The 230,686-nt window shown below is 60.1% G+C and carries 192 protein-coding genes, 2 tRNA genes and 7 pseudogenes (1 of these 201 only partly in view); 121 read left to right on the top strand and 80 right to left on the bottom strand.

The window, feature by feature from the left end; translation table 11 throughout:
- From ACVWZP_RS05140 to ACVWZP_RS05120, 5 genes are all read right to left on the bottom strand, one after another.
- Positions 1 to 638: the 5' portion of an amidohydrolase family protein gene (locus tag ACVWZP_RS05140; protein WP_457369458.1), read on the bottom strand. It extends 208 nt beyond the left edge of the window; 638 of the gene's 846 nt are visible here — the first part of the coding sequence; the start codon lies at positions 636 to 638; the stop codon falls past the left edge of the window.
- A 28-nt stretch (positions 639 to 666) separates the two neighbouring features.
- Positions 667 to 1,956 carry an MFS transporter gene (locus tag ACVWZP_RS05135; RefSeq protein WP_046489496.1) on the bottom strand — a complete coding sequence of 430 codons (1,290 nt, stop codon included), beginning with the start codon at positions 1,954 to 1,956 and terminating at the stop codon, positions 667 to 669.
- A gap of 135 nt (positions 1,957 to 2,091) precedes the next feature.
- Entirely contained in the window at positions 2,092 to 2,823 is a 732-nt protein-coding gene (locus ACVWZP_RS05130; RefSeq protein ID WP_079443860.1) for a GntR family transcriptional regulator, read from the bottom strand.
- 316 nt (positions 2,824 to 3,139) lie between these two features.
- A complete protein-coding gene (locus ACVWZP_RS05125; protein WP_457369457.1) occupies positions 3,140 to 4,459 on the bottom strand; it encodes an MFS transporter in 1,320 nt (439 codons plus the stop codon).
- A 43-nt stretch (positions 4,460 to 4,502) separates the two neighbouring features.
- Complete coding sequence (locus ACVWZP_RS05120; protein WP_457369456.1) at positions 4,503 to 5,276, bottom strand: SDR family NAD(P)-dependent oxidoreductase; 774 nt, start codon at positions 5,274 to 5,276, stop codon at positions 4,503 to 4,505.
- A 147-nt stretch (positions 5,277 to 5,423) separates the two neighbouring features.
- Between ACVWZP_RS05120 and ACVWZP_RS05115 the strand changes: the two genes are divergently transcribed.
- Complete coding sequence (locus ACVWZP_RS05115) at positions 5,424 to 6,326, top strand: LysR family transcriptional regulator (protein ID WP_046383487.1); 903 nt, start codon at positions 5,424 to 5,426, stop codon at positions 6,324 to 6,326.
- Between the two features lie 87 nt (positions 6,327 to 6,413).
- On the opposite strand, the gene ACVWZP_RS05110 is transcribed toward ACVWZP_RS05115, so the two are convergent.
- Positions 6,414 to 6,920: an AAA family ATPase gene (locus ACVWZP_RS05110; RefSeq protein WP_169864626.1), complete on the bottom strand. Its 507-nt coding sequence runs from the start codon at positions 6,918 to 6,920 to the stop codon at positions 6,414 to 6,416.
- 313 nt (positions 6,921 to 7,233) lie between these two features.
- On the opposite strand from ACVWZP_RS05110, the gene flgE reads away from it, so the two are divergent.
- Together flgE and flgG are read left to right on the top strand one after the other, a co-directional pair.
- On the top strand, positions 7,234 to 8,550 hold the full coding sequence (gene flgE, locus ACVWZP_RS05105) for a flagellar hook protein FlgE (protein WP_411220276.1): 1,317 nt from the start codon (positions 7,234 to 7,236) through the stop codon (positions 8,548 to 8,550).
- Positions 8,551 to 8,625: 75 nt separating this feature from the next.
- Positions 8,626 to 9,411: a flagellar basal-body rod protein FlgG gene (gene flgG / locus ACVWZP_RS05100; protein WP_301556183.1), complete on the top strand. Its 786-nt coding sequence runs from the start codon at positions 8,626 to 8,628 to the stop codon at positions 9,409 to 9,411.
- Between the two features lie 168 nt (positions 9,412 to 9,579).
- Here the strand turns inward: flgG and ACVWZP_RS05095 are convergent, their stop codons facing one another.
- Positions 9,580 to 10,305 (bottom strand): methyl-accepting chemotaxis protein, encoded by a 726-nt coding sequence (locus ACVWZP_RS05095; protein ID WP_457370386.1) that lies wholly within the window; start codon positions 10,303 to 10,305, stop codon positions 9,580 to 9,582.
- Positions 10,306 to 10,437: 132 nt separating this feature from the next.
- Positions 10,438 to 11,193, bottom strand: a pseudogene (locus ACVWZP_RS05090) (MCP four helix bundle domain-containing protein); the annotation flags it as partial.
- A gap of 199 nt (positions 11,194 to 11,392) precedes the next feature.
- Between ACVWZP_RS05090 and ACVWZP_RS05085 the strand changes: the two are divergent.
- Positions 11,393 to 12,604, top strand: a complete 1,212-nt coding sequence (locus ACVWZP_RS05085; protein WP_457369455.1) for a multidrug effflux MFS transporter — start codon at positions 11,393 to 11,395, stop codon at positions 12,602 to 12,604.
- A gap of 43 nt (positions 12,605 to 12,647) precedes the next feature.
- On the opposite strand, the gene ACVWZP_RS05080 is transcribed toward ACVWZP_RS05085, so the two are convergent.
- On the bottom strand, positions 12,648 to 13,562 hold the full coding sequence (locus ACVWZP_RS05080) for a site-specific integrase (RefSeq protein WP_017846244.1): 915 nt from the start codon (positions 13,560 to 13,562) through the stop codon (positions 12,648 to 12,650).
- Positions 13,563 to 13,670: 108 nt separating this feature from the next.
- On the bottom strand, positions 13,671 to 14,483 hold the full coding sequence (locus ACVWZP_RS05075) for a M949_RS01915 family surface polysaccharide biosynthesis protein (protein ID WP_079443863.1): 813 nt from the start codon (positions 14,481 to 14,483) through the stop codon (positions 13,671 to 13,673).
- Between the two features lie 512 nt (positions 14,484 to 14,995).
- Between ACVWZP_RS05075 and arnC the strand changes: the two genes are divergently transcribed.
- The 14 genes from arnC to ACVWZP_RS05005 all read left to right on the top strand — a co-directional run bounded on the left by arnC (position 14,996) and on the right by ACVWZP_RS05005 (position 31,826).
- Positions 14,996 to 16,033, top strand: coding sequence for an undecaprenyl-phosphate 4-deoxy-4-formamido-L-arabinose transferase (gene arnC, locus ACVWZP_RS05070; RefSeq protein WP_457369454.1), 1,038 nt, complete (start codon positions 14,996 to 14,998; stop codon positions 16,031 to 16,033).
- Positions 16,030 to 18,021 carry a bifunctional UDP-4-amino-4-deoxy-L-arabinose formyltransferase/UDP-glucuronic acid oxidase ArnA gene (gene arnA, locus ACVWZP_RS05065; protein ID WP_232565612.1) on the top strand — a complete coding sequence of 664 codons (1,992 nt, stop codon included), beginning with the start codon at positions 16,030 to 16,032 and terminating at the stop codon, positions 18,019 to 18,021. The genes arnC and arnA overlap by 4 nt, the downstream gene beginning before the upstream one ends.
- Positions 18,021 to 18,905: a 4-deoxy-4-formamido-L-arabinose-phosphoundecaprenol deformylase gene (gene arnD / locus ACVWZP_RS05060; RefSeq protein ID WP_301556181.1), complete on the top strand. Its 885-nt coding sequence runs from the start codon at positions 18,021 to 18,023 to the stop codon at positions 18,903 to 18,905. Before arnA ends, arnD begins: the two co-directional genes overlap by 1 nt.
- Positions 18,902 to 20,557, top strand: a complete 1,656-nt coding sequence (arnT, locus tag ACVWZP_RS05055; protein ID WP_126585236.1) for a lipid IV(A) 4-amino-4-deoxy-L-arabinosyltransferase — start codon at positions 18,902 to 18,904, stop codon at positions 20,555 to 20,557. The genes arnD and arnT overlap by 4 nt, the downstream gene beginning before the upstream one ends.
- On the top strand, positions 20,554 to 20,901 hold the full coding sequence (gene arnE / locus ACVWZP_RS05050) for a 4-amino-4-deoxy-L-arabinose-phosphoundecaprenol flippase subunit ArnE (protein WP_017846250.1): 348 nt from the start codon (positions 20,554 to 20,556) through the stop codon (positions 20,899 to 20,901). Before arnT ends, arnE begins: the two co-directional genes overlap by 4 nt.
- Entirely contained in the window at positions 20,898 to 21,311 is a 414-nt protein-coding gene (arnF, locus tag ACVWZP_RS05045) for a 4-amino-4-deoxy-L-arabinose-phosphoundecaprenol flippase subunit ArnF (RefSeq protein WP_457369453.1), read from the top strand. Before arnE ends, arnF begins: the two co-directional genes overlap by 4 nt.
- A complete protein-coding gene (locus ACVWZP_RS05040) occupies positions 21,308 to 22,687 on the top strand; it encodes a UDP-glucose dehydrogenase family protein (protein ID WP_046383496.1) in 1,380 nt (459 codons plus the stop codon). Before arnF ends, ACVWZP_RS05040 begins: the two co-directional genes overlap by 4 nt.
- A gap of 15 nt (positions 22,688 to 22,702) precedes the next feature.
- Positions 22,703 to 24,313: an ArnT family glycosyltransferase gene (locus ACVWZP_RS05035; RefSeq protein WP_457370385.1), complete on the top strand. Its 1,611-nt coding sequence runs from the start codon at positions 22,703 to 22,705 to the stop codon at positions 24,311 to 24,313.
- Between the two features lie 188 nt (positions 24,314 to 24,501).
- Positions 24,502 to 25,212 (top strand): HPP family protein, encoded by a 711-nt coding sequence (locus ACVWZP_RS05030; protein WP_017846254.1) that lies wholly within the window; start codon positions 24,502 to 24,504, stop codon positions 25,210 to 25,212.
- Between the two features lie 233 nt (positions 25,213 to 25,445).
- On the top strand, positions 25,446 to 26,963 hold the full coding sequence (locus ACVWZP_RS05025; protein WP_046383499.1) for an acyl-CoA dehydrogenase family protein: 1,518 nt from the start codon (positions 25,446 to 25,448) through the stop codon (positions 26,961 to 26,963).
- 2 nt (positions 26,964 to 26,965) lie between these two features.
- Positions 26,966 to 28,591 (top strand): cytochrome P450, encoded by a 1,626-nt coding sequence (locus ACVWZP_RS05020; RefSeq protein ID WP_301556180.1) that lies wholly within the window; start codon positions 26,966 to 26,968, stop codon positions 28,589 to 28,591.
- Positions 28,588 to 29,433: an alpha/beta hydrolase gene (locus ACVWZP_RS05015; RefSeq protein WP_017846257.1), complete on the top strand. Its 846-nt coding sequence runs from the start codon at positions 28,588 to 28,590 to the stop codon at positions 29,431 to 29,433. The genes ACVWZP_RS05020 and ACVWZP_RS05015 overlap by 4 nt, the downstream gene beginning before the upstream one ends.
- A gap of 134 nt (positions 29,434 to 29,567) precedes the next feature.
- Positions 29,568 to 30,671, top strand: a complete 1,104-nt coding sequence (locus tag ACVWZP_RS05010; protein WP_046383501.1) for an enoyl-CoA hydratase/isomerase family protein — start codon at positions 29,568 to 29,570, stop codon at positions 30,669 to 30,671.
- A 3-nt stretch (positions 30,672 to 30,674) separates the two neighbouring features.
- Positions 30,675 to 31,826 carry an acyl-CoA dehydrogenase family protein gene (locus ACVWZP_RS05005; RefSeq protein WP_057004145.1) on the top strand — a complete coding sequence of 384 codons (1,152 nt, stop codon included), beginning with the start codon at positions 30,675 to 30,677 and terminating at the stop codon, positions 31,824 to 31,826.
- Between the two features lie 63 nt (positions 31,827 to 31,889).
- On the opposite strand, the gene ACVWZP_RS05000 is transcribed toward ACVWZP_RS05005, so the two are convergent.
- From ACVWZP_RS05000 to ACVWZP_RS04980, 5 genes are read right to left on the bottom strand one after another with little or no spacing between them, the layout of a single operon-like run.
- Positions 31,890 to 32,663, bottom strand: a complete 774-nt coding sequence (locus ACVWZP_RS05000) for an enoyl-CoA hydratase (protein ID WP_017846260.1) — start codon at positions 32,661 to 32,663, stop codon at positions 31,890 to 31,892.
- An 11-nt stretch (positions 32,664 to 32,674) separates the two neighbouring features.
- Positions 32,675 to 33,802: an acyl-CoA dehydrogenase gene (locus tag ACVWZP_RS04995; protein ID WP_017846261.1), complete on the bottom strand. Its 1,128-nt coding sequence runs from the start codon at positions 33,800 to 33,802 to the stop codon at positions 32,675 to 32,677.
- A gap of 9 nt (positions 33,803 to 33,811) precedes the next feature.
- Positions 33,812 to 34,996: an acetyl-CoA C-acyltransferase gene (locus ACVWZP_RS04990; protein ID WP_169865389.1), complete on the bottom strand. Its 1,185-nt coding sequence runs from the start codon at positions 34,994 to 34,996 to the stop codon at positions 33,812 to 33,814.
- Between the two features lie 13 nt (positions 34,997 to 35,009).
- Positions 35,010 to 35,777: an SDR family NAD(P)-dependent oxidoreductase gene (locus ACVWZP_RS04985; RefSeq protein ID WP_017846263.1), complete on the bottom strand. Its 768-nt coding sequence runs from the start codon at positions 35,775 to 35,777 to the stop codon at positions 35,010 to 35,012.
- Positions 35,778 to 35,799: 22 nt separating this feature from the next.
- Positions 35,800 to 37,449 carry an AMP-binding protein gene (locus tag ACVWZP_RS04980; RefSeq protein WP_457369452.1) on the bottom strand — a complete coding sequence of 550 codons (1,650 nt, stop codon included), beginning with the start codon at positions 37,447 to 37,449 and terminating at the stop codon, positions 35,800 to 35,802.
- Positions 37,450 to 37,685: 236 nt separating this feature from the next.
- Here ACVWZP_RS04980 and ACVWZP_RS04975 point away from each other — a divergent pair, with 236 nt between their 5' ends.
- From ACVWZP_RS04975 to ACVWZP_RS04955, 5 genes are all read left to right on the top strand, one after another.
- Positions 37,686 to 38,579: a bestrophin family protein gene (locus ACVWZP_RS04975; protein ID WP_126588401.1), complete on the top strand. Its 894-nt coding sequence runs from the start codon at positions 37,686 to 37,688 to the stop codon at positions 38,577 to 38,579.
- Positions 38,580 to 38,655: 76 nt separating this feature from the next.
- The gene (locus ACVWZP_RS04970) at positions 38,656 to 39,714 is read left to right on the top strand and encodes a tetratricopeptide repeat protein (RefSeq protein ID WP_457369451.1); all 1,059 of its coding nucleotides are present in this window, start codon (positions 38,656 to 38,658) and stop codon (positions 39,712 to 39,714) included.
- Positions 39,715 to 39,856: 142 nt separating this feature from the next.
- Complete coding sequence (locus ACVWZP_RS04965; RefSeq protein WP_126588402.1) at positions 39,857 to 41,359, top strand: ATPase domain-containing protein; 1,503 nt, start codon at positions 39,857 to 39,859, stop codon at positions 41,357 to 41,359.
- Positions 41,356 to 43,065 carry an ATP-binding protein gene (locus tag ACVWZP_RS04960; protein WP_046383507.1) on the top strand — a complete coding sequence of 570 codons (1,710 nt, stop codon included), beginning with the start codon at positions 41,356 to 41,358 and terminating at the stop codon, positions 43,063 to 43,065. Before ACVWZP_RS04965 ends, ACVWZP_RS04960 begins: the two co-directional genes overlap by 4 nt.
- 111 nt (positions 43,066 to 43,176) lie before the next feature.
- The gene (locus ACVWZP_RS04955; RefSeq protein WP_457369450.1) at positions 43,177 to 47,940 is read left to right on the top strand and encodes a hypothetical protein; all 4,764 of its coding nucleotides are present in this window, start codon (positions 43,177 to 43,179) and stop codon (positions 47,938 to 47,940) included.
- 50 nt (positions 47,941 to 47,990) lie between these two features.
- On the opposite strand, the gene ACVWZP_RS04950 is transcribed toward ACVWZP_RS04955, so the two are convergent.
- From ACVWZP_RS04950 to ACVWZP_RS04930, 5 genes are all read right to left on the bottom strand, one after another.
- Complete coding sequence (locus tag ACVWZP_RS04950) at positions 47,991 to 48,368, bottom strand: response regulator (RefSeq protein WP_017846270.1); 378 nt, start codon at positions 48,366 to 48,368, stop codon at positions 47,991 to 47,993.
- Positions 48,369 to 48,446: 78 nt separating this feature from the next.
- A complete protein-coding gene (locus tag ACVWZP_RS04945) occupies positions 48,447 to 49,640 on the bottom strand; it encodes a hybrid sensor histidine kinase/response regulator (protein WP_046383509.1) in 1,194 nt (397 codons plus the stop codon).
- On the bottom strand, positions 49,634 to 50,233 hold the full coding sequence (locus ACVWZP_RS04940) for a chemotaxis protein CheB (protein ID WP_017846272.1): 600 nt from the start codon (positions 50,231 to 50,233) through the stop codon (positions 49,634 to 49,636). The genes ACVWZP_RS04945 and ACVWZP_RS04940 overlap by 7 nt, the downstream gene beginning before the upstream one ends.
- The gene (locus tag ACVWZP_RS04935; RefSeq protein WP_017846273.1) at positions 50,230 to 51,060 is read right to left on the bottom strand and encodes a CheR family methyltransferase; all 831 of its coding nucleotides are present in this window, start codon (positions 51,058 to 51,060) and stop codon (positions 50,230 to 50,232) included. Before ACVWZP_RS04935 ends, ACVWZP_RS04940 begins: the two co-directional genes overlap by 4 nt.
- Positions 51,061 to 54,558: a response regulator gene (locus tag ACVWZP_RS04930; RefSeq protein ID WP_288080527.1), complete on the bottom strand. Its 3,498-nt coding sequence runs from the start codon at positions 54,556 to 54,558 to the stop codon at positions 51,061 to 51,063.
- Between the two features lie 167 nt (positions 54,559 to 54,725).
- Between ACVWZP_RS04930 and ACVWZP_RS04925 the strand changes: the two genes are divergently transcribed.
- The 3 genes from ACVWZP_RS04925 (at position 54,726) to ACVWZP_RS04915 (ending at position 60,538) form a co-directional block, all read left to right on the top strand.
- Positions 54,726 to 58,460, top strand: coding sequence for a hypothetical protein (locus ACVWZP_RS04925; RefSeq protein ID WP_457369449.1), 3,735 nt, complete (start codon positions 54,726 to 54,728; stop codon positions 58,458 to 58,460).
- A 147-nt stretch (positions 58,461 to 58,607) separates the two neighbouring features.
- Positions 58,608 to 58,973: a response regulator gene (locus ACVWZP_RS04920; protein WP_449101192.1), complete on the top strand. Its 366-nt coding sequence runs from the start codon at positions 58,608 to 58,610 to the stop codon at positions 58,971 to 58,973.
- Between the two features lie 164 nt (positions 58,974 to 59,137).
- Positions 59,138 to 60,538 (top strand): DUF1254 domain-containing protein, encoded by a 1,401-nt coding sequence (locus ACVWZP_RS04915; protein WP_017846277.1) that lies wholly within the window; start codon positions 59,138 to 59,140, stop codon positions 60,536 to 60,538.
- A 13-nt stretch (positions 60,539 to 60,551) separates the two neighbouring features.
- Here the strand turns inward: ACVWZP_RS04915 and ACVWZP_RS04910 are convergent, their stop codons facing one another.
- The 4 genes from ACVWZP_RS04910 to ACVWZP_RS04895 form a co-directional block, all read right to left on the bottom strand.
- A complete protein-coding gene (locus tag ACVWZP_RS04910; protein WP_026139938.1) occupies positions 60,552 to 61,223 on the bottom strand; it encodes a DUF3313 domain-containing protein in 672 nt (223 codons plus the stop codon).
- A 77-nt stretch (positions 61,224 to 61,300) separates the two neighbouring features.
- Positions 61,301 to 61,795: a hypothetical protein gene (locus tag ACVWZP_RS04905; protein ID WP_457369448.1), complete on the bottom strand. Its 495-nt coding sequence runs from the start codon at positions 61,793 to 61,795 to the stop codon at positions 61,301 to 61,303.
- A gap of 68 nt (positions 61,796 to 61,863) precedes the next feature.
- On the bottom strand, positions 61,864 to 62,328 hold the full coding sequence (locus tag ACVWZP_RS04900; RefSeq protein WP_057004157.1) for a DUF934 domain-containing protein: 465 nt from the start codon (positions 62,326 to 62,328) through the stop codon (positions 61,864 to 61,866).
- Positions 62,325 to 63,989, bottom strand: coding sequence for a nitrite/sulfite reductase (locus ACVWZP_RS04895; RefSeq protein ID WP_457369447.1), 1,665 nt, complete (start codon positions 63,987 to 63,989; stop codon positions 62,325 to 62,327). The genes ACVWZP_RS04900 and ACVWZP_RS04895 overlap by 4 nt, the downstream gene beginning before the upstream one ends.
- A gap of 240 nt (positions 63,990 to 64,229) precedes the next feature.
- Between ACVWZP_RS04895 and ccoN the strand changes: the two genes are divergently transcribed.
- The 3 genes from ccoN to ACVWZP_RS04880 all read left to right on the top strand — a co-directional run bounded on the left by ccoN (position 64,230) and on the right by ACVWZP_RS04880 (position 66,649).
- Positions 64,230 to 65,657 (top strand): cytochrome-c oxidase, cbb3-type subunit I, encoded by a 1,428-nt coding sequence (ccoN, locus tag ACVWZP_RS04890; RefSeq protein WP_017846282.1) that lies wholly within the window; start codon positions 64,230 to 64,232, stop codon positions 65,655 to 65,657.
- Positions 65,657 to 65,866, top strand: coding sequence for a cbb3-type cytochrome c oxidase subunit 3 (locus ACVWZP_RS04885; RefSeq protein ID WP_457369446.1), 210 nt, complete (start codon positions 65,657 to 65,659; stop codon positions 65,864 to 65,866). Before ccoN ends, ACVWZP_RS04885 begins: the two co-directional genes overlap by 1 nt.
- Before the next feature lie 90 nt (positions 65,867 to 65,956).
- Positions 65,957 to 66,649, top strand: coding sequence for an aspartate/glutamate racemase family protein (locus ACVWZP_RS04880; RefSeq protein ID WP_046383518.1), 693 nt, complete (start codon positions 65,957 to 65,959; stop codon positions 66,647 to 66,649).
- Here ACVWZP_RS04880 and ACVWZP_RS04875 read toward each other — a convergent pair.
- Together ACVWZP_RS04875 and ACVWZP_RS04870 are read right to left on the bottom strand one after the other, a co-directional pair.
- Positions 66,646 to 67,797: a glycerate kinase gene (locus tag ACVWZP_RS04875; protein WP_057004161.1), complete on the bottom strand. Its 1,152-nt coding sequence runs from the start codon at positions 67,795 to 67,797 to the stop codon at positions 66,646 to 66,648. The two genes, ACVWZP_RS04880 and ACVWZP_RS04875, sit on opposite strands and share 4 nt — an antisense overlap.
- 91 nt (positions 67,798 to 67,888) lie before the next feature.
- Complete coding sequence (locus ACVWZP_RS04870) at positions 67,889 to 68,995, bottom strand: sugar diacid recognition domain-containing protein (RefSeq protein ID WP_046489470.1); 1,107 nt, start codon at positions 68,993 to 68,995, stop codon at positions 67,889 to 67,891.
- A 161-nt stretch (positions 68,996 to 69,156) separates the two neighbouring features.
- Here ACVWZP_RS04870 and ACVWZP_RS04865 point away from each other — a divergent pair, with 161 nt between their 5' ends.
- Positions 69,157 to 70,467 carry an MFS transporter gene (locus ACVWZP_RS04865; protein WP_017846287.1) on the top strand — a complete coding sequence of 437 codons (1,311 nt, stop codon included), beginning with the start codon at positions 69,157 to 69,159 and terminating at the stop codon, positions 70,465 to 70,467.
- Positions 70,468 to 70,505: 38 nt separating this feature from the next.
- On the opposite strand, the gene ACVWZP_RS04860 is transcribed toward ACVWZP_RS04865, so the two are convergent.
- Entirely contained in the window at positions 70,506 to 71,210 is a 705-nt protein-coding gene (locus tag ACVWZP_RS04860) for an SDR family oxidoreductase (protein WP_177032227.1), read from the bottom strand.
- Positions 71,211 to 71,311: 101 nt separating this feature from the next.
- Here ACVWZP_RS04860 and ACVWZP_RS04855 point away from each other — a divergent pair, with 101 nt between their 5' ends.
- From ACVWZP_RS04855 to rarD, 3 genes are all read left to right on the top strand, one after another.
- The gene (locus tag ACVWZP_RS04855) at positions 71,312 to 72,214 is read left to right on the top strand and encodes a LysR family transcriptional regulator (protein WP_457369445.1); all 903 of its coding nucleotides are present in this window, start codon (positions 71,312 to 71,314) and stop codon (positions 72,212 to 72,214) included.
- 81 nt (positions 72,215 to 72,295) lie between these two features.
- Positions 72,296 to 73,306 carry an aldo/keto reductase gene (locus ACVWZP_RS04850; protein WP_256822175.1) on the top strand — a complete coding sequence of 337 codons (1,011 nt, stop codon included), beginning with the start codon at positions 72,296 to 72,298 and terminating at the stop codon, positions 73,304 to 73,306.
- Between the two features lie 159 nt (positions 73,307 to 73,465).
- The gene (gene rarD / locus ACVWZP_RS04845; RefSeq protein ID WP_057004165.1) at positions 73,466 to 74,347 is read left to right on the top strand and encodes an EamA family transporter RarD; all 882 of its coding nucleotides are present in this window, start codon (positions 73,466 to 73,468) and stop codon (positions 74,345 to 74,347) included.
- A gap of 53 nt (positions 74,348 to 74,400) precedes the next feature.
- Here rarD and ACVWZP_RS04840 read toward each other — a convergent pair whose 3' ends face one another.
- The 3 genes from ACVWZP_RS04840 to ACVWZP_RS04830 form a co-directional block, all read right to left on the bottom strand.
- A complete protein-coding gene (locus ACVWZP_RS04840) occupies positions 74,401 to 75,615 on the bottom strand; it encodes a dermonecrotic toxin domain-containing protein (RefSeq protein ID WP_301556173.1) in 1,215 nt (404 codons plus the stop codon).
- Positions 75,616 to 75,790: 175 nt separating this feature from the next.
- Positions 75,791 to 76,867 carry a 4-hydroxyphenylpyruvate dioxygenase gene (gene hppD, locus ACVWZP_RS04835; RefSeq protein ID WP_017846293.1) on the bottom strand — a complete coding sequence of 359 codons (1,077 nt, stop codon included), beginning with the start codon at positions 76,865 to 76,867 and terminating at the stop codon, positions 75,791 to 75,793.
- Positions 76,868 to 77,112: 245 nt separating this feature from the next.
- Positions 77,113 to 78,036: a DMT family transporter gene (locus ACVWZP_RS04830; RefSeq protein WP_457369444.1), complete on the bottom strand. Its 924-nt coding sequence runs from the start codon at positions 78,034 to 78,036 to the stop codon at positions 77,113 to 77,115.
- A 78-nt stretch (positions 78,037 to 78,114) separates the two neighbouring features.
- Here ACVWZP_RS04830 and ACVWZP_RS04825 point away from each other — a divergent pair, with 78 nt between their 5' ends.
- The 3 genes from ACVWZP_RS04825 (at position 78,115) to ACVWZP_RS04815 (ending at position 81,177) form a co-directional block, all read left to right on the top strand.
- On the top strand, positions 78,115 to 79,029 hold the full coding sequence (locus ACVWZP_RS04825; protein WP_457369443.1) for a LysR family transcriptional regulator: 915 nt from the start codon (positions 78,115 to 78,117) through the stop codon (positions 79,027 to 79,029).
- Between the two features lie 47 nt (positions 79,030 to 79,076).
- Complete coding sequence (locus tag ACVWZP_RS04820; RefSeq protein WP_457369442.1) at positions 79,077 to 80,618, top strand: EAL domain-containing protein; 1,542 nt, start codon at positions 79,077 to 79,079, stop codon at positions 80,616 to 80,618.
- A gap of 196 nt (positions 80,619 to 80,814) precedes the next feature.
- Positions 80,815 to 81,177: a histone-like nucleoid-structuring protein, MvaT/MvaU family gene (locus tag ACVWZP_RS04815; RefSeq protein ID WP_017846297.1), complete on the top strand. Its 363-nt coding sequence runs from the start codon at positions 80,815 to 80,817 to the stop codon at positions 81,175 to 81,177.
- Positions 81,178 to 81,292: 115 nt separating this feature from the next.
- On the opposite strand, the gene ACVWZP_RS04810 is transcribed toward ACVWZP_RS04815, so the two are convergent.
- Positions 81,293 to 81,829, bottom strand: coding sequence for a DUF4946 domain-containing protein (locus ACVWZP_RS04810; RefSeq protein ID WP_046383529.1), 537 nt, complete (start codon positions 81,827 to 81,829; stop codon positions 81,293 to 81,295).
- A 198-nt stretch (positions 81,830 to 82,027) separates the two neighbouring features.
- Between ACVWZP_RS04810 and gloA the strand changes: the two genes are divergently transcribed.
- Positions 82,028 to 82,549, top strand: coding sequence for a lactoylglutathione lyase (gloA, locus tag ACVWZP_RS04805; protein WP_108524182.1), 522 nt, complete (start codon positions 82,028 to 82,030; stop codon positions 82,547 to 82,549).
- 243 nt (positions 82,550 to 82,792) lie between these two features.
- On the opposite strand, the gene ACVWZP_RS04800 is transcribed toward gloA, so the two are convergent.
- Positions 82,793 to 83,689: a LysR family transcriptional regulator gene (locus tag ACVWZP_RS04800; RefSeq protein WP_108524183.1), complete on the bottom strand. Its 897-nt coding sequence runs from the start codon at positions 83,687 to 83,689 to the stop codon at positions 82,793 to 82,795.
- 105 nt (positions 83,690 to 83,794) lie between these two features.
- On the opposite strand from ACVWZP_RS04800, the gene ACVWZP_RS04795 reads away from it, so the two are divergent.
- Positions 83,795 to 84,790, top strand: coding sequence for an aldo/keto reductase (locus ACVWZP_RS04795; RefSeq protein ID WP_057004170.1), 996 nt, complete (start codon positions 83,795 to 83,797; stop codon positions 84,788 to 84,790).
- 129 nt (positions 84,791 to 84,919) lie between these two features.
- Here the strand turns inward: ACVWZP_RS04795 and ahpF are convergent, their stop codons facing one another.
- From ahpF to ACVWZP_RS04780, 3 genes are all read right to left on the bottom strand, one after another.
- Positions 84,920 to 86,485 carry an alkyl hydroperoxide reductase subunit F gene (gene ahpF, locus ACVWZP_RS04790; RefSeq protein WP_046383533.1) on the bottom strand — a complete coding sequence of 522 codons (1,566 nt, stop codon included), beginning with the start codon at positions 86,483 to 86,485 and terminating at the stop codon, positions 84,920 to 84,922.
- Positions 86,486 to 86,603: 118 nt separating this feature from the next.
- The gene (gene ahpC / locus ACVWZP_RS04785) at positions 86,604 to 87,167 is read right to left on the bottom strand and encodes an alkyl hydroperoxide reductase subunit C (protein ID WP_010210361.1); all 564 of its coding nucleotides are present in this window, start codon (positions 87,165 to 87,167) and stop codon (positions 86,604 to 86,606) included.
- 133 nt (positions 87,168 to 87,300) lie between these two features.
- Positions 87,301 to 88,233, bottom strand: coding sequence for a site-specific integrase (locus ACVWZP_RS04780; protein WP_046383535.1), 933 nt, complete (start codon positions 88,231 to 88,233; stop codon positions 87,301 to 87,303).
- A gap of 170 nt (positions 88,234 to 88,403) precedes the next feature.
- Here ACVWZP_RS04780 and ACVWZP_RS04775 point away from each other — a divergent pair, with 170 nt between their 5' ends.
- Positions 88,404 to 89,411 (top strand): DNA-binding protein, encoded by a 1,008-nt coding sequence (locus ACVWZP_RS04775; protein WP_046383536.1) that lies wholly within the window; start codon positions 88,404 to 88,406, stop codon positions 89,409 to 89,411.
- Here ACVWZP_RS04775 and gorA read toward each other — a convergent pair whose 3' ends face one another.
- Positions 89,412 to 90,770, bottom strand: coding sequence for a glutathione-disulfide reductase (gene gorA, locus ACVWZP_RS04770; RefSeq protein ID WP_046383537.1), 1,359 nt, complete (start codon positions 90,768 to 90,770; stop codon positions 89,412 to 89,414). It lies immediately after the preceding gene.
- Positions 90,771 to 90,875: 105 nt separating this feature from the next.
- The gene (gene galU / locus ACVWZP_RS04765) at positions 90,876 to 91,715 is read right to left on the bottom strand and encodes a UTP--glucose-1-phosphate uridylyltransferase GalU (protein ID WP_003212579.1); all 840 of its coding nucleotides are present in this window, start codon (positions 91,713 to 91,715) and stop codon (positions 90,876 to 90,878) included.
- 310 nt (positions 91,716 to 92,025) lie between these two features.
- Here galU and ACVWZP_RS04760 point away from each other — a divergent pair, with 310 nt between their 5' ends.
- Positions 92,026 to 92,211, top strand: a complete 186-nt coding sequence (locus ACVWZP_RS04760; RefSeq protein WP_017846306.1) for a hypothetical protein — start codon at positions 92,026 to 92,028, stop codon at positions 92,209 to 92,211.
- A gap of 192 nt (positions 92,212 to 92,403) precedes the next feature.
- Positions 92,404 to 92,685, top strand: coding sequence for a hypothetical protein (locus ACVWZP_RS04755; protein WP_017846307.1), 282 nt, complete (start codon positions 92,404 to 92,406; stop codon positions 92,683 to 92,685).
- 9 nt (positions 92,686 to 92,694) lie between these two features.
- Here ACVWZP_RS04755 and ACVWZP_RS04750 read toward each other — a convergent pair whose 3' ends face one another.
- The 4 genes from ACVWZP_RS04750 to ACVWZP_RS04735 form a co-directional block, all read right to left on the bottom strand.
- Entirely contained in the window at positions 92,695 to 92,925 is a 231-nt protein-coding gene (locus ACVWZP_RS04750) for a hypothetical protein (protein WP_046383538.1), read from the bottom strand.
- A gap of 77 nt (positions 92,926 to 93,002) precedes the next feature.
- The gene (locus ACVWZP_RS04745) at positions 93,003 to 93,920 is read right to left on the bottom strand and encodes a c-type cytochrome (RefSeq protein ID WP_026139942.1); all 918 of its coding nucleotides are present in this window, start codon (positions 93,918 to 93,920) and stop codon (positions 93,003 to 93,005) included.
- Positions 93,917 to 94,564, bottom strand: coding sequence for a c-type cytochrome (locus ACVWZP_RS04740; protein WP_046383540.1), 648 nt, complete (start codon positions 94,562 to 94,564; stop codon positions 93,917 to 93,919). Before ACVWZP_RS04740 ends, ACVWZP_RS04745 begins: the two co-directional genes overlap by 4 nt.
- 175 nt (positions 94,565 to 94,739) lie before the next feature.
- Complete coding sequence (locus ACVWZP_RS04735; protein ID WP_046383541.1) at positions 94,740 to 95,090, bottom strand: hypothetical protein; 351 nt, start codon at positions 95,088 to 95,090, stop codon at positions 94,740 to 94,742.
- A gap of 214 nt (positions 95,091 to 95,304) precedes the next feature.
- Here ACVWZP_RS04735 and ACVWZP_RS04730 point away from each other — a divergent pair, with 214 nt between their 5' ends.
- From ACVWZP_RS04730 to ACVWZP_RS04710, 5 genes are all read left to right on the top strand, one after another.
- Positions 95,305 to 95,607 (top strand): DUF1883 domain-containing protein, encoded by a 303-nt coding sequence (locus tag ACVWZP_RS04730; protein ID WP_017846312.1) that lies wholly within the window; start codon positions 95,305 to 95,307, stop codon positions 95,605 to 95,607.
- A 26-nt stretch (positions 95,608 to 95,633) separates the two neighbouring features.
- A complete protein-coding gene (locus tag ACVWZP_RS04725) occupies positions 95,634 to 95,798 on the top strand; it encodes a hypothetical protein (RefSeq protein ID WP_017846313.1) in 165 nt (54 codons plus the stop codon).
- A 4-nt stretch (positions 95,799 to 95,802) separates the two neighbouring features.
- Complete coding sequence (gene alkB, locus ACVWZP_RS04720) at positions 95,803 to 96,468, top strand: DNA oxidative demethylase AlkB (RefSeq protein WP_046489457.1); 666 nt, start codon at positions 95,803 to 95,805, stop codon at positions 96,466 to 96,468.
- Positions 96,469 to 96,543: 75 nt separating this feature from the next.
- Positions 96,544 to 97,590: a bifunctional DNA-binding transcriptional regulator/O6-methylguanine-DNA methyltransferase Ada gene (ada, locus tag ACVWZP_RS04715; protein ID WP_017846315.1), complete on the top strand. Its 1,047-nt coding sequence runs from the start codon at positions 96,544 to 96,546 to the stop codon at positions 97,588 to 97,590.
- A 118-nt stretch (positions 97,591 to 97,708) separates the two neighbouring features.
- Complete coding sequence (locus tag ACVWZP_RS04710) at positions 97,709 to 98,770, top strand: NAD(P)H-dependent flavin oxidoreductase (RefSeq protein WP_457369441.1); 1,062 nt, start codon at positions 97,709 to 97,711, stop codon at positions 98,768 to 98,770.
- Positions 98,771 to 98,776: 6 nt separating this feature from the next.
- Here ACVWZP_RS04710 and ACVWZP_RS04705 read toward each other — a convergent pair whose 3' ends face one another.
- Positions 98,777 to 102,517: a hypothetical protein gene (locus ACVWZP_RS04705; RefSeq protein ID WP_457369440.1), complete on the bottom strand. Its 3,741-nt coding sequence runs from the start codon at positions 102,515 to 102,517 to the stop codon at positions 98,777 to 98,779.
- A 220-nt stretch (positions 102,518 to 102,737) separates the two neighbouring features.
- Here ACVWZP_RS04705 and modA point away from each other — a divergent pair, with 220 nt between their 5' ends.
- The 4 genes from modA (at position 102,738) to ACVWZP_RS04685 (ending at position 106,259) form a co-directional block, all read left to right on the top strand.
- Complete coding sequence (gene modA / locus ACVWZP_RS04700) at positions 102,738 to 103,505, top strand: molybdate ABC transporter substrate-binding protein (RefSeq protein ID WP_046383545.1); 768 nt, start codon at positions 102,738 to 102,740, stop codon at positions 103,503 to 103,505.
- Positions 103,506 to 104,186: a molybdate ABC transporter permease subunit gene (gene modB / locus ACVWZP_RS04695; protein WP_017846319.1), complete on the top strand. Its 681-nt coding sequence runs from the start codon at positions 103,506 to 103,508 to the stop codon at positions 104,184 to 104,186.
- Positions 104,186 to 105,271 carry a molybdenum ABC transporter ATP-binding protein gene (gene modC, locus ACVWZP_RS04690; RefSeq protein ID WP_371920063.1) on the top strand — a complete coding sequence of 362 codons (1,086 nt, stop codon included), beginning with the start codon at positions 104,186 to 104,188 and terminating at the stop codon, positions 105,269 to 105,271. The genes modB and modC overlap by 1 nt, the downstream gene beginning before the upstream one ends.
- A 283-nt stretch (positions 105,272 to 105,554) precedes the next feature.
- Positions 105,555 to 106,259, top strand: coding sequence for a YoaK family protein (locus ACVWZP_RS04685; RefSeq protein ID WP_017846321.1), 705 nt, complete (start codon positions 105,555 to 105,557; stop codon positions 106,257 to 106,259).
- Between the two features lie 144 nt (positions 106,260 to 106,403).
- Here ACVWZP_RS04685 and ACVWZP_RS04680 read toward each other — a convergent pair whose 3' ends face one another.
- Positions 106,404 to 106,757 carry a hypothetical protein gene (locus tag ACVWZP_RS04680; RefSeq protein ID WP_457369439.1) on the bottom strand — a complete coding sequence of 118 codons (354 nt, stop codon included), beginning with the start codon at positions 106,755 to 106,757 and terminating at the stop codon, positions 106,404 to 106,406.
- 109 nt (positions 106,758 to 106,866) lie between these two features.
- Here ACVWZP_RS04680 and ACVWZP_RS04675 point away from each other — a divergent pair, with 109 nt between their 5' ends.
- Positions 106,867 to 107,124, top strand: coding sequence for a hypothetical protein (locus ACVWZP_RS04675; RefSeq protein ID WP_017846323.1), 258 nt, complete (start codon positions 106,867 to 106,869; stop codon positions 107,122 to 107,124).
- 106 nt (positions 107,125 to 107,230) lie between these two features.
- Here the strand turns inward: ACVWZP_RS04675 and ACVWZP_RS04670 are convergent, their stop codons facing one another.
- The 3 genes from ACVWZP_RS04670 to ACVWZP_RS04660 form a co-directional block, all read right to left on the bottom strand.
- Positions 107,231 to 107,542: an AzlD domain-containing protein gene (locus ACVWZP_RS04670; RefSeq protein WP_177030601.1), complete on the bottom strand. Its 312-nt coding sequence runs from the start codon at positions 107,540 to 107,542 to the stop codon at positions 107,231 to 107,233.
- Positions 107,539 to 108,234, bottom strand: a complete 696-nt coding sequence (locus ACVWZP_RS04665; protein WP_457369438.1) for an AzlC family ABC transporter permease — start codon at positions 108,232 to 108,234, stop codon at positions 107,539 to 107,541. Before ACVWZP_RS04665 ends, ACVWZP_RS04670 begins: the two co-directional genes overlap by 4 nt.
- Before the next feature lie 71 nt (positions 108,235 to 108,305).
- Positions 108,306 to 108,521 carry a hypothetical protein gene (locus tag ACVWZP_RS04660; protein WP_017846326.1) on the bottom strand — a complete coding sequence of 72 codons (216 nt, stop codon included), beginning with the start codon at positions 108,519 to 108,521 and terminating at the stop codon, positions 108,306 to 108,308.
- A gap of 177 nt (positions 108,522 to 108,698) precedes the next feature.
- Here ACVWZP_RS04660 and ACVWZP_RS04655 point away from each other — a divergent pair, with 177 nt between their 5' ends.
- The 10 genes from ACVWZP_RS04655 (at position 108,699) to ACVWZP_RS04610 (ending at position 118,486) form a co-directional block, all read left to right on the top strand.
- Positions 108,699 to 109,055, top strand: a complete 357-nt coding sequence (locus tag ACVWZP_RS04655) for a metalloregulator ArsR/SmtB family transcription factor (protein WP_046385300.1) — start codon at positions 108,699 to 108,701, stop codon at positions 109,053 to 109,055.
- 19 nt (positions 109,056 to 109,074) lie between these two features.
- Positions 109,075 to 110,358 carry an arsenic transporter gene (locus tag ACVWZP_RS04650; protein WP_457369437.1) on the top strand — a complete coding sequence of 428 codons (1,284 nt, stop codon included), beginning with the start codon at positions 109,075 to 109,077 and terminating at the stop codon, positions 110,356 to 110,358.
- 12 nt (positions 110,359 to 110,370) lie between these two features.
- On the top strand, positions 110,371 to 110,850 hold the full coding sequence (locus tag ACVWZP_RS04645; protein ID WP_046383550.1) for an arsenate reductase ArsC: 480 nt from the start codon (positions 110,371 to 110,373) through the stop codon (positions 110,848 to 110,850).
- Positions 110,851 to 110,852: 2 nt separating this feature from the next.
- The gene (arsH, locus tag ACVWZP_RS04640; protein ID WP_046383551.1) at positions 110,853 to 111,539 is read left to right on the top strand and encodes an arsenical resistance protein ArsH; all 687 of its coding nucleotides are present in this window, start codon (positions 110,853 to 110,855) and stop codon (positions 111,537 to 111,539) included.
- A gap of 50 nt (positions 111,540 to 111,589) precedes the next feature.
- A complete protein-coding gene (locus ACVWZP_RS04635) occupies positions 111,590 to 112,381 on the top strand; it encodes an AraC family transcriptional regulator (protein ID WP_256822169.1) in 792 nt (263 codons plus the stop codon).
- A gap of 74 nt (positions 112,382 to 112,455) precedes the next feature.
- Positions 112,456 to 113,067, top strand: coding sequence for a LysE family transporter (locus ACVWZP_RS04630; protein WP_256822168.1), 612 nt, complete (start codon positions 112,456 to 112,458; stop codon positions 113,065 to 113,067).
- An 847-nt stretch (positions 113,068 to 113,914) separates the two neighbouring features.
- The gene (gene mgtA, locus ACVWZP_RS04625) at positions 113,915 to 116,629 is read left to right on the top strand and encodes a magnesium-translocating P-type ATPase (protein ID WP_079443899.1); all 2,715 of its coding nucleotides are present in this window, start codon (positions 113,915 to 113,917) and stop codon (positions 116,627 to 116,629) included.
- A gap of 65 nt (positions 116,630 to 116,694) precedes the next feature.
- On the top strand, positions 116,695 to 117,042 hold the full coding sequence (locus ACVWZP_RS04620) for a DUF2493 domain-containing protein (RefSeq protein ID WP_046383555.1): 348 nt from the start codon (positions 116,695 to 116,697) through the stop codon (positions 117,040 to 117,042).
- Between the two features lie 18 nt (positions 117,043 to 117,060).
- Positions 117,061 to 117,852 carry a hypothetical protein gene (locus ACVWZP_RS04615; protein ID WP_457369436.1) on the top strand — a complete coding sequence of 264 codons (792 nt, stop codon included), beginning with the start codon at positions 117,061 to 117,063 and terminating at the stop codon, positions 117,850 to 117,852.
- A gap of 106 nt (positions 117,853 to 117,958) precedes the next feature.
- Positions 117,959 to 118,486, top strand: a complete 528-nt coding sequence (locus tag ACVWZP_RS04610) for a DinB family protein (RefSeq protein ID WP_177033085.1) — start codon at positions 117,959 to 117,961, stop codon at positions 118,484 to 118,486.
- Between the two features lie 2 nt (positions 118,487 to 118,488).
- Here the strand turns inward: ACVWZP_RS04610 and ACVWZP_RS04605 are convergent, their stop codons facing one another.
- A complete protein-coding gene (locus ACVWZP_RS04605; protein ID WP_017846336.1) occupies positions 118,489 to 118,947 on the bottom strand; it encodes a GFA family protein in 459 nt (152 codons plus the stop codon).
- A gap of 196 nt (positions 118,948 to 119,143) precedes the next feature.
- Between ACVWZP_RS04605 and ACVWZP_RS04600 the strand changes: the two genes are divergently transcribed.
- Positions 119,144 to 119,425, top strand: coding sequence for a hypothetical protein (locus ACVWZP_RS04600; protein ID WP_017846337.1), 282 nt, complete (start codon positions 119,144 to 119,146; stop codon positions 119,423 to 119,425).
- A 63-nt stretch (positions 119,426 to 119,488) separates the two neighbouring features.
- Here ACVWZP_RS04600 and ACVWZP_RS04595 read toward each other — a convergent pair whose 3' ends face one another.
- On the bottom strand, positions 119,489 to 119,677 hold the full coding sequence (locus tag ACVWZP_RS04595; protein WP_046383560.1) for a hypothetical protein: 189 nt from the start codon (positions 119,675 to 119,677) through the stop codon (positions 119,489 to 119,491).
- Between the two features lie 336 nt (positions 119,678 to 120,013).
- On the opposite strand from ACVWZP_RS04595, the gene ACVWZP_RS04590 reads away from it, so the two are divergent.
- Positions 120,014 to 120,100: transfer RNA gene (locus ACVWZP_RS04590), tRNA-Leu, on the top strand.
- Positions 120,101 to 120,306: 206 nt separating this feature from the next.
- Here ACVWZP_RS04590 and ACVWZP_RS04585 read toward each other — a convergent pair.
- Together ACVWZP_RS04585 and ACVWZP_RS04580 are read right to left on the bottom strand one after the other, a co-directional pair.
- Positions 120,307 to 120,426, bottom strand: a pseudogene (locus ACVWZP_RS04585) (cell wall hydrolase); the annotation flags it as partial.
- 942 nt (positions 120,427 to 121,368) lie between these two features.
- Positions 121,369 to 121,710, bottom strand: a complete 342-nt coding sequence (locus ACVWZP_RS04580) for a hypothetical protein (protein ID WP_046385301.1) — start codon at positions 121,708 to 121,710, stop codon at positions 121,369 to 121,371.
- A 132-nt stretch (positions 121,711 to 121,842) separates the two neighbouring features.
- On the opposite strand from ACVWZP_RS04580, the gene ACVWZP_RS04575 reads away from it, so the two are divergent.
- A complete protein-coding gene (locus ACVWZP_RS04575) occupies positions 121,843 to 122,139 on the top strand; it encodes a hypothetical protein (RefSeq protein ID WP_046383561.1) in 297 nt (98 codons plus the stop codon).
- Positions 122,140 to 122,185: 46 nt separating this feature from the next.
- On the opposite strand, the gene ACVWZP_RS04570 is transcribed toward ACVWZP_RS04575, so the two are convergent.
- On the bottom strand, positions 122,186 to 123,727 hold the full coding sequence (locus ACVWZP_RS04570) for a DUF6622 family protein (protein WP_457369435.1): 1,542 nt from the start codon (positions 123,725 to 123,727) through the stop codon (positions 122,186 to 122,188).
- 715 nt (positions 123,728 to 124,442) lie between these two features.
- Between ACVWZP_RS04570 and ACVWZP_RS04565 the strand changes: the two genes are divergently transcribed.
- Both ACVWZP_RS04565 and ACVWZP_RS04560 read left to right on the top strand, forming a co-directional pair.
- Positions 124,443 to 125,375, top strand: a complete 933-nt coding sequence (locus ACVWZP_RS04565; RefSeq protein WP_017846339.1) for a cation diffusion facilitator family transporter — start codon at positions 124,443 to 124,445, stop codon at positions 125,373 to 125,375.
- A gap of 595 nt (positions 125,376 to 125,970) precedes the next feature.
- Positions 125,971 to 126,207 carry a DUF2790 domain-containing protein gene (locus ACVWZP_RS04560; RefSeq protein WP_169850573.1) on the top strand — a complete coding sequence of 79 codons (237 nt, stop codon included), beginning with the start codon at positions 125,971 to 125,973 and terminating at the stop codon, positions 126,205 to 126,207.
- Between the two features lie 259 nt (positions 126,208 to 126,466).
- On the opposite strand, the gene ACVWZP_RS04555 is transcribed toward ACVWZP_RS04560, so the two are convergent.
- Positions 126,467 to 126,730: a hypothetical protein gene (locus ACVWZP_RS04555; protein ID WP_126589485.1), complete on the bottom strand. Its 264-nt coding sequence runs from the start codon at positions 126,728 to 126,730 to the stop codon at positions 126,467 to 126,469.
- A 655-nt stretch (positions 126,731 to 127,385) separates the two neighbouring features.
- Between ACVWZP_RS04555 and ACVWZP_RS04550 the strand changes: the two genes are divergently transcribed.
- Positions 127,386 to 127,628 carry a Pathogenicity locus gene (locus tag ACVWZP_RS04550; protein WP_046383567.1) on the top strand — a complete coding sequence of 81 codons (243 nt, stop codon included), beginning with the start codon at positions 127,386 to 127,388 and terminating at the stop codon, positions 127,626 to 127,628.
- Between the two features lie 50 nt (positions 127,629 to 127,678).
- Here ACVWZP_RS04550 and ACVWZP_RS04545 read toward each other — a convergent pair whose 3' ends face one another.
- From ACVWZP_RS04545 to ACVWZP_RS04535, 3 genes are all read right to left on the bottom strand, one after another.
- Positions 127,679 to 128,137, bottom strand: a complete 459-nt coding sequence (locus tag ACVWZP_RS04545; protein WP_457369434.1) for a hypothetical protein — start codon at positions 128,135 to 128,137, stop codon at positions 127,679 to 127,681.
- A 113-nt stretch (positions 128,138 to 128,250) separates the two neighbouring features.
- Positions 128,251 to 130,317 (bottom strand): maltose alpha-D-glucosyltransferase, encoded by a 2,067-nt coding sequence (gene treS, locus ACVWZP_RS04540; protein WP_108524193.1) that lies wholly within the window; start codon positions 130,315 to 130,317, stop codon positions 128,251 to 128,253.
- Positions 130,318 to 130,403: 86 nt separating this feature from the next.
- On the bottom strand, positions 130,404 to 131,171 hold the full coding sequence (locus ACVWZP_RS04535) for an AraC family transcriptional regulator (protein ID WP_046383570.1): 768 nt from the start codon (positions 131,169 to 131,171) through the stop codon (positions 130,404 to 130,406).
- Between the two features lie 196 nt (positions 131,172 to 131,367).
- On the opposite strand from ACVWZP_RS04535, the gene ACVWZP_RS04530 reads away from it, so the two are divergent.
- From ACVWZP_RS04530 to ACVWZP_RS04520, 3 genes are read left to right on the top strand one after another with little or no spacing between them, the layout of a single operon-like run.
- The gene (locus ACVWZP_RS04530; protein ID WP_457369433.1) at positions 131,368 to 132,294 is read left to right on the top strand and encodes a 4-hydroxyproline epimerase; all 927 of its coding nucleotides are present in this window, start codon (positions 131,368 to 131,370) and stop codon (positions 132,292 to 132,294) included.
- 41 nt (positions 132,295 to 132,335) lie between these two features.
- Positions 132,336 to 133,283, top strand: a complete 948-nt coding sequence (locus ACVWZP_RS04525) for a dihydrodipicolinate synthase family protein (protein WP_017846348.1) — start codon at positions 132,336 to 132,338, stop codon at positions 133,281 to 133,283.
- Positions 133,273 to 134,535, top strand: coding sequence for an NAD(P)/FAD-dependent oxidoreductase (locus ACVWZP_RS04520; RefSeq protein WP_457369432.1), 1,263 nt, complete (start codon positions 133,273 to 133,275; stop codon positions 134,533 to 134,535). The genes ACVWZP_RS04525 and ACVWZP_RS04520 overlap by 11 nt, the downstream gene beginning before the upstream one ends.
- Positions 134,536 to 134,602: 67 nt before the next feature.
- On the opposite strand, the gene ACVWZP_RS04515 is transcribed toward ACVWZP_RS04520, so the two are convergent.
- The 8 genes from ACVWZP_RS04515 to ACVWZP_RS04480 form a co-directional block, all read right to left on the bottom strand.
- Positions 134,603 to 135,586: a GlxA family transcriptional regulator gene (locus tag ACVWZP_RS04515; protein WP_079443908.1), complete on the bottom strand. Its 984-nt coding sequence runs from the start codon at positions 135,584 to 135,586 to the stop codon at positions 134,603 to 134,605.
- Positions 135,587 to 136,254: 668 nt separating this feature from the next.
- Positions 136,255 to 136,407: a hypothetical protein gene (locus ACVWZP_RS04510; RefSeq protein WP_256822162.1), complete on the bottom strand. Its 153-nt coding sequence runs from the start codon at positions 136,405 to 136,407 to the stop codon at positions 136,255 to 136,257.
- Positions 136,408 to 136,589: 182 nt separating this feature from the next.
- Positions 136,590 to 137,897, bottom strand: a complete 1,308-nt coding sequence (locus ACVWZP_RS04505; RefSeq protein ID WP_126589489.1) for a hypothetical protein — start codon at positions 137,895 to 137,897, stop codon at positions 136,590 to 136,592.
- A 151-nt stretch (positions 137,898 to 138,048) separates the two neighbouring features.
- A complete protein-coding gene (locus tag ACVWZP_RS04500; protein WP_261754637.1) occupies positions 138,049 to 139,785 on the bottom strand; it encodes an acetyl/propionyl/methylcrotonyl-CoA carboxylase subunit alpha in 1,737 nt (578 codons plus the stop codon).
- Positions 139,782 to 141,383 (bottom strand): 5-oxoprolinase subunit PxpB, encoded by a 1,602-nt coding sequence (gene pxpB / locus ACVWZP_RS04495; protein WP_057004219.1) that lies wholly within the window; start codon positions 141,381 to 141,383, stop codon positions 139,782 to 139,784. The genes ACVWZP_RS04500 and pxpB overlap by 4 nt, the downstream gene beginning before the upstream one ends.
- Positions 141,383 to 142,156, bottom strand: coding sequence for a LamB/YcsF family protein (locus ACVWZP_RS04490; RefSeq protein ID WP_057004200.1), 774 nt, complete (start codon positions 142,154 to 142,156; stop codon positions 141,383 to 141,385). The genes pxpB and ACVWZP_RS04490 overlap by 1 nt, the downstream gene beginning before the upstream one ends.
- A gap of 15 nt (positions 142,157 to 142,171) precedes the next feature.
- Entirely contained in the window at positions 142,172 to 143,128 is a 957-nt protein-coding gene (locus ACVWZP_RS04485; protein WP_017846361.1) for a DUF979 domain-containing protein, read from the bottom strand.
- Positions 143,125 to 143,862 carry a DUF969 domain-containing protein gene (locus ACVWZP_RS04480; protein ID WP_301556156.1) on the bottom strand — a complete coding sequence of 246 codons (738 nt, stop codon included), beginning with the start codon at positions 143,860 to 143,862 and terminating at the stop codon, positions 143,125 to 143,127. The genes ACVWZP_RS04485 and ACVWZP_RS04480 overlap by 4 nt, the downstream gene beginning before the upstream one ends.
- Before the next feature lie 226 nt (positions 143,863 to 144,088).
- On the opposite strand from ACVWZP_RS04480, the gene ACVWZP_RS04475 reads away from it, so the two are divergent.
- From ACVWZP_RS04475 to ACVWZP_RS04450, 6 genes and pseudogenes are all read left to right on the top strand, one after another.
- A complete protein-coding gene (locus tag ACVWZP_RS04475; RefSeq protein WP_057004201.1) occupies positions 144,089 to 144,766 on the top strand; it encodes a GntR family transcriptional regulator in 678 nt (225 codons plus the stop codon).
- A gap of 110 nt (positions 144,767 to 144,876) precedes the next feature.
- Positions 144,877 to 144,993 (top strand): annotated as a pseudogene (locus tag ACVWZP_RS04470) (D-glutamate cyclase family protein); the annotation flags it as partial.
- A gap of 19 nt (positions 144,994 to 145,012) precedes the next feature.
- Positions 145,013 to 145,552, top strand: a complete 540-nt coding sequence (locus tag ACVWZP_RS04465; protein WP_457369431.1) for a hypothetical protein — start codon at positions 145,013 to 145,015, stop codon at positions 145,550 to 145,552.
- 191 nt (positions 145,553 to 145,743) lie between these two features.
- Positions 145,744 to 146,963, top strand: a protein-coding gene (locus ACVWZP_RS04460) for an IS3 family transposase (RefSeq protein ID WP_457369430.1) whose coding sequence is annotated in 2 segments (ribosomal slippage) — positions 145,744 to 146,089 and positions 146,089 to 146,963 — 1,221 coding nt in all. Because the reading frame shifts where the segments join, the coding sequence is not laid out codon by codon here.
- A 575-nt stretch (positions 146,964 to 147,538) separates the two neighbouring features.
- On the top strand, positions 147,539 to 149,194 hold the full coding sequence (locus ACVWZP_RS04455) for a methyl-accepting chemotaxis protein (RefSeq protein WP_126589490.1): 1,656 nt from the start codon (positions 147,539 to 147,541) through the stop codon (positions 149,192 to 149,194).
- A gap of 315 nt (positions 149,195 to 149,509) precedes the next feature.
- Positions 149,510 to 149,767, top strand: a complete 258-nt coding sequence (locus tag ACVWZP_RS04450) for a winged helix-turn-helix domain-containing protein (RefSeq protein ID WP_457369429.1) — start codon at positions 149,510 to 149,512, stop codon at positions 149,765 to 149,767.
- 429 nt (positions 149,768 to 150,196) lie between these two features.
- On the opposite strand, the gene ACVWZP_RS04445 is transcribed toward ACVWZP_RS04450, so the two are convergent.
- The 5 genes from ACVWZP_RS04445 to ACVWZP_RS04425 form a co-directional block, all read right to left on the bottom strand.
- The gene (locus ACVWZP_RS04445) at positions 150,197 to 152,017 is read right to left on the bottom strand and encodes a hypothetical protein (protein ID WP_457369428.1); all 1,821 of its coding nucleotides are present in this window, start codon (positions 152,015 to 152,017) and stop codon (positions 150,197 to 150,199) included.
- A 54-nt stretch (positions 152,018 to 152,071) separates the two neighbouring features.
- Positions 152,072 to 152,881, bottom strand: coding sequence for a hypothetical protein (locus tag ACVWZP_RS04440; protein ID WP_126585205.1), 810 nt, complete (start codon positions 152,879 to 152,881; stop codon positions 152,072 to 152,074).
- 119 nt (positions 152,882 to 153,000) lie between these two features.
- Positions 153,001 to 154,410 (bottom strand): HlyD family type I secretion periplasmic adaptor subunit, encoded by a 1,410-nt coding sequence (locus ACVWZP_RS04435; protein WP_457369427.1) that lies wholly within the window; start codon positions 154,408 to 154,410, stop codon positions 153,001 to 153,003.
- A gap of 24 nt (positions 154,411 to 154,434) precedes the next feature.
- On the bottom strand, positions 154,435 to 156,570 hold the full coding sequence (locus tag ACVWZP_RS04430) for a type I secretion system permease/ATPase (RefSeq protein ID WP_372812627.1): 2,136 nt from the start codon (positions 156,568 to 156,570) through the stop codon (positions 154,435 to 154,437).
- 117 nt (positions 156,571 to 156,687) lie between these two features.
- Complete coding sequence (locus ACVWZP_RS04425) at positions 156,688 to 158,100, bottom strand: TolC family outer membrane protein (protein WP_324739597.1); 1,413 nt, start codon at positions 158,098 to 158,100, stop codon at positions 156,688 to 156,690.
- A 487-nt stretch (positions 158,101 to 158,587) separates the two neighbouring features.
- On the opposite strand from ACVWZP_RS04425, the gene ACVWZP_RS04420 reads away from it, so the two are divergent.
- Positions 158,588 to 159,016, top strand: coding sequence for a hypothetical protein (locus ACVWZP_RS04420; RefSeq protein ID WP_017846375.1), 429 nt, complete (start codon positions 158,588 to 158,590; stop codon positions 159,014 to 159,016).
- Positions 159,017 to 159,386: 370 nt separating this feature from the next.
- Here the strand turns inward: ACVWZP_RS04420 and ACVWZP_RS04415 are convergent.
- Both ACVWZP_RS04415 and pvdQ read right to left on the bottom strand, forming a co-directional pair.
- Positions 159,387 to 159,460, bottom strand: a tRNA-Cys gene (locus ACVWZP_RS04415).
- 214 nt (positions 159,461 to 159,674) lie between these two features.
- Positions 159,675 to 161,960 (bottom strand): bifunctional acylase PvdQ, encoded by a 2,286-nt coding sequence (pvdQ, locus tag ACVWZP_RS04410; protein ID WP_457369426.1) that lies wholly within the window; start codon positions 161,958 to 161,960, stop codon positions 159,675 to 159,677.
- 278 nt (positions 161,961 to 162,238) lie between these two features.
- On the opposite strand from pvdQ, the gene ACVWZP_RS04405 reads away from it, so the two are divergent.
- Positions 162,239 to 165,820, top strand: coding sequence for a membrane-targeted effector domain-containing toxin (locus tag ACVWZP_RS04405; RefSeq protein ID WP_457369425.1), 3,582 nt, complete (start codon positions 162,239 to 162,241; stop codon positions 165,818 to 165,820).
- Positions 165,821 to 165,986: 166 nt separating this feature from the next.
- Positions 165,987 to 166,367: a hypothetical protein gene (locus ACVWZP_RS04400; protein WP_017846378.1), complete on the top strand. Its 381-nt coding sequence runs from the start codon at positions 165,987 to 165,989 to the stop codon at positions 166,365 to 166,367.
- A 14-nt stretch (positions 166,368 to 166,381) separates the two neighbouring features.
- Here the strand turns inward: ACVWZP_RS04400 and ACVWZP_RS04395 are convergent, their stop codons facing one another.
- Complete coding sequence (locus ACVWZP_RS04395) at positions 166,382 to 166,576, bottom strand: hypothetical protein (RefSeq protein ID WP_017846379.1); 195 nt, start codon at positions 166,574 to 166,576, stop codon at positions 166,382 to 166,384.
- A 172-nt stretch (positions 166,577 to 166,748) separates the two neighbouring features.
- On the opposite strand from ACVWZP_RS04395, the gene ACVWZP_RS04390 reads away from it, so the two are divergent.
- From ACVWZP_RS04390 to ACVWZP_RS04270, 25 genes and pseudogenes are all read left to right on the top strand, one after another.
- A complete protein-coding gene (locus ACVWZP_RS04390) occupies positions 166,749 to 166,883 on the top strand; it encodes a hypothetical protein (RefSeq protein ID WP_017846380.1) in 135 nt (44 codons plus the stop codon).
- Positions 166,884 to 166,889: 6 nt separating this feature from the next.
- On the top strand, positions 166,890 to 168,650 hold the full coding sequence (locus tag ACVWZP_RS04385) for a M91 family zinc metallopeptidase (protein WP_457369424.1): 1,761 nt from the start codon (positions 166,890 to 166,892) through the stop codon (positions 168,648 to 168,650).
- Between the two features lie 22 nt (positions 168,651 to 168,672).
- A pseudogene (locus ACVWZP_RS04380) lies at positions 168,673 to 168,885 on the top strand (methyl-accepting chemotaxis protein); the annotation flags it as partial.
- 90 nt (positions 168,886 to 168,975) lie between these two features.
- On the top strand, positions 168,976 to 169,437 hold the full coding sequence (locus tag ACVWZP_RS04375; RefSeq protein ID WP_017846383.1) for an SRPBCC family protein: 462 nt from the start codon (positions 168,976 to 168,978) through the stop codon (positions 169,435 to 169,437).
- 164 nt (positions 169,438 to 169,601) lie between these two features.
- Positions 169,602 to 170,312, top strand: coding sequence for a FadR/GntR family transcriptional regulator (locus tag ACVWZP_RS04370; RefSeq protein WP_046383587.1), 711 nt, complete (start codon positions 169,602 to 169,604; stop codon positions 170,310 to 170,312).
- 112 nt (positions 170,313 to 170,424) lie between these two features.
- A complete protein-coding gene (lhgO, locus tag ACVWZP_RS04365; protein ID WP_017846385.1) occupies positions 170,425 to 171,618 on the top strand; it encodes an L-2-hydroxyglutarate oxidase in 1,194 nt (397 codons plus the stop codon).
- Between the two features lie 82 nt (positions 171,619 to 171,700).
- Positions 171,701 to 173,026: an MFS transporter gene (locus tag ACVWZP_RS04360; protein WP_046383588.1), complete on the top strand. Its 1,326-nt coding sequence runs from the start codon at positions 171,701 to 171,703 to the stop codon at positions 173,024 to 173,026.
- A gap of 151 nt (positions 173,027 to 173,177) precedes the next feature.
- Positions 173,178 to 174,431: a ferredoxin reductase family protein gene (locus ACVWZP_RS04355; protein ID WP_057004596.1), complete on the top strand. Its 1,254-nt coding sequence runs from the start codon at positions 173,178 to 173,180 to the stop codon at positions 174,429 to 174,431.
- A 107-nt stretch (positions 174,432 to 174,538) separates the two neighbouring features.
- A complete protein-coding gene (locus ACVWZP_RS04350) occupies positions 174,539 to 174,985 on the top strand; it encodes a DUF411 domain-containing protein (protein WP_126585608.1) in 447 nt (148 codons plus the stop codon).
- 3 nt (positions 174,986 to 174,988) lie between these two features.
- Complete coding sequence (locus tag ACVWZP_RS04345; RefSeq protein ID WP_079443965.1) at positions 174,989 to 175,429, top strand: YqaA family protein; 441 nt, start codon at positions 174,989 to 174,991, stop codon at positions 175,427 to 175,429.
- 112 nt (positions 175,430 to 175,541) lie between these two features.
- Positions 175,542 to 179,372, top strand: coding sequence for a hypothetical protein (locus ACVWZP_RS04340; protein ID WP_457369423.1), 3,831 nt, complete (start codon positions 175,542 to 175,544; stop codon positions 179,370 to 179,372).
- A gap of 147 nt (positions 179,373 to 179,519) precedes the next feature.
- Positions 179,520 to 180,533, top strand: a complete 1,014-nt coding sequence (locus tag ACVWZP_RS04335) for an alpha/beta fold hydrolase (protein WP_457369422.1) — start codon at positions 179,520 to 179,522, stop codon at positions 180,531 to 180,533.
- Positions 180,534 to 180,560: 27 nt separating this feature from the next.
- Positions 180,561 to 181,514 carry a D-2-hydroxyacid dehydrogenase family protein gene (locus ACVWZP_RS04330; protein ID WP_017846391.1) on the top strand — a complete coding sequence of 318 codons (954 nt, stop codon included), beginning with the start codon at positions 180,561 to 180,563 and terminating at the stop codon, positions 181,512 to 181,514.
- 481 nt (positions 181,515 to 181,995) lie between these two features.
- Positions 181,996 to 183,552 (top strand): glycogen synthase GlgA, encoded by a 1,557-nt coding sequence (glgA, locus tag ACVWZP_RS04325; RefSeq protein ID WP_457369421.1) that lies wholly within the window; start codon positions 181,996 to 181,998, stop codon positions 183,550 to 183,552.
- Between the two features lie 19 nt (positions 183,553 to 183,571).
- Positions 183,572 to 185,317: a malto-oligosyltrehalose trehalohydrolase gene (gene treZ / locus ACVWZP_RS04320; protein WP_457369420.1), complete on the top strand. Its 1,746-nt coding sequence runs from the start codon at positions 183,572 to 183,574 to the stop codon at positions 185,315 to 185,317.
- The gene (gene malQ, locus ACVWZP_RS04315; protein ID WP_057004598.1) at positions 185,314 to 187,398 is read left to right on the top strand and encodes a 4-alpha-glucanotransferase; all 2,085 of its coding nucleotides are present in this window, start codon (positions 185,314 to 185,316) and stop codon (positions 187,396 to 187,398) included. Before treZ ends, malQ begins: the two co-directional genes overlap by 4 nt.
- Positions 187,395 to 190,163: a malto-oligosyltrehalose synthase gene (locus ACVWZP_RS04310; RefSeq protein WP_457369419.1), complete on the top strand. Its 2,769-nt coding sequence runs from the start codon at positions 187,395 to 187,397 to the stop codon at positions 190,161 to 190,163. Before malQ ends, ACVWZP_RS04310 begins: the two co-directional genes overlap by 4 nt.
- A 23-nt stretch (positions 190,164 to 190,186) precedes the next feature.
- Positions 190,187 to 190,456: a DUF2934 domain-containing protein gene (locus ACVWZP_RS04305; protein WP_017846396.1), complete on the top strand. Its 270-nt coding sequence runs from the start codon at positions 190,187 to 190,189 to the stop codon at positions 190,454 to 190,456.
- A gap of 129 nt (positions 190,457 to 190,585) precedes the next feature.
- Positions 190,586 to 192,745 (top strand): glycogen debranching protein GlgX, encoded by a 2,160-nt coding sequence (glgX, locus tag ACVWZP_RS04300; protein ID WP_046383598.1) that lies wholly within the window; start codon positions 190,586 to 190,588, stop codon positions 192,743 to 192,745.
- Position 192,746: 1 nt separating this feature from the next.
- Positions 192,747 to 193,745 (top strand): acyl-CoA dehydrogenase family protein, encoded by a 999-nt coding sequence (locus ACVWZP_RS04295; protein ID WP_177030398.1) that lies wholly within the window; start codon positions 192,747 to 192,749, stop codon positions 193,743 to 193,745.
- A complete protein-coding gene (locus tag ACVWZP_RS04290; RefSeq protein ID WP_017846399.1) occupies positions 193,742 to 194,500 on the top strand; it encodes a PIG-L deacetylase family protein in 759 nt (252 codons plus the stop codon). Before ACVWZP_RS04295 ends, ACVWZP_RS04290 begins: the two co-directional genes overlap by 4 nt.
- Positions 194,497 to 195,096: an SAM-dependent methyltransferase gene (locus ACVWZP_RS04285; RefSeq protein ID WP_057004601.1), complete on the top strand. Its 600-nt coding sequence runs from the start codon at positions 194,497 to 194,499 to the stop codon at positions 195,094 to 195,096. The genes ACVWZP_RS04290 and ACVWZP_RS04285 overlap by 4 nt, the downstream gene beginning before the upstream one ends.
- 203 nt (positions 195,097 to 195,299) lie before the next feature.
- On the top strand, positions 195,300 to 196,061 hold the full coding sequence (locus ACVWZP_RS04280; protein ID WP_457369418.1) for a PIG-L deacetylase family protein: 762 nt from the start codon (positions 195,300 to 195,302) through the stop codon (positions 196,059 to 196,061).
- 244 nt (positions 196,062 to 196,305) lie between these two features.
- Complete coding sequence (locus tag ACVWZP_RS04275; protein WP_457369417.1) at positions 196,306 to 198,864, top strand: autotransporter family protein; 2,559 nt, start codon at positions 196,306 to 196,308, stop codon at positions 198,862 to 198,864.
- A gap of 242 nt (positions 198,865 to 199,106) precedes the next feature.
- Positions 199,107 to 201,263: a TonB-dependent siderophore receptor gene (locus ACVWZP_RS04270; RefSeq protein WP_457369416.1), complete on the top strand. Its 2,157-nt coding sequence runs from the start codon at positions 199,107 to 199,109 to the stop codon at positions 201,261 to 201,263.
- A 36-nt stretch (positions 201,264 to 201,299) separates the two neighbouring features.
- Here ACVWZP_RS04270 and ACVWZP_RS04265 read toward each other — a convergent pair whose 3' ends face one another.
- The gene (locus tag ACVWZP_RS04265) at positions 201,300 to 201,743 is read right to left on the bottom strand and encodes a hypothetical protein (protein ID WP_128191368.1); all 444 of its coding nucleotides are present in this window, start codon (positions 201,741 to 201,743) and stop codon (positions 201,300 to 201,302) included.
- A 129-nt stretch (positions 201,744 to 201,872) separates the two neighbouring features.
- Here ACVWZP_RS04265 and ACVWZP_RS04260 point away from each other — a divergent pair.
- Together ACVWZP_RS04260 and ACVWZP_RS04255 are read left to right on the top strand one after the other, a co-directional pair.
- Positions 201,873 to 202,241: pseudogene (locus ACVWZP_RS04260) on the top strand (LysE family translocator); the annotation flags it as partial.
- 243 nt (positions 202,242 to 202,484) lie between these two features.
- On the top strand, positions 202,485 to 203,387 hold the full coding sequence (locus ACVWZP_RS04255; RefSeq protein WP_457369415.1) for a DUF6236 family protein: 903 nt from the start codon (positions 202,485 to 202,487) through the stop codon (positions 203,385 to 203,387).
- 340 nt (positions 203,388 to 203,727) lie between these two features.
- Here the strand turns inward: ACVWZP_RS04255 and ACVWZP_RS04250 are convergent, their stop codons facing one another.
- Entirely contained in the window at positions 203,728 to 204,414 is a 687-nt protein-coding gene (locus ACVWZP_RS04250) for a hypothetical protein (RefSeq protein ID WP_457369414.1), read from the bottom strand.
- Between the two features lie 529 nt (positions 204,415 to 204,943).
- Between ACVWZP_RS04250 and ACVWZP_RS04245 the strand changes: the two genes are divergently transcribed.
- The 7 genes and pseudogenes from ACVWZP_RS04245 to ACVWZP_RS04215 all read left to right on the top strand — a co-directional run bounded on the left by ACVWZP_RS04245 (position 204,944) and on the right by ACVWZP_RS04215 (position 212,340).
- Positions 204,944 to 205,855 (top strand): pPIWI-associating nuclease domain-containing protein, encoded by a 912-nt coding sequence (locus tag ACVWZP_RS04245; protein ID WP_457369413.1) that lies wholly within the window; start codon positions 204,944 to 204,946, stop codon positions 205,853 to 205,855.
- A gap of 173 nt (positions 205,856 to 206,028) precedes the next feature.
- Complete coding sequence (locus ACVWZP_RS04240; RefSeq protein WP_457369412.1) at positions 206,029 to 206,469, top strand: GNAT family N-acetyltransferase; 441 nt, start codon at positions 206,029 to 206,031, stop codon at positions 206,467 to 206,469.
- A 253-nt stretch (positions 206,470 to 206,722) separates the two neighbouring features.
- Positions 206,723 to 209,353, top strand: a complete 2,631-nt coding sequence (locus tag ACVWZP_RS04235; protein ID WP_457369411.1) for an AAA family ATPase — start codon at positions 206,723 to 206,725, stop codon at positions 209,351 to 209,353.
- A gap of 83 nt (positions 209,354 to 209,436) precedes the next feature.
- A pseudogene (locus ACVWZP_RS04230) lies at positions 209,437 to 209,697 on the top strand (LysE family translocator); the annotation flags it as partial.
- A 219-nt stretch (positions 209,698 to 209,916) separates the two neighbouring features.
- Positions 209,917 to 211,383 carry a DUF726 domain-containing protein gene (locus ACVWZP_RS04225; RefSeq protein ID WP_108524220.1) on the top strand — a complete coding sequence of 489 codons (1,467 nt, stop codon included), beginning with the start codon at positions 209,917 to 209,919 and terminating at the stop codon, positions 211,381 to 211,383.
- Positions 211,384 to 211,747: 364 nt separating this feature from the next.
- Positions 211,748 to 211,960 carry a hypothetical protein gene (locus ACVWZP_RS04220; protein WP_108524221.1) on the top strand — a complete coding sequence of 71 codons (213 nt, stop codon included), beginning with the start codon at positions 211,748 to 211,750 and terminating at the stop codon, positions 211,958 to 211,960.
- Complete coding sequence (locus tag ACVWZP_RS04215; protein ID WP_046486046.1) at positions 211,957 to 212,340, top strand: hypothetical protein; 384 nt, start codon at positions 211,957 to 211,959, stop codon at positions 212,338 to 212,340. The genes ACVWZP_RS04220 and ACVWZP_RS04215 overlap by 4 nt, the downstream gene beginning before the upstream one ends.
- Positions 212,341 to 212,564: 224 nt before the next feature.
- Here the strand turns inward: ACVWZP_RS04215 and ACVWZP_RS04210 are convergent, their stop codons facing one another.
- Positions 212,565 to 213,458, bottom strand: a complete 894-nt coding sequence (locus ACVWZP_RS04210) for a LysR family transcriptional regulator (RefSeq protein ID WP_057004608.1) — start codon at positions 213,456 to 213,458, stop codon at positions 212,565 to 212,567.
- A gap of 94 nt (positions 213,459 to 213,552) precedes the next feature.
- On the opposite strand from ACVWZP_RS04210, the gene ACVWZP_RS04205 reads away from it, so the two are divergent.
- Positions 213,553 to 214,719 carry an MFS transporter gene (locus tag ACVWZP_RS04205; protein ID WP_017846410.1) on the top strand — a complete coding sequence of 389 codons (1,167 nt, stop codon included), beginning with the start codon at positions 213,553 to 213,555 and terminating at the stop codon, positions 214,717 to 214,719.
- A 76-nt stretch (positions 214,720 to 214,795) separates the two neighbouring features.
- Here the strand turns inward: ACVWZP_RS04205 and ACVWZP_RS04200 are convergent, their stop codons facing one another.
- Positions 214,796 to 215,200 carry a RidA family protein gene (locus ACVWZP_RS04200; protein ID WP_079443979.1) on the bottom strand — a complete coding sequence of 135 codons (405 nt, stop codon included), beginning with the start codon at positions 215,198 to 215,200 and terminating at the stop codon, positions 214,796 to 214,798.
- A 143-nt stretch (positions 215,201 to 215,343) separates the two neighbouring features.
- Between ACVWZP_RS04200 and ACVWZP_RS04195 the strand changes: the two genes are divergently transcribed.
- The 3 genes from ACVWZP_RS04195 (at position 215,344) to dapA (ending at position 218,180) form a co-directional block, all read left to right on the top strand.
- Positions 215,344 to 216,270, top strand: a complete 927-nt coding sequence (locus ACVWZP_RS04195; protein ID WP_457369410.1) for a LysR substrate-binding domain-containing protein — start codon at positions 215,344 to 215,346, stop codon at positions 216,268 to 216,270.
- Positions 216,271 to 216,482: 212 nt separating this feature from the next.
- Entirely contained in the window at positions 216,483 to 216,965 is a 483-nt protein-coding gene (locus tag ACVWZP_RS04190) for a VOC family protein (RefSeq protein WP_017846413.1), read from the top strand.
- 363 nt (positions 216,966 to 217,328) lie between these two features.
- Entirely contained in the window at positions 217,329 to 218,180 is an 852-nt protein-coding gene (gene dapA, locus ACVWZP_RS04185) for a 4-hydroxy-tetrahydrodipicolinate synthase (protein WP_256822098.1), read from the top strand.
- Here the strand turns inward: dapA and ACVWZP_RS04180 are convergent.
- Both ACVWZP_RS04180 and atzF read right to left on the bottom strand, forming a co-directional pair.
- On the bottom strand, positions 218,155 to 218,889 hold the full coding sequence (locus tag ACVWZP_RS04180; protein ID WP_457369409.1) for a GntR family transcriptional regulator: 735 nt from the start codon (positions 218,887 to 218,889) through the stop codon (positions 218,155 to 218,157). The two genes, dapA and ACVWZP_RS04180, sit on opposite strands and share 26 nt — an antisense overlap.
- A gap of 2 nt (positions 218,890 to 218,891) precedes the next feature.
- The gene (gene atzF / locus ACVWZP_RS04175; RefSeq protein ID WP_288081824.1) at positions 218,892 to 220,688 is read right to left on the bottom strand and encodes an allophanate hydrolase; all 1,797 of its coding nucleotides are present in this window, start codon (positions 220,686 to 220,688) and stop codon (positions 218,892 to 218,894) included.
- Positions 220,689 to 220,944: 256 nt separating this feature from the next.
- On the opposite strand from atzF, the gene ACVWZP_RS04170 reads away from it, so the two are divergent.
- Both ACVWZP_RS04170 and ACVWZP_RS04165 read left to right on the top strand, forming a co-directional pair.
- Complete coding sequence (locus tag ACVWZP_RS04170; protein WP_057004613.1) at positions 220,945 to 222,321, top strand: pyridoxal-phosphate dependent enzyme; 1,377 nt, start codon at positions 220,945 to 220,947, stop codon at positions 222,319 to 222,321.
- A complete protein-coding gene (locus ACVWZP_RS04165) occupies positions 222,318 to 223,484 on the top strand; it encodes a cystathionine gamma-synthase (RefSeq protein ID WP_372812645.1) in 1,167 nt (388 codons plus the stop codon). Before ACVWZP_RS04170 ends, ACVWZP_RS04165 begins: the two co-directional genes overlap by 4 nt.
- 117 nt (positions 223,485 to 223,601) lie before the next feature.
- Here the strand turns inward: ACVWZP_RS04165 and ACVWZP_RS04160 are convergent, their stop codons facing one another.
- Complete coding sequence (locus ACVWZP_RS04160) at positions 223,602 to 225,800, bottom strand: OsmC domain/YcaO domain-containing protein (protein WP_046383616.1); 2,199 nt, start codon at positions 225,798 to 225,800, stop codon at positions 223,602 to 223,604.
- A 213-nt stretch (positions 225,801 to 226,013) separates the two neighbouring features.
- Here ACVWZP_RS04160 and ACVWZP_RS04155 point away from each other — a divergent pair.
- Both ACVWZP_RS04155 and ACVWZP_RS04150 read left to right on the top strand, forming a co-directional pair.
- Positions 226,014 to 226,286, top strand: a pseudogene (locus ACVWZP_RS04155) (PAS domain-containing protein); the annotation flags it as partial.
- A gap of 252 nt (positions 226,287 to 226,538) precedes the next feature.
- A complete protein-coding gene (locus ACVWZP_RS04150; RefSeq protein WP_414811778.1) occupies positions 226,539 to 227,579 on the top strand; it encodes a methyl-accepting chemotaxis protein in 1,041 nt (346 codons plus the stop codon).
- Between the two features lie 74 nt (positions 227,580 to 227,653).
- On the opposite strand, the gene nirD is transcribed toward ACVWZP_RS04150, so the two are convergent.
- Complete coding sequence (nirD, locus tag ACVWZP_RS04145; protein ID WP_017846422.1) at positions 227,654 to 228,016, bottom strand: nitrite reductase small subunit NirD; 363 nt, start codon at positions 228,014 to 228,016, stop codon at positions 227,654 to 227,656.
- Complete coding sequence (gene nirB / locus ACVWZP_RS04140; protein WP_457369408.1) at positions 228,016 to 230,577, bottom strand: nitrite reductase large subunit NirB; 2,562 nt, start codon at positions 230,575 to 230,577, stop codon at positions 228,016 to 228,018. The genes nirD and nirB overlap by 1 nt, the downstream gene beginning before the upstream one ends.
- Positions 230,578 to 230,686: the final 109 nt, after the last annotated feature.

The raw sequence follows: 230,686 nt of genomic DNA, 5'->3' as shown, positions 1-230,686 counted from the left end.
CGGGCAAACTCGATGTTCTGTTGTGGCGTACCTTCCAGTCGATAGATACCGGACACCTTCATCCACACTTGCCCGCTCAGCCCCAGTTCCAGCACCTCGGAATAACCTGGCTGATCAAGGCCAAAACGCGCGTCCGGACGCCCCAAGTGATCGATGACGAGTTTGATCCCAAACGGCATCAGCTGACGAATCAGTTTCGGTAAATCCTCCACCTGGCGGTGCAACTCCACGTGCCAGTCCAGTTCAGCGATGTGGCCGAAGAAGTCCTTCCAGGCAGCGTCGTGAAAGTCAGGCAAGGCTTTGCCCATGAGGTTCAAGCGAATGCCGACCACGCCCAGCCGAGCCATGTCGTTCAACATGACGCGGCTAACACCTCGCTCCAGCACCACCACCCCTCTCAATCGTTCCGGCACCTGCCTCAGCGCCGCCAGCAGGTAGTTATTGTCGGTGCCGAGAAAACTCGGCTGCACCAATACACCATGACTCAGGCCATGGGCTTGCAAGTGCTTCAGATACTGCGCAAGTGTGGCGTCGTAGCCAGGGGTATAGCGTCGTGCAGCGGCCAGGTTCAGCTCGCGGCTGAACACATGAGCGTGGGAGTCGATGCCGGTGATCGGCGCAGGACAGGTATCAGGCATGGATTTCATCTATCGAAGGTAATGGTCATCAGGCCCGGGCGGTCTCGTTGCCGTCGACCGTGGTTTGCACCGGCGCAGTCGAGGCCACGAGACTGCGCCCACGGGTTTCCGGCAGGCAAAGTGCCGCGATCACCGCCACACCGTAGGCGACCCCTGCGTCGATGCCAATTGCAGACCCCAAGGACATGGAGTCGCTCATGTGGCCGACCAGGAACGGGAACACCGCGGAAAGCACTCGACCAAAGTTGTAGCAGAAACCGACACCGGCGCCGCGCACGTCCGCTGGATACAACTCGTTGAACAGCGCACCAAGACTCGCCGGAATGCCAGCCGCGAAGAAGCCGAGCGGAAACCCCAGGAACAGCATCTGGGTATTGGTCAGCGGCAGGAACACATAGCACTGCACGGTGACGACACAGCACAACGCAAACAACACGATGTTTTTGCGACGGCCAATACGGTCGATCAAAAATCCGCTGACCACACAGCCACACCAGAAGGCGAAGATAATCACCGCGAGGTAGCCGCCAGAGTTCAGCACCGACAGGTTGCGCTCTGTCTTGAGGAACGTCGGCAGCCAGGTCATCACTGCGTGGTAGCCGCCGTGCGCGCCGAGGCCCAACAGACCACCGAACAGCGTCACGCGGATGAGTTCAGGGCGGAAAATGCCGGCCAGGGATTTGAAGAAACTTTGCGGGATGGCGTTTTCTTTTTGCAGCCGCTGGAAGCTGTCGGGCTCCTCGACGTTGCGACGTACCCAGATGATCAGGAACGACGGCAGCAATCCGACCAGGAACATCACACGCCAGGCCATGTCCTGCGGTACAAAGGAGTAAATCAGCGTAAACACCCCGACCGCCAGGCCCCAACCTACGGCCCAGGCGCTTTGCACCGTTCCCATGACCTTGCCGCGATATTGAGGGTTGATTGTCTCAGCCATCAGCACTGCGCCGGCAGCCCATTCGCCACCGATGCCAAAACCCTGGAGCGCTTTGACGATCAAGAGCTGATTGAATCCCGTCACGAACGCGGACAGAAAGGTGAAGACCGAGAACCACAAAATCATCCACTGAAGTGTGCGTACCCGGCCGTAGCGGTCGGACAACGTCCCCCCTACCCAGCCACCAATGGCTGAAGTGACCAGGGTGACACCACTGATCAGCCCTGCGTCGCCCTTGGTCAGGGCGAACGCGGCGATCAACGCCGGAATCGCCAGGCCGAACATTTGTACCTCCAGCGCGTCGAGCGACCATCCGCCGAAGCAGGCCCAAAACGTCTTGCGCTCCCGAGGAGTGACTTGGCGATACCAGCTAAACATGATTCTTATCCTTATAGGTGGAACGTGAGGCAGCCGAGAGCGAACCGCGCCGCTACGAGGCCAGTCAGAACAGACAAAACGATCAAACCAGCGGCGACCGACTCGCCGCTGAACGAAACGCTACCCAGGCACGGGTCAGCGAATATCCACGCGGTAACGGAAGTGCTCGGCATGCCCGCGAGAACGACGCCACTCCAGCGGTGTGCCGGCGTAATCACGCGCCAGCCTCTCGATCACCACCACCGGGCTGTTGACCGGGACTTGCAGCAATCGCGCGTGCACGTCATTCACCGATTCAGCGGTCAGCGTTTCTTCGGCCGAGGCGACGACCTGACCGCAGACCTCTTCATAGATCGGATACAACAGCGGCCCTTTGCTACTCAGGTCGATCTCCAGCAGCGGCTGAAAGCGGTTGCGGGGCAACCAGATTTCTTCGGCGAGCACCGGCTGAACATCGAGCAGACGCACACGAACAATGCGGATCACCGGCGCGTCGAGTGGCAGCCCCAACGCCTGGGCCACCGCCGAGGGCGCGGTCACCGGTTCGATCGACAGGATGCGACTCTCTGGCACCCGGCGCTCGCCGGCAGCGGTTTGAAAACGGAAGAATCGGAACAGCGAAGATTGGAACTGAGGCCGGCGAATGAAAGTGCCTCGACCTTGCTGACGTTCCAGGATACCTTCACTGACCAATGCATCGACCGCTTTGCGCACGGTGCCAGTAGACAGTTGGTATTCCGCTGAAAGCGCAGCTTCGGTGGGAATCGCTTCCCCCGGACGCCAGCGATTGTTGGCGATCTGTTCAGCCAAATGGTCACGCAGGCGTTGGTAAAGCGGCAGGCGAACATCACTGGAAAGAGCATTCATCGACTTTATTCACCTTGTTATCTAGTCATATATATGAATATAGAGGTGAGTATTTCCCCATACCGCTTGGCTGTCAATAAGGGTCAAAACATTTTGCTGACGAATGGCGGGGCCAAGCCGTAGCCAATCTGCGTCAGTTCGACTCGGAAATCCTCACCGTTGTCTCCCCTGCCCCCCCGCAAATCTTGTCCATCAACGCTTGAGCCACACCGCTGCCCTGCTCAAGGATTTTGAGGGCGGCACTGATCGCGGATCACCACAACGGCTACTGACGCATTGCCAGGATCGCTGACAACCGCGCAGTCAATTTTGTGTCTCATCGCCGCACCTTCACCCAAGCCATGAGCAACGCCGAGGACAGTACGCCGACGGTCATGAAAATATAGGCCGCTCCGGGGTTGCCGGTAAGGCCGATCAGGTAGCCGACAATCCATGAGCCCACAAAGGCACCTAATGCCCCGCAAGCGTTGATCAAACCAATTGCGCCACCGAAAACATTGGAGGGCAGAATTTCCGGGATCAGCGCAAAAAATGGTCCGTAAGGCGCGTACAAAGCCGCCCCGGCGATGCTCAGCAAAGCAAACGACAACCAGAAATGGCTCGGGCCAAGCAAGTAGGAGCAGAAAAATGCCAGCGCACCCAGCGCCAGAAGCGGCCAGACAAAATGTTTACGCTGCTGGGATTTATCTGACATCCAAGACACCGCAAGCATGGCGGCCACGGCCGCGACATAAGGCACAGCGCTCAACCAGCCTACCGTGACAATATCCGTAGCCGCGGCCTGTTTGATGATCGTCGGCAGCCACATGATGAATCCGTAGACCCCGACGCTCCACAGCGCGTGGACGCAGCACAGTTGGATCACCACCGGGCTGGTAAACGCCTGGCGGTAATTACGCACCACCTTCATGCCTTTCTGTTCGTCTGCCAGTGTCGCGGCCAGCTGGTTTTTTTCCTGCTGAGTCAGCCACTCGACCTGCTCGGGCTTGTCCCGCGCCAGCCGCCACCAGATGAACGCCCACAACACTGCTGGCGCGCCTTCAATCACGAACATCTCGCGCCAGCCCCACGCGTGAATCAAATAGCCCGAGACCACCGACATCCAAAGTACGGTGACCGGATTGCCGAGAACCAGAAACGTATTGGCACGCGAGCGTTCCTTGCGGGTGAACCAGTTACTGATGAAAATCAGCATGGCGGGCATCACTGCGGCCTCGACGATGCCCAGCGACACCCTGATCACCATCAACATCGGAATATTGGTCACCAGCCCCGTGGCCATCGCGCAGATGCCCCACAAGATCAGGCTCCAGAACACCAATTTGCGCACACTGTATTTCTGCGCGTAGATAGCGCCCGGAACCTGAAAGAAAAAGTAGCCCAGAAAGAACAGGGCCCCGATCAACGAGGACATGCTTTTGGTGATACCCAGGTCCTGCTCGATGCCCGCAGCACTGGCAAAGCCATAATTGGCGCGATCCAGATACGCGAGGCTGTAGGTAATGAAAATTAGCGGAATCAGATACCGCCAACGCTTGGGTGCGAAGCTTTTGGTTTTGACGTGTTGACGATTTTCGTCGGTAGCCTGCCCGGCAATATCGACCAGCGACACTACCTGCTCTTTGAGGTTGCTCATGGATGTCCCCTGTTATTGTTGTTGTTTGCGGCGGGAGTAACATTCAAACGACGCTTGTCAGGCCTCCGTCGACGAAGATCGTTTGGCCATTGATGAAGTCCGAGGCAGCGGATGCGAGAAATACGGCGGCACCACGCAACTCCTCGACGCGCCCCCAACGGCCCGCAGGCGTGCGTTTGCACAGCCATTGGGAAAATTCCGGATTGTCTACCAGCGCCTGGTTCATCTGCGTCGCGAAATAGCCAGGTGCCAACCCATTGGCCTGAATACCGTGGCACGCCCATTCGGCGCACATGCCCTTGGTGAGCATCTTCACGGCACCTTTCGACGCCGCATAAGGAGCGATCGTCGGCCGGGCCAATTCGCTCTGAACCGAGCAGATATTGATGATCTTGCCGCGACGCCGGGCAATCATGTGCCGGGCGACTGCCTGGGACACATGGAAGACGCCGTCTAGATTGACCCGCATCAATTCGTGCCAATCGTTCGCGGCAAAATCTTCCAGCGGTGCCCGCCGCTGAATGCCGGCATTGTTCACCAGGATATCGATGGCTCCGGTCTGCGCCTCAAAGCTATTGATCACTTCGAAAACCTGAGCCTGATCGGTGACATCAAACACCGCGATCTCTGTGCTTACACCCTCGTCACGCAATTGACTTGCGATGAGTTGCGCTCTGTCACTATTACGATCATTGATCACCACAGTGGCGCCCGCAGCTCCCAAGCCCCTGGCTAGTTCAAGCCCGATGCCTTTGCCCGAACCGGTGATCAGGGCCCTGCGCCCGTTAAGCTGGAAGCTCCTGGTATTGAATGACATGCTGTTCTCCACAAATGGCCATTTATGTTTTTTGGCCTTGCCGTCACTTCATCGCAGCCCAGCGGTCACGTCCAATCGTCATTAATGATATCGTGATCAAAATTCATGATAAGCGCGAAACAGCCCCTGAAAGCTCGGAGTATTCAGATGGAAATCAAACATTTGAGAGCATTTGTGACCTTGGCTCAGGAGCTTCACTTCGGTCGAGCCGCGCAGCAACTGTCGATCGTTCAACCGGCGCTGAGCATGCAGATCAAGTTGCTCGAGGAAGAACTGGGGGTGCGCCTGTTCGAGCGCAGTCGGCACTCGGTCGCTTTGACCGAAGTGGGACTGATTTTCCTACCGGAGGCGCGCGCGACCTTGCATCAAGCGGCCCATGCAGCGGACGTGGCCAGGGCGTCAGGGCGCGGTGAAATAGGTCGCGTGCGTTTAGGTTTCGTCTCCTCGGTATTACCCGAATTGCTGCCCACCTTGATCCGCTCACTGCATCAACGATTCCCGCGGATTGAACTGGAACTCAAGGACATGCCGGGCCCGGATCAGACAGCGGCGCTGAAAAATGGCCAGCTCGATTTCGGCTTGATGCGTTTGCCGGCCGTGGCCCCGGGGATTCAAACCCTGGAAGTGCTACGGGAGACCTTCATAGTGGCTTTGCACGGCGATCATCCTCTGGCTGTGTGCGGCACGCTGCACCCCACAGCGCTGGCAAACGTACCCGTTTTCGTCCTCGGCAGACGCTATGCACCAGGATTTTACGATGGCCTAATGCATGCCGTGAGCACCCACGGCGCGCAGCTGGAAATAGCATCGGAACTCGGCGAGTTCACCACCATGCTCGCGCTGGTTTCCGCCGGGCTCGGCGTCGGGTTACTGCCGGCTCGTGCCGGGCGTGCCCTGCCCGCCAACGTGATGTCCAAGCCCCTGGAGTTGGGCGATTACCGGGCAACGACCGGCCTGGCCTGGGTTGATCTGGACAGTCCGGTGAAGAACACTGTATTCAACCTGGTGAACGAGCTGTTGGCTGACCCCGCTGCCGAGCGTTTTCGCTAGCGAAAACAGCGGTTGCTCGCGCCGCGCCGCAGGCAAGTGCGCAAACTCCCCTGCCCTCACCGCAGACTAAGCGCCCATTAGCCGCCACTACTCACTGGGCAATAAGCCTTCGGTGAGCATCGATACTGCTTGCTCCGGCGAAGTCAGCGCGGTGTCTATGCAAAACGGCGCTTCGGCCCACGCTTCATATTCGTGATCCAACACAGATTGCCAGGTTGGTGGAATCAACCCGGGAATATCACCCAGCCTCGTTTCTATCCGGCGCCGATGTTCGTTTTTATCCGAGCAAATCACTTCAATATTTACCAACCGAACACCCGCTTTCGAGGCGGCTTCGTTCCACGCCATTCGGCTTTCGACGACTGGATTTACGCAATCAACGATGACCATACGGCCTAGACTAAGATTACTCAGGGCAAGTTCATTCGCGACCATGTAGCCACTGCGTCCCACGTCTTGCGCAAGAGCACCGGAGTTTCGAATCGCTTGTTCGATCGTATCGATCCGCAGGTAGAGGGCGCCTGTCGTAGCGACGAGGGCCTTGGCGATAGTGGTTTTTCCAGTGCCCGGAAGGCCGCTGAATACGATAAGCATTGTCTGTCCTTGGAAGAGTGCGAACACAATGTACCTTGTAACGTCGGTCATCAGATCACCGTTTAAGTTATGCCTCCCACAAGAAATCTGACGCCTCCATCATTCCTCCATGGTTCCTCCCATAAAACCCGACATTCTTTGCGCACAATCAGCATCTCTAATGTCATCGCCGATTAAGCGGTGGGCGCTTGGATGACTAACTGACGGCCTGAAAAAGATACTCCAAGGGTGTCTCAGCAACCCCATGCTTCAATCCCGGCCAGATCAGCCCCCTGCTTCAAATTCAAACCGAATGGCAAAATAAGGAGTGGCTATGTCTTTTAATATTGGGCTCAGCGGGCTGTTTGCGGCCAACAAACAGTTGGATGTCACTGGCAATAACATCGCCAACGTCGCCACCACCGGTTTCAAATCATCCCGTGCAGAATTTGCTGATATCTATGCGGCTGCCAAGCTGGGTACTGGACGTAACGCCATCGGTAATGGTGTGAACCTGTCCGCTGTGTCCCAGCAGTTCACTCAAGGCGATGTCAACGGCAGTGGCGGCACACTGGATATGGCGATCCAAGGCGGTGGTTTTTTTGTGCAGAAAGGCAGCGACGGCTCTCTGCAGTACACCCGTAACGGTGCCTTCAGCGCAGACAAAGATGGCTACATCACCAACAATACGGGCACCTCTCGCCTGCAAGGCTACGCCGCAGACGCCGACGGCAAGATCATCAAGGGCGGGTTGACCGACCTGCGGCTGAACCTATCGAACTTGCCGCCAAAGGCTTCCAGCAAGGTGGACTCCACCAGCAACCTGAACGCGTCTGCGCCGGCGATCAACCAAGCCATCAAGCCGTTCGACCCAACCGACACCAGCAGCTTCACGACCCAATACAGCACGACCTTGTACGACACCCAAGGCAACTCGCACGCTATGGTGCAGTACATGGTGAAGACGGACGCCAATAAATGGATGTCTTACACGCTGATCGATGGACGCAATCCAGACGGCACGGCGATCAGTGGCCCCGCCGGTGTCGCGCCCAGCGGCTCACTGTTGACATTTGATACGTCGGGCACCCTTTCGACTATTACAGTACCGCCCTCCACCACGTCCAAGACCACCCTGACGATTACCGACTGGAAGCCGGGCGCGCTGGTCAATGGCGCATGGAAAGATAACGGCGCTGCCGCCAACCCGGGTGGCGTTGCGATCAACATGGGCAACATCACACAGTACAACTCTGCCAGCTATCGCAACCCGCCGATCACCGATGGTTACGCGACGGGGCAAATTACCGGCCTGAAAATCGACGGTAGCGGTGTGATGTTCGCCACGTTCAGCAACCAACAAAGTAAAGCGATCGGCCAGCTGTCGCTGGCCAGTTTCAACAACGAGCAAGGCCTGCAGCCGGCGGGTGGCACTGCCTGGAAGGAAACCTTCGCTTCTGGCCAGCCGGGTTATGACGTCCCTCAGGCCGGAACACTGGGATCGATCGTCGCCAATGCTCTGGAGAACTCCAACGTTAACCTGACCACCGAGCTGGTGAACCTGATCAAGGCCCAGAGCAACTACCAGGCAAACGCCAAGACGATTTCGACCGAGAGCACCATCAACAAGACGTTACTCCAGATGACGTGAGGCGCGGTCGGAAGTCCATTGTTTGCTCCACCCGATAGATCCTGACCCCGCACCACCGCCGCCAAGGAGATTTGGATGCTGCCTGCACTGTATGTCGCAAAAACCGGGCTTTCTGCCCAGGACACTAACCTGACCACTATTTCCAACAACCTGGCGAACGTCTCGACTACCGGCTTCAAACGTGATCGCGCCGAGTTTCAAGACCTTGTCTATCAGATCAAACGACAGCCAGGCGCACAGTCAACCCAGAACAGTGCACTGCCCTCTGGCCTGCAACTAGGCACCGGGGTGCATGTCGTCGGCACCCAGAAAAACTTCTCTGCCGGCAGCCTGCAAACGACCGGTCAACCTCTGGACCTGGCGCTGAACGGCCGTGGTTTTTTCCAGATACTGCAACCCGATGGCAGCCTTTCCTACACGAGGGACGGCACGTTCCACTTAAATGCAAACGGTCAGATCGTCACCGCGAATGGGTTCGCCCTGGAACCGGCGATCGTTGTCCCCAACAACGCCCAGACATTCACCGTGGGCCAGGACGGGACTGTATCGATCGCTGTCGCCGGCAGCCCTGCCTCGCAGGTGATTGGCAATCTGCAGATAGCCGATTTCATTAATCCGGCAGGCTTGCAAGCACAAGGCGCCAACCTCTTTCTGGAAACCGCCGCCAGCGGGGCTCCTCAAGTAGGCACTCCAGGAGTCAATGGTATCGGCACAACATTGCAGAGCACCTTGGAAACCTCAAACGTGAGTACCGTTGAAGAGATGGTCAACATGATCACCACTCAACGAGCCTATGAAATGAACTCCAAAGTTGTCTCTACCGCAAAAGAGATGCTAGGCAACCTTACAAAGAGTCTTTGATTGAGTAACGAGACAGCACCGATTCAATGCTGCCATGACGACTGTCACGATCGTATATCCCTAGCCGCCAGCCTACCAAACAGCCAAACCTCATCCCTCAGCCATCACGAATTGCCGATGGCTGCTGGCGTTAGGATTGAGTCGAGTTGTCTAAATCAGCGGTGATGCTCAGAGCCGAAATCGATCCACCGACTGCGACAATTTCCCCGCCAACGCAGACAACTCGTCCGTCGTCGAGGCCGTCGTGCCGATCACCTGGCTGTTGCGCTGCGACATGCTGGCAATCATCTCCACTTGATGGGCAATTTCGTTACTGGCCAGGCTTTGCTCGCTGATGGTGCGGGAGATGTCGTTGACCAACTCGGTGGTGTTGAGGGTGGCCTGGAGAATCTCGCGGATGGCGCGCTCGACTTCGGCGGTCACGGCCATGCCTTTGTCCACTTGTGTGACGCCCTCCTCCATGCTGGTCACCGCTTCGCGGGTGTTTTGCTGGATACGGCCGACCATGCTGGCAATTTCCTGGGTCGAGGCGCTGGTGCGTCCGGCCAGGCTGCGCACTTCATCGGCGACTACCGCAAAACCGCGCCCCTGTTCACCGGCGCGGGCGGCTTCGATCGCGGCATTCAGGGCCAGCAGATTGGTTTGATCGGCAATGCCCTTGATGACCTGGATAATGCTGAAGATTGCCTCGGACTCCTTGTCCAGCGTGCGGATGACGTGAGCCGACTGCTGCGCCGAACGGGCAATGCCGGCCATGTCACTGACCACTTGGTGGATCACCCGACCGCCGTCCTTGGCCAAGGCTTCCGCGTGGTTGGCCATGTTCAGTGCGCGCGCCGCATGTTGGGTGATTTCCTCGATACTGGCGGTCATTTCACTGGCCGCCGCCGCCATGGTGCTGGCGGCGCTACTTTGCTGCTGACTGCTGCCCGCCACCTCATGGCAACCCTGGCTCAGTTGCTCGCTCATGCCATTGACGCCATGGGCATTGCTGCGCACCACTTCGATCATGCCGCGCAGGTCCCGCTGCATGGTGCCGAGGCTGCGTATCAGCGCGCTGGCCTCGTCCTTGCGCTGGGGCTCGACAATCGGTTCGCTCAAATTGCCACGGGCGATGCTGTCGGCGATGCGGCTCGCGGCCTGCAACGGCCCCATGATGCTCCGGGTAACCCAGCGGCCCTGCGCCAGGAGCAGCAGCAGGCTCGCAATCAACACCACGCCCAAGGTGAAGTTGGCGTTGCTGATGGTTTGTCGGGTGCCGATGCTGGTTTGCTGCGTATTGTTTTCGATCAGCTCGCTGAGGCTCGCCATCTGACCTTCCAACTGGCTGAAGGCTGTATTGAAGGTCTCCAGTTCGCCGCGAGCGGCCTCCGGGTTGTCCAGCGCGAGTGCCACAATGCGTTCAGCGGCGCTGATATAGGTATCCAGGCTGGGTTTGATTTTTTCCAGGCTGGTCTTGAGCGTGTCGCCCAGCGGCAGCTTGAGGTTGTCCTCCAGCACCTGGCGAAAGTGCTCGGCATGCTCCTTGAGCGAGTTGCCGACCTCGGCCTTGGTGCTGGTGCTTTTACCCAACCCGACCAACATCGCCGACAACACATCGGCGCGCAGGGCGTCGTGCATCATGTCGGCTTCCATGTGGTTGCGCAGCACCGTCATGCTGATCTCGTTATCCTGCACGGCATCGGCCATCCGGACGTTTCCCAGGTAACCGGCCAGGCTCATGATCAAAGCGGTGAGCAACCCGGTCGCAATCAATAGCCACAAGCGTAATTTGATCGTCATGCTGGTCATCCCCGTAGCCTGGACAGCCGGTTGGGAACCCAACCGCTAGAGCGTCACTGATACTGTTATCGGCATAGGCTCCCTGTTATTGAAGCTCAATTGCGCAGATCTGCGCAGATAAACTCAAAGCCTTCCCCGCCTTGTTTGCGCGGGGGCGGTTCTTTAAGCTGACCGACCTTTGCTTCACCCGGAACTGCCCATGCCTAAACGTATCGCCCGCCTTGCTTTGCTGCTAGGTCTGATCACGGCCGTCGGCCCCTTTGCCATCGATATCTACCTGCCGGCGCTGCCGACCCTGGGCGCCAGCCTGCAGGCCTCGCCGGCAGCGGTGCAGATGAGCCTCACGGTGTTCTTCATGATCATCGGCGTCTGCCAGCTGTTTTATGGCCCGATCAGTGATGTGTTCGGGCGCAAGCCGCCGATCTATGCCGGGTTGGTGATCTTCGCCGTGGGCAGTATCGGCTGCGCCCTGGCGCCAAGCATCGAAGTGCTGATTGGTTTTCGCGCCGTGCAGGCGTTCGGCGCATGCGCGGGGATGGTGATTCCGCGGGCGATTGTGCGTGACCTGTATACCGGCCATGAAGCGGCACGCCTGATGGCTTTGCTGATGTTGGTGATGAGTGTGTCGCCGATCCTCGCGCCATTGGCCGGTAGCCTGGTGATTGCGCTCTGGAGTTGGCGCGAGGTGTTTGCCGTGCTGGCGGTGGTGGCCGTGTTGTGCCTGGGCATGACCATCGTGCAATTGCCTGAAACCCACCCCGCCGAGCGCAGACTGGGCAAGACCCTGGGGCATGCATTCAGCAGTTATGGGGCGTTGTTGCGCGACCCGGTGTTCATCGGTTTATCGGTGGTGTGCGGGTTCGGCCTGGCAACGTTCTTTGTGTTTATCGGCAGCGCGCCGTTCGTATACATCGAGCACTTCGGGTTGACCCCGACCCAATTCAGCCTTTGCTTTGCGCTGAACGCGGCGTCATTTTTTGCCATGAGTCAACTCACCGCCCGCCTGAGCGCACGCTTCGGGCTGGCACCGCTGATTCGCTGGTCGGTGGTGGGCGTGGCGGCGGTCATGGCGGTGTTGGCCGCCACCACGCTGTGGGGCAGTCACCTGGCCTTGATGATGACACTGCTGTTTATCGGTTTCGGCTTTCTCGGTTTGCTGTTACCGGCGGCCGGTGTGTTGTCCCTGGAGGATCATGGCGCGGTGGCGGGTTCCGCGTCGGCACTGCTCGGCGCGATCCAGATGATCACGGCCGCGGTCTCCATGACCCTGGTGGGAATCTTCGCCGATCACACCCCGGCGCCGATGTTGATTGGCATCGCCCTGTGTGCGGTCGCGGCAATGTTCACCACGTTGTGGACCTTGCGCCGTTTACCGGCGCACTTGCTGCCCGGCGCTCCGCCTTCCTCCTGAGCCATGCCCGAGGATGGAACGCGGCGACCGCGCTCGCCGGCGGCTACAGGTCAAACCGATCCACCGCGCGCCGGCGCTCATTGTCGTCGCGCATGTCATAGCTGGCGGTGGTCTGGATATTGGTGTGGTGCGCAAGTTTTTGTGCAATCGACAGATCATGTTCCTCGATCACCCGCGTGATGAAAGACCGCCGGAAATCATGGGGCATGATCGTCACCCCGACTTGCTGACCGCGCTGGCGGGCGATGTAGTAAATCGCATGCTTGGTGATGCGTTCGCGGGTGATGTGGCTGCCCCGGCGAATGCGGTTGAACAGGAACGCATCGTCTGGCTCGCCTTCCTTGAGCTGTTCGCGCCGGAATTCGAGCCAGGCCTGTAATTTGGCAAAGGCCCAGCCCGGCGCGTACTTGATCAGTTCCTTGTTGCCCTTGCCGATCACGCGCAGGCTGCGCTCGCCAAAGTTGATCTGCGCCAGGTCGAGGTTGACCGACTCCGACTTGCGCATGCCTGAGCCATACAAGATGCCGATCACTGCAGCATCGCGCAGGCCCTGGGGGCGCGGATCGGCAGCGCACACATCCATCATTTCGCGGATCAACGTGCGACGCAGATTGCGCCCCTGGCTCAGGCGTGTACCGGGCGCAGCCTTGACCGTGCGGATTTTCAGCAGGTGTTCCTGGCTGATCAGGCTCATGCGCCAGGCTTCGTTCATGACCCCGCGCACAGCGTTGACATACAGCGATGAGGTATTGGGCGCGTAGCCGTCCTCGCGCAAGGCCGCAACCAGCGCGATCACCTGTTCGGGTTGCAGCAGGTGCCAGTCGATCTCCTCAAGGTTGATGTCCTCGAAGCCCAGGCGGTCGGCGGCATCCTGCAGCACGTAACGCATGGTCAGTTGGCTGGAGGGCGCCAGGCGGGTGAGGTAGAGGGTCAGAGGGTTGCGGATAGACTCAGTCAAGGTAGATCAGCCTTTGGATTAAATACCTCGAGTAACCAATTGTTTATTCTAGGTATTTATTGAATTGGCGACGGCCGAGTCTAACGCACGATCGGCCCTGGCGCCAAATCACGGGGCGGTCTCTTCGTCCTCGGTCGGCTCCTGGGAGGGGGTCTGCGCCTGGCCCCATTCAGCATCCTGTTTCTGCATCAGCGCGAACCAGTGCTGACGCATGAACGTCAGGTAGGCCTCCGGCGCCTTGGCAAAGTCTTTCTCGTCGCTGTAGCAACCCGGCAAAGGCAACTCGGTGCCCTGCTCCTTGTACTGGCTGACCAACGCTTGTTGCCCGGCAACGCTGCAATCCCTGGGCAGCGGCATGCCACGCAGTGCCCCGGCCTCTTCGTCCCACCAGGCGGCGCCGACCCGGTCGACCCCGCGCAGGCGGTACTTCTGCGCCTTGCCGACATGCATGATCAGTTTGAATTCATTAGGGCTGACATCACTGGTGCAGGTGCGCGTGTAACCCACCGTAGCCTGGGTGGTGCCGTCGCCGGCAAGGTCGGTGACTTTGGTCGCCGCCATGTCGAAGCGCAGCGCGGCATCGAATTCACAGTGCTGCACGTCGTCGTAGAGCATCCACATGCGCTTGGGGCGGTCACCGTCGATCAGATACTGGGCCGCGTAGACAAACGCCGACTGGGTGCCGTCATCCTCGCGTTCGCTGATTTGCTCGGCCAACACCAGCAGGTTCTTGCCCTGGCGGTCGTCCCAGGTGTAGGCGGCAACTTCCTTGCCGCGCACTTCAACCCCTTCCGGCAGTTGGACCACCGTGGTCAGCGCCACTGCGTCATCGGCGCATGCGGTGGTGACGCAGGCTGCGCTCATCAACAATCCCATCAACACCGGCCGCCATTGGCCGCCTAAACGCTGCACGCTATTCATCCGAGTACCCTGGCAAGAGATGGCTTACTTTACCGGCACTTGAGGCGCAATGCAGAGAAGATTCTTCAATAAACACACGTAGCAGACACTGCCGCCACGCACCACGCAGATCCGCGCCTACTCAGTGGAGCCCGGCGCCATGTAAAACGTTCCTATTACGCTAAATAAACAACGCCCTCAGTGCCTTAGTTGTGTAGCTGAACCCTAGCTGTCTACCTGTCAAATAAACGAGTTTTTCATACGGCTTTCATATTCGTTGAACATTTTTACGCTTAATCTTGGCCGCAGGACTTGAGAACGAACCGCACTGTGCCGAGTAACTTGTTGATTCGTCTTTATCTTTGTAATTTTTGATCTTTACTCTCGGCGGCACATGGAAGATCTCAATAACCCATCAGGATGGTCGGATGAACACACCAACTCCACAGCAGGTTCAACCAGACACCCGCCTTTTCGGCCAGTGACTGTTGTCTTTACGCTCCAAGTTGCTCAAACCCCGAGGTCATGAATCTTTGAAACCCTACCCTATTCATTGTGTGTCGATCGTCATCCCGGTCTACAACGAACAAGAAAGCCTGCCTGAATTGCTGCGTCGCACGACGGCAGCCTGCAAGCAACTGGCCTACGAATACGAAATCATCCTGGTGGATGACGGTAGCCGCGACAAATCCGCCCAATTGCTCGAAGACGCCGCCGCCGAAGACGGCAGCAATGTGGTCGCGGTGATCCTCAATCGCAACTATGGTCAGCATGCGGCAATCATGGCCGGTTTCGAGCAGTGCCGGGGCGATGTGGTGATTACCCTCGACGCCGACCTGCAGAACCCGCCGGAAGAAATCCCGCGCCTGGTGGAACAAGCCGCGCTGGGCTACGACGTGGTTGCCACCGTGCGCAACAACCGCCAGGACTCGGCCTTCCGCCGCTGGCCGTCGCGCCTGATCAACCTGGCCGTGCAGCGTTCGACCGGCGTTGCCATGAGTGACTACGGCTGCATGCTGCGCGCGTACCGCCGCACCATCGTCGACGCCATGCTCTCCTGCCGCGAACGCAGCACGTTTATTCCGATCCTGGCCAACGGTTTTGCCCGTCACACGACTGAAATCCTCGTACACCATGCTGAGCGCGAACACGGCGAATCCAAATACAGCGCCATGCGCCTGATCAGCCTGATGTTCGACCTGCTGACCTGCATGACCACCACCCCGCTGCGCCTGCTGTCCATCGTCGGCTTCAGCCTGGCGGGCCTGGGCGTGCTGTTCGCCGTTGCGCTGATCGTCCTGCGCCTGGCCTTCGGCGCCCAATGGGCCGGCGGCGGTACGTTCGTGCTGTTCGCGGTGCTGTTCGTGTTCACCGGCGGCCAGTTCATCGGCATGGGCCTCTTGGGTGAATACCTGGGCCGCATGTACAGCGATGTGCGCGCCCGCCCTCGGTTCTTTATTGAAAAAGTGCTGCGCAACCAACCGGCAGCACCGGCACCCGTGGTCGTCGTTGACGGCATGGTGTCCTCCCATACCACCACTACTTCCCCTTCCGATCAGGTTTCGTCATGAATTCAAAAGCTGTTGTCTTCGCTTACCACGATATTGGCTGTGCTGGCATTGAAGCCCTGCTGACTGCCGGTTACGACATTGCTGCCGTGTTCACCCATGCCGATGACCCCAAGGAAAACAATTTCTACGGTTCCGTCGCGCAACTGTGCGCCCGCAAAGGCATCCCGGTGCATGCACCGGAAGACGCCAACCACCCGCTGTGGATCGAGCGCATCGCCAAGCTCAACCCGGATTTCATCTTCTCCTTCTACTACCGCAACCTGCTGAGCGAACCCCTGCTGGCCACCGCCCGCAAAGGCGCGTTCAACCTGCACGGCTCGCTGCTGCCGAAATACCGTGGCCGCGCGCCCGCCAACTGGGTGCTGGTCAAGGGCGAAACCGAAACCGGCGTGACCCTGCACCGCATGGTCAAGCGTGCCGATGCCGGCGCGATCCTGGCCCAGCAGAAAGTCGCGATCGAGCGTTCTGACACCGGCCTGACCCTGCACGCCAAACTGCGTGACGCCGCCAGCAGCCTGCTGCGCGACGCCTTGCCGCAACTGGCCGCGGGCAAACTGGCGGAAACCGCCCAGGACGAAAGCAAGGCCACTTATTTCGGCCGCCGCACTCCAGCGGATGGCAAGTTGGAATGGCAAAAACCGGCTGAAGAACTGTTCAACCTGGTACGCGCCGTGACGCAACCGTACCCGGGCGCTTTCTGCGCCGTGGGCGAGCACAAGCTGATCGTGTGGCAAGCCGAAGTGGTCCAGGGCAACGAAGGCCTGGCGCCTGGCCGCGTGATCAGCGTCAACCCGCTGCGCATCGCGTGCGGTGAAGACTCGCTGGTGATCAAGTTCGGTCAGCGCAACGACAACGGTCTGTACCTGACCGGCCCGTCCCTGGCCAACGAATTGGGCCTGGTAGACGGTTCCGTCCTGCGCGGCGCCGAGTCCGGCCGCAAGCCACGTCGCACCCGTGTGCTGATCCTGGGCGTGAACGGCTTTATCGGTAACCACCTGTCCGAACGCCTGCTGCGTGACGACCGTTACGAAGTCTACGGCCTGGACATCGGCTCCGACGCCATCGAGCGCCTGCGCAGCCACCCGAACTTCCATTACGTGGAAGGCGATATCAGCATCCACACCGAGTGGATCGAGTACCACATCAAGAAGTGCGACGTGGTCCTGCCGCTGGTGGCCATCGCCACCCCGATCGAATATACCCGCAACCCGCTGCGCGTGTTCGAGCTGGACTTCGAAGAGAACCTCAAGCTGGTGCGCTACTGCGTCAAGTACAACAAGCGCGTGATCTTCCCGTCGACTTCTGAAGTCTATGGCATGTGCCAGGACCAGTACTTCGACGAAGACACCTCCAACCTGGTGGTCGGCCCGGTCAACAAGCAACGCTGGATCTACTCGGTCTCCAAGCAACTGCTGGACCGCGTGATCTGGGCCTACGGCGCCAAGGGCCTGAAGTTCACCCTGTTCCGTCCATTCAACTGGATGGGCCCGCGTCTGGACCGCCTGGACTCGGCACGTATCGGCAGCTCCCGTGCGATCACCCAGTTGATCCTGAACCTGGTGGAAGGTACGCCGATCCGCCTGTTCGACGGTGGCGAGCAGAAACGCTGCTTCACCGACATCGCCGACGGCATCGAAGCCCTGGCGCGCATCATCGATAACGACAACGATGCGTGCAACGGCCAGATCATCAACATTGGCAACCCGGAAAACGAAGCAAGCATCCGCCAGTTGGGCGAAGAACTGCTGCGTCAGTTCGAAGCTCACCCGCTGCGCAGCAACTTCCCGCCGTTCGCCGGTTTCCGCGACGTGGAAAGCAAGGCGTTCTACGGCACCGGTTACCAGGACGTGGCCCACCGCAAACCAAGCATCGAAAACGCCAAGCGCCTGCTGAACTGGGAGCCGACCGTGGAGATGAGCGAAACCATCGGCAACACCCTGGATTTCTTCCTGCGTGAAGCCATGCTCGAAATCTCGGACAAGCGCTGATGCAGGCAGGTCTTCGCATTGATGTCGACACCTACCGCGGCACCCGCGAAGGCGTGCCACGGTTGCTCGAGTCCCTGGATGAAGCCGGGGTAAAAGCAACGTTCTTCTTCAGTGTCGGGCCGGACAATATGGGGCGCCACTTGTGGCGCCTGATCCGCCCGCAATTTCTGTGGAAGATGCTGCGTTCCAACGCCGCCGGCCTGTATGGCTGGGATATCTTGCTCGCCGGCACCGCCTGGCCGGGCAAGCCGATCGGCCGCGACCTGGGGCACTTGATGCGCCAGGCCAAGGCCGCCGGGCATGAAGTCGGCCTGCACGCCTGGGATCACCATGGCTGGCAGGCCAACGCCGGACGTTGGAGCGACGCACAGTTGATCGAGCAGGTCCGACGCGGTGTGGACACCTTGAGCGAAATCCTCGGTGAACGTATCGACTGTTCAGCGGCCGCCGGTTGGCGCGCCGATGAACGCGTGGTGCAAGCCAAGCAAGCCTTCAACTTTCGCTACAACAGCGATTGCCGGGGCACCAGTCTGTTTCGTCCGACCCTGGCCGATGGCAGCGCGGGCACCCCACAGATTCCGGTAGACCTGCCGACCTTCGACGAAGTCGTCGGGCCGGTGGTGGCTGCCAAGGATTTCAACGGGTTCATTCTCGACCGCTTCGCAGAGTCGAAGCTGAACGTCTACACGATCCACGCAGAAGTAGAAGGGATTCTGATGGCCAACGATTTTCGCCAGTTGCTCGCCCAGGCAGGGCAGCGCGGCATCCATTTCAAACCGCTGGGCGATCTGCTCCCGGCGGACGTCTCCACCCTGCCCCAGCAACAACTGGTGCGCGGCGCCCTGAGCGGCCGTGAGGGTTGGCTCGGAGTGCAGCAGGCATGATCCGCCGTTGGGCGCTGCCCCTGCTGCTGTTGGCATTCGGCGCATTTTATCTGTTACCCCTGGCCACCCATGGCCTGTGGATTCCGGATGAAACCCGCTATGCGCAGATCAGCCAGGAAATGCTGCTGACCGGCAAATGGGCGTCGCCGCATTTCATGGGCATTCGTTATTTCGAAAAACCGGCTGCCGGTTACTGGATGATCGCGCTGGGCCAGGCGATCTTCGGGCAAAACCTGTTCGGCGTGCGCTTTGCGTCGGCCTTGAGCACCGGGCTCAGCATTCTGCTGGTGTACTGGGTGTCGCGCCGGTTGTGGAATGACCCGCACAAGAGCCTGGTCAGCACAGTGCTGTACATGAGCTTTTTCAGCGTCGTGGCGCTGGGCGGTTATGCCAACCTGGACCCGCAGTTCACCTTCTGGGTCAACCTGACCGGCGTGGCGCTGTGGTTTTGCTTCGACAGCACCACCCGCAACGGTCGCGTCGGGTCCTGGGCGCTGCTTGGGGTTGCCTGTGGCATGGGTTTCATGACCAAAGGCTTCCTCGCCTGGCTGCTGCCGGTGCTGATCGCCCTGCCCTACGCGATCTGGCAGAAGCGCTTGCGCGAGCTGCTCGGTTACGGCCTGGTCGCCGTCGCCGTGGCGATTGTCATCAGCCTGCCCTGGGCGCTTGCGGTGCAGAGCCAGGAGCCGGATTTCTGGAACTTCTTCTTTTGGCATGAGCATATCCAACGCTTTGCCGGCGCAGACGCGCAGCACGCCGAGCCATTCTGGTACTACCTGCCGCTGCTGGTCGCATTCAGCCTGCCGTGGCTGGCGCTGTTGCCGTCCACCGTCAAGCAGGCCTGGCAGCAGAAGCGCGCGCCCGGCACCGCATTCCTGCTGTTGTGGCTGCTGATGCCGCTGGCACTGTTCAGCCTGGCCAAAGGCAAGCTGCCGTCCTACATCATGCCGTGCCTGCTGCCGCTGGCGTTGCTCATGGGGAACGCGCTCACCGACAAACTGGCCCAGGCCCGTGACCGTGCCTTGCGCATCAACGGCTGGCTGAACCTGATCCTCGGTGTCGTGGCCTTGCTCGCGCTGACGTGGTTCCAACTGAAAAAACCGCTGTACGAACACGGCCAGGAAACCCTCAGCCTGGTGCTGGTATTCACCGGCCTGTTCGGCTGGATCATCGCCAACCTGTTGCAGGTTGCACGCCCACTGAAACTGTGGGCCGCACCGGCGCTGGGCAGCTGGTTGCTGTTGGCATTGGCCCCGGCCGCACTGCCCCATTCGGTGGTGTACAACAAGACGCCGGATCAATTCATCATCGACCACCTGCAGGAACTGCAACCGACATCCGCCCTGCTCAGCAATGACCTCGGCGCGGCATCGGCCTTGGCCTGGCGCCTGCAACGCACCGACATCACCCTCTATAACACCATCGGCGAAGTGAAATACGGCCTCGCCTACCCGGACGCCGCCCAGCGCAAGGTCGACATGACCCAGGTCCAGCAATGGATGAACGAGGCCCGCCGGCAAGGCTCTGTGGGCGTGGTGATGCGCGTCAAGGGTGACGAGGAGATCGCCGAAGTGAACCTGCTGCCCCCGGATGGCAAGCGCTATGAGCAAGGCAATATCGTGATCCTGATTTTCCCGCAGGTTGCGCCATGATCACCCTGTTCCTGTTATTGGCCGCCTGCCTGCTCACTTGCATGGGCCAGGTCGCTCAGAAGTTCGCCGTGGAAAGCTGGCGCGACCAGCCTGACGGTTGGGCCCTGAAACTGCGCTCAGCCTGGTTGTGGGCCGCGCTGTTGTGCCTGGGTTTTGGCCTGTTGGTCTGGTTGCTGGTGCTGCAGCGCCTCGAAGTCGGGATTGCCTACCCGATGCTCAGCCTCAATTTCGTCTTGGTCACGTTAATGGCGCGCTTCGTATTCAAGGAGCACATCGACACTCGGCATTGGCTGGGCGTGGCGCTGGTGATTGCCGGCGTCGTGCTGCTGGGGCGCCAGGTATGAGCCGGGCTCGCGGGTTTGCCTTCGCCCTGGGCAGTGTCGGCCTGGTCAGCGCCGCCCAGTTGGGGATGCGCTGGAGCATGACGCGCCTGCCCCTGCCGGACGAATGGCTCGGCGCATTCAGCAGCAACACCATCGACCTGTGCGCCCTCGGCGTGGTGAGCCTGGCAATCCTCGCTTATGCGCTGTCGATGCTGTGCTGGCTCTGTGCGCTCAAAGATTTGCCCCTGGGCCGCGCCTATTCGCTGCTCAGCATCAGCTACGCGCTGGTCTACCTGTTGGCCGCCAGCCTGCCGGTGTTCAACGAACATTTTTCGCTTTCAAAAACCCTGGGGGTGGCCTTGGTCATCCTCGGTGTACTGGTTATTAACTCTCGTCGTGCTAGCACAGCAAGCCCCAGGAATGCCCCATGAAAATCAGTGTATTTGGTAGTGGTTACGTCGGTCTGGTACAGGCCACTGTATTGGCCGAAGTCGGTCACGATGTCATCTGCATGGACGTTGATCAACACAAGGTCAGGCAATTGCAGCAGGGCCATGTGAGCATTTTCGAGCCAGGGTTGGCGGCGATGGTCAAGGAGAACCTTGAAAGCGGACGACTGAGCTTCACCTTCGATGAAAAGCTCGCCGTCGAACATGGCGAAGTGCTGTTTATCGCGGTAGGTACGCCGTCGGATGAAGACGGTTCGGCGGACTTGAAATACGTGCTGTCGGTCGGCGATGCAGTTGCCCGCCATCGCGTTGAGCCGGTGATCCTCGTGGAAAAATCCACTGTACCCGTCGGCACCGGCGACACCTTGCGCGCCCATATCGAAAAGGCCCTGCACGGGACCGGCCGGCACCTGGAGTTCGATATCGTCTCCAACCCGGAATTCCTCAAGGAAGGTTCGGCGGTTGCCGACTGCCGTCGCCCGGACCGCATCATCATCGGCTGCGAGCGTGAAGAAGTGCGCGAAGTCATGCGCGACCTGTACGCGCCCTTCAACCGCAACCACGATCGCATCATCTTCATGGACCTGCGCAGCGCCGAACTGACCAAGTACGCCGCCAACTGCATGCTGGCCACCAAGATCAGCTTCATCAACCAGATCGCCGAACTGGCCGAACACCTGGGGGCGGACATCGAAGCGATACGCCTGGGCATCGGCGCCGACTCGCGCATCGGCTATCACTTCATCTACCCAGGCTGCGGCTACGGCGGCTCGTGCTTCCCCAAGGACATGCGCGCGCTGATCCACAGCGCCAAGCAGGCCCATTGCTCGAGCGACCTGCTCGAAGCCGTCGAAGCGATCAACCAGCGCCAGAAGAGCAAGCTGTTTGAGCGCATCAACGCCTTCTTCAAGGGCGACCTGCGCGGCAAGACCTTCGCCCTGTGGGGCCTGGCCTTCAAGCCCAACACCGACGACATGCGCGATGCCCCGAGCCGCGTGTTGATGGAAGCGCTGTGGGCAGCCGGCGCCAATGTGCGCGCGTTTGACCCGGAAGCCATGCAGGAAACCCTGCGGATCTACGGCGACGACCCACGGCTGATGCTGATGGGCACTCCGGAATCCACCCTGAGCGGCGCCGATGCGCTGATCATCTGCACGGAATGGCAGCAGTTCAAGGCACCGGACTTCGACCTGATCCACCAACGCCTGAACACTCCGGTGATCTTCGATGGGCGCAACCTGTACGACGGCGAGCGCCTGGCGCGCAAAGGCTTCCAGTACTTCCCGATGGGCCGTGGCGACTCCTGCCAGTTGCCGATTCCCCAGCAACAGTGGGTGCCGCAAGCAGGGGAAGCCTGACAAGTGAACGATCAAATGCCCCAACTGATGAACGCAGCGATCCGGCGCCAGTCGCTGGGGTTGGCGCTGCTGACGTTGCTGTTATTCATCGCCGGTAACTGGCACCAGGCAATCATCGGGTTTGACTCGCGCTTCGTGGTATTCGCCCAGGAGATGCTGCGCCATGGGCCGAGCTTCTTCCCCACGACCTACGGGCAACCGTATGCCGATTACCTGGCGACCTCGACGCTGATGACGTGGCTGCTGTCCTTGCCCCTGGGCCAGGTCAACAGCTTCACGGCCTGGTTGCCGACGTCCATCGCTTCGGCGCTGATCGTCATGCTGGTGTATCGCCTGACGGCGCCCTACTCCCAGCGTTGGGGCCTGCTGAGTGTTGCGCTGCTGTTGCTCAGCAGCACGTTTATCAGCGAAACCCGCGCTGTGTCGCTGGACCAGATGCTCGCGGCCGTGGCCCTGACGGTGTTCTACCTGGGTTATGCACATGATCACTTCGGCGCCGCCAAGCGCTTGCATTGGCTGTACCTGCTGTTGATCGTGGGCTTTGCGATCCGTGGGCCGATTGGCCTGGTGATTCCCACAGGCGTGCTGTGCAGCTACTTCCTGATCAACCGTCAATGGCGCCAACTGTTCAGCTTCGGCCTGTTGGCCCTGGCACTGCTGGGGGCGTGCGTCGGCCTGCTGTTGCTGCTGGCCAAGCTCAGTGGCGGCGAAGCGTTCATGCAGGACGTGATCCGCATGCAGTTCCTCGGGCGGATGGATGGCAGTGAAGGCTCCAGCGGTGCGTTGTATTACTTCAGCAGTTCCCTGGGCAATTACGCGCTGGCTTACCCGCTGGCGTTGCTGGTGCTGCTGGCGATAGCGCTGGGCGGCCGACGCGCACCTGATCCAGCGTTGCAGTTGGTGCTGTACTGCGCCGCGGCCGGCTTGCTGGTGATGCTCGGCTTGTCGGTGCCCCAGGCGAAGAAAGCGCGTTACGTGCTGCCGATGCTGCCGATGGCGGCCATTATTGCGGCGTATCCGTTTCAAGTCGCCCACGGCCGGTTGTTCGGCTGGCTGCGCGGTTTGATGCTGAGCCTGTGGACCGTGTTACCTGCGTTGCTGATCGCCGGGCTCTGGATGGCGCGCCCGCGTTACCCGGAGCAGTTGGCGCACATCGGCTGGGTGTTGGGCGTGCTTGGCGTGCTTCAAGTGCTGGCGTTGGTGGGGGTGTTCCAGGCACGCCTGCGCATGCTGGCGCCGGCGCTGACCGCGGTGCTGGCAGTATGGACCACCTATATTTGGGTGGTCGAGCCACTGGAGCGTAGCCTCTATGACACGCGTACCTTCAGTCTGCAAGTCCAGGCCCAGGTCCACCAGCAACCGGCGCCCGTCGTGCTGCATGCGCTGGGCAAAGATGCCAAAGCCATCAAGTTCATCGTCAACCTCGATTGCGACCGAGTGCCGTTATTCACACAGCAGCCCGCCGACCTGGCGACGTTGCAAGGCCCGGCGTGGCTGGTCATGAGCCAGGACGACTTCGAAGCGTTGCAAGACCCGCGATTGCGCTCGATCACACCGACGCTCACCGGCACATTCGACAAGAATCCCTACGTGCTGCTGCACTTGGACAAGCCCCTCCAACCTTGACTGCGCCGGCGGCAGCCGGCCAGTTGAGTCCATTATTTTTGTATTTAACCTGCATTAATATGCATTGGCGACCTTGCATCGCGCTCGGCACACTACGCAGGTTCCTCCCCCAAATGCAGGAACTTTCAAGGGCTTTTCCGGGAAACCAGACAAGCCTTTTTTTTGCCCGCTGTTTATGGAAGTTGTCGATGCTCGCTCGCTGGTTACCCGCCGCCATCAATACCCGCCCTGCCGAATGGAGCCGTGCCGCGATCGGCATGGCCTTGGGCACTCTGCTCAGCGTATGGGTCTGCGCCCAAGTGTTTGGCATGGAGGTCGCCCTGCACCTGCTTGGCCCACTGGGCGCGTCGGCCGTGCTGCTGTTTGCCGTTTCATCCGGCGCCCTGGCCCAGCCGTGGTCGATCATCGGCAGCTACCTGTGTGCGGCCGTGGTCGCGCTGTTGGTCGCGCGGGTCCTGGGGCGCACCTTGGGCAGCGCCTGCCTGGCAGCGGGCATGACCGTGATCCTGATCTGCTGGCTGCGCTGCCTGCACCCGCCCGCGGGAGGCCTGGCGATGACGCTGGTACTGGCCGATCCGGCCTCGGCGGCGCTCGGCTGGCAGGAACTGCCGGTGGTGATGCTCGGCGCCGGAGCGTTATTGACCTGTGCACTGGCCTACAACAATGCCACCCGCACGCGCTACCCCAAAGGTGCCAGCGAGTCGCCGACAGCGATCTTTAAGGATGCCAGGGCCGCACGCGATCCGGCGATTACCGCCGCCGACCTGAAGCTGGCATTGGCCGAGATGGAACAGTTCTACGATGTGGAACCCAATGAACTGGAACAGTTGATCCACGCCGCAGAAACCCACGCGCGCCGCCGCAGTATCGGTGAGGTGCTGGCAAGCCGTGTCAATTGAGCCCGTGCATGGCGCACGACGAGTGGCGTGTCCACAGAGTTGCGACGCAGTACACGGCGGCTAAAGTTCTAACTATGTCAGTGGTTCACTTGAGGTCTGGAACGCCGTAACCCAGTAGCGAAGACACGCAGAGTCTGGCTGAGGGTTACGGCATGAACGAATGTCTGCAACACCTGCTTCGCACCCCGTTATTTGCTGCTCGAGAACGTCACCACCTCCCCCTCAGGGCCTACATGGACCTGACCATCAGGCGTATGCACGCCATTTTCAATGCCGGAGTGATCAACAATGACATGTGGCTCGGCCAACCGGACGAATCACATTTCAGGGCGCTGTGCGAACAGATCGGCGTGATCGGCGCCTACGATTACGCACTGTATTCCTCGCTGGTCGACCACATGATTGCCGCCAACGCCTTACTGACCCAGGGCAGCCCGGAGCAAGTGGCGCGCTACCGCGATGAAGTCATTCAGATGCGCGCTGTGTATGCCTTTGGCTGCACTGAAATCGCCAGCGGCACCGACGTGCGTAACCTCAAGACAACCGTTACCTACGATCCTGCCCGGCACTGCCTGGTGCTCGACTCACCGTGCGCCGGCGCCTGTAAATACTGGATCGGCAACAGTTTGTATGCCGCCCAGGTGGCGATGGTACTCGCGCGATTGCAGGTCAATGGCGAAGACCAGGGGCACCACTGGTTTCGCGTGGTGATTCGCGACGCGGAGAACGGCCCGTTGCGCCCGGGTGTCAAGGTCATGGCTTGCGACCCCAAGGGCGGCATTCACGCCAATCAGGTCGGCGGTTTGCGCTTTTGCCAGATGCAGCTGGACACCGACGCCTTGTTGCAACGCCACGCCAGGTTTACCCGCAACGGCCAGTTCGTCAGCGACCTGCCCAAAAACGAACGCTTTATCAATGCACTGGAGACATTCCTTCAGGAGCGCCTGCTGTTGATGGCCGCCTCGCGCCTTGGTGCGGGATTGAGCGCGCACCTGGCCTATCAATTCGCCCGCCACCGCCTGACACAGGCCGGCCCGCTGCTGGGCAACCCGCTGTTTCGCCAGCGGCTGTACAACGTCCAGCTCAAGGCATTGGCCCTCAAGTATCTTGAGCAAGCCATCCTCGAACGCTTCGAAGCGCAATGGCCGCAGACCGAACGGCGCAAAGACCTGCACATTCTCGCGGCATTAAGCAAATGCATCGGCACCTGGATGGGCCTGGAAGTGATCGCCCAGTGCCGTGAGTTGTGTGGTTCACAAGGGTTTCACCACTACAACCAGATCGTCACCCTGCGCATGGACTTCGAGATCAGCCCGACATTCGCCGGGGACAACAGCGTGATGGCCTACCAAGTGATCAAGGATGCGCTGTCCCGTCCGCGATTTGACCGGGTCGCGCCCTGTAACCCGGGCCAGGCAATCGAGCGGAGCATTGTCCGGCAGTGCCGAGACGCCGGTGATTTTTCCCACCCGCAAGCGGTGGGGCTGACTTACGCCCGCGCCCTCGATCTGATCATTCAGGCGCTCGAAGGCCAGCCGCTCGAACCGGGCCTGCTGCGCGACTTGATCGCAGTGTTTGTCGCCTATTTGCACCGCTGGGGGCTCGCTCACGATGACGAACCGTGCGCCAGCATTGCGCGCATTGCCTGGCTCGGCGACTGGCTGAAGCCGCCTGACGAACTGGTCGACGCGCCTATCGCGAAAGCCGACTACATCCAGCAGTTCACCCGCGCATTGTATGAGGATCAATAACCATGAACCCTCAAGGCAAACCCGACTTCCGCGACCCCGACACGGTTCGCGATCCCTACCCGGCCTACGCGTTTCTACGCACCCATCATCCCGTGTATTGGAGTTCCCAGCACAAGGCGTGGATGCTGACTCGCTTCGATGACGTCTTCAAAGCGCAAAGCGACGCCGCGCGCTACTCCTCGGATCGGATACGTCAGTTGGTAAACGCGCAACTGCCACCCGAAAAACGCGCGATGTACGAGCCCTTTATTGAAAAAGCATCGCGCTGGATGTACGCCCAGGATGGCAAAGTCCATGAGGCCAGCCGCCATCTGCTCGGCCGCGCATTCACGCCGCGCTCGATTGAAGCGCTGCGGGCAGACATCCAGGCGGTTACCGATGAACTCCTCGCCACAGTGGGCCCTTCCGCCGAACTGATGAGCCGCCTGTTCAATCAGGTGCCGGCCAGAGTGCTGGCGATGCTCTACGGCATCCCCAAAAAAGATGCGCTCAAGCTGCGGCGCTGGACCGATGTGATCCTGATGTTTCTGGTCGGCAACCTTGACCCGGCGAATACTCCCGGCGCCGCCGCGCAAGGCCTGGAGGAGATGTACGCCTACTTCGGCAACCTGATCGAGCGACGCCGACAGGCCCCGCGTGACGACTTGGTCAGCCGTGTCATCGCCGCCGCCGGCCCCGACACGAGCACAGATGATCTGCTGGCCCAGGTGGCCTTTGTTCTGGTGGCTGGCTACACCACCAGCGCCGATATGCTGGGCATCGGCCTGTGGTACTTGTTGACCAACCCTGCCCAGTTGAACGCACTGCTGGCCGATGGTTCGTTGATGAAACCCGCGATCGAAGAAATGCTGCGCATTGATCCGTCGGGGCAGTTCAGCCATCGCGTCGTGACGCAAGATATCGAGCTCAGAGGCCAGACCCTGCGCAAAGGCGATCTGGTGTACCTGATACGTGCCGCTGCCAACCGCGACCCGGAGCACTTCGCCGACCCGGACCGCTTCAACATTCAACGCGCGAAAAACGACCACCTGGCCTTTGGCCGTGGCGTGCATTTCTGTCTGGGCCCGGCGCTGTTCCGGCTGGAGGCCGAGGTGGTGTTCAGCAGCCTGCTCAAGCGCTTCCCGAACCTGCGCCTGCAGGAGAAAAAGCCGCCGGTGTGGCGTACCAGTAACCTGCAGTTCCGCGGCTTGAAGACCCTCCACGTCGAACTTGAACCGATTCCAAAGGGCGCATCGATCCAGCGCTGCTTTTCCGCCGCCCCCTGGGAGAAAAATGGCGGTTACTGCCGTGCCTTGCGCGTCGGTGAAACCATCGTCACCAGTGGCACGGTAGCCTTCGACGACCAGGGCAACCCCTACGCCAGCGACGATGTGTACTTACAGACCCGTCGCTGCCTGGAAATCATCGAAGCGGCGCTTAAACGGCTGGGCACCGATCGCACCCGAGTGATTGCCACACGCATGTACACCACCAACGTGAAGTGGTGGCCGCAAATCGCCCAAGCGCATAAGGAGTTTTTCGAGGGCTGCGAACCGACCACCATGTTGTTGGGCGTCAAGGCGCTGATAACCCCGGACTACCTGGTGGAAATCGAAGCCCAGGCACAGGCACCGGAGGCCAGGCCATGAGCCCCGAGCAGGCACGCCGGGAAGTGCGTGATGCGGTGGTGATGGATGTCAGCGACCTGACCCTGGCCACACCGGGGCAGCCGGTGGCCGTGAGGCTGTACCGGCCGGCCCGTCCTGCGCCGGCCGCGGTGCTGATGTATTTCCACGGTGGGGGCTGGGTTACAGGCGACCTCGATACCCACGACAGCTTTTGCCGGGTGATGGCGGAGTGGGCCGGCTGCGCCGTGGTGGCGGTGGACTACCCGAGGCCACCGGAACAACGCTTCCCCGCCGCGGTAAAAAGCTGTTATGCCGCCACGGTCTGGATCGCCCGCCACGGTGCCAGCCTGGGCTTGGACACTCGGCGCATCGCCGTGGCGGGCGGTGGCTCGGGCGGCGGGCTTGCCGCGGTGATCGGCCAAATGGCCAGGGACCTGGGCGAGGCGCACATCGGTTTTCAATTACTGCTCTACCCGCTTCTCGACTGCCTGGCGCGCAATCGTTCCCGACATGACTTCGCCACAGGCTTCGGGCTGACGGCCGAATTGCTGGAGTGGTACGTGAGCCACTACGTACCCGCCGATACGCCGCGGGCGCATCCTTGGCTTTCACCCGCCCGCGATCCGTGCCTGCAGGGCTTGCCTGCGGCCTTGATCATCACCGCCGGCTGCGATCCGCTGCGCGATGAAGGGCGCGCCTTCGCGCGACGCTTGAAAACCGCCGGGGTGCCGGTGCGGCACAAAGAGTACCCAGGCATGCGCCACGGGTTTATCAACCACCCCGCTGCCGAGCCTGCGGCCAGGCGGGCCGTGCTGCTCTGCGCCGAGGCTCTGGCCGGCTATTTTCATCCTTCGGCGGCCTGATCGCCGGTTCTGCATAAATGCAAAAACGACCTGCATGATTCCGGGTTGTACTGGGCAAATTTGCACTGGTACGATCGCGGGAGCGTTCGTCCCCGAACATATTGATAAAGAACAATAAAAGCAGGGAGTTACAGATGACTGCTCAGGTTTCATCCGAGGCAAGCCACGCCGACAGGCTTCAGCAAGAGGTTCTGGCCGACGTTCGCAACCATATTGGCCACCTTACCCTCAATCGCCCCGCCGGCTTGAACGCCATCACCCTGAACATGGTTCGCAGCCTGACCGAACAGTTACAGGCCTGGGCAGACGATCCCCAGGTGTACGCCGTGGTCCTACGCGGAGCCGGTGAAAAAGCCTTCTGCGCCGGCGGCGATATTCGCTCGCTTTACGACAGCTTCAAGAACGGCGACAGCCTGCACCAGGATTTCTTCGTCGAGGAATACGCCCTCGACCTGTCCATCCACCATTACCGCAAACCGATACTGGCCCTGATGGACGGTTTTGTCCTCGGCGGCGGCATGGGCCTGGTGCAAGGCGCGGATCTGCGCGTGGTCACCGAACGCAGCCGCCTGGCGATGCCGGAAGTGGCGATCGGTTACTTCCCCGACGTCGGCGGCAGCTACTTCCTGCCGCGCATTCCTGGCGAACTGGGCATTTATCTGGGCGTTACCGGCGTGCAGATTCGCGCGGCCGATGCGTTGTACTGCGGGCTGGCGGACTGGTACCTGGACAGCACCAAGCTGGCCGACCTCGACCAGAAACTCGATCAACTGCAATGGCAAGACTCCCCTCTCAAGGACCTGCAAGGCGTGTTGGCCAAGCTGGCCGTGCAACAACTGCCGGACGCCCCGCTCGCCGCCTTGCGCCCCGCTATCGATCATTTCTTTGCCTTGCCGGACGTGCCGAGCATTGTCGAACAACTGCAGCAAGTAACCGTCGCCAACAGCCATGAATGGGCGCTGACCACGGCCAACCTGATGCAAACCCGTTCGCCGCTGGCCATGGCCGTGACCCTGGAAATGCTGCGGCGCGGGCGCCGTTTGCGGCTGGAGCAGTGTTTCGCCCTGGAACTGCATCTGGATCGCCAGTGGTTCGAGCGTGGCGACCTGATTGAAGGCGTCCGCGCCCTGATCATCGACAAGGACAAGAGCCCGCGCTGGAACCCGTCGACGCTCCATGGACTGGACCCGAGCCACGTGGAAAGCTTCTTCCACAACTTCACGCAGGTTGCGAGATAAGCCATGCAAGATATTGAATATACTGAAGAACAGATCATGATTCGCGACATGGCGCGCGACTTTGCCCGTGGCGAAATCGCCCCTCACGCCCAGGCCTGGGAAAAAGCCGGCTGGATCGATGATGCCCTGGTGGCGAAGATGGGCGAACTGGGCCTGCTGGGCATGGTGGTGCCGGAAGAATGGGGCGGCACCTATGTCGATTACGTAGCATATGCCTTGGCTGTGGAAGAGATTTCCGCCGGCGACGGTGCCACAGGCGCCCTGATGAGTATCCATAATTCAGTGGGTTGCGGGCCAATCCTCAACTACGGCACACCTGAACAGAAACAAACCTGGCTGGCCGACCTCGCCAGCGGCCAGGCCATCGGCTGCTTCTGCCTGACCGAACCGCAGGCCGGCTCCGAAGCCCACAACCTGCGTACCCGTGCCGAACTGCGCGACGGCCAGTGGGTGATCAATGGCGCCAAGCAGTTTGTCAGCAACGGCAAGCGCGCCAAGTTGGCGATTGTGTTTGCGGTGACCGATCCGGAACTGGGCAAGCGCGGCATTTCTGCCTTCCTGGTGCCGACCGACACGCCGGGGTTCGTGGTCGACCGTACCGAACACAAAATGGGCATCCGCGCCTCGGACACCTGTGCCGTCACCCTCAACCAATGCAGCGTGCCTGAGGCCAACCTGCTGGGTGAGCGTGGCAAAGGCCTGGCGATTGCGCTGTCCAACCTGGAAGGCGGGCGCATCGGCATTGCCGCTCAAGCCCTGGGCATCGCCCGTGCTGCGTTTGAAGCGGCGCTGGCGTATGCCCGCGACCGCGTGCAGTTCGACAAGGCCATCATCGAGCACCAGAGCGTGGCCAACCTGCTGGCCGACATGCAAACCCGGCTCAATGCCGCACGCTTGCTGATCCTGCACGCCGCACGCCTGCGCAGTGCGGGCAAGCCGTGCCTGTCGGAAGCGTCCCAGGCCAAGCTGTTCGCCTCGGAAATGGCCGAAAAGGTCTGCTCCTCGGCGATGCAGATTCATGGCGGGTATGGGTATCTGGAGGATTATCCGGTGGAGCGCTACTACCGCGATGCGCGGATCACGCAGATCTACGAGGGCACCAGCGAGATTCAGCGGATGGTGATTGCACGGGAGCTGAAGAACTACCAGCTCTGACTGACACACCACAAACCCCCTGTGGGAGCGTCCCACAGGGGGTTTGTGGCGTTTATAAGCTGCTTACTGGTCTTTGAATTCAGGCGCACGCTTGGCCACAAATGCCGCCATGCCTTCCTTCTGATCCTGCGTCGCAAACGCCGCATGGAATACTCGACGCTCAAAGCGCACGCCTTCCGACAGGCTCACTTCAAACGCCCGGTTCACGCTTTCCTTGACCATCATGCTGATCGGCACCGACTTGCCGGCAATCAGCGTGGCGACTTTCAGCGCCTCTTCGAGCAGTTCATCGGCCGGGACAATACGCGCCACGACCCCACAACGCTCGGCTTCCACCGCATCGATAAAGCGCCCGGTCAGGCACATTTCCATGGCTTTGGCCTTGCCCACGGCGCGGGTCAGGCGCTGGGTGCCGCCCATGCCCGGCAGCACGCCGAGGTTGATTTCCGGCTGGCCGAACTTGGCGCCGTCGCCCGCCAGAATGAAGTCGCACATCAGCGCCAGCTCACAGCCGCCGCCCAGGGCGAAGCCGTTGACGGCCGCGATGATCGGCTTGCGACGGTTGGCCACGCGATCGGCTTCGCTGAACAGGTCGTCGATATAGATCCGCGGGTAGGTCAGCTCGGCCATTTCCTTGATGTCGGCGCCAGCGGCGAAGGCTTTTTTCGAGCCGGTCAGCACGATGCAGCCGATTTCAGGGTTGCGTTCCAGGGTGTCCAGCGCCTGATTCAACTCGTTGATCAGTTGTGCGTTCAACGCGTTCAGGGCTTGCGGGCGGTTGAGGGTGATCAACCCGACACGGCCCTGCACGTCGAGCAAAATAGTTTCGTAACTCATGTAATGGCTCCTTAAAGATTGCGTGAGATGACCATGCGCTGAATATCGCTGGTGCCTTCGTAAATCTGGCAGACCCGCACATCGCGGTAGATCCGCTCCAAGGGGAAGTCGCTCAGGTAACCGTAACCGCCCAAGGTTTGCAAGGCGGCGGAGCAGACTTTCTCGGCCATTTCCGAGGCGAACAGCTTGGCCATGGACGCCTCGACCAGCGCCGGTTTGCCGCTGTCACGCAGGGCGGCGGCGTAATGCACCATTTGCCGCGCGACGGCGATTTGCGTGGCCATGTCCGCCAGGCGGAAGGCCACGGCCTGGTGTTCGATCAAGGGTTTGCCAAAACTTTCGCGCTCGCGGGCATAGTCGCGCGCCGCTTCAAAGGCGGCGCGGGCCATGCCCACCGATTGCGAGGCAATGCCGACACGCCCGCCTTCGAGGTTGGCCAGGGCGATGCGGTAGCCTTCGCCCTCCTCCCCCAGACGATTGGCGAGCGGCACCTTGACGTCTTCGAACAGGATCTGGCAAGTGTCCGACGCATGCTGGCCCAGCTTGTCCTCGACCCGCGCCACCGTGTAGCCCGGCGAATCCGTCGGCACGATAAACGCGCTGATGCCGCGCTTGCCCGCCGCCGGGTCGGTGACGGCAAACACAATCACGATGCCGGCGTTTTGCCCGGAGGTGATGAATTGTTTGCAGCCGTTCAACACATAGTGGTCGCCTTCGCGGCGCGCACGGGTTTTCAGGCTGCTGGCATCGGAACCGGCCTGCGGCTCGGTCAACGCGAAGGCGCCGAGCATCGCGCCGCTGGCCAGGGGCTTGAGGAACTGCTCTTTCTGCTGATCGTTGCCGAACGTGAGGATCGGCACGCAGCCCACCGAGTTGTGTACGCTCATGATGGTCGAGCAGGCCCCGTCGCCGGCGGCGATTTCTTCCAGGGCCATGGCGTAGGCCAGGTAGCCGGTGTCGCAACCGCCCCACTGTTCCGGCACCAGCATGCCGAAGAAGCCCAGTTCGGCCATTTCGCCGATGGCCTCCTTGGGAAAGCGGTGCTCGCGGTCCCATTCGGCCGCGAACGGTTTCAGGCGTTCCTGGGCGAATTGTCGGGCCGCGTCGCTGATTTGCAGTTGTTCGTCATTGGGCAGCATGTTCAATCCTTAATACAGGCATTCGACCGCCATGGCCGTGGCTTCACCGCCGCCGATGCAGATGGCGGCGACGCCACGCTTGAGGCCTTTCTGGCGCAGGGCCGACAGCAGCGTCACCAGAATCCGCGCGCCTGAGGCGCCGATCGGGTGGCCCAGGGCACAGGCGCCGCCATGAATGTTGACCTTGTCGTGGGGGATCTCCAGCTTGCTCATGGTGACCAGGCTGACCACGGCAAAGGCTTCGTTGATTTCGAACAGGTCCACGTCGCCCAGGTTCCAGCCGGTCTTGCTCATCAACTTGCGGATCGCCCCCACCGGCGCCTCCGGAAACAGGCCCGGCTCATCGGCAAACGCCGCATGCCCACGGATCACCGCCAAGGGTTGCAGCCCGCGCTTGTGCGCCTCGGACTGACGCATCAGGAGCAAAGCCGCCGCACCGTCGGAAATCGAGCTGGAGTTGGCCGCAGTCACTGTGCCCCCTTCACGGAACGCCGGTTTCAGGCTGGCGATCTTCTCCGGCTTGGCTTTGGGCGGTTGCTCATCATGCAGGATGGTTTTTTGCTCCTTGCCCACTGTGACCTGCACCGGGACGATCTCGGCCGCGAAGCTGCCATTGCTGATCGCGGCTTGTGCGCGGCTCAGGGATGCAATGGCAAACGCATCCTGGGCCTCGCGGGTAAAGCCGTTATGTTGTGCGCAGTCTTCGGCAAAGGTGCCCATCAGGCGGCCTTTGTCGTAGGCGTCTTCCAGGCCGTCGAGGAACATATGGTCGAGCACGCGGCCGTGGCCCATGCGGTAGCCACTGCGTGCGCGGTCCAGCAGGTACGGCGCGTTGGACATGCTTTCCATGCCGCCGGCAATCACCACATCAACGCTGCCGGCCAGCAGCGAGTCATGGGCAAGCATCGTCGCCTCCATGCCCGAGCCGCACATTTTGTTGAGGGTGGTGCAGCGGGTGGCCTTGTCCAGCCCGGCGCCAAGCGCGGCCTGGCGTGCCGGGGCCTGGCCGAGGCCGGCCGGCAGTACACAGCCGAACAGCACTTCATCCACGGCATCGCTGGCGATGCCGGCACGCTCGACGGCGGCGCGAATCGCCGCGGAGCCCAGTTGCGGCGCGGTCAGGCCTTTGAGATCGCCCTGGAACCCGCCCATGGGGGTGCGTGCGGCGCTGACAATTACGATGGGATCACTCATGACGCTTCCTCTCTTACTTGGCTGCCATGCGCAAGGCGCCGTCGAGACGGATCACCTCGCCATTGAGCATGCTGTTTTCAATGATGTGTCGAACCAACGCGGCGTATTCGCTCGGTTTGCCCAGGCGTGGCGGGAACGGCACGCCAGCGGCCAGGGAATCGCGGACTTCCGGGGTCATGCCGGCCATCATCGGGGTTTCGAAAATGCCGGGGGCGATGGTCATCACCCGAATGCCGAAGCGTGCCAATTCACGCGCGGCGGGCAGGGTCAGGCTGGCGATCGCACCTTTGGACGCAGCATACGCCGCCTGGCCGATCTGCCCGTCAAACGCCGCCACCGACGCGGTATTGATGATCACGCCGCGTTCACCGTCGGCGTCCGCCTGGGTTTCTGCGATGGCCGCAGCGGCCAGGCGCAGCAGGTTGAAGCTGCCGATCAGGTTGACGTTGATCACCTGGGCAAAGCTGGCCAGCCCATGGGGGCCGTTCTTGCCGAGGATCTTCTCGCCACGTACCACACCGGCGCAGTTCACCAGCCCGTGCAAGCCCCCAAAGGCCGCAACCGTGGCCTGCACGGCGGCTTCGGCAGCGGCTTCCTGGCTGATGTCCGCCACCGCGCTGCGGGCGTTGTCGCCCAGTTGTTTGGCCTTGGCCGCGACGGCATCGGCGTTCAGGTCCACCAGCATCACCTTGGCGCCGGCGGCGACCAGCATGTCAGCGGTGGCTGCGCCGAGGCCCGACGCGCCGCCGCTGACCAGAAAAACCTTGTTTGCAATCTGCATCGTTGTTTCCTTGAAAAGTGGATCAGGCCAACACGGCTTGCGCCTTGGCGATTTCCTGATTACGCAAAATGAAGCGCTGCAGCTTGCCGCTCGGGGTCTTGGGCAAGTCGCTGACAAATTCGATTTCCCGCGGGTAGGCATGCGCGGCCAGGCGCTGGCGTACATGCAGGCGCAATTCCTCGGCCAACTCGGGGGTGGCGCGGAACTGTTCGTTGATCACCACGAAGGCTTTCACCAGCTCGGTGCGTTCCGCGTCGGGCTTGCCGACGACCGCCGCTTCCACCACCGCCGGGTGTTCGACCAGCGCGCTTTCCACATCGAACGGGCCGACGCGGTAGCCGGAAGTGGTGATCACATCGTCACTGCGCCCGACGAAGCTGATGCTGCCGTCAGGGTTCAGTTCGACGGTGTCGCCGCTGAGGTAGTACTTGCCGACAAACGCCTTGGTCCGCACGCCGTCATAGCCGGCGAACCAACACATCGGCGATTGCTCGCGGTCGACGGCGAGAATCCCCGGCTGGCCGGCGGGCAATTCCTGGTGATCGTCGTCCAGCACCACGATGCGATGCCCCGGCGAGGCAAAACCCGCCGAACCGACATGCACCGGGTGTTCCAGGCCGTGGTGATTGCACAGCACCATACCCAACTCGGTCTGGCCGTAATGGTCATGGATGGTCACCCCCAGGTTGTCGGCAAACCAGCGGATCACTTCCGGGTTCAGCGGCTCGCCGGCGCTGCTGACAATACGCAGCTTGCCCTTGATCGAGCGGGCGAATTGCTCGCCGCCGGCAATCAACAGGCGATACGCGGTCGGCGAGCCGGTCAGGTTGGTGATCCCGTATTTATTGATCACCCGGCAGGTGCTTTCGAGGGTGAACGGGCCATCGTAGAAAGTAATCGGGTGGCCCATGGACAACGGTCCGGTCACGCCGAAATAGATGCCATAGGCCCAGCCCGGGTCGGCAACGTTCCAGAATGCGTCTTCGGGGCGCAGGTCCACCGCGTCGCGGGTGTAGCTCTGGAACGCAACAATGGCCTTGAGCGGCACCGACAGAGCTTTCGACGGGCCGGTGGTGCCCGAGGTGAACATCAGCAGGAACGGGTCGTCAGCGCCCAGCAGCACCGGCTCGCAGTGGTTGGAATAGGTGGCCAGCTCGGCCCAGAAGCTGAAATCACCGCGTACCAGGCCTTCGCCCTTGGCGCCAGTGACCGTGACGATCGTCGGGCAGCCCTCCACTTGCGCGAGCTTGGGCCGGTTCACCGCATCGGTGACCACCACGGCCGCGCCGGAACTGTTCAGGCGATGCTCAATGGCCTTGGGGCCGAAGGCGGTGAACAACGGTTGGTAGACGGCGCCGATGCGCCAGGTCGCAAGGACCACCACCAGTAATTCGGCGGTGCGTGGCAACAGGCCGGCCACCTTGTCGCCGCGTTTGACGCCCTGGGCCAACAGGAAATTGGCGAAGCGTGCAGCCTGGTCTTGCAAGTCGCTGAAGGTGGATGTGGCACTGCGCCCATCCTTGCCTTCCCAGAACAGCGCAATGCGCCCTGGTAACGCATGTCGGTCGCAGCATTCCACGCAGGCATTGAGGCCTTGCAGGTTACCGGCCAAGGTGCTGTCGACGGTATGTTGGTAATCGAACTCGGTAGTGGCAGCCAAATAGTCACGCATCGCTTCAAATCCTTCAGTATTTTTATTTTCAGGACGTTTTTTCGGACGAGAGCCGCGGAAATAGTCGCTCTAGAGCGCTGCAGCAGCAATGGTCAAAGCCACCAACATGCCTGACTGGTTTGGCCAATGCCGCTTGATCATAGACCCCGCCGATCAAGCGGTCGGCCCAAGCGATTGGACGCGCCGGCCGCCAGCTTCTAACCTGATGGCCTGCGCCACCGAAGAAGCCCCTCCCGATGATCGTTCGCCCCAAACCCAACCTGCTGGGCATTCTGTTTTCGCTCAAGGGCTCGATCGCCAAGCGCATCGCCCTGCGCAGCCTGCTGGTCACGTTGCTGGCCTCGGTCATCGTGCTGGTGGAAACCCTGCACCCGGCCTATTTCTCCAAGGTCAATGCCACGCCGTTCACCTTGCTCGGGCTGTCGCTGTCGATCTTCATGAGTTTTCGCAACAACGCTTGCTACGACCGCTGGTGGGAAGGCCGCAAGCAACTCGGGCAGATGACCATCGAAGTGCGCTCACTGATCCGTGAAACCCAGGTATTCAGCGACCCGCTGGAGCGGGCCGGCCTGCTGCGCGGCCTGTGCGGCTTTGCCCATGGATTGATCGCGCGCCTGCGCCTGGAAGATGAGGCGCGAGCGGTGAAGCCCTGGATCGACGTCGAAGCAGGCCACCCCAACCTCCCGGACCAGGTGCTGCAACAGCTCGGCGCGCGGTTTTCCGGGCTGGCCGAACGGGGCGTGATCAGTGAATGGCGCTACACCCAGCTGGAAACCCGACTGGTCAGCCTGACCCAGGTGCAGGCAGCGTGCGAGCGGATCAAAAGCACACCGCTGCCCTTCCCCTACACCCTGCTGCTGCACCGCACCATTTACCTGTTCTGCATTCTGTTGCCGTTTGCCATGGCCGAACCGCTGGGCTGGCTGACACCGGTGTTCACCGCAATCGTCAGCTACACCTTCTTTGGCCTCGACGAAATCGGCGACGACCTGGAGGACCCCTTCGGCTTCGATGAGAACGATCTGCCCTGCAACGCGATCGTGCGGACCCTGGAGCGCGAGATCCTGGCGGCCCTCGGCGAAACGGCCTTGCCGCCTGCCCTGCAGCCGGTGGAATACGTGCTGACCTGATACAGGTTTGACACTCGCCGTGGTCTGACCGAAGCTGAGAGCTTTGCCCTAGCTGCCTAAGCTCTCGGACGCCTGCATGTCAAAGTCACGCCGTTACTCCATCATCGGCCTGTGCGCCCTGTTGTTGATTGTGCTGATCACCTGGTATTTCTCCCGTTCCACCCCGGTGGCCGTGCCGCCCGCCATTGCCCATGGCTACGCGAAAGCCTTGAAACAGGCGCGCAACGGCGAACCGGGCGCCGCCCGCGTGCTGTACCAGCAACTGGCCAGGCCGGACTTGTCCGACGAGCGTCGTGTGGCCTTGCACGCCGAGCTGCCCAATTACCCCAGCCCCCAGGCACTGAAGCTCGCCGACAAGGACCTGGGCGATGACTCGCCGCAGGTGCGTGAAGCGGCGATTCACAGCATCGTCGGCCTGGTGCCCACGGGCCAGCGCACGCTGCTGCTCGGGCCGTTGCTCGACGATCCGCAACAAGACGTGCGCTTTGCCGCCGCCAACGCATTGCTCGGCCTCTCGCCCGACACCCTCGGCCTGTATTTCGGGCCCTTGCAGCAGGTACTCGATGAGTTCGTGAAGAAGCTCAAGGCGCAACCTGAAACCGCCGAAGGTTGGCTCCAACTGGCGCGCCTGTACATCCACAGCGCGCTGTTGCCGGAGGCGCAGAACGCCCTGGAGCAAGCGATGCGCCTGCAGCCGGACAACCTGCAAGCCGTGGTTGCGCAAATCGAACTGCTGGATAAACAAGGCAAGACCGACGAGTCCCGCCAACTGCTGGCCCGCCAGCTCGCGGCGCACCCCGAATCCGCGTACCTGCAACACGCCCTGGGCATGTGGTTGCTGCACCATGGCGAGCGTGCTTACGCCTTGCTCGGCCTGTCCAAGGCAGTGGAACTGGAACCGAGCAATCAGGATTACCGTTACGACCTGGCCACCACCCTGCACGCTCAGGAAGAACTCGAAGCCGCCCAGCGCCAGTTGGAAGAAATCATCCAGCGCCACCCGGCCAATCGCAAGGCGCGGGTGCTGCTGGTCAGCTACTGGAAAGAAAGCGGTCAATTGCAGAACGTTCAGGTGCTGCTGGCGCAGTTGGAGCAACAAAACCCGGATGATCCGGCGCTGCAACAGGGCCTGTAGGCGCGCCGCGTCGCCGCCCAGGCGCTGACATTGCGCGCAAAAGACGAAAAGGTGGAACCCCGCTCATACGCCAGGGTCAAGAAGGTATAGCGCGCTCGAACGAGCGCGCACCCCTTACTCGTATGTGACCTGAGGGCACTTCTTGTCTATGTCCAACGCGCTGTTATCCGAAAAGGCGGCCACCGGTATCGAAGGTCTTGATGACATTCTTTGCGGCGGTTTGTCCCGCAGCCATCTGTTTCTGCTCGAAGGCGAACCAGGGACCGGCAAAACCACCGTCGCCCTGCACTTCCTGAAGGCAGGGGCAGAAAATGGTGAACGCTCGCTCTATATCACCTTGTCCGAAACCGAACGTGAATTGCGCCAGGGCGCAAAATCCCACGGCTGGGATCTGGATGACAATATCCATATTTTCGAGCTGACCCCGCCGGAAAGCCTGCTCAATGCCGAACAGCAGCAAAGCCTGTTGTACTCTTCCGACCTGGAACTGGGCGAGGCCACGCGGCAGATCTTTGAAGTGGTGGAACGGGTCAAGCCGACCCGCGTGGTGGTCGACAGCCTCTCCGAAATCCGCCTGCTGGCGCAAAGTTCCCTGCGTTATCGACGACAGATCCTGGCGATCAAGCACTATTTCGTGCGTTACGACGCCACGGTGTTGCTGCTCGACGACCTGACCACCGAATCCCTCGACAAAACCGTACACAGCGTCGCCCACGGGGTGATTCGCCTGGAAGAACTGACGCCCAATTACGGCGCCGAACGCCGTCGCGTGCGGGTCGTGAAGTACCGCGGCCAAAAGTACCGCGGCGGCTTCCACGATTTCACCATCATGGGCGATGGCGTGCATGTGTTCCCGCGGCTGGTGGCGGCCGAGCATCGCGGCGGCTATGTGCGCGAGACCCTGAGCAGCGGCATTCGCGAAATGGATGCCTTGATGGGCGGCGGAGTCGAGACTGGCTCCAGCAGCCTGATCCTCGGCCCCGCCGGCACCGGCAAGTCGCTGATCTCGATGGTGTTTGCCGCCGCCGCCGTGGCGCGGGGCGAAAAAGCCGCGCTGTTCATCTTCGATGAGGAACTGGGCCTGCTCTTCGAGCGCATGAAAAACATGGGCATCGACCTCGCCGCGCTGCAAGCCACCGGCAACCTGCTAATCGAACAAGTCGACGCGGCCGAGTTGACCCCCGGCGAGTTCTCGCACCGCGTGCGGCGCTGCGTGGATGAGCGCGGGATCAAGACTGTGGTGATCGACAGCATCAACGGCTATCAGGCCGCCATGCCGGAAGAAAATGCGCTGATCCTGCACATGCACGAACTGCTGCTGTATCTCAACCGCCGCGGCGCCGCCACGTTCATGACCGTCGCCCAGCACGGCCTGGTCGGTGACATGCAGGCGCCCGTCGACATTACCTACCTCGCCGACACGGTCATTCTGCTGCGCTATTTCGAAGCGCTGGGCAAGGTGCGCCGCGCCATTTCAATCATCAAGAAACGCACCGGTGCCCATGAATCGACCATTCGCGAGTACCGCATCAGCAGCCAGGGCATGACTGTCGGCGAGCCGCTCGATAATTTCCAGGGCGTACTGCGCGGTATCCCCACGTACATGGGCGCCGGCTCTCCTCTGCTCAAGGATGAGGGTCAGTGACGAGCCTATCCCCCGTCTCCGAGCGCGCCATCGTACTTGCGCCGATGGGCCGCGACGGCGCGTTGGCGCTGATGATGCTCAACGAGGCCGGGTACAACGGCGTGATCGCCACGGGCCTGACGGCCTTGTGCAACGCACTGGAAGAAGGGGCCGGCCTGCTGATTATTGCTGCCGAAGCCTTGCGCGGCGTCGACCTGGAGCCGCTGCTCGAGTATTTGCACCAACAGCCTGCGTGGTCGGACTTGCCCATCGTATTGATGACCCATCACGGCGGCGCCGAGCAGAACGGTTCCTCGCACCTGAGCGGGTTATTGGGCAATGTCACCTTCCTCGAGCGGCCTTTCCATCCTGTGACGTTGATCAGCCTGGTTACGGCGGCACTGCGCGGACGCCGCCGACAATACGATGCGCGCGACCGGCTGATCGACCTGAGCGAAAGCGAACTGCGCTTGCAACGCACGCTGGAGACGCTCGAGCAGCAAGTAGAAGAACGCACGGCGCAGCTGCGCAGCAATGAAGAAGCACTGCGTCAATCGCAGAAGATGGAGGCCGTCGGCCAGTTGACCGGCGGCATCGCCCATGACTTCAACAACATGCTCACCGGCATCATCGGCAGCCTGGAGTTACTGCGCAGGCGCGTCTCCCGCGGCAAGCTGGACGACCTGGACAGCCTGATCGACCTGGGCGTCACCTCCGCCAACCGGGCCGCCGGCCTTACCCACCGCCTGCTCGCGTTCTCCCGGCGGCAGTCGCTGGATTCAAAACCCGTCGAGATCAACCAACTGGTGACCTCCATGGGCGAACTGTTGCAACGCAGCATCAATGAAAGCATTGCGCTGGACATGCGCCTCAGCGACCCGCTCTGGACCGCCGAAGCCGACCCCAACCAGTTGGAAAGCGCGCTGCTCAACCTGGTGATCAACGCACGCGATGCCATGCCGAACGGCGGCAACCTCACCGTGGAAACCAGCAACCGCCATCTCGACAGCGTGTTCACCGCCGCCTACGGCACATTGCAACCCGGTGACTACGTTGAATTGAGCGTCAGCGACAGCGGCTGCGGTATCCCGGAAAGTTTAATGGGGCGCGTCTTCGATCCTTTCTTCACCACCAAACCGATCGGCCAGGGCACCGGCCTCGGCCTGTCGATGATTTACGGCTTTGCACGGCAATCCGGTGGCCATGTGACGATCCACAGCGAAGTCGGAAAAGGCACTACCGTCAGCCTGTTCCTGCCGCGTTTCGTCGGTAAAATGGTCGTGGCCGAAGCGGCGAACCCCGCGCGGCTGCCCTTTGCCAATGCCGGTGAAACAGTGTTGATCGTCGAGGACGACCCGGCGGTACGGGTGCTGGTCAGCGCGGTGCTCAAGGAACTGGGCTATGCCTTTGTCGAGGCCAGCGATGCCAACACAGCACTGCCGATCATCGAGTCCGACCAGCGCATTGACCTGATGATCAGCGATGTCGGGCTGCCGGGCATGAACGGCCGGCAACTGGCGGAAATCGGCCGGCAGATTCGGCCGGAACTCAAGGTCCTATTTATCACCGGCTATGCCGAACACGCGGCGGTGCGCGGTGGTTTTCTGGACCCTGGGATGCAGTTGATTACCAAGCCGTTCACGTTTGATCTCTTGACGGCGAAAGTCAGGGAAATGATCCGCGCAGCCGCCAGCCAAGCGGAGGCAATCGGCAACAAGGTGCAATAAAGCCACGGTTCGAAAATGGAATCGGTCAAGGGGCTTGGGTACGAAGGATTACCACTGGGACCTGGAATTTTCACCCAGTGGACCTCAATCCTGATGATAGAGCCGCCACCCATGACGATTTCCAACAGCCTTGCCCACGCTTTTCCCCCGCATTCTTCCATTGCAAGCGACACGCTGGAGCCAGTCGAGCAGGTAGCTGTAGAGCCTGACCGCGAAAGCCCCCACCTCTCTGCCCCTGGCGATTCCCCCCGGGCCAGGGGCGACAGTGCGTTGGCGCAGAACTACGGCAAGGCATTGCAGGGCTTCAGCGGCGTTCCCGCCCACGACAACGCGATCATGGTGGATATTCCGCCGGATTCAACATTTGGCCAGTGGTGGAAGTTACTAGGCAATGCCGCTCGGTCGCCGGAGTTCCTCGACTGGCGGCTCACGGTCAGAGCCCTGCCCGACTCGATCAAAATCCTGCCGCAAAGTGGTCAAGTCACCTACCGTGTAACCCCAGATGTTTCGCCCAATGCGCCCTTACAGTTGCGTGCGAGCGAGGACAAGCGCTGGTCGGCGGTGCGAGAACCGTTAATGAATATCGGAGGGGTCATCTCCGACAGGAACAGGCCGTTTCCCCTTCCGTCGTCCGAGAGCACCAACCGTGCGCCGGCCTGGCTGGTTGGGCAGTTCTACAAAGAGCCGACGCGAATCGCCCCTTCCGAACTCCAGCAACGCGCCGCCGAGCTGGAGCGCGATAAAACCTTTGCCCCGCTTGACCCCGCTGTATTCCCTGGGCTCCAGGAAACGCGCAGCGAGGACGCACTCGAGCAGCAGCAGACGCTGCTGGGGAACATCAACAACCGGCACCAAGCGACTGTGTTGTTGAAGCATCTGGGGACAGTGCTTGCCTCAGGCAGCCTTCAGCTGTCGCAGGTCCCCGCGTATCTGCGTGAAACCACCTTCGAATTGAACCCCCACTCCTCATACGAACGGGACCGAGGCGTGCAGCAAGGAGGCGTGGCTAGCCTGGCTGATTTTCTTGAATACCACGGCTTTGAAAAACCCGGCACCGCACAGGACGTGGAGAACCTCAGGCGATTCCTCCTCACCCCCACACCGCGAAGCCCCGTCCATGGTAACTACGGCGGCGCCCTGTCCTGGCCGCAGCCGATTGACACGGACACCCAGCGCCAACTGTTGGCGTTCTTGCAGCACGGCAATGTGGGTGACCTGAACCTGGGGAGCAACCGCAATGTGTTGGAAGCGTTGATGCCAGGTGTAGCAGTCGAAGCCCACGAGCTTCGCAACCCACGGCAACTGCTCGACCGCATCATCCAGTCGCCCAAGGGCCAGGCGCTGGGGGCGGCCATCCATGCCAAGTTCAACACACTGTCGGTCAAAGGCAGCGTCAATGACTGGTTAATGGCGGCCTTGAACCTGAATTACACCGATGCATTCACCCAGGCAACCTTGCCCCAGAAGCACATTTCAGGCTTTGACCTGGCCGGCCAGCAGCTTAAAGGCAAACCTTTATCAGAGACGGCCCAGCGTGTGGCCGACCATTTGTACTACGTCACGAAAGAGGCTTCGTCACCGGAAAAAGCCAATATCCAGGCCAACCTGAAACTGGCCTCCAAGGCGCCAGAGTTGCTGGTCAAGGATATCCCCGCCACGGTCACTCACGGCTCCCCCGCCCACGTCAGCCTCAGTACCGCGGTGGCGCGCATAGAGGCTGAGACGCCGGGCCGGGCATCCACCATGAGTTACGGCGAGGTCATGTTGTACGCGGATATCGCCCCGGTGTCCCAGGCTCAGCGTCAGATCGAATATGTCGCCCAGCATGACGCGCTCAAGGAATGGGGCCTGACCAACAGCATCGTCACGAGTGTGACGTCGCCCGCAGATATGCAAACCATCGCCGACGCCTTTAACCAGCAGGTCGGCGAACTGCGAACAGCTTCCGAAGCACAGCGCACGCCCGCGCCGGCGTCTCGCAAGGAGATGGCCCTGGCCGAACTGCGCGAAGTTTTGGGCGATGACGCGCGCCTGGAACTGAAGTGCATCGTACTGGACACTTACGATAAAGATCGACCCGGGCCCTATTCGATATTGGACTTGTACATGGAGAACATGCTGCACAACCCGCCCAATGTGCCCTACCACCCGGCCCGGCACAACAACGCGTCACACCCCAATCAATGGGTGATCGAGCCTTACACACCACCGCGCAGGGGCCCCGGACGCTCTGCTGCCAACACGCCCAACTTCACCCTCGAGGAGGTCTTGAGCAAGACGCAAAACCTGAAAAATATCAGCAGGGAATTCGTCAGTGAGTTCCAACAGTTTGGTCGCGCCCTCGACAGCAGCGTCGCCACGCAGGTCAAGCACCTGATCGCCCAGTTGCCGCTGGAGGACCGGCAGAATATCGAATACGGAAGCCTTTCGATCTTCAAGGAGTTCAAGGGCGAACATCAGCTCAGCGGTATCGTCCGGGTCCCGGCTGCCGACGGCAACCCTGTGCTATTGAAAGTGATGCGCGACGGGATTGCCCATACCTATGAACTGAATGTCCAGAAGAACACGCTCACCAAACGCGGGGACCTCGGCGATTTCCAGCCCGGTTATCAGCCTGGGGCTCATATAGAAGACGGAAAACCGCGCGATAACAACACGCCGTATACCGACATGGTCCCCGTCACACTGTCCATTCCCGATGAAGGTTCCCCGCTGGTACGGCAACAGCTGCTACAAGAAAACACCGACACCGCCGGGCCGTTGAACAGTTTCGCCAGCCCCCGGAGCGCGGCCATCGGTGCCACGGTGGCCAAGGTCAGCAGCGTATGGGGCGCGCTGGAGGCCGAGGCTCGAGGGGTGACGACGGTTGAGTCCGAGGTACCCTTTTACAAAAAGTTAAATGAGTTGCTTCTTAACCTGATCCCATTACGGTCAGCCATCAAGCATTTTACGGAGGGCAACCTCGGCGAAGGGATCATCGACTTATCACTCGACCTGTTTGGCATCATGACCGTTGGAGCCTCCACCGTAGGGAAACTGGCTAACGTTGCAACCAAGACCCTGTCTGCCGGTAGCAAGGCCTTGCATATAGGAAAGACCCTGGGGTTGAGCGCGATCAGCCTGGTTAATCCGTTGGACGGCGCGGCGGATTTACTGCGCGCTACCGGTCGCGGCGTGGCAAGCGTCGGTAAACGCGTCATCACCGACACGATTCAAGACGTCCGGCACCTACGCGGCACCCACACTGGCTACGACCTGGTCGCCGCGAGCAAACAATACGACGCGGCAGCGATGGGTACCTTCAAGACGTCCGGCGAGACCTTGCAAGGTGCCGCGGTTCTTCAGGACGGTAAATGGTATGCCTTTGATACGACGACCCGACGCCCGTTTGGCAAAGCACTGGACGATTTCCAGCCGTCAATACGAGGCGGCACTCAGGAGCTTCACGCGTGGCAAAACACGCAGCGCGCGCTCTCGCCGGAGTCGATTCAAATTCGAAAAGACTGGGGAAAGCTACTGGATCGTTACCAGGGCGATGGGGTGACGCCCAGCGCAGCGTTTAAGAGTGGCTATGAGGAAGGCGCGCCGGAACTGATTAAAGGCTATGCCAAGGACATGAAATCAGAAGACGTGATGAAGCTGGCGCTACGCCCGGACAAAACAGCAAAAGAGGTGGGCACCTTGGTCCGCCAGCAGGAAAGGCTGGCTGTCCAGCACGGGCTCAACGGCACACAGCATTTCAACGCCCACGTAAATGCCGTCGGAGGAACGTTCACCCCCGTACCTCAGACCATCTACCTTAGCCAGGTCAACCACCTTTCCGATGGGCAGTGCGCCGCTCTCTCGCGTACGTTCGCATCGGCCAAGGCGCAAGGAAAAGAACGCGTATTTATTGACAACCTGTACGTTGCCGCCGCCAATCCGCGGGCTGAGGGGTCGCGAGTATTTGCTCGCACATTAGACGATGTGCAAAAAAGCATCAGTACACCGTTCATGTTTCACGCCGGTAACCCACAGCGCCAGGTAACGTATCAGGACATGATTACGGAACTGGCCAATGCGCCTGGGGGCAAGACCGTGATGATCGACTCTCCCGGCCATGCGATGGTGGCCGGGTCCGTGCCGGATGGCGACGGTAAGAAGTTCTTTTTTTACGACCCGAATGTTGGAGTGGCCGAGTTTTCAAGCGAGGCCATGATGAGGCGTGGTCTCGAAAAAATATTCAATGACAAGAAGCTGCCGGTCCAATACAAAACTTATAGCAATGACCCCAAAAAACTTGAATTCAAGATCAGCGACCATCACGAGTCGTGGATAAGCACCGCGAGTCTTCATGACAGACCGGTCAAACGGCTTTATGAAGAATCCATCCCGACGACGGTTACTCACCTGAAGCCCCCCGCCCCGACCCACCACATCGCTATGTCGGATTACAAGGACGTCACCGTCACTGACCCGACCGCAATCATCAGCACCAGTGGCATCAGTGATTGTACGGCCCTGGCGGTGCTTACCGACTTGAAAGAGGGTGTCTACCAGAAACGAACATTAATGCACTTCCAAGGCGGCGTGCCGACGACAGAACAACAGCGCGTGCTGAAACAACTGGAGGGATCGTTAGACCAGACAAGCAAAGTGATTTATGTGGGCGGCGATTATGTCCGGACCATTCCGGGATTAGGCATCGCTCTGAAACAAGGTGACGCCGGTGAACAAGTGCTGTTCAACATCGCAAACAAATACCCGGCGTCCACTACGATCGCAACGGCCAACCGTATTGACATAAAACCCGATGGATCGTTTGAGCTCTTCGAGGGAACCAACCCCGCACGGGTACTTGATTCACATGCAAAGGACGAGGTGCTTGCCTGGTAATCCTGACCGGCCAGGGGCATCAGCGGTTGTTGGACTGACACATGCAGGTGTCACGCCAACAACCGCAGGATATGTTCTTGCAGCGTATCCAGGTCGAACGGCTTGGCCAGGATCGGCGCCTTGCGTGTGATCGGGCTGTCGCAGTCACGAATTTCCTGCGGGTAGCCACTGATAAAAATCACCTTCAGCTCCGGGCGCAACTTCACCGCCGGCTCGGCGATCTGCACGCCGGTGACGCCGCCAGGCAGGCGATAGTCCGTCACCATGAGGTCCAAGTGCGGTTTACTGGCGAGGATTTCAAAAGCCTGCTCCCCATTGATCGCCTTCAATACCCGATAGCCCAGGCCTTTGAGGTATTCATCCAGGACAAACATAATCGATTCGTCGTCCTCGACGATCAGAACGACATCTTGTGCATCTTCACTCATGGGAAGCCTTTGTCCGGTCAATTGCTGCACTTACGACCATGCAGTCACGCAGAGGTTGCGTCGAAGTGACGATTGTTTTCACGCCGACGCGTCCAGGGGCAGGCACACCCGGAACAGGGCGCCCTCGCCTATCTGGCTCTCCACCTCGATGGTACCGCCATGGGCCGCGACGATCTGTTCGGAAATAAACAGCCCGAGGCCCAGACCGGCGGCCACATGGCTGGCGGACACGCGCTCGAACTGCTGGAAAATGCGCTTCTGATTGTCGGCGCTGATGCCGATCCCGTGGTCCCGCACCTCCAGCCGTGCTTCGCCGTGTTCGCTGTACACCCGCACGCCCACCGGGCTCTTGGCCCCATAGCGCAAGGCGTTGGTCAGCAGGTTGGACACCACTTGCTCGATGCGGAATTCATCCCAGCTGCCCTCCACCGGACCTTCCGCCTCCAGTTGCATGGACGACTCGGCGGCGGCCACTTGCGGCGCGAAGTTTTCCAGCAGGTTGCGCACCAGTTGCGTGAGGTCGAAGCGCGCCGGACGAATCGACAGTTTGCCGGTGCGGATGCGCGACACGTCGAGCATGTCTTCGATCAGCCGGATCAGGCTCTGGATCTGCCGCTCATCGCGGTCGACCATGGCGCGCATCTTCTCCAGGGTGAACGCGGCGGCGTTGTCCCGGGCCAGGTGCATCTTGCGCAGTTGGGTTTCGAGAATCAGCCCGTTGAGTGGCGTGCGGACTTCGTGGGCGACGATCGACATGAAGTCATCGCGCATGCGTACCGCCTGCTCCAACTCTGCCTGAGTGGCCTGCAGGCGCGTCAGCAGCAACTCCTGTTCGCGGCGGCTGCGCTCCAGCGCTTCCACCTGCTGCTTCATCGCCTTGCTCTGGCGGTACAGGTCGACGAACACATTGACCTTGCTCTTCACCGCATGGATATCCAGCGGCTTGTGCAGGAAGTCCACGGCCCCGCTTTCATAACCCTTGAAGGCATAGTTGAGTTCGCGGCCGGCGGCGCTGACGAATACGATCGGGATGTTCTTGGTCTTTTCGGTGCCGCGCATCAGCTCGGCCAACTCGAAACCGTTCATGCCAGGCATCTGCACATCGAGGATCGCCATGGCGAACTCGTGCTCCAGCAACAGGGACAAGGCCTCGTCGGCGCTCAAGGCCTTGAAGACCTGGCGGTCCTCGCGCTTGATCAGCGCTTCGAGGGCCAGCAGGTTTTCCGGCAGATCATCGACGATCAGCAGTTTGGCCTGGATAGTACTTAACATGGGGAAGATTCCAGGGAAGCCAGCAATGAGGCAATGCGGCTCAAGGTCAGAATATGGTCAGGCGTGTGCAGGGCCAGCGCCGCCCGCGGCATCACGGCAATCCGTGCTTCGTCGGGGTCCTGTACGACAGTGATACCGCCCGATTGCTTGACGTGGGCCAGCCCTTGGGCGCCGTCCTGGTTCGCACCGGTCAGCAGTATGGCCAGCAGGCGCTTGCCGTAGACATCGCCGGCCGAGGCGAACAGGTAATCGATGGCGGGCCGGGAATGGTGTACCCGGTCTTCCTGGCTCAAAGACAGGCTGCGGTCATGCTCCACCGACAAATGATAGCCGGGGCTGGCGAAGTACAAGGTGCCCGGTTGGATCACTTCCTTGTCCTGCCCTTCGCGTACCGGAATCTGCAAACGCCGCGCAAACACTTCCGCCAACTGGCTACGGCGCTCGTCCGGCAGGTGCAGCACGGCAATGATCGGCAGCCCGAAGGCCTGCGGCAGATCGCCAAAAATACTCAGCAACGCCTCAACGCCGCCGGCGGACGCGCCGACGACGATGGCTTCTATCCCACACATGGGGTTGGCGGCAGCGTCGTTCATGATTTCCGGTAGATCCGTTCCTGTTTGACCAAGGGCTCGAAATGCTTGTTGTAGGCGGAAAAATCCAGGGTTTCCTTGCTGCCCAGCACCAGGAAGCCACGATGACACAGCGACTCATGGAACAATCCAAACGCCCGATCCTGCAATTTTTTATTGAAGTAAATCAGTACATTACGACATGAAATTAATTGAGTTTCTGAGAACACACTGTCGGTTGCCAAGCTGTGGTCGGCGAACGTGACATTCTCGCGCAACGTCTTGTCGAAGATCGCATGATCGTAAGCCGCCGTGTAGTAATCGGCAAAGGAACGCTGCCCACCGGCCTGCTGGTAGTTGGCGGTATAGGCACGCACATTCTCCAGGGAAAAAATTCCCTGCTTGGCTTTATCCAGCGATGCCGGGTTGATGTCGGTGGCGTAGATGATGGTGCGTTCCAACAGCCCTTCTTCGCGCAGCAGGATCGCCATGGAGTACACCTCCTCCCCGGTGCTGCAACCGGCGATCCAGATCTTGATCGACGGATAAGTCTTGAGCAGCGGCACCACTTCCTGGCGGATCGCGAGGAAGTGCGACGGGTCGCGAAACATCTCGCTGACCGGAATCGTCAAAAACTGCAGCAATTGCATGAACGCTGCCGGATCGTGCAGGACGCGCTCCTGCAACGCCGAAATCGTCGCGCATTCAAACTGGCGCAGGGCGTGGGCCACACGGCGTTTGACCGACGCACCGGAGTAGTCGCGAAAGTCATAGCTGTACTTGAGGTAGATCGCCTCAATCAGCAGGCGCAGCTCAATATCACTGCTTTTTTCCAAAAAACTGCGTTCCACTTAAATACGTTCCATCTTCGGTAACCAGACGCGAATCAGCGAGAACAGGCGATCCAGGTCAATCGGCTTGGCCAGGTAATCGTTGGAGCCGGCCGCCAGGCAACGCTCCTGATCGTCCTTCATGGCCTTGGCCGTCACGGCGATGATCGGCAGCTTCTTCCAGCGCGGGTCCTGGCGGATCAGGGCGGTGGCCTCGTAACCGTCCATTTCCGGCATCATCACGTCCATCAGCACCAGGTCGATATCATCGACTTCATTGAGCCTGGCGATGGCTTCATGGCCGTTACGCCCGATCACCACCACGGCGCCTTTGTGCTCCAGGGCGCTGGTCAGGGCGAAGATGTTGCGCACATCGTCGTCCACCAACAGGATCTTGCGCCCTTCGAAGACCTTGTCGCGGCTGCGCGCGGTCTTGAGCATCTTCTGGCGTTCATGGGACAGCTGCGATTCGACTTTGTGCAAAAAGAGTGTGACTTCGTCGAGCAGGCGCTCCGGCGAACGGGCGCCCTTGATGATGATCGAGCGCGAATACTTGCGCAGCTCGGCCTCTTCGTCGCGGGTCAGGTTGCGCCCGGTGTAGACGATCACCGGCGGGAACGAGCAGATATCCTCGGTGGCCATGCGCTTGAGCAGCTCGTTGCCGAGCATGTCGGGCAACTTGAGGTCGATGATCATGCAGTCGTAGATGTTCGTGCGCAGCAGGTCGAGGGCTTCCTGGGCAAAGCCGACGGCGGTGATCTCGATGTCATCGTCGCCGATCAGGCGGGCAATGCTCTCGCGCTGCAGGTCATCGTCTTCCACCAGCAGCACGCGCTTGACCTTCTGGGTCAGCTTGGCTTCCAGGCGCGTGAATATATCCTTGAGCTCTTCGCGGGTGGTGGGTTTCACCGCGTAACCGATGGCGCCCATGTGCATGGCGGCTTCGACGCGGTCTTCCACGGAGATCACATGCACCGGGATGTGGCGGGTATTGGCGTGTTCCTTGAGGCGTTGCAGCACCGTCAGCCCGGAATGGTCCGGCAGGCGCATGTCGAGCAGGATCGCGTCGGGGATGTACTCCTCGGCCAGGCTGTAACCCTCATCCGCACCATGGGCCACCAGGCAGTGGTAGCCCAACTCATGGGCGAGGTCGAACAGGATGCGCGCGAAGTTCGGTTCGTCTTCCACCACCAGGATGCAGCGCGTGGCGAACGGCGCTTTCTCGCGGTCGTCGGCAAAGCGCGGGATCTGTGTGGCATCGGCCACCGGCAGCGGCGAGACCGCGATGGGCTTGGGCGCCGGGGCGGCAATCACCTGGCGCGGTTGCTCGATAGGCGCAGCGTCTTCCTCGCGTTCGACGTACTGCTCCGGGATGACCAGGGTGAACGTGCTGCCCTGGCCGGGTTCGCTGGTGACGCTGATATAGCCGCCGAGCAACGCGGCCAGGTCGCGGGAAATCGACAACCCCAGGCCGGTGCCGCCATACCGGCGATTGGTGGTGCCGTCGGCCTGACGGAAGGCTTCGAAGATGCTCTCCTGCTGGTCCGGGGCGATGCCTATCCCGGAATCGCGCACGGTAAAGGCGACGCCCTCCCCCGGCGCGCGGGACACCGACAGGCTGACCTGGCCCTGCTCGGTGAACTTGACCGCGTTGGACAGCAGGTTCTTGAGAATCTGCTCCAGACGCTGGCGATCGGTAAAGAGCATGGTCGGCGTACCTTCCTGCACCTGCACCTGGAACCCCAGCTTGCGATCGGCCGCCAGCGGCTCGAACATCCCGCGCAGGCCATCGACCAGGCGCGCCACGCTGGAGTTTTCCGGGCGCATTTCCAGCTTGCCGGCTTCGACCTTGGAGATATCGAGGATGTCGTTGATCAGGTTGAGCAGGTCATTGCCGGCGGAATAGATCGACTCGGCAAACTTGACTTGCTCGGCGCTGAGGTTTTCCTGAGGGTTCTCCGCCAGCAACTTGGCCAGGATCAGCGAGCTGTTCAGCGGCGTGCGCAGTTCGTGGGACATGTTGGCGAGGAATTCTGATTTGTACTTGCTCGAGCGTTGCAACTCGTCAGCGCGGTCTTCCAGCTCAAGCTGAGCCTGGTTGAGCTCGACGTTCTTGCGGTCCATGGCATCGCGCTGCTCGGCCAGGGTAAGGGTCTGCTCGGCCAATTGCTCATTGGTCTGCTCGAGTTCCGCCTGTTGCGTTTCCAGGTGGGCCTGGGACTCCTTGAGGATGCGCGATTGCTCTTCCAGCTCTTCGTTGGCGGTCTTGAGCTCTTCCTGCTGCACTTGCAGCTCTTCGTTGAGCTGCTGGGTCTCGGCCAGCACTTCCTGCAAGCGCTGGCGATAGCGGGCGGCTTCGATGGAGGTACCGATATTGCCGGCGATGAGTTCCAGCAGTTCGATGTCGCGCTCCTGCAGCGGGCGCAGGAAACCCAGTTCGATCACGCCGTTGATCCGGTCGTCATCGCTGGTCGGCACCACCAGCACGCTGCGGGTCGTGCCTTCGCCCAGGCCGGAACTCACTTTGAAGTAATCCACCGGCACGTCGTCCAGGCGAATCAGGCGACCGAGCTGGGCGGCCTGCCCCACGATGCCTTCGTCGCTGTAGATCGCCTGCTCCTGCTGCTCCTGCTCGCGGGAGAAACCATAGGTGGCCACGCGCTTGAGGCCGCCGTGCTCTTCACGCACATACAGCGCCGCCACCACCGAGCCCATGTACTGGGCAAAGAACTGCAGGATATTGCGTCCCAACATGTTCAGGGTCAGTTGACCGAGCACCTGTTCGGCCAGTTCGGTCTGGCCATTGCGCAGCCAAGCTTGTTGCTCCAGACGCAATGCGATCTTCTGTTGCGACGCGAAGTTCGCACTGTAACTATCTGAAAGTGATAGTAAATTTTTACGACCAATGTAAGCCAGAAAGCCGCTCAGCCCCAGCACGAACACCAAGTACAGGGTGACGCTGATGAGGGTGGTACGGGTGACTTCCGCGTTGCGGGTAATCCGGAACTGTTGCTCCATCGCCACCGCGTCGTCGTATTCATTGCGAATCTCATCGGTCAGGCGTTTACCCCGGCCGGCTTTCACCGCGCTGCGGTAGTCGCCGTTCTCGCGCTGCATATCAATCATCGACTGGGCGTAGTTGTTCCACTCCAGTTGCAGGCTTTCCAGACGCTTGAGGCGATCTACCTGCTGGGGGTTGTCCGCCGCCAGTTCCTGCAAATTGTGTAAGTCGGCAATGATCCGCGGCTTGGCCACTTCATACGGGTCGAGGAAATGCTCGTCGCCGGTGATCAGGAAGCCGCGCATGCCGGTTTCCAGGTCAACCGTCAGCTTGGACGTTTCGTTGAGGTTATTGATGACCCGATCGGTGTGCTCTACCCACTGGATCACCGACAACAAATAAGTGATCAGACACACAAAAAACACCGCACTGAGCACACCCACACCGAGGGGCAGTGCGACGTTGCGGCTCAACAGCTTACGAAAGCTCTTTTCATCGACGGTCGACGCGGGAGTCATGGGCATGCCTTTGCCAAATGCGGAAAAACCGGGAGTTTGCCCCAAAGTTGCGGTTGAACGCTATTTTTCTGCCATGAACCGCTGCAACCCGAAACGGCGCAATCGGGCAACGGCACCCTGAACGCCGCCCATATCCCGTCACAGTTTCAGTTGCTCACACTCCGCCCGTGCTGAACCGGAACCTGGTTGATCAGCCTTTCCACAGACTAAAGCGTCTTGGGAATAAGGAAACTCCGCGAGAAAGGCGCTCACCTTCTGTTCAACAAAACGGTGCTCGTATGACTATTTCCTTGCAAACCCTCCCCAGCGTTTCATTGATGCCGCTCTCCACGCCACCCGCAATACCCGCCGCTACACCGCCGACGTTGACACCCGTCCCCAGCCACGACTCGCCCGCGCCAACGGTGCAGCCGCCAGCCAGCGTCACCGTAGCGCAAAGCGCTAGCCTCAAGGCGAAGCTGGGGCATTATCACAACCTTAAAACACTTGCCGACAAACTCTACGAAATCGCCCTGCGGCTTGGGCCTGACGCCTCCACCCCGGCCGTGCAGGCAGCCCTCAAGACCACGCCGATGGACGTTCACCCCGACTCGGCTTATCACAGCGAAGTCGGCGGCAGCACCAGCGTGGATAGCTTTATCAATCGCCAGGGAGGATTGCTTTCACCCTATAGCCATTTATCCCTGACCGGGCTGTCGGACGCCATGGCCGCCCGATCCCAGGCGCACCCGTTGGGTAACCTGGGCGGCGCCCTCAGCTGGCCGGTGCCCTTGAGCGCCGATGAGCAACAACGCTTGCGCAGCCGCACCCTGGATTACACCGACCCTCTTGGGCAAAAACAGCCGCTCAAGCACACCACTGGCGGAGTACTGGAGTTCCTGCGGCATCGAACCCCTCTCGCGGCCGAAGCGCTGACGAGCCCGGGCGCGACGTTGAACGCCCTTGTCAGTTCACCAGAAGCGCAATCATTGGGCCACGCGCTTCAGGAACAGATGCAGGGCATTGCCACCGATAGCAGCAGCCTCGATTACCTGCTCGCGGCCGTGATACTGCAGCTGGACCCAGAGTCCATCACCGCCCCCCAACGCAACAACGTGGCCGGCTTCGACCTGGCCGACGACTCACTCAGGGGCAAGTCGGCCGCCCAAATCGTCGATGCCCTGCGCCAACACCTGGTGGCTCAGGGTAAAACCAGCCCAGAACTGGCTGGCGCAGCCGCCCACCTGCTGCTGGCGGGTCGTGCGCCGGTATTTCTGGTCAAGGACATTCCCGACAGCGTGACCTTTGGCAGCCCGGCCTGGGTCAACCTCGCAATCGCCGCGACGATGGTCGACGCGCACATACCCGGCCGGGTCGCCAATATGAGCTTCGCCGCGGTCATGCTGGAAGCCGAACACGCCAGCGGCGCAGACGTGAACATGACGAACACCGCTCAACGTAACGCCTTGATCGATTGGGGCACGGCCAATGGCCTGCTGGAGAAAAAAGCCGAGCATCTGTACGCGTCCGATGAACTGAACAACCTGGTGACTCGCTTCAGCGAACGCCAGTCCGTGATGCTGGCCGCCTCAGAGGCCTTCGACAAAGACATCCCGTCCCGTAAAGCGATGGCATTGGCCGAGCTGAAACAACGCTTTCCCGACAAGGAGGCGCTGTTCGAAGAACCCTTGATTCGCGTCACCCATATGCCGGGCGGGGATATCCGGCGTAGAAATCAGGTGCCGGGCGTGCACTCGCTGCTGGATGTCGCGATGATGGACGTTGGACCCGACGCGGTCTACGGCTCCCGTGACAGCCGTATCCCCGTGGGGGCGTTGAACGCCAATCCCGAGTTTGGGGTGGCCACGGCGTTCGAGTCGCAATTCAAGCAGGTGATCGAGGAAAAGAAGAACGCCGTCGGCACGTATATCAAGCACTTGATCAGCCAGTTGCCGGCAGACGACCGAAAAAACTTTGAATATGGCAACGTCACTTTTTATCAAAATCACGCCCATAAACTTGGGCTGGGTTTGTTCAGTGACAAAACCGAGCTGCCCAAAGGCGAAGAACTACTGGTAAGGATCGAGCGCGGTGGGGTGACCACGGCCTATGAGATCGACTTCAACGCCGGCGCTATCCGCAGTATTCCGCAGTGGCAGGCACAGCCTGGCTCTTCAAGGAAGGCGAATATCGTCTCCGAAACAAAGGTGTTCACCCCCAGCGCCGGTCAAGCCACGCTTGATACAGAGCAGACACCGCCTGGCGATTCACCCAGCGATACCTTCGCCTCGCCCCGCGTCCAACTGATCGCCGATGCCTTCGTTGAACATATCAACCTCGATGATCCGGCGATCAAGCAACAGGCGCGTGGCCTCACCACCGACGACAATATTCGGAACCGGTCCGACATGATTGAAAACTTCCTGTTGGACCTGGTCCCTTTGCGCTCCGCGATCAACCACTTCCGCAACGGCAACATTGCTGAAGGCTTGATCGATCTGAGCCTGGACGCGTTCGGCATCGTGACGGCGGGTGTGGGTGCGGCCGGAAAAGTGGTCAAGATCGCAGGGACCACCGTTTCGGCGGCGACCAAGGTGGCACGGTCGGCCAAAGTCATCGGCATGGCCACGTTCGGCGCATTCAACCCGCTGAGCGGCGCAGGCGACCTGGCGGTTGGCGGGGCCCGCCTGGCCGGTGGCGGGCTCAAGTTCCTCGGCGCCAAAGGCGCGCAAGGTGTGAACGCATTGCGTGGCGCGTCGGGCCGTTACGACCTGCTCAAAGCCGCCAGCAACGAGCATGGCGTCGTCGCCACAGGCACCGTAAAGATCGGCGAACACAGTATTGACGGTGCCGCAGTGCTGAAAAATGGCCAGTGGTATGCCTTCGACGCGGAAAAAATGCGCGCCTACGGCGGGCCACTCCAGGGCTTCGCACCCACCACGGTGTCGGCGAAGGGGCAGATCAACCAGAGCTTCACCGACTGGCTCTACAAGAAGCTGGCGGGCGAAATACAGTCGCCGGAGGGCCCGCCGACCGTACTCGGTCAATATGCACCCAAAGAGTTCGAAAACGAGTTGAAACGCGCGCAACGCCCCGAGAAGGTTTCCGACTTCAACGCCGGCTATGCGAACGGTGACCCGCACAAGGTGCCGGGTTTCTCATCAGACTCGACGATTCTCGAGCTTCAGATGCTGATCTCCCGTGGGTGGCTGGGCGCCGAAGACGTCGGCACGCTGGTCAAACAGATCGAACGCAAGAAAGTCAGACTGATCCAGGAAGGCTTTACCCTGTTCCAGCGGGATATCCACGCCGTCGGCGGCACCTTGACCCCGATGCCCCAGGAGTTTTACCTCAGCCAAGTCAATCTGGCTTCACCAGGCGAATGTGCGGGTATCGCCAATACCCTGGCACTGTCCATGCAATCGGGCCGAGAGACGACCTACCTGGGCAATATGTTCAAGGCGGCCGCCGATCCACAGGACCCTGCGGCGACGCAGTTCATCCGCACCCTCAGGTCGTTTCATGAAGCAGTCAAACACGTGGATACCTTTCATATGGGCAAGCAGCCCAGGCAGATTCCCTATCATCAGATCGCCACCGAGCTGACCGATGCGAGCCCGCCAAGGAGCCTGAGGATTGCAACGAAGGATCACGCCCTGCTGGCCGGCGTCATGGTGCGTGACGACAAACCCGTCTGGTTCTACTTCGATCCGAATTTCGGGATGGCCCAATTTGACTCGGCCGAGGCCATGAAAAATGGCCTGGAACGTACCCTGAACCGCGGCACCAGCCCGTTTCAGCATCGGGCTTACGGTACGAATCCGGGCACGCCTGAGTATCAAGTGAGTTATTTTGAGTCCGGTGACATGCAGTTCTACCGCGATTCCGCACAGGTCCATCGTATCGCGTCGGTCCCGTTGTAGTTTTTCCGCCCCTGACGCGACATTCTCCGGCGCGAAGCTCACAATGCCAGCAATTTTTCGGAACTTGCTGGCCTTGTCGCTACTCACTAGTGGATTGCCTTTAGACCTGTCGCGCCCAGCACCTTCACTTTTTCAGGAATGTTCACTATGTCGGCACCCACCTCAACCATTCTCGTAGTCGAAGACGACTCCATTGTGCGTATGCTGATCGTCGATGTACTCGAAGAGTTGGGGTTCGGTGTGCTGGAGGCTGAAGACGCCAAATCGGCGCTTGAATTCGTAAAGGACACAAATAAGGTCATTGATCTGATGATGACCGATGTCGGCCTGCCGGATATGAATGGCCGGGACTTGGCCACCCGGGCGCGTGAACTGCGCCCGCAACTGCCGGTCCTGTTTGCCAGTGGTTATCCCGAGAGCATCGAGGTTCAGCCGGGCATGCAATCGATCGCCAAGCCGTTCTCCATCGATCAATTGCGCAATAAGGTTAAGCAAATGCTTGACGCAGCCTGACGTTGCGTTTTTGTCCAATGCCGCCCACAGGGGCGGCATTTTTACGTCAAGCTCTACGTCATACCGGGATTAACGTGACGTTCGGCCAATAAAGTTGGAAACTCGCCGCTTTGCCACACCATTCAATAGTACTCCTCACAAGCCCTCTGGAAGGACGCAACAACATGATTGGAAAACCGACGCGCCTGCTGTTGGCGAGCCTCTCGATACTCATGAGCTCTGGCGCCTGGGCCGACTTCACGGCCACCCCCTCTGAGGCTCGGGCAATCGCCAAGGAAGCCTATTTGTATGGTTACCCGGTCGTGGAAATGTACAAAACGCTCTACACCCAGGCGGTCGACAAGGGCGGCGTCAACTTCAAGGCGCCGTTCAACCATATTGGCAACACCGCCCAGGTCTTCACCCCCAAAGACACCACACTGGCCACGCCAAACCCCGACACGCCCTACTCCTTCGTCTGGATGGACCTGCGTAGCGAGCCGCTGGTGCTGACGCTGCCCAAGATCGAAGACAACCGCTATTACTCGGTGCAACTGGTCGACCTCTATACGCATAACTTCGCGTACCTGGGCACGCGCAGCACCGGCAACAATGGCGGCCACTACATGATCGCCGGGCCCGACTGGAAAGGTCAGCAGCCGGTCGATGTGGATCGCGTGGTGTATAGCGAAAGTAACCTCGCTTATGCGCTGTACCGCACGCAGTTGTTTGATGAAAAGGACCTGAACAAGGTCAAGCAGATCCAGAATGGCTACAAAGTGCAGTCGCTCAGCAGCTATGTGAAACAGGCCGCCCCCGCCAAGGCGCCGAAGATCGATTGGCCCAAACCGCTGGCCAACATGACCGAAGGCCCGCAACTGTTTCGCTACTTGAACTTCATGCTCGCCTTCGCTGCCCCCCAGGACAGCGAGAAAGACCAGCTCGCACGCTTTGCCACCATCGGCATTGCACCGGGCGCGCCGTTCAAGGTCAACCAGTTGAGCGCCGAACAGCGTAAAGCGCTGGAAGACGGGATCGCCGACGCCAAGGCTGAGTTCGCGGCGTTCAAAAAAGACAAACTCGACACCCAGCAGGTCGCCATAGGCGACCTGTTCGGCAACCGCGATCACCTGAAAAACAACGACCTGTACCGCTATGCCGGTGCCGAGGTGGGGCTTTTCGGCAACTCTGCCGATGAAGCCACCTACTTCAATTACGTCGTCGACAGTGAAGGCAAGCCCGCCAACGGCGCGCGCCATAGCTACACCGTCCACTTCGCCAAGGACCAACTGCCGCCGGTCGACGCCTTCTGGTCACTGACCCTGTACAACGCCAAGACCAAGTTGCTGGTGCCCAACCACAAAAAGCGCTATGTGATCAATTCGCGGATGTTGCCCAACCTCAAACTGGACGCCGATGGCGGCCTGACCCTGGCGCTGCAACACCACGAACCGCCAAAAGCCGAACAGAGCAACTGGTTGCCGGCACCGCCCGGCCCGTTCTACGCGGTGTTGCGCCTGTACCTGCCCAAACCCGAGGCGAACAACGGCCAGTGGAAGCTGCCGCCGCTGACGCCACTGAAGTGATACGGTCGGCGACTTACCGCTTTTTCAGTTTCAGATACGACTGATGCAAATCCGACGCCCAACCGTCGATCACGCTTTTCACGTCATTGGGCGTCATCACCTGCGAGTCGTTTTCCAGCGGCTTGCCGGTGCCCTTGCGTACTACCTCGGCAACCACCTTGCCGTTGGCGCCGTCGAGAAACTGCGCCTCGGTGCCCAGCACCGTGTCCTGGTCGCGGATGCCGGTGCCGCTACTCACCGCAGCGGCCACCAGGGCGACCGGCACGAACTCATAAGGTTTCAGCCCCTGGGTTTTGCTGCTGACTGCCGTAATCGCCGCACGCACCACTAACACTCCGGCGCCGGGCCCTTGGGCAAGGGGCAATGACTTGCCGACTTCGCGCTTGAGGGCCTGGTTGAAGTAGTCATTGATGCCACGCAACGTGCTCTCAGGAATTTTCGCGGTGGCTTGGGGCCTGGGGTAAAACTGCGTCGGTTCGATATACACCGCGTTGTAGCGGCTCATATCCAGTTTCGGATCGACCCAACGCAGCACCTCGACGCCCGAAGGCGACTTGGCCGGCTTGAGGCGGCTGTAATCGGACAGGAATCCTGAATACTCATCCGGTTGCGTGACTTGGCTGGCACAGCCCACCATCCCGATCGTGGCGATGCAGAGCGTGCTGATCATTAGCCTTAGTTTCATCATCGAACTCCTTGGCAGTCATCATCAGAACGTTGAGCTGTAGGTATAGCCAATCCTGGGAAAAAGCGCTGAAAAGCTCAGCCGCGCTCGCGCGGAATCAGGCTCTGCAACTGTGCGGCCAGGAAGTTCGCGTTGAAGGCGAAGGTGTCCGGGTCTTTCAAACCGTTGGTTTTCTTCCACAACCAGTCGTTTTTATCCGCCGGCAGCACCAGTGAAACACTGCCGTGCCGTGCCGCCGTCAGGCCCATGACCGACACCGAAATCAAGCCGCCGACGCCCATCACGTCCGGCACGAACTCCACATTCTTGCCGGTGATCTGCACGGTGAGTTTTTCGCTCTTGAACGGCGATGTCTCCACCGGAACGCTCGGGCCGCTGGCGACATACGCTTCACGGTGGACTTCAAGCAAACCAGCGGTATTGACCGGTTCCAGCCATTGCTCGATCTGCTGGAACAGCTCGCCGAGCTTTAGCGCCCAGCGCGCCGATTGCACCTCGAACAGCTGTTTTTTGTGCGCTTCGCTATCGGCGTAATGACGAAGCATCTCGCCCAGTTGCTGTACATCATCCATTGCGGTTTTCCTCGGGTGAGCCGTAGTGCGAACCGCGATCATGGCAGATGCGGCAACTCACCGTATGATTAACGCCTGCGAAACAGCGGGCGCGGCTCGATCACACTACGCCCGTACTGCACGCTCATCCCCGCCAGCCCTTTCAGGGCGTCTTCAGCCGATTTGTCCGCGCGCACCGCAAACGCATCGAACCCGCACTGGCGCATGTGGCTGAGCTGATCGCGTAGCACATCGCCAATCGCCCGCAACTCGCCTCGCCAGCCCATACGCGTGCGCAACAGATAGGCCTGGCTATAGGCGCGGCCGTCACGAAAGCTGGGGAAATCCAGGGCAATCAGCGGCAGCGTGGCGAGCCAGGGCTGCAGCAGTTCGACCTCATCATCCGGGCCCAGCCACACGCCATGCCCCGGCGCATAGGACGCCAGCGGCAGGATCAGCGCAGCGCCCTCCGGCACCTCGTCACGCACCAACACCCACGGATCATCCGCCACCAGACGCGCCTGCCCCTGCTCAAGCTTCAACAGATTATTCATGCCGGCTGCTCCGCGTACACCTGCTCCTTGAACGGCTCCAGGCCAATGCGCTGCACGGTATCGACAAAGCGTTCTTCGCTTTCGCGGTAGCGCACGAAGGTGCTGATCACGCGCTCGATCACATCCGGAATCTCGGCGGCGCTGAACGACGGGCCGATCACTTTGCCCAGTGAACTGTGTTTGCCCTGGGCCCCGCCGAGGGTGATCTGATACCACTCACTGCCATTCTTATCGACGCCCAGGATGCCGATATTGCCGATGTGGTGATGGCCGCAGGCATTGATGCAGCCGGAGATGTTCAGGCTGATGTCACCCAGGTCGTGCAGGTAGTCGAGGTTATCGAAGCGCTGCTGGATCGCCTGGGCGATGGGGATCGACTTGGCATTGGCCAGGGCGCAGAAGTCACCGCCGGGGCAGGCGATGATGTCAGTCAACAGGCCGATATTCGCCGCGCCCAGGCCGTGTTCGCAGGCCAGGCGCCACACGGCATGCAGATGCTCCTTGGGCACATCCGGCAACACGATGTTCTGTTCATGGGCGATACGGATTTCGCCAAAACCGAACCGCTCCGCCCACTCGGCCACGGCCTCCATTTGCGGGGCGCTGACGTCGCCGGGCGGCGCGCTGATGCCGGGTTTGGTGGACAACACCACGCTGGCGTAGCCCGCGACTTTATGCGGCATGACGTTACGGCTGACCCAGCGCGCAAAGCCCGGGTTGTCGGCCAGTTCGGTGCCGTAGGCCAGGCTGGTATCGCTGAGCGACGCATACGCCGGCGGCACGAAGGCCGACGCCACCCGCGTGTATTCGGCATCGGTCAACTGCGCCGGGCCATCGCGCAGGTACTGCCACTCTTCCTCCACCTCCTGGGAAAACGCGTCGATCCCCAGCGCCTTGACCAGGATCTTGATGCGCGCCTTGTACTTGTTGTCCCGCCGGCCATGCCGGTTGTACACGCGCAACACCGCCTCGACGTAGGACAGCAGGTGCCGCCACGGCAAGCCCTCGCGAATCTGCAAACCGAGGATCGGCGTGCGGCCCAGGCCGCCGCCCACCATCACGCGCAACAGCATCTCGCCTTGGTCGTCACGGTAAAGGTACAGGCCGATGTCATGCATCATGATCGCCGCGCGGTCTTCGCGGGCCGAGCAGATGGCGATCTTGAACTTGCGCGGCAGGAACAGGAATTCCGGGTTGATGGTCGACCACTGGCGCAGAATCTCCGCCAACGGGCGCGGGTCCAGCAGCTCGTCGGCCGCGACCCCGGCAAAGGCTTCGGTGGTGATATTGCGCACGCAGTTACCGGAGGTCTGGATCGCATGCATGTCCACCTGGGCCAGGCGTTCGAGGATGTCGGGCACCTGGTGCAGCTCGATCCAGTTGAACTGCAGGTTCTGCCGGGTGGTGAAGTGGCCGTAGCCACGGTCGTAGTCGCGGGCGATGCTGGCCAGGGTACGCATCTGTTCGGCGCTCAAGGTGCCGTAGGGAATCGCCACCCGCAGCATGTAGGCATACTTTTGCAGGTACAGGCCGTTCTGCAGGCGCAAGGGCAGAAACTCTTCTTCGCTCAATTCGCCGGCGATAAAACGCTCGACCTGATCACGAAATTGCGCCACGCGCTCGAACACCAGCGCCCGGTCGTATGCATCGTACTGGTACATATCACCGCCTCATCAGGGTTGGCCGCGTCCCAGGGCGCGGCTTCTAGGGGGGCGACTATGCGCCTGCGGCGCAGGGCATTAAAGATTCAGGTGCAGGCTTAAAAAGCGGATCAGATGGGCTATAAGCCGTGCTTTCACGCCGAATAAACTGATCCGTAGTAATCAGCTTTTTCTGAGTCTGTTTTGTTTTAGCCACACTTCCTACAGTGCCTGCCACTTGGAACCGTGGGAGGACTGAGCATGAGCACAGCAACAATCGGACAGGCCTATAACTACAAGGTCGTCCGCCAATTCGTGATCGCCACCATCGTATGGGGCGTGGTGGGCATGGCCATGGGCGTGTGGATCGCTTCGCAGCTGGTCTGGCCGGAAATGAACCTCGATTTGCCCTGGACGACTTTTGGCCGACTGCGACCGTTGCACACCAGCCTGGTGATCTTCGGGTTCGCCGGCAGCGCACAGTTCGCCGCCAGTTATTACGCGGTACAGCGCACCTGCCAGGTGCGGCTGTTTTCCGACAAGCTCGCCGCATTTACCTTCTGGGGTTGGCAATCGGTCATCGTGATCATGTTGATCAGCCTGCCGTTGGGCTACACCACCACCAAGGAATACGCCGAGATCGAATTCTCCGGCGCGGTATGGATGACGGTGGTATGGGTGGCCTACGCCATTGTGTTTTTCACCACCGTGGTACGGCGCCAGACCCGGCACATCTACGTGGGCAACTGGTTTTTCGGCGCGTTCATCCTGGTGATCGCCATGCTGCATGTGGTCAACCACCTGGCGATTCCGGTGGACTGGTTCAAGTCCTACCCGGTGTATTCCGGCGCCACCGATGCGATGGTGCAATGGTGGTACGGGCATAACGCCGTGGGCTTTTTCCTGACCACCGGCTTCCTGGGGATGATGTACTACTTCGTGCCGAAACAAGTCGGACGGCCGGTGTATTCCTATCGCCTGTCCATCGTGCATTTCTGGGCGCTGATCACCTTGTACATCTGGGCCGGTCCGCACCACTTGCATTACACGGCGCTGCCGGACTGGGCGCAGTCGCTGGGCATGGCGATGTCGCTGATCCTGCTCGCGCCGAGCTGGGGTGGCATGATCAACGGCATGATGACCTTGTCGGGCGCCTGGCATAAGTTGCGCAGCGACCCGATCCTGCGCTTTTTGGTGTTGTCGCTGGCGTTCTACGGCATGTCGACGTTCGAAGGGCCGATGATGGCGATCAAGACCGTCAACGCCCTCTCCCACTACACTGACTGGACCATCGGCCACGTCCATGCCGGCGCGTTGGGCTGGGTGGCGATGATCACCTTCGGCTCGCTGTACCACATGATCCCGAAAGTCTTCGGCCGCCAGCAGATGCACAGCGTGACGCTGATCAACCTGCACTTCTGGCTGGCGACCATCGGCACCGTGCTGTACATCGCCTCGATGTGGGTCAACGGCATTACCCAGGGCCTGATGTGGCGTGCGATCAACGATGACGGCACCCTCACCTACTCGTTTGTCGAGGCCTTGCAGGCCAGCCATCCGGGGTTTGTGGTGCGCTTTGCCGGTGGCGTGTTGTTTCTCAGCGGCATGCTGCTGATGGCCTACAACACCTGGCGCACGGTGCGGGTCGCGGACTTGCGGGTCGCGCAGCTTGACGCGAGGATCGTCTGATGTGGAGCTTTCTGATGGTGGTGTGCCTGTATGGCGCGGTGGAGTACTGTCTGCTCGGTCAATCCGAGGAGACGCTGGATGAGGCCAGTTTGATTCCGTTCGCCGACGACCCGGAGGTGGCGCGCCGGGTGGAGCTGGCCACCGGCAAACAGATCCACGCGGTGGCAGCGGAGCAAGCCAGGCCGGGCTGGGGCAATCTGGATATGTGAAACTGCTCCGCTTATTTGGCGCGCAACTGCGTATGACTATTCGGCGGCCGATGGGTAAGGTGATGCGATATTTCTTGTCAGGAGCATCGCATGCACACCATCGGCCTGATCGGCGGCATGAGCTGGGAGTCCAGCGCCGAGTACTACCGCATCATCAACCAGCGCGTGCGCGACCAACTCGGCCCGCTGCGTTCGGCGCAACTGCTGATGTACAGCGTGGACTTCGGCCCGGTGGAACAGGCCCAGCATGCCGGACGCTGGGACGACGCCGCGCTGATCCTCGAGGATGCCGCGCGCCGCCTGCAAGCCGGGGGGGCCGAGTGCGTGGTGCTGTGTACCAACACCATGCATTTGGTGGCGCCGCGGATCGAAGCGGCGGTGTCGATTCCCTTTCTGCATATTGCCGATGCCGCAGGTGCCGCGGCCGTCGCCGCCGGCACCCTGACCGTGGGTTTACTCGGCACCGCGTTCACCATGGAACAGGACTTTCTCACCTCGCGCCTGGCCGCCCACGGCCTGAACGTGCTGGTGCCCGATGCGAACGAGCGCCAGGCCGTCCACCGGATCATCTATGAGGAATTGTGCGTCGGCGTGATCAGCGAGGCGTCACGCCAGGTCTATCAGCGCGTGATCGCATCCCTGGCCGCACGCGGCGCCCAGGCAATCATCCTGGGCTGCACGGAAATCGGCCTGCTGATCAAACCCGAACACAGCAACCTGCCGCTGCTCGACACCACGGTGCTGCATGCGCAGGCAGCGGTGGCGTTCGCGTTACGGGACTAAGCCGAGGTTCTTGACCCCGCCGCGCGGCGCCACAGCCGCGCAACATCCGCCGCTCGCTCGCGCAACAAGCGCGGTGCCTCGCTGCAGGCCTGCTCCAGGCTCATCGGCCCGGACGGCAAGGCGAAGGCTGCATCCACGCCGTGGGCGTACATCTGCTCGTAGCCTTCACCCAGCGTGCCGGCGATCACGATCACCGGGACCTGGTGCCGCTGGGCGATGCGCGCCACGCCGAAGGGTGTTTTACCGCGCAACGTCTGGGCGTCGAAACGACCTTCACCGGTGATCACCAGGTCGGCGCCGCGTATCGCTTCGTCGAGGCCGACCAGTTCGGCGACCACCTCCACCCCCGCACGGAACTGCGCCCCGAGGAAGGCCTTGGCGGCGAACCCCAGGCCGCCGGCGGCGCCACTGCCGGGTTCGTCGCGCACGTCATTGGGCAGGACCTTGGCGCAATGGTCGGCAAAATGGCCGAGGGCCGCGTCGAGTTGTTCGACCTGCTGCGGATCGGCGCCTTTTTGCGGGCCGAAAATCGCCGAGGCGCCATGGGGGCCGCACAACGGGTTATTCACGTCGGCGGCGATTTCAAAGCGCACCTGGGCCAGGCGCGGGTCGAGTTGTTCCAGGCTGATCCGCGCCAGGCGGGCCAAAGCCAGGCCGCCCGGTGCCAGAGGGTGACCCTCGGCATCGAACAACTGCACGCCGAGTGCCTGCATCGCGCCTGCGCCGCCATCGTTGGTGGCACTGCCGCCAATCGCCAGGATGATGCGCCGGGCACCGGCGTCCAGGGCCGCGCGAATCAGCTCGCCGGTGCCGAAGGTGGTCGTGGAGCACGCGTCGCGCTGCCCCGGCGCCACCAATTGCAGGCCGCTGGCTTCGGCCATTTCGATGAGTGCGGTGTGGCTGTCGGCCAGCCAGCCCCAATGCGCGTCAACCGCAGCGCCCAAGGGACCTTTCACCGACTGGTGCCGCAGTTCGCCCTGGCAGGCGGCGAGTACCGACTCCACCGTGCCTTCACCACCGTCCGCCATCGGGCACTGGACCACGTGTGCATCCGGCCAGACCTGCGCCAAGCCTTCGGCAATGGCCTGGGCGACGCCTTCGGCACTCAGGCTGTCCTTGAACGAATCGGGGGCGATGATGATTTTCATGGGCGTTCTCCGGTTTTTATGCCGCCCATGCTGCCAGTTGGCAGCGGCAATGACGCTGGTCCGATGCACAAGTGCGAACCCGGCTTGTTGGTCATTCCGACAAAACCTGGGGCAGCAGCTGGACGCCAAGGTACAGCGCGAGCATGCCATCCAGCGTCAACGGGTCGACCCCGCTGAGTTCGGCAATGCGCTCCATGCGGTAGCGCAGGCTGTTGCGGTGAATGCCCAGCGCATCGGCGCACGCCTGGCTTTGCCCGTCGTGTTCGCACCAACTGCGCAAGGTCGCCTGCAGTTGGCCGTTGTTGTCCTTGGCCAGCACTTTTCGCAGCGGGTTGAGCAACTCGTCCAGGGCATCGTCGTTGCGATGCCGCCAGAGCATCACCGGCAGGCGATAGCGGTTGAGGGTCAGCAGCCGTGAATGCGGCAGGACATCGCGGCCGTAGGCCAGCAGGTCGCCCACGCGTCGATAACAACGACGCAACCCCGCCAAGCCATCGGCTTGCCCGCCCACCGCCACCCGCAGAATCGTCCAGCCCAGGCCTTCGAGCTTTTCCAGCAGGCGCGGATTGTCCACCGGCACCGCCGCCGGCCGGCACCACAGCAGCGAATACTGCGCGGAGCTGACGCACCAACTGTCCGGATAGCGCGACGTCAACCAGGCACTCAACGCTTCCGCCGTCTGCCCCGCCCCCAACTCGAACAGATACGGCGTGCGCGCCATCTGCGGCTTGAGCCCCAGTTGCTGCGCCTCATCCACCAGGCGTGGCGAGTCGCCAGTGTCGGCCAGCAGCAACGCCAACAGATCGTCGCAGCGCTGGCGTCGCCATTGTTGCTCGGCTTGCTGATGCCGGTGGCTGACCAGCATTTCTGCGGTCATGCGTACCAGTTCGGCATACGTGCGCAGCCCCTCCGGCTCGCCGGTAATGCCGAGCACGCCGATCAGGCGCTGGTCGTGCATCAACGGCAGGTTGATGCCCGGTTGCACGCCCTTGAGGTGCTTGGCGGTCTGCCCGTCGATCTCCACCACGCGGCCGTTGGCCAACACCAGTTGCGCGCCTTCATGCCGCGTGTTGATGCGCTCCGGCTCGCCGCTGCCGAGGATCAGGCCCTGGCTGTCCATGACGTTGACGTTATGCGGCAGGATCGCCATGGTGCGATCGACGATATCCTGCGCCAGGTCATGATCCAGCTCGAACATGGGGCTAATTTCCTTGAAAGCGGCGGTTGTTCATCGGCACAGCGCAAAGGATGCTTCACTGTGCGCGAGCACAAAGACAGCACCCCGCCAGGTGGCCGAGACTCATGGGGCGATCAACGTTACCCTCGCATCGCAAAAAATCATAATAAAGAGAGACTCCCATGTCACAGAGCGCCGTTGCACCACTGGCCACCGATGACGATAAAAACGCCATCTACAAGCGCATTACCCTGCGCCTGATCCCCTTCATTTTTATCTGCTACCTGTTCAACTACCTTGACCGGGTGAACGTTGGCTTTGCCAAGTTGCAGATGCTCGATGCGTTGAAGTTCAGCGAAACCGTGTACGGCCTGGGTGCCGGGATCTTCTTTATCGGCTACGTGCTGTGTGGCGTGCCGAGCAACCTGGCGCTGACCAAGTTCGGTCCGCGGCGCTGGATTGCCTTGATGATGATCGTCTGGGGCACGCTGTCTACCTGCCTGCTGTTCGTCACCACGCCGACGCATTTCTATACGTTGCGCCTGTTGACCGGTGCCGCCGAAGCCGGCTTCTTCCCCGGTGTGGTGCTGTATCTCTCGCAGTGGTTCCCGACGTTCCGCCGTGGGCGGATCATGGCGTTGTTCATGTCGGCGATTCCGGTGTCCGGCCTGTTGGGCAGCCCGTTTTCCGGCTGGATACTCAACCACTTCGGCGCCGGCCAAGGCGGGCTCGCCGGCTGGCAGTGGATGTTCCTGTTGCAAGGTATCCCGACCGTAATCCTGGGCGCCCTCGCCTATTTCCTGCTCAGCGACAGTTTTGCCAACGCCAAATGGCTCCAACCGCATGAGCGCGCAATGCTGGAAGCCGACCACGCGACTGACCTGGCGAACAAGCCGAAAACCACCACCGACTCCCTCGCCGAAGTGTTCAAGAACCCGGCGATCTGGGCGTTCGGCTTGATCTATTTCTGCATTCAGAGCGGCGTCTACGCGATCAACTTCTGGTTGCCGTCGATCATCAAGAACCTGGGGTTCAGCGATAACCTGGTGATCGGCTGGCTCAGCGCGATCCCCTACCTGCTGGCCGCGGTGTTCATGTTGCTGGTGGGCCGCTCCGCCGACTTGCGCAAGGAGCGGCGCTGGCATTTGGTGGTGCCGATGTTGATGGGCGCGCTGGGCCTGGTGATCGCGGTGAATTTCGCCACCACCCCGGCCATCGCCATTCTCGGCCTGACCATCGCCACCATGGGCGCCCTCACCGGCCTGCCGATGTTCTGGCCGGTGCCCACCGCCATGCTCAGTGCGGGCGCGGCGGCAGGTGGCCTGGCGTTGATCAACTCGATGGGCCAGATGGCCGGCTTCCTCAGCCCGTACATCGTCGGCTTTGTGAAGGATGCCACCGGGTCCACGGATATCGCGCTGTACCTGCTGGCGGCGGTGATCGTCGGCGGCAGTGTGTTGGCACTGCGTATGACCCGCACCCTCAAAGTCTGACAGTTGGAGCAGGCTTGCTCCTACTCTGGGTTGGGGATTTACAACTGGCCGCCGCCGTCGATATCGATCACGGCGCCGGTCATAAAGCCATTTTCCATGGCCAGCACAAACCCCGCCGCCACTTCGTCGGCCTCCCCGACGCGACCTACTGGCAATGCGCCCTCCACCTTGGCAAACATCGCCAGGCGCTGCGTGTCGTCCAACCCGGCATACGCCGGCGTGTCGATCACGCCAGGGCTGATCACATTCACCCGACGCGGTGCCAGCTCCTTGGCCAATTGCTTGCCCAGCGCTTCGGTGGCGGCATTGATACCGGTCTTGATGAACTGACCGGGCGCCAATTTGCGCCCCAGTTGACCGGAGGTCAGGCTGATGCTGCCGTGCTCGTCGAGGAACGGCAGCGCCCGTTGAATCGCACGCAACGAACCCCAGAGTTTAACGTTGAAATTATCCTGGGCTTCGTCCAGGTCGGTGTCGATCAGGTTCTTGGCGCGCACCGATGGGCCGGCGGTATAGACCAGATGATCAAAGTGCCCCACGGCTTCGAACAGGCGTTGCAGGGAGGCGCTGTCGGTGACGTCCACCGGTTCGCTGCGCACGCCGTTATCGACGCCGGAGGACACACGCCGTCCGGCCAGCACCACCTGCGCGCCACGCGCGGTTGCCGCCTTGGCCACTGCCGCGCCAATGCCGCTGCTGCCGCCGATAACGATGACAGTTTTACCGCTGAGGGAATGGGTCATGGAGAAAGATCCTGGGTCAAAAAATGAGCGTTCATCTTCCCAGCTTGGCAATCAGCGAAAAATCCCGGTAAAACGACAAGATATTTAAAGGATTTTTACAAATGAGCTCGATTCTCGACCTGGAAGTCTTCGTGCGCAGCGCCGACACCGGCAGCCTGTCGGCGGCCGCGCGCAGCCTCAGTCTCACGCCGGCCGCCGCGAGTATTGCGCTCAAACGCCTGGAAACCCGCCTGGGCATACGGCTGCTGGCGCGCTCCACCCGCAGCATGCGCCTGACCGAGGAAGGCCGGCGCTATCTGGACAGCGTGCGCGTGGCCCTGGAAGCCCTGTCCGAAGGTGAACAGGCGATCAAGCAACAAGGCCAAAGCCTCAGCGGTTGGCTGCAATTGGCCGCGCCTTCGGATTTCGGGCGCAACGTGCTGCTGGGCTGGCTGGATGAGTTCAAGCTGGAGCACCCGAGCATCCGCGTTCAACTGTTGCTGAACGACAGTAACGCCGACCTGTTCCGCGAAACTGTCGACATCGCGCTGCGCTTCGGTGTACCCCGTGACTCCAGCCTGGTGGCGTTGCCGGTGGTGCCGGACCACCGCCGCATCGCCTGCGCCAGCCCCGCCTACCTCGCGCGCCATGGCGCACCGAGCACGCCGGCAGAACTGGCGCAACACAACACGCTGCGCTACATGCGCCAGGGGCGGGCCAACAACACCTGGTACTTCCGCCAAGGCGCCGAGCTGCAGGAAGTCGAGGTGACGGGCGACTATTTGAGCGATGACGGCGAAATCGTGCGGCGCTGGGCATTGGCCGGGCATGGCATCGCCTATAAAGCCAACCTGGATATCGCCAGCGACATCCAGGCCGGGCGCCTGGTGCCGCTGTTGACCGACTGGCAGGGCGAACCCACGCCCTTCAATCTGATGTGCCCCCATCGCCTGCAAGTGTCGGAACGGGTGAAAGTGTTGCATCGCTTCCTCCAGACACATTGCCGGACGCTGCTGAGCGTATGAAGAAACACGCCCAGGGCTTGTCCCAGAGCCTGCGAGTCTGGTATTGCATGGCACACGTTTTCCTGATTTGAGGAGCTTTGCATGATTTATCGCACGTTGGGCCAATCCGGGTTGAAGGTCAGCGCCTTGACCCTGGGCACCATGATGTTTGGCGAACAGACCAACACCGAAGACTCGTTGCGCATCATCGACAAGGCCTGGGACCAGGGCATCAACTTCATCGACACTGCCGACGTTTATACAGGCGGACGTTCGGAAGAGCTGGTCGGTGAAGCCATCGCCCGCCAGCGTCAGGATTGGGTGGTGGCGTCCAAGGTCGGCTTTGGCCCACCGGACGGTTTGCCCAACCGCAGCGGTTTGAGCCGCAAGCGTATTTTCAATGCACTGGAAGCCAGCCTGACCCGCCTCGACACCGACTACCTGGATATCTACTACCTGCACCGCGAAGACCACAACACCCCGCTGGAGGTCAGCGTATCGGCGATCGGCGACCTGATTCGCCAGGGCAAGATCCGTTACTGGGGCCTGTCCAACTACCGCGGCTGGCGCATTGCCGAAGTGATTCGCGTGGCCGAGCGCCTGGGCGTGGACAAGCCGGTGATCAGCCAGCCGCTGTACAACATCGTCAATCGCCAGGCCGAGATCGAACAGATCACCGCCGCAGCCGCCTATGGCTTGGGCGTGGTGCCTTACAGCCCACTGGCCCGTGGCGTACTCAGCGGAAAATACGCACCCGATGCCACGCCCGAGGCCGGCAGCCGCGCCGCGCGGCAGGACAAGCGCATTCTGGAAACCGAATGGCGGGTCGAGTCGCTGCGCATTGCTAAGCAAATCCAGCAATACGCCCAAGAACGTGGCGTGGGGATTGTCGAATTCGCAATCGCCTGGGTACTGAATAACGCGGCCGTCAGCTCTGCGATTGTCGGCCCGCGCACCGAAGCGCAGTGGGATGCGTACACCGGCGCACTGGATGTGAAGCTCACGGTTGAGGACGAGGCCTTTATCGACTCGCTGGTAACGCCGGGGCACTCGTCCACCCCGGGCTTCAATGATGTCGGTCACTTTGTGTCGGGGCGCATGGCACGCACGTAACCCCCCGGAAAATCGCAGTTCACTGCCCTTCTGCCGAGGGCAGTGAGCAAAACCTGGATGAAACGCCCCAAAACAGAGCCACCCTCTGACGCCAAAAGCACTATATTCCCCTGCTGAAATCCCCCCTCTTTTGTATCCAACGGTTTTCGCGAGGACAGCGTGTCTAAAGGTGTTGTGTTATCGGTCTTGGCTTCGGTGTTGTTTGCCGTGATGTATTACTTCACGTCGCTGCTGACGCCCTTGAGTGGCCTGGAGATTTTCGGCTGGCGCATGTTACTCACCGTGCCGTGCATGACGGTGTTCATGCTCATCAGCGGCGAATGGCGACGGGTATGGGACGTGCTGCGGATGCTGGCGGCCAGGCCGCGACTGATTGGCGGCATCGTGGTGTCCTCGGCGCTGCTCGGCGTGCAATTGTGGCTGTTCATGTGGGCGCCGCTGAATGGGCGCAGCCTGGATGTGTCGGTGGGCTATTTCCTGCTGCCGCTGACCATGGTGCTGACCGGACGCCTGGTGTACGGCGAACGCTTGTCGCGGCTGCAACAGATCGCAGTGTTTTTTGCAGCCCTTGGGGTGCTTAACGAACTGTATCAGGCCGGTGGTTTTTCCTGGGCCACGCTGGTGGTGATCATCGGCTACCCGGTCTATTTCGTGGTGCGCAAATACCTGACCACCGACCATTTGGGCGGGCTGTGGCTGGACATGGCGCTGATGCTGCCGGTGGCCTGGTGGTTTGTGCAAAGCGGCGAACAGGGCTTTGCGGTGATGGCGGCCCATCCGAAACTGTACGCATTGATCCCGATGCTGGGCGTCATCAGTGCCTCGGCGCTGGTGAGCTATATCATTGCCAGCCGCTTGCTCGCATTCAGCCTGTTCGGGTTGCTCAGTTATGTGGAGCCGGTCCTGCTGCTGGGGGTGGCGTTGCTGCTGGGTGAAGGTATCAAGACGGGCGAATGGCTGACCTACATCCCGATCTGGCTGGCGGTGATGGTGCTGGTGTACGAAGGCTTCAAGCACCTGGTGCGCCAACGCAGGGCATAAGCGCGAGAGCGTGGGGGGCATCCATGCCCTCCTGCTCAGGGCTGCGCCGCAATTCAGCGGGTTTGCACCTGGACTGTTGGCTGAACAGGCGTGCCAAATTGCTTTTCCAACAGGTCGGCCACGGCGTTCAGTTGCTCGCGCCTTGAGCCGTAAATCGGGATGTCGCTCTGCACTTGATTGCCTACCTCTTCCAGGGAGGCATCCATCACTTCTTTCTTGACGCCAAACAGATTGCCCAGTCGATTGCCCTGGTTCAGCTCGAGCAACGTGCCTGTGACCGGGTTCTTGGCGATTTTTTCGATAGAATAAGCCACGTCTTCAGGAACGCCCAACGCCTCCAGCGCCGTCCCCAGGCCATGGCCTGGGTTTCTGAGCTGCTTGAGGAATTCGTCGTAGAGCCCATTCAGATCATTGGCGCCCGCATTGCTCAGGAGAAGATTACCGAGATCCGCTTTGTATTCCTTGGGCGTCATCAATACGAGCGGGTCGTTATTGTTCAGCCCGTTACGCACTAAGTAGGGACCATCCTTGCTACCGCCATGCAGGTTGCCGTAACCGTCATAATAATAAAGCACCTTATTGCCATCCGCGCGCGTCCCGACGTAGGTGGCTGTGCCGTCCGGCGATAGGTTGTGGAGGCGCGTGTCGGTCAGGCCGTTGACCGGCACCGGCGGGGTGCTGGCGTCTTTGTCCAGACGCGTAAAGATGTCCCCCTTCTCATACCCATAACTGCCGACCACCTGATTGGGATCGCCAGCGGCAAATTTCCCCAGCACCTGCTTGACCCGCTCCACTTGCTTTGGCGCCGCGTCACTGGAGAAGTGTGCGGCAAGCTGGTCCACCTTCTTTGGATCGCTGAGCGCCGCCTTGAGCGAGGCCGTCATTTCTTCACGGGTGTTGAATGCGTGAAACGACTGACCTTTTTGCTCCGGCAAATACATCAGAAAGTTCGGCCCTTCGGCGGTCGCCGGCGTGCGCTTGGCCATGACGATGTCTTTGGCTTGTACGCCATCGACGCCAAAGGTCGACACCTGCACACCGGGTGCTCCCGGTTTGCCAGGCCTTACGACGGCAGTCGCCAGCGCTCGCCCGCCGGCACTCAGCGAACCGTCGCGGAACTCTGACTGTATGCGGTCCATGTAGTTTTGAAACGCCTGGTCGACTGGGTCCGAGTCGCTGGTCGAGCGGATGCGGCGAGTGGACACTGCGGGCTCGTTTTGCGCGTAAGGGGTAAGCGGATGTTGGCTTGCATAGGATGTATTGATCATAAAATGTATCCCGACGTGACTACTGAAGTTCGGCATCCCTGCATCAAGGCACAGGAGGTTTCCTGCGGCCCTGCCATCTTTGTGGACGCGGCTCGAAATACGGTTCCTCACACCTGGCGTACAAAAAAACCCGGCAGAGGCGACCTCGACCGGGTTTGTTGTGACGAGAAGGTGATCAGTCGGTGTTCAGTACACCGCGGCGCACCTGGTCACGCTCGATGGACTCGAACAGCGCCTTGAAATTGCCCTCGCCGAAGCCATCATCGCCCTTGCGCTGGATGAATTCGAAGAACACCGGGCCCATCAGGGTTTCCGAGAAAATCTGCAACAGCAGGCGTTTGTCGCCTTCAATGGACGAACCGTCGAGCAGGATGCCGCGCGCTTGCAGTTGGTCCACCGGCTCGCCATGGTTCGGCAGGCGACCTTCGAGCATTTCATAGTAGGTATCCGGCGGCGCGGTCATGAAGCGCATGCCGATCTTCTTCAATGCGTCCCAGGTCTTGACCAGGTCGTCGGTGAGGAACGCCACGTGCTGGATGCCTTCACCGTTGAACTGCATCAGGAACTCTTCGATCTGCCCGGCGCCCTTGGACGACTCTTCGTTGAGCGGGATGCGGATCATGCCGTCCGGGGCGCTCATGGCCTTGGAGGTCAGGCCGGTGTACTCGCCCTTGATATCGAAATAGCGCGCTTCACGGAAGTTGAACAGTTTCTCGTAGAAGTTGGCCCAGTAGGCCATGCGCCCGCGATACACGTTGTGCGTCAGGTGATCGATGACCTTGAGGCCGGCACCGACCGGGTTGCGCTCTACGCCTTCGAGGTAGACGAAATCGATGTCGTAGATCGAACTGCCTTCGCCGAAACGGTCGATCAGGTACAACGGCGCGCCGCCGATGCCCTTGATCGCCGGCAGGTTCAGCTCCATCGGCCCGGTGTCGATATGGATCGGCTGGGCGCCCAGTTCCAAGGCGCGGTTGTAGGCCTTTTGCGAGTCCTTCACACGGAACGCCATGCCGCACACCGATGGGCCGTGCTCGGCCGCGAAGTAGGAGGCGATGCTGTTGGGTTCGTTGTTGAGAATCAGGTTGATCTCACCCTGGCGATACAGGTCAACGTTCTTGGATCGGTGGGTCGCGACTTTGCTGAAGCCCATGATCTGGAAGATCGGCTCCAGGGTGCCTGGGGTGGGTGATGCGAATTCGATGAACTCAAAGCCCATCAGGCCCATTGGGTTTTCGTATTGGTCAGCCATTTTCGGCGCCTCTTCATTCTTGGGATGAACGGATGTCAATTGCCAGCAAGGATGAAGTGGGAGGGAGGCGCACACGAGAGACCTCGCACGCTGCGGGCGAGGAAGTCACCGAAGATGAGGGGGGAGCCGAGTAGCTTCATGGGTACATCAGTCTCTGACGGCTGAGGCTTGCGTGAGCGCAAGTCCATATTCTTGTATGCGTAAATCGATTCTACACAGCGTAACAGTGTTTGTCCGCACTCTTATCAAATCCCCATTGGCCTGCTCGGAGCAAGGGGTTTGTTGCACAGGTAGATACCGAGCAGGATCACCGCGCCGCCCAATAGCATCGGCAGAGTCAGTCGCTCATCCAGCAACACCGCGCCGCAAATGACGGCGGTCAGCGGATTCAGCGCGATAAACACACCGGCGCGGGTCGCGCCGATTCGGCGGATGCCGTCGTACCAGCCGATATACGCCAGCGCCGAGCCCAGCACCCCGAGGTACAACAGGCTGAACAGTTGCGGCCAATGCACGGCGGCCAGCGCATTCAGGCTGATCCTGCCACTGATGAGGGTGGTGGCCGTCAGCATTACTGTCCCCAGCAGAATCGACCACGTGACTGTTTGCAACGCGCCCAGGCTCTGGTTGAGTTCACGGGAACACAATGAGTACACGCCCCACCCCACCACGCAGCCGAAGACCAGTAAATCGCCGACCCACGCGTTGGCTGCGACCTGCAGCAGTTGGGGATTGCGGCTGACAATCACCGTGCCCGCGCCGACCAGGCACAAGGCAATCCCCAGCCACTTGGCCGCGCCCAGGCGTTCCTTGAACAGCCACCATGAAGCCACGCCGATCACTGCGGGGTTTAGGGCCACGATCAAGGAGGCTCGCGATGCATTGATGTAATGCAGGCCGTAAAAGAAGCACAGGTTGTAGAAAAAGATGCCGAAAAAACCCAACACGGCCAGGCGCGCCCATTGCCTGGCGTCAGGGCGAGTCAGGCGCACGCGTGCGCAGGCCATGAACAGCAACAGTGCAACGCTCGCCGATAGAAAACGCAGGGTCGCGGCCAGCAGCGGGTCAAGGTCGGTCGCCAGGTAGCGGCCGGCCACAAAGGTCCCGCCCCAGATCATGGTCACAGCGGTGAGCTTCAGATAAGTCGAGCGGTCGGAGGAAGATGTCATCGGCGGGTTGCTCTGTGGCCTGTAGGATTGGCGTATCCTCCAGCTAATGATCAATCATCGTAAAATGAGTAAATACTCATGACCCTCACGCAATTGGAAATATTCTCGCGGGTCGCCGAACTGCAAGGTTTCACCAGTGCAGCCCTTCGCATGGGGATCAGTCAGTCTGCCGTGTCCCATGCGATCAAAGCCCTGGAGCAAGAGCTGGGGGTGGAGTTGTTTCGACGCCATCAGTCCCCAATCGAACTCAGCGACATCGGCCGGCAACTGCTGATACGCGCCCGCACGTTGCTCGGCGTGGCCGACACCTTGCAGCAGGAAGCCTGCGACGCGCGCGGGATGAAACGCGGTACGCTGCGCATCGGCTCTTTCGGCCCCACCTCATCCAATCGCCTGCTGCCGCGCATTCTTAAGCGCTATCGGCTGCAGCATCCGGGCATTGAAGTGCATGTCGACGAAGGCCCGGATCGCCAAGTGATCCAATGGCTGGATGAGCGGCGTATCGACGTCGGGTTTGTGGTACTGGAGCACGAACGATTCGATACGTTTGCGCTGTTCAAAGACCAGATGGTCGCCCTTTTGCCCGCCGCCCACCCCTTGGCCGAACGCCCTTGCGTGGCACTGAAGGCGCTGTGCACCGACCCGTTCATCCTCACCGAAGCCGGCTCGCTGGAACTGGTTTCGCGACTGTTCGACAGCGCCCGGTTGACCCCGAATGTGCGTTATCGCTGTTCGCAATTGCTCAGCACCCTGGAAGCGGTGAGTCGCGGCGACGGCGTCAGCGTGGTGGCGCAGGCGTCGCTGCCCGAAACGCCGGATGCGCGCTACACCGTGCGCCCGCTGTCGCCGCCGGTCAGCCGCGAAGTTGGCCTGGCGGTGCTGGATCAACGCCAGTCGACACCGGCGACCCTGGCCTTTATTCAAGTTGCACAAAGCGTGGATTTCTCTGCCGCGGCGAGCTTAATTGAGCCCGGCCATCTATCATCGAGTTAATCCTGCGCCTTGCGGCGTTCCGCCTCCCACCACAGACCGTTCGCCCCATGCCCCTGACCGTCAACGGCCCGCAAAAACGCGCCACTCGCTACCTGATCAGCGCACTCAGCGCGCTGCTGCCAATCGGCCTGGGCATACTCATCCTGCACTGGCAGGCTGAACGCACGCTGCAACAAAGTACCGCGCAGATGGCCCAGGAAGCGGTGCGCCAGTTCGACCTGATGCTCGACAACACCGCCCTCGCCGCCCAGGCCTTGCTGCCGCTGGCCGGCCAGCCCTGTGACAGCGGCGTGCAGCTGGCACTGCGCGAGCAAGTCACGCGCCGGCCGTTTGTCCGGGCAACCACCTTGTCCTGGCAGAAAAACATCTATTGCAGTTCCTTGTTCGGCGGTGGTTATGAATCGCAGGTCAACCCGGGCGATTATGTCGATGGGCGCTTGTGGTTGATGGATGGCAACCCGGTCACACCGGATACCGCACTGCTGGTATACCGCCTGGTCGACGGTGATCAAGGCGCCTTTGCGTCGATTGATGGCTACCACCTGACCAACGCCCTGCGCCTGATCAGCCGCCACGCAGAGCTGGTCCTGCAGGTAGGGCCGCACTGGATGGGCGCTGACGGCAAGGTGCAGGACACGGCGTTGCCGGTATTTGCCGTGGCCCATCACCATCTGGTGTCGCCGCGTTATCACTACAGTGTCGACGCCGGCATGCCGGCCGGGGAAACCTGGCGCTATATGCAGGAGCGTTACCCGGCGCTGTTCAGCCTGGTGGTGTTCTTCGGTGTACTGGCGGGCGTGCTGGCTCACTGGCTGCAGAAACGCTCGTCGGCCCCGACCCACGAGCTGCAACGGGCCCTGGGCGCCAATGAGTTCGTCGCCTATTTCCAGCCGGTGGTACGCGGGGATACGCGCGAGTGGGCCGGCTGCGAAGTCTTGATGCGCTGGAACCACCCCAAGGAAGGCCTGGTGCGGCCGGACCTGTTCATTCCGCTGGCCGAAGATTGCGGCCTGATCGTACCCATGACGCGCGCGCTGCTGCGCCAGACGGCAGCGCAACTGGCGCCGCATGCCGAGCATTTTCCCCGTGGCTTCCATATCGGCGTGAATATCACCGCGCGTCATTGCCAGGACTTGGCCCTGGTGCAGGACTGTCGCGAGTTTCTCGCGGCCTTCCCGCCTGGCCAGGTAACCTTGGTGCTGGAACTGACCGAGCGCGAGCTGATCAACCCTACGGACATCACCCGCCGCCTGTTCGATGCGCTGCATGAACTGGGTGTGATGATTGCAATCGATGACTTCGGTACCGGTCACTCCAGCCTGGCCTACTTGCGCAACTTCAATGTCGACTACTTGAAGATCGATCAAAGCTTTGTCGCCATGATCGGTGTAGATGCTCTCTCGCGGCATATTCTGGACAGCATCATAGAGCTGTCCGGCAAGCTCGACTTGGGCATCGTTGCCGAAGGCGTGGAAACAATCGAGCAATGTGAATACCTGGCGGCACAAGGCGTGGATTTCCTGCAGGGTTACCTGTTCGGGCGCCCGCTGCCCTGCGATGAGTTCATTAAATCCCTGATCAGCCATTGAATAGCCATCTACCGCGCCGATGAAAGAGTGTTAATTAGCTAAAGACATGATTTACTCGTGACGGATTAACTACTACAATTTTTCATACCTGTGCAGAACTCGCAGGAAGGCTTCTTTCTTGAGTCGCCTTACAGCTCTTGGCTTATAGCGTTATCTGCAGTTGATATCAGCCAAATACACTATTGGAGTAAAGATTTTGTCCAGACTCGCCGAATTTCGCGCAGCAGAAAAAGCCCTTCAAGAGCAGCTTGCCCAGCTGGAATCCCTGAAGAACGACGCTGGCCTGAAGAAAGAAATCGAATTCGAAGAAAAGCTGCAAGCGTTGATGAAGAGCTATGGCAAGGGCCTGCGCGATATCATTTCCATCCTTGACCCTAACCCAGGCAAGGCCGCAGCGGTCGCCACCGCACCAAAACAGCGTCGCGCACGCGTGGTTAAGGTTTACCAGAACCCGCACACCGGCGAACTGATCGAGACCAAAGGCGGCAACCACCGCGGCCTGAAAGCCTGGAAAGAACAGTACGGCGCTGCCACTGTAGATTCCTGGCTTCGCGGCTGATCGACAACGCACTTGCAAAGAGCCCCGCAACAGCGGGGCTTTTTTTGTTTAAACGTTCGAATGCGAACTTAAATAACATTTCACTTTGTTCAAAAACGCTTACTGTGGGGCCTTTTCAAAGTTTCAGGCTGTCGCGCACCGAACGGACTTCATCCTTGCTCGCTTCGTATGCTTGCGCCTGGCCTGCGTATGAAAAAACAAAGGCTTTATCGGTATCAACAGCGCCCACCAATGTTTGCGAGAGTACGTGGCGGCCGTTCTCGGTAATCACACAAGTAGTTTCCAGCGCCTCAAGACGACTCAATGTTGTAGGATGCATCTTGCTGCACACACTTTGATAGCCGCCCTGGGCAAAGTCTTTCTGGATGGACTTGCGCATTTCCAGTAACACGCCCTCAAGATTGACGGCATGCCCGGCCTCGATCGGCGTGCCCGTCAACTCCATGACCATCACTGTCGCGCCATTTTCATCATTCTTGATTGCCCGTTGCCGAGACACCGGTTGAGTGTTGGCGGGCGTCTCCCCGGCAGGCTCCACTTCCTCGATTTGCCAGCCGCTGGGCCAGTGAATTTCCGGTTCGGCCGCCAGCGCCATAGGGCTACCCAATAACAAACACAACGTGCTCAACAACGCTGTACGACATTCGCTCATTACAAAAACATCCCAGGTTCAAGCGCCGAAGTTTGCGGCCCAGCCCCTGCGGCTCGCAAGGCCTGCGTGGGCTTTTTCATTTGGCGCGGCGGGCGGGCCTTGCGTATCATGGCCCAGCCGCACGAATGCTTGCCGCAAGCCAAGGGAACGCACCGCTCATCTCACGCCGCGTTTGCCCCATTTTTTTCTGGAGGGCCCATGAGCCTGCACGATCTGAACACTTTCCCGGGCGTCACCGCCCAGCCTGACACCGCCACGTCGAACTTCGTGTTCAACCACACCATGCTGCGGGTCAAGGACATCACCAAATCCCTGGATTTCTACACCCGCGTCCTCGGGTTCTCGCTGCTCGAAAAGCGCGACTTCCCGGAAGCCGAATTCAGCCTGTACTTCCTCGCACTGGTGGACAAGGCCCGGATCCCCGCAGACGCCACCGAGCGTACCCAGTGGATGAACTCGATCCCAGGCATCCTGGAACTGACCCACAACCACGGCACCGAAAACGACGCCGACTTCGCCTACCATAACGGCAACACCGACCCACGCGGCTTTGGCCATATCTGCATTTCGGTGCCGGATATCGTGGCCGCGTGCGAGCGCTTCGAAGCCCTCGGCTGCGACTTCCAGAAGCGCCTGAGCGATGGCCGCATGAAAAGCCTGGCGTTCATCAAGGACCCGGACGCTTACTGGGTTGAGATCATTCAGCCCACGCCGCTGTAAAAATCCGACGCCATCAAAATGTCCGATGCCACGCCTAGCGTGAGGACATGAGACGCCAAGAAAACCTACACGGCGCAGCCCTCCGCTCACTGAAGCACTGGCGCTTTGGTGGGCTGGGGGCCATATGGGTGTGCAGCGGTTGCACGCGTGGGCATGTCAGAACCAGGCCCCGGCAATCGCAATGACACGACCCAGGCCGGCGGACGTCATCGCGCAACCCCCAAGCGTGCCGCGAATGGCGTGTTACGCAGACTCTCCATAACGGAAGAATTCTATGAAGGCCCGCAATGCAGGACGCATCAGTCGCCGGGAAGGATAGTAGATATAAAAGCCATCGAAGGGTGGACACCATTCTTCCATGACGGAAATCAGCCTGCCTGCGCGGACATCGGCCAAAACGCTTTCCTCAAACAAAAAAGCCAGCCCAATGCCGTCGAGGGCGGCCTGCCTCATCAGTTCCTGCTGTGGCAGGATCAGATTGCCGTTCACCCCGACACTGATGGCATGCCCGTCGCGCTCCAATTCCCAGCGGTAGATACGGCCACTCTGGAACCTGCGGCGGATGCAGTTGTGTGCGGCCAGGTCGCGGGGGTGCAGAGGTTTGGGATGCCCGGCGAAGTAAGCCGGGGCCCCAACGATCATGCCGCGCCGTGCCCCACCAGCACGTACCGCGATCATGTCGATCTCCAGGCTCTCCCCGAGCCTGATCCCGGCGTCACACCCTTCCTCGACTATGTTCTCAAACGTATCCGAAACGCGAATGTCGAGCTCAATCGCAGGATAGAGCGCCACGAATGCCGGCAGTCGACGCATGATGACTTCCTGGACAGCGAGGAGCGGCATCGTGATCCGTAAGGGACCAGAAGGCGCAACAGCATCCTCCGTAACTTCCGCGAACCCGGTTTCGATTTCGGCGAGGGGGCCTGTGACCCGTGCCAGAAGGCGTTCGCCCTCCTCTGTCGGGCGTGTCGAGCGTGTGGTCCTTGCCAATAGGCGCAGCCCCAAGGCGCCCTCTAACGTGGAGACCGCATGGCTGACCGCAGAAGGCGCGATGCCGAGTTGATCGGCCGCCGCGCGAAAGCTGCCTGTCTTGGCGACGGCGACGAAAACGACGAGTTGGGAAAGCTGTGTTCTGTCCATTGTTCTAAATTTTAGATCAACACAATCTCGCTTGCACGGATTATCAGCGCTAGTCGCTCGCACTACCCTGTTCGTATTCCGGCTAACTTCACAGAGGAACACGTTATGGAACATCGCAAATTAGGCAAAATCGACGTCTCGGCCATCGGTTTGGGCTGCATGGGACTGAGCCAGGCCTATGGCGTCCAAGATGAAACCAGTTCAATCCAGACACTGCATCGTGCAGTCGAACTTGGCGTAACCTTCTTCGATACTGCCGAGGTTTATGGCCCGTATCGCAACGAGATACTTCTGGGCAAGGCGCTCAAGCCGTATCGGGAACGCGTGGTCATCGCGACGAAGTTTGGCTTCATCTACAACCGGGATCGGAACGATTTCGGTGAAATCACCGGAACGGATGGCCGTCCCGAAAATGCCCGGGCCGTCGCGCACGCTTCGCTCAAGCGCCTCGATACCGACGTCATCGATCTTTACTATCTGCACCGTGTCGACCCAGCGGTGCCCATCGAAGAGAGTGTCGGAGCAATGGCCGAACTGGTCACCGAGGGCAAGGTTCGCGCGATCGGCCTTTCCGAAGTCTCTGCCGAGACATTGCGCCGAGCCCACGCCATCCACCCGATCACCGCGTTACAGAGCGAATATTCTCTGTGGACGCGTGATGTCGAAACCAATGGCGTTCTCGACACCTGCCGCGAGCTGGGCATTTCCTTCGTGCCGTTCAGCCCGCTCGGCCGCGGCTTCCTGACCGGCAAGGCGCCCGTTACCGCCACGCTGGAAGCGGGAGATTTCCGACACAATCTGCCGCGCTTCCAGCCTGGGCACGTCGAGGCAAACCGCAGGTTGGTGAGCGTGATCGAAGAAATCGCCGCCGCAAAAGGAGTGAGCGCTGCGCAAGTCGCCCTGGCTTGGGTGCTGGCCCAGGGCAACGACATCATTCCGATCCCCGGTGCGAAACGCCTCGAACATCTGGAGCAGAACGTCGCCGCGACCCGCCTGAAATTGACCGAAGAGGAATGCACCTGGCTCGAAGCGACGTTCTCGCCCGAAAACATCTCGGGCAACCGATACCCGGCAGCGTTTGAGGTGATGTCTCAGAAATAAAACCCGCACTGAAGGTGCAGACCTTGTGTATCGGGCAGTGGCGTAGCCCAGCAAAATACGCTACCGAAACCATCCTGAAATAAAAAACCCCATGTTTACACACGGGGTTTTTTATTTACGGCGCGGACTTCAGGCCGGCGCCGAGGTCCGGATCAGGTGATCGAACGCGCTCAGCGAAGCCTTGGCGCCCTCGCCCACCGCAATCACGATCTGCTTGTACGGCACAGTGGTCACGTCACCGGCAGCGAATACACCCGGCAGTGACGTTTCGCCACGCGCATCGACAATGATCTCGCCCCGGGGCGACAGTTCGACGGTGCCTTTGAGCCAATCGGTGTTGGGCAACAAACCGATCTGCACAAAGATGCCTTCCAGGCCGATGGTGGTGAACTCGCCATTGTCGCGATTCTTGTACACCAGGCCGGTGACTTTCTGGCCATCGCCTTTAACTTCACTGGTCAGTGCGCTGGTGATCACGTCGACATTCGGCAGGCTGAACAGCTTGCGTTGCAACACAGCATCAGCCCGCAGCTTGCTGTCGAACTCGAGCAAGGTAACGTGGCTGACGATGCCGGCCAGGTCGATGGCCGCTTCGACGCCGGAGTTACCGCCACCAATCACCGCTACGCGCTTGCCCTTGAACAGCGGGCCATCACAGTGCGGGCAGAAGCACACGCCCTTGGCCTTGTATTCCTGCTCGCCCGGAACGCCCATTTCACGCCAGCGGGCGCCGGTAGCCAGGATCACCGTCTTCGACTTGAGCGTCGCACCGCTTTCAAAACGGATTTCGTGCAAGTCACCGGCATTTTTCGCCGGCACCAGGCTGCTGGCACGCTGCAGGTTCATGATGTCCACGTCGTACTGACGCACATGAGCTTCAAGCGCGCTGGCCAGTTTCGGCCCTTCGGTTTCCTGTACCGAGATAAAGTTCTCGATGGACATGGTGTCCAGCACCTGGCCGCCAAAACGCTCGGCCACCACACCGGTACGGATACCTTTGCGCGCAGCGTAGATAGCCGCCGCCGAACCGGCCGGGCCACCGCCGACCACCAGCACATCGAATGCCGCTTTGGCACTGATCTTCTCGGCGGCTTTTTCGATACCGCTGGTGTCGAGCTTGGCGAGGATTTCTTCCAGGCCCATACGGCCCTGGCCGAAATTCACACCGTTGAGGTAGACACTTGGCACGGCCATGACCTGGCGCTCATCGACTTCGGCCTGGAACAGCGCGCCGTCGATGGCCACATGCTTGATGTTCGGGTTCAGCACGGCCATCAGGTTCAGCGCCTGGACCACGTCCGGGCAGTTCTGGCACGACAGCGAGAAGTAAGTCTCGAAGCTGAACTCGCCTTTGAGCGCGCGAATCTGTTCAATCACTTCGACACTGGCCTTCGACGGGTGGCCACCGACTTGCAGCAGGGCCAACACCAGCGAAGTGAATTCATGCCCCATGGGGATGCCGGCAAAACGCAGGCTGATCTCGGCACCCGGGCGGTTGATGGAGAACGAGGGCTTGCGTGCATCGTCACCCTCGGTTTTCAGGGTAATCAGCGTGGTGAGGCTGGTTACGTCCTGCAAAAGTGCAAGCATTTCCTGGGATTTCGCGCCGTCATCGAGGGAGGCGACGATCTCAATCGGCTGGGTGACCCGTTCCAGGTATGACTTCAACTGAGCTTTAAGATTGGCGTCCAACATACGGGCGATTCCTTTGAATTTGGTAAAAAAAAACGCCCGAGCGAATCTCGCCCGGGCGTTTTTGAGGGCGGTTGCAGCTTACTTAGGTGCGGAATCCCGCCCTTGATGTGTCACAGACTTAGATCTTGCCGACCAGGTCCAGGGACGGAGCCAAGGTGGCTTCGCCTTCTTTCCACTTGGCTGGGCACACTTCGCCTGGGTGGGCAGCGACGTACTGAGCGGCTTTGATTTTGCGCAGCAGCTCGGAAGCGTCACGACCAACACCGCCGTCGTTCAGCTCAACGATCTTGATCTGACCTTCTGGGTTGATCACGAAAGTACCGCGGTCTGCCAGGCCGGCTTCTTCGATCAGCACGTCGAAGTTGCGGGAGATGGTCAGGGTTGGGTCGCCGATCATGGTGTACTGGATCTTGCCGATGGCTGGCGAGGTGTTGTGCCAGGCAGCGTGGGCAAAGTGGGTGTCGGTGGAAACGCTGTAGATTTCGACGCCCAGCTTCTGGAATTCGGCGTAGTTGTCAGCCAGGTCTTCCAGCTCGGTCGGGCAAACGAAGGTGAAGTCGGCCGGGTAGAAGAACACTACGGACCATTTGCCTTTCAGGTCAGCGTCAGACACGTCTACGAAGTTGCCGTTTTTGTAGGCGGTCGCTTTGAACGGTTTTACTTGGCTGTTGATGATAGGCATCGTTGACTCTCCGTCAGGGGTTGGTAAGTTGATGAAGTGAATCCTACCCACTCTCTTGGCCGATGGCTCATTGGCAAACCTGATGCTCGCGATTGGCTTTCTCTATCAGCCGACAGTATCAATAGAAGAAACCTCAAATCAGCGGCGCAGTTGCCAGGGTCATGCCTAGAAAGGGTGTCGCTTCAACATAGCGCATGGCGGATTTCATGTCGTTCCAGCCGACGTAACTCATCAACGACTTCAAATCCCAACCACTGCGATGGGCCCACGTGGCAAAGCCCCGACGCAGGGAGTGGCTGGTGTAGTGCTCGGCCGGAATACCCGCACGCTCCAAGGCCTGGCGCAACAGCGGGATCACGCTGTTGGGGTGCAACCCCGCCTCGCCCAGGTTGCCCCAGCGGTCAATCCCGCGAAACACCGGGCCGCGGACCAGCGCCGAAGCGCTGAGCCATTCACTGTAAGCCTGCACCGGGCACAGCCGCAGCAATGCCGGGGTTTGGTAGGTCTTGCCGAGGTTGTCGCGGTCGCTTTTGCTGCGTGGCAGGTACAGGCTGATGCCGGCCCCGGGCACGGCCTGAACGTGCTCGATGCTCAATCGGCACAACTCATCACTGCGAAAGCCGCGCCAGAAGCCGAGCAGGATCAATGCACTGTCGCGTTTGGCGCGCAACAGCCGGGCGGGGTCCTGGGCTTCGCTCGCTGCGCGCGCCTCCCCTTCCAGGCATGCAACCACCTGTTCCAGATGCTTGAGCTGCAACGGCTGCGCCTGCTTCTCCCGCGCCGGGTGTACGGCGCGAATTCCCTTGAGCACCTGGCGCACGACCGGCGCCTTGGTCGGGTCGGGAAAACCCTGGCTCGTATGCCATTGCGCCAATGCCGAAAGGCGCAACTTCAAGGTATTCACCGCCAACACCCCGGCATGGGCCACGAGGTAACGCGCCACGCTGTCACTGGTGGCGGGCAGGAATCCGCCCCAACTCACCTCGAAGTGCTCGATGGCTGCGCGATAGCTGCGGCGCGTGTTATCGCGGGTAGCGGCGTTGAGGTAACGATCCAGATCGCTCATGAAAGCCTTTTCGTACTGCTGATAGGGCGCACTCACGGTGAAAACCGCGCTGACACGGGATAATACGCCAATATCCCATCTGTTAGATCATGATTTTTAACTCGTTTTTATTCATGATATGATATGTAAATACATACCATGTACCACAGTACTAAATCGACGGAGACCCCATGGCTCGTGGCGGCATAAACAAAGCAGTCGTTCAAACGGCACGCCTGGCGATCCTCGCCCGCGGCGAAAACCCCAGCATCGACGCAGTACGCATCGAAATGGGCAATACCGGCTCGAAAACCACGATTCATCGCTACTTGAAGGAACTGGACGAGAGCGAAACGCGGCAGACCATCACCGAAGCGCCCATCGACGATGAACTCGGCGAACTGGTGGCACGGCTTGCCCAGCGCCTGAAAGAGAAAGCCCAAGAGCCCATCGACCTGGCCCTGGCGCAATTCGAGCAACAGAAAACCGCCCTGCTCGCCCAGCTCGAAACGCTGCAAGCAGCCCACAACCAACTGCAACAGCAATTCGATATCCAGGCTGCGGCCCTTGCCGAAGAAAGCGCAGCCCTGCAAACCGCCAGCACCAGCCTGCAGACCGAACAAACCCGTAACGCCGGGTTGAGCCAGGCATGCAGTGACTACGAGCTGCGCATCAGCGACAAGGACGAACAGATTCGCTCGCTGGAAGACAAACACCTGCACGCCCGGGATGCCCTGGAGCATTACCGCAACGCCATCAAAGAACAGCGCGAACAGGAGCAACGACGCCACGAAGGCCAGGTGCAACAGGTCCAGGCGGAACTGCGCCAGGCCCAGCAGAGCGCCATGGTGCGCCAGGACGAGATCACCCAGTTGCACCGCGACAACGAGCGCTTGCTGATCGAACATCGGGTGACGGTGAAGGAGTTGGCGGCACTGCAGGAGCAAGTGCGCAAGGACCAGGCGCAGCAACTCAACCTGAGCGAACAGTTGAAGCAGATCGACAGCGAACGCACCCTGCTCCAGGAACGCCTGCGGGTCGCGGTGCAAGACAGTCAGTCACGCCAAGCCGCGCTGAGCGAATTCCAGCAGGCCAACAAGGCGCTGGAGCTGGACCTGATCAAGGCTCAGGCCAGCATCGAGGCGTTGCGTCTGACAGCCGCCGTTGCAGCGACCGCCGAGGCAACGCCCAGCACCTGATCAGTCGGCCACGGGCGTTCGCATGGTGACGAACTCTTCGGCCGCCGTCGGGTGTACGCCAATGGTTTCATCAAAATGCTGCTTGGTCGCGCCCGCCTTGAGCGCGATCGCCAAGCCCTGCACGATTTCCCCGGCGTCCGGGCCGACCATATGGCAACCCAGGACCCTGTCGGTGTCGGCGTCGACCACCAGTTTCATCAGGGTTTTTTCCTGGCAGCCGGTCAATGTCAGCTTCATCGGCCGGAAACGGCTTTCGAAAACCTTCACCTTATAGCCTTTGCCCTTCGCATCTTCCTCGCTCAGACCGACCGTACCGATGTTCGGCAGGCTGAACACGGCTGTCGGGATCATCGCGTAGTCCACCGGGCGATACTGCTCCGGCTTGAACAAGCGACGCGCCACGGCCATGCCTTCGGCCAGGGCCACTGGGGTCAACTGCACGCGACCGATCACATCGCCAATCGCCAGGATCGACGATTCGGCGGTCTGGTACAGGTCATCCACTTCGACAAAACCGCGCTTATCCAGTTTGACCCCGGTGTTTTCCAGGCCCAGGTTATCCAGCATCGGCCGACGGCCAGTGGCGTAGAACACGCAGTCTGTTTCCAGCACGCGCCCGTCTTTGAGGGTGGCCTTGAGGCTGCCGTCGGCTTGCTTGTCGATCCGTTCGATATCGGCATTGAACTGCAGATCCAGGCCACGCTTGGTCAACTCTTCCTGCAGATGCTTACGCACCGCACCGTCAAAACCGCGCAGGAACAAGTCGCCGCGATACAGCAAAGACGTCTGCGCACCCAAACCATGGAAAATTCCGGCGAACTCAACGGCGATATAGCCACCGCCAACCACCAGCACGCGCTTGGGCAGCGTTTTGAGGAAGAACGCTTCATTGGAACCGATCGCGTGCTCATGCCCCGGTATCTGCGGGATCTGCGGCCAGCCGCCGGTCGCGATCAGGATGTGCCTGGCCGTGAAGCGCTCGCCATTGATTTCCACCTGATGCGGATCGACCAGTCGCGCATGCCCTTCATGCAGGGTCACGCCGCTGTTGACCAGCAGGTTGCGATAGATGCCGTTGAGGCGGTTGATCTCGCGGTCCTTGTTGGCGATCAGGGTCGCCCAGTCAAAGTTCGCCGCCCCCAGGGACCAGCCGAAACCGCTGGCCTGCTCGAAGTCTTCGGCAAAATGCGCGCCGTAGACCAGCAGTTTCTTCGGCACGCAGCCGACGTTCACACACGTGCCGCCCAGGTAGCGGCTTTCCGCCACGGCCACCTTGGCGCCAAAACCGGCGGCAAAGCGCGCAGCACGAACGCCGCCGGAACCGGCGCCAATCACATACAGGTCAAAATCGTAGGCCATTTCACTCTCCTCGGCAGGCAATCAGCATACCGACTTAGTTGGGGGCGAAAAACGAAAAAGCCACCCGAAGGTGGCTTTCTCTTACAACAGGCGGGCAACCGTGAATCAGTAAGCCTTGCCAGTCTTGTAGAAGTGCTCGTAGCAGAAGTTGGTCGCTTCGATGTAGCCTTCGGCGCCACCGCAGTCAAAACGACGACCCTTGAACTTGTACGCGATCACGCAACCGTCTTTGGCCTGCTTCAACAGGGCGTCGGTAATCTGGATCTCGCCACCCTTGCCCGGCTCGGTTTCTTCGATCAGCTTGAAGATATCCGGGGTCAGGATGTAACGACCGATGATCGCCAGGTTCGACGGAGCATCTTCAGGCGCTGGCTTCTCGACCATGTCGCGCACGCGGATCAGGCCATCGCCGATGTCGTCACCGGCGATCACGCCGTACTTGTTGGTTTCTTGAGGATCGACCTCTTGAACCGCGACGATGGTGCAACGGTACTTCTGGTACAGCTTGACCATCTGGGTCAGTACGCCGTCGCCTTCCAGGTTCACACACAGGTCGTCGGCCAGTACCACGGCGAACGGTTCGTCACCGATCAGCGGACGGCCGGTCAGGATGGCGTGGCCGAGGCCTTTCATCTGGGTCTGACGGGTGTAGGAGAACGAGCACTCGTCGAGCAGCTTACGGATACCAACCAGGTATTTTTCCTTGTCGGTGCCTTTGATCTGGTTTTCCAGCTCGTAGCTGATGTCGAAATGGTCTTCCAGCGCGCGCTTACCACGGCCGGTAACGATAGAGATTTCATTCAAACCGGCATCCAGTGCCTCTTCGACGCCGTACTGGATCAGTGGCTTGTTCACCACCGGCAGCATCTCTTTGGGCATGGCCTTGGTCGCTGGCAAGAAGCGAGTGCCGTAACCGGCTGCTGGGAACAAGCATTTCTTGATCATATGGGTCCTTACAAAGGGCTGTGCGTACGGAATTCGGCGCAGTCTAATCAGGCCGCAGTCACCTTACAATGGGTCCTGCTGGCGTTGCGATGTCATCATAGAGAAAAAATGTCGGCGTAAGTTCCGCTAATCCTACAAAGAGCTTCACCAATACCCCGACAAAAACAGCGTAGCCCTGTGGCTTGAAAAGGGCTGCAACCCTTTTAGCACGCTTTGGCGCCGCAAACATTGACCTGGAATAACTTGGGCGGTGGCGCGACAATTGGAGCTATCATTACGCCCTTGAACCAGACTACGAGATTGTTAATAGATGTCAGAACCCAAAGGCGTGAACGGCTACCTGATCACTAAGCGAGCGGACGGTTGGCACCTGATCAACTTCCACGGCGACAGCGTCGCTGGCGCATTCGCGACCGAGAGCCAGGCAACTGCGGTGGCAGAAGTGTTTGTGGATGAAGCGGGCCACGCATCGAGCAAGCGACCGAAGGGCAAGTAAGCCTTGGAAGCTGCGTAAAAAAGCCCCGGTGAACGGGGCTTTTTTGTATCTTTTGTATAACCCTGAAATAGGCTTACACCTGACTTTCAGGACGAGACATGTCTATACGTAGATGGCAGTTCGCTATAGTCTCGTCGAAACGCCCCACGACAGTGTCAGCGCGCCCTCCAACACCCTCGATGATGAACACACATGAACAAGATTCTGGCACTCACTGCAGTATTGGCGCTCGCCGGCTGCACGACCACGTCTGATGTCTACCTGAAAAACGGCGAACAAGGCCTGACCATCGACTGCTCGGGCGAAGCCAATTCCTGGGCCAGTTGCTACGAAAAGGCCGACGCCTCTTGTGCGGGCACCGGCTACCGTATCGTCGGTACCGAAGGCACGCCTTCGCTCAAGGAAAGTGAAAAGACCCTGGGCCAGGACGTGGGCAACTTCAAAAGCCGCAGTGTGGTGGTGGTCTGCAAGTAAGCGTTACGTCTACAGCTGGATATCGGCAAACTTGATACCCAGGCCACGGACGGTCTCCACCAGCTCATCCAGGCGCGAGAAAGATTCGACTTCATCCTGATCGTCCACCAGGAAAAAACTGCGACCGCCGCTTTTCTTGAAGAATACGATCCATTCCCCGAGGTCAGCCGGGTTCTGGATGATGTGAGTGGCCGATATCTGACCTTCGGCCTGGCGAGCCCTGACGTGTTCACGCTTCATGAAAGACTTCCCAAAAAAGACACATGCCGCACAAACCGAGGGTTTGCGCGGCATTTTTGCGTTGATTGGGCGTGAGTCTAACGGATGCCCTGCCCAATCAACACGCCTTCTACGGTTTGGCCGTAGAGATTGACCCCATCGTTGGCGTGGAATTTGACCCGGGTTTTCTCCACGGAACCGTCAACCAGGCGCGGGTCCTGCGGTCGCTCGTGGCTGTTGACGTAGGCCGCTACGTCCCAGGCTTGCTGGTCGCTCAGGCTGCCACCCTTGCCCAGCGGCATGTTGTGCTTGATGAAGGACGCCGCAGTATTGATGCGGTGCATGCCGGCGCCCCAATTGTAGGAGTCCTTCCCCCACAACGGTGGCATCACGTAACTGTCACCGACCTTCTGGCCCTGCCCTTCGGGGCCATGGCAGACGGCGCATTGCCCTTTGTAAACCTGCGCGCCCCCGGACAGGTCATAACCTTTGGCCGGTTGGGCCACGTCGGGATACCCACGGCCTGGTAACTCCACGCCCAACGGTGCTTTGCTGGCCAGCCAGTAGGCGTACACCGAGAGCGCGGTAATTTCGCGACTATCAGCGGTCGGCGGCGTACCGCCGTTCATGCTGAATTGGAAACACCCCTGCAACCGCTCGGCAAAGGTGTTGACCTTGTCGTTCTTCTTTCGATAGGCCGGATACATCGGGTAGGCGCCCCACAGCGGCGCCGAGTTGGCCAGGCGGCCCTGATCCAGGTGGCAATTGCTGCAGTTGAGCCCGTTACCGACGAATGTCGGCGCCAGGCGTTTGGTATCCACGAACAACGCGTAGCCCTCCTTGACCAGCTTGCCGTAGGCATTGTCAGGCAGCTCGCTCTCTTGGGGCGGCTGGAATTGACTGACAGCCGCATGGCCGGCAGAAGGCTGCAACTGCGACTGGTCTTCCATGGCGATCGTAGCGGCGTGGGCGGACGGCAGACCCAACAGTCCTAGAACTAAAACAAACGGGCTCATGGCTTGGCCTCCAGTTTCAGTGAGGCGAAATACTGGGCCACGCCCTGTACTTCATCCGGCGTCAGGGATTTTGCGATGTGGCCCATCAGATCATTCGGGTCGTTGTGACGGGTGCCGTTTTGCCAGGCCGTCAACTGTGCTGCCAGGTAGGTGGCAGGCTGACCGGCAAGAGGCGGGAACGTGTCGCCGACACCCGTACCGGCAGGACCATGGCAACTTGCACATGCCGGAATCTGCCGCTCCCAGGCGCCCTGCTGGGCGAGCTTTTGCGCAGCACCGATAGGCATCTCGCTGCGATGGATCGGTTGCGGGACGGCGCCTGGCATCGCCGCCAGCGCCTGGCTGACAGCGTCGATCTCGGCGTCAGTGAGGGCATTCGCCAAGGGTTGCATCACCGGGTTGGCACGCGTGCCGCGCTTGAAGTCTTCCAACTGTTTACGCACATACAGGGCCGGCAACCCCGCCAACCTGGGGAAGCCCGCGGCGGCGAGCCCCGCGCCATCGGCACCATGGCAGGCTACGCAAGGCATGGCGCCCGGCTGCGAGCCGCCCTCGGTGAATATCTTCTTCCCATCCAGCGCGTGGGCATTGCCCAGCAGCAACATCAGCGCACTGCCTATCAGCACTCGTTCCAGAGACATCATCACGGCTCCATTTTTTATAGTTATATATTTAGGCGTTTATGTCATAAGCCTACAAATGGTAGGAGAACCTTCCCGTCGCGACAACTGCGAAAACGCGCGCAAAAAAAAGCCTGACACCGCAATGGCAGGTCAGGCTTTTTTATCGGATTCAAACGGACCGTGTAAACGCGCGGCCTCAGCCGGAAATGCAGTCCTCCCCGGCCTTCTTCACATCGCCCGGGCGGATCGGCACATTGGACATGCTCTCGTAGAGCTTGATGCTGCTGCCACTGGAGCGCTCGTCAATCTCGAAAATAGCCGACGGGTCAGCGGAGAATTTCTGCGGCACAATCACCTGCACGCCGTCTTTATGCGGCTCGATCTGCGGCGGCCGGCGGGTAGTCGACAATTTGCGTACCACACAGGCGGCATATTCCTGCGGTTTTTTCCCTGAAATGACCGCCAAGGTCGGGGGGGTCTGCTTGATATCTGCAACCGAAGCACACCCACCAATCGCCAAGGCCAGAACCAACACACTCCACTTCATATAAAACCTCCGATAAAGACCCTAGGACAGCGGGGATGGTAATTTTCTCCCGCCCACGTAGGATTTATCCCTGATAACTCGGTAAATAACTGTTTTAAATTGTCGAAGTCGTCGACGACGGCCCGATAATAAACGCGCTGGGGCTGATAAACTCTATCTTAACCTACGTATCGTTCTGATTTTTCAGAAAAAGCCCTTCTGGAGACACCCGCCCATGAAATTCATCCACCAGCGTGAGCACCTCAACGAGGGAGATATTGTCGTCATCGAATGCTCACAGACTTGTAATATCCGTCTGATGAGCGATGCGAATTTTCGCAGCTTCAAGAATGGCGGTCGTCACACCTACCACGGCGGCGCGTTCGACAAGTTCCCGGCGAAAATCACCGCGCCGAGCACCGGTTTCTGGAACATCACCCTGGACGTTGTGACGCGCCGCGCCATCAGCGTTACCCGCAAACCTGCGCTGTCCCACAAGATCCGCATCGTTCGTCGCACCAACAGCAAATTGAGCTGATCCGAACACTCGACAGGAAAAAAGCTGTGACCACGACCAAATACGTCATTAAGTACAAACTCAACGGCGAACGCCGCTTTGAGTTTGCCCAACTGCACAGCAACAGCGTCGAAGAAGCCAAGCTAGTACTGGCGAAGATTCACGACGCCAGCGATGAAATCACTGACATCAACGTGAGCAAGGCGCTGTAAGCCCATGCCCGGCCCGACCGTCGACCTGTTCGCCGACGACGCCCTGCAACAACCCGCAGGGCGTGAGCAGATTGGCGAACAGTCCCACGTTCTGAGGGGCTATGCCCTGCCCTGGATTGAGCATCTTCTGCCAGCGTTGCGCTGCGTGCTGGCTCAGTCGCCGTTTCGGCAAATGGTCACGCCCGGTGGTTTCACCATGTCGGCCGCGCTGAGCAGTTGCGGAGAACTGGGTTGGACCACCGATCCCAGCGGCTACCGCTACACCGCGCTTGACCCGCGCAGTGGCCACCCCTGGCCAGCCATGCCCGAGACGTTGCGCCAACTGGCGGCACACGCGGCGGCCGACGCCGGGTTCAGCGATTTTGTGCCCGATGCCTGCCTGATCAACCGTTATGTGCCGGGGGCGAAGATGTCGTTGCACCAGGACAAGAACGAACGCTGCTATACCGCGCCGGTGGTTTCCGTGTCGCTGGGGCTGCCGGCGATCTTCCTGTTCGGCGGCCATGCACGCAGCGACAAGCCGCAAAAAATCTCGTTGTTCCATGGCGATGTGGTGGTGTGGGGCGGGGTCGATCGTCTGCGCTTCCACGGAGTCATGCCGGTCAAGGACGGCACGCATCCGGTCATGGGCCCGCAACGCATCAACCTGACCTTTCGCACCGCCGGCTGATTTGACCGCAAGCTTCAGAGTGCCAGGCCGCCGCGACACGACTAATCTGGCCGTGACCCGTCATGAGAGCAGGCAATGAATAACGAACATGACCCGCGCTGGGCAGCGATCCTCGCCCGTGATCCTCAGGCCGACGCGCTGTTCGTCTATGGGGTAAAAACCACCGGTGTGTATTGCCGTCCCAGCAGTGCCTCGCGCTTGCCGCGCCCGGAAAACGTCGAATTCTTTGAGACACCTCAACAGGCCGAAGCCGCAGGCTATCGCCCAAGCAAACGCGCGACCGGTGACCAGACGCAACGCGCGGCGCGTCACGCCGAACTGGTGGCCAACGCTTGTCGGCAGATCGAACACGCCGAAACCCCGCCCAGCCTCGACCAACTGGCACAGCAAGCCGGGCTGAGTGCGTTCCATTTCCACCGCGTGTTCAAGTCAGTCACCGGCCTCACCCCCAAGGGCTATGCCAGCGCCCAGCGCTCACGCAAAGTGCGCAAGGGGCTCAAAGGTCGCAACACCGTCACCGACGCGCTGTATGACGCCGGCTTCAATTCCAACAGCCGCTTCTATGAATCGGCGGACCAACTGCTTGGCATGAAGCCAAGCGATTACAAAGCCGGCGGCACGAATACTCACATCCATTTTGCCGTCGGCCAATGTTCCCTCGGCGCGATTCTGGTGGCGCAAAGTCATCGCGGCGTGTGCGCGATTCTGCTGGGCGACGAGCCGGACACGCTGGTGCGCGATCTGCAGGACCAATTCCCCAACGCCGAACTGCTGGGCGCCGACCCAGCCTTCGAACAGTTGGTCGCCCAGGTGGTGGGTTTTATAGAAGCCCCGGCCCTGGGCCTGGACTTACCCTTGGACCTGCGCGGCACGGCCTTTCAGGAACGGGTATGGCAGGCCTTGCGCGACATCCCGGTGGGCAGCACCGCCAGCTACGCGCAGATCGCCGAACGGATTGGCGCGCCCACCGCCTTTCGGGCCGTGGCCCAGGCCTGTGGCGCCAATCGCCTCGCAGTGGCGATTCCCTGCCACCGCGTGGTGCGCAGTAATGGCGAGTTGTCGGGCTACCGATGGGGTGTGGAGCGCAAGCGCCAGTTGCTGGAACGCGAGCGCGACCGCTAAAACAGCCCGCGCCACTACACGAAACCCAGGCTGCGTCCAGTGAATAAAACAGACTGGCCGGATGCCAAGGGCCCTGCTAAAACAGCGAAAACTCTTACCAACGCTGGAGACGCATCCCATGAGCACCTGGCCAGACACGCGCATTCTCGATCTGCTGGGCATCGAGGTACCGATTATCCAGGCGCCCATGGCCGGTGCAACCACCGCGCAAATGGTCATCGCCGCCAACGAGGCCGGCGCGCTCGGTTCGATGCCGGCGGCGGCGCTGAGTATCGAGCAGTTGCGCGATGCGTTGAGTACTATCCGTCAGGCCAGTACGCGGCCGATCAACGTGAACTTCTTTTGCCATCAACCGCCCGAGGCGGACGACGCCCGTGATCGGCGCTGGAAAGACCTGCTGCAACCCTACTACCGCGAACTGGACGCCGACTTTGATGCTCCGACGCCGGTGACCAACCGTGCGCCGTTCAACGAAGCGGCTTGTGAAGTGGTGGAAGCGTTCCGTCCCGAGGTGGTCAGTTTCCATTTCGGCTTGCCGGAAAAGTCCTTGCTCGACCGTGTCAAAGCGACCGGCGCCAAGGTACTTTCATCGGCCACAACCGTCGAAGAAGCGATTTGGCTGGAACAGCATGGCTGCGATGCGATCATCGCCATGGGCCTTGAAGCCGGCGGCCACCGCGGTATGTTTCTCAGCGACGACCTCGACAGCCAGATCGGCTTGATGGCGCTGGTGCCGCAGATCGTCGACGCCGTGAGCGTGCCAGTGATCGCCGCCGGCGGTATCGCTGACGCGCGCGGCATCGCGGCCGCCTTTGCCTTGGGTGCTTCGGCGGTGCAGATCGGTACCGCCTACCTGTTGACCCCCGAAGCCACGGTCAGCCCCTCGCACCACCATGCATTGCGCCACGCCCAGGCCAGCGAAACCGCGCTGACCAACCTGTTCACCGGCCGACCGGCACGCGGCATCGTCAACCGGGTGATGCGAGAACTCGGCGCGATCAACCCGCTGGCCCCGGCCTTCCCCAGGGCCGGCGGTGCGTTGCTGCCACTCAAGGCCAAGGATGAAGCCGGCTTCAGCAACCTGTGGGCGGGCCAGGCGGTGGGCCTGCGGCATCCGTTCGCAACCCGCGAGCTGACCACCTGGCTGGCAGAACAAGCCTTGAGCCGGCTGTCTCGGTAACGCACGTCAGATCAGTATCGGCTCTGCGGGTGGAAGGCCGCTGAGCCGACGTTCGTGCAGCGGCGTCAACACAGTAAACCGCTGTTGACGCAACGCACAGATGCCATATACGACTCGGGCAAAGTGTTCGTTGCTGTCGTCATAGGGCTGGCTCGCCATGATCAGCGCGAAACAGCATTCGGCCTGGCGCTCCTGGGCCATCTTGCGGATCAATCCCAACCCTATCCCCAGCAACGCCCGGCTACTGGTCATGGTCAGTCGCTCATAACCGGAGCTGCGCTGGTGATGACACTCGCGCTGCTGGCCCCGGGCGAGCTGTTCATACAGCGCGTCCAGTTCAGCGGCGGTGTATAAATCCACCGTCGCCTGCTCGCCTGACACATGAAGTTCCAGTTGCTGTTTAAATAACAGTCGCCACGCATCGTCGTCGATTCCGGCCCGCACCGCGACCCAGTCGACACAATCGACCAGCGCGTTTTGCGCGCTCGCGAGCGTGCTTGGCAAACCGGCCTGCAGGGCTTCGAGGTGGATCAATGCCTGGTTGACCAAGTCTGCCTCCTCAGCCATCACGCCCTCCATCAGTTCTCGATAGCCGCCCCGCGGTTCGTTACGCCATGCCTGAAGGAAGCCCAGCATCAAGGCCCGTAACTCACCGATCGCCTGCACGCCAATGGTGCGCCGCAATAGCCCTTCCGCCTCGTCGACCAGGCCGCTGAGGTTGCTGACTTGCGCCAGCAGTTCAGACTGATTGAAGGTCGCCGGTTCATAGAGCGATAGCGATGCATTGATCGGCAACTGGTGAAAGACCTGGGCCCAGACACGCTCCAACTGCTCGCGAACCCCGCAGACGAAATCCAGGGGAAACGACAGCACGCTGTAATCGCCGCCATTGACGAAGGGGCTCCAACTGATGCCCAGCGCAAACGCCCCGTCAACCTCCAGGCTTGCGTTGGCAAAGTCCGGATAAAACTTGTAAATCACCAACGCTCCCTCCAAGGCCGGCAACCCGCGCACGCAGTCCTCCCAGCCTTTCAACGTACCGAAATAGCCGCGACCGTTCATTGAGGCATCGAGGTCGCCCAGGCTGAAATCGACCATCGCGGTGTCCGTTGCATCCCGAATCGACAACGCAAAATGCGTTTGCGGGCGCTGATCGCCGAGTTCGGAGAAAATCAGCACGCCGACGGCCTGTGTCTCCCAGCGTTGGCTGCGTAAAAAGTCGGAACAGCTTTTCGCCTCGGCATAACCGCAGGTGGCGGTTGCCTGGAGGTAACCTTTGAGTTCGGCGCTTTTGCCCCGGTCGTCGAAGGCTTTTTCCATGCGCTGGCGCAGGTCGATCAACCAGAATGGCGTGGAGACAAAAGTCTCGGACTCACTGGTCTGTTTCAACTTTATCGGGACGTCGTAGTCTATGGGCGCATTCAGAATCGGCGCGACAGTCCGACCGCCGAGCGTCGACTGCTTGAGCAATATGCGCAACTTGGCATTGGCGCTGGGCAGGTCGGCCCCCAGGTCGACCATCGCCAATAGCACCCCCAGCTTGCACTCATGGATGTAGTGGGCGTAGTCCTCGGGCCGATCGGTATTTTGCGCCAACGCATACGTAAGGCCGACATCACCGACATTGGCGATGAAGCGCGCCATGCCGGAAAGCAGCAGCGCGCCCAACCCACTCAGAGGCCCGACGGCCGCCGTCACCAGGCCGGACACCGCACGGGCGACACTTTTGAACATCGCCAGTTTTACCCGGCGCCGCTCTTCGTCGGACGAAAACACTGCGTAGTCGACCTGCCCCTTGATATCCGCGATGGCCGCCAATTGCAATTGCGCGTTGATGTGCTGGGTATCACGAAAGGACACCGGCTCCGGGGCGAAACGCCGGTAATGGTAGCCATAGCGTTTTTTTTGCGGAAAAAAATCCTGAGGCACCAGGTTCATTTTCTGCGGGAAAGGGGAATGTTCCGCGACAAATCGCATCAACACCTCCGAGGGTTGCCCGGCGGTGGTGCTTGGTGCCCAGACCGCCCACTTGAGCTCGGTGAAGTTGAGGGATATCAGCAATGCCTTCTGTGAGTTGAATTTGAGCACAATCGCATTGGGCACCACCGCTTCGTTGAATAGCAGCAGTCGCGGTTTCAACTCGCCTTTCAAGTAGTGGAACGCACACCCTCGCAAGTCTTCGTCGGCTGCATCGACTTGCGCGAGGTAGCGTGCGACCCGCACCCTGGCGAGGGCGTCACAGGTTTCGCCGAACAGTTTCTGGTAGTCGTCGCTGGCGGCCAGCGCATCGATATCCGCCAGGAAGTCAGCCAGCAACACGTCGCGCATCCCGGTCAATGTCGCGACTTGCGACGCTGGCAAGGCTTGCCCCTGCACGTGCACGGCACTGAGTTTTTCCTGGAAGTACGCACGCCGTTGCGGCTCACCCAACAGCACTTGTTCAAAGGAAAAGTACTTGTAGCGTGGCGGCACGAATGCACTCACGCCAGGAGAATATGTGGGGTGGCCTATCAGGTATTTGAACTTGAATTGGCGTTCTTTTTTGAACAATTGCTGGGTGTCTTGAGACAAACCGGACTTCTTCAGGCAGCGATCGATCAACGATTCGATATAGTCTTTGGCGATCTTGTTATTGCCCACGCTCTCCCTCAGCCCATCCCATTTTTGCCAGGCCTGGGTCGTGGTTGCCTCGGGCGTCGGGGGCGCGGTGGGGGCCTTCCAGCCGGTACGTTCGCGGGGCTGAATGCTGACCGCTATAAACAGCCGCGCGGCATCGCAGCGCACGAACCATTGATTGGGCCGCTCGCTCTGCAGCCGGATGCCGCCGTCTTCCTGCAAGACGCCGCAGTTGACCCAGGGGCAGCGGTAACTCATGTAGACGCTGAGATAGTAGTGCCAATCCGCAGCGGCGCGGCGCGAGGCCGGAACCTCGATGATGTAGCGCTCCTCATCGGCCTGATAAGGCATTGCGCTCAGGGTCACCTCGATCACTTCGTCGGCCTTCAGCGCTTGGTCGGCGAGGAGGACGGCACGGGGCGTCCAGCGCGGGAAAATGCTGAAATCGGCGTCGAGTACCGCCTCGCCGAACGGCTTGACCCACAGCGTGTTTTTGCCGGGCTCATCGGAATAACGAATGTGATCGCCGCTGCGTGCGCCAATACGCATCCCCGGCCAACCGGTGCCAATCGCCCTGGGCCATTGCCCGGCCCCCAGGGAAATCAGCGGGAGATCGAACCAGATATCCGCAAGCAGGCGCTTACTCGCCCCCCACACGGAGAACAGCACCACCTCGGTCTTGAGCAAAGGCCGTGTCGCGATCGCCAGGCCACGCTCTTCCCACTCGACACTCTGGGCCTGGCCTGACACTCGCAGGCTGTCGAGAAAGTATCGATGGGCCGTCAAGCGTTGGGCCAATGCCCCGTAAAACTTGGGAAACAGGACATTGACCTGCACGCTGTCAGTCGATTGGTTTTTTCCGACACTCGCGCGCCAAGTGAAGCGCTTGTCGAGGATTTTCCACAGGGGCATTTCCTGGCGCTCGACAATCAACGCAGGACTTCCCGGCTCGGCCCCCTCCTCCAGGATCGAAAACTCCACCGGTATCAACGATTGCGTGGTGATCAGCGCCTTGGCCTGCGGTTCCAGTGCCGAAGCGCTGAGTACGCGGTCCAGCCAGGCTTTCACGGCGGCCTCGCTGGTAAGGTTGTTCGGTGCACCGACGTTGATATAGGCATATTCCCTTTGCATGGCACTTGCTCCTTTGCCGGCTAAAGGAGCTGCACTATCAACGGGTTCCCATGCATTGGCTGTCAGGAGGCGGGCCGTTGCCGCCGGGAAATGTCAGCGCGGGGCCGGCGGATTCCCCTTGCCATTTTTTCGCTATATACCTATACATACACCGCTTGACCGCCCCCATGGTCCGGCAGCGCTCAATACTGGCTTTTTTCCTTCTCATACGGAGCTATCCATGACCTTCAGCCTCCCACGCTTGATTCGCCCCGGCCTGGCGGCCGTCATTGCGCTTGTCACCGCCGCTGCGGTCCACGCCGATGAAGTCCAGGTGGCCGTCGCCGCCAACTTCACCGCACCGATCCAGGCGATTGCCGCCGATTTCGAGAAGGACACCGGTCACAAGCTGATCGCCGCCTACGGTGCCACCGGGCAGTTCTATACCCAGATCAAGAACGGCGCGCCGTTCGAAGTGTTCCTCAGCGCCGACGACACCACCCCGCAAAAACTCGAAACCGAAGGCGATACCGTCAAGGGTTCGCGCTTTACCTACGCGGTCGGCACCCTGGCGCTGTGGTCGGCGAAGGAAGGTTATGTCGATGCCAAGGGCGATGTGCTCAAGCAGAACGCGTTCAAGCACCTGTCCATCGCCAACCCGAAAGCCGCGCCCTACGGGCTGGCCGCCACCCAAGTGCTGGCCAAGGAAGGCTTGACCGAGAAGCTCAAGGACAAGCTCGTCGAGGGCCAGAACATCACCCAGGCCTATCAGTTTGTCTCCACCGGCAATGCCGAGTTGGGGTTTGTGGCCTTGTCGCAGATCTACAAAGACGGCAAAGTCACCAGCGGTTCGGCGTGGATCGTCCCGGCGTCCATGCATGACCCGATCAAACAGGATGCGGTGATCCTCAACAAGGGCAAAGACAGCGCCGCAGCCAAGGCGCTGGTCGAGTACCTGAAAGGGCCGAAAGCCGCTGCCGTTATCAAGTCCTACGGTTACGAGCTCTAAATGCCGCTATCGAGTGCCGATTTTTCCGCGATCTGGTTGACCATCAAACTGGCGTCACTGACCACGGTGATCCTGCTGGTCATCGGCACTCCGATTGCCCTGTGGCTGTCGCGCACGCGCTCCTGGTGGCGCGGGCCTATCGGCGCGGTGGTCGCCCTGCCGCTGGTGCTGCCGCCCACGGTCATCGGCTTCTATCTGCTGCTGACGATGGGGCCGCACGGTTACTTCGGCCAGTTCACCCAATGGCTGGGCCTGGGCACCCTGACCTTCAGTTTCGCCGGGCTGGTGATCGGCTCGGTGATCTATTCCATGCCGTTCGTGGTGCAGCCGTTGCAAAACGCCTTCTCCGCCATCGGCACACGCCCCTTGGAAGTGGCCGCGACCTTGCGCGCCAACCCCTGGGACACGTTCTTCAGCGTGATCCTGCCCCTGGCCCGCCCGGGGTTTATCACCGCGTCGATTCTCGGCTTTGCGCATACCGTCGGCGAGTTCGGCGTGGTGCTGATGATCGGCGGCAATATCCCGGACAAGACCCGGGTCGTCTCGGTGCAGATCTACGACCACGTCGAAGCCATGGAATACGCCCAGGCGCACTGGCTGGCCGGCGCCATGGTGGTGTTCGCGTTCCTCGTGTTGCTGGCGCTCTACTCCAGCCGTAAAACCAAGATGGGCTGGAGCTGATGCCGATGATCGATGTACGCCTGCACCTCACGTATTCCGCCTTTGCCCTGAAAGTGGACCTGCAACTGCCCGGTCGCGGCGTCACCGCGCTGTATGGGCATTCCGGCTCCGGCAAGACCACCTGCCTGCGCTGCATTGCAGGGCTGGAACGTGCCGAGGACGGTTTTGTCCAGGTCAACGACGAAGTCTGGCAAGACAGCCGCAACGGGCTGTTCGTACCGCCGCATAAACGTGCGCTGGGCTATGTGTTCCAGGAAGCGAGCCTGTTCCCCCATCTGTCGGTGCGCGCCAATCTGGAATTCGGCCTCAAGCGCATCCCGCGTGCGCAACGTCGCGTCGACATGGCCCAGGCCACCGAACTGTTGGGCATCGGCCACTTGCTTGAGCGGCATCCGCAGCACTTGTCCGGCGGCGAGCGCCAGCGCATCGGTATCGCCCGCGCGCTACTGACCAGCCCGCGCCTGTTATTGATGGACGAACCGCTGGCGGCACTCGACAGCCAACGCAAAGGTGAAATCCTGCCTTACCTGGAACGCCTGCACGACGAACTGGACATTCCGGTGCTCTACGTCAGCCACGCCCAGGACGAGGTGGCGCGCCTGGCCGATCACATCGTGTTGCTGCGCGACGGCCAGGCCCTGGCCAGCGGCCCCATCGGTGAAACCCTGGCGCGGCTGGATTTGCCCTTGGCCTTGGGCGACGACGCCGGTGTGGTGATCAACGGCACGGTAAGCGCTTACGACGCGCACTATCAATTGCTGACCCTGCAACTGCCCGGCAGTGCCTTGCAGATGCGCGTCGCCCATACGCCGCTGGCCTTGGGCAAAGCCCTGCGGGTCAAGGTGCAGGCGCGGGATGTGAGCCTCAACTTACAGGCCGAAGCCCACAGCAGCATCCTCAATCGCCTGCCGGTGACGGTCACCCAGGAGATTGCGGCGGACAACAGCGCCCATGTGCTGGTGCGCCTGGATGCCGGCGGTACGCCGTTGCTGGCACGGATCACACGCTTCTCCCGCGACCAGTTGCAACTGCACCCCGGCCAGATGCTGTGGGCGCAGATCAAGGCGGTGGCGGTGCTGGCGTAGCCGCGAAACCTTGTGGCCGCAGCGTCTTGCGTTGCAGTCAATCAGACAGACCGGCCTGATCTGTTTGTAACCTGCTGTCCGCCGACCTGCCCCGCGACCTGCAAGGACATTACCTACGCAATGGGAGTGTCACACCTCGAGTTTTTTACAGGCGATCGAGTCCTCTCATACTTTGGTCTGGCATGACGCTGGCTGGAGGCTGGAAGCGGCCTGAGGTCATTGCGCCAGACATCAAAGCGCCTTACGGTAGTGGCCGCATAATCTCACCGAGGAACCCAGCCCGATGCTGCCTTCGTCCCAAAAGCCCTACGCCAACGTCGTACTCGCCCGTCAACAGCAATGGCGGGGTCGTGTCGGCATGATGCTGGTGGCCAGCCTGTCTGTGCTGGCGGGCATGACCGATGCCATTGGTTTCATGGCCAGTGGCGACTTTGTCTCATTCATGAGCGGCAACACCACGCGCCTGGCAGTAGCGATCAGCGAAGGTGACCTGGGCCTGACCGGGCGCCTGCTGTTGCTGGTCGCGACCTTCGTGGTCGGCAACGCCTTGGGTATCGTGGTCAGCCGCATGAGCGGCCGTCACGCCCTGCCCCTGCTGCTGTGCATCGCGGCGCTGCTCTGCGGCGGCGCGCTGTGGCCGTTCGCCGATATGCTGCCCGCCTTGCTCGCGGCGATTGTGGCGATGGGCATGCTCAATGCCGCGGTCGAAGAGGTCAACGGCTTGCCGGTGGGGCTTACCTATGTCACCGGCGCGCTGTCACGCTTTGGTCGCGGGTTGGGACGCTGGCTGCTGGGGGAGCGTCGCAACGGGTGGCGCGTGCAGTTGGTCCCCTGGACGGGGATGTTCATCGGGGCGGTGATCGGGGCGTTGCTCGAGCACCGCATGGGCTTGGGTGCGCTGCTGGTCAGCGGGGCGCTGGCTGCGGTTTTGGGTCTGGTGTCACTGAAGATCCCCCGGCGCTGGCACTTGGGTTATATGCCGCGCTGATGACCTGGGAGGCTCGCCCGACGTGACGGCCTCGACATCCGTGTACTGGTAAAGAGCTATTACGTCGAGCGAGCGGGGGGAATCATAGGATAATGCCCCGCGACTGTCCCGCAGGGCATTTCCTAAAAGCACTACGGCAACAGATTACAGACAAGTCGCAAGTGCGGCCAAACGGCGCTTGGCGACCATGGAGTCTTCGGCGGTGTAGTAATCGACAGAGGAACCGGTCCCTGCGCTGCGCACGTCGGCAAAGTAATCGCCGCCGGTGGTGTACACCGTGAAACCGCCCGCCCCGATCGGCTCCTTGAAGCCGCCGGCGTCGACACCAAACACCGCCTCGTCCTGCCAGCCGAACTGGATACATTGGGCAACCACCAGCGCAGCCTTGTCCGACGCCAAGGTCTTGTAGGGCGTGCCGGTGCGTGCCGCGTTCATTTTCGAGCCCGCGCAGCCGGCCAGTGCTGCCAGTACCAATGCGCCAATTACCAGTTTCCGCATGCCATCGCTCCTTGGAAAAAAACGCGACTCTACCATTAGCAGGCGACACTCACGGATTATTACGTCACCCTGTCGCCTACTTGCGAGTTCGCTTCTACCTGGAAAACCGATGACACCCAATGCCGAACGCTACAACCCATCCACCGACTATGCCGACAAGCTGATCAGCCGCATCGGCCAGACGCCCACGTGGATCGCCAAGCGCATTGGCGTGACGGACAAGCGCATTCGCTACATTCTCGACGGCGAGCGCACGGTGAAAGGCGAAAGTACGCCGATCCAGATGACCTACACCGAGCAGTTCGCGCTGGAGTGCCTGGCGGCCGAGGCCAAGGCGAAAAAGAAGGCGACGCCGCCCACCGAATGAATTTAGTTTCACTGTGACAGCAGAACGCGCCACCGATAATGGCCGGGCTCATTTTTAGAAGTCTCCTTCAGCCCGCCCTCCCGCGGGCTTTTTTTCGCCGGTGTGTTTAGAACCACCAGCGAAACAGGTAGAACAACGCCATGCTCAACAGCACGGTGAGCAGCACATTGCGCGTCCAGACCATCAGCGCCACCGCGCAGATCCCGGCCAGCAGGTAGGGGTTGGCCAGGCTCAGGTTGAGCCGGTGGTCGGCGAAGAAAATGATCGGCCCGCAAATCGCCGTGAGCATGCCCGGTACCGCGAACCCGAGAAACTCCCGCGCACCGCGGGTGAGCCGCACGGGCAGGCGCGGTTCGATAAACAGGTAGCGGTTAAAAAATACGATCAAGCCCATTGCAACAATCATCACAAAAATCATGCCTGCCCGACTCCCAGTCGTTTGCAGGCATACCCTGCACTCATGCCCAACACACCCGATACCACCACGGCCGACTCCCACTGCAGGAAGCTCAAGCCGACCGAGCACAACAGCGCCACCGCCACGCACACCACGGTGGACACATCGCGCACCACGGGCGTGATCAACGCGATAAAGGTCGCGACAATCGAGAACTCCAGGCCCAGGTGTTCGAGCCCTGGAATGCTCTTGCCCAGGACAATGCCGGCGAGGGTGAACAGGTTCCAGGCAATATAGAACGTCAGGCCAACACCCAGTGCGTACCAGCGGTTGAAGGTTTCGCGGTCGTACTGGCTGACCAGGGCGAAGAACTCATCGGTCATCAGGAAACCCAGGCTCATGCGCCAGCGCGGTTTGAGCGCGGACAATGTGGGGCGCAGATGCATGCCGTACAGCAGATGTTGTGAGGTCAGCAGCAAAGTCGTGAGCAAGATGGAGATCAGGCTGGCGCCGCTCTTGACCATGCCGATGGCCACCAGTTGCGCGGCACCGGCAAACACGATGGCGGAAAGCCCCTGGGCTTCGAGCGGGGAAAAGTGCGCTTCGATGGCCATTGAACCAGCCAGCAAGCCCCAGGGCGCGCACGCCAGGGACAACGGAATGACAGCAATCGCGCCACGGGCGAAGGCGTAGTGAGGTAAAGCAGTAGGCATGGGAACCGCTCATCGACAGACAGTCGACAAGCATGCCAGCGCAATATGCAGGTTGTCTTGAACGATCTTGCTCAGGCGAGCCTTACCGACACCAGTTCAACCGAGTCCCGCGCTTCGCGCAGTTCATAGGCGTCCTGGTTGAGACGGTGGATGGTATTGAGCAAGCGCTGGCGCAGCACTTCATCGCCGAGTTTTTCGACGGCACGCATCAGATCGAACGCCGCGGTTTCGTTATTTTCCGCGACGGAATCGAGGGTCTTGCGCAGATTGCGAGTGGCACGGGTCACGCGTGGTATTCCTTCATCAGCTATGGGCAGGCACTTTAGGACATTTGTGTTTCATTTTAATTTCAATCACTTGTGGCGTGTTTCCAGACATTTGATCCATATCAATTGAAACAGGATTTGACTGAAACATATGGAAATACGTATATTCAGATATACCTATACGAGCAGGCCTTGACCGTGTCAGTCCCTTTCTCACCTCCAACCCTATTCAAATGCCTGGCCGATGCCACTCGCGTGCGAATGACCTTGCTGATCCTGCGCGAAGGCGAACTTTGCGTGTGCGAACTGATCCATGCACTTGACGACAGCCAGCCGAAAATCTCCCGCCACCTCGCGCAACTGCGCAACAGCGGGTTGCTGCTGGATCGTCGCCAAGGGCAATGGATCTACTACCGCATCAATCCGGCACTGCCCGACTGGGTGACTCACGTGCTGGACACCACCCTGCAAGCCAACCAGCCATGGTTGCAAAACGACGCGCTGCGTCTTGATGCAATGGGCGACAGACCACAACGAGCCAGCACCTGCTGTTGAGCCACCGGAGCGTTTATTCATGCTTGTCGCAATTGCGATTTTTATCTTCACCATCATCCTGGTCATCTGGCAGCCCAAAGGCCTGGGTGTCGGTTGGAGCGCGACCATGGGCGCGATCCTCGCACTGGCCTGCGGCGTGATCAGCCTGGCGGACATCCCGGTGGTGTGGCACATCATCTGGAATGCCACCGGCACCTTTGTCGCGCTGATCGTCATCAGCCTGTTGCTGGACGAGGCCGGGTTCTTTGCCTGGGCTGCGCTGCATGTGGCCCGTTGGGGCCGTGGTCGCGGCCGGCGGTTGTTTGCCTACATGGTGCTGCTGGGCGCGTTGGTGTCGGCGCTGTTTGCCAATGACGGCGCGGCACTGATCCTCACGCCGATTGTGATGTCGATGCTGCTGGCGTTGCGTTTTTCTCCGGCGGCGACCCTGGCGTTCGTCATGGGCGCGGGGTTTATCGCCGACACGGCGAGCCTGCCGCTGGTGGTGTCGAACCTGGTGAACATTGTCTCGGCGGACTATTTCAAGATCGGCTTCAATGAATACGCAGCGGTGATGGTGCCGGTGAACCTGGTCAGCGTCGCCGCCACCCTGGCGGTGCTGTTGTGGTTTTTCCGCCGCGATATTCCGCAGACCTACGACCCGGCCGACCTGGCGGACCCGGCCAGCGCCATTCACGACCGCGCCACTTTTCGCGCCGGCTGGTGGGTGCTGGGTATCCTGCTGATCGGCTGCTTTGCCCTGGAACCGTTGGGGATTCCCATCAGCGCGATCTCTGCGGTGTGCGCGGTGTTGCTGCTGGTGATCGCCGCCAAAGGCCACAAGATTTCCACGCGCAAAGTGCTCAAGGAAGCGCCCTGGCAGATCGTGATCTTTTCCCTGGGCATGTACCTGGTGGTCTACGGGCTGCGCAACGCCGGGCTGACCACTTACCTGGCGACCTGGCTCGACACCTTCGCCACCTACGGCGTATGGGGCGCGGCGATGGGCACCGGGGTGCTGACGGCATTGTTGTCTTCGGCAATGAACAACCTGCCGACCGTGTTGATCGGTGCGCTGTCCATCGAATCCAGCCATGCCGCGGGCGTGGTCAAGGACGCGATGATCTACGCCAACGTGATCGGCAGCGACCTCGGCCCGAAAATCACCCCCATCGGCAGCCTGGCCACCCTACTGTGGCTGCATATCCTGGCGCGCAAAGGCATCACCATCACCTGGGGTTACTACTTCAAGGTCGGCATCGTCCTGACCTTGCCGGTGTTGCTGGTCACTCTCGCCGCCCTCGCCTTGCGTCTTAGCCTCTAAGGACATACGCCAATGAAAGTCTTGTTCATGTGTACCGCCAACAGCTGCCGGAGCATTTTGTCCGAAGCGATGTTCAACCACCTGGCGCCAGAAGGGTTTGAGGCGGTCAGCTCCGGCAGCTTCCCCAAGGGCCAGGTGCTGCCCCGCAGCCTGAGCACCTTGCAGGCGGCGGGCATCCGCACGCAGGGCTTGTACAGCAAGGGCAACGACGCCTTTGAAGGCAGCCCGCCGGATGTGGTGATCACGGTGTGCGACAAGGCCGCCGGTGAAGCCTGCCCAGTGTATTTCGGCCCGGCGCTGAAGGCGCACTGGGGGTTGGCAGACCCTTCGGATGTCGACGGCGACGAGGCGAGCATCCAAGCCGCATTCGACGCCACGCTGCGCACCATCGCCACACGCTGCCGGGCGTTTTTCGCGCTGCCCTTTGCCGACCTCAACCCTGGCGAACTGAAAGCCGAACTCGAGCGCATTGCGCTGTTGCAGGCGGAGTAACCATGAGTACCCTGCCCAATCTGGACGCGTCGTTAATCACCTCCGGCCCGCTCGATTCGAGTCGGCCGCCGCGCATTTTGCTGCTCTACGGCTCAACCCGCGAACGCTCGTTCAGCCGCCTGCTGGTGGAAGAGGCCGCGCGCCTCTTGCAGCACTTCGGCGCACAAACGCGCATTTTCGACCCGAGCGGCTTGCCATTACCCGATGATGCCCCGCGTGAGCATCCGAAGGTGCAGGAGCTGTTGGAACTGATGCAATGGTCGGAAGGCCAGGTCTGGTGTTCCCCTGAACGACACGGTTCGATGTCGGCAGTGTTCAAAGCGCAAATCGACTGGGTGCCGTTGTCCTTGGGCGCGGTCCGCCCGACCCAGGGCAAAACCCTGGCGGTGATGCAAGTGTGCGGCGGTTCCCAGTCCTTCAACACGGTCAACCAACTGCGCGTACTCGGGCGTTGGATGCGTATGTTCACCATCCCCAATCAATCCTCGGTGCCCAAGGCGTTCATGGAGTTCGATGATCAGGACCGCATGAAACCCTCGGCGCTCTATGATCGCGTTGTCGACGTGATGGAGGAACTGGTGAAGTTCACCGTGCTGCTGCGTGATCGTCCGGATTTGGTCGACCGCTACTCGGAGCGCAGGGAAAGCGCCGAAGAACTGTCGCAACGGGTCAATCAACGGTCGATCTGAGCCTGGCTGACGGCGTATGCTCACGTCCATCCCATGACTGAGCCGACCCCATGAGCACCCTGCAACACGCCTGGCTGGGCGACTACGAAATCAACAGCGTCCACTGCTCCGGCCTGACCTTTGCCCGCCACAGCCACGACGAATGCGTGATCGGCGTGAACCTGGTGGGCGAAGAAAACGTGTGGCTGGACCGCCGCGAATTCGTGGCTGGGCCAGGCGCCATCACCTTGTACAACCCCGGGCAGATTCAGGGCGGCGGTGCAGCGGAAGGCACGCCGTGGCAGTTTGTCAGCCTGTACGTCAGCGCCGAGCAATTGGCCGCCGACCTGGGGTTGGCGCATGTCGAATTCGATCGATCGTTGTGTTTCCAGCCGGATCTGGCGCGGCGCCTGGCGGTTGTGGCAAAAGGCGCATCGAGCGGCGACGTTCTGGTCCGCGAGCTAAACGAAGACGCCCTGGTTGTGCTGCTGGGAGAAGTGGTCGGCCTCAGCGGCGTGCGCTTGCCCGGCAACGCGGCAGCCGGCAAAAGCCTGATCGGCCGCGCCCAGGAATTGCTCGCCGCACAGTTGCATCAATCGCTGCCGCTGGACCACCTCGGCGAGGCGCTGGGGTTGTCCAAGTTCCACCTGCTGCGCACCTTTCAAAAAGAGACCGGGCTCAGCCCTCGCCAGTGGGCCATGCAATTGCGCACGCGCCGCGCCAAAGGCCTGTTGCGCAATGGGATGGCGGCCGGCGAGGTCGCCCATCAGCTCGGTTTTGCCGACCAGAGCCACCTCAACCGGCACTTCCGCGCCGCCTATGGCCTCACGCCTGGCCGCTATCAGAGTGTGGCGAAACGCTGAACAGCACAATCTGGTCCAAGACAACGCGTGCGTGCGCCAGCACACTGCCCGCCATCACTTGATGGAGCATAGGGATGCTGGCGATCTTCTTTTACGCACTGGTATTCGGTTTTGTGTTTTGCCTGTCCCCCGGCGCTGTGCTGGCGGAGACCTTGCGCCGTGGTTTGCAACACGGTTTCACCCCGGCGTTGCTGGTGCAGGTCGGTTCGCTGGTCGGCGATGCGGTGTGGGCCGTGATCGGCCTGACCGGCATCGCGCTGTTGATCCAGCATGACGCCGTGCGCGTGCCGCTGACCCTCCTCTGCGCGCTCTACCTCGCCTGGCTCGGCGTGCGCAGCCTGCTCGACGCCTGGCGTTTGCCCGCAGCCGCCAGCGCACCGGCCGGCTCCGGCACGAATGCGCTGGCGGTGGGCGCAGCCATTTCGCTGGCCAACCCGAAGAACATTGTGTACTGGGGGGCGCTGGGCAGTGCGTTGTCGGGCATCGTCGGGGCTACGCCCAGCCACACGCAGACGCTGATGTTTTTCGGCGGTTTCATGCTGGCCTCGGTGCTGTCGTGTTTTCTGACGGCCGCACTGGTCAATCTGCTGCGCAAGAACGCCTCGCCGACCTGGCAACGCATCAGTTACGCGGCATGCGGTGTAGTCTTGATCTATCTCGCCGTTCTCGCCGCGCAAGGCATATGAAGTTATATATGCCCGGTAACTTGTGAATATGTTTTATCTGAATAGACTCTGAACACTTGGCATTTTAATTAATCATGCGTTGACATTCCGCAACCGGCTGAGTAGATTGCCCCTGCCCGCAATTGGGGCCTTTTTTAAACCTCACAAAAGAAGCCAATGGACACAGTATCTAGTCGCTGTCCGAGCACCGCGTTGGCGGGCATCGGGCGCCCAACCCAGAAGATGACAGGACTTGCCTCTCCGGTCCGGTAAGCTGCGCTAGAGCTTGTGCTCCACCGTAACTGCCTCGCCGGTCGCCCGTCCGGTCCCGAGGTGTGTTATGACCTTCCAAACCTTTGTTGTAAAAGATGTACGAACGCTGGCCGCGACCCTGCGGGCCAAGCTGTGCCGAGCGCCCGCAGGCGTTTGTGTTGCCCGCCCGGCCTTTGCCGTACCCTCCCCTCGAATGCGCCCGGCCCATCCGCTGGCGCACTGGCGTGCCTGCCCGACGACTGGCCGACTGCAGCAGCATTGGGCTCACGCCGCCCCTCAAGACCCACAGAGACGTAACGTTTCCAACCTGGCTGAAGCCCGCCTGATGCCCGCTCTTTACCTGGGCACTCGCGCCGCTTGACCGCTTGGAAACAGCAACTTTCTGATCAATACCCTGGAGTTCTTTTATGAACCTTTCCAGTAGTAGCCCGCTGCGCGCGCAGTAACTAACGCGCACTTAGCGGGCCCATTGAAAGTTATTCAACACCTTATTTGAACCGATCGCGAAGTCCGCGGCTCGGCATGCTTTCGCTCGCCTGTCATCAGGTCAGTACCGGGTATGTTTTGTCGAGAACTGGCGACAGGAGTACACACCATGAGCGCCGTAAAAAAACCGCCACAGCCCAACAAAAACCGCACCGACGCCGACGCTCGGCTATCAATGCGGGCCGCCCGCGAAGCCCATAACGGCCTGTCGGCCACCCTGGCCAATGTGCGAGCCACTCTGGATGGCCTGACCGAGTTGGATGCCACTGCACGCCTGCAACAGCAAGGCCATAACGAAGTCGCCCATGACAAGCCGCCTCACGCGTTCATCCAGTTCCTGCAGGCGCTGAACAATCCGTTTATCTATGTGCTGCTGACGCTGGGCGCGATCAGCTTCGTCACCGATTACTGGTTGCCGTTGCAGGCCGGTGAAGAAGTCGACCTGACCAAAGTCATCATCATCATGACCATGGTCCTGCTCAGCAGCCTGCTGCGGTTCTGGCAGGAGCACCGTTCGGCCAAATCCGCCGAAACGCTCAAAGCCATGGTCCGCACCACCGCCACCGTACTACGCCGCGAACAGGTCGGCGCCCAGCCAACCCTGCGCGAAGTGCCGATGCGCGAACTGGTGGCCGGCGATATCGTGCAGCTGTCGGCCGGCGACATGATCCCGGCGGACATCCGCCTGATCGAATCGCGTGACCTGTTCATCAGCCAGGCGGTGCTGACCGGCGAAGCCTTGCCCGTGGAAAAATACGACACGCTGGGGGACGTGACGCAAAAGTCCGCCAGTACCCTTGCCGCCGACCAGGGCAACTTGCTCGACTTGCCGAACATCTGCTTCATGGGCACCAACGTGGTCAGCGGCCGCGCCAAAGCCGTGGTGGTGGCCACCGGACCGCGCACCTACTTCGGCTCGTTGGCCAAGGCGATTGTCGGCTCCCGGGCGCAGACCGCGTTTGATCGCGGCGTGAACAGCGTCAGCTGGCTGCTGATCCGCTTCATGCTGGTGATGGTGCCGATCGTGTTCTTCCTCAACGGTTTCTCCAAGGGTGACTGGGGCGATGCCTTCCTGTTTGCCCTGGCGGTCGCCGTCGGCCTGACCCCGGAAATGCTGCCGATGATTGTCAGCGCCAACCTGGCCAAGGGCGCCACCGCCATGGCCAAGCGCAAAGTGGTGGTCAAGCGCCTCAACGCGATCCAGAACTTCGGCTCGATGGACGTGCTGTGTACCGACAAGACCGGCACCCTGACCCAGGACAAGATCATCCTCGAGCACCACGTCAACGCCTTTGGCCAGCGTGACGACGCGGTGCTGTCGCTGGCCTGGCTCAACAGCTATCACCAAAGCGGCATGAAGAATCTGATGGACCAGGCCGTGGTGCAGTTCTCGGCACAAAACCCCAAGTTCCAGGCGCCGTTTGCCTACAGCAAGGTCGATGAATTGCCGTTCGACTTTGTACGCCGTCGCCTGTCGATTGTGGTCAAGGACGCCGCCGGCGACCATCTGCTGGTGTGCAAGGGTGCCGTGGAAGAGATGCTGAGCATTGCCACCCACGTGATCGAAGCCGGCGCCGCGGTGCCGCTGGATCAGCGGCGTCGCGAGGCGTTGCTGGCGATTGCCAATGACTACAACGAAGACGGCTTTCGCGTGTTGGTGGTGGCCACCCGCAATATCCCGAACGCGTTGGCGCGCCGGCAGTACACCACCGCCGATGAGCGCAACCTGGTGATCCAGGGGTTCCTGACCTTCCTTGATCCACCGAAGGAAACCGCAGGCCCGGCGATTGCGGCGCTGCAACAGATCGGCGTAGCGGTAAAAGTGCTGACCGGCGACAACGCCGTGGTCACCAGCAAGATCTGCCGCCAGGTCGGCCTCGACCCAGGCCAGCCGCTGCTCGGCGTGGACATCGAAGCAATGGACGATGCAACCCTGCAGCGCCGCGTGGAAGAGCGCACGGTGTTTGCCAAGCTGACACCGCTGCAGAAGTCGCGGGTGCTCAAGGCCCTGCAAGCCAACGGCCACACTGTCGGTTTCCTCGGTGACGGTATCAACGATGCGCCGGCGCTGCGCGATGCCGACGTGGGGATCTCGGTGGACAGCGGCACCGACATCGCCAAGGAATCGGCCGACATCATCCTGCTGGAAAAGAGCCTGATGGTGCTGGAAGAAGGCGTGCTCAAGGGCCGCGAAACCTTCGGCAATATCATGAAGTACCTGAACATGACCGCCAGCTCCAACTTCGGCAACGTGTTCTCGGTGCTGGTGGCCAGTGCGTTCATTCCGTTCATGCCGATGCTGGCGATCCACCTGCTGCTGCAGAACCTGATGTACGACATCTCCCAACTGGCCTTGCCGTGGGACAAGATGGACAAGGAATACCTGGCCAAGCCACGCAAGTGGGACGCGAAGAACATCGGCCGCTTCATGCTGTGGATCGGGCCAACCTCGTCGATCTTCGACATCACCACCTTTGCGCTGATGTGGTACGTATTCGCCGCCAACAGCGTGGAGATGCAGACCCTGTTCCAGTCCGGCTGGTTCATCGAGGGCCTGCTCTCGCAAACCCTGGTGGTGCATATGCTGCGCACCCGCAAGATCCCGTTCTTCCAGAGCACCGCGGCATGGCCGGTGTTGCTGATGACCGGTGTGGTGATCGCCCTGGGGATCTATGTGCCGTTCTCGCCGCTCGGCACCCTGGTGGGCCTGCAACCGCTGCCGCTGGCGTACTTCCCATGGCTGGCAGGCACCTTGCTCAGCTACTGCTGCGTGGCTCAACTGATGAAGACGATCTACATCCGCCGCTTCAAGCAGTGGTACTGATCACTCCCGCCGTTCAGACGGTGGCGGTCGCTCGGCTGCCACCGTGCATTACAAGGATTTCAAGCATGCGCGTGTTGATCTGTGCAGGTCGTCATTACGCCGACACCCAACGTTCCCGCCACGTGCTGGACGCTTACCACCGCCTGCGCCCGGTGCAGGTATTGATCCACGGCGGCAACCAGTTCCTCGGCAGCGAGATCGAGGAGTGGGCGCGGGAAATCGGCATCGACGTGGTGCGTTATCCGCCCAATTGGCAACGCCATGGCAAGCAGGCGGAACGCCAGCGCAACCATTTCATGCTGACCGACAGCCGCCCTGATGTGGTCATCGCCCTGCCCGGTGGCGATGACACGTCAGAGCTGGTCTGTCAGGCCAAAGCCAGCGGCATCTCGGTGCTGACCGTAGAAAGCTGAATTCAAGCGAGGCACAACATGTACAAAAAACACCGCCAACCCTCGGACAGGGTTACCCGCTATCGAGGCGCTCGCCATACCCTCTTGTTGTTACCGCCAGCCAAACGGCGGGCGTTACGGCGCAACCTGATGTTTATCGGGCTTACACTCAGCGTCGTCCTGCTCATCAGCCTATTCTCGAAGGCCTTCGCGGCAGGGGGCGCTTATGCAGTCGACGACGGCGCGATCAATGCGCCCGGCGAATGCAACGCCGACGCCTGGTACAGCGCCCACCGACACGACGGCGGCACGCACAATGAGACACTGTCGCCTGCCTGCACCTTCGAGGCCCTGCCCGCCGTGCAATGGGGCGCGGCATTGTCACGGGCCAACCGCGAGACGCAAGTGAGCCCGCAAGTGAAGGCGCAGGTAATGTCACGTCAGGACCTGCGCCTGGAGATAGCCGTGTCCGCCAGCGCCCACGTTGCCCTGGACCGGCGACATGCGTTTGATGGCGCGGACTTCAACGTGCCGTTGACGTGGCAACCGCTGGAGCCCCTGCGACTGAACCTGAATGCCGGCTGGACCCACGCGTATGACGACGGCGAGCAAAACCAGCGTCTCACATGGGGCGCCGGCGCCGAATATCGGGTAGCGCACTCGTTGACGCTGATTGTCGAGCGCTACGGCCAAAAAGACGCTGAGCAGGCCTGGCAAGCGGGGCCGCGGTTCCACCTTGGGCCGTTGATCGACGTCGACGTGGTGGTTGGGCGCAGCCTGGTCGCTGAACGCGCGCAATGGTTGACCACCAGCGCCACGTTGCGTTTCTAGGCGTCACGCCTTCGCAGGGGTGGCGTCCTCTGGCGGAACCCGATGACCGCGGGGTGGGCACGCCTTATGATGGCGCCATCGCGCCGCCCAGACAGAGAGAAAGCCCGTGAACCGTATCGAACAGATCGCCCTGATGGCGACCTACAACCAGTGGATGAACCGTAAAGTCTACGACGCGGCCGCGAAGCTGACGGACGCCGAACTACGGATGGACCGCCGCGCATTTTTCGGCTCGATCCTCGGCACGCTGAACCACCTGACACTGGGCGACACCGTGTGGCTCAAACGCTTTGCCCAGCACCCCGCCAGCCATGCGGCGCTGGCACCGTTAAGCGGCATTGCCGCCCCCACCGATCTCAAGCAACTGGCCTTCGCCGACCTGCACGAACTGGCCAGCCACCGCACCTGGCTGGATCGACTGATCATCGACTGGGCGCAAAGCCTGCGCGAGCCTGACCTCGACCTGCGCCTGCATTACCACAACATGCGCGGGGTCGCGGCAGACAAGCCGTTCTTCGGCCTGCTGGTGCATTTTTTCAATCATCAGACCCACCACCGGGGCCAGCTGACGACACTGCTGACCCAGGCCGGACACGATGTGGGCGATACCGACCTGCTCGCGCTGATCGACTGAACTCAGCGGGCGCTGAACTCGGCGTAAGCCTGCAACAAACGCGGAAAATCCTCCGGCCCGGGCAATTGTGCAAAGTGCTCGACCGCCGGCGTCGTGGCCCAGGGCAATTTCTCGCTGGTCCAGGTTTCCATGAACGGCGGATAATCCTCGGCATTCTCCAGCATCGTCGCACGCACATTGACGAACTCATCGATGCCATGGGGCCGTGTAAACAGCCAGCTCATGCAATGGGGGCAAAAGTAATGGCGGTCCACGCCATGCATGCCGCCGATCACCGGGCAACCCTGGGTCACGGTGAACGCGCTGGCGGGAATCAGCGCACTGAGGGAGAACGCGCTGGCGGTCATCTTCTGACAGCCGGTGCAATGGCAAGCCATGGTGATCACGGGGGGCTGGCTCACACTGAAGCGCACGCGGTTACAACGGCAACTGCCTTCACGTGGCAGGTTTTCGACGCTCATCACTCACTCCTTTTTATGACTGGACTTGAGGCAGAGTAACGTCGAGCCTTGCTGTTGAGAAGGGCCAGGCCCGTAAACCGAACGCTGCGACCAGCGCGGGGTCGTAATTGTAGGTGTCGGGATCAATCGCAGCCCGCCCTCCCCGCGTGCATTGTGGATCTGCAGATGCGCGTACCCCCAAGAAGGAGACGCTTACATGGTCATTCACTTCAAGGTCGCCGGGCACTTAGCCTGCGGCCATCACGGCGGCAGCCTCCCCTCCAGCACCGAGCTGAACCGCGTCAAATGCCGAACCTGCCGCAACACCGAGGCCTACAAGGAAGCGCGCCGCACCCAGCGCAACGCCGCCCGCCGAGCTTCGCGCGCAGCCAAGACCCACACCTCCAGCGACTGGCGCAGCGCCTGGGCGCAACACTTGACCGACCTGCCAGGGTTGCAGCGCCTGCCACGCGGCTTCAGTGGTCAGCCCTTCGTGTAGTCCCAAACAGCAGAAGCCCCGGTTGCGCCGGGGCTTGGTTCTGCTGAATCAATCACTCAGTCATCATTGATTGGACCCCGGCCTGCCACGCGCCTTGCGCACCGACAGCGTGGCCGCATAGGCCAGCGCCTGCTCGCGGGAATCGAAGGACGCCAACCGGTCCTGAGCCGTACACACCCGCCACGGCCCGAAATTGACCTGCACGATGTCATACCCATTCAGATGCAGCTTCTTGAGTGTTGGAGCGCTCATAGTCACCTCGCTTTTCCTGAGATTTCCAAGCGTTGCACGGCCTACCTTACACCTGCATCCAGCGCCGTTGCGGACCGCATGTCGCAGCGGCTTATGCCCAAGGCCGCCACTGCTGAGTCGTCCACTCTGAAGCAGCGTGACGGCGTATTGCCGCACCTGTCATTTATGAGGCGTATTCGCCGGCCCTGGGAATCTTCGGCTTGTGCTCAAAAGCCGATGTAGATCACTGATCTATCGAGCTTTTTCATCCCGGTGTTTGTGCAAGAAAGGCAACCTCCGACCTTGCGCCCTGACGCCCGGATCTATATATTCCCAACCCTGCTGCACCGCGCTGCCGCCCGAATGGCGAAACTGGTAGACGCATGGGACTTAAAATCCCCCGCTCGTAAGGGCGTGCCGGTTCGATTCCGGCTTCGGGCACCATAGATATCAAGGGCTTGCATGATGAACTTCATGCGAGCCCTTATCTTTTTTGCTCCGCAATTTTCAGACCTGTTCCGCAACTCTCCATTCCCCGGCGTCCTGCCGACCGAACACCAACGCCTATTTTGAAACACTCCTCACATACGCCTGGCTCGCCCGCAGCGCGATCAATCCTTGAGCGCCGTCACCGGTGATGGCGAGAATTCGTTGAGCACTCGGTGACGGATGGTCCAGGCCACGGCGATCTGTCCGTCCAGACCTGCACCACGGGCCTCACGCCAAAGGGGGCGCGCCAAGATATCCTGGTCTGTTCCGGTTGCAGTCAGACTTTTCTCCCTACGAAAAAACCCGCACAACGGCGGAGATTAGAGGTGAACAGCAGTTTGGTTTACGTGGGCGCGCGGTGCAGTACCAAGATGAATATTGGCAATACAGCTATTGCGACAACGAGTTCCCGCACCGTTATTATTTGACAGCCTCTAGATGGGGCACATCGCTATCATCTGCGCCAAATTACGCATAGCAGAAGGAGCGTGTTAGTTGTGTTGAGACCCGCCAAAACTACCAATCGCCACGGATGGGTTTGGGTCTACAAAAAAATCAGACACCTTGGATTCTCTCGTTTTACTGCTTTTTACAGGGTCAGCCTCTACGTTCTACGAGGAGATACCGGAACTTTCAGGTTCAAGTATGGCTGGCAAAAATTCCGCTTCCGCCGTTAATTACGGATGGCGCCGGGCTTAAAGGTTCACGCCCGACGCGTGCCCTCATGCGAACTTAAAATCCCCCGCCCGTAAGGGCGTGACGGTTCGATTCCAGCTTCGGGTACCATGAATATCAAGGGCGTGCATGATGAACTTCGTGCAGGCCCTTAATGTTTGCGCTCCGCAATTTTAGGCCTTGCTCCGCAACTCCCCTCTCCCTGCGTCCTGCCGACCAAACACAACCCCCTCATTGACGCATCGACTCGCAACTCCGCTCTCCGGTCGGCGTGCTTGAGCGCATTGATGACCTAGACGCTTGGTCACGCTGGCGAAGGCATAATGCCCCGCCTACCCACCGCTTGCCGTAGCAGAGCGGTACCGGGTTACCAGATGCAGTGGTGTTCTTGAGGCCGCAGGCCTAGGGGCTGAGCATCCAGCGCAATCTTCCACACAGCACATGAACGATGCCCGACACACCGTTATCAATATCCGTATGTCGTTCCCTCGTTGGTTTGGCAAGACTGTAGCCCAAGGTATGCTGCCGGACCAAAAAGCCGTGGCTGATCAGCGCTGATTGATTTCAATCTTCTGTGTGGGATCGGGGCTGTATTTTTGGCGCGTCAACTGCGGATCACCCTTGGCCAGACAGAAGAAGTAAATCTCAGCCTCACCGCAACCGCCGTGTAATGCACATTCACTGGCCTGCATGTGATCAAGCAGGATTTCTCGGCCTTGGGACTCGCAGAATGTGTTCGCCTCTTTGAGCGCCTGCCCCTTCGCGGACGCAGGTCCGCCAAAAGGTACCCGGGTTGAAATCGTGTACGTATCAGGCCCGACCTTCATCGGCCCACTGTCCGCACAGCCCGCGAGAATTAGCGCAGACAAAACCGTCAGCCAAGCTTTCATTGTGCTCCTCCCCAGGAAAGTGTCGACTGTACCCCGCGCCTGGCCAGGCATCCAGCGTGGACGGAATGCCAGTAACCGACAATGCTCTCAGCGTAGTAGCGTTGTGCCTATCTGAAATGCCAAGGAACGGTAATGCCACATCGCCTCGCGAAGTTGAAAGCTGCACTCAATCAGACACCAAACGACTCTTACGAGCAGTTTCAGCTTCTGAGAGATGGTCTCCTAGCGTCCCTGGTGGATTGGCCTGTACAGAAATGGGATGTAGCTGATGAGCATTTACCAACAGACCAATGCGCCTCTCAAAACTCAAGAGACTGGCTCAACGCATTGACAATTGTACTGGGCCAAGAGCTCCCCGCGAACAAGTTAGAAGCGACTCCTGAGCGGCTGAAAAGTATCTTGATGTTGACGCCGATGATTTCAATTTAAAACAAGAGGTCGCCGAGCAGAATGCTCTCAACCCTCACGCGCAAGGCTACGAACGAGATGCTTGCCAACACCGTCGGGCCCGGCACGCGAAATAGCCACTCCAAGCTCCCAACCCGCCGGCCACCAACATCTGCAGCGGCCATTGATCGAGCGGTTGGAACTGCAGCGCACGGGCCACGCCTAACAGATAGCGCGTGATGAAAACCCCCAGGATTACCAACAGCGGCACCCAGCTCCCTCGCACTATCAGTCGAGCCGAACTGTCATCCCACTTCACGAAACCGCCATCCATTATCCGCGAAGCGATCATGCAGACGGCGACAAGCCCCACGAGCCAACACCCAATTGCGGCGATCCAATACCGGGTGTACTGAAAAACTCCCAACAGGGACAACATGAGCATGCCAATGGGCAACAGCAAGGCGAGGCTGAATCGCACCCGTCGTGTGCGTGTTTGCATCAGCCCCAACGCGCAGAGCACAAAAAACAAACCGAAGACCCATCGCGGCGTGTAGCTGAGGATTTCCATCACAGTCAGTTGCGCAACCTTGGCATTGGCAGTCGCGGGCGTTGTCGGTTGTCCGGATAGCGGGATTTCGTCATCAGGCGCAATGAACGCAACGAGCGTGGACAACAAGCGCTCATGCACCGCTTGGCGATCCACACCGGCCTTGTCCACACAGAGCGGAACGTCATTGACCTTGGCGTCATGATGGCAAACGGAGAGAAAAACAAAGTGCCCCTCTCCGCCTTCCAACAACAATGTTTTTACGTAAGGAATCGCGGCCGCATAACGGGCACCCTGACTGTTCCAAGGCAAAAAATCATCGTGGAGAGCCCCCACCACCAGCGCTGGAACTCGCGAGCCCGCCATGGATTGCTCAAGTAATGCTGGCCCTAGGGCAGGGTCCAGCAGAACGATTTTCCTGACCCTGGAGTCGCGATAGTTACCGTTGAACAATGAGATAAATGAACTTGGCGCGCGCTTGATGTCGTGGGCGTAAGAACACGAACGGTCGCCCTCTGCTTGCCCGGTACCGCAATACTGCGCGAACGCCTGAAGGTCAAAGCGTGCTCCCACCAGCAATGCAGCCGTCTGGCCACCGGCGGAGTGGCCAATGACGATGGCATCGTCCCAGGAGACTTGTTTTTGAAAGGGGCTCAGCTTTTTCAGCGCATCCAATACGCGCGACACATCCAGGGCCCGCTCCCACACCATACCGGTCGCTCGGAAGGTCTGTGTCTGCTCCCCGTAGACCCGGGACTCACCGAAATGATTGAGACCTATGACGATATATCCCTTGGCTGCCAAGCCGTCACCGATCCAGGCGTAATCGTCTGACGCCCCCATACTGCCATGTGAAACGACGATGACCTTGTGAGTAACCGCTGACTCATCAAGGCACAGCCCCGACGTTTCTGGGGAACATACGCCTTCGGGATACCAGATAGCCACGCGTATTGGCCGCGCTGCATCTGGTGCGCCGAGATCCATCACGACGTCTCGAACCTGACCGTTGCATACCATCGACAACAGTGACAGTACAGAAACAGCCAGCAGATATATCCACCGCGTCAGCATATCCATCCTTGATATCAAAAACGCTGTCAGCTCTAACCGGTAAAGCAAGCGCAGGCTTAGTACTCGATTGAGGTGCGTGACATATTTTGCCCATCGTCTCGTTACGAAATGACGATGCAAATCTTACCGTCACCAATCACCGGAGGATGACCGAGGCGCTTTGCTCCCCGCAACTCCCCCTCTCCCCCGGCTTCCTGCCGAATCTACTACCATGCTGCTTACTCTACGCAGGCACACCGAGGCAAAACTCAGACCCGCGATCCTCCTCCCCCTAAAAAATCGCCGCTAACCAGTTCGTCCTGGGACTTTGTAGCGCAAGGTTCTGAACTTACCGCCCAATACATCTATTACAAACAAATACCCCACGACAATCACATTATTCTTCCGTGCATTTTTCTTGCGCCTGACCGCTTCGGCTCGAGAGATAAAACCCACCCCGCCGCACCGGCCCACCTGTTCTTTAGTGAAGTTGAGAGTCATCCCTATTTGACTCACAAATCCTGCAGCAAGGTGGAAAACTTAGTTACGCGAAGTATTAGCATTTACATCATTACACTCAGACCTAAATACCGATAAATAGGCACTTTTATAACTCATCGCACCTTGCTTTAATTGAGGCAGACGCCTTACCCTCCAACTCCGATAAAAAGCGCAACCAGTACTAAGTAGTGGCGCGTCTTGACGCGCGAGACGAGTATCAATTTCAATTAGAGAAATACACATGAATCATCAACAGATCTCTGAACAATCTGAAGACGAGGAATATAGTCAAGTCGCCCGCGCGGCGGCAGCCTCGCGATGCACTTGGATGAGCGTCATCGTCAATATCGCGCTGTCGTGCACACAGATTGTCGTAGGCGTGATGTCAAAATCCCAGGGGCTTGTAGCCGATGGTATTCACTCGCTATCAGACTTGATCGCCGATTTCGTAGTGCTGTTCGCCAGCCACAAAAGCAAGGAGGATGCCGACGAAGGTCACCCCTATGGGCATCTGCGTTTCGAGACCGCCGCATCCATGGTATTGGGCATACTGTTGCTGATCGTGGGCGTGGGCATGATCGGTTCTGCAGTGTTCAAGCTTGAAACCCCTGAATCGATTCCAACGGTACACATTGCGGCCTTATGGGTGGCCATCGCAGCGCTGGTGGCCAAGGAGCTGTTGTTTCGCTTTATGCTGCGGGTGGCCAAAAAAGTTAAGTCTAGTCTGTTGGTTGCCAATGCCTGGCACGCAAGGTCCGACGCCGCCTCCTCCTTGGTTGTCGGCATAGGTATTGTGGGCAATCTGGCGGGCTACCCGATTCTTGACCCGATTGCTGCGCTGGTTGTTGGAGGCATGATCGCCAAGATGGGTTGGAGTTTCACTTGGGATTCATTGCACGACCTGATGGACCGATCGGCTGATGAGCAGGAAGTCGAAACTATCCGCAATACGCTTAAAAATACCCCCGGCATTAAAGGTGTACATGATCTACGCACTCGAAAAATGGGGGACATGATCATTGTCGACGCTCACATCGAAGTGGATGCCTCAATTACCGTTGAGGAAGGTCATGCCATTGCAGTTTGCGCAAGGGAAAATGTGATGCAGATTCATCGTGTTTTGAATCTTATGACGCATGTAGATCCCTGGCACCGCCCCGACCTTGATCATTAACCTGGCGCGACGCCGGCAACATGATCCGCCGACAGGGATAGTGCAAAAGCAACTCGCCAAGCATCACAGACATATCACGAATTTTTCATACCACACTTGAATGTCCAAGTACCGAAACAAACTTAAGCCTGCGAAATACTCTCAATTACTTTTATTCATGAGTGCTTTAACCAGAACGCTTAAATATTGAAATAACATGCCAATAGTATTAATTCAAACCACCGTCACTTAATGCTGAGACGCTCGGTTTTGAGATTCGTACTACCCCCAACCCCATGCTTTCTCACGGCACTAAACAAGCGCAAGTTCGCGTCATCGACAGGAGCAGAACCGAGTGTATTGGCTGGGGTAGCTACCAGGCGCCGGAGTGAATTATTACTTTTTCAACAACAATGCTTTCCAGTCTTTGGGATTTATCAAAATCGCCATAGGCATAAACTAGACCCAGCTTCCAAACAAAGCGACGAAGCGCGAATCCATAGGGTCCAAGCAAACCACCCACCCGCGCCTCGTAGAGCCTTCGGCCATAGCCAATCCGACTGAAGACGTAAATCGTTTGCATCGTTGGGACACTGAAAAAATGAAACTGTTTAAAATGTTGATTGCTGCTTCTTTTGTAATGCTGGGTAGCCAGATGGCGTTTGCCGATGAGCCTGCCGTTGAGCAATACAGCTACAGCTCGCACCTCGACATCGCCAAAGTGGTTCACATGGACTCCATCCCTGACAATGTCTGTGCCGTAGTCCCTGTCCAGATGACCTACCTGGACCACCAAGGTCACGAACACGTCATGCAATACAGTGTCATGGCTAACGGTTGCTCCAACAGCTAACAGAGTCCCGACAAAGCCTGCCTGATGGCAGGCTTGTTAAAACGCCCCACTGGGGCAAGCTGGGGGAAGTTCCCAGCACTATTTCCCGCCCTCTGCATCGGTGATGCAGACTAACCCCGCCCAGTGCGGGGTTTTTTATGCGCCGACAAAACCAAGCCAAACCCAAGGAGCGCCAACTGCTGAAGCGGCGCTGCTCGATGAAAAGGCCTGGAACACGTCCAGGCCTTTTTCGAGTCGAACAACACTCGATTGCGTTCTATCAGCCAGATTGATCGGGTGTCACGTCATCCCGAGGTTGAGCCTGCTCTAAGTTACGGTCTCCGGTATCCTCCAACGCCATCCGCCTATTCGATACGACGGTATCCAAGTTGTTGACATGGATCGCCTTGTTCCACCTGACTGAACTTACATCGTATTTAGCGGCAAGTGCTTTGACCTGCACCAAACAAACTAACGGCGAAGTCTCTTCACGGCTGCCGCCTTCGGCAATAATTGCAAATTTCCACGCATCAAGATCCATCATCTGTTGGGCTCTGACGCGTCGGACCTTCTTGTGGTCGCTCTTTATATAATGTATCTCGTAATCTGCCTGCATAAGTACCTGGCATTGTCTTTGATTATCACTCTTGCGTTGAATGTGCCGCGACGGAGCCCCTCAGCTTTTGAAGTGACAATCAAGCCAGTGGTCCAGCTCAGAGGCGGAATGGCGTTCGCGCGCGGGCACGTGGGCCAGGCTTTCCGCGACTCGGAGTCTATTTTCCGGGCTCGTGTCATAGCCTCTGGTTATTAAGAAGATCTCAATATACTCGAATGGACTAATGACTTTATTGTCGCCCACGAGAACCGCTTTTACATTGGCTTTTTCGTGAAACTGGTTTTTATACGTATATTCCAATTGGCTCACCTTTTTAAGAGGGAATTTATTTCCCTACTTCAAATATGATCCTGTTTTTTCGGATTGACTCCAAAGTCAGCTATTTTATTTTTTAATGGTGAGTGATTTAACAGTCAAAAATGTAACGTTCTTTATATGGCTCTTCAGCGCACAAAAACAGGAGTCCCGCGTGGCGCTGTCGTCGATAGTCGGGGAGTTCGATATACCCAATCAACAACGACCTATTGAGGCACTCTCCAGTATCCGGCACACTCCCGTGACTCTTGGAAAAAGGAATTCACCGATGCCATTCTCATTGGAAGAAAGAACAGCGTTGCTCGCACTCAAGGGGGTAGGCCCCACGGTGATTACCCGGCTTGAACAGATGGGCATTGAATCGCTGGACACACTCAGCCAATCCAACGTGGGGGACATCCTCGCCCAAGCCTCCGCGGCATTGGGCTCGACGTGCTGGAAGAACAGCCCACAAGCGCGCGCGGCCATCACTGCGGCCGTGGCGCTTGCAAGACGCAACCCGCAGCGGTAGACGCGTTCAATCGCCTCCCCTAGGGGTTGCTTGCTGACTACCTGCGCGGTCTAGCGTGGCTTCATCGCAGACAGCACGATTGATTCAACGAGACGCCGAGCAGCGACGAACTTGTGTTCGCTTGGCGTATTCCACTCGTTGTAGAGCACCGGGCCTTTGTCACTCACCCAGACATCGCCATCTTTCAGAATGCGGAACGCCCAGATTTCTGGCCACGCCTCTCTCCCCTGCTCGTCCAGCGTGTGCTTGCGAAGCACCACGCGACCAAAGGTGCCACTGCCCTCATTGGCATAGAGCAGATTCGCTCTGATCAGGCCGAAATGGCCTTCAAGCTGGAAGTAACCTTCTGGCGGAACGGTAAAGCTCACGCCAAAACGGCTGTACGTAGATGTGAAGAGTTCAGAAAGACGCGTTCGCAGGCCTTCAGTGTACTTGGCGACTTGCTCGATATCCTGGACGACAGGTCCGATACCGTTCAGCGACTCTTCAGCATATGCATCAAACAACATGGTCGGGTTTCCTTTATGGCTGGATGAGCGTCGTGTCGGGTTGCCCTCAACCCGGGTGCCAATCTGCATCCAACCAGTTTGGCGGCTCGGTGCCGGTCATCACTTGATCTGCGCTAAAGCATCGGCGAACTGCTGACCACCCGCAACGCCAACCCTTCATACGCGTCCAGGGTAATGGTGAACGCCCCTTCGGCCGTCAGATCGCCCTCGACCCGTTCATTGATGATGTCCACCACCGGCCCCGGCGCGATATTGGGCAGGTGCAGGGTTTCGGTGATCGGCGTGCTGCCGAAGTTCAACGCGGTGATTTGCGTGCCTTTACCGGCCGGCAGTTCGTGGACCATGACCAACAAGCCAGGATGTTCGACGTCCGGCACCAGGATCTGGCGACTGGCCGCGATGTCATAGGCACGGCGCACGGCGAGGATTTTCTGCAACTGGGAGGCGAACGAGTCCGGGTCCTGCAATTGGCGGTTGAGGCTGCCGTACAGGGTTTTCGAACGCGGCATCTGCCCCGCCGAAAGCTCGGCCTGCGGGTTCAGGTCCACCAGGTCATAGGCGCCGCGGTGTATCCAGCGGGTATCGCCATCGGCCATCAGGTGCGCGACGTCATCCGCGGCCAACGGTAATGCCCCGACCAGGTCCCAGCCGGACAAGGCGAACACGCCGGGCTGCATGGCGTTGTACATCACCAGGAGCAAATGGATCTGGCGAATCTGCTCGACATCGGCCGGCGTGATCGTCGCAAGGTCACGAATGCCGAGGGCCGCCGTGATGATGCTGGCGGTGGTGCAGGACACGCCATTGGTGACGAACTTGAGGTTGTACGGCGCATGTTCGCCGGCCAGGCGCTCGTACATCTGCTCGCGGATATGCTCGCGCAGGATGTTGCCGGGAAATGTCTGACCCTGGTAGAGGAAACTGTCATGGGCATGCAGGGTCCAGAAATGCACGAGTTCCAGGGTCAGTTCGTCGTGGTTTTGCAAGGCATGGATCAGCGAGCCGGGGTCGATGCCGAGGTTGTGCATCTGGCGCAGCATCAGGCGCAGGAACTCGGTGTCGCCCATCAGCAACGCATGCTGATAGGCCGGACGCGTGATGAAGTCGTAGGAGAGATCAGCACCGCCGTGGGACATCGACGCGATGTCGTCCAGCGTCAGGTTCAGTTCCTGGAAGCTGAAACCGCCAGCCTTGCGAATCGCGCCGCCAAGCAATTGATTACCGGTGATCGACAGCGGATGGCTTTCCGACCAGGCCGTGCCGTCGAGCTTGCGCTCCACACCGAGGAAACCGTTCGCGTCCAGGCGCAGGATCTTCGCGCCCATCACATCGATCGCGTGCAGCGCATCACCAATGATCATCTGCTGCGCGGCGAAGGATGGATCGAGCCAGTTAAGCGACGGCTGGCCCTCCTTGAAGTAATGCAGGTAGACCCAGCGCCGCGGCTTGCCATCGACGCCGATGACCACCGGGGTGGTGCTCCAGTCGGTTTCCTTCACGCCAGGCTCGAAGAAAATCACCCGCTGCAACTGGCCGACGATGTAGTGTTTATCGCGCAGCGCGTCCACCTGCAGCGGGCTGAGGTTCTGGGCATCGCGCCCGTCGGCGACCTCCGGCAGCAACGGCCAGTCTTCCTCGCGGATTTCCACCATGTGGTAGAGCCCCGGGTAGTCCTCGTAGGCCATCTCGGCCAGGCGGAAATCCGCGCCCTTGCCGGTGTGCGAGGGGATCACATCGTCGATGATCACCGCATTGTGAGCCGCCGCCATGCGTGTCAGCGCCTGCAACTGCGCCTCGGTGCCCAACTGCGGGTCGATGTCGAAGCTGATGCGGTCGAAATTGCCATCGATGGTCGGCGTGTGTTCCGTCCCGGCCAAGCCGCCGGACTTTTTCAGCGGACCGTTGTGAATACCCTGGATACCGATCTTCGACAAGGCATGCCACAGCGCCTCATCGCCCAGCGCTTCGAGCACCGTGCCGTTTTCACGGGTGACAATCGACGCCGGGTACGCGGTGAACCACACCGACGACAAGGCCGAAGCGTCACGCGGCCGGGTATGTGCATACGGCTGTTGCCACAGGCGCCCTTGCCCCGAATAGAGCTTGGCGCGCTGGCGCGCCGCGTGCAGCATCGACTGTTGCACCAGCCAGTTCACATGATCGTTGTCAGCCGCCGTCATAAGCCCATTACCTGTCGTCGTGAAAAGGTTACTCGTAAGCATAGGAGCGGCGAGCGGGGCTATTCGTTGCATCGCAATGCCGGCGGTTAGCCCAACTGGCGGTACTGCCTCGGGGTAAATCCCGTCGACGCCTTGAACTGGCGGCTGAACGCACTGTGGTCGGTGTAACCGCACTGCAGCGCGACGTCGGTGATCGGCAGGTCGCGGTGCAGCAAGCGATGGGCGTGCTCCAGGCGCACTTTCTGGATCATCTGCCGCGGCGTCAGGTGGAACACGCGCTTGCAGTAGCGCTCCAGCTGCGCCACCGAGATCCCGGCGATACGCGTCAGTTCGCCCAAGGTCACGCGCCGATTGAAGTGCGTGCGAATATGCGCGTCCACGGCGGCCAGGCGTTGGTAGGCGGGGTGGGTTTCGCTGGCCGATTGCAGGTCGACGGAAATGCCGGCCAGGCCGATGATCTGCCCGACGTGATTGTACAGCGGCCACTTGTGGGTCAGGCACCAGCCCGGTTCGCGGCTGCCGTAGAGATGCAACTCGAGCTGATCCGCCAATACAAACCCCTGCTCCAGCACGCGCCGGTCCTGCTCGGTATAACCCGGCCCCAATTGCGCGGGGAACACCTCGGCGCTGGTTTTGCCGAGCAACGGTTGCAGTTGCTTGAGCCCGCAACGCTGCACCAGGGTGCGGTTGGCGAGCACATAGCGGGCGTCGAGATCCTTGATGAAAATCGCGGCATTGGGGATCACGTCGAGCATCGGCAGCAGTTGCATGACGCCGGCCAATAACTGCTCGATGCTCTGCGGGCGATTCGCCTCGCGCCCTTGGCACAGGGCTGCAAACGCACTCTGCAACATCACTCCGCCCCCCTCTTTGCGCCTCGACGTCCAGCAGATTGCCCCATGCACGGGATGCTGTCGAGCGTAGAAAACTGTGCTGAATTCGTCATCCAGCCCGGCGCAAAACATCAATCGTCGCAGCGCTGACGCGTTCACGATATGGCCACTGCATGCCTATCCCATCGGCCAGGCTCACCCCTGAACGGAGCGTGTCATGAAACGACTGCACGTCATCGACTCTCACACCGGCGGCGAACCCACGCGCCTGGTGATGGACGGATTCCCCGCACTGGCCGGCAACAGCATCGCCGCGCAACTCAACAACCTGCGCACCCACCACGACGCATGGCGCCGCGCCTGCCTGCTGGAACCGCGTGGCAACGATGTGCTGGTCGGCGCCTTGTATTGCGCGCCGGTCACACCGGGCGCCACCTGCGGCGTGATCTTCTTCAACAACGCCGGCTACCTCGGCATGTGCGGCCACGGCACGATCGGCCTGGTTGCCTCACTGCACTATCTGGGGCGCATCGAGCCAGGCGTACACACCGTCGACACGCCCGTTGGGCCGGTGGCGGCCACACTCCATGCAGACGGCGCCGTGACCCTGCGCAACGTGCCCGCCTACCGTTTTCGCCAACGGGTAGCGGTGGAGGTGCCCGGCCACGGCGTGGTCCATGGCGATATCGCCTGGGGCGGCAACTGGTTCTTCCTGGTGTCGGAGCACGGCCAGGCGCTGCAGATGGATAACGTCGACGCCCTGACCGACTACACCTGGGCGATGCTCAAGGCCCTCGAACGCCAAGGCATCTATGGCGAAGACGGCGCACTGATCGACCATATCGAGTTGTTCGCCGATGACGCCCACGCCGACAGCCGCAACTTTGTCATGTGCCCGGGCAAAGCCTACGACCGCTCGCCCTGCGGCACCGGCACCAGCGCCAAGCTCGCCTGCCTGGCCGCCGATGACAAACTCGCGCCGGGTGAAACCTGGGTACAAGCCAGCATCACCGGCAGCCAGTTCGAAGGCCGCTATGAATGGGACGGCGAACGCGTGCGCCCGTACATCACCGGTCGCGCCTACATGACCGCCGACAGCACCCTGCTGATCGATGCGCAGGACCCTTTCGCCTGGGGCATCTGAGCCCTGCATGGTTTGACTGAATATTCCAAGGAGTTAGCCCAATGAGCGACACCATCTTCACCGGCTGCATTCCCGCACTGATGACCCCGTGTACCGCCGCGCGCAAGCCGGACTTCGACGCCCTCGTCGCCAAGGGCCGCGAATTGATCGATATCGGCATGAGCGCCGTGGTCTATTGCGGCTCCATGGGCGATTGGCCGTTGCTCACCGAAGCCCAGCGCCAGGAGGGCGTGGCGCGCCTGGCCGCCGCCGGCGTGCCGACCATCGTCGGCACCGGCGCGGTCAACAGCCGTGAAGCGGTGTCCCACGCGGCGCATGCGGCCAAGGTCGGCGCCCAGGGGTTGATGGTGATTCCCCGCGTGCTGTCCCGTGGCGCTTCGGCCACCGCGCAAAAGGCCCACTTCGCCGCGATCCTCGACGCTGCGCCCCACCTGCCGGCGGTGATCTACAACAGCCCCTACTACGGCTTCGCCACCCGCGCCGAGCTGTTTTTCGAGCTGCGCCGCGAGCACCCGAACCTGATCGGCTTCAAAGAGTTCGGCGGCGCCGCCGACCTGCGCTACGCCGCCGAACACATCACCTCCCAGGACGATAACGTGAGTTTGATGGTCGGCGTCGATACCCAGGTGGTACACGGCTTCGTCAACTGCAACGCGACCGGCGCTATCACCGGCGTCGGCAACGCCCTACCTCGGGAAGTGCTGCAACTGGTGGCGCTGAGCAAGCAAGCCGCCAAGGGCGATGCCAAGGCACGTCGCCAGGCCCTTGAGCTGGAGGCCGCGCTGGCGGTGCTGTCATCGTTCGACGAAGGCTGCGATCTGGTGCTGTATTACAAGCACCTGATGGTGCTCAACGGTGACCATGGCTACGCCCTGCACTTCAACGAAAGCGACCAACTCAGCGCGGCCCAGCGTCGTTATGCCGAAAGCCAGTACGCGCTGTTCCGCCAGTGGTACGCGAACTGGTCGGCGGAACAGAATGTCGCTTGAAACCCCTAGCGCCGACATCGCCGTGGTCGGCGCGGGCATCATCGGCGTCGCCTGTGCCTTGCAGTTGGCACGTCAAGGGCGCCAGGTCGTCGTCATCGACGCGCAGCCCCCCGGCATGGGCGCCTCCTATGGCAACGCCGGCCATCTGGCGAGCGAACAAGTGTTCCCTATCGCCGACCTGTCGATCCTCAAGCGCTTGCCCACGATGCTGATGGACCCCATGGGCCCGCTGCGCCTGGACTGGAAATACCTGCCCCGCGCCCTGCCCTGGTTTGCGCGTTTGCTGCTCAACCTGCGCCCGGCCAGCTACCGGCGCACGGTCGCCGGCATTCGCGCACTGAACGAAGGCAGCCTGGGCGCATGGCAGCGCCTGCTGCAAGGCATCGACCGGCCGGAGCTGCTGCGCGAAGACGGCTCGTTGCTGGTGTTCGAGCGTGCGGATTCGCGAGGGGCCATCGACGCGCTGCAGCAACGGATGGCGCAGCAAGGCGTGCCGGTGGCGTTCTGGTCGGCTGACACCATTCGCAAGGCCGCGCCGCAGTTGAGCGAGCACATCCTGGGCGGGCTGTTCTTTGCGGGCACCGGGCACTTTCTCGATCCCTATCAAGTGGTGTGCGAACTGGTGAACGCCGCCACAGCCAACGGCGTGCAATTTCTCACCCGCCAGGTGCTGGGCGGGCAAGTCGACGCCCATGGCGTCACGCTGATCACCGATCAAGGCCCATTGGCCGCACGCCAGGTGCTGATCGCCTGCGGAGCCCACTCGGCGAAACTCACCGCCGCCTTGACCGGCAAGCTCGTCCCCCTCGACACCGAACGCGGCTACCACCTGATGCTGCCCCACGAACATGAACGCCTGCCCTTCGCCGTCACCTCCCTGGAGCGCAAGTTCATCATGACGCCCATGCGCGGCGGCCTGCGCCTGGCCGGCACCGTGGAATTCGCCGGCCTGGAGCGCCCGGCGAATATGCAACGCGCCTGGCAGCTGCATCGCCTGAGCAAAGGGCTGTTCCGGCAAGACCTCAATGCACAGGACGCGACGCCATGGATGGGCTTCCGGCCCTCCCTGCCGGACTCGCTGCCGATCATCGATCGGGTCGCCGACGGCAAGGTGTTGCTTGCGTTCGGGCATCAGCATCTGGGGTTGACGCAGGCGGCGGTGACTGCGGAGCTCATCGCGCAACTGGCTTCGACGCGGCCGCGGCTGTCGGGTTTGCCGGAGTTGGAGGGGTATCGGTTGGCGCGGTTCTGAAACGTATGATGAGAATCAGCACTCCGTGATCATGACTCGTCACACGAAAAATCCAACAACCTCCACACTACTTGACCAACCTCTTTTCCTTCGACGGCCTGTAGCCGAAATACGAGCTATAACACTTGCTGAAATGACTCGGCGAAACAAACCCGCACGCCACCAGCACCTCCACCTGCGACAACTCAGTGTGTTGCAACAGCCGGCGCGCCTCGGTCACCCGCAGTTCCATGTAATAGCGCTGCGGCGTGGTGCCCAGTTGTTCCTTGAACAGCCGTTCGAGCTGGCGGCGGGAGCGGCCGGCGTAGACGGCGAGCTGGTCGAGCTCCAAGGGTTCTTCGAGGTTGGCGTCCATCAGTTTCACCACCTCGCGTAACGGCGCGCTGACGCAGATGTTTTCCGTCGGTTTGATGCGCCGGTAGCGGGACTCCTCAAAGGCCAGGATATCTTCGATACCTTCGACCAAGGCCTTGTCGTGCAGGCCCTTGATCCAATCCAGCGCCATGTGGAAAGCGCCAGACGGACTCGAGGCGGTCAGGCGGTCGCGGTCGATGACATACGGTTCGCTGGTGACGTGGGCCGCCTTGGACACTTCCGCCAGTGCCGGGCGATGTTCGGGGTGGATGGCGCAGCGGTAGCCCTGCAACAGGCCGGCGCGGCCGAGGAACCAGGCGCCGTTCCACAAGCCGGCCAGGCTGACGCCCTGCTCGGCGGCATTGCGCAGCAGGTGGATGAAGTCGTCGCTGGCCTTGAGTTCGGTGCGAAAGCCGCCGCAGATCACCAACAACTCCAGCGTTTGCAGGGCCGCCACGTCGAGGCGTGCATCCGGGCGGATCACCAAGCCCAGGTCGCTGATGACTTCGCCGTCGCCCCAGCCGAACGTGCGCGATGCGAACAACTCGGGGCGCAACAGGTTGGCGGTGACGAAGGTGTCGAGGGTCTGGGTGAAGGCCGGCAGGGAGAAGTGTTCGAGCAGCAGGAAGCCAACGCGGGTGGCCGACGCCGGCTGGCCGGGTGTTTCATTGAGGTAGCGCAGGTTCTTGCCTTTCATGCCACCGCTGAATTGACGTCTTTCCATCGAGGGTCGGCCCTCTCTTATTGTTGAGGCTGTGGGCGCCATCTTAGGGGGAAATGCTGCGGCTGTCTCAGGTGGCGCGCCGTACCCTCAAGACATGGCTCACCTGCTGATCTTGATAAACCCAGCCCTCTCCAACCCCCCAGGCCAAAGCGTTGCGCGCGCATCTGATACGGTTTTTTCTTTACTATCTGCGCCTGTATCGAAATGTCATCGAGGCGGACAATAGGGCCACTCCCGACACCCTTGTCGAGCGCGACAGGAATGTTCCTGCCGCCCCCTTCCCTTCGGAGGCCTTATGACCAAGATGGCAATTTTCCTGTTTGGCTTTTTGGTGCTGACCATTGGCATCGGTCTGCTGGCGACCATCTCGCCCGTTTGACGTCAGCGCAGCCCCGGCACTCAACGCGAAAACAGCCTCGGGTACAGCGACAGCACCAGCAAACTGGCCATCGACACATTGGCTCAAGCCTTTCACAAAGCTTTCACAGGTGAACGCCTAGTGTTGTTTCAGCTCCTAGAGAAACACCTTTTAGCCCGCTCTCCCCATCGCGGGCTTTTCTTTGCCTGTGATTTAAGCCGGGCAAAAAAAAGGCAAGCCACGCCTCATCAAGATGAATAGCGTGGCTTGCCCCAATAAGCCGTTACTTAACGCAGACCGGGACCGCCCGGACCGCCATGGCCACCGCCCTGACCGTGGCCACCACCACCACCACCACCACCACCACCACCACCACCACCACCACCCGGCGGCATGAATATCCAGCAGCCCGACAGGGACGATAACAACGCGACAATCAGTGCCGCCTTAGTTAGATTGTTCAGCTTCATCACAACACTCTCTAGTCACAAGCTTTAATGCTCGATGGATAAGACCGCTCAAAATGAAGTGCGTCACGCCTATCGTGTAACTTGATGGTATTGAATGTATTGGAAAGGCTACAAATACCTGGTCGCTATAGGCTGATAGCGGTGCGACTCACTGAGGGCGAAGATCGGGAGTCTTGGGCGTTTTGATGTCCCAGACGTTAGCGTCTCGATGAAGCTGTTCCCACGCACGAACTTTTAGACGAGCCCCGTTAAAAACGCGCACATAGTTTTCATACTTTATCTTCGCCGCAGCCTGAGGCGACAATGTCGCAAACACCGGATCCAGGATGTTAGAAACACTCTTATAGTCTTGGGCGGCCATTAATTTTCCGGGGGCAACGGTCATTCCGGCACCTGGAAGAGCCTCGAACTTGTTGCGCCCGAAAATAACGGTATCAGAGCCCCAAAGAATCCGGTCCTGATATTTATCTAGAAATGCAGTCCATTCTTCAGTCGATGGCATTGCTGAGCCAGGATGAAGAATCGTTTCCTGTACGATATCCCAAGAAATATCGACCAGCCAATTATTGCAACTATCCAAGACTCGACCAACGATTGCCAAGTGGTTTTTTGTAGGTTTGACGAATCGCCCCAAACCGGTATGAGCCCAAATAGTGACCGTTTTGGGGGCCGTTGAGCACAGCGATTTCAGTTCTGCCTCATAATTCCGTTCAGGGTGGAGAGCTTTTACTTCACCGGTGTGTGTAACATCCGAATCATAGACATCGTTGTGAAGCGTCGCCACGAGCCCTATTTCGCCAGCTTCCTGGAGAAGGCTGGAGAGTGATTCTGAAGTCAGGGACATCGTCTCGTCAGCGCTGTGAACGTCCGATGGAATATCGCCTGCGGCAGTGTGGCTGATTGGCTCACCCGCGATTTTCTTGGAGACGACTTCTTTATGAATTGTAAACTCACCGATCCCAACAAATGCCCCGGGGTACGTGAGTATCGCCCGTTTCAGATGCTGAACGGCATAGCGATCCATGGGATTAAATCCCGTGATCATGAGATCTAATCGTTCTTGGTACTCCCGGGGTAGTTCAAGATATTCCTTGGCGTACATGGCATCGGCGAATGCATAGTAATAAAGATCTGACTTCGGCCCAATATAGTAGTTCGGCCCGAACGCATCCCCTCCGGAATTTGCTTGGTACCCCTCAAAACTGTCCCATCGTTGCTGCAGTGGCAGTGGCATCACGACCGAGCGCGTGATACCCGTCGACATGTAGTTGTCTACCAGATTGCGCAGCGTTGTGCCTTGGAAGGCATAGTTGGAAATATGAAAGTGAGAATCCGCGAGTGGCTCAGTAGGTTTGGTGGAATCAGCGCTGCGCTCTGGCGGTGACGAACACCCCGATGCTACTGCCATAAAAGCAACCAAAGCTGTCCGTTTCATTTGAGTTGCAACATCAATCATTTATTCACCCCGTCTAAAAAATCACAACCTTCAACCAAAATTGAAAGCTCGTTATAAGCCGTATCTGTTTTCTTGCCGGTTAACGTCCATTTACAACAGCGAATAATTCAGTCGTCTTGAGCCGAGCCCAGGGCGAGCGAGTCGACTCTCATCAACTCACAATTTTTGCGATTGCAATGCCTGCGGCGACGGTCGAACCCACGGACACCGTTAGGGTGATGCGTCCTGCGCGGTGTGCTGTGACTTGCATTTCCATCTTCATCGCCTCCATGGATGCGAGGGTGTCACCCACAGCCACGTTGTCGCCGTCGGCGACGTTCCAGGACTGCAGGGTGCCCGAAATCGGGGCTACAACGGCGGCGGCATCCGTCGAAATGGAAGACACATCAGCCCCCTCGCGCTCAGCAGACGGCGCAGTGGAATGTAGCCCGCGCAGCAGTTCAGCCGGCAACCCGAGCGCAATCCTTCGGCCATCGATCTCCACGGCCGTGCGTACCAGCGCGATATCGGACAGCGGTTCAGGCCGTACAGCGGCCGCCAGCGTGTCGGCAAAATCTGTCTCGATCCAGCGCGTATGCACGCTGAAAGCATCGGCTGATGTGAAATCGGCGTGTGCCATCACCGCCCGGTGAAAAGGAAGCACCGATGGCACCCCTTCGATTCGGAACTCCTTCAGCGCCCGGCGCGCGCGGGCTATAGCCTGGGCACGGGTGGCGCCAGTAATGATCAACTTGGCCATCAGCGAATCGAATGTACCTGGGACGGTAGAACCCGACTGCACGCCGGTATCGACGCGCACGCCGGGCCCCGACGGTGCCTCGAACAGATGCACCAACCCCGGCGCGGGTAGAAAGCCGCGCCCCACATCCTCGGCGTTGATGCGAAACTCGAAAGAATGACCGCGCGGCTTCGGCGTCTCGGTGACCGACAGCGGCAAGCCATCGGCGATGCGCAGTTGCTCGACGACGAGGTCGATGCCCGTCGTCTCTTCGGTCACTGGATGCTCGACCTGCAGGCGCGTGTTGACCTCCAGAAACGAGATTGTTCCGGAAGGACTCAACAGAAACTCGACAGTCCCCGCACCGACGTAGCCTGCCTTCGCGCACACATCGCGCGCCGATTGATGGATGCGCTCACGCTGTTCATCACTGAGGAAGGGCGCAGGGGCTTCTTCCACCAGCTTCTGGTTGCGCCGCTGCAACGAGCAATCGCGCGTGCCGAGCACGACAACATGGCCGTGCGTATCGGCGATCACCTGCGCCTCGACATGACGAGGCCGATCGAGGAACTGTTCAACGAAACACTCGCCACGGCCGAAAGCAGTGACCGCTTCACGCACCGCCGACTCGTACAATTCGGCTACTTCGTCGAGCCGCCATGCGACCTTCATGCCGCGGCCGCCACCGCCAAAGGCCGCCTTGATGGCGATCGGCAGGCCGTTCTTCTCGGCAAAGGCCACGACCTCCTGCGCATCGCGCGCGGGCTCCGACGTGCCAGCCACCAACGGCGCACCGACAGCCAGGGCGATCTTGCGCGCCTGCACCTTGTCACCCAATGCCTCGATGGCTGCCGGCGAAGGGCCGATCCACTTCAGGCCCGCGCCAATCACGGCCCTGGCAAAAGTTGCGCTTTCCGAAAGGAAACCGTATCCGGGGTGTACCGCGTCGGCGCCACAGCGGTCGGCCACGGCGAGCAGCTTTTCGATGTTCAAGTAGGTGTCGGCCGGGCGCTGGCCGTCAAGGCCGTAGGCCTCATCGGCCATGCGAGCGTGCATCGCGTCGATGTCGGCGTCGGCATACACCGCGACGGATTTCACACCATAATCGGCACAGGCGCGCACGATGCGTACAGCGATCTCGCCGCGGTTGGCGATAAGAACTTTCTTCATGGGGTTTCTCGCAGGTCGGAAGAGAGGGCCGCGGTGAACGCGCGTATGGGGTTGAAGCGCACCTGCGCACCGATGGGGATCTGCCCCGCACGGTCGAGGTGGTAAGGGGCGACAGCGCCGATCACTGGGTAGCCACCGGTCAGCGGGTGGTCGGCAAGGAAGAGCACGGGCTGGCCGCTTGGCGGCACCTGAATCGCGCCCAACACGGTGCCTTCACTGGGCAGTTCGGCGATCTGTGCGCGCATCAACGGCGTTTCACCGGCCAGACGCAGGCCGACGCGGTTCGATTGCGGCGTCACAGTCCACAATTGGCTCGCCAACAATGCAATGGCCTGCAGTGTGAACCAGTCGGTGCGCGGCCCCATCACGACATCGAGCACCACGGTCTGCGTCGTCGTCGGGAGATCGGCACGAGGCGTTTCGGGCGCGCCGACGATGGAGCCATGCGTGACCACAGGTACCGGCAAAATGTCACCGGCTTTGATGGGCGGCGGACCGACCTGCGCGAGCGTGTCGGTCGATCGACTTCCGAGCACGGGCGCGATCGCGAAGCCACCGCGCACCGCCAGGTAGCTGCGGATGCCGGCACGCGGGTCGCCAAGCGATAGACTGTCGCCATCAGAAAGTGCGATGGCTTCATGGCCTGGCACACGATATCGAGCGCCGTTCGCACGCGTGAGTTCGATCGGCGCATCGGCACCGGTGAAGGCCACCACCGTGTCTGCGCGGCTCGTGATTTGGAAACCACCGTAGACGATCTCGACGCAGGCCATGTCGCTCGCATTGCCGACCAGACGGTTGGCCGCGCGCAGTGCGCCCTTATCCATCGCCCCTGAGGCGGATACGCCCTGCCCGGCCAGACCCTCGCGCCCGAGATCCTGGAACAGCGCCTGCAGGCCGGTGCTACGGACAACAAGCGCCGGACCATTGTGGAGCGGAACCTCGACGGGGCCAGTCGACGGCGCTGGCAAAGCTGAAACCTGCCGCCCTGAAACATCGACGAAACGTACCTTGAAGCCCGGTTGCAGCAGCGCGGGCACGTCACGGCTTAGGTCCCACATCGGCGTGGCAGTCACGCCGATGATCTGCCACCCCCCCGGACTGGCCTGCGGATAGACGCCGCTGAAAGCGCCGGCCAACCCCACGGCGCCCGCGGGGATGCGCGTGCGTGGCGTAGTGCGACGCGGCACGTTGAGGCTTGGGTGGCCGCCGCTCAGATAGGCGAACCCAGGTGCGAAGCCAGTGAAGGCAACGGTGTAGTCGCAGCCGGTATGGCGGCGAATCACCTCTTCGCGCGAGAGATCAAGCATCTGCGCGACCTCGTCAAGATCCTCTCCTTCGTAGGAGACCGGAATCTCCACGCGAGTGGTCGCACGCTCGATCTGCGCCGTGAGGTCCCGGCGGCTGATGCGCGTGACGAGTTCATCATGCGTCACCGTGTTAGGCCGGAAGTGAACCATGACCGTGCGTGCGGCCGGTACGAGTTCGACGATGCCATCGATGGGCTCGGCCTGTAGTGATGCAAGCAGCGCCAGCGTCTGCGACAAGTCATCTAGCTCGACCAACAGGGCGTCGAGATTAGCGGGCAGAAATCGCATCACGGTACGACTCCCATGTCGACGAAAGGAGCGACCTTGACGCCCGAACGCTCAAGCAGCGCACGCACTTGCCGCGCCATCTCCACCGCGCCGGGGCTGTCACCATGCACGCAGACCGAATCGGCCTTAAGGCGCACGATGCTGCCGTCAATGGCCGTGACCACACCCTCGGTCGCCAGGCGAAGCATGCGCTCGGCAACATCCTGCGCATCGTGCAGCACGGAGCCCTTCTCGCGGCGGGAGACCAGCGAACCGTCCGGCATGTAGGCGCGATCGGCAAAGGCTTCGGCCACAGTGCTCAGCCCGCTTGCCTGCGCCCAGCCGAGTAGCGGCGAGCCGGCCAAACCGACCAGCACCAGCGACGGGTCGATTGCGCGAATGGCGGCAATCACGTCGTGTGCCTGGCGCTTATCGTGCGCGATGGTGTTGTAGAGCGCTCCGTGTGGCTTGACGTATCGTACCGACGTGCCGGCCACCGCAGCCAACCCCTTCAGCGCGCCGATCTGGTAGATCACGTCAGCCTGCAGGTCGGCGCTTGCCACGTCCATTTGGCGGCGGCCGAAACCGACGAGGTCGGGATAGGCGACGTGCGCGCCTACTGCCACGCCGCGCTCCGCCGCTTGACGTAGCGTCCGCAGGATGCCGGCAGCGTCGCCAGCGTGGAAGCCGCAGGCCACGTTGGCACTGCTCACGATGCTGAGCATCGCGTGGTCGTCACCCATGCGCCAGGCGCCCAGGCTTTCACCCAAGTCACTATTGAGGTCTATCTTCATGTTGTTTTCTTTTCTTTAGCGAAACATCAGGAAATACAGGATGAAAACATTGCAAGTCAGCAAGGCCAGCGCCGTGGGCACCTGCGCGCGGATCACCGCGTTTTTGTCGGGCAGTTCGAGTAGGGCCGCCGGTACGATATTGAAGTTGGCTGCCATCGGCGTAAGCAAGGTGCCGCAATAACCCGAGAGCATGCCGATGGCTGCCATAAGGGCCGGGTTACCGTCGTACATGCCGACCAGGACTGGCACCCCGACTCCCCCTGTCATCACGGGGAAGGCGGCGAAACCGTTGCCCATGATGATGGTGAAAAGCGCCATGCCAACCACGTACACCATCACCGCGAAGAAACGTACATCCATGTTGATGTAGCTGGTGGTGATATGCGCCACGGCCTTGCCCACACCGGCGTCGGAGAATACGAGGCCCAGCATGCCGAGCATCTGCGGCAGTACCAGCGCCCAACCGAGCGCATCGGTCAGCCGACGCGATTCGCGGATGCCTTGCATCGGCGTTTCGTTCGTCATCTTGCAGACCAGCGCAAGCGCGACCATACAGCCCAGCCCTAGGCTTACCATCGTGGTGTTCTTCGGGTCGAGCAGCGGTATGCCGCCAACCACGAGGTACTTCGCCGACAGCGTGCCGATCATGGTCACGACCGGGATCGCCAGGGCGGGGATGAAAAGCTTGTTGCCCAGCAGATTGGCGCTGGCCGAGTACTCCGCCGCCGAGCGGGCCACGTGACGGCCAATGCCGACACCGCCGAAGGCTGCAATCAGCGCCATCACCACAACACCGACGCCGACCCAGACCGGCGGCAACTGGTCGCCGAGCAAGAAGACGAGCGAATAAAGGCCCCAGAAAAAGGCACTGGAATAGCGCTTTGAGTGCTGGCGATCCATAAGCGTCATCACCGCGGTGATGGCGAGGATGGCACCGACGAGATAGTACAGGTGCGTGATCGTGAGCGTCATGGTCGGGACTCCTTGCCTTCGACTGTGACGGTTGCAGCCCCGGCGCCGCCGGCCATTTCGCGCATCAACCAAGTGTCAAGCCGGCGCAGGCGCCAAGCATGGATGGTGAATGCGCAAATAGCTGTCGGAATCCCCCAGAGCGCGACGCGGATCGGCTCGACTTCGATGCCCGCCTCACGCAAGAACGTGGTCATCAGCACGATCGCGCCGAAAGCCACGAAGATATCTTCGCCGAAGAACAGGCCGACGTTATCGGTCGCTGCGGCATACGCTCGCAGCTTGTGGCGAACCTTCTCCGGCAGCGCCCCAAAACGGGCTTCGGCAGCACCTTCTGCCATTGGCGCGAGCAGCGGTCGCACCATTTGTGGATGGCCGCCCAGGCTGGTAAGACCGATGGCTGCGGTCATCTGGCGTGCGCCAAGGTAGACAATCAGCAAGCGGCCCGCAGTCGCGGACTTGATGCTGCTGATCCATCGCTGGGCGTGCTGGCGCAAACCATAACGCTCGAGCAAGCCAATCACCGCCAGCGGTAGCAGGATGATCAACGGCAGGTTACGTGTCTTGATGAAGCCTGTGCCGATGGCGGCAAGAATCCTGTCGACCGGAAAGTGCGCCGCGAAGGCGGTGACGACGGCCGTGACAATCACGACCAACATGGGATTAAAGCGCAGGACGAAGCCCACGATGATGACGACGACCCCCAGCAAGGGCCACAAGTTGATGTCAGTGGGCACGGGCGTTTCTCCAAGTTGTTTGAGTTATTTTCTTAGATCACTCAACCATCTTCATCCGATTGAATGATCATTTCAACAGAATTGTTCAACAATCCAACACAGATAATAAAAAGCAATATGCATGCCAAAATATGGATCCGTTTCAGCCCTACAGGAAAAAGCGACACTGCGAGTAGGGCAAAACCTGCTAGAATCCAATCGCCCCTGCCACTCAGAAGTCCGCTCGATGCCCCTTCCCGCCTCCCCTTCATTCGTAGCCCAGACGCTAAACGAGCGGATCGCCGAACAGTTGCGTCAGCAAGTCACCCAAGGCGAATTCACACCTGGGCAACGGCTGTCCGAGCAGGTGCTCAGCGAAAACCTCGGCATCTCGCGAAACACCCTGCGCGAAGTATTCCGGACGCTGGCCAAAGACGGCCTGTTACGACACGAGCCCAACCGTGGGGTATTCGTGGTGGTTCCCAGCATCGCGGCTGTCATCGACATCTACCGCGTGCGACGCCTCATCGAATGCCAGGCGTTGGCAGAGGCTTACCCACGCCACCCGGCGAAGAAAAACATGCGCGCAGCGGCAGAACAGGCCCAACGAGCACGGGACGCGGGGGACTGGCTGGCAGTGGGCACAGCTAACATGGACTTCCATACGGCCGTCGTTGAACTTGCGGACAGTGAACGCTTGAACGCCATGTTCCGGCGCATACTTGCAGAGCTACGGCTGACTTTTGGGCTGTTGCAGGACGCCGAGTTCTTGCATGAGCCCTACGTCGATATGAACTTTCAGATTCTTGAACTCGTTGAACGCAACGAGATGGCCAAAGCTCGCGACGCAATGCTCGAATACCTCATTCATTCCGAACGCATTGTTTTGGCCGTCTACGCGAGGCGCCCCTCCCAGGAAGGGTGAAAGCTCCGACGTCCACGCAACATCTGCCCTACACAGCCGGTCGACTGGTCGATACAGTTAACCAAGCGGGGCTCCTTCAGAAATTTTTGCCGCCCTAGCGCATGAGCGAAGAACTGCCAGACATAGAGCCCCTGTGGCAGGATGACCTGGTTGCCTTCACCATCGGCTGCTCGTTTTCCTTCGAACAAGCGCTACTGGATGCCGGCACTGCCCTCAACAACAACGAATGGATGCAATGGACAAACAATGAACACAGCTCAACGGTCGATTCAGCAGTACATAAACGCCAAGGACAGTAACCGCCCGCATCTGCTGCGCCAGGCTTTTATGCCGGATGCACAACTGGAGATGGTGGTACACACGGGGTCTATCTCGTTTCCACCCCACGTTGAAGGCCTTGAGTCCATCGGCGACGTGCTGGTCAGGCGCTTCGGCCAGACATTCGAAAACGTCTATACCTTTTGTCTGGGACACCCACCGGAGCCGGATAGCAAAACGTTCCAATGCCAATGGCTGGTCGCTATGTCCGATAAAAACTCCGGCGAGGTCCGAGTCGGTTGTGGTCAATATGGATGGCAGTTCAATCCCGAGTCGGGACTTGTCGAGCGGCTCACTATCACCATCGAGCATATGAAAACCCTGCCACCTACCGATCTTCACACCATCATGGAGTGGGTATCCCGCCTGGACTATCCATGGTGCCGCCCAGAAGCATTAGCGAGCAACGCTCCAGACATAGGCACCCTTGAAGAGGTGATCCAGTATGTAATCCGGTTAAAACGGTGAAGTTGCGGAACACATCTGAAGCGTTGCGGAAGGGATCGTAAATCGCAGGTATAAAAAACCCCGTAGACGGTAATCTACGGGGGTTTTAAGAGTGGAGGCCGAGACAGGAATCGAACCATTCTGAACGAGCCCCATGAAAGACAGGACACCGTTTCCCCATTACGATAAGGGATAGGCAAACGGTTATGTTTATGACTAACAGCAACGATAAGAGTGGGGAGCTTTTGGGTCAGGAGCGGCGACGCCGCTGGAGCCCGGAGCAAAAACTGGCCATGGTTCGCGAGAGCCTTGAGCCAGGGCAAAGTGTGTCGGTCGTCGCTCGGCGCAACGGCATCAATGCCAACCAGTTATTCCTGTGGCGCAAGCTGTATCAGGACGGCAGCCTGTCGGCGGTCAGTGCTGGCGAAGCCGTGGTGCCGGCCTCCGAGCTGAGCGATGCGCTCAAGCAGATCCGTGAACTGCAACGGATGCTGGGCAAGAAAACGATGGAAGCCGAAATCCTCAAAGAGGCCGTGGAGATCGCCCGGTCGCGAAAATGGATTGCGCACTCACCCTTGTTGCCGGGGGACGACCAGTGAAGCTGGTCAGCGAATGTCTCGGTGTGGCGCGCTCGCAATTAACGGTTCGAATCAAGCAATCGGTATCGCCCAAGACACGGCGAAGCAGGCCTGTGAACGACGCTGAGTTGGTGGCCGAAATCCAGCAACAGGTCAGTGAACTGCCCAGCTATGGCTACCGTCGAGTCTGGGGATTGCTGCGTCGCGCCCGTGAAACCCAGTTGCTACCCGCGATCAATGTGAAGCGGGTTTACCGGGTCATGCGTGATCACAACTTGCTGCTGGAGCGTCGACTCAAACAGCCCGGCGTGCCGCGTCGGCACGAAGGCCGTATTGCCGTGAAAACCAGCGATACGCGTTGGTGCTCGGACGGCTTTGAGTTCCGCTGCGAGGACGGCGCCAAACTGAGCGTGACCTTCGCCCTCGATTGCTGTGATCGCGAAGCCATCGGCTGGGTTGCGAGCCCGACCGGGTACAGCGGCGATGATATCCGCGACTTGATGCTGGAAAGCGTGGAGAAGCGTTTCGGTGATCAGTTGCCCACCACGCCGGTGCAATGGCTAAGCGACAACGGCTCGGCGTACACCGCCGAACAGACACGCCTGTTTGCTCGACAGATCGGCTTGCAGCCGGTGACCACGCCAGTTCGCAGCCCGCAGAGCAACGGGATGGCGGAGAGCTTCGTGAAGACGATCAAGCGTGACTACGTGGCGCACATGCCCAAACCGGATCGGGAAACGGCGTTGCGTAACCTGGCAATTGCCTTCGAACATTACAACGAGCAGCATCCGCACAGTGCTTTGAAATATCGCTCGCCGAGGGAGTTCAGGCGCTTGGCGGCAGCATCAATTTAACAGGGAGTTGGTGTCCGGTTTTGTAGGGGCAAGTCCACATTCGACCCTAGCCCATTAAAGACGGCAAGATTTCTAGCTACAACTAAGAATGAACTCGCCCCCCCATAACCGGGAGCCATTTCTAGCAGCAACGCGGCTCGCGATGAAACGGCAACAGCCCCTAGCGCAGCGCATGCTCACAATTAGCGCGCCCTAGCTCACCCCCATACAAAATACCTGTACAGAAATAGCGCTACGCATTTTTACAGCGCTCGCAGGATTCTATCGGCCCAAAGATGGCCTTGGGCTGTATCGCCGCCGAGCAGTAGTCAGCACTACTGCCAGACCTCTATTTATCGCGCCTGCCAGAAACCGGAGGCTACTGACCGTTCATCGGGATCGAGTGATGTCATGATGACATCACGCCAATATAATTGTACAAACATGAACGATTGTACAAGCTTCAACCTGCCAGGAAATAACGCCGCTACTCGTTGCCGTCGAACAAAAGAATACCTGCGCAGGATGCGGACCAAGGGCGAATACATACCCTTACAGGTGCCCCTAAATTGCTCCTCCCATTACGCAGGTACATCATGCCATCGCGCACTCCGCAGCTCTCTACACGGACCAGTCTCTATGCCGGCTATGCCAGCCTGCTCGCGTTTATGTTACTGATCGCCGCCATCTCGCTGTACGCCCTGGCTAACAGCAATAAGGACTTTTTTCTCTACGTTAATGGCGTTGATGCACGCATCCGCCTGGCCAACACACTGAACGACGCCGCCGCCCAGCGCGCGATTGCCCTGCGCAACATCGCCTTGAACAGCAATGTCACCGCGAGAGGACAGCAGCGGGGTGCGATTGCCGTCAACGAACAAATGGTGGCCACCAGCCTCGCTGCGCTACGCCAGGCAATTGACAACCATGATGATGTGTCGCCCAAAGCACGTGAACTGTTCTCAACCATCGAGCAGGTCGAGAGCCGCTACAAACCGGTAGCGCACACCATTGCCGAACACCTGTTCAAGGGTGAAAACGACGAGGCCCTGCGCATGGTCAGCGAGCAGTGCACACCATTACTGGCCGAGCTGACCCAGGCAATTGGCGAATTCTTGCGCTACACCAACCAGAAGGCAGACCTGCAGGTCAGCGAAAATGACGCAAACTATCTGTCACAACGCAACCTGCTGCTCGCCATTACTGCGCTGGCCGTCTTACTAGCAGCGGTACTGGGCTACGTCATCAGCCGCAACCTGCTGCGCGCGCTGGGTGCCGAACCGAGTGAACTCAACCAGCTCGCCCAACGGGTTGCCCAGGGCGATTTGCGCGCTAGCGAGCGCACGATTGAGCCACCACAAGCCAGCATAATGGCCGCCCTGCTGAGCATGCAGGAGAACCTGCGGGACATGACCAAGGGCATAAACCTGTCCTCACAGACCGTGGCCGAATCCAGCCAGGAGCTTAGCCAATCGAGCCTGAGAAACGCCGAAAGCGTGGCCACGGCACAGTGCGAGGTCGAGCAGATCGTCACCGCCGTTCACCAAATGGCCGCCACCGTGCAGGATGTCGCGCGCAATGCCGAATCCGCCGCCAGTGCCGCCAGCGAGGCCGATAGCGCGGCCCTGTACAGCCAGCAGAAGGCCAAAGATGCCGTCAACATGATCGGCGAGCTGGCCGAGACAATCGAACAGTCCAACATGGCCATGGGCCGGCTGAAGAATGAAACCGGCAATATCGGCGGCGTGCTTGAAGTGATCAAGTCGGTGGCAGACCAGACCAACCTGCTGGCCCTCAATGCAGCCATCGAAGCTGCCCGTGCTGGCGAAGCCGGACGCGGCTTCGCGGTGGTAGCCGACGAGGTACGCAGCCTGGCACAGCGTACCCAGAAGGCCACCTCAGAGATTGAGGGGCTGATTGCCAGTCTGCAGAAAATTGCCGACGAGACCTCGCAGCATATGCAACGCTGCAAGCGCTCCAGTGCGCAGTCGGTGTCCGGCGTTTCCGAGGCCGGTGACGCGGTAAGCACGATCGTAACCATGATCGAGCGGATCAACGGCATGAACCACCAAATCGCCGCTGCCGCCGAGCAGCAGAGTACCGTTGCCGAGCAGATCAGCCGTGGCATCGTGACCGTCAGCGAAAGCGCCGAGCAATCCGCTGCAGCCTTCCGCAGCGCTCAGCAGGAAAGCGAAGGATTGGCACGCACCAGCGTGACATTGCGAGAGAACATCTCGCGCTTTCAGCTCTAGGGTCTGTTGCCGTTTCATCGCGAGCCGCGTTGCTGCGAGAAATGGCCCCCGGTTAGGCGCAGGACGCAGGTACCCACCAATTTAAATCAGACACTCTTTCATTCACCTTCATCTTTGCCTGACTCTTAACAATACAAATTCACTCACCCCTCAAAAGCGTAGGTACAGCCGATAGACAAAAAACTATTCCCATCTCCCAGATACCGAGTTCAGTCATCGCAATTAAATCAAAACCCCAAGGGCTATAACAAATGCTCAAAAAATGTACATGGCTTTTAAAAAAAAGAAAGATCAATCATAAGCAGCACACTTTCGATGAACTTAACAATAATGGAATTCAAAATACTCACAGTATTCTCACAAAATTTTAGACAGCCTATGAGTCACTACTCGATTGCTGAGCGCATTGAAAAAAACCCCAACACATATAAAGGCATCGGCATGTGCATAAGCCGACTGAACAAAAAATTTAAAAAACTAACTCGTGGAGACCGGTTATTTATATCCATAAGAAACGAAGGATTTTATCTAAAACAAATCGTAATACCACTTGAAGAAATATTTCATATTTAGCCCAAAACTTTTCGAGCACACAAAAGGCAGTACAAAACCGAAACAGTTCGCCCCACAACATATCCCAACTAGGCATGCAACAACTAAACTAGTCAACCATACAACTCCATCCACCCTGTCAAACAAAGACACGTATATTGGTGGCCACATGCATGAGTTACATCTAATTTTAGCAGCACTATCGAAAACCCACCAAAACCAAGAGAGGATTATTACCTCACTTGAATACCTAACTCATTGGCTGATACAGCTTCCCGACAAAGAAGCAGACCTTACGGCCTTTAGAATACAATCCACGCTTTGCGAACTTGATAAGAGTCTAGTCCCGCTAATTGAGTCAGCACTAAAGTTGAGAAAGATCGAGCAGAAGAAACTCGACAAAATAAAACCTTCCTAACCGTCCATATTAAAAAGTCATGGCATGGACGCCTAAATAAACCCGCACGAATGTATCGCATAACCTTTGGAGGCATAATCGGCAAATATCAGGGTGCCTGGGTTGATGGGGGCGGCCCCTTGAGCGGCCTCGGTTTTCTCGGCCAACCCAATATCGGCAATATCTCTTCGTGTGCCATTGGTGAACGTAAAACCGGCGGTGGAATCGATTAACCCCCCTCCCACCTGACGGCCGTCATGCGTCGATATCAGATCAATGGATGCGATACCCAGAGAAGTCAATGTTTTCAATTCTTCAGGCGTGGAAATGCCATTCTGATCCGCGTCGACCCATACTTTGACACCGTCAAAGTAATTGCCGCCGGTGAAAGGGTTGATCAACGCGGTATCCCGAGAAAAAACCGTACTCCCGGCAGCGGCGAGCGTCGCGAGCGCTGAAAAGCCATTTTTCCCAACCGACGCCTTGCTTCCCGGTACCGCGAAGGACTCACCAAACCACTCGGTAGCATTGTCGATAGCCCCATTGCCGTTGGTGTCAAACACCAGGATGCCATTGTCCGCCCCGACCCAGCCCACCGCGCTTTTTGCCCCATCGGCGTTATGATCGAACACTGCGTTACTTTGTGACGGTGGCAGCAGTTTGATGCCACTCCCCGTCAGGTCTAGCACCAGCGGCAGGTGGTATCGACCAGAACCCGACACCTCCAATGGTAGGATGGTGACGATGCCAACGTTGTAAGTGCTCCAGCCCTGTTGAGCGATATTCAGTACTTGCTGGATTGCCGCCTGTAAGCCGTTCGACAACCTCAGTGCAAAAGGAATACTGGCGCCCAATGCAGTGGGTGACCAGCGATCAGAATAGGGTTCCTGGGCCAAACGATGCTGCAGAGCCTTCAAGGACAGGGCATTTTCCGCAGCGGCGATCGCACCCTCGGCAGGCGTACTCAGGAGCGTGCCTGTCTGTGCCTGCTGGGATACTACGGTCTGGGACAAGACCAGCGCGCCAGCTTGGGTAGACGTCTGGCTGATAAACGCAGCCAGATCGGGCGCGGGGCCCGTGAAGGTTTGACCGTTCTGCTTCCAGGTAGTGTTTACCGGCAGCCCATCGAAACCGTAAGTCTGTTCTACCGCTAATCCACCCTCGGCGTTTTTCCACGCGACGACCACACCTTGAGCCGTCAAGCGATAGGCCGCCGACAAGTCGCCATAGCTGTGTGATACGGAAACATTTTGTTTACCGACCGAAATGATCGAGTCCTTGGGTACTTCCATCAACGAAATACCTGCGACGCTGACTTGAACGCTATCTTTCGTATAAAGCAGCGTGGCCTCACCGACAGAAGATGATGAAAGGGGAACCGTCAAGATCATGTCGCCATTTGGCTCTATCTCTATTTTACGGATATTGTCGAGCGTAGTCTTCGCGTCGGGTAGAGCAGGATCCTTCGTACTGTTCAGCAATTGGGTAACAACATTGTAATACCCAGTTGGAGAGTCGACCTTGTTAATCCAGCTTTGAGCAAGTTCTTTATTCGCCCCAGAGCCGGCCACGGTCGCGAGCGACATAAGCTGGACAGTATTAATAGCCAATAGTAGCTCTTTTTTAATGTCACCAGCAGAATCAAGAACATTTTGCCAATAGCTTTCCCTAGTATTTTCTGTGATATTCGAAAGTACAGAATTCAATGTCCATGCGTCCTTCGACAGGCCATTATCTTCAAATACTTTTGTATGAAAACCCCATGCTTCTTGGTGCGTGACATCAGAAGAAATGGGACTGCCTCCGTTTGTCTCAAGCTTACTATCTAAAGCAGAAAGGTAACCACGGGCCATCTGATTTAAAATGCGTGCCACATCAGCATCAGATACAGGCGCACCTATATTTGAGGCATCACGGCACCTTAAATTTTACTGTTTGATATTTGAGAGAACGAAGGCGTTCATGGCATCTACAACCGCTGGCCAGTCCTTAAGTTTACTCGGAGCAAGTTCAACTTTCGCAAGTGCACCTATTTTTTCAATGACAAAATAGCCTGTGCATTCATAAAATTCCTTTTCAGTTTTATATCGTCGACAGGAAAATACTACGGGCACTTTCTCCGCACTGCGCTTCCAATAGTAGCCATTTACTTCGCCGGGCAAATATTTATTATCTTTCTCCTGAAGAAACAACCCCAACTCCTTCTGATAATTATCCGCACTTTCCACTTTAGATGCAGAGGCCTCCAGCATATTATTTATCAGATAATCAAGATCTCCATGCCTGACAGCAATCTGTTCAAGCGTCAACACCACACCTTGAAATTTTCCGTAGGGGGTCGTCGTATACTCACTCGTTCTCACAGGTAGAAGATATGGCCAAGACAGCGCCATTGATACCGAAGAAAAATTAGCATCACAGCCTTTCTTATTTTCGGTAAAGCCTTTTTCCCATGAGCTTTTCCCTTCATATTCAGCCCAGAATAGGACGTAACTACTCGGTACTTCTATCACAGTGCCCAAAATTTTCCCGCATACCCAACCCGGACGGTTTCCCGAAGACACATTTGGCGCCGCCTCGGTTCTTTTTTGAACTTCAGATAGATAAGTGACTAATGCAACTGCCAACAGTCCCAACAGACCCAGCAACAAGATAGCTGCCACGCCCCTTAAGGCCTGCCAGAAAAAAAAGAAAATTCTGACCATATTTCGGCGCAAAAAAACACGATTTACGCGCATAAAATTTCTTCCAATCCGACCATCCAAATCGTGATCAATTACCCCATCGAACGTGAGGGCCTGAACCTATGACGGTTTGAACCGCGCCAGACCGAACCCCATCCATGAAAATAGTCCGCCTAGCGCTCTCTCAAACTCTCCTGAACATGCTGACGCAAAGGGCTCAGGAAGTAATCCAGCACCCGACGCTGATCCGTCTTGACCTCCGCCGTCACCGACATACCCGGCGATAGCGCAACGCGTTGGCCCTTGATATTCAAATGATCTTCTTTCAATCGAATCCGGCTGCTGTAGACGGGCCCACGTTTTTCATCGTCTATCGCATCGTTGGACACCCCGATCACCTCCCCTTCAACGGTGCCATAACGGGTGAAGGTGAAGGTTTCCACCTTGACGGTCACCGCCTGGCCGGCGTGGACAAAACCCACATCCTTGTTTTCCAGCAGGGCTTCCACTTCAACGGGCTGGTCGGTAGGCACGATGACCATCAATGCCTGCGCTGGCGTTACCACACCACCCACGGTATGCACCGCCAGTTGCTGGACAGTGCCAGCTACCGACGCCTTGAGCTGGGTAAGGGTTTCTTGATAGCGGGCCTTGGTCAGCAGCTGAACCAGGCTCGCTTCCTTCTGGACAGCCTCTTGTTGCAGATCCAGCATGGCGCGTCGAGTCTGCGCCACCACGCCTTCGCGTCGACGTTGTGCTTCGCCCCGGGCTGCCGTGGATTGCAATACGCTGGCCTGTTGCACACTCAGTTGGCGCAACACATCCAAGCGTGCTTGTTCCTTTTGCAGGTACTCATGGCGGGCAACATATTGCTGGGCTAGCAAGCGTTGATAGTCCTCAGCCAACTGGGTCGCGATCGGCAACGCCTGACGCAAGCTCGCCACCTGCACCTGCGCAGCCTGGATGTCCGCAGTGCGCTGCAGAATCTCAGCGTCTGCCAGCGCCAACTGGCTTCGATACTCCTGATATTGCCCTTGCAACCAGCGTTGAGCTCTCAGCGTCTGCTCGGGGCTGACCTCCACCAGGCTGTCACGCGCCAGCATCGGCTCTTGCTGGTGCTCGATAGCCTTCAGCATCGCCGTACTACGGGCGCGATCAATACGCGCTGCCAATAAGTCACCCTGCGTGCGTCGTACCTCAGTATCAGCCGAAGTCGCATCCAGTTCGATCAGCACCTCACCCACTTGCACACGCTGCCCGTCACTGACGTGGATCGCCTTGACCACCGCAGTTTCGCTGGATTGGATCAGCTTGGTTTTACCACTGGGGACTATTTTCCCGGGGGCGACGGCCACCACTTCGATGGTTCCAAAGTAAGCCCAGGCAAGCGCTAGGACAAAAAACAGCACGATCCCCCAGACGAAGACTCGCGGGGCCGGATGCGCCGGGCTGTCCTGCAAGGTCAAAGCGGCCGGCATAAACGCCAGCTCATGGGGTAATCGCTTGGGCGTTTCCATCCTCTTGCGCTGGCCCCAGGACTCTCTCCAGACTTGCCGATAACGCTGTAGCAGTGCCAATGCCATGCTGACTATCTCCCTGCCCTGTTTTTATCCTTGTTGCATGCGGTGCAGGCGTGAGTAATGTCCTGCCTGATGTGCCAACAATTCAGCATGGGATCCCTGCTCGACAATTTGTCCGCGGTCCACCACCAGAATGCGGTGGGCGTCACGCACTGCGGACAGCCGATGCGCAATGATGATGACGGTGCGACCAGCGCAAATGCTTTGCATGTTCTGCTGAATGACGCGCTCCGACTCATAGTCCAACGCGCTGGTGGCTTCGTCGAAAATCAGGATGCGCGGGTTGCCGATCAACGCGCGAGCGATGGCGATTCGTTGACGCTGGCCGCCAGACAAGGAGGCCCCGTGCTCCCCGACCACGGTGTCGTAGCCTTCAGGCAGTTCCAGGATGAACTCGTGGGCGCCGGCCATCTGTGCGGCCTGCATGACCGACTCCAACGCGATACCGGGGTCTGTGAGTGCGATGTTTTCCCGAATGCTGCGGTTGAACAGCATGTTGTCCTGGAGCACCACACCAATCTGCCTGCGCAACGACGACACATCGGCCAACGCCAGATCCATGCCGTCGACCAGTACTCGCCCACGTTCCGGAACATACAAGCGCTGGAGTAAACGCGTCAGCGTGCTCTTTCCAGAACCCGAACGCCCCACCACGCCAATGACTTGCCCTGCCTCGATCTGCACGCTGATACCGCGCAAGACTTCAGAGCCATCCACCCGATACCGGAAATGCACTTGGTCAAATTCAATATGACCTTTCAACGGTGGTAGCGCACTGCGCGCCGCCTGAGCCATTTCCGTGCGCGAGTTCAGAATATCCCCCAGGCGCTGCACAGAAACGCCGGTCTGCTGAAAGCTGGTCCAGAGCTGCGCCAGACGCATAATCGGTTGGGAGACCCTGCCGGCCATCATGTTGAACGCTATCAGTGCGCCCACCGTCAATTGACCGTCAATCACCAGTCGTGCGCCCATCCAAAGCGTCGCCACCGTGACCAGTTTCCCAATAAAGGACACGCTTTCGTTGGCAATCGCCGAAAGGTTTTGGGTCTTGAAACCTGCGGCGACGTAGCCTGCAATCTGGTCTTCCCATTTGCGGACGACCTGAGGTTCAACCGCCATGGATTTCACCGTATCGATGCCATTCACGGTCTCTACCAGAAATGCCTGGTTTTCCGCACCGCGTGCAAAGCTATCCTGCAAACGCGCACGCAGGATGGGTGTAACGATCAGCGATACCAAGAAATACAAGGGCAGCGACAACAGGACAATCAAGGTCAGCCACGCGCTGTAGTAGAACATCACCGCGATAAACACCACTGAGAACAGCACATCGAGCACCACAGTAATGGCGTTGCCGGTGAGGAAGCTGCGGATGTTTTCGAGCTCCCGCACCCTGGCAACGGAGTCCCCAACCCGCCGAGCTTGAAAGTACGCCAAGGGCAGATTGACCAAATGACGGAACAGCCGCGAACCCAGCTCGACATCAATGCGGCTGGCGGTGTGGGCAAACAGGTAAGTGCGCAGGCCACTCAAGGCCGACTCGAAAATCATGATGCCCAGTAATCCGGTGGCAACCACGTCCAGAGTCGTAAGCCCGTTATGGACCAATACCTTGTCCATCACCACCTGGAAAAACAGTGGCGTCAGCAGCGCAAACACTTGCAGTACGAACGACACCAACAGCACTTCACCGAGCAACTTGCGGTACTTGATGATGGCTGGAATAAACCAAGTGAAATCAAACCGAGAAGGTTGATTGGACGACCCCGTTTCGGATCGCAGGAGAATCAACTCGCCGGTCCATCGTAACTGCAACGTTTCATAGTCGATGACTTCGGCACGCGCCTGACGGGGATCGTGAATCAGCGCCTTTCCCTGGTCGACCCTGGCAATGATAAAGAAGGTGCCATCAAGGTCTGTCGCAATCGCCGGAAGTGGGGTTTGGTCGAGGCGCCCCGTCGTCGTGTGGATAGCCTTGGCCTTGAGGCCCGACTTCATCGCCGCCAATAGCAATTCCTGTTTTGCACAAGAGCGACCTTCGGGGCCAAATTCGTGAGCCAACTGCTCGGCACTCACCGCAATGTCATGCAGGCGAGCCAGCACCACCAAACAGGCCAGCCCCGTGTCTACAGGTAATTCCGTATGTGAGCCTTGTTCGCTCATAGCGCATCCATGCCAGTTCAAAAGTGTTCAATCAAAAAGTGCAGCACACACTTACGCCAGATTCATGGTGGTTGTGTGACAGTGGGGTCTTGTGGAAGCTTGAAGTGTGCACCTTGATTAACGCTGATTTCGTGCATCCACCGGCAGAAAGTCTCTATCGGCGTCGTAGTTTTTAGTCAGGTACATAGCCAGGCTGGAGAGATCGGCTGGACTCAGCGTCCCGACGGCCTGTTTGAGTTTCAACGTGTTGATGATGTAGTCGTAGCGTGCATTGTTGTAATCCCTGACTGCGTTGTAGAGCTGACGCTGGGCATTGAGCACGTCGGCCGTATTGCGTGAGCCCAGTTCACGCCCAACCTGGTTGGCTTTAACAGACGCCTGGCTGGACAGGATGGTCTGGCGCCTCGCGATCACTTGCTCGGTATCGGAGTTGACGGCGCGGTGCAAATTACGCACGTTCTGCACGACTTCGCGACGTTGGTCTTCGCGCTCATCCTCGCTCTGTGCCAAACGCTCGGTGGCTTCACGCACCTGGGAACGCGTAGAACCGCCCGAGTACAGCGGAATATTCAACTCAAGCCCCACACTGCGTTGCGCGACGTCGCCGTAATAGCCGGAACGCCCAAAATCCGTGGGATTGCTGTAGCCGAAATTGTCGTTATCGCCCTTGCGATAGGAGACCACCGCATCCAGCGTCGGCGCAAAACCCGCCTTGCGTTGGCTACGCGTATGCTCGGCGGCGGCGACGGCATAGTTGCTCGCCAACAACGCAAGATTTTGTTGCACAGCCCGGCTGACCCACACATTTGAGTCATTGGGCTGAGGCGTTTCTATGGGAAGTTGATGCGCAATCGCCTCAATGGACGAATAGCGCTGTTTCGTCAGTCGAGAAAGCCCCTCGAAGGCATCCTCCACTTTTCGCTCAGCCAGCTTGCGATTAGCGGTGGCCGTGTCGAAGGCAGCCTGCGCATCCAGTAAATCGGTAATGCTTGAAGCGCCATTGTCCAAACGAGCCTGCGCTTGCTGCTGCTGGCGCAGCAACGCTACCTCTTCAGCCTTGGATGCGGCCAATAAGTCCTGCGCGCGCAGCGTTTCAAAGTAAGCCTGCGCAGCGCTTAACATCAATTCCTGCTCTTTTGCCGACAGCTCCAGTTCTGCCTGAGCGGTACTTGCCCGCGATGCTTCAAGCGCAAACCAGCGATCAAGCCGGAACACCGGTTGATTTAAATTGGCTTGGAATACTTTTTGATTACGGGTACGCGTCAACGAAGGTTGGTCGCGTTCCAGTCGCACCGCTTCCACCGACCCGCCAGCGCTGAGGGTGGGAAGTAACCCCGCTCGCGCTTGAGGGATAGCCTCACGTTGTGCACCAAACGCGTGTCGGGCGGCGGAAAGCTTTGCATCGTTAATGACTGCTTGCTGGTAAACACTCATCAGGTCTGCGCGCCGAAGCTGATCCTCGGCCAGTACTGGATTGAAAACGCCCAATACACAGGCAATCACACAGCAAATCCTTGTGCAGTTACTCATGACAATCCATTTTCAAAACGATGCCTCTCGGCATTCGTGGGCCTACAGGTATCGCAAATCGGCAAGGATTGTAGAGCGTTAATTGTTACCGTTTGGAGTTTGCATGCATCCGCGAATTGCCAAGAATCACTTGCCGTTGATCTATAGGGCACATCCAAAAAAACGCAAGCGGCCGGGGGAAGGCCCGTAAACCATCGTGCATCCTAAATCGGATGCTCACGATGTGAGTGAGTAAGCCATTTGCGGCGCTCGACATCACAAATTGATTCGGGGTAATCGTCACCGATTGAGGTACTAGATTCTTAATGCGGCATAACCTGCACCTTACGCCAAATGGTTTGAATCGGTCCTTATTCCGTAGACGCTTTCAAAGGACCGCTTCTGGCCGATTTCGGCCTTTTTGCGAGAGGTAGAAAACGCCGCAAAAAGGCTTAGTATTCGCTTGTTGAAACCCCCTCCTGGCTCTGGCCTTAAGGCGATAGGAAAAATGCAAAACGTCACATCCTCAATCTGGTGCATCGCCCCCGAGTTGGGTACTCCTGAATCACCCGCGATACTGGCGGAGTCAGCTAGCCTCTGGGTGGCATACTTCCGGCCAGGAAACGAAACGCTTGCCGTCGTGAGGTTTACGGGGCTTATAGACCATCGTCTGGCCCCCATCAATGATCAAGGCTTGGGGCGCCATCGCTACGTGGCGAGCGGCTTGCAGCCGTACTCTTTCAACGAACTGACAGGTACTGAGGAAACGAACTACTGGCGGACATTGGGCGCGAGGCATTGGGTGGTTACGTTCCAGGATACAACCTTGGATGTCATTGCGCGTGGCGGCGAGGTCGTATCCTCTGAGTTAACAGAAGCATCACCACTCGAAGCTTTGATTTCGCAATTGCCGAAAAGCAGTCACTGCGAACGGTGACGTTTATCAGCTCGAAAATAACCGCTTCTGGCCGAGTCGGTGTAAAAACGTTTTCGAACGCGACAGGTACTCAAAACCGGACTAAGGATCGCGCATCTGAGCGAAATCCACATCTCTGACGTGCCGATAAATTTCAGATTTGACGTAGACGCACGCACTTCAATTTTGACGAAGCGTTTTTACACACTCTGGGCCGTTAGTGGACGCTTAGGCTCCTCAGCCTTGATCACAATCGCACGTCCCATCGAAGAGATCTCTGCCGATAACGGCGCCTCAAATTTGCCGATAAAAAGGTAGGGTTGCGGAAGCGATGACCAAATCGCAGGCAATAAAAAACCCCGTAGACGTTAATCTACGGGGTTTCTAAGAGTGGAGGCCGAGGTCGGAATCGAACCGGCGTAGGCGGATTTGCAATCCGCTGCATAACCATTTTGCTACTCGGCCTCAAACGATCAGTACCCTGGTTGCTGGCACTCACCGCATACAAACTTGAGTGGGCTATGTAAAGCGTGCCTCTACTCTAACTCATTGAATACATTGAAGTTTTTAATGCTTTATTGCGTTCGATGGGCGCCATTATGTACTCATTTGCTTTTGCCTGCAACCCCTTGATTTCAAAAAATATTCTGCCCTGGCATCAAGGGGTTGCGTGCGCGCCCTACTCTTTGATGACCTGCGATTGGTACTGCGGATCGGCCTTGATCTGCGCTTCGCTGAAGGGCAGCGGGCGGAGGTTTTTTTCGGAGAATGCGTGTGTCTGGTCCTTTGCGTATTTCGATGCAGGGTTGCTGGACAGGGAGAATGTCAGTAAGCCTTGGGCGCGGGGGCCGTTGGCGTCGAAGGTGACGATTTGCAGGTAGCTGCTGCCGCTGACCACTTCGCGTTTGCCATCGGCGCGGGGCACGGTTTGCATGGCGTTGTAGATGCCAAGCTGTTGCGGGCCGCCGTGGATTGGGGTCTGGCCGGAGACTTGTAGGTCGCCCCAGCGGCTGTTGGCGGTGAGCCCGAGTTGGCCGGCCTCGACGGTCGAGGCCAGCATGGCTTCGCGCAGGGCCTTGGCGACGGGCGCTCGCTCGATGGCCAGGCCACGTGGGGTGGTGAGGGGTTGGGCCGGGTCGAAGGCGACACGCCAGGCGTCAGGGCTGTGCTGCAGGTGTTGCATCAGGTTGATGAAATGCACCAGGCCCAGGCCGCTGTCGAGGTTGGCGCGCTGGTCCCAGGTTTGCAGGCTGGCGCACAGCGGTTGCAGCGTGGCGGTGTCGGCGCCGAGGTGCTTGGCGCAGAATTCGAGCAAATCGGGCATCACCTGGCTGGCGAGGTAGACCTGGTTGTCCATCACCATGTTTTGCAGGTCGGCAACGCTGATCGGCCGGTTGTCCAGCGACTGCAGGCGTTGCACGGCGAAACGTGCGCGGGGGCCGAGGCCAGTGTTGTCCTGGCTGATGACCGGGGAAAAACCGGTGAGGGGCGCCTTGGGGTTGACCATCCAGGCCGAATCGTTGGAATGCTGCACGTAGTCGGTACGTTCCAGTTGCGGCAATTGGTCGGCCGCGAAGATCCCGGCTTGGGCAGCGCGTGGGTCGACGTCCCAGGCGCAGGCGCTGCGGGCACCGTCGAGCACGATCAATTGCAGGCCGGCCCGTGGGTCACTGCATTGCGCGAGTTTGGCCGCGTTGACGTTGGGCACCACCGACAGGTTCATGAACAGGCTCTGCCCCTGGTCATCCGCAGCCAGGGTATTGACCCACGGGATGCCTTGCAGGGTGTGTACCGCGGTTTGCAGCTCCTTGACGCTGCCGGCGCGATTCATCGCGTACCACTGTTGCAGCACGCGGTCGTTGCCCAGGTTGGCATCGCGCAGGCTGAAGGCGTAACGGTTGTCCCAATCAAGCTTGCCAGGCCATTGCACCACCGGGCCGAATTGCGAACGGTAGACGGTATGCGCCTGCTCTTTGAGGCTGCCATCGGCTTGTTTGACCTGCACCGTCAGCGTGGTTTTATCCAGCGGGATGGATTTACCGTCCAGCAGGTAGCGCGTGGCATCCTTGGGATCGAGGGTCAGGCGATACACGGTGAAATGCTTGGACGTGTCGACGGTATGGGTCCAGGCCACATGCTGGTTAAAGCCGATATTCACCAGCGGCAAGCCCGGCAGTGCAGCGCCCATCACATCCAGCTGGCCAGGGATGGTCAGGTGCATCTCATAAAAGCGCATGCCGCCGATCCAGGGGAAATGCGGATTGGCCAGCAGCATGCCACGCCCGTTGAATGAGCGGTCACGGCCCACGGCGACGGCGTTGCTGCCTCGGTCCAGAGTGAAACGCTGTTGATGCGCAGCGGCCAGCTCAAAGGCCTTGGCGTCGCCCTGCCGATGGGTGGTGGTGTTGGGCGGCGTCGCGCCGACAAGGGCTTCGGCGAATTGGCCGACGCCGCCTTCCACCAGCAGCCTGCGCGTCAGCTTGATCACATCCTGCGGCGTGATCGGCCGTACCCACGCCGCCTGGCACTGGGCCGGAGCGCCCTGCTCTGTCAGATAACGGTTGTAGCCGGCGACGTACCCTTCGATACGCTGCTGGATCGGTGGGCTCTGCGCCGCCCAGAACGAGGCCACCGCCTCTGGCGTATTCAGCCAGGCAAAGAACACATCGCTGGTAACGTTGTTGCGCTCCTCCAGGGTCGATTGTTCAGGGCCAAAGAACCTGGCGCGCTCTCCGCTCACCGTAACCACCTCGTTGGCCAGCAGGCACAGGTTGTCCTGGGCATAGGCGTAACCGATGCCGAAGCCCAGGCCGCGCTCATCACTGGCGCGGATATGGGGCACACCGAAACTGGTGCGTCGGATGTCCGCCGCCTGCACCACCGCCTCGCGCGCGGATGCGGCCAGGCTCACACCCAGCAACAGCGCCGTCACACACACCCGGGACAACCCGTTACAAATAATCACGCAGACCCCACCGTCAGATTAAACCGCCTCACAGGGCAATCACCCCAACGTAAGAACGCAAAAGCCCGCGAATAATTTAGGTACGAATGCGGCCGCGTCATTTTCTGCGCTACGAGGGTGACCAGTCCAAGTGCCGATGGCCTCCGTTACACATACTGACAACCCGCACCGCCCGCAAGCGGAACACAAGCACCTGCTTTCAACACCCAAACGAGCGCCTTCATACAAAGGCGTTCGTCGGCAAGGACTGCCTCACCGTGTGAAAGAAGGTATTCAGCATGACATCCGTCACCCTAACCTCCGGCTCGTCCCAGCAACCTGTTTACCCGCTGCTGCCCACGGCTTTAGCGACCGACGACATGGCTCCGGTCGCAGACCCGCCTACAGAGCAAGAAGTCGACAGCAATGACAACCACCAGGCCCTCAAAACCGCATTGGCGCACAGGCGCAACCTGCAAACGCTCGCCCGCCAACTCAAGCAGGCCGCCCAGTCACTGGCACCGCAAGCCAGCGCCGAAGCAGTGCTGCGCGCACTGCAAGAAACCCTGATGGACATCGATCCAGACTCGGCGCTTCAGCGTCAATCGCCGCAGAAAATCAGCCTTGAGCGCTTCATCACACACCACGGCACGTACATTCCGGCCACGCGTGAAGACCTTTTCGACATGGCCGACGCACTGATCAATCATTCGTTGTCGCACCCATTGGGCAACTTGGGCGGCGGGCTCAGTTGGGCATTGCCGCTGAGCGTGGAACACCAGCGCGTGGTGCGCGACGTCGTTGCCGACAACACCGAGAAACTGCCGGGCCTGCCCCTTTTCGACCCTCGGCGCGGAGCATTGGGGTATCTGCTGGAAGGTAATCCGCTATCCGGTACCGAGCTACAGGACCCGGCCAAGGCGTTGGAGAAACTCCTCGATACCCCCAAGGCGCAGGAGCTGGGCCAGGCGATACAGGCCAAAGTCGGCGGCATCGCGACCGATACCAGCGCAAACGACTATGTACTGAGCGCGATCCACTTGGGGCTGGACCCCGAATCCATCGAACAGCCTGGCAGAAATACCGTCGCGGGCTTCAACCTCGCTGCCGACAGTCACTGGGGCATGTCGCCAGCCAGTGTGATCAGCGCACTGGCCAAACACCTGAGCGACAGCGGCAAGACTTCCCTCGCTAGCGCGGATCTCGGCGCCAGGTTGCTGCTGGCACGGGTGGCGCCGCAATATCTGGTCAAGGATATTCCCGCCACGGTGGTGTACGGCAGCCAGGCATGGGCCAACTTGTGCATCGCCGTGGCTGCGATTGAAGCCCAGGCACCCGGCAAGGCAATGCACATGGATTTTGCCGAGGTCATGCGCCATGCCGACTCAATAGCACCGGCGGGTGAAGCGGCGCAGAAGGCCGCCTTGATCGATTGGGGCGTGGTGAACGGTTTTCTCTACGCCAAAGATGATGCGGCGTACAACAACGCAGAAATCGAGTACACCCGCGAAGCCTTCAATACCCAACACAGCGAATTGAGCGCCGCGTCCAAAGAAGTCGGCGCGACACTGCCCAGCCGCAAACAGATGGCGCTGGATCTGCTGAAAGCCACCTTCGGCGAACGCGGTGACTTTGAGGACCGCGTGTTGCACATCAACTATAAATCCAACGACCCCAAGGCCCCGCGCTTCAGCCAAGCCTATTCGATGCTCGACATCACTCAGCAGGGGCTGGAAATCGACGCGCAGAGCTGGCTGGTCAGAGGCGCGCGCGCCGACATCGATCTTGAGGCGTTTGCGCAGTTCACCCGAAGCCCGTCTTTCAATATCCCGCAGGCGTTCGACACGGCATTTACCGACGCGCTGGACACTATCAAACAGGTAAAAAAATACTCACTCATCAGTGCCATTGACCGCCTGCCGTTGGCAGATCGAACGCGCCTCAATTATGGAAAAATCAGTTTTTTCAAGGAAAACGATTACCGCACCAGCTTGATTCCTTTCGCCCAAGACAAGCTCTTCCACACCAGCCCAAAGATCCTCGTACACAGCGAATATCAAAACAGCCATCAGACATACGAATTCGATACCACAACCGGCATCATCTCCAAGGTTGACCAGGGCAGGATCAGCCGGCCCCACCAATACGTGTCGGACGAAGTCAACAAAATCGAAGCGTTTCATCCCAATCGCTCAACCCACAACTACGACGCCGAAGAAAAGGAACCGCAATACCCCACCTTCAACACGTTCCAAAGTCCGCGAACCCACTACATCGCCGACGCACTGATCAAGGCGTTGGGGTTTGATGAGCCTGCCGTCAAGCAATACGCCGCAGGCGAAACCCCGGACGAGGCGCGACGCGAATGGGTGAGTTCAACAACGGACGCATTATTGAACCTGATCCCCCTCCGCTCGGCCATCACCCACTTGCGCAACGGTCACTACAAGGACGGCGCGATTGACCTGGCGCTGGATATATTTGGCTTTGTGACGGCCGGGTTGGGCGCTACCGCAAAGCTCGGCAAGGCAGTGACAAACGCGGGTTCAACCCTGGGTGCCTTGGCGCGTGGCGGCAAAATCCTCGGGGTCACCGCACTCAACGCCTTCAACCCGTTGAGTGGCAGCGTTGACCTGGCGGTGGGTGCGGGCAGACTTGTCACGGATGGCATCAGCGCCAGCGCGCAAGGCATCCGCAAGCTGCGCGGCACGGCCAACGGCCAGTCGCTGGTCATCGCCAGCCAACGTTACGAGGCCGCCGCAACAGGCGTTTTACAGGTGGGTACGCAGCAAGTGGAAGGCTCGGCCATACGCCAACACGGTAAATGGTATGCCTTCGATTCAGACGCCATGCAGCCTTACGGGCCCGCACTCGACGCATTCACCCCTACCCATACGCTGATGCCGCCCTCACCCACTGCCCAACACCCGGGGCGATCGGCTCGTGATCATCGCTTCAACCCGCTGAGCCGACCGTCACGTCCGCCACTCAGTCAACCGCCGGCTGGGCTGCCAGTCGAGCCGGTGCGTAAAATCGACCATTTGCCCGACGCCGAGTACGTGAGCAGCATTCGTGGCCGCCCCATCGAGGGCCATTTCACCCCCAGCAGAAAGCAGGCAACCCATGAGAAATTCGCCCAGGAAATGCGCGATTTTTATACGCACATGGCCGCAAACGGGCTGCCCCCCCGCCCCGAGTTTCCAAACATTCCCGCGCCAAAGAAAACGAGCGATGTGATTGCCGATGCTTTTCGCACGGCGCCTGGCCTGGTATTCGGCGAATCCCACAGCAGCTTGGCGGCTTTCCGAACTTTGTATGACAACGTCGATGTGTTTGTTCAGAACAAGGTAAAAAAGCTATTCGTCGAAGGCCTGGTGTACGACAAAATCATGCGCTGGAAAGACGATGGCATGGGCCGGATCGGGCTCATATACCGCCCTCCCAACCAACGCCCGACCCTGGGCGAACTGTTGAAAAAATTCGAAGACAACGGGATCGAAATCGTACCGCTTGACCATTTTTACCTGACGCGGCACAACGACGAACGCCACCTGTTCGGCGGCCCCATCAAGACACCTGCGCAGGCCAAACGACGACTCGAAGAGTTCAACTACTACGCCACCCGCACCATCGAGCAACACGCAGGCGAGGACAAGTGGGTTGCCCTGGTAGGGCGCCATCATCTCAATACCACCCAGAATGTTCTGGGCCTCTCCGAATTGACCGGCGCCACCGGCATCGCCGTGTATGGAAGAGCCGGACGCGTTAACTACGGCGTTCGCTCGGCGGACCCACGCCCCGGCCCCTCGGGCACCCTCACCCCTGCGGATGACTTGACCGGCGACCTGCAGATTTTCGCCGGCGAAGTGTGGCCGGTGTGACGGGAACAGCAGCCAGAAGACGTCTATCCAGAGCGATTGCAATGTGACAAAGCGGATACCGACAAATTTTCTACATCCGGCACTTCATGATTTGCATCGCTCGTTCGTCTTATTAGGTAACAGCGCCATCATTTTCCTGATCAGGCTCTGATAAGGAGTTTTTTGCATGTACAACTCGCAACTGCCCACGGACGGACATTCACCGACCGCCGAGGCCGCTCATGGCAGAGGCGCCCAAGCGTTCGGCAGCGCACCTGAACAGCACGGCAATCAGCGCATCCGCCATTTGCTCAAGTGTTTTGGTTTGCGCACCAGCCTGATCCGGCTGAAGGTCATCGACGCCCTCCTCACCGCCGCCGACAACCAGCGCACCCTTGGGGTACGCGGGGTACACAGCCATTTGCTGGAGCTGGGCATCCCGTTGTCGTTTCTCAGCGTGCGCGAGGTACTCAAGCGCCTGTGCAGCGAGGGCGTGATCACCCTCAATGCCGACAAAAGCTACAGCCTCCATGAAGAGGCTGCCAAAGTACTCGAAGGCCGCGCCTGACCCACGCAGCTGAATCAGAAGTTGGGCTTGACCTTGCGCCGCATCACACCGTTGATCACGACCACGGTGACCGCCACCGCAATGGCGATGTACTGGAACGTTTTTTCGCTGATAACCCCGGTGTTCTGCAAGTAGGACAGGCCAAACATCGTCCCCAGTACGACCAGGGAAATCAGAATCGAGTATTTCAAACGTTGCTTTTGCGTCATGACGGGTTCCTGAACCTTGAGAATGTATCCACTTTGTATCGCCGAACATGCCAAATACATACCCGCTGGCGGGGATGGAATCGGGTCGGCAGGGTCTCATGTTACAGGCGATGAAAAACTTTGGCTTGCCCGTCGCCTGATTCAATCTATGAGTACCCTAGAGGATTTTGAAATGTTCCGTCGAATCACACTGCTGATTCCCTTGTTGATCATCCTGAGCATGAGCGGCTGCATCATTTTCCCACACGGTGGTGGCTGGCATGACCACCGTTACTACGGTGGCGGCCCGGGTTACTACCACCGCTGATCACACGTGCGTCTCGCTCTCCCTGCGCAGAGCGAGACCGCTCAAGCCGTCGCTTATCCACCTGCCTTCAAAGGGCGCGTTTGGCCCGCCGATCACCGCCGGCACGAAACATTTTGCACCAAGCTTCTCGCCATCCTGCGGAACACTTTCAGCCAACCCACCACGGAATGGGCAGCCCTGATGCGCAATCAGATGCTCACCTCATTGAATGTGAAGGCCCCGCCGATGCTATTTCCTCTCGTTTATTTCGCAGCCACTCATACCCACACGCCACAACCTGCCCCTCGCGATAAACCCTCGCCTTACGATCCCCCATCCGATCTGACGCCAGACGGCAGTAACCGCAGAAAACACCCGCTGCACACTGACGGCGACGTGACAATCAGTCGACTCATTGACTGGGATACATCGACCCCTGAAAAGCCGGAGATTATGAACAATTGGCTTTTAGTGGAAAGCGGTAACCATTCGGACCGTATCCATGTACGCAGTTGGCCCGGCGACAAGCTGCAAATCCTGATCAACGACAAGCCCTATTTTTTCGACATCAAAGAAAAACAGGGCCCGGAGCAGCACCTCTGGATCGAAACCCAAGGGGGCGATGACACGGTAATAATCGACGATGACGTCAAGCTTCGTGTTGACGTTGAAGGGGGCGATGGCAACGACTACATCCGGGCAGGCGGCGGCCGGAGCAGACTCTATGGCGGGAACGGCAAGGACTTCCTGCAACTGGGCAGTGGTCTCGGCTATGCCGAGGGCAATGACGGCGACGACACCATCCTTGGGGGAAGCGGCCATGCCGTGATGTATGGCAATAAGGGCATGGACCTGCTCATTGCCGGCGACGGTCCCGCCACCAAGCAGAGTTATCTGGACGGTGGCGACAACGAAGATGTACTCGTCTCAGGCAGCGGGCATACGGTTTCACATGGCGGCAATGACGATGATCTTCTTATAGGGCGCGACCGTACCACCTTCTATACAGGGAAAGGCCACGACACCATTTTGAATAATCAGCGCAAAGACCGTATCTACGCCAACGCCAGTGATCATTTCGACCGTACCCAAGGCTCGGCTTTCACCGAGGTCAAACCCAGCAACGCCGGCGAGCAGGCGTTCATCGTGAAAGACGGGCACCTGGAGTTCAAACAACGGGTAACCGACGACCTCGAATTCCTGCGCAGTTCGCCGCTAGGCCAACAGACCCTTGCCAAAATGGATGAACTCGCCGTGCTGAACGGCGGCAAAGTCACCATCGAACGAGGTGACTCGGGCAACACGTCATACATTTTCTGGAGAACTGATCAGGACGAGCTGACACCTGAGGCATACGAAGCTCTCACCCCATCGGAGCAGGGAATCATCCAAAATGGTGTGGCCGGTTTGGGCGCCAATAGTGCCCACATTTTTTATGACCCCCAGTCTACCCGGGAGCGAGCTGACGGTACCTTTACAGGGTTTCCCGTAAACGGCCTCTTTCACGAGATTGGGCATGCCTACAATGGCGCCACCGGCACGTTCCTGGCGGGTGAGAGTACCCAACGTCGGGAATCAGGCAGAACGGACGTCGTCCCGCATTTAGAACACCAAGTCGTTGGCCTGCCCAGCGATGCAGAACCTTTTGACCTCGATAACGACCCCGCCACGCCACCAAACACCATTAATCCAAAACCCTTCACTGAGAACGGTCTGCTCGAAGAAATGGGTAAACCGCTTAGGAAAAGTTACCGATTTGATCTCAGTGCTCAGGGGGACGGTCTCTAGTACACCCTTCACACGCCAGCCGGTCAGCCATATCAACAACCTCAGCACCCAGAACGCCACGGCTGCCGAGCAGCAAAGCGCTGTGACCGAGTGGATCAACCGCAGCATGGTCCATATCCGACATATGGTCGAAGAGCGGGTGCAAAGCGGCCATGCCACTGAAACCAATACGCAAAGCCTGCTCAACGCCAATGCCTGGGTGATCGCGCTGATGAGCCGCTTCAAGGTGCAGTGATAAATTAATGAGACACTCCCGTGCAATGCATGGGAGTAGGTCTATCCTGACAGCTCCGGGTGCAGAGTTTCACCACACAGGAGGTGTTCCATGCGCGCTGTCGAGCAGTCGGTCCGCCTGGAGCGGATCAGTCAGGAACGCTTTATCCAAGCGCCTATCGAGGCTGTCTACAACTATGTAACCCAGCCCGATCGCTGGCACGAATGGCACCCGACCTCCCTCAGTGCCGACACCGGCACCACCGGTTCACTCTCCGCCGGCACGCGCTTTACCGAGGTGATCGACCTGCTGGGCGTGCGGGTGCCGATGAGTTACCGCGTGCAGATCGCCCGGCCGCCGGAAGAATTCAAGGCGGTATTCACCTCCCTGGCCGTCGACGGCTCGATTCACTACAGCCTGCACGCCTGTCGTGACGGCACGCTGTTCAAGCGCGTGTTGACCTATGAAACCGAACTGCAACTGGCCGGCTTGCACGAGCGCATGGTGGAGCTGTCCACGGTTGCGCTGGACCAGCTCAAGCAACGCTTGGAAAACCCCGCCTTCGTCGAATGAGCCAACATACCGTCGAGCTTCCGCACGGCCGCGATGCGCCTTAGTCTCGACGGCGAGCCTATCGACCCAACGACCGGACAGCCTGCAAACATCTCCGGCAACATCTTGACAAGGCAAAAGCGTAACCTCTATTGTCTGACAACCTGACTACCAAGGTTTTTTCCATGCTTGAGCTCCAGCGCCCTGACTCGCTCGTTGTACGGGTCGTCAGCGCCATCCGCGCCGAAATCGATTCTGGCCAATTGGCGCCCGAGTCGCGTTTGCCCACTGAACAGCAACTGGCTGAACAACTGAACGTCAGCCGCTCGGTGGTGCGCGAAGCGATTGCCCAACTCAAGGCCGATGGTGTGCTGACAGCCAAGCGTGGCCTGGGCTCATTTATCTCGCAAACCCCTGCGGGTACGGTGTTTCGCTTCCCGGAAAAAAACGGTCGTCGTCCGGACCTGGCGCAGATGTTCGAAGTGCGCCTGTGGATCGAAACCCAGGCCGCCTCGATCGCCGCCCAACGCCGTGATGCCGACGACCTGCAGCGCATGCAGAAGGCGCTGCGGGAAATGCACGACCAGCGCGCCGACTTCGAGGCCGCCGCCCTCGCCGATGTCGAGTTTCATCGCGCCATCGCCGAAGCCAGCAAGAATGACTACTTTGTCGCCTTCCACGACTTTCTGCGCAGCCAGTTGGCCAGTGCGCGCAAAACCGCCTGGGAAAACTCGGCGTCGCGTTTTGCCAGTGGCTCGGCCGACGCCACCCAGGAACACCAGGCGCTTTACCAGGCCATCGCCGACGGGGATGCCCAAGCGGCCGCAGCCAATGCCGAAGCGCACCTGCGCGCAGCGGCCAAACGCCTGCAACTTGAGCTGCCTGCCACGAATTGAATGATCCAAGCTTTGTGCAGCGTGCCTCAGGCACGCCATTTTTTTAACAAAAACATTAGTCTGACAACCTGATAAGCAGACTGAAATGTGCAGCCCTTAGGTACTCCAAACCATGATTTACGACTTCTGCATCATCGGCGGTGGCATCGTCGGCCTGGCCACTGCGATGGAGCTGCTCAAACGCCAGCCCAACGCCTCACTGGTGATCCTGGAAAAAGAAGCCTCGCTGGCCAAGCACCAGACCGGGCATAACAGTGGGGTGATTCACGCTGGCATCTACTACGCCCCCGGCAGCCTCAAGGCCGATCTGTGTAAACGCGGCGCCGAGGCCACCAAACGGTTTTGCCGCGAACACGGGATCAAGTTCGAGGTGTGCGGCAAGTTGCTGGTGGCCTCCACGCCCCTGGAAATGCAGCGCATGGAGGCACTTTATGCGCGCTCGCAGTTGAATGAGCTGAAGGTCGAACGCCTGGACGCCGACCAACTGCGCCAGCGCGAGCCCAACATCATCGGTCTGGGCGGCTTGTTTCTCGATGCGACTGGCATTGTCGATTACCGCGAAGTCTGCGAAACCATGGCCCAGGTGATTCGCCGACAAGGCGGTGAGATCTGCCTGGAGCGCACCGTCACCGCCATTTCGGAAGACACCGACAAGGTCACTGTCAACACCCGCGGCGAAGCCTGGCAAGCCAGGCACCTGGTGGTCTGCGCCGGCCTGCAGTCGGATCGGCTGGCGACGATGGCCGGGGTCAAGATCGACCACCAGATCATTCCCTTTCGCGGCGAATACTTCCGCCTGCCGGCCTCGAAGAACAACCTCGTCAACCACCTGATCTACCCGATTCCGGACCCGGAACTGCCGTTCCTCGGCGTGCACCTGACGCGGATGATCGACGGCAGCATCACGGTCGGCCCCAACGCCGTGCTGGGCCTGGGCCGGGAGAACTACCGCAAGTTCTCGATCAACTGGCGCGACGTGGCGCAGTACGCCAGCTTCCCCGGTTTCTGGAAAACCCTCTGGCAGAACCTGGGTTCGGGCAGCGTCGAGATGAAAAACTCACTGTTCAAGTCCGGCTACCTGGAGCAATGCCGCAAGTACTGCCCGTCGTTGAACCGCGAAGATCTGCTGCCCTACGAAGCAGGCATCCGCGCCCAGGCCGTGATGCGCGACGGCAGCCTGGTCCACGACTTTCTGTTCGCCCAGACGCCCCGCATGCTCCATGTCTGCAACGCGCCCTCACCCGCCGCCACCTCGGCGATTCCCATCGGCGAAATGATCGCCGATCGCATGTTCACACCCGGCTGACACCGCATCCCCGGCCCTTCCCGGGCCATCGCCACAAGCGTCACTTTGACAATAAATATAATGACTCAGAAGGAAGTACAGAATGACGGCAACACCGCATACCGCTGCCCCGGAAACGCCGGCACAAAGCAAAAAACGCCTGCGCAAAGTCGCCGCCGCCACGATCTTCGGATCGATGCTGGAGTGGTACGACTTTTACCTGTACGCCACCATGGCGGCCATCGTGTTCTCGAAGATCTTCTTCGACAACAGTGACCCGAAAACCGCCTCGCTCATGGCCTTTTCCACCTTCGCCATCGGCTTTATCGCCCGACCCTTCGGCGGCATTCTGTTCGGCTACCTGGGCGACAAGTTCGGCCGTAAGCAGGTGCTGGTATTGACCTTCTGCATGATGGGCGTGTGTACCACGCTGATCGGCCTGATCCCCAGCTATGCCTCCATCGGCATCTGGGCGCCGATCATCCTGGTGTTCATCCGGATCATCCAGGGCCTGGGCGCCGGGGCCGAGTTGTCGGGCGCGGCGGTCACTTCCTACGAGCACGCGTCGGAAGGCAAGCGCGGTAGCCAGGGCGCCTGGCCGGCGTTGGGCCTGAACCTGGGCCTGCTCCTGTCGTCATTGACCGTGTACCTGCTGACCATCAATGGCAACGACTTCATGCTGGCAGGCGGCTGGCGTATCCCGTTCATCTGCAGTATCGCGTTGGTGGGCGTCGGCCTGTGGGTGCGCAACAGCATTCCGGAAACCCCGGAGTTCAAGGAGCTGAGCCAGGCACCCAAGGTCGCCAAGCCTTCGCCGCTCAAAGCGCTGTTCAAGAACGATCTCAAGGGGTTGGCGGTGGTGTTCTTCGTAGCCATTGGCTACAACGCCCTGAGCTATATCTTCAAGACGTTTTCCCTGGCCTACCTGACTCAATTCAAAGGCGTCGATGTGCACGTCACGTCGCTGTCGGTGACCATTGCCAGCCTGATCGCCATCGTCGCGGTGCCGTGCTTCGGCTGGCTGTGCGACAAATGGAGCAGCAAAAAAGTGCTGGTACTCGGCGGCGTCTGCTCGCTGTTGTTTGCCTACCCGTTCCTGGCCCTGCTCGACACTGGCGACAGCCTGATGATCTACATTGCCATCGGCGTCGGCACCGGCCTGCTCGCTCCCATGATGTTCGCGCCCCAGGGCTCGTTCTTAAGCCGTCAATTCCCGACCCAGACGCGCTCCTCGGGCTTCGGCACCGGCCGCGAAATCGGTACCGCTATCGCCGGCGGCCTGGCACCGCTGGGAGCCTTGTCCCTGGTGGCCGCGTCACCGACCCACGCCACAGGCGGGGTGGTGATTATCCTCGCGATCGCGGCACTGCTGGTGGTGGTGTTCGCCCTGTGCGACCAGGGCCGTAAACACTCGACCTTCAAGAACTGAGCGAAAAACCTCGGTCGACTTCAGCGCGGGGGCCAGGCCATGGCCTGTGCCCTTGCGCATGACCGACGTCAAGGCCGCTCTTCACGTAACCGGGTAACCTAAAAATGTGAGATGAGTATTCACTCCCCCGAAGAAACCCTAGGAGCACCCGTTGAAAACCCGTCACTGCCTCGTCGTCCTCTTCCTGATCACGACGTTGACGTTACTCATGGATATACCGGTCAAGACGTGGCTGACCTCAGCGACCCTCAGTTTGCTGCTCGGCACTTGCGCGCTGGTGTACATGGCGGCGTCCTGTGTACTGGCCAGTCGCTGGTCGGTGGTGGAGAACGTGTTTGGCGGCCTGGATCGCGTCTATGAAGTACACAAGTGGTTGGGCATCTGGGCGCTGGTGTTCGCCACGTATCACTTTGTGTTCAAAGCTAACCTGGATGTGTGGAACAGCGTGCCCATCCTGGAGCTGCCCAAATACTGGACGCGCCTCGTCCGTCAACTGAGCTACGTGGCGCTGGGCCTGATCGTGCTGTTGGCGTTGAACCGCAACATTCCTTACAACGTCTGGCGCTGGTGGCACAAGTTGTCTGGCCCGCTGTTCCTGATCGTGATCCTGCACGGGCTGAGTTTCAAATCGCCGATCACCCTGACCGCGCCATCGGGCGTCTGGTTGACCTTGTGCTGCAGCCTGGGCGTCATCGGAGCCCTCTATAAATTGGTGCTTTACCCCTGGGTTGGGCGTGCCGGCGAATACCGGGTGACGGCCGTCAACCGCGCCAACGGCGCGTTGCATTTGACACTGGCACCAATTCACAAAGGGTTTGACTTCAAGGCCGGGCAATTCGCGTTCCTGGCCATGCAGGTCAAAGGGTTGCGCGAGCCGCACCCCTTCACGATCGCCAGCGCCAACCGTGAAAACGGGCAGATTGCGTTCATGATCAGAGGGTTGGGGGATTACACCAACGCCCTGGCAGACTGCGCCAAGGTCGGCATGCGCGCCGATCTGTATGCGCCTTACGGGCGCTTCAAGCGTGCCGTGCAGGCCGAACGGGAAATCTGGATCGGCGCCGGCGTGGGTATTTCGCCGTTTATTTCCTGGCTGCAAGACCCTGCCGCCAAAGACTTCGACAAAGCCACGCTGGTCTATTGCTTCACGCCCGCGCGCGCCTTCCCGCCGGCCGAACAGGTGCAGACCATGGCCCGCTTACGAGGTGCGCAATTCGTCAGTAATGCCGGCGGCCTCGAACGCTTGGCCGACACCCTGCGCCAAGCCGTGGCCGAGACCGACCCCGACAAAGTGCATATCAGCTTCTGCGGCCCCAAAGGCTTGCTGGTCAAGGTTCGCGAGCTGATGAACGCCCACCGGATTCCACCGGCCAACCTGCACAGCGAACGGTTCGAGTTTCGCTGAAACCACGGGACGCAGGTCAACCCAGCACCTGAAGGGGGTTTGGCGGTGGACGTAAACTGGCATGATAGCGCCCATCCCACAACCTTCTCTGACTTGCGAGACGCCCCATGAAAACCCCATTGCGACTGGCCCTGCTTTCAGCCCTGTTGACCACCGGCCTGGCCCAGGCGGCCGAACTGATCCCCATCGACGTACACCGCGACGCCAACTGCGGCTGCTGCAAACAATGGATCCGCCATCTGGAAAGCCACGGTTTCAAGGTCAATGATCACGTTGAAGCCGATATGAGCGCGGTCAAACAACGCCTCGGCGTTGCGCCGCGCCTGGGCTCGTGCCATACCGCCGTGATCGACGGCAAGTTCATCGAAGGTCACGTACCCGCCGAGCACGTGTTGGCGCTGCGCAAGCGCGATGATCTGCTCGGTATCGCCGCGCCGGGCATGCCCATGGGTTCGCCCGGCATGGAAATGGACGGCCACGGCGACGCCTACCAAGTCATCGGCCTGACCCGCGACGGTAAAGATGTGGTGGTAGCCGACTACCCGGCACACTGATCGATGCTGACGGGTTACCTGGGGCTGTTTTTTGCGGCATTCGGCGCCGCCACCCTCCTGCCCTTGCAATCGGAAGCCGTGCTGGTGGGCCTGCTGCTCAGCGGGCATTACAGCCTGTGGTGGCTGCTGGGCATTGCGACGCTGGGCAACGTGCTCGGCTCGCTGGTCAATTGGCTGCTGGGGCGCTCGATCGAGCACTTCAAGGCACGGCGCTGGTTTCCGGTCAACGCCCGGCAACTGGACAAGGCGCGCCGCCACTACGAACGCTGGGGGCATTGGACGTTATTGCTCAGTTGGGTGCCGATCATCGGCGACCCGCTGACCTTGATCGCCGGGGTGATGCGCGAGCCGCTGTGGCGATTCCTGCTCCTGGTGACCTTGGCGAAAGCCGCCCGGTATGGTGCGCTGACACTACTGATCGACACACAATGGGTAGACCTTTAGCGACATAACCGCTGGTCGCCACTGTCATTTCTCACAGCTAGACCCAGGCCCGCACCTGATGTCTGCTGACCTTGCACGGCACTTTAAAAATGAGCCTACAAGGAGCACTTCCATGTCCGACGAAACTAGCGACAGCCTCCCGGTTCTTTACGCCACGCGCATCGCGGACCTCGAACCCCCACCCTACAACGACAACACTGTGCGCCCCCTGATAGATCCTCCTGCTGATGTAGGAGCTGGCATCCGCAGTATCGAAAACCGTTTGCTGATTACCTTTGAACGCTGGACGTCGCTGAGTGCCCACGACGTTTTCGAATATTACATGGCGGATAGGCGATTCCCTGTCGCGTGGGGCGAAGTGGGCGATAACCAGGTTGGCCAGAACCGCTTCCAGCTCTCGGTACCACGCGAACTTGTGCCGCTGGGTATTGTGTTCCCTTGCTTTGGATTGGTCAGGCGAATAGGGAGCAACACGGTCAGTACATCAGACGAGCAAACCTGGTTTATCAAAGCAACGCGCCCTGGAGGGGTCGATCAGGACCCAGGAGAGTTTTACCACTCAGCGTTGATTCTTCATCTGCCCGCCGACTTGAGTGGCCCGGGTGCCGTACTGCACCCTGACCGCGCAAATGAAGGCGTGCTCATTACCATCGAGCATTACCCTGAGGCATTAAAGGGCGACACCATCGAGCTCTACTGGAACGGGCATTTGGTGACACATGTGCTGAGCGAGGCCCAGGCGGACGGGCTCGCGCCTATTGAGGTATTTGTCCCACCGCAGATCATTCTACTGCCAGGTGGCAGCGGCCTAGTCATCATCAGGTTCAGGGTGTATGACGTCGTACTGAACTTCTCCGGGGAACTGCAGCAGTGGTCCCAAGCGGTGCGCCTGAAAAGTGACTTGAACCCGGACTTGCTCGAACAACCTTACTTCTTGGTGGATGGCGAGGACATTTCCGATGTCAACTTCGACACACAAGCAGAAAGCCATTTCCAGATCGAAGTGGTTGTGCCCACCCGGCTTCCCAATGGCTCCGCGATCCCCACAGGCGCTCAGATCCTGGTGACCCTGCCCGGCACGCGCTTCGACGGTACGGAGATCACGGTTCAGTTACCGCCATTTGCTGCACGACCCGGTCGGTCGGCAACAACCGACGTCAGTAACAGTATTCTCAAAGACCTGATCAACGGCTCGATGCAAATCACCTACCAGTTGCAATTCCCACTGGGCACCGTCATTGGTGAGTCCCGCCGTTCGACTATCACGATTTTTGGTACCGTTTCCACCATGCCGCCCGTTGATATCGAGGAAGATGAGGGGGGATTGATCGATCCGACCGTGCCTTACCTCAAAATCAACTTCCCGGTCTACACCCCCTATAACCCGAACTTCCCCGTTACGTTACGCATGGAGGCGCAGCAAGCGGGTGGCGGCGTAGTGTTTTATGAGCAAACCCAGCAAGCCGGCGCACCGCCGCCGCCTACGCGCTTCAGGATTGTCACTGCGGCCAATTTTGCGCGGTTCATCGGCCTCGGTCCTGTTGCCGTGTTTTATCGCGTCAACGACGGCGTCAACACAGTGCTGGACGCCGGCGTGCTGACAGTCCGTGAGTCCGAGCACCGGGTGGTTGAGATTGGCGAACGTATCGCCGACCTGCCGGCACCGCTGATTGACGGAGTCGACGCGAATGGCAACATCGACCCGAACGATGTGATCTTTCAGGTCGATACCACGCTGCCCTTCACTCGCTTTGCACCGGGCGACAAAGTCGTTTGGCGCTGGGTAGGCTCGGGTGTGGGCGGCAGCACTGGAGGCGAAATTGACGTGGTGGTGGCGGGACAAATTTCGTTCCCGGTGGACCGCGAATTTATCGACCTGAACAACGATGGCACGATTCGGTTTAGCTATACGCTCATACGCGGTTCGACCACGCTACGCTCCGAAATCCTTGAAGTGACTGTTGGCAAGGCGATCGGCGAATTGCCAAGGCCGGAAGTCATCGAAGCGTCGAGGCACCCCGACGAACTGCGGCCGGAGTCCGCAACAACGGGGGCAACCATTGCAATATCGTTCCTGACGATGTCGCCCAATGACAGAATCATGGCCGTGTGGAGTGGCGTACCCGGTATCGGCACCCACGAAGAAATCAAGAACGGCAACACGTCGAAAACGGTGCATTTCGACGTGCCGAGCGATACCGTTGGGGCCAATATTCTCCCCGAAGGCCGCCTGATTGAAGTGCAGTACTTTGTGCTGCGAGGCACACGAAGAATACCGTCACCAACTCTGTTTCTGCAGTTGTTGCCCTTGACCACGTTACCGGTCCCTACTATCGAAGGTCAGGACCGGCCGGTACTGAATATCTCCCAGCTCAACGGCGAGGAGCGCACGCTGATCAATCTGTGGGCATTTATTCACCAATTCCAGCAGATGTGGCTGGAATATAGCGGCACCTATACCGATGGTGCGTCTTACTTTGAAGCCACCTACTCCGCGAACCTGGTCACCGAAGAGGGCGCGAGACTGGGCATTATGCCGCCGACGCCAGTGGACGAGTTACGCAAACTCGAGGACGGCTCGCACCTGACGATCAGTTTCTGGGTCAGCTTTGATCGCAGCGCCGACAGAAGCCAGGCCACCCTGTTCCGCGTGCGCGAATATATAGTTCAAGCAGTTCCCGGCACCCTGCCACATCCGGTGATCAATGGCGCATCAGGCGTCGGGCCTGACGTAACATATGACCCGTTGCGCAATGAACACAACGTCACCGTTAGCGTTAAATATGACGGTATGACAAGCCGTCACCGTATTACGCTGAAGTGGATCTTCGCCGATTCTAGCGAAGGAGAAAGAAGCCTGAACGGCCTGGACGGCGGAGAAGTGGTGTTCAACCTGACCAGCGCTGGATTTTTGAATTACAGCGTGAACACGACCATTCAACTGATGTATTGGGTGGAGAACCCGGACTTCCCCGACCCCATTCCGTCCGAGGTGCAGACGGTGAGGGTCGACACTATTCCCATCGCAGACTTGCCTGCACCGCGGATCAACAACATCGAGGAAGGCGGTGTGATCAATCTGCAAAACATCACCGGCAATCCACTGGCAAGCGTGGCGAAATGGGCCTTGAGTGCCAAGGATCAACAAGTCTGGATGTACTGCATAGCCGGTGAAAATTCGCTGACTGTGATCGATGGTGACCTTATCGACACAACGCAAGCAGCGAACGGCCTGGTTGGAATAGCGGTATTGCGGAGCTGGTTCGCGGCGCTGGCGGATAACACCCGGATCAGGGTGGTCTTCAGGGTAGCCTTCAGCGGGGCAAACAAGGAATCGCAGATTGTCAACTTCCCGGAGACGAACTACGTCGTCAGGACACTACCTGCAATAGGTCTCGATACCTCTACGATGTTTGTGGATCTCGGAGGATGGATACTGGAAGGCTTCGGGTTCACCGATGTCGCGTATACCGGCAATATCGGTCGTGGCGCCAGCGGGGGCGTGGGGGCGGGAGCCCTGACGTTTAGCTCCAGTAACACATCAGTGGCCATCGTTGATAATGCCAATCGCGGACGACTGACGTTCACGGGGCCTGGGATCACAACCATTACCGTTAGAGATCAGGCGAACCAGTCAAAAAGCTACAACATCCAGGTCACCGGCTCCGGCAGGAGATGTCGTTATGTTGGGGTTGGAGACTGGAACTATATGAACAGTGTCATCGCCAGTACCGGTGGCATAATGCTCAGATACGATACGGCCTCTAGCCTGAGGGGGCGATTCAGCAACCGATTCCCTCGCAGTGAGGAGGTTTGGGTTAACGAAGGTATTCCTCCAATATCTCCATCAAGTCATTACACGGTCAATGTCGCCACTGGCGGTGGCCTTCCTCCGTATCTTAATTGGGGTACCGGCCAATTTCCGGGTTACGCGATTATCTGACCCCCAAAACGGAGTCCGTTGAAAAAACGAAAGGCGAATTTATTAACCAATAAGTTCGCCTTTTTTGTGCGCCTACGTTTAATACAGCGTTAACCTGCGTTTAATCCATTTGCGCCAGCATCCGGCGACGTCTCCGGAGTCTTACTTATGCCGTCAATCCGCACCCTTTGCATGGCCAGCTTGTTGGTGAGCGGCCCCCCTCTCGCCCTTGCTTTCGACGAAAGCCCGGCCTACGGCCCCGAGTTGCAGGGTTTCCAATACCCCTACCCGGTTGAGCATTTCAACTTCCAGTCCCAGGGCAAATCCCTGCAAATGGGCTACATGGACATCCCGGCCAGCGGCACAGCCAACGGTCGCAGCGTGGTGCTGCTGCACGGCAAGAACTTCTGCGGCGCCACGTGGGAGGGTTCGATCAAGGCGTTGAGCGACGCCGGTTACCGCGTGATCGCACCCGACCAGATCGGCTTCTGCACCTCGAGCAAGCCCGACAGCTACCAGTACAGCTTCCAGCAACTGGCGATCAATACCCACCAACTGCTGGAAAAACTCGGCATTCAGAAGGTCACCCTGCTCGGCCACTCCACTGGCGGCATGCTCGCCACCCGCTACGCGCTGCTGTACCCAGAGCAAACCGAGCAACTGGCGCTGGTCAACCCGATCGGCCTGGAAGACTGGAAAGCCCTCGGCGTGCCTTATCGCAGCGTCGACCAATGGTACGAACGCGAACTGCAGGTGAGCGCCGACGGCATCCGCAGCTACGAGCGCGACACCTACTACGTCGGCCACTGGAAGCCCGAATACGAGCGCTGGGTACAGATGCTCGCCGGCATGAACAAAGGCCCCGGCCACACCCAGGTGGCATGGAACTCGGCGCTGATTTACGACATGATCTTCACCCAGCCGGTGTACTACGAATTCAAGGACCTGCAGGTGCCCACGCTGCTGCTGATCGGCACCAGCGACACCACCGCCATCGGCAAAGACCTCGCGCCGCCGGCGGTAAAGGCAAAGATCGGGCACTACGCGGTGCTGGGCAAACAGGTAGCCAAGTTGATCCCTCGCGCCACCCTGGTGGAATTCCCCGGCCTGGGCCACGCACCGCAGATGGAAGAACCGGCGCAGTTCCACAAGGCCTTGCTGCAGGGGCTCGACCACCTTTAATCCAACGTTATTAAGAGGCGCCCGCGTATGTCGCTACAGATTGCAGTCATTGATGATTGGCAGGACGTCGCCCGTGATGTGGTGGACTGGTCAGCCCTGGCGGCGCTCGGTCAGGTGCATTTTCTGCATGATTACCCGGCGGACACCGCCACGATGGTCGAGCGCCTGAAAGGCTTCGACGTGATCTGCGTGATGCGCGAACGTTCGACCTTCGATAGCCCGTTGCTGCAAGGCCTGCCCAACCTCAAGCTGCTGGTGACCGGTGGCATGCGCAACGCCGCCATCGACCTTGCCGCCGCCAAAGCCCTGGGTATCCAAGTGTGCGGCACCGACAGCTATAAACACGCGGCACCGGAGCTGACGTGGGCGTTGATCATGGCGTCCACGCGCAACCTGCTGGCCGAAGCCAATTCCCTGCGCGCCGGCCACTGGCAGGTGGGCCTGGGCGGCGACCTGCATGGCCAGACCCTGGGGATCCTGGGGCTGGGCAGCATTGGCCAGAAGGTCGCGCAATTTGCCCAGGTGTTCGGGATGCGGGTGATTGCCTGGAGTGAAAACCTTACACCGCAACGCGCGGCGGAATCCGGGGTGACGTGGGTCAGCAAGCGCGACTTGTTCGCACAGGCCGATATTCTCACCATCCACCTGGTCCTCAGCGAGCGTAGCCGTGGGCTGGTGGATGCCGAGGCGCTCGGCTGGATGAAGCCGACGGCACGCCTGGTCAATACGGCACGCGGGCCGATCGTGGACGAACCGGCGCTGCTGGAGGCCTTGAGCAACGGCCGCCTGGCGGGAGCCGCGCTGGATGTGTATGCCGAGGAGCCATTGCCGGTCGATCATCCGTTGCGCCGCTTGCCAAACGTACTGGCCACTCCCCACGTCGGGTATGTCAGCGAGCAGAATTACCGGCAGTTCTATCAGCAGATGATTGCCGATATCCAGGCTTGGGCCGCGGGCACGCCCATTCGCGTGCTCGGCTGACGCACCAATTCAGCGCACGCGCACTGCGATGACGAGGCGCCTGCTCCCGAAACGCCCCTGAAGCGGGGCGCCAGCCCACCAACCGGACCGCGCGCCCTCGCCACGCGCTATCCACCGATCGCCAGGCGCCCATACCGTTTTCTAACGTCGCATATCGTTACAAGTTTTTTTGTCCTACAAAATTTCCACATAAACCCTACAGTCTTTAGGATTTGTCCTAGACTCAAGCTCGATGGGTCCGTTCAAAAACAAAAGCCCCGCAAAAAATCGAAACTTTCAAACTCTGCCGTAGGTCAGGTTTAGGGTAAGGCGTGCATAAGCGGTTCAGACCGAATGCCCGTCCATCCAATCTATTTCAGCTAACCGTGCAACTGGCACAAGCCTTGCCAGTTTGTATAGCGCTTGTGCGTCTGGCCGCAGGAAGCGGTCTTCGGAGCTAGTGGCAGCGGGCCACCAGCCAACCAACATGTGGGAGAGAACTATGATCAGTGCCGCAGTAGAAACTCAGGGAGAGCGTTTTAGTAAATCGGCAGGGGGGCCAACATCGTTGGTCGATCTGCCCAATGCTGTGCGGCCGGTCGTGAGTCATAACCCCAATCGAAAGAAAGTCTTGTTCGTCACTTCCGAATTTGCCGACCTGGTCAAGACCGGCGGCCTAGGCGATGTTTCCGCCGCCCTGCCCCGCGCCATGGGGCACTTGCACGATGTGCGTGTGCTGATCCCCGGTTACCCGCAGGTGATGGAAAGCGACAACCCGATCCATATCATCGGCGAACTGGGTGGCCACGCCGCGCTGCCGCCATGCAAGATCGGGCGCATGGACCTCAAGGATGGCCTGGTTATCTATGTACTGATCTGCCCCGAACTGTACGAGCGCGAAGGCACGCCCTATGGCGCCAACAACGGCCGCGACTGGCCGGACAACCACATCCGCTTCGCGCGCCTGGGCCTGGCCGCTGCCGACATGGCCGCCAACCTCGCCCAGATCCACTGGTGCCCGGACCTGGTGCATGCCCACGACTGGCCCGCCGGCCTGGCCCCCGCCTATATGCACTGGCGTGGGTCACGCACACCGACCCTGTTCACCATCCACAACCTGGCGTACCAGGGCGTGGTCAGCCTGGCCTCCACGCCGGAGCTGGGCATTCCGCCCCATGCGCTGCAACAGGAAGGCATGGAGTTCTACGGCAAGATGTCGTTCCTCAAGGCGGGGATGGCCTACTCCAGCCACATCACCACCGTGAGCGCCACCTACGCCCAGGAAATCACCACCCCGGAATTCGGCTGCGGCCTGGACGGCTTCCTCGCCAGCAAGACCCAGCAAGGCTTGCTCAGCGGCATTCCCAACGGCATCGATGAAAGCTGGGAAGCCTCCACCGACACGCACCTGACCCACAACTTCAATATCGGCGATTGGGAAGGCAAGGCAGTCAACGCCGCCCACGTGCGCAACCTGTTTGGCCTGCATGACTCCGCCGGCCCGCTGTTCGCCGTGGTCTCGCGGCTGGTCTATCAAAAAGGCCTGGACCTGACCGAAGCGGTCGCCAGCTTTATCGTCGAGAACGGCGGCCAGATCGCGATCATCGGTCGTGGCGAGCCGGAAGAAGAACAGGCCATGCGCGAACTGGCGCTGCGCTTCCCGGGCCAGGTCGGTGTACGCATCGGCTTCAACGAAACCGACGCCCGCCGCATGTTTGCCGGCAGCGACTTCCTGCTGATGCCGTCGCGCTATGAACCGTGCGGCTTGAGCCAGATGTACGCGCAGCGCTTCGGCTCGCTGCCGGTGGCGCGCAACACCGGCGGCCTGGCGGACACCATCGAAGACGGCGTCACCGGGTTTCTGTTCAACGAGTCCACCGTGGACAGCTACCGCGAAGCCCTGAACCGTGCGTTCAAAGTGTTCGCCTACCCAGGCCTGCTCAACGCCATGCGCTGCCGGGCGATGACCCAACCGTTCAACTGGTGCCAGGCGGTCGAACCCTATGCCGAACTGTATGAACAACTGGTGGCCAAGGCGCTGGGGAAATCGACTAAATAATCAAGGGAGGTCTTCATAGATGCCGTTACGGACTCTGGAAACCTGGCCCCACGGCGCAATCATGCTGGACGCGCAACACACGCGTTTCGCCTTGTGGGCGCCAGACGCGTTTTATGTCAGCGTTGAATTGCAAGATGGCCGCTCGGTCGCCATGCTGCCCCAGGCAAATGGCTGGTTCGAAACGGAGATAAAGTGCCCTGCAGGCACGCGCTACCGCTACAACATCGATGGGGAAATGGATGTCCCCGATCCCGCATCCAGGGCCCAGGCCTCGGACGTGCATGGCTGGAGCCTGGTGGTCGACCCGCTCGCCTATGAATGGCGACACCACCCATGGCAGGGCCGCCCCTGGCATGAAGCGGTGATCTACGAACTGCATGTCGGCGCACTGGGCGGCTTCGCAGCCGTCGAGCAGCACCTGCCACGCCTGGCCGAACTGGGCGTTACCGCGATTGAGTTGATGCCCCTGGCGCAATTCCCCGGCGAGCGCAATTGGGGCTACGACGGCGTGCTGCCCTACGCGCCGCACGCCGCCTACGGCAGCCCCGAACAGCTCAAGCATCTGATCGACAGCGCCCATGAACACGGGCTCGCGGTCTTGCTCGACGTGGTCTACAACCACTTCGGCCCCGATGGCAACTACCTGGGCCAGTACGCCAAAGACTTCTTCCAGCAAGATGTGCATACGCCATGGGGCGCCGGCATCGACTTCGAGCGGCGTGAAGTGCGGGACTTCTTTCTGGACAACGCCCTGATGTGGCTGCTCGACTACCGCTTCGACGGCCTGCGCCTGGACGCGGTACACGCCATCGACAACCCCGGTTTCCTGCGGGAACTGGCGCACCGGGTGCGCCAGCAGGTCGACATCGGCCGTCATGTTTGGCTGGTGCTGGAAAACGAACTGAACCAGGCCAGCCTGCTGAAACACGATTTCGATGCGCAATGGAACGACGACTTCCACAACGTATTGCATGTGCTGCTGACCGGCGAAACCGATGCCTACTACAGCGACTTTGCCCAAGCGCCTACCGCCAAACTCGCACGTTGCCTCAGCGACGGCTTTGTCTACCAGGGCCACACCACGCGCCACGGGCATGCACGCGGCGAACCCAGCAGCGGCTTGCCGCCCACCGCCTTCGTCGCGTTCTTGCAGAACCACGACCAGATCGGCAACCGCGCCCTCGGCGAACGCCTGCACCAACTGTGTTCGCCCCAGGCGCTGAAGGCGGCGACCACCTTGCTACTGATGTCGCCGATGATTCCGTTGCTATTCATGGGCGATGAAGTCAACGCCAGCGAGCCGTTTCTGTTTTTCACTGACCACCATGGCGAACTGGCTGAAGCGGTACGCGAAGGACGTCGCAATGAATTCGCCGATTTCGCCGCGTTCCACGACCCCGAGCGGCGCGAGCGGATTCCCGATCCCAACGCGCTGCCGACCTTCGAGCAATCGGCGCCGTCATTCGCCGCCAACGAACACACCGAGTTCTATCGCCACCTGCTGCGCCTGCGCCACCAGCATATCGTGCCGCACCTGCCCGGCAGCGTGGCCCTCGGTGCGCAGGTGCTGGCAGACCGCGCCGTCAGTGCGCGTTGGCGCCTGGGCAACGGCAGCCTGTTACAGATCGACCTGAACCTGAGTGCCACGGCCCTGGATCACCCCGCTGCGCAGCATGTGCTGTTCCAAACGCCAGCGCATGACCACGTGCACCTGGCGCCCTTCAGCGCACGCGTTACCCTATCCCCTGTTGGAGAGCACCCTTGAGCGAAGCGAACCTGGAAATCCTCGCCGGCCGAGCGGGCCTGGCGGTCGATTGGATCGACGCAAACGGCCGCCCGCAACGTGTCAAACCGGACGCCCTGCGCGCCGTCCTCAAAGGCCTGGGCCACCCGGCCGACAGCGATGCCGAGATCGACGCCAGCCTGCGAGACCTGGAGCAAGTGCAACAGGACAAACACCTGCCGCCCTTGCTCACCGTCGACAGTGGCGAAGGCCTGGACCTGGCGCGCTACTTCGCGCCCGACACCGTCTGCCGGGTCAGCCTCGAGGAGGGCGAAGTCCTCGAATTACGCCTCGACGGCAACGCAGTACTGCCCGGCGTGATCGCCCTCGGCTACCACCAAGTGCATATCGCCGACCAGGCCTTCACCCTGGCCGTGGCCCCTCGTCACTGCTACAGCGTCGCCGATGCCGTCGACAGTCAAACCCCACGTGCCTGGGGCCTGAGCGCCCAGTTGTACGCCCTGCGCCGCCTCGGCGACGGCGGGTTCGGCGACACCCTGGCGCTGGAACACCTGGCCCGCTCGGCCGCCGAACGCGGTGCCGACGCCCTGGCGATCAGCCCGATGCACGCGATGTTCAGCGCCGACCCCGAGCGCTACAGCCCGTACTCGCCGTCGAGCCGCCTGTTTCTCAATAGCCTGTACGCATCGCCCGGCTGCATCCTGGGTGAGCGCCAGGTGCGCAATGCCATCGAGGCCTGCGGTCTGGCCGACGAGCTGCACACCCTCGAACAACACACCCTGATCGACTGGCCCACCGCGGCCAAGGCCAAACACCGCCTGTTGCGTGCCCTGTACGACGACTTCCGCCACGGTCAACACCCGCAACACGCCGACTTCCTCAGTTTCCGCCAGGCGGGCGGTGAAGCCCTGGAGAACCACTGCCGTTTCGAAGCGGTCCAGGCCGCGCGCGCCGCCGCTGGCGAAGACCTCGACTGGCGCCATTGGCCAGAGCAATGGCGCAGCCCGCAAAGCCCGGCGCTCCTGCGCTTCGCCGAGGAAAACCGCGACGACATCGGCTTCTACGCCTTCGGCCAATGGCTGATCGCGCGCTGCCTGGAACGCGCCCAACAAGCCGCCCGAGGCAGTGGCATGAGCATCGGCCTGATCGCCGACCTGGCCGTCGGCGCCGACGGTGGCGGCAGCCAGGCCTGGAGCCGCCAGGATGAATTGCTCGCCGGCCTGACCGTCGGCGCGCCGCCGGACATTCTCAACCGCGCCGGCCAGGGCTGGGGCATCTCCGCCTTCGCCCCGGAAGGCCTCAAGCGCCATGGCTTCCGTGCGTTTATCGAGATGCTGCGGGCCAATTTCGCCCACGCCGGCGGCTTGCGTATCGACCATGTGATGGGCCTGCAACGCCTGTGGGTGATGCCCATGGATGCCTCGCCCCAGGACGGCGCCTACCTGTATTACCCGGTGGACGATCTGTTGCGTCTGCTGGCGCTGGAATCGCACCGCCACCAGGCCATCGTCCTCGGCGAAGACCTCGGCACCGTGCCCGACGGCCTGCGCGACAAACTCATCGGCCGCTCGATTCTGGGCATGCGCGTGCTGCTGTTCGAACAGGGTCATGATGGCCAATTCAAGCCGATCCTCGACTGGCCGGACAACGCCCTGGCCACCACCAGCACCCACGACCTGCCAACCCTCAATGGCTGGTGGCACAGCCGCGACATCGACTGGAACGTCCAGCTCGGCCTGATCGATGCGCCCACCACGGAGCAATGGCGCGAGCACCGCCTGCGCGAACGCCAGGCACTGCGCCAGGCCTTGAGCCAGGACCCGCAGAACTTCGTCGATGAAGTGCGCAATGAAACCGACCACATGATCGACGCCAGCGTGCGCTACCTCGGCCACACCCGCGCGCCGCTGGTGCTGCTGCCGCTGGAAGATGCCTTGGGCCTCGAAGAACAAGCCAACCTGCCCGGCACCATCGACACCCACCCCAATTGGCGCCGCCGCCTGCCGGGTGAGGCGGCGAGCCTGCTCGACAATGCGGGTGCCGCGCGCCGCCTGGAACTGCTGGCGGTGGCACGCAATCAAGCCCATGAGCGTGACCGATGAAGGCTCTGCCCCTGCGCGCCAGCCAGCGCCTGCAGTTTCATAAAGGGTTCACCCTCGATGACGCGGTGGCTCTGGTGCCGTACTTTGCCCGGCTGGGCATCAGCCATTTGTATGCCTCACCGCTGCTCAGTGCCCGCGCAGGTTCCATGCATGGCTATGACGTGGTCGACCCCACCACCGTCAACCCGGAGCTGGGCGGCGAAGCGGCGTTGCGCCGCCTGGTGGCCGCCCTGCGCCAACACGACATGGGGCTGATCCTCGATATCGTGTCCAACCACATGGCCGTGGGCGGCGCCGACAACCCCTGGTGGCTCGACCTGCTGGAATGGGGCCGGTTGAGTCCCTACTGCGAATTCTTCGACATTCAATGGCACTCGCCCGACCCGCTGCTCAAGGGCCAATTGCTCATGCCGTTCCTCGCCAGCGACTACGGCGAAGCCCTGCAAAACGGCACGTTGACCCTGCACTTCGACGCCGCGCACGGCAGTTTTTCCGTCGAGCACTACGAACACCGCTTCCCGATCTGCCCACAAGATTACGCGACGATTCTGGGCGCCGATGAACTGCTCAAGCCCCTCGCCGACCGCTTCAGCACCCTCGCCTACCAGAGCGATGCCTACGCCGAAGCGGCCTGGCTCAAACAAGCCCTGGCCGAACGCGCCACCGACAACGCCGTGCGGCAGGCCATCGAACAGCGGCTGGGCACCTTCGACGCACGTCAGCCCGAAGGTTTCCAGCGCCTGCACGGGCTGTTGGAGCAACAGGCCTATCGCCTGGCCAGTTGGCGCACCGCGGCGGACGATATCAACTGGCGGCGCTTCTTCGATGTCAACGATCTGGGCGGCCTGCGCGTAGAACGCAGTGCCGTGTTCGAAGCCACCCACGGCAAGATCTTCGAGTTGATCAGCCAGGGGCTGGTCGATGGCCTGCGCATCGACCATATCGACGGGCTGGCCGACCCACGCGGGTATTGCCGCAAGCTGCGGCGGCGGGTCGATACGCTGTCGCCCGAGCGTCACCTGCCAATTTTCGTCGAAAAAATCCTCGGCGAAGGCGAAACCCTGCGCGAGGACTGGCAGGTGGACGGCACCACCGGCTACGAATTCATGAACCAGCTGTCGCTGCTGCAACACCGCCCGCAAGGCTTCGCAACGCTGGCCGAGCTGTGGACCCGGCACAGCGAACGGCCGTCGGCCTTTATCGAAGAAGCCTGGCTGGCGCGCCGGCAGATCCTCAACGGCTCCCTCGCCGGCGACTTCGAAAGCGTGGCCCAGGCCTTGCTGCAAGTGGCCCGCGACGACGTGATGAGCCGCGACCTGACCCTCGGCGCGATCCGCCGCGCCCTGCAGGAACTGATCGTGCATTTCCCGGTGTACCGTACCTACATCAGCGCCTGTGGCCGCAGCGAACGCGACGACACGTTTTTCCTGCAAGCCCTGGCGGGCGCGCGCAGCACCTTGAGCGAAGGCGACTGGCCGGTGCTGGACAACCTGGAAAAATGGTTGGGCGGCCAACCGTGGCGCAATCGCCCGCTCGGCCGCGAGCGCAAGCTGCTCAAGCACGCCTGCGTGCGCTTCCAGCAATTGACCTCGCCGGCCGCCGCCAAAGCCGTGGAAGACACCGCGTTCTATCGCTCGGCGGTGTTGCTGTCGCGCAACGACGTGGGCTTCAGTACCGAACAGTTCAGCGCACCGCTGGCCGATTTTCACGCGGCCAATCAGCACCGCTTGCAGGCGTTCCCCGACAACCTGCTGGCCACCGCCACCCACGACCACAAACGCGGTGAAGACAGCCGCGCCCGCCTCGCCGTGTTGAGTGAGTGCGCAGGGTGGTATGCCGAACAGGTGACGCATTGGCGCCGCCTCGCCGCGCCGTTGCGCAACGACGCCAGCAGCCCATCGGCAGGCGATGAGTTGATCCTCTATCAGGTACTGCTCGGCAGTTGGCCGCTGGACCTGCACCTGGACGACCGGCCGGCACTCGAAGCCTATCAACAACGCCTCTGGCAATGGCAACAAAAGGCCCTGCGCGAAGCCAAGTTGCAGAGCAGTTGGAGCGCGCCCAACGAGGCTTACGAACAGGGCGTGGAAACGTTTCTCACGCGCCTGCTGCTCAGCGACGCAGGCCGCGCACTGCGCACCGCCATCGGCGCCGCCGCCCAAGCGATTGCCCCCGCTGGCGCGCTCAATGGGCTGGCGCAATCCTTGCTTCGAGTCACAGTGCCGGGTGTGCCGGACCTGTACCAGGGCAATGAGTTCTGGGACTTCAGCCTGGTCGACCCGGACAACCGCCGCCCGGTGGATTTCAACGCACGGCAGCACGCGCTGGCTACCCCACCGGACATCGGCAAGCTGTTGTTCAACTGGCGGGACGGGCGTATCAAACAAGCCTTGATCGCCCAGGTGCTGGCCTTGCGCAAGGCCCATCCTGAACTGTTCCATCGGGGCAGCTACACGCCCCTGGACGTGGTCGGTCGACATGCCGAGCACGTGGTCGCGTTCTGCCGCGAATACCAGGGCAAACGCGCACTGGTGGTGGTGCCGCGCTGGCCCTATCGCCTGCTGGAAAACGGTGTGCATCCCCAGGTCAATGCGCGGGTTTGGGGCGATACCCGAGTGAAATTACCGTTCGCCGCGCCAACCGAAAACTGGAAGGGACTTTTTCATACACGCGCAGTCACACCAGACAAGGAGCTGTTGATCAGCACTGCGCTGGGGGATTTCCCGGTCAACGTCTTTATCGATCCTGATGATCAATCAAGCTGAAATTTTCTGCGAGGAACATTGTGATGAGTACTGAAGACAAACGTGTTCGCGAATTCGCGTATCAGATCTGGGAATCGGAGGGCAAGCCGCAAGGTCAGGATGCGCGCCATTGGGAAATGGCCCGCAAGTTGGCAGAAGCCGAAGCACTGACACCCAGCAAGCCCAAACCCGCCGCCAAACCGAAAACCGCGCCCAAGCCGGCAGCAAAAGCCAAGCCGCCGGCAGCGGCCGCAGGCAAACCGGCCACGCCGGCGGCTAAAAAGCCGGCGGCCACAAAAAAGCCCAAGCCGTAAGCCCTGTGCCGTCATGAACCTCCGGCCGGCAACCCCGGCCGGAGGTCAGCCACTTGCCCGATTATTAGCTGACCCCTCGTCAGCAGGGCTACGTTCGGCCCGAAAAAAGCCCCATGCAGGAGCAACACAATGAGCAAAGCCGATAAAAAACAGGCCCCCCCGGCCCACGAACCATCGCGGATTCGCGAAGGTTTGCCCTTCCCCCTGGGGGCGACCTGGGACGGCCTGGGTGTCAACTTTGCCCTGTTCTCGGCCAACGCTACCAAAGTCGAGTTATGCCTGTTCGACGACGCTGGCGTGGTCGAACTGGAACGTATCGAACTCCCCGAATACACCGATGAAATCTTCCACGGCTACTTGCCCGACGCCCACCCCGGGCTGATTTACGGCTACCGTGTGTACGGCGCGTATGACCCGGCCAACGGCCACCGTTTCAACCACCACAAATTGCTGATCGACCCCTACGCCAAACAGCTGGTGGGCGAGCTCAAATGGTCCGAGGCGCTGTTTGGCTACACCATCGGCCACCCCGACGACGACCTCAGTTTCGACGAACGCGACAGTGCGCCCTTCGTGCCCAAGTGCAAGGTCATCGACCCGGCGCACACCTGGGGCGACGACCAACCGGTGCGCGTGCCATGGGACCGCACAATCATTTATGAAACCCACCTGCGCGGCATCAGCATGCGTCACCCCTCGGTCGGCGAGGCCGTGCGCGGCACCTGCGCCGGGCTGATGGAAGACGATCTGCTCAAGCACATCCGCCAGTTGGGTATTTCTTCCGTGGAACTGTTGCCGGTACACGCCTTTGTCAACGACCAGCATTTGCTGGAAAAAGGCATGACCAACTACTGGGGCTACAACAGCATCGCCTTCTTCGCCCCGGACCCGCGCTACCTGGCCAGCGGCAAGATCGCCGAGTTCAAGGAGATGGTCGCGCACCTGCACGAAGCCAAGCTGGAAGTGATTCTCGACGTGGTCTACAACCACACCGCCGAAGGCAACGAGCGCGGCCCGACCCTGTCCATGCGCGGCATCGACAACGCCTCCTACTACCGCCTGATGCCGGACGACAAGCGCTTCTATATCAATGATTCCGGCACCGGCAACACCCTCGACCTGAGCCACCCGTGCGTGCTGCAGATGGTCACCGACTCCCTGCGTTACTGGGCCACCGAGATGCACGTCGACGGTTTCCGCTTCGACCTGGCGACCATCCTCGGCCGTTATCGTGACGGGTTCGACGAGCGCCACAGTTTCCTCGTCGCCTGCCGTCAAGACCCGGTGCTGCGCCAGTTGAAACTCATCGCCGAACCCTGGGACTGCGGCCCCGGCGGCTATCAGGTGGGCAACTTCCCGCCGGGCTGGGTGGAATGGAACGACCGCTTCCGCGACACCGTGCGCGCCTTCTGGAAAGGCGATGACGGCCAGCTGGCGGACTTCGCCGGGCGCATGACCGCATCCGGCGAGATGTTCAACCACCGTGGCCGCCGGCCTTACAGCTCAGTGAACTTCATCACCGCCCACGACGGTTTCACCCTGCATGACCTGGTGTCGTACAACGACAAGCACAACGAAGCCAACGACGAAAACAATCAGGATGGCAGCAACAACAACCTGTCCTGGAACCATGGCGTCGAAGGCCCCACCGACGACCCGGAAATCAACGCCCTGCGCCTGCGCCAGATGCGCAACTTCTTCGCCACCCTGCTGCTCGCCCAAGGCACGCCGATGCTGGTGGCCGGGGATGAGTTCGCGCGCACCCAGCACGGCAACAACAACGCCTACTGCCAGGACAGCGAGATCGGCTGGGTCAACTGGGAGCTGGACGATGACGGCAAGGCGCTGCTCAAGTTCGTCAAGCGCGTGATCAAACTGCGCATGACGTACCCGATCCTGCGCCGTGGCCGCTTCCTGGTGGGCGACTACAACGAAGACATCGGCGTGAAGGACGTCACCTGGCTCGCGCCGGATGGCAACGAGATGAGCACCGAACAGTGGGAAGACAGTCACGGCCGTTGCCTGGGCATGCTGATGGATGGCCGCGCCCAGGAGACCGGGATTCGCCGTCCGGGTGGCGATGCCACGTTGTTGCTGGTGGTCAACGCCCATCACGACTTGGTCAATTTCCGCCTGCCCCCCGTGCCGGAAGGCCAGTTCTGGACCTGCATGCTCGACACCCATGACACGACGATACGCGGGCAGGAACGCTTTGATTTCCACCATGAGTACGCGGTCACCGGGCGCTCGCTGCTGCTGTTTGAACTGCAGCACGACGAAGAGGTGTGACATGGGCCTGCATGGATTCCTTCAAGGCTACCAAGGCTATGCGGACACGCAGGCCCTGGGCGCGGCCTTGAAGGCGCTGCAGGCCGAGGGGCTGGACCGCCTGCCGCTCCCCGGCAGCGGCCAGACCCTCGAACGGTTCAGCCGCTTGGCCCAGGTCGCCGGACACGACCTGCGCTTGTGCAAGTTGTTCGAAGGTCACACCGATGCCTTGGCAATCATTGCCGAGCTGCGCAGCCCCTTGCCGCCGGAGGGCAGCCTCTGGGGCATGTGGGCGGCAGAACCGCCGACGGCCAGGGTGCGGGCGCGGCGCAACGGCCATCGTCTGGTGCTGCAGGGGCGTAAAGCCTGGTGTTCGGGGGCGGCGGTGGTCAGCCATGGGTTGTTGACGGCCTGGGACGAGGAGGATCGCCAGCAATTGGTCGCAGTGGAGATGGGCCAGCCCGGCATCTGCGTGACCGATGAGGGGTGGCAGGCGGTAGGCATGGCGGCCACCGGCAGTGTCGATGTCCTGTTCGAGGCGGCCAGCGGGATTGGCATCGGCAGGCCCGGCGACTACCTCGCCCGCCCCGGCTTCTGGCAAGGCGCCGTCGGTATCGCCGCGTGCTGGTATGGCGCCGCGCAACGCCTGGCTGAAGTGCTGCGCGAGCAGTGCAACAGGCGTGCGGAACCGCATGCCCTGGCCCACCTCGGCGCGGTCGACAGCGCCTTGAACAGTGCCGCCTGCGTGCTGCGCGCCAGTGCGCGGCAGATCGACCGCGCCCCGCTGGCCGATGCCAGGCAACTGGCCCAACAGGTACGCGCGTCTCTCGAAGACACGGTTGAACAGGTCATGCGCCACGTCGGTCGCGCCGCCGGTGCGGGGCCTTTTTGCAAAGATCCGCACTTTGCCCAACTGATGGCGGACCTGCCGGTGTATGTACGTCAAAGCCATGCCGAGCGTGACCTGGCCGCCCTCGGTGAACAGGTTGCCGCCGAGCCACCTGGGAGGTGGCAGTTATGAAAGCCAATCCGATCGTGGGCCAGGGCACGTCGCTGCATCAGTGGCAGACCTCGTCCCACATGGCCGAACTGGCGCCGATCAGCGTCGAACAGTTGGTACCCGAAGGGCATCGCGCAGTGATCATCGCACCGCACCCGGACGATGAAGTGCTGGGCTGCGGCGGCCTGTTGCAAGGCTTGGCCGCGCTGGGTCGGGCGATCCAGTTGATCTCCGTCACCGATGGCAGCGCCAGTCACCCCGGTTCGCGGCGCTGGTCGGTGGAGCGCCTCAGCGTGGTGCGCCCGCAGGAGTCGGCCCAGGCCTTGCACCGCCTCGGCTTGCCGCTGCACCGGTTGAAGTGGCTGCGCGCCGGGTTTACCGACAGCCAGGTCGCCGCCCGCGAAGCGCAGTTGGCCGCGTTCATTGAGCGCCACCTCAAACCCAGGGACGTGGTGTTCACCACCTGGCGCGAAGACGGCCACTGCGACCATGAAGCCGTCGGCCGCGCCAGTGCCAGTGCCGCACTGGCGGTCGGCGCGACCCTGTACGAGTTGCCCGTGTGGACCTGGCACTGGGCAACCCCGGAAGACAGCCAGGTACCGTGGCATCGCGCGCGCAAACTCCCGCTGAGTTGCCAAGTCGTCGCGCGCAAGCGCCATGCCATCCACGCGTTCGCCAGCCAATTGGAGGGCGATCCGCAGATCGGCTTGCCGCCGGTGCTGGCACCGTATGTCGTCGAGCGTTTGCTGCAGCCTTTTGAAGTGGTGTTTGTATGAGCGTGGCGACACCGTATTTTGATCGGCTGTTCGCCGACAACGATGACCCTTGGGCCTTCCGTCAACGCTGGTACGAGCAGCGCAAGCGCGCGCTGACCTTGGCGCTGTTGACCCGCCCGCGTTACGCCGCGATTTTTGAGCCCGGCTGCGCCAATGGTGAACTGAGCGTCGAACTGGCGCCGCGTTGTGACCGCCTGGTGTGCTGCGATACCGCGGCCGCAGCAGTGGCCCTGGCCAAGACACGTCTGATGGGATTTCCCCATGCCCAGGTGCAGCAGAGTCGCCTGCCCGCACAGTGGCCTGACGGCCGCTTCGACCTGATCGTGCTGAGCGAGCTGTGTTACTACCTCGACGCCGATGACCTCACCCGCCTGATCGACTGCGCCCTCGCCGCGCTGAGCGACGACGGTCAACTGCTGGCCTGTCACTGGCGCGCGCCGATCGACGGCTGCCCGCAAACCGCCGCCCAAGTGCACGCGCTGCTCGAGCAACGGCTGGCCATGCCGTGTGTTGCGCGGCACCACGACAGTGACTTCCTGCTCGACCTCTGGAGCCGCGACGGTACGTCGGTCGCCACCCATGAGGGCCTGCGTTGAGCGGCCTGAAACGGGCCCGTTAAAAAAAATCGAAGTTACAAGATGTGAAAGCAGCGAATCCTTGTCTATGCTGAGGACGCCTTGCTGGCAATCCAGGATTGAAATGCCGAGCAATCGCTGCAGCGGAGCCTGCGGCGACTAAAAAGAGCGTCGTCCCGTCCACGGGCTACGACCCAGCATCAATTGACAAGGACGTGCCCGCCATGAAACCCGCCTCCCTCAGCGAAAGCCGCCGCGGTCCAGCGCAGATCTGGAACAGTGCCCCGCAGTTGGCGCAAATCCCCGCCATTCATCCTCACTCGCTGGTGCCTGCGGGTGCGCGAGTGGTCATCGTCGCGCCCCACCCCGGCGATGAAGTGTTGGCCTGTGGCGGTTTGCTGCAACGGCTGAGCGCCCTCGAACACCCGATGCTGTTGATTTCCATCACCGACGGCAGCGCCAGCCACCCCGGCTCGAATGTCTGGTCGGCGAGGCGCTTGAGCGTGGTGCGACCCCAGGAAAGCGTCGAAGCGCTGCGCCGGCTGGGCATGCCGCTGCACAGCCTGAAGTGGATTCGCGGCGGCTTTCGCGATGACGCGCTGGCCGCCAGCGAACACCCCATGAGCCAACTCATCGCCCGATATCTGCAGCCCGGAGATGTGGTCTTCAGCACCTGGCGCAACGACGGCAACGCCGACCACGACGCCGTCGGCCGTGCCAGCGCCAAGGCATGCAGCCTGGTCGGGGCACGTCTGTATGAGCTACCGATCTGGGCCTGGCATTGGACGGCGCGGGAAGGTTCGATGATCCCCTGGCAGCGTGCGCGCAAGGTGCGCCTCGACACCTGGAGCGTGGCGCGCAAGCTGCATGCGGCCCATGCCTATGCCAGCCAACTGGCCGGAGACCCGGAGATCGGGCTCGCGCCGATGCTCGCCCAGGTGTTGCTGGAGCGGATGCGCGAGCCCTATGAGATCGTGTTCGTCTAGAAATTCACTCGTCTATACCTGTTATTTCTGACAGTGGCGGCCCGTTTGATGTGCGACTAAGGTGCAAAAAACCTGCACTGCTTAAGGCGCAGTCGAGAAAGCCATGCCAACCCTTTGCATTGGCCGATGTTTTCAGAATCGGGTAACCGGTACTCCCTGATCCGTATCGTTCGTTGTTGCCATGGTCCGAACGCACCTGCTTGTCCAGGTGCCGGGAGATGTTCCCTTCGAACGAGGACGGGTCATGCGCGCACCAACATCTTCTTTGTTGTACCTGGGCATCAGCTCAATCATCGCCGTGACGGCGTGGCCACTCCCCTCTTATGGCGCATGCACGATCAACAACAGCGCCGGCGACGACATCTCCACCTGCGACAGTGCCTCGGCACCGGGGTTTACCGACACCGGTGGCAACAACACCCTGAATATCAGCGGCAGCGGCGCCATCAACGGCAATGTCACCTTCGGTGCGGGTAACGACCTGGTGGACGTGAACGGGCCGACGGCGGCGCTCAACGGTGCGCTGAACCAAGGCGACGGCGCGAATATTTTCCGCCTGAACCTGGGCACCGTCACTGGCTCGGTCACCCAAGGCGCAGGCGCGGATGTGGTACAGATCACCGGTGGGCAGGCGGGTGCAATAAGCCAAGGCGGCGGCATCGACAGCTTTGCCATGAGCGGCGGCACCATCGCTTCCCTGGCCCAGGGCGATGGCCTGGACACCTTCAACATGAGCGGCGGGGTCATCACCGGGGCGTTTGAAGATGGCGACCAAGCCACGATGAGAAGCGGCACCATTGGCCGGGTCGATATGAAGCTCGATAACAACGTGTTCGACATGCAAGGCGGCACCATCCTGGGCAATCTGGTCACCGGGTTCGGCAATGACCATATTCTCGTCTCGGGCACCAGTTACATCGGCGGCAACATCAGCACCAGCGGCGGCGATGACTTGATTGAAGTCAGCGGCGGCACGGTCAACGGGCAAATCCTCGCCAGTTTCGGCAAGGACCAGTTGATCTGGCACGATGGCGGCAAGGTCAACGGTTTGATCGTCATGGGCGCCGACGACGACACCGCGCTGCTGAAAAACCTCAACGAAACGTCGCTGTCCTCCAACCCCTTGGTGGATGGTGGCCTGGGTAACGACACGCTCACATTCGACAACACCCAGACCGACGTCCCCGCACGCTATACCGGCTGGGAACAGGTGCTGCTGGATAACGGCTCGGACCTCAAGCTGGGCGGTGCCTTCGTGCTGGGCGACAGCGCAACTGGCAGCGGCATCATGAGCCTCGACGGCTCGAGCAAATTGACCGTCACCAGCGGCTCGATCGACCCCTTTACCGCCGGCCAATCCGTCACCTTGAACAACGGCGGCCTGATCGACATGACCACCGGCAGTACCAGCGCCACCGACACCCTGACAGTGAACGGGAACTACAACGGCAACGCTGGCCGACTCGCCTTGCAAAGCGTCTTGGGCAGCGACGGCTCACCCAGCGATTTGCTGGTGATCGGCACGGGCCAGATCAGTGGCACCACCGCTATCAGCGTGACCAATCTCGCCGGGCCGGGGGCCGAAACCGTGCAGGACGGCATCCAGGTGGTCCGCGCAATCAACGGCGCCAGCGGCGCCGGCACCCAGTTCACCCTGGCAAACCGGGTTTCCGCAGGCGCCTTCGACTACTACCTGTTCAAAGGGGGCGACAACGCGGGCACGGGCGAAAACTACTACCTGCGCTCTTCAGTGCCGGTGGCGCCGCTGCCGGGCCCGGTGACGCCGCTCCCCGAACCGGTGGTGGGCACCCCTGAACTGCCGACCAATCCGGGCCTCACGCCGATCCCGATCTATCGCCCGGAAGTACCGATCTACGCGGTGTTGTTTCCTGCCGCGCAACAAATCGTACAGGCCATGCTCGGCACCTATCACGAACGCATGGGCGATCAGCGCCAACAACAGCAGGCCGGTGCGTTTCCTGCCGGTTGGGGGCGTGTGTATGGCAACAGCAGCCGCCAGAGCTTTGCCGGCACGGTGAGCCCGACGCTGGACAGTTCGATCTCCGCCTTCCAGATCGGTACCGACGTGTACGCGAGCGCTACCGCCAACGGCGCGGTGCAGCGAGTCGGCTTCTTCGTCGGCCACAGTCGCTTGAAAGGTGACGTGAAAGGCTTCAACGGCGGCTGGCAAGACAAGGCCGCTGGCAACACCACCTTGCGCGGTGACAGCTTGGGCGTTTACTGGACACTGATCGGCGCCAACCAGGCCTACCTCGATCTGGTGCTGATGGGCACCCGTTTCGATGGCAATAACGAATCGGACCGTGGGGTGAAGATGAAAACCCGTGGACACAACGTCGCCGCATCCGTCGAGGTCGGCAGGCCGTTCCAGATGACCGCCGATTGGGTGGTTGAACCGCAGGCTCAATTGATCCTGAGCCGAACCAAACTGGACAGTCAGAACGATGGCATCTCCGACGTGGCCTACAACGCCGACACCAACGTCACCACGCGCCTGGGCATACGCCTGCGCGGCGACTATCAGGTCCGTGGCCTGCCGTTGCAGCCCTACGCGCGGGCCAATATCTGGCACACCGCCGCCGGGCAGAACACCGTCACTTTTAACCGTGTGACAGACATCGACACCGAACAGAAATCCACCACCCTGGGCCTGAGTCTGGGCGCCACGCTGGACGTGGCCAAGGGCGTCAGCCTGTACAGCGAAGTCGGCTATAACCGCAACCTGGACAGCCAGATGCTCAACGGCCGACAAGGCACCGTGGGCCTGCGAATGGAATTCTGACAGCGACTTTTTTTCGCGGTGCCGTCGGTTTGAGCGCCAGCCCATCGGCGACCGCGAGCCCACGCAGCGGCGGATGATTTCGCGCTGGGAGGGTGATCTGTCCCCCCGACAGATGTGAAAAATTTGTTAAGTAATTCTCCCCCAAGTCTTTTTTGCGCGGATTCAATCTGCCACACTCACGCGAATAATTATCAATACGTTTATTATTCGCCATGGATGGCGCTCGGGGGAGGCTCAGATTCATGTCCGTTCAACAACCTGTCGGTACGCGTTTTTCACCCAGTCTATTGGCATTGGCCATCTGCCTCAGCGGCACCCAGACAACGCTGGCGGCCGATACCGAAAAGGCCGCGGCACCGCTTGAACTGGGCGCCACCGAGATCAGCGGCCAGGCACTCGGCGAGACCACCGAAGGCACCCAGTCCTACACCACCGGTGCTATGGCCACAGCCACCAAGTTGCCGCTGACCATGCGCGAAACCCCGCAGGCCGTGACCGTGATCACCCGCCAGCGCATGGACGACCAGGCCATGACCAGCGTCAACGATGTGGTCAAGAACACCCCCGGCCTGTTCCTCAGCCAGTCCAGCGGCCCCGGCCGGCAGACCTACAGCTCGCGCGGCTTCGACATCGACAACATGATGTTCGATGGCTTGCCCAGCGCCTACTCGGGCTACGCCAACAGCGTGCAGCCCAACCTGGCGATGTTCGACCGGGTCGAAGTGATCCGCGGCGCGACCGGCCTGGTCACCGGCGCCGGCAACCCTTCGGCGGCGATCAACTTCGTGCGCAAGCGCCCCACCGCTACGCCGCAGGTGTCGATCACCGGCGCGGCCGGCAGTTGGGATGACTATCGCATGGAGCTCGATGCTTCCAGCGCCTTGAACGACAGCGGCACCCTGCGCGGCCGCGTCGTCGGCTCGTACCGCGACGCCAACAGCTTCCGCGACAACGAAACCAGCGACCACGGCCTGTTCTACGCGATCAGCGAAGCCGACCTCAGCGAAGACACCACTGCCACCCTCGGTTTCTCCCGGCAGGAAGACCAGACCAACTTCTTCTGGGGCGGCCTGCCCATCGGCACCGATGGCCATCACCTGAACCTGCCCCGCTCCACCAACCCCGGCAGCGACTGGGAAAACAAGGAGCTGACAATCAACACTGTATTCGGCGACATCCAGCACCGCTTCGACAATGGCTGGAAACTCAACGTCGCCGGCTCCGCGTCGCAGCTGGACGGCGTGTTCACCGGCAGTTACCAATCGCGCTACCAGACCGAGCTGGCGCGCACCGCCTACCAGTCGCATCAGGACGACAAACAGTACGCCTTCGACACCTTCGCCAGCGGCCCGGTCGACGCCTTCGGCCGCACCCACGAAGTGGTGGTCGGCACCAGCAAACGCATCTACGACGCCACCTCCAAGGAATACAGCCCTTACGACACCAATTACCCGCTCAACGGCGCCAAACCCGACTTCCAGCGCAACGGCAAAACCCACACCCTCACCACCCAGGACGGCGTCTACCTGACCACGCGCCTCAACCTGGCCGACCCGCTCAAGGTGATCCTCGGCGCACGCTTGGACTGGTACGACTATGACGACCGCCAAAGCCAGGACGGCGACTACAAAGTCACCCGCAACCTGACGCGCTACGCCGGGGTGATCTACGACCTCGACGAGCACCACTCGGTCTACGCCAGCTACACCGACATCTTCAACCCGCAAAGCAGCAAGGACCTCTCGGGCAAGGTGCTGGAACCGATCGTGGGCGAAAACTACGAAGTCGGCATCAAGGGCGAATATTTCAACGGTGCGCTCAACGCCAGCCTGGCGGTGTTCCAGATCGACCAGAAAAACCGCGCCACCACCGCCGCCACCCAGGCCGGTTGCCCGGTGCTCACCTGCTACGCAGCCGCCGGCCTGGTGCGCAGCCAGGGCATCGACCTGGAACTGCAAGGCGCCCTCACCGAAAACTGGCAAGTCGGCGGCGGCTTCACCTACACCCGCGCGCATTTCATCAAGGACAGCGACCCGGCCAATGACAACCAGCGCTTCAGCTCCGATACACCGGAACGCCTGTTCAAACTCACCACGTCCTACCGCTTCCAGGGCCCGCTGGAAAAACTGCGCATCGGTGGCAACGTCTACTGGCAGAGCCGCATGTACAACGACATCGCCCTCACCAACGGCAGCTATCGCCTGGAGCAAGGCAGCTACGCGGTGGCGGACGTGATGGCCGGTTACCAAGTGAACCAGCACCTGGACCTGCAAGTGAACGCCAACAACATCTTCGACCGCACCTACTACTCGGCGATCGGCAACAGCCCGATCTGGGGCTCCAACGACACCTACGGCAACCCGCGCAGCTTTGGGGTGACGGCGAAGTACAGTTTCTGACGCTGATGAGGCCGCTCGGGTAGCCGTTCTCGATCGTCAGGCAGGCGCAAAAGACGCACGAACGCGGGTTTCATCCGTGCTCTGCGAACTGCTGAGCTGACCGGCTTCATTGAGCACCTTCAACGTGCCATCGGCCTCCACCGTAAAGCCATATTTCGTGCCGGCCAAATCCGGATAAGTCGCCGCCAGCGTTGACTGGAATGTCTTGAACGTGGCGTTCAGCACGCTTTGCGCGCCTTTGGCGATCTCGATGATCCGAGGAAGCGCTCGTGATGCCGAGCGGCCGACCCACGTATCGATAGCCTCCAGCGACTGCATTGGTTCAGCGTCTGCGCTGGGATGGTAGACAGCCGCCGGGCCGGCGCTGGCCACGGCGTCCTTCGCGAGGTCCGTCAGAGGCTTGGCCACGAGTATCTGGTCGGCAGGCGTAAGGTGGGTATTGGCGGACGGGATATAGGTAGAACTGAGGGTAAGTACCATTTCATCGGTCCATGATTGAGTGGTTCACAGCGGTTATCGACGTCAAGGGGGCAAACTTTAGGACATGGATTGTCTTCCCCCCTCAAGCCCCTTTATCCTCGACCCTCCCCGCCAGAACCCGGAACCGCCATGGACCTCACCACCCTCGTCCTCTTCCTACCCGCCTGCTTCGCCCTGAACATGGCACCCGGTCCCAACAACCTGCTGTCCGTCAGCAACGCCACGCGCTACGGCTACCGCACTGCCTGCCTCGCCGGCATCGGCCGCCTGCTCGCCTTCGCCGGCATGATCGCCCTCGCCTCCGCCGGGTTGGCGGTGGTGCTGCAAACGTCGGAGTTGTTGTTCTACGCGATCAAGATCGTCGGTGCGGCGTATCTGTTCTATCTGGCGTTGCAACTGTGGCGGGCCGATCCGCAGGCGCAGAGCGAATCGGTTACGGCCAAGGTAGGAACATGGGCGTTGGCGCGTCAGGAGTTTCTGGTAGCGGCGGGCAACCCTAACGACTAGCAATATAGATATTTTTTTCGCCCCCAGCCTTCCGATGATGGTAAATACTAAACCGCACCCCAATTTTGCTGCCGGCGAGCGGTACAAAAATCGATAGTGGGATGACCAGTGCGTCACCTAGCACCGAAGAGTTTACAGCCTATGAGAAGAAAACCTGTCGAAATGCGGGCAATCTCCCATGAGCTGCAGAGCTTTTGAGCGCACACAAATCAAATAGGTTTTACTGGAGGCAACATGGGCGAAGCTAAGCAGCGAAAACAAAAAGACCCTAATTATGGAAAACCGAGAACCGACGCTCTTCGTGGCTTAATAATTAGCGTACCTATCAAAGTTAACGGAAACAACGTACAACTAGCATCCACCCAGTTGAACCCACAGGAACTTAGAACTTCCCTGCTTTACTGGGATCGTTTATCTATGCCGTCCAACAACCTTATGCATATAGCCCCAGATCAGGACGCGCAATTCCTTATAGACTCCGGGATACTATATACGCCGAGATTTAATCTAACCGGAGACTTTGGCCTAGCGCTAGCAAAGCTTCCTAGCCTTGCACTTATGGAGTATGAAAATAGCCATCTCGGAATGTGGAGCTTAGGAGGAGGTGAAAATTCTATCCTTGTGGAGAGTGGATTTTCGACTTCTAAAGCTGGCACTTCACTTCAATTATACAACGCAATGCCTGCACCCGGCCCTGATGTACCACTAGCCGAAATACTCAATTTCAGACAAAAAAGACGTGATGAACTGCTGGCATTTAGATGGCATATAGAATCATTAACCAGAGAAATTGAAGCTTCAACGGACAGCAAAGAAGAACTTGATCGAAAGCTGTCCGAACTAGACAAGTCTTGCTCCGACTTAGCCACGGTCTGCAGGGAATGGCAATATCCTATGTATCTCACTAACCTCAAGGCCTCTCTCAACTTTAGTTTAACGAAAGCAGCCGGGGCGGCGGTGAGCACTTGGGTAGCAACAGGTCAACTAGCGTTACCTGATACTGCTAGAGTTATTAGCTCAGGGGGAGCTGCGCTCGCCAGTCTACTCGAACTAAAATCAGACATTAATTTTCAAAAAATAAAAAGACCCAGCTCACCTTTTAGGTACATTTACGAAGCTCAAAAAGATCTACTCTAATTAAGCCGATATCAACAACCTACCCAAAACAGAAATACATTAAGAACGCAATGGCTTCGCGGTCACCACGGTCACCATTGACCAGGGTATTGCGGGTCAGCCTGCCCACTGAATTCAAGCATGACTAAGGTAATCCAGACGATGGGCAATATAAAATTTCGCGATAGACCACTCTCGGCCAGTTGCGGTCGGCGGCTTCATGACCTTGCCAGTCAGGGTCATGAAGCATACTGGACTGATTCGATGCAAATGACAGGTGAGGTCGATTGCAAATGGGTGAGCTAGCCCATGCACTTACCCATAAGTGCAGGGATGCAGCCGGCCTCCCTAGCCAGAAGAGTCAATCCGGGACAATGATCTTGGCTAGTTCCTCGTAAAGCTCAGCGAACGCCTCAAAATGACTCAGGCCACGAGCTACGTAGCTAGCTGGAAATGCGCGCTGAATTGGAGCAGTGAGCAGGGTTCCCGGCTGGTAGCCGCTAGTGAGTTGCCTGGTCCCAAGTAACGCGCATGCGGTGGATTTGAAGGACTGTTTGCACTTTTCAGAATTGTGCGCGACTCGATTCCTGATTGCGGAAGCATGTCGAATGAGACCTTCCTTTCCATTCAGCGCCCCGTAGGTGTGATGAGCGAAAAAGAAGTCAGCCGTGCGCCATACCCCCCGCGGCTCGGTGACCTTCAAGTAGTCTCTGCTCCGCTTGTAGTCAGGATCATTCGACAAGATCTCGTAGGCGTGATTCAAGTCTTTAGCGCGCCCATATTTGGGAGTCGGACAATAGCCATTAGCAGACTCCGCTCCCGTCATGTATCGCACCAGTGAGGCTTCGAGAAACTCTTCCCAGGCAGAAACCATGCCCATGAACGCGAGTTCAATAATCTGGTTTACATGCTTGGTATGGATCGTGTTGATCGTGTTCTGAGGAGACCACCTCGGCAGCGCCTGGACTGCATGAGTCATATTCTGGGCCCGAATGATCTCCCCTACGAGAGTTCTCTTGATGTGTGCAACTTTCGACTTTGCCGCCATTCCTTGCCCTCGACAGATATACCAGAACTGGTACAGCACGTAGCACGGGAGGCCCTGGAAAGGCTTCTCGCACGATGGAACGGGGCAGTATAGGGGAGACAATGCTCAAAAAGTGCTATCAGCCATATACAACGTTGGTCTGGGTGGAGACAGCAGCCGAACGTCAGCTTTGGGTCGATTCTGCCTGTCATATCCGTCAGGTCGAGTCCAAAACGGCCGTCCAGCCGGGTGAAATCAAGCTGGGATCAAGCAAACCTAACGATTGCCTATATAAAGTATTTTGAATGACCGCTTCCGGCTATGGACTCAACCGGTCAACGCACAGATTGGCTAAATCGTTCAGCCACTTACCGCGTTCAAGGCAGGGCCTCCGCGTTCATCAAAAGCTATTATGGGCTGCCATATTTTAGTGAAGGCTTTGGTGTATCCTCGGTGCGTTACCTACGAGGCTCGTCACATGTTCGATAGTGGCCGACATTAGCGCCGAGCCAAAACCAAGGGCGATGGGTACCAACAGGACTGCTGACGCATGATTGAAGAAATGATCGCTATTGATGATCCAGTAGAGTGGCTTCTGGGGCCGGATGAATTCCATCACACTCTCTATGCCGCCGCGCTTCGAAACTTAGAAGACCTAGACAATAAGCTCCGCTTCAACAACTTCGCCTACGCGCTGCGGGAGCTGACCAACTCTATTTTAATGCAGCGGGCCCCCAAGGCAGAAGTCATAAAGTGTTCTTGGTACAAGGACGAGATTCAGCTTCCCCACATTAAGGATGGGGTCACGAAGATCCAGCACGCACGGTACGTGGTTCAGGGAGGATTGTCAGACGAATACGTAGCAAAGGAGCTAAAGCTTGACCTATCGCCAGAACGCAAGGCGATCCGAGACTCGCTGACCGAGTTGAGCAAGTACACGCACGTAGAAGAGACAACCTTCAACCTTCCTAGTCAGGAGGTCAAAGTGCTTGTCGAAAAGTCACTTGATGCCCTAAGAGGGTTGGGAATGGCGATGGTTAACTGTCGCAGCCTTATAGCTCACAGCCTTTATGAAGCCATCGAAGACCAAGCCATCTACGAGGTGGTTTCTGACTCCCTCGAAGCATTAGATAGCGTAGCTCATCACTATTCCCTGGAACACGTCAGTGTCAATATCAGCGGGGTCGAGCGGATCACCCACGACACAGTTCATTTGTTTGCAGCTGGGTTTATAAATGTTCAACTACAATGGGGATCTAACTCGGATGTTCGGCGCGGTGATGGTCACTTGCAGGATGATTCGTTTGAGTTTCGATGCAACCTCACCTGCTCTGTCGAGGACCCTACAGGTGATTCACTAGTAATGGAAGAAGACTCCATCATCGTGGATACGAAGGCGTGGGGGCAGCGGGAGGATGAGTGGGACCATGTAAGCACGGTTGACTCTGAGCCTTCGGCCTAAACCAATTCGCCTAATTCGGAGTGCTGCTCCAGATCCTGACCTTGGGTTGAAACTTGTTCGTGTACAACAAGCTGAATGAATCGCCCCGGGTTTCTAGGCACATCCAACTGACTGCTTCTGGCCGAAGATCTACGAGCCAGGTTTTAATAAAAATATTTCCACCGGAGGGAAACATGCGGAAGATGGTTGAGATTAGTACTCCTATCGAGCTGAAGAATGAGACTCTTCGCGAACGTCTTGTTAAAGGGCAAAACCAGAAGACTCGGCAATTCGTGGCGGTTCTTGATGATACGGAAGTAGGGTTACTTATATACGAAGATTGGGGACGTCCCGAGGGCTTTATCTTTGAGATTTTTGTCCTTCGCGACACTCGAAAATGTGGCATTGGAACGTGGATTCTTTCTGAAGCGGAGCTGTTCGCAGACAAACTTGGCCACACGAGCGTCAGACTCACTGCAAGATCTCTTTTTCAAGACGAGCTAGGCGACGAAGACCTTATTGCATGGTATGAAAGCAAAGGTTATGTCCGAAGCGCTGCTGAAAAAGGTCTGCTAGAGAAATTCCTATCGCATCGGAATGGCAGCACCATAGATTCGCGACACAAAAGCTCCTGACAAAAACCAGCTTCTTATTACGAAACTGATCACTCAGTAGGTTGAGGATCAAACTAGGCTCTAGCAAGCCTGGTGATGGGCAATATAAAACTTCACAAAAGACCACTTTCGGCCATTTACAGGCGCTCAGGCACCCAGCAAATACACACAACAGCTATGGGCTAGCGATTGTTTCAAATAGCAAGTTCGTTGATGGCGAATTCACACTATATTGATGTAAACCCACGGATGTAAACCTCATCAAGGACCGGCTATGACCTCCATTCTGGCTGAATATCAGAGATTTCTTGCGTCACTGGACATACCACCAGCACCAGAAAATGTGAGGAGAATGGCGAATCTTGTGCTCGCCAATTTGGGCCATCTTGCTGAAGTAGGTACCGCACGCCGCGCACGCTCAGGGCGACTAGTGCCTATCGCAGTACAACATCTGTTGAACACGCCCGCCCAACTTCAGCAGCACGTGCCGCTTGATGGACGTGAGCCGCTCGTTGGACGCTTGCATGAGCTTACCGTAGGCCCCTTTCGCGGTTTCATGCGACAGGAGACGTTTGACCTTAGCAGAGATATAACGCTCGTCTATGGAGCCAATGGCACAGGGAAAAGCAGTTTTTGCGAAGCGCTGGAAGCCGCCATGCTTGGATCGATTAGCGAGGCAAAGGTAAAGCGCGTGGAGCATCGTGCTTACTGCAATAACGCTAGACTTCGTCGGCACGTACTACCGGTCCTGACCTCATGGGAGGGCGAAGCGGCTCCAGCGGCGGTGGTGCCCAGTGAAAATACCTACCGATTCTGTTTCATCGAAAAGAATCGTCTGGATGACTTCGCTCGAATAGCCGCTCGAACCCCTGGTGACCAGCGCCAACTGATCGCAACTTTGTTTGGGGTGGATCAGTTCAGCGAATTCGTTCGAGGTTTTAATCCAACCCTTGACGAGAATCTCAACCTTACTGGCCTGAAAGCACTAACGCTATCGGGTCGACGCGCTCATTTAGCTGCTTCTGAGCAACTAATCAAAACAAACCCCGAAAAACTCGCTCAGTCAGATCGTGATGAATCGGCAGTGGCCGAACGTATATGGGCGGGCAAATCATTCGCCGAAGTATGCGATTGGCTGTTTGGAAATGCGCAAACACAAGGGCGGCTGCCCTATGTTCAAGGTTTACTCAACGCACCATCACCTCAGATTTATGATGTCAACCAGGTCAATCTTGCCGCTCTGCTCGCAGAGGTATATCGCATTGATGAGCTACTGTCGGCCGCAAAACAGCAACTGGCAGCACGCGCCGAAGATGTCTCGTATACACATCTCTACGAGGCTGTACTTCAACTGAATGATGGGGCGAATTCGTGCCCAGCCTGCGGAACCGATCTCGGTAACGTTGCCCAGAATCCGTTCGAAAAGGCCCAAGTTGGTCTCCAGCAACTCGCCGAACTGGCGGCCATTGAACAGAAGAAAGTACAACATGATCAGGCACTGACTAGCGTACTTCACGAATTGCTCGTAGCCATGTCTTCGGCTATTCGTGCTCTCGTGGCCGTGAGTCCCGAGGAACTGAGAGTAGCCAACCTGCCGCTACTGCCTCCAACATCTGCGGGCGAGTGGCTCAAGCCCTGGTTGGACAACAATCAACATGCCTGGCGGACGCTACTCAACTTAGTCGCCGCCATTGAGAAGAAAGATACTGAAAGTCATTTAATCCTCGGCCAACGCCAGAGCCTGGCTCAAGAACGTGAACGTCTGGACGGATATCGCTCCGAGATAGAACGCTGTAAAACCATTCGAGCCACCAGTCTACAAGCGGTGCTCGATGCACAGAACGAAGTCGCACAGTTCGAAGTAGCGAATCATGAACTGGTAGCTGAAGTCGCCACGGAGGCGCAGCAGATTGCTCATCACAAGATGATCAAAGACAGCTACGACGGATTCCTCGAGGCTTTGAGGCAATATCTGGACGGGCTGCCAGCGCTCCTATTGCAAGGCCTTGGGCAGAGAGCTCGAAACCTGTACAACTCGTTCAACCGGGATGATCCGCCCGCCGAACTACTTCATGCCCTGTGGCTTCCGCTGGCGGAGAACGGCAAGATCGAGATTGAGTTTTCAGCCGAACCTGGGGTTCGTTATGACGCCCTAGTGATCCTCAGTGAAGGGCATATCAAGTGCCTGGGTTTGGCTATATTGCTAGCAAAAAACATCGATCAAGGGTGTCCTGTGGTGATTTTCGATGACGTTGTGAACGCCATAGATGACGAACACCGAAATGGGATATGGCGGACCTTTTTTGAAGACGACCTGCTTGGTGGAAAGCAAGTCATCCTGACATCGCATGCTGAGGAATTTCTACATCGTATCCAGCAAGAGTTGGGAGTACAGAGGGCGCAGTTGATCAAGGTCTATAAGTTTCTCCCGCGTGAAGGCGAACACCACTTGCGCGTCGATGCCGACCCACCCACGAAGAACTACGTCCTCCTGGCCCAGGCATCCCTTGCTGCTGAAGAAAAACGGGATGCTCTGCGGCATTCGAGACCTGCCATTGAAAGCCTGACGGATCGCTTATGGACATGGCTGGGAAAACGCGGGGATGGCCGTTTGGAACTGAAACTTAGCGGACCTCGGGCAAACTGGGAACTCAATAACAAGTGCGTGAAGTTGCGTGGAGCTCTGGGACGCATGCCGAATCCACATCCAGCGATGCCAGCAGTAGTAGCAGCGCTCGATGATCTTTTAGGTATTAACGGTGGATCGATTGAATGGAGCTACCTAAACGGCGGGACACATGATGCCCAACGCGACAATGAGTTCGATCGTGCGGCCGTGCGACGAATCATCGACGCGGCAACAGCTTTGGATGCTGGGCTAGCGCAGTTGCAACAGGGCCGCTGATTAATCACTAACCTGCTGAGACGGCCGCCTTACGTACAAGCTCGAAAGCGACCATCCAGCAGGTAGAAATCAAACTGGGCACCAGCAACCCGAAAGCCATCCTGATCTTCACCGCCTTTCTCCCGCAATTCGTGGTGCCCGGCCAGCCCATCACCCCACAGTTCGCCCTGCTCGGCGCACTGTTCCTGGTGCTGGAATGGATCGCCATCAGCCTCTACGCCTATATGGGCCTGCACATGCGCCGCTGGTTCGCCGAGCCACGGGGCAAGCGGTTGTTCAATCGCTGCTGCGCGGGGTTGTTGTCTGCGGCGGCGACGGTGTTGCTGATGGCGCGGCGGGCTTGAATGGCGTTCTCAAGGCGGCGGGATACGCGCGGTGTTGCCTGTCGGCCTCATGGGTTGCTCGTCAAACACCAAGTTTTCGGGACGAATAAGCAGCAAGCCACGTTCATGCCCTACTGAGTCGAGGTCCAGCCCCGCGCCTTTGTGCCTAAACATCCGTTTACAACAGCAATAGCCAAATGCCACCATTCGCTCATCTACGATCTGCTACAAGGAAGTCGCGTGAGCCACAACTTCAAGTTCTTGACCCTGCCCCACCGCTCCGGCGAGGTCGCCAACATCTTTATCCACGGCTACTCAGCCGGCCACGATATAGAAGACCGGTGCGCGCTGAGCAAATGTATCCCGTCATCCCTCCACGAGTGCATCAACATCTTTGCGTTCTGGCCTTCCGGTCATTGGAGCCAGTTCGATAAGTTATCCAGCAGTAGCGTGGCGGCAATGGCTCGGTTGAACATCTTCGCGGGTACCGCGGCAGCAGTGGCCGATCGCGCCGTCCACTTCAACACCAGCCGCAAGCGCGCCACCGCCATGGGCAAGACACTGCTCTCGCAACTTGAGAGCTACCTGCTCAAACATCACCCCTACGTGTCGAAGGTCAATCTGGTCGGGCACTCGCTTGGCGGGCGGGTCGTCGTGAGTGCGCTACTCGATCTACTCGACAGGCCAACTGATCACGATCTTGAAATTGGCGATGTGTTGTTGATGGCGGCGGCGGCCGAATTGTCGGGAGACGAGGCTCGAGCCATCCGCAAGCGCACAAACTGCAGGCTGTACAATGCTTACTCAAAAGATGACGACGTTCTGCGATTGAATATGGGCGAAAGCAGCGCGGGTCGCCAGCCAATCGGTAACTGCAAAAACGTTCGGATGGAGTCCTTCGGTCATACAGACTATTGGCCGCGTCTGGAGCAAGTACTCAGGGCATCAGGCTTCCATGGCTACAAAAGTGGCCTGCCGGCGTCGAATCAGCCCCAACTGATCATCAAGAATCCCGATCCGGTCGTGACCGACCATTTCATTTATGACCTGCTCGAACTGACCAGCGATCGAATCCGCAATCAAGTCGCCAAGCACCTGCGTAGCAGCAGTTGGACGACCCTTGAGACCGACCATTCACTGTATCTGCTGACCAAGGAATTCCAACTACTGGGCGGCCACTGCTTGGCCAACCTGGCGCGTAGACGCGGTCTCAAGTATCTACAGATCCTGCTCATGCTGACAGAACACTACGACTTGGTAGACGAGTTGCACGATTGTGCTCGGGTGATTGAGATGGAGGGGTTGCTCATCAGCAAATGCTTCCACTCTTCTTTCGGTGAGGGTCATGTACTCGCGTCAAAACACGACATTGCCCAGCATTTGGAGGTCATGTCCGAGAAAGCTTACTTTGAGCAGGTCGATGCGTTGGCGGCAAGCCTGACCGTTACGTCTTACTTCTCGACCCCTAGCGCACCTGCCCCTGTGTATCGCAAGGCGCACTCAACGCTGACCAGTAAGAACAAGGAGTTAACGCTGGCATCTGCAACGCGACTGCCCTCCCTCACTCATCTGGTTTCGACCGAGCGCATCAAGGCGGCGGTTACGAACCTGAAAAGTGCAGTCAAGCCCGGCTACTCGGCCTTGATTCCCGCGGTTGCGATTCTCTTCTATGCGCGCTTGAAGCTGAATAACGAAGGGCTGCTCTAACCCTAGCGTGCTCAATGGCTGTGCCTCGCCCTCGACACCTCAAACTGTTATTTGAGTACCGCGAAGTGCAGATCATTAATCATTGAGGGGATTGGGAATGACTGGCAGGGATGCCTTAAAACTAAAGAATGGTGGGCGACAGCCGACAACCTGAGCGTGCGAAGGGGGATTTTAGAAGCCCAACCAAGTATCAGACAAGCAAAGTACGCAGGATCGCGATGGGATTTCAAACTGGAAGATCAGCAACTCACGCGACGGACATGGATGCTCAATCGACGATTTCCGGATCATTCCGGGGTACGGCCTTTAGTGCAGACCCGACAAACATATTCTAAAAACCAACACAACCCACATAAGGCCGCACATGATTATTGTCGTAATAGCCGGAATTATTTTAGCCGTCGTTATGTTCAAGCTATTGCTTCCACTTTTAGGGGAAATGGTAGGGGTGATAATCGGCGGGCTGCTGCTACTTGGCGCAATCGCTTTGTGCGTAGCTTTTCCACCGATCATTATTCTTTTTTTGATCATCGGATTCATTGTTGCCGGCAATAAAAAAACGAAGGACAAGCAATGAGCGTAACGACAGAGAAAGAACTAGCCGACGCGGTAAACCGCAATGAAGACACCATCGTGATTGAAGGCGATCTTGCAAAAAAAACCATTCGGATAAAGGCTACCGGCACGGTTGCATGGGCTGTGGCCATTGGTTCTATATGCATAGTCTTTTATGGCGTCATAGCCACCGTCGGTACGGGTGGTGTTGCCACACCGGTTGCTGGCTTCGCAGCGGTTGCCGGGTCAGGCGGAGCCCTCAGCGTTCTAGGGGCTGCAGCAACTTCGGCGGCTATATCCATGGCCGTTTCGGTGAGAAGCCTTAGCGTGTTAAAAAAGTTAAGAGGCAACTATAAGATAGTGAGTGAATCGGACAACAAAGTCACGCTTAAGCGCAGCTAAAACAGTGCTTCGCAGTTGGCCCCGGCACTTCACCCAAAACGACCACTTCCGAGCCAATAAGTTTATTGCTCGGCGGTCGAATACAATTCATGTTCGGTACTTCGTCAGCTGCTGCGCAACATTCTATTAGCACTCGAATGAGTTTGGATTCGGGTGTTGGTCACTATTTGCTTAATGCAAACAGCATCGCGCGAGTACCCGCAAGGATCAGCTAACGCCAGCACCTACATCCGATGATGTTCCAGCAGGAAGTCCACGAACAACCGCACCCGCGCCGGCATTGCCGAGCCACCCACGAACACCGCATGAATCGGTTCCTCGTCGCCGGGGTTCCAGGTTTCCAGCAGCGGTATCAGATCGCCACGCTGCAGGTCCTCGCTCACGCTGAATTCGCCGATACGCGCAATGCCGGCACCTACTCGCGCGAGTTGGGCCAGCGCTTCGCCACTGCTGCATTCGATGTTGCCGCTGACCTTCAGGGAAAACGCTTTTCCGTCGCGGATGAATGGCCAGTTGGGTTCGGCACGTCGGAAGTTGAAGCGTAGGCAGTTGTGCCGCAGTAGATCCTCCGGTTCCAGGGGGATGCCGTGGCGCTGCAGATACGCGGGCGATGCCACCACTACCTGGCCGGTGGCGCCGATCCTGCGTGCGGTCAGCGGGCTGTCGGGCAGATAACCAAAACGTACCGCCACGTCGGCCTGGCCGCCGAGAATGTCGACCACTTCGTCGCCGAGGGTGAGGTCGACGACGATGTTCGGGTAGCGCGCGCTGAATGCCGCCACCAAGGGCACGATGGCCAGCCGCCCATGACCAAGCGCGGCGCTGACGCGCAATCGCCCCCTTGGGACGCCCTGGTCGGCGATGGCTTCTTCGACCTCGGCCATGTCGGCCAGGATGCGCCGGGCGCCGCGCAGGAACGCCTCGCCCTCGGCGGTGAAGGTGAGCGATCGGGTGGTGCGCAACAGCAGCCGAGTGCCAAGACGCTGTTCAGTACGGGCGATGATCCGACTGACCGCCGAGGGTGTCAGCCCCAATGTCCGCGCGGCGGCCGACAGGCTGCCTTCCTGCGCCACGCTGACGAACACGCCCATTTCACCCGATCTGCCGTTGAAGTCCATTTGTGCTCCTTACGCAAAGGTGATTGCCAAAAATGCTATCTACCGCCTGAAAAGGCTGAATCGTAGCATTGGCGGCATAGATAAGGAGCCTTCCATGCGTATCAATCCACCACTTGTCGCACTCGCCATGGGTGCCTTTGGCATCGGCGTTACCGAGTTCGCCCCCATGGGCATGTTGCCGGGCATCGCGGCGGATCTCGGTGTTTCCATTCCCGCCGCAGGTCTGTTGGTCAGTGCATACGCCCTGGGCGTACTGCTCGGCGCGCCGCTGATGACCCTGACCACCGGCAGGATTCCACGGCGCTATCTGCTGATCGGACTCATGGCGATTTTCACCCTGGGGAATCTGATGTCAGCCCTGGCGACCGATTACTACAGCCTCATGGTCGCCAGGGTGGTGACCTCACTGAACCACGGTGCGTTCTTTGGCGTCGGCGCCATCGTCGCCGCCAGCGTGGTTGCCCCGCAGAAACGTGCCGGAGCGGTTGCGGCCATGTTCATGGGCCTGACCCTGGCGACCATCGGCGGTGTGCCGCTGGCCGCCTGGTTCGGCGAACTGTTCGGCTGGCGCAGCGCATTCTGGGGGATTACCGGCCTCGGTGTGGTGGCCATGGCTGCGTTATGGTTCGCCCTGCCCAACCTGCCGGCGCCGCAAAGCGGCGGTGTACTGGCCGAAATTCGGGTATTGGGCCGTGGCCCGGTGCTGGGGGCGCTGGCCCTCACTGTCGTCGGCTCGGGGGCAATGTTTACCGTCTTCACCTACATCGCGCCGATCCTCAGCAGCGAGACCCACGCGTCCACCGCCTACATCACCGCCATGCTGGTGCTGTTCGGTGTGGGGTTGACGCTGGGCAACATGTGGGGCGGCAAGGCCGCCGACCGCTCGATAGATCGCACCCTGATCGTTTCGCTGAGCGTGCTCATTCTCGTCTTGCTCGCGTTCACCGTACTGATGCGTTGGCCGCTGCCGGCCGCCGTTGCCATCCTGATATGGGGTATCGCCAGCTTCGCCCTGGTGCCGCCGCTGCAGATGCGCGTCATGGAAGCGGCCAAGGACGCGCCCAATCTGGCCTCGGCGGTGAACATCGGTGCCTTCAACTTAGGCAACGCGATTGGTGCGGCGCTGGGCGGAGCGGTGATCAATGCCGGGCTGGGTTATCCGGCGATTTCCCTGGCCGGGGCAGCAATGGCGGGGCTGGGGCTGCTGATGGTGTTGGCTTTTGCCTGGCGTTCCAGAACGCTTGCAACTGCGGCGGTGTGACGTGCGCGCTGTCACAGCCCAACGGTTCAGGATGAACCGCTTTCGGTACCGCGCCCTTGCGTAATCGCTGGCCAGATCATCCCCCGGTGCCTTCCGGCAGCTTGGCAATCACCTTGATCTCGAACTGGTAACCATACAGCCACGTGACACCCACGCCGGTCAGCGTCGGGTGTGGCGCCCGGCCCCAGAACTCCGGCACAACCTTCCAGATCGTCTCGAACGTCGACTCGGGATCGACGATGAAGACGGTGACGTCAATCACATCGTCGAAGGTGCAACCGGCAGCGACCAGGATTGCATTCAGGTTGGTGAACGCGCGTCGGACCTGGGCCTCCAGATCGGGTTCGGGCGAGCCATCTTCGCGACTGCCGACTTGCCCCGACACGAATAAAAAACCATTGGACTTGATCGCCGGCGAATAGCGATTGCGCTCGTAAAGCGCCTGGCGTCCAGGTGGAAAAACAACATCACGCTGCGTCATAGGTGCCTCCATCAATGGGTCAAAGCCGACCCGGAACTAACGATGCAGAGACTGTATGGACTTGTACCTGGGCGATAAACACGCAACCTTAGCCAGCACTGTTTGTAAAATCCAAACAATCCAATCGAGAGCGGGGGTTAGCAATGGACCGTTTTGATGCGATGCAGGCGTTTGCTCGCGTGGTGGAAACTGGCAGCTTCACCAAAGCGGCCGAAACACTGCACATGAGCAAGACCACCGTGACACAACTGGTACAGCAGTTGGAGGCACGGTTGCGGGTTAAATTGCTTAACCGCACCACGCGCAAAGTCAACGTCACAGCCGACGGTGCAGTCTATTACGAGCGAGTGTTACGGCTGCTGGCCGACATGGACGACGCCGAGACCAGCCTGTCCGGCGCCTCGACGCTGCCCAGGGGGCGATTACGAGTGGATGTGCCAAGCCCGCTGGCCAGCATGATTCTAGTCCCCGCATTGCCCGAGTTTTACCTGCGCTACCCGGACATCCAGATCGACATGGGCGTCAGCGACCGGATCGTGGATATGATCGGTGAGAACATCGATTGCGTGGTGCGCGGCGGCGAGATAAAGGATCAGTCGCTGATGGCCCGGAAGGTTGGCGACCTCCAGCTTGGCGTTTTCGCCGCACCGAGCTACCTGGCCCGCGTCGGTATCCCCGCGCATCCGCGGGAGCTGGAAGATTCGCAACACCGTATCGTCGGCTTCTTGTGGGCGCGCACCGGTAAAGCCCTGCCCTACTCCATGCGCAACCACGCTGAGAGCCTCCAGGTCAAAGGCCGCTATGCGCTGGCAGTCGACGATGGCAACGCCTACCTCGCGGCCGGCCTGGCCGGGCTGGGTGTGCTTTGGCTGCCCAAGTACATGTCCACGACCTACGAAGCACGCGGCGAATTGGTGCCCCTGTTCAAGGACTGGCGTTTCGACCCGATGCCGATCTACGTGGCATTTCCGCCGAACCGGCATATCAGCATCAAAGTGCGCGTGTTCATCGACTGGGTCGCGGAGCTAATGGCGCAGCATGCGCCTGTCAGCGAGCAACGAGGTTCGTGACGGTGGCGTTGGGGGCGCGCAGACGTTTTGCTCATCTGCGCGTTCTTCGTCCTTGACGATCGGCTTGAGCGAATCGTGGGTGTTGCTGGCCCCAGCATGCTGATTTTGTATGCGGCCTCTCTCGGCGAAGCCGCGGTACTCGGTTCGCAACACCGCATCCGCCCTTCACCCTGATCTAAACTCCACACACCCATTCACCGTGGAGACCGAACATGAACAACAAAAACACCCTGTGCCTCTGGTACAACGGCACCGCCCTGGACGCTGCGACGTTTTATGCCAAGACCTTCCCGGACAGTGCGGTGAAAGCGTTACACCGCGCGCCGGGGGATTATCCCGCAGGTAAACAGGGCGACATTCTGACCGTCGAGTTCACCGTGCTGGGCATCCCGTGTCTCGGCCTGAATGGCGGTCCGGCATTCCCGCACACCGAGGCGTTTTCCTTTCAGGTGGCTACCGATGACCAGGCCGAGACTGATCGGCTGTGGAACGCCATCATCGACAACGGTGGCCAGGCCAGTGCCTGCGGTTGGTGCAAGGACAAGTGGGGCCTGTCGTGGCAGATCACGCCGCGTGTGTTGTCGGCCGCCGTGACCCATGCCGACCCGGCGACGGCCAAGCGAGCCTTCGAGGCGATGATGACCATGACCAAGATCGACATTGCCGCGATTGAGGCCGCAGTGGCTAATCCCTGACCGACAACGATCGTTTCACCGCCCAGGCACTGTTCAAGTGCCTGGGCCGTGCAACCTGCCGGTAACTACGCAGGGCTTGACACATTTACTCACACCCCCTGAAGATGGAGCCCTCATTCAGGGTGTGTCAGCTCATGCTTGCAACGTCTTTCGTTAACCTTTCCGTCATTGGCTTGATCGCCAAGGCGCAAGGTTGCGTTGCGCGCGCCCTCAAATCGAAGAAACAGTCGCTCATGTGACCGGGGCGCGCTGTCCCGTCAGATGAGCTGACAGGACATTGAGCGCGACGGACACCCTGCCCTTGCACAATTCCTTCTGCCCTTCTGACGGTGACTTAATCGGTCAATCATCAGGAGAGAGTGCATGTCAGCGTTTCAAGGTATCTGGGTTCCCGTGGTCACGCCGTTTCAGGACGGCGCCATCGACTTTATCGGCTTGCGCCGGCTGGTTGAGCATCTGCTGGAAAAGCACGTGGCCGGGATCATGGTCTGCACCACCACGGGCGAAGCCGCGGCGTTGAGCCGCCAGGAACAACTGGCGGTGCTGGATGCGGTGTTGCAGTGGGTGCCGGCGCACCGCGTGGTGATGGGCCTGGCGGGATATAACCAGATTGAGCTGTTGCAGTTCCAGGGCGAAATCCTCAAACGCCCGGTGGCCGGTCTGTTGGTGCCGGCGCCCAGCTATATCCGTCCGTCCCAGAGCGGCCTTGAAGCGTTCTTCCGCACGGTGGCCGACGCCTCCGGTGTGCCGATCATTCTCTATGACATTCCCTATCGCACCGGCGCGACCTTCGAACAGGCCACGCTGCTGAACATCGTCGCCCATCCGCGCATCGTCGCGGTCAAGGACTGTGGCGGCAACCTGGGCAATACCCTGGCGCTGCTGGCCAGTGGGGCGGTGGATGTGCTGTGTGGCGAGGACATCCAGATCTTTAACGCGTTGTGCCTTGGCGCCAGTGGGGCGATCGCAGCGTCGGCACATGTACACACCGAGCAGTTCGTGGCGCTGTGGCAGCAGGTGCGGGATAACCAGTTGAGCGAGGCGCGGCAGACGTTTTTCCAGTTGCTGCCGTTGATCGATACGTTGTTTATGGAGCCCAACCCGGCACCGGTCAAGGCGGCGCTGGCCGTGCAGGGGCTGATCGGCAGTGAATTGCGCGCACCGATGCAGCGGGCCGGCGATGCCACCGTCAGCCGTCTGCAAGCGTTGCTGTGAAGCCGGTTGATTGAGTGTCCCGCGCCACCTGCAACCGGTGCAACGTGATGTTGCGCACCTGCTGCTTGCTCAGTTCGATATGCCGCTTGAGCAGCTGCTGCGCCTCTTCACCGCGCCGTTGCAGGATAGCGTCGAGTATCTGCGCGTGTTCTTCGTAGGTCGCCGCGATCCGCGATGCCTGGGTAAAGTCGAGCCGGCGGATGATGCGGATTTTTTCCGTAATGGCGTAGTGCATGCGCGCCATTTCGCGGTTGCCGGTGGCTTCTACCAGGGCGCAGTGAAAGCGCTCGTCCAGCGCGGACACCACCTGGGTGTCCTGCTGGCGTTCGCCCTCCTCCACCTGCCAGATCGCCCGCAACCCTTGCAACAGCGCGGGGCGCGGTTCATCCATCAGGCATAAACGGTTGACCGCCGCCAGTTCCAGAATGATCCGCAGGTCATACAGCTCTTCGAAGTAGGTGAAGTCGAACGGTTTCACCTGCCAGCCACTGCGGAAGTACACCTCCAGGTAACCTTCCTTCTCCAGACGATAGAGCGCCTGACGCACCGGGGTGCGGCTGACGTTCATGCGCTCGGCCACTTCGCCTTCGCTGAAGCGGTCGCCCGGCAGCAGGCGAAAGTCGAAGATATCCGCCTTGAGCTGCGTGTAGATGCGTTCGGCCAGGCTGTCGGGGCGCGCCTTGGGATTTTTCAGGGTTGAGCCCGGCATGCTTAGCCCCGGCTCGCGATAAAGGCGCGCCAGCCGCCGAATTCGGTGATGTCGAGCGCATCGGCCAGGGCCCAGGGTTCGCAGATAAAGCCTTTGACGCTGCGCCCGTCGGTCAGGCTCAGGTTGCCGATGCCCAGCGGTGCGGGGACTTCGGCGACGAACTCGCCAAAGCGGGCGATGGGCATGTCCCACAGCTCGACGATGATCGAGCGGCCACTGTCCGCCCTGGCCAGCCCCGGCTTGGGCGGCACGGTGCCCGGTAGCGCGTAGAGTCGATAGCTGTCGGCGGTCAGCGTTTGCTCCACCAGCACCGCATTGCGCGTGGTCAGTTGGAAATTCAGCGGCATGCCGCTCAGGTGCGCGCCGACCACCGCCAGGCGCACGCTGCCGGGCGCGGGGGTTGGTGCGGCCGGTGCGGGCAACTCGCGCGCGGTGGCGCCCAGCGGCAGGCCGAGGCCGGCTTGCCAGCGCTTGCCCAAGTGGGCCAGGGCCGTGTCGTGCCAGGCCGGCGCCAACAAGGTGATGCCGCAGGGCAAGCCATCTGCGCGCAAGCCGGCGGGCAGCGCCAGCGCGCACAGGTCCGCCAGGTTGGTGAAGTTGGTGTAATAGCCGAATTGCGAGTTGTAGCGCACCGGCTCCAGCGCCATCTCGGCCTGGGTGCGAATCGTCGGCGAGGTCGGCACCAGCAATGCGTCGAAGCCCGCCAGCGTGTCGTTGATGCGCCGGCTCAGGTCGGCGCGCAGGTATTCGGCTTTGTAGGCGTCGCAGGCGCTGTACTCAAGCCCGTTTTCGACGATGCCGCGCACCACCGGGTTGATCGCGTCCGGCTGCTGTTCAAGCATGCTGTGCAGGGCGACCGTGCGCTCGGCGACCCATGGGCCGAAATACAACTGGTCCGCCAGCTCCTTGAACGGGCTGAAATCCACCGGGGTGATCTGCGCACCCAACGCCTTGAAGCGCTCGACGGCCTGTTCGAACACGGCCTGGTTCTGGGTATCGCCGAAGAACTCCAGGGTCGCCGGAATAGCGAGTTTGATCGCACGCCCCACCGCCACCGGCGCGGTATGGGGGTTGGCGCGGGAATAGGCGTCACTCGCGTCGTAGCCTTCGGCCACTTGCGCCACGGATTCGGCATCTTCCACGGTCAGGGCAAACACCGAGATGCAATCCACTGTGCGGCACGCAGGCACCAGGCCGGTATTGGACAGGCGGCCTTTGCTGGGTTTTAACCCGACGATATTGTTGAACCCCGCTGGCACCCGACCGGAGCCGGCGGTGTCGGTGCCCAGGGAGAACGCCACCAAACCCCGGGCGACCACCGAAGCGGAACCGGAGCTGGAACCGCCGCTGACATACGCCGGATTGAAGCTGTTGGCCACCGCGCCATACGGCGAGCGGGTGCCCACCAGGCCGGTGGCGAACTGATCGAGGTTGGTCTTGCCCATCAGGATCGCACCGGCCGCACGCAGCTTGGCGACGACGCTCGCATCCGACGCCGGGGCGTAGGCAAATTCCGGACACGCCGCCGTGGTCTCCCAACCGGCCGCGTCGATGTTGTCCTTGATCGCAAACGGCACGCCATACAACGGCAACTGGGTCATATCGCCACCGACCGCCGCCAGCCGCTCGCTCAATTGCGCCAACTGCGCCGTCAGTTGTTCAGGCCGCGCGCGGGCGATCCAGGCGTTGTCGGCGGCGGCGTGTTGCGCGGCCAGGGTCAGCACGATGTCCGGGGTGATCGTCCCGTTGCGATAGGCCTCACGCCATTCGCCGAGGGTCCAGCCGATAACGCTCTGCATAAGGGTCTCCATCTTGTATCCAAGTTTGGATTTGTTTCTAGCAAACCCCAGGCCAGCTGCGCACACCCAACGATTGCGCGGGTTCGCGCCCAGGCGGCGCGGCAAGACTGCCCACCGATGGCGCACCGAGCCTTCGCTCATGCGCCAAAAAAAGACAGCCGGCCGACCGCGCAGTTGCGACCCGTGCAATAGCGGCCTATGTTCCAAGCCACGCTTTGCCGTTTGCTGTCCCCCCACCCTACACCCAGGTGACGACATGCCCACGCTTGCCCGCCCCGCCGTGCTTGAACTGATCGGCAACACTCCGCTGGTGCGGATCAGCCGCTTCGACACCGGCCCCTGCACGCTGTTTCTCAAACTCGAATCGCAAAACCCCGGCGGCTCGATCAAGGATCGCATCGGCCTGGCGATGATCGACGCCGCCGAGCGCGACGGCCGCCTGCGCGTCGGCGGCACGATTGTCGAAGCCACCGCCGGCAACACCGGGCTGGGCCTGGCGCTGGTGGGCCGGGCGAAAGGCTACCGGGTGGTGCTGGTGGTGCCCGACAAGATGTCCACCGAAAAGGTGCTGCACCTCAAGGCCATGGGCGCCGAAGTGCATATCACCCGCTCCGATGTCGGCAAGGGCCACCCCGAGTACTATCAGGACGTGGCCGCGCGCCTGGCCAAGGACATCCCGGGCTCGTTCTTCGCCGACCAGTTCAATAACCCGGCCAACCCGCTCGCCCACGAAACCAGCACCGCGCCGGAGCTCTGGGCGCAGACCGAGCATGACCTCGACGCGATTGTGGTCGGCGTCGGTTCGGCCGGCACGCTCACCGGGCTGACGCGCTTCTTCAAGCGGGTGCAGCCGGCGCTGGAGATGGTGCTGGCCGACCCCGTCGGTTCGGTGATGGCCGAGTACAGCCGCAGCGGCACCCTGGTCACCCCGGGTTCCTGGGCGGTGGAAGGCATCGGCGAAGACTTCGTCCCCTCGATTGCCGACCTGTCTAGCGTGCGCCACGCCTACTCCATCAGCGATGAAGAGAGCTTCGACCACGCCCGCCAGTTGCTCAAGGCCGAAGGCATTCTCGGCGGCTCGTCCACCGGCACCCTGCTCGCCGCAGCCTTGCGCTATTGCCGCGCACAGACCGCGCCCAAGCGCGTGGTCAGCTTCGTCTGCGACACCGGCACGCGCTACCTGTCGAAGGTCTACAACGACCAATGGATGAGCGACGCGGGCTTGCTGCACTACAAGCACTACGGCGACCTGCGCGACCTGATCGCCCGGCGCTTCGAAGACGGCCGCGTGATCAGCGTCAGCCCCGACGACACCCTGCTCACCGCCTTCCAGCGCATGCGCCTGGCCGATGTCTCGCAATTGCCGGTGCTGGTGAACGGCCAGGCACTGGTGGGTGTGATCGACGAATCCGACATCCTGCTGGGCCTGCACCACGACGCCGCGGACTTTTCCATGATCGTCGCCAGCGCCATGACCGAAACCTTGCACACCCTCGACCCCAGCGCCAGCCTCGCCGAGTTGCAGGCGGAGCTGGATCGCGGCCTGGTCGCCATCATCGCCGACGCGTCGGGCTTCCATGGCCTGATCACCCGTGTCGACCTGCTCAATCACCTGCGGAGATCCCTTGCATGAGTCAGCCCGATAAAAGCGCGTTTGCCACCCGTGTGATCCACGCCGGGCAATCGCCCGACCCGACCACCGGCGCGCTGATGCCGCCGATCTACGCCAATTCCACCTACCGGCAAGACAGCCCCGGCGTACACAAGGGCTTCGACTATGGCCGCTCCCACAACCCCACGCGGTTCGCCCTGGAGCGCTGCGTGGCCGACCTGGAGGGCGGCCGCCAGGCGTTTGCCTTTGCCTCGGGGCTGGCGGCGATTTCCACCGTGCTGGAGTTGCTGGATGCCGGCAGCCATGTCGTCTCCGGCAACGACCTGTATGGCGGCACCTTCCGCCTGTTCGACAAGGTGCGCCAACGCAGCGCCGGGCATCGTTTCAGTTATGTCGACTTGAGCGATGTGCAAGCGTTTGAAGGCGCGTTGCAGGACGACACGCGCATGGTCTGGGTCGAGACGCCCAGCAACCCGCTGCTGAGCCTGACCGACCTCAGCGCCATCGCGCGCATCTGCCGCGCCCGGGGCATCCTCTGCGTGGCCGACAACACCTTCGCCAGCCCGTGGATTCAGCGCCCGCTGGAGCTGGGTTGCGACATCGTGGTGCATTCCACCACCAAATACCTCAATGGCCACTCCGACGTGATCGGCGGCATCGCAATTGTCGGTGATAACCCCGAACTGGCCGAGCGCCTGGGCTTCCTGCAGAACTCGGTCGGCGCCATCGCCGGGCCGTTCGACGCCTTCCTGACCCTGCGCGGCGTGAAAACCCTGGCCCTGCGCATGGAGCGCCATTGCAGCAATGCACTGGACCTGGCGAGCTGGCTCGAACACCAACCGCAGGTGGCGCGGGTTCACTACCCGGGCCTGGTCTCGCACCCCCAGCACGCCCTGGCACGTCGGCAGATGCGCGGGTTTGGCGGGATGATTTCGGTGGTATTGAACAGCGACCTGGCCGGCGCCAGGCGTTTCCTGGAACACGTCAAACTCTTCGCCCTGGCCGAAAGCCTCGGCGGCGTGGAAAGCCTGATCGAACACCCGGCGATCATGACCCATGCCAGCATCCCGGCAGCGACGCGGGCGCAATTGGGCATTGGCGATGGGTTGGTGCGGTTGTCGGTGGGGGTTGAAGATGTGGAGGACTTGCGCGCAGACCTCGCGCAAGCCTTGGCCTATATCTAATGTGGGAGGGGCGGTGCGACGATTCGACTTGCCCCCGATAGCGGTGGGCCAGTCTCCTGATTCAGTGACTGACAGATTGCTATCGGGGGCAAGCCCCCTCCCACACTGGATGCTGCGTCAGGCTGACGTGATGTTGGCCCGCGTGCTATGCAGTTTTTTATAGCTCTCGATCAAGCGCAGATGCCGGTCCAGCCCTTCCAGCTTCATGCTGGTCGGCGTCAATCCATAAAAGCGCACACTGCCGTTGACCGAGCCGATCACCGCATCCATCCGCTCGTTACCGAACATCCGCCGGAAGTTGGCCTCGTAGTCCGCCAATTCCAGGTCTTCATCCAGTTCCATCTCCAGCACCGCGTTCACCGCCTGGTAGAACAGGCCGCGCTCGACGGTGTTGTCGTTGTACTGCAGGAACATTTCCACCGCTTCCTTCGCTTCCTCGTACTGTTGCAGGGCGAGGTAGATCAGCAGCTTCAATTCGAGGATGGTCAGTTGGCCCCAGGCAGTGTTGTCGTCGAACTCGATACCGATCAAGGTGGTGATATCGGTGTAGTCGTCCAGTTCGCTTTCCACCAGGCGTTCGGCCAGGGCCTTGAGCTGCGCGTCATCCAGGCGATGCAGGTTGAGGATGTCGGCGCGGAAAAACAGCGCTTTGTTGGTGTTGTCCCAGATCAGGTCGTCCACCGGATAGATTTCCGAGTAGTCCGGCACCAGGATGCGGCAGGCGGTAGCACCGAGGTGCTCATACACCGCCATGTACGATTCCTTGCCCATGTTCTCGAGAATGCCGAACAGCGTCGCGGCTTCTTCGGCGTTGGAGTTTTCGCCCTGGCCGGAGAAGTCCCACTCGACAAATTCGTAATCCGAGCGGGCACTGAAGAAGCGCCACGAGACCACGCCGCTGGAGTCGATAAAGTGCTCGACGAAGTTGTTCGGCTCGGTCACCGCGTGACCTTCGAACGTCGGCTGCGGCAGATCGTTCAGGCCTTCGAAACTGCGGCCTTGGAGCAATTCAGTCAGGCTGCGTTCCAGTGCCACTTCCAGGCTCGGGTGCGCGCCGAACGAGGCAAACACACCGCCGGTACGCGGGTTCATCAAGGTCACGCACATCACCGGGAACTCGCCGCCCAGCGAGGCATCCTTGACCAGCACCGGGAAGCCCTGGGCTTCCAGCCCCTGGATCCCGGCCAGAATGCTCGGGTACTTGGCCAGCACGTCAGCCGGCACATCCGGCAGGGCGAATTCACCTTCGATGATTTCACGCTTGACCGCCCGCTCGAAGATCTCCGACAGGCACTGCACCTGGGCTTCGGCCAGGGTGTTGCCGGCGCTCATGCCGTTGCTCAGGTACAGGTTTTCGATCAGGTTGGACGGGAAATACACCACCTCGCCGTCCGACTGGCGCACAAACGGCAGTGCCACAATCCCGCGGTCTTCATTGCCCGAGTTGGTGTCGAACAGGTGCGAGCCACGCAACTCGCCGTCGCGGTTGTAGATGTTCAGGCAGTAGGCGTCGAGGATTTCCGCTGGCAGTTCATCCTTGCGCCCAGGCTGGAACCAGCGCTCGTCCGGGTAATGCACGAACGGCGCATTGGCCAGTTCTTCGCCCCAGAACTGATCGTTATAGAAGAAGTTGCAGTTGAGGCGCTCGATGAACTCGCCCAACGCCGAGGCCAACGCGCTTTCCTTGGTCGCGCCCTTGCCGTTGGTGAAGCACATCGGCGAATGGGCATCGCGGATATGCAGCGACCACACGTTCGGCACGATATTGCGCCACGAGGCGATCTCGATCTTCATGCCCAGGCCGGCCAGGATGCCCGACATGTTGGCGATGGTCTGCTCCAGCGGCAGGTCCTTGCCCACGATGTAGGTGCCCGCCTCGGAAGTAGAATTGGGCATCAACAGGGCCTGGGCGTCGGCGTCGAGGTTTTCCACCTCTTCGATCACGAACTCAGGGCCGGCCTGTACCACTTTCTTCACCGTGCAACGGTCAATGGAGCGCAGGATGCCTTGGCGATCCTTGTCGGAGATATCTGCCGGCAACTCCACCTGGATCTTGAAAATCTGGTTGTAGCGGTTTTCCGGGTCGACAATGTTGTTCTGCGACAACCGGATATTGTCCGTGGGGATATTGCGTGTCTCGCAGTACAACTTCACGAAGTACGCCGCACACAATGCCGACGAAGCCAGGAAGTAATCGAATGGCCCCGGCGCCGACCCGTCGCCTTTATAGCGAATCGGTTGATCGGCGATCACCGTGAAGTCATCGAACTTGGCTTCAAGTCGAAGGTTGTCGAGAAAGTTAACCTTAATTTCCATACGGGATTACCAAAATAGCGAACTTCAAATTGGCCGCCATTATCCGGTATTTGCGTTTGAAGTCTTGTGCTTTCGCGTTTCGGCCGCCGACGGACAGGACTGAATACCTGATTTAGACCGCTGCAATGTTGCTGTTTGAGATTGTCAGACAATCGGTCTTCAACTTATCTGAATACTTGCCGATGTCCTAAAGGCAATTCTGGGAGTAGTCGAATGCGCAATAACCAACCCGTGACACAGCGCGAGATTTCGCTCGCGCCTTCGCAGAAGCTCATCTCCGCAACCGATGTTAAAGGGATGATCACTTACTGCAACGATGCTTTTGTCGATATCAGCGGTTTTGAACGCGCCGAGCTGATCGGCGCCCCGCAGAATATCGTGCGCCATCCCGACGTCCCGTCAGCCGTTTTTTCCCATATGTGGTGCGCGCTCAAGCAAGGCCTGCCGTGGATGGGTATCGTCAAGAATCGCTCGAAAAACGGCGACCATTATTGGGTCAATGCTTACGTCACACCGATCTTCGAAGGCAGCCGCGTGGTGGGCTTCGAGTCGGTACGGGTCAAGCCGAGCGCCGATGAGATTCGACGTGCCCAGGCGCTTTACCGGCGTTTGAGCCAGGACAAATCGGCGGTTTCGCGCCGGGACAGTTGGCTGTCGACGTTATTCGACAGCGTGCCCTACGTCGCCACCGGGCTTGCCGGCGCCGTGGGCGGGCTGTTCCTCAGTGCGCCGCTGGCCATGGCCGTGGCGGTAGCCGTTGCGGTGCCCGTGAGCATGATCGGCGCGCAGGTGCGTCGGCGTGCAACGTTACGCTTGCTTTCGGGCGTCGAACCGTCGACCTCGGATGCGCTGATTGCGCAGATGTACAGCGATGAACGCGGCCCCCAGGGTCGCCTGGAAACCGCGTTCCTCAGCCAGAACGCCCGGCTGAAGACCTGCCTCACCCGCCTGCAGGACAGTGCCGAGCAGCTCAACGCGCTGGCCGGGCAATCCAACCGACTGGCCACGGCCAGCTCGACCGGCCTTGACCGTCAACGCGTCGAAACCGAGCAGGTCTCGGCCGCCGTCAACCAGATGGCCGCAACCACCCAGGAAGTCGCCAGCCATGTGCAGCGCACCGCGGACGCCACCCAGCAAGCCAACGTGCTGACCGGGCGTGGCCGCGAGGTGGCCCGCGATACCCGCGAAGCCATCGAGCGCCTCTCCGCCGTGGTCGGCGAAACCGGCGTCACCGTGGCGCAGTTGGCCCGCGACAGCGACGAAATCGGCACTGTCGTCGACGTGATCAAAGGCATCGCCGACCAGACCAACCTGCTGGCCCTCAACGCCGCGATCGAGGCGGCGCGTGCCGGGGATATGGGCCGCGGCTTTGCCGTTGTCGCCGACGAAGTCCGCCAATTGGCGCAACGCACGTCGCACTCCACCACCCAGATCCATGACCTGATCACCAAGCTCCAGGCGTCGTCCAGCAACGCTGTACAAAGCATGGAGCACGGCCAGCGCCAGGCGCAGGAAGGCGTGGCCCGGGTGCTTGAGGCCGACCAGGCGCTGGTCGGCATCAGCGAAGCGGTGTCCCACATCACCGAGATGACCACCCAGATCGCCGCCGCCACCGAAGAACAAAGCGCGGTGGCCGAAGAGATCAGCCGCAACATCACCACCATCGCCGAACTGGCCGACCAGACGTCGGTCCAGGCCCATCAATCCGCGGACCTGAGCAAGGAACTGACCCACACCGCGTCCACCCAATACGCACTGGTTGAACGTTTCAACCGCTGACGGCGGATAGGCACGCGCCCATTCTCCACATGCCGCAGGCAGCTGGAGGATGGGCGCCTTCGGCCGACCTCGCCTCAACTCACCCCCAACTCCACCACCCCCGCATTCAACCGCACCGGCCATACCCGCAAGCGCTGCTGCGGTGCCTCCAGGCATTGGCCGTCCGCCAGACGGTAATGCTGTTTGTAGATCGGCGCAGCCACCACCAGATCGCCCTTGATACTGCCGACCAGCCCGCGGCCGATCACGTTCGCGCCGGATTCCGGGTCATGGTTGTCGATGGCGTAGAGGGTCTGGTCCGGCGCGTCCGGTAGGTAGAACAGCGCGACTTGTGCGCCGTCGTACCACACCACCACGCCGGAATTGTTCACCAGGTCGCTTTCGCTGCACACGCTTTTCCAGGTGGCAAGGTTACGCAAAGTGTTGGACTGGCTCATCAGGCAAGCTCCTCGATGACGGGAATCAGGTTGAGTTCGGCGGCCATGATCGGCCGGCGCTGGCCGCGTTCGTGGACAAAATGGATGTCCGGATCCGGGCGTTTGTCGTTGACGAAGGTGCGGAAGCGTTTGAGTTTTTCCGGGTCTTTGAGGGCGTTGGCCCATTCGCATTCGTACCGGTCGACCACCAGTTGCATTTGCGCTTCGAGTTCGGTGCCCAGGCCCAGGCTGTCGTCGAGGATCACGTCCTTGAGGAAATCCAGGCCGCCTTCCAGGCTTTCACGCCACACCGAGGTGCGTTGCAATTTGTCGGCCGTGCGGATGTAGAACATCAGGAAGCGGTCGATGTAGCGGATCAGCGTGGCGTCATCCAGGTCGGTCGCGAACAGCTCGGCGTGGCGTGGGCGCATGCCGCCGTTACCGGCGATGTAGAGGTTCCAGCCCTTCTCGGTGGCGATCACACCGACGTCTTTGCTTTGCGCTTCGGCGCATTCGCGGGTGCAGCCGGACACCGCGAACTTGAGCTTGTGCGGCGAACGCAGGCCCTTGTAGCGGTCCTCGATCAGCAGCGCCATTTTCACGCTGTCCTGCACGCCGTAGCGGCACCAGGTGCTGCCGACGCACGACTTCACCGTGCGCGTGGATTTGCCGTAGGCGTGCCCGGTTTCAAACCCGGCGTCGATCAGCTCGGCCCAGATGTCCGGCAACTCATGCAGTTGCGCGCCAAACAGGTCGATACGCTGGCCGCCGGTGATCTTGGTGTAGAGCTGGTATTTCTGCGCGACCACACCGATGGCGATGAGTTTTTCCGCGGTGATTTCGCCGCCCGGAATACGCGGCACCACCGAATAGGTGCCGTTCTTCTGCATATTGGCCATGAACGTGTCGTTGGTGTCCTGCAACGGCACCAGCGAGGCGTCCATGATCGGTTGGTTCCAGCACGACGCCAGGATCGAGCCCACCGCCGGTTTGCATACATCGCAACCGGTGTGGCCACGGCCGTGCTTGGCCAGCAACTCTTCGAAGGTGATCACCCCTTCCACGCGTACCAGCGCATACAACTCCTGACGGGTGTAGGCGAAGTGTTCGCACAGGCTCTTGTCGACGCTGACGCCACGGGCGACCAGTTCATGCTCGAACACCTGCTTGAGCAAACCGGCGCAGCCGCCGCAACCGGTGCAGGCCTTGGTCTGCGCCTTGAGCAGGCCGAGGTCGGCGCAACCGCTGTCGATGGCCGCGCAAATCGAACCTTTGGTGACGTTATGGCAGGAGCAGACGGTGGCCGACTCCGGCAACGCGCCAGGGCCGAGACTTGGTGCGCCGGCGGACGATGGCAAGATCAGGCCGGCCGGTTCGGACGGCAACGCAATGCCGTTCTGCATGTACTGCAGCAAGGTGTCGTAATAGCTGTTGTCGCCGACCAGCACCGCGCCGATCACCTGCTTGCCGCTGGCGTCCACCACCAGGCGCCGGTAGCTGGCGCTGGCCTCGTCGATGAACTGGTAGCTGCGCGCACCGGGGGTGTGTGCATGGGCGTCGCCGATGGACCCCACGTCCACCCCCAGCAGTTTGAGTTTGGTCGACATGTCCGCGCCGACAAAGGGCTCGGCGGTCTGCCCGCACAACAGGGCGGCCACCCCTCGGGCCATCTGGTAACCCGGCGCGACCAGGCCGAACAGGCTGCCGTTCCACGACGCACACTCGCCGATCGCGTAGATGTCCGGGTCGCTGCTCAGGCATTCATCGTTGATCACCACCCCGCCGCGCGGGCCGATCTCCAGGCCGGTCTGGCGGGCCAGTGCGTCCTGGGCGCGGATGCCAGCGGAGAACACGATCAGGTCGGTTTCCAGAAATTCGTCATTGGCAAAGTTCATGCGATAGCGGTACTGCTCGCCCGCGCTGATCGATTGAGTGGCGCGGGACAAATGCACGCCCACGCCCAGGCGCTCGATCTGCGCCTTGAGCGCCAGCCCGCCGAAGTCATCCAGTTGCACCGGCATCAAGCGCGGCGCGAACTCCACCACATGGGCTTCAAGGCCCAGGCTTTTCAGGGCGTTGGCGGCTTCCAGGCCGAGCAGGCCACCGCCGACCACCACGCCACGCCGCGCATTCGCGGCGGCGCCACGGATGGCATCGAGGTCTTCAAGGGTGCGGTAGACCAGCCGCGAATCGCCTTGCGCGCCGTCGATCGGCGGCACAAACGGGTAAGAGCCGGTTGCCAGGACCAATTTGTCATACGCCACGCTGCCTGTGGCGGTGATCACCTCACGGCGGGCGCGGTCGATTTCCAGTACCGGCGCCCCCAGGTGCAGGGTCACGCCCGGCGTCTGGTACAGCGAAGCGTGGGACAACGCCAGCGACTCGGCATCACGGCCAGTGAAGTATTCGGACAAATGCACGCGGTCATAGGCACGCATCGGCTCTTCGCTGAACACATGCAGGCGATAGTGCTCCAGGGCGCCGCGCTCGATCAGTTGCGCCACACAATGATGGCCGACCATGCCATTGCCGACGACGATCAGGGTTTTCAGCTGTTTCAGACTGGCGAGAGTGGAATTCATATCAAGCACCCGACAAAGCTCATCACGGTTTAAAAAGCAAAAAAAAAACGCCTGAAACCTTGCGGTTCCAGGCGCCTTTGCCTGTTCTGATGCGGGGTCGATCCGGACG

The organism is Pseudomonas sp. TE36184, assembly GCF_054060055.1.
The sequence above is the reverse complement of the archived record's forward strand: the minus strand, read 5'-3'. Positions and strand labels throughout refer to the sequence as shown.

Excerpts from the sequence above, each read along its gene's own strand:
- ACVWZP_RS05135 (WP_046489496.1), bottom strand. The coding sequence starts at position 1,956 with ATGTTTAGCTGGTATCGCCAAGTCACTCCTCGGGAGCGCAAGACGTTT.
- ACVWZP_RS05130 (WP_079443860.1), bottom strand. The coding sequence starts at position 2,823 with ATGAATGCTCTTTCCAGTGATGTTCGCCTGCCGCTTTACCAACGCCTG.
- ACVWZP_RS05125 (WP_457369457.1), bottom strand. The coding sequence starts at position 4,459 with ATGAGCAACCTCAAAGAGCAGGTAGTGTCGCTGGTCGATATTGCCGGG.
- ACVWZP_RS05120 (WP_457369456.1), bottom strand. The coding sequence starts at position 5,276 with ATGTCATTCAATACCAGGAGCTTCCAGCTTAACGGGCGCAGGGCCCTG.
- ACVWZP_RS05115 (WP_046383487.1), top strand. The coding sequence starts at position 5,424 with ATGGAAATCAAACATTTGAGAGCATTTGTGACCTTGGCTCAGGAGCTT.
- ACVWZP_RS05110 (WP_169864626.1), bottom strand. The coding sequence starts at position 6,920 with ATGCTTATCGTATTCAGCGGCCTTCCGGGCACTGGAAAAACCACTATC.
- flgE (WP_411220276.1), top strand. The coding sequence starts at position 7,234 with ATGTCTTTTAATATTGGGCTCAGCGGGCTGTTTGCGGCCAACAAACAG.
- flgG (WP_301556183.1), top strand. The coding sequence starts at position 8,626 with ATGCTGCCTGCACTGTATGTCGCAAAAACCGGGCTTTCTGCCCAGGAC.
- ACVWZP_RS05095 (WP_457370386.1), bottom strand. The coding sequence starts at position 10,305 with ATGGCGGCGGCGGCCAGTGAAATGACCGCCAGTATCGAGGAAATCACC.
- ACVWZP_RS05085 (WP_457369455.1), top strand. The coding sequence starts at position 11,393 with ATGCCTAAACGTATCGCCCGCCTTGCTTTGCTGCTAGGTCTGATCACG.
- ACVWZP_RS05075 (WP_079443863.1), bottom strand. The coding sequence starts at position 14,483 with ATGAATAGCGTGCAGCGTTTAGGCGGCCAATGGCGGCCGGTGTTGATG.
- arnA (WP_232565612.1), top strand. The coding sequence starts at position 16,030 with ATGAATTCAAAAGCTGTTGTCTTCGCTTACCACGATATTGGCTGTGCT.
- arnD (WP_301556181.1), top strand. The coding sequence starts at position 18,021 with ATGCAGGCAGGTCTTCGCATTGATGTCGACACCTACCGCGGCACCCGC.
- arnT (WP_126585236.1), top strand. The coding sequence starts at position 18,902 with ATGATCCGCCGTTGGGCGCTGCCCCTGCTGCTGTTGGCATTCGGCGCA.
- arnE (WP_017846250.1), top strand. The coding sequence starts at position 20,554 with ATGATCACCCTGTTCCTGTTATTGGCCGCCTGCCTGCTCACTTGCATG.
- arnF (WP_457369453.1), top strand. The coding sequence starts at position 20,898 with ATGAGCCGGGCTCGCGGGTTTGCCTTCGCCCTGGGCAGTGTCGGCCTG.
- ACVWZP_RS05040 (WP_046383496.1), top strand. The coding sequence starts at position 21,308 with ATGAAAATCAGTGTATTTGGTAGTGGTTACGTCGGTCTGGTACAGGCC.
- ACVWZP_RS05035 (WP_457370385.1), top strand. The coding sequence starts at position 22,703 with ATGCCCCAACTGATGAACGCAGCGATCCGGCGCCAGTCGCTGGGGTTG.
- ACVWZP_RS05030 (WP_017846254.1), top strand. The coding sequence starts at position 24,502 with ATGCTCGCTCGCTGGTTACCCGCCGCCATCAATACCCGCCCTGCCGAA.
- ACVWZP_RS05025 (WP_046383499.1), top strand. The coding sequence starts at position 25,446 with ATGGACCTGACCATCAGGCGTATGCACGCCATTTTCAATGCCGGAGTG.
- ACVWZP_RS05020 (WP_301556180.1), top strand. The coding sequence starts at position 26,966 with ATGAACCCTCAAGGCAAACCCGACTTCCGCGACCCCGACACGGTTCGC.
- ACVWZP_RS05015 (WP_017846257.1), top strand. The coding sequence starts at position 28,588 with ATGAGCCCCGAGCAGGCACGCCGGGAAGTGCGTGATGCGGTGGTGATG.
- ACVWZP_RS05010 (WP_046383501.1), top strand. The coding sequence starts at position 29,568 with ATGACTGCTCAGGTTTCATCCGAGGCAAGCCACGCCGACAGGCTTCAG.
- ACVWZP_RS05005 (WP_057004145.1), top strand. The coding sequence starts at position 30,675 with ATGCAAGATATTGAATATACTGAAGAACAGATCATGATTCGCGACATG.
- ACVWZP_RS05000 (WP_017846260.1), bottom strand. The coding sequence starts at position 32,663 with ATGAGTTACGAAACTATTTTGCTCGACGTGCAGGGCCGTGTCGGGTTG.
- ACVWZP_RS04995 (WP_017846261.1), bottom strand. The coding sequence starts at position 33,802 with ATGCTGCCCAATGACGAACAACTGCAAATCAGCGACGCGGCCCGACAA.
- ACVWZP_RS04990 (WP_169865389.1), bottom strand. The coding sequence starts at position 34,996 with ATGAGTGATCCCATCGTAATTGTCAGCGCCGCACGCACCCCCATGGGC.
- ACVWZP_RS04985 (WP_017846263.1), bottom strand. The coding sequence starts at position 35,777 with ATGCAGATTGCAAACAAGGTTTTTCTGGTCAGCGGCGGCGCGTCGGGC.
- ACVWZP_RS04980 (WP_457369452.1), bottom strand. The coding sequence starts at position 37,449 with ATGCGTGACTATTTGGCTGCCACTACCGAGTTCGATTACCAACATACC.
- ACVWZP_RS04975 (WP_126588401.1), top strand. The coding sequence starts at position 37,686 with ATGATCGTTCGCCCCAAACCCAACCTGCTGGGCATTCTGTTTTCGCTC.
- ACVWZP_RS04970 (WP_457369451.1), top strand. The coding sequence starts at position 38,656 with ATGTCAAAGTCACGCCGTTACTCCATCATCGGCCTGTGCGCCCTGTTG.
- ACVWZP_RS04955 (WP_457369450.1), top strand. The coding sequence starts at position 43,177 with ATGACGATTTCCAACAGCCTTGCCCACGCTTTTCCCCCGCATTCTTCC.
- ACVWZP_RS04950 (WP_017846270.1), bottom strand. The coding sequence starts at position 48,368 with ATGAGTGAAGATGCACAAGATGTCGTTCTGATCGTCGAGGACGACGAA.
- ACVWZP_RS04945 (WP_046383509.1), bottom strand. The coding sequence starts at position 49,640 with ATGTTAAGTACTATCCAGGCCAAACTGCTGATCGTCGATGATCTGCCG.
- ACVWZP_RS04940 (WP_017846272.1), bottom strand. The coding sequence starts at position 50,233 with ATGAACGACGCTGCCGCCAACCCCATGTGTGGGATAGAAGCCATCGTC.
- ACVWZP_RS04930 (WP_288080527.1), bottom strand. The coding sequence starts at position 54,558 with ATGACTCCCGCGTCGACCGTCGATGAAAAGAGCTTTCGTAAGCTGTTG.
- ACVWZP_RS04920 (WP_449101192.1), top strand. The coding sequence starts at position 58,608 with ATGTCGGCACCCACCTCAACCATTCTCGTAGTCGAAGACGACTCCATT.
- ACVWZP_RS04915 (WP_017846277.1), top strand. The coding sequence starts at position 59,138 with ATGATTGGAAAACCGACGCGCCTGCTGTTGGCGAGCCTCTCGATACTC.
- ACVWZP_RS04910 (WP_026139938.1), bottom strand. The coding sequence starts at position 61,223 with ATGAAACTAAGGCTAATGATCAGCACGCTCTGCATCGCCACGATCGGG.
- ACVWZP_RS04905 (WP_457369448.1), bottom strand. The coding sequence starts at position 61,795 with ATGGATGATGTACAGCAACTGGGCGAGATGCTTCGTCATTACGCCGAT.
- ACVWZP_RS04900 (WP_057004157.1), bottom strand. The coding sequence starts at position 62,328 with ATGAATAATCTGTTGAAGCTTGAGCAGGGGCAGGCGCGTCTGGTGGCG.
- ACVWZP_RS04895 (WP_457369447.1), bottom strand. The coding sequence starts at position 63,989 with ATGTACCAGTACGATGCATACGACCGGGCGCTGGTGTTCGAGCGCGTG.
- ccoN (WP_017846282.1), top strand. The coding sequence starts at position 64,230 with ATGAGCACAGCAACAATCGGACAGGCCTATAACTACAAGGTCGTCCGC.
- ACVWZP_RS04885 (WP_457369446.1), top strand. The coding sequence starts at position 65,657 with ATGTGGAGCTTTCTGATGGTGGTGTGCCTGTATGGCGCGGTGGAGTAC.
- ACVWZP_RS04880 (WP_046383518.1), top strand. The coding sequence starts at position 65,957 with ATGCACACCATCGGCCTGATCGGCGGCATGAGCTGGGAGTCCAGCGCC.
- ACVWZP_RS04875 (WP_057004161.1), bottom strand. The coding sequence starts at position 67,797 with ATGAAAATCATCATCGCCCCCGATTCGTTCAAGGACAGCCTGAGTGCC.
- ACVWZP_RS04870 (WP_046489470.1), bottom strand. The coding sequence starts at position 68,995 with ATGTTCGAGCTGGATCATGACCTGGCGCAGGATATCGTCGATCGCACC.
- ACVWZP_RS04865 (WP_017846287.1), top strand. The coding sequence starts at position 69,157 with ATGTCACAGAGCGCCGTTGCACCACTGGCCACCGATGACGATAAAAAC.
- ACVWZP_RS04860 (WP_177032227.1), bottom strand. The coding sequence starts at position 71,210 with ATGACCCATTCCCTCAGCGGTAAAACTGTCATCGTTATCGGCGGCAGC.
- ACVWZP_RS04855 (WP_457369445.1), top strand. The coding sequence starts at position 71,312 with ATGAGCTCGATTCTCGACCTGGAAGTCTTCGTGCGCAGCGCCGACACC.
- ACVWZP_RS04850 (WP_256822175.1), top strand. The coding sequence starts at position 72,296 with ATGATTTATCGCACGTTGGGCCAATCCGGGTTGAAGGTCAGCGCCTTG.
- ACVWZP_RS04840 (WP_301556173.1), bottom strand. The coding sequence starts at position 75,615 with ATGATCAATACATCCTATGCAAGCCAACATCCGCTTACCCCTTACGCG.
- hppD (WP_017846293.1), bottom strand. The coding sequence starts at position 76,867 with ATGGCTGACCAATACGAAAACCCAATGGGCCTGATGGGCTTTGAGTTC.
- ACVWZP_RS04830 (WP_457369444.1), bottom strand. The coding sequence starts at position 78,036 with ATGACATCTTCCTCCGACCGCTCGACTTATCTGAAGCTCACCGCTGTG.
- ACVWZP_RS04825 (WP_457369443.1), top strand. The coding sequence starts at position 78,115 with ATGACCCTCACGCAATTGGAAATATTCTCGCGGGTCGCCGAACTGCAA.
- ACVWZP_RS04820 (WP_457369442.1), top strand. The coding sequence starts at position 79,077 with ATGCCCCTGACCGTCAACGGCCCGCAAAAACGCGCCACTCGCTACCTG.
- ACVWZP_RS04810 (WP_046383529.1), bottom strand. The coding sequence starts at position 81,829 with ATGAGCGAATGTCGTACAGCGTTGTTGAGCACGTTGTGTTTGTTATTG.
- gloA (WP_108524182.1), top strand. The coding sequence starts at position 82,028 with ATGAGCCTGCACGATCTGAACACTTTCCCGGGCGTCACCGCCCAGCCT.
- ACVWZP_RS04800 (WP_108524183.1), bottom strand. The coding sequence starts at position 83,689 with ATGGACAGAACACAGCTTTCCCAACTCGTCGTTTTCGTCGCCGTCGCC.
- ACVWZP_RS04795 (WP_057004170.1), top strand. The coding sequence starts at position 83,795 with ATGGAACATCGCAAATTAGGCAAAATCGACGTCTCGGCCATCGGTTTG.
- ahpF (WP_046383533.1), bottom strand. The coding sequence starts at position 86,485 with ATGTTGGACGCCAATCTTAAAGCTCAGTTGAAGTCATACCTGGAACGG.
- ahpC (WP_010210361.1), bottom strand. The coding sequence starts at position 87,167 with ATGCCTATCATCAACAGCCAAGTAAAACCGTTCAAAGCGACCGCCTAC.
- ACVWZP_RS04780 (WP_046383535.1), bottom strand. The coding sequence starts at position 88,233 with ATGAGCGATCTGGATCGTTACCTCAACGCCGCTACCCGCGATAACACG.
- ACVWZP_RS04775 (WP_046383536.1), top strand. The coding sequence starts at position 88,404 with ATGGCTCGTGGCGGCATAAACAAAGCAGTCGTTCAAACGGCACGCCTG.
- gorA (WP_046383537.1), bottom strand. The coding sequence starts at position 90,770 with ATGGCCTACGATTTTGACCTGTATGTGATTGGCGCCGGTTCCGGCGGC.
- galU (WP_003212579.1), bottom strand. The coding sequence starts at position 91,715 with ATGATCAAGAAATGCTTGTTCCCAGCAGCCGGTTACGGCACTCGCTTC.
- ACVWZP_RS04760 (WP_017846306.1), top strand. The coding sequence starts at position 92,026 with ATGTCAGAACCCAAAGGCGTGAACGGCTACCTGATCACTAAGCGAGCG.
- ACVWZP_RS04755 (WP_017846307.1), top strand. The coding sequence starts at position 92,404 with ATGAACAAGATTCTGGCACTCACTGCAGTATTGGCGCTCGCCGGCTGC.
- ACVWZP_RS04750 (WP_046383538.1), bottom strand. The coding sequence starts at position 92,925 with ATGAAGCGTGAACACGTCAGGGCTCGCCAGGCCGAAGGTCAGATATCG.
- ACVWZP_RS04745 (WP_026139942.1), bottom strand. The coding sequence starts at position 93,920 with ATGAGCCCGTTTGTTTTAGTTCTAGGACTGTTGGGTCTGCCGTCCGCC.
- ACVWZP_RS04740 (WP_046383540.1), bottom strand. The coding sequence starts at position 94,564 with ATGATGTCTCTGGAACGAGTGCTGATAGGCAGTGCGCTGATGTTGCTG.
- ACVWZP_RS04735 (WP_046383541.1), bottom strand. The coding sequence starts at position 95,090 with ATGAAGTGGAGTGTGTTGGTTCTGGCCTTGGCGATTGGTGGGTGTGCT.
- ACVWZP_RS04730 (WP_017846312.1), top strand. The coding sequence starts at position 95,305 with ATGAAATTCATCCACCAGCGTGAGCACCTCAACGAGGGAGATATTGTC.
- alkB (WP_046489457.1), top strand. The coding sequence starts at position 95,803 with ATGCCCGGCCCGACCGTCGACCTGTTCGCCGACGACGCCCTGCAACAA.
- ada (WP_017846315.1), top strand. The coding sequence starts at position 96,544 with ATGAATAACGAACATGACCCGCGCTGGGCAGCGATCCTCGCCCGTGAT.
- ACVWZP_RS04710 (WP_457369441.1), top strand. The coding sequence starts at position 97,709 with ATGAGCACCTGGCCAGACACGCGCATTCTCGATCTGCTGGGCATCGAG.
- ACVWZP_RS04705 (WP_457369440.1), bottom strand. The coding sequence starts at position 102,517 with ATGCAAAGGGAATATGCCTATATCAACGTCGGTGCACCGAACAACCTT.
- modA (WP_046383545.1), top strand. The coding sequence starts at position 102,738 with ATGACCTTCAGCCTCCCACGCTTGATTCGCCCCGGCCTGGCGGCCGTC.
- modB (WP_017846319.1), top strand. The coding sequence starts at position 103,506 with ATGCCGCTATCGAGTGCCGATTTTTCCGCGATCTGGTTGACCATCAAA.
- modC (WP_371920063.1), top strand. The coding sequence starts at position 104,186 with ATGCCGATGATCGATGTACGCCTGCACCTCACGTATTCCGCCTTTGCC.
- ACVWZP_RS04685 (WP_017846321.1), top strand. The coding sequence starts at position 105,555 with ATGCTGCCTTCGTCCCAAAAGCCCTACGCCAACGTCGTACTCGCCCGT.
- ACVWZP_RS04680 (WP_457369439.1), bottom strand. The coding sequence starts at position 106,757 with ATGCGGAAACTGGTAATTGGCGCATTGGTACTGGCAGCACTGGCCGGC.
- ACVWZP_RS04675 (WP_017846323.1), top strand. The coding sequence starts at position 106,867 with ATGACACCCAATGCCGAACGCTACAACCCATCCACCGACTATGCCGAC.
- ACVWZP_RS04670 (WP_177030601.1), bottom strand. The coding sequence starts at position 107,542 with ATGATTTTTGTGATGATTGTTGCAATGGGCTTGATCGTATTTTTTAAC.
- ACVWZP_RS04665 (WP_457369438.1), bottom strand. The coding sequence starts at position 108,234 with ATGCCTACTGCTTTACCTCACTACGCCTTCGCCCGTGGCGCGATTGCT.
- ACVWZP_RS04650 (WP_457369437.1), top strand. The coding sequence starts at position 109,075 with ATGCTTGTCGCAATTGCGATTTTTATCTTCACCATCATCCTGGTCATC.
- ACVWZP_RS04645 (WP_046383550.1), top strand. The coding sequence starts at position 110,371 with ATGAAAGTCTTGTTCATGTGTACCGCCAACAGCTGCCGGAGCATTTTG.
- arsH (WP_046383551.1), top strand. The coding sequence starts at position 110,853 with ATGAGTACCCTGCCCAATCTGGACGCGTCGTTAATCACCTCCGGCCCG.
- ACVWZP_RS04635 (WP_256822169.1), top strand. The coding sequence starts at position 111,590 with ATGAGCACCCTGCAACACGCCTGGCTGGGCGACTACGAAATCAACAGC.
- ACVWZP_RS04630 (WP_256822168.1), top strand. The coding sequence starts at position 112,456 with ATGCTGGCGATCTTCTTTTACGCACTGGTATTCGGTTTTGTGTTTTGC.
- mgtA (WP_079443899.1), top strand. The coding sequence starts at position 113,915 with ATGAGCGCCGTAAAAAAACCGCCACAGCCCAACAAAAACCGCACCGAC.
- ACVWZP_RS04620 (WP_046383555.1), top strand. The coding sequence starts at position 116,695 with ATGCGCGTGTTGATCTGTGCAGGTCGTCATTACGCCGACACCCAACGT.
- ACVWZP_RS04615 (WP_457369436.1), top strand. The coding sequence starts at position 117,061 with ATGTACAAAAAACACCGCCAACCCTCGGACAGGGTTACCCGCTATCGA.
- ACVWZP_RS04605 (WP_017846336.1), bottom strand. The coding sequence starts at position 118,947 with ATGAGCGTCGAAAACCTGCCACGTGAAGGCAGTTGCCGTTGTAACCGC.
- ACVWZP_RS04600 (WP_017846337.1), top strand. The coding sequence starts at position 119,144 with ATGGTCATTCACTTCAAGGTCGCCGGGCACTTAGCCTGCGGCCATCAC.
- ACVWZP_RS04595 (WP_046383560.1), bottom strand. The coding sequence starts at position 119,677 with ATGAGCGCTCCAACACTCAAGAAGCTGCATCTGAATGGGTATGACATC.
- ACVWZP_RS04580 (WP_046385301.1), bottom strand. The coding sequence starts at position 121,710 with ATGAAAGCTTGGCTGACGGTTTTGTCTGCGCTAATTCTCGCGGGCTGT.
- ACVWZP_RS04575 (WP_046383561.1), top strand. The coding sequence starts at position 121,843 with ATGCCACATCGCCTCGCGAAGTTGAAAGCTGCACTCAATCAGACACCA.
- ACVWZP_RS04570 (WP_457369435.1), bottom strand. The coding sequence starts at position 123,727 with ATGGATATGCTGACGCGGTGGATATATCTGCTGGCTGTTTCTGTACTG.
- ACVWZP_RS04565 (WP_017846339.1), top strand. The coding sequence starts at position 124,443 with ATGAATCATCAACAGATCTCTGAACAATCTGAAGACGAGGAATATAGT.
- ACVWZP_RS04560 (WP_169850573.1), top strand. The coding sequence starts at position 125,971 with ATGTTGATTGCTGCTTCTTTTGTAATGCTGGGTAGCCAGATGGCGTTT.
- ACVWZP_RS04555 (WP_126589485.1), bottom strand. The coding sequence starts at position 126,730 with ATGATGGATCTTGATGCGTGGAAATTTGCAATTATTGCCGAAGGCGGC.
- ACVWZP_RS04550 (WP_046383567.1), top strand. The coding sequence starts at position 127,386 with ATGCCATTCTCATTGGAAGAAAGAACAGCGTTGCTCGCACTCAAGGGG.
- ACVWZP_RS04545 (WP_457369434.1), bottom strand. The coding sequence starts at position 128,137 with ATGTTGTTTGATGCATATGCTGAAGAGTCGCTGAACGGTATCGGACCT.
- treS (WP_108524193.1), bottom strand. The coding sequence starts at position 130,317 with ATGACGGCGGCTGACAACGATCATGTGAACTGGCTGGTGCAACAGTCG.
- ACVWZP_RS04535 (WP_046383570.1), bottom strand. The coding sequence starts at position 131,171 with ATGTTGCAGAGTGCGTTTGCAGCCCTGTGCCAAGGGCGCGAGGCGAAT.
- ACVWZP_RS04530 (WP_457369433.1), top strand. The coding sequence starts at position 131,368 with ATGAAACGACTGCACGTCATCGACTCTCACACCGGCGGCGAACCCACG.
- ACVWZP_RS04525 (WP_017846348.1), top strand. The coding sequence starts at position 132,336 with ATGAGCGACACCATCTTCACCGGCTGCATTCCCGCACTGATGACCCCG.
- ACVWZP_RS04520 (WP_457369432.1), top strand. The coding sequence starts at position 133,273 with ATGTCGCTTGAAACCCCTAGCGCCGACATCGCCGTGGTCGGCGCGGGC.
- ACVWZP_RS04515 (WP_079443908.1), bottom strand. The coding sequence starts at position 135,586 with ATGAAAGGCAAGAACCTGCGCTACCTCAATGAAACACCCGGCCAGCCG.
- ACVWZP_RS04505 (WP_126589489.1), bottom strand. The coding sequence starts at position 137,897 with ATGATTGATGTTGCAACTCAAATGAAACGGACAGCTTTGGTTGCTTTT.
- ACVWZP_RS04500 (WP_261754637.1), bottom strand. The coding sequence starts at position 139,785 with ATGAAGAAAGTTCTTATCGCCAACCGCGGCGAGATCGCTGTACGCATC.
- pxpB (WP_057004219.1), bottom strand. The coding sequence starts at position 141,383 with ATGCGATTTCTGCCCGCTAATCTCGACGCCCTGTTGGTCGAGCTAGAT.
- ACVWZP_RS04490 (WP_057004200.1), bottom strand. The coding sequence starts at position 142,156 with ATGAAGATAGACCTCAATAGTGACTTGGGTGAAAGCCTGGGCGCCTGG.
- ACVWZP_RS04485 (WP_017846361.1), bottom strand. The coding sequence starts at position 143,128 with ATGACGCTCACGATCACGCACCTGTACTATCTCGTCGGTGCCATCCTC.
- ACVWZP_RS04475 (WP_057004201.1), top strand. The coding sequence starts at position 144,089 with ATGCCCCTTCCCGCCTCCCCTTCATTCGTAGCCCAGACGCTAAACGAG.
- ACVWZP_RS04465 (WP_457369431.1), top strand. The coding sequence starts at position 145,013 with ATGAACACAGCTCAACGGTCGATTCAGCAGTACATAAACGCCAAGGAC.
- ACVWZP_RS04455 (WP_126589490.1), top strand. The coding sequence starts at position 147,539 with ATGCCATCGCGCACTCCGCAGCTCTCTACACGGACCAGTCTCTATGCC.
- ACVWZP_RS04450 (WP_457369429.1), top strand. The coding sequence starts at position 149,510 with ATGAACTTAACAATAATGGAATTCAAAATACTCACAGTATTCTCACAA.
- ACVWZP_RS04440 (WP_126585205.1), bottom strand. The coding sequence starts at position 152,881 with ATGCGCGTAAATCGTGTTTTTTTGCGCCGAAATATGGTCAGAATTTTC.
- ACVWZP_RS04435 (WP_457369427.1), bottom strand. The coding sequence starts at position 154,410 with ATGGCATTGGCACTGCTACAGCGTTATCGGCAAGTCTGGAGAGAGTCC.
- ACVWZP_RS04430 (WP_372812627.1), bottom strand. The coding sequence starts at position 156,570 with ATGAGCGAACAAGGCTCACATACGGAATTACCTGTAGACACGGGGCTG.
- ACVWZP_RS04425 (WP_324739597.1), bottom strand. The coding sequence starts at position 158,100 with ATGAGTAACTGCACAAGGATTTGCTGTGTGATTGCCTGTGTATTGGGC.
- ACVWZP_RS04420 (WP_017846375.1), top strand. The coding sequence starts at position 158,588 with ATGCAAAACGTCACATCCTCAATCTGGTGCATCGCCCCCGAGTTGGGT.
- ACVWZP_RS04405 (WP_457369425.1), top strand. The coding sequence starts at position 162,239 with ATGACATCCGTCACCCTAACCTCCGGCTCGTCCCAGCAACCTGTTTAC.
- ACVWZP_RS04400 (WP_017846378.1), top strand. The coding sequence starts at position 165,987 with ATGTACAACTCGCAACTGCCCACGGACGGACATTCACCGACCGCCGAG.
- ACVWZP_RS04395 (WP_017846379.1), bottom strand. The coding sequence starts at position 166,576 with ATGACGCAAAAGCAACGTTTGAAATACTCGATTCTGATTTCCCTGGTC.
- ACVWZP_RS04390 (WP_017846380.1), top strand. The coding sequence starts at position 166,749 with ATGTTCCGTCGAATCACACTGCTGATTCCCTTGTTGATCATCCTGAGC.
- ACVWZP_RS04375 (WP_017846383.1), top strand. The coding sequence starts at position 168,976 with ATGCGCGCTGTCGAGCAGTCGGTCCGCCTGGAGCGGATCAGTCAGGAA.
- ACVWZP_RS04370 (WP_046383587.1), top strand. The coding sequence starts at position 169,602 with ATGCTTGAGCTCCAGCGCCCTGACTCGCTCGTTGTACGGGTCGTCAGC.
- lhgO (WP_017846385.1), top strand. The coding sequence starts at position 170,425 with ATGATTTACGACTTCTGCATCATCGGCGGTGGCATCGTCGGCCTGGCC.
- ACVWZP_RS04360 (WP_046383588.1), top strand. The coding sequence starts at position 171,701 with ATGACGGCAACACCGCATACCGCTGCCCCGGAAACGCCGGCACAAAGC.
- ACVWZP_RS04350 (WP_126585608.1), top strand. The coding sequence starts at position 174,539 with ATGAAAACCCCATTGCGACTGGCCCTGCTTTCAGCCCTGTTGACCACC.
- ACVWZP_RS04345 (WP_079443965.1), top strand. The coding sequence starts at position 174,989 with ATGCTGACGGGTTACCTGGGGCTGTTTTTTGCGGCATTCGGCGCCGCC.
- ACVWZP_RS04340 (WP_457369423.1), top strand. The coding sequence starts at position 175,542 with ATGTCCGACGAAACTAGCGACAGCCTCCCGGTTCTTTACGCCACGCGC.
- ACVWZP_RS04335 (WP_457369422.1), top strand. The coding sequence starts at position 179,520 with ATGCCGTCAATCCGCACCCTTTGCATGGCCAGCTTGTTGGTGAGCGGC.
- ACVWZP_RS04330 (WP_017846391.1), top strand. The coding sequence starts at position 180,561 with ATGTCGCTACAGATTGCAGTCATTGATGATTGGCAGGACGTCGCCCGT.
- glgA (WP_457369421.1), top strand. The coding sequence starts at position 181,996 with ATGATCAGTGCCGCAGTAGAAACTCAGGGAGAGCGTTTTAGTAAATCG.
- treZ (WP_457369420.1), top strand. The coding sequence starts at position 183,572 with ATGCCGTTACGGACTCTGGAAACCTGGCCCCACGGCGCAATCATGCTG.
- ACVWZP_RS04310 (WP_457369419.1), top strand. The coding sequence starts at position 187,395 with ATGAAGGCTCTGCCCCTGCGCGCCAGCCAGCGCCTGCAGTTTCATAAA.
- ACVWZP_RS04305 (WP_017846396.1), top strand. The coding sequence starts at position 190,187 with ATGAGTACTGAAGACAAACGTGTTCGCGAATTCGCGTATCAGATCTGG.
- glgX (WP_046383598.1), top strand. The coding sequence starts at position 190,586 with ATGAGCAAAGCCGATAAAAAACAGGCCCCCCCGGCCCACGAACCATCG.
- ACVWZP_RS04295 (WP_177030398.1), top strand. The coding sequence starts at position 192,747 with ATGGGCCTGCATGGATTCCTTCAAGGCTACCAAGGCTATGCGGACACG.
- ACVWZP_RS04290 (WP_017846399.1), top strand. The coding sequence starts at position 193,742 with ATGAAAGCCAATCCGATCGTGGGCCAGGGCACGTCGCTGCATCAGTGG.
- ACVWZP_RS04285 (WP_057004601.1), top strand. The coding sequence starts at position 194,497 with ATGAGCGTGGCGACACCGTATTTTGATCGGCTGTTCGCCGACAACGAT.
- ACVWZP_RS04280 (WP_457369418.1), top strand. The coding sequence starts at position 195,300 with ATGAAACCCGCCTCCCTCAGCGAAAGCCGCCGCGGTCCAGCGCAGATC.
- ACVWZP_RS04275 (WP_457369417.1), top strand. The coding sequence starts at position 196,306 with ATGCGCGCACCAACATCTTCTTTGTTGTACCTGGGCATCAGCTCAATC.
- ACVWZP_RS04270 (WP_457369416.1), top strand. The coding sequence starts at position 199,107 with ATGTCCGTTCAACAACCTGTCGGTACGCGTTTTTCACCCAGTCTATTG.
- ACVWZP_RS04265 (WP_128191368.1), bottom strand. The coding sequence starts at position 201,743 with ATGGTACTTACCCTCAGTTCTACCTATATCCCGTCCGCCAATACCCAC.
- ACVWZP_RS04255 (WP_457369415.1), top strand. The coding sequence starts at position 202,485 with ATGGGCGAAGCTAAGCAGCGAAAACAAAAAGACCCTAATTATGGAAAA.
- ACVWZP_RS04250 (WP_457369414.1), bottom strand. The coding sequence starts at position 204,414 with ATGGCGGCAAAGTCGAAAGTTGCACACATCAAGAGAACTCTCGTAGGG.
- ACVWZP_RS04245 (WP_457369413.1), top strand. The coding sequence starts at position 204,944 with ATGATTGAAGAAATGATCGCTATTGATGATCCAGTAGAGTGGCTTCTG.
- ACVWZP_RS04240 (WP_457369412.1), top strand. The coding sequence starts at position 206,029 with ATGCGGAAGATGGTTGAGATTAGTACTCCTATCGAGCTGAAGAATGAG.
- ACVWZP_RS04235 (WP_457369411.1), top strand. The coding sequence starts at position 206,723 with ATGACCTCCATTCTGGCTGAATATCAGAGATTTCTTGCGTCACTGGAC.
- ACVWZP_RS04220 (WP_108524221.1), top strand. The coding sequence starts at position 211,748 with ATGATTATTGTCGTAATAGCCGGAATTATTTTAGCCGTCGTTATGTTC.
- ACVWZP_RS04215 (WP_046486046.1), top strand. The coding sequence starts at position 211,957 with ATGAGCGTAACGACAGAGAAAGAACTAGCCGACGCGGTAAACCGCAAT.
- ACVWZP_RS04210 (WP_057004608.1), bottom strand. The coding sequence starts at position 213,458 with ATGGACTTCAACGGCAGATCGGGTGAAATGGGCGTGTTCGTCAGCGTG.
- ACVWZP_RS04205 (WP_017846410.1), top strand. The coding sequence starts at position 213,553 with ATGCGTATCAATCCACCACTTGTCGCACTCGCCATGGGTGCCTTTGGC.
- ACVWZP_RS04200 (WP_079443979.1), bottom strand. The coding sequence starts at position 215,200 with ATGACGCAGCGTGATGTTGTTTTTCCACCTGGACGCCAGGCGCTTTAC.
- ACVWZP_RS04195 (WP_457369410.1), top strand. The coding sequence starts at position 215,344 with ATGGACCGTTTTGATGCGATGCAGGCGTTTGCTCGCGTGGTGGAAACT.
- ACVWZP_RS04190 (WP_017846413.1), top strand. The coding sequence starts at position 216,483 with ATGAACAACAAAAACACCCTGTGCCTCTGGTACAACGGCACCGCCCTG.
- dapA (WP_256822098.1), top strand. The coding sequence starts at position 217,329 with ATGTCAGCGTTTCAAGGTATCTGGGTTCCCGTGGTCACGCCGTTTCAG.
- ACVWZP_RS04180 (WP_457369409.1), bottom strand. The coding sequence starts at position 218,889 with ATGCCGGGCTCAACCCTGAAAAATCCCAAGGCGCGCCCCGACAGCCTG.
- atzF (WP_288081824.1), bottom strand. The coding sequence starts at position 220,688 with ATGCAGAGCGTTATCGGCTGGACCCTCGGCGAATGGCGTGAGGCCTAT.
- ACVWZP_RS04170 (WP_057004613.1), top strand. The coding sequence starts at position 220,945 with ATGCCCACGCTTGCCCGCCCCGCCGTGCTTGAACTGATCGGCAACACT.
- ACVWZP_RS04165 (WP_372812645.1), top strand. The coding sequence starts at position 222,318 with ATGAGTCAGCCCGATAAAAGCGCGTTTGCCACCCGTGTGATCCACGCC.
- ACVWZP_RS04160 (WP_046383616.1), bottom strand. The coding sequence starts at position 225,800 with ATGGAAATTAAGGTTAACTTTCTCGACAACCTTCGACTTGAAGCCAAG.
- ACVWZP_RS04150 (WP_414811778.1), top strand. The coding sequence starts at position 226,539 with ATGGCCGTGGCGGTAGCCGTTGCGGTGCCCGTGAGCATGATCGGCGCG.
- nirD (WP_017846422.1), bottom strand. The coding sequence starts at position 228,016 with ATGAGCCAGTCCAACACTTTGCGTAACCTTGCCACCTGGAAAAGCGTG.
- nirB (WP_457369408.1), bottom strand. The coding sequence starts at position 230,577 with ATGAATTCCACTCTCGCCAGTCTGAAACAGCTGAAAACCCTGATCGTC.